Source organism: Gilliamella sp. wkB72, assembly GCF_001693745.1.
GTDB lineage: Bacteria > Pseudomonadota > Gammaproteobacteria > Enterobacterales > Orbaceae > Gilliamella > Gilliamella apicola_E.
The window spans coordinates 1-176,492 of sequence record NZ_LZEI01000019.1; the positions used below are offsets into that span (position 1 = coordinate 1).

At 35.6% G+C, this 176,492-nt stretch carries 176 protein-coding genes and 1 rRNA gene; 60 read left to right on the plus strand and 117 right to left on the minus strand.

Annotated features, from left to right (window positions below):
• From A9G07_RS09130 to murA, 7 genes are all read right to left on the minus strand, one after another.
• A 16S ribosomal RNA gene (locus A9G07_RS09130) occupies window positions 1-186 on the minus strand; the annotation flags it as partial.
• A 540-nt stretch (window positions 187-726) separates the two neighbouring features.
• The gene (locus A9G07_RS09135; protein WP_065734912.1) at window positions 727-1,797 is read right to left on the minus strand and encodes an acyltransferase family protein; all 1,071 of its coding nucleotides are present in this window, start codon (window positions 1,795-1,797) and stop codon (window positions 727-729) included.
• Between the two features lie 147 nt (window positions 1,798-1,944).
• A complete protein-coding gene (locus tag A9G07_RS09140) occupies window positions 1,945-2,196 on the minus strand; it encodes a GNAT family N-acetyltransferase (RefSeq protein WP_065734913.1) in 252 nt (83 codons plus the stop codon).
• 175 nt (window positions 2,197-2,371) lie between these two features.
• Complete coding sequence (gene pfkA / locus A9G07_RS09145) at window positions 2,372-3,334, minus strand: 6-phosphofructokinase (RefSeq protein WP_065562788.1); 963 nt, start codon at window positions 3,332-3,334, stop codon at window positions 2,372-2,374.
• A 76-nt stretch (window positions 3,335-3,410) separates the two neighbouring features.
• Window positions 3,411-4,325 carry a cation diffusion facilitator family transporter gene (locus A9G07_RS09150; RefSeq protein ID WP_065734914.1) on the minus strand — a complete coding sequence of 305 codons (915 nt, stop codon included), beginning with the start codon at window positions 4,323-4,325 and terminating at the stop codon, window positions 3,411-3,413.
• Window positions 4,326-4,336: 11 nt separating this feature from the next.
• Entirely contained in the window at window positions 4,337-4,912 is a 576-nt protein-coding gene (locus A9G07_RS09155; protein ID WP_065562786.1) for a DJ-1 family glyoxalase III, read from the minus strand.
• A gap of 52 nt (window positions 4,913-4,964) precedes the next feature.
• Window positions 4,965-6,218, minus strand: coding sequence for a UDP-N-acetylglucosamine 1-carboxyvinyltransferase (gene murA / locus A9G07_RS09160; protein ID WP_065734915.1), 1,254 nt, complete (start codon window positions 6,216-6,218; stop codon window positions 4,965-4,967).
• A gap of 363 nt (window positions 6,219-6,581) precedes the next feature.
• Here murA and A9G07_RS09165 point away from each other — a divergent pair, with 363 nt between their 5' ends.
• Both A9G07_RS09165 and can read left to right on the plus strand, forming a co-directional pair.
• Window positions 6,582-7,640, plus strand: a complete 1,059-nt coding sequence (locus A9G07_RS09165; RefSeq protein WP_065734916.1) for an FAD-binding protein — start codon at window positions 6,582-6,584, stop codon at window positions 7,638-7,640.
• A gap of 44 nt (window positions 7,641-7,684) precedes the next feature.
• Window positions 7,685-8,344 carry a carbonate dehydratase gene (can, locus tag A9G07_RS09170; protein WP_065562862.1) on the plus strand — a complete coding sequence of 220 codons (660 nt, stop codon included), beginning with the start codon at window positions 7,685-7,687 and terminating at the stop codon, window positions 8,342-8,344.
• 2 nt (window positions 8,345-8,346) lie between these two features.
• On the opposite strand, the gene nrdG is transcribed toward can, so the two are convergent.
• The 5 genes from nrdG to trxA all read right to left on the minus strand — a co-directional run bounded on the left by nrdG (window position 8,347) and on the right by trxA (window position 14,835).
• Window positions 8,347-8,811 (minus strand): anaerobic ribonucleoside-triphosphate reductase-activating protein, encoded by a 465-nt coding sequence (gene nrdG, locus A9G07_RS09175; protein WP_065562863.1) that lies wholly within the window; start codon window positions 8,809-8,811, stop codon window positions 8,347-8,349.
• Window positions 8,812-8,829: 18 nt separating this feature from the next.
• A complete protein-coding gene (nrdD, locus tag A9G07_RS09180) occupies window positions 8,830-10,965 on the minus strand; it encodes an anaerobic ribonucleoside-triphosphate reductase (RefSeq protein ID WP_065734917.1) in 2,136 nt (711 codons plus the stop codon).
• A gap of 376 nt (window positions 10,966-11,341) precedes the next feature.
• Window positions 11,342-12,757, minus strand: a complete 1,416-nt coding sequence (gndA, locus tag A9G07_RS09185) for an NADP-dependent phosphogluconate dehydrogenase (protein WP_065734918.1) — start codon at window positions 12,755-12,757, stop codon at window positions 11,342-11,344.
• Window positions 12,758-12,921: 164 nt separating this feature from the next.
• Window positions 12,922-14,184 (minus strand): transcription termination factor Rho, encoded by a 1,263-nt coding sequence (gene rho, locus A9G07_RS09190; RefSeq protein WP_065734919.1) that lies wholly within the window; start codon window positions 14,182-14,184, stop codon window positions 12,922-12,924.
• A gap of 324 nt (window positions 14,185-14,508) precedes the next feature.
• Window positions 14,509-14,835, minus strand: a complete 327-nt coding sequence (gene trxA, locus A9G07_RS09195; protein WP_065734920.1) for a thioredoxin TrxA — start codon at window positions 14,833-14,835, stop codon at window positions 14,509-14,511.
• 153 nt (window positions 14,836-14,988) lie between these two features.
• Between trxA and rhlB the strand changes: the two genes are divergently transcribed.
• Window positions 14,989-16,215 (plus strand): ATP-dependent RNA helicase RhlB, encoded by a 1,227-nt coding sequence (gene rhlB, locus A9G07_RS09200; RefSeq protein ID WP_065734921.1) that lies wholly within the window; start codon window positions 14,989-14,991, stop codon window positions 16,213-16,215.
• 96 nt (window positions 16,216-16,311) lie between these two features.
• On the opposite strand, the gene A9G07_RS09205 is transcribed toward rhlB, so the two are convergent.
• Window positions 16,312-16,929: a TfoX/Sxy family protein gene (locus tag A9G07_RS09205; RefSeq protein ID WP_065734922.1), complete on the minus strand. Its 618-nt coding sequence runs from the start codon at window positions 16,927-16,929 to the stop codon at window positions 16,312-16,314.
• Between the two features lie 365 nt (window positions 16,930-17,294).
• Here A9G07_RS09205 and A9G07_RS09210 point away from each other — a divergent pair, with 365 nt between their 5' ends.
• Entirely contained in the window at window positions 17,295-17,903 is a 609-nt protein-coding gene (locus A9G07_RS09210) for a hypothetical protein (protein ID WP_141677504.1), read from the plus strand.
• Here A9G07_RS09210 and glnB read toward each other — a convergent pair.
• A complete protein-coding gene (gene glnB, locus A9G07_RS09215; protein WP_034883030.1) occupies window positions 17,896-18,234 on the minus strand; it encodes a nitrogen regulatory protein P-II in 339 nt (112 codons plus the stop codon). The two genes, A9G07_RS09210 and glnB, sit on opposite strands and share 8 nt — an antisense overlap.
• A gap of 23 nt (window positions 18,235-18,257) precedes the next feature.
• Window positions 18,258-19,865, minus strand: a complete 1,608-nt coding sequence (locus A9G07_RS09220; RefSeq protein ID WP_141677505.1) for an NAD+ synthase — start codon at window positions 19,863-19,865, stop codon at window positions 18,258-18,260.
• Window positions 19,866-19,978: 113 nt separating this feature from the next.
• Here A9G07_RS09220 and aroB point away from each other — a divergent pair, with 113 nt between their 5' ends.
• On the plus strand, window positions 19,979-21,058 hold the full coding sequence (gene aroB / locus A9G07_RS09225; protein ID WP_065734925.1) for a 3-dehydroquinate synthase: 1,080 nt from the start codon (window positions 19,979-19,981) through the stop codon (window positions 21,056-21,058).
• A gap of 248 nt (window positions 21,059-21,306) precedes the next feature.
• Window positions 21,307-22,377, plus strand: coding sequence for a 3-deoxy-7-phosphoheptulonate synthase (locus A9G07_RS09230; protein WP_065562872.1), 1,071 nt, complete (start codon window positions 21,307-21,309; stop codon window positions 22,375-22,377).
• Between the two features lie 60 nt (window positions 22,378-22,437).
• Here A9G07_RS09230 and purL read toward each other — a convergent pair whose 3' ends face one another.
• The 4 genes from purL to A9G07_RS09250 all read right to left on the minus strand — a co-directional run bounded on the left by purL (window position 22,438) and on the right by A9G07_RS09250 (window position 30,672).
• Entirely contained in the window at window positions 22,438-26,340 is a 3,903-nt protein-coding gene (purL, locus tag A9G07_RS09235; RefSeq protein ID WP_065734926.1) for a phosphoribosylformylglycinamidine synthase, read from the minus strand.
• 380 nt (window positions 26,341-26,720) lie between these two features.
• Window positions 26,721-28,397, minus strand: coding sequence for a glutamine--tRNA ligase (glnS, locus tag A9G07_RS09240; RefSeq protein ID WP_065734927.1), 1,677 nt, complete (start codon window positions 28,395-28,397; stop codon window positions 26,721-26,723).
• Between the two features lie 206 nt (window positions 28,398-28,603).
• Window positions 28,604-29,947: an ATP-binding protein gene (locus A9G07_RS09245; RefSeq protein ID WP_065562875.1), complete on the minus strand. Its 1,344-nt coding sequence runs from the start codon at window positions 29,945-29,947 to the stop codon at window positions 28,604-28,606.
• Window positions 29,944-30,672 (minus strand): winged helix-turn-helix domain-containing protein, encoded by a 729-nt coding sequence (locus A9G07_RS09250; RefSeq protein WP_065734928.1) that lies wholly within the window; start codon window positions 30,670-30,672, stop codon window positions 29,944-29,946. Before A9G07_RS09250 ends, A9G07_RS09245 begins: the two co-directional genes overlap by 4 nt.
• A gap of 158 nt (window positions 30,673-30,830) precedes the next feature.
• On the opposite strand from A9G07_RS09250, the gene A9G07_RS09255 reads away from it, so the two are divergent.
• From A9G07_RS09255 to A9G07_RS09270, 4 genes are read left to right on the plus strand one after another with little or no spacing between them, the layout of a single operon-like run.
• On the plus strand, window positions 30,831-31,559 hold the full coding sequence (locus A9G07_RS09255) for an MtnX-like HAD-IB family phosphatase (RefSeq protein ID WP_065562877.1): 729 nt from the start codon (window positions 30,831-30,833) through the stop codon (window positions 31,557-31,559).
• 10 nt (window positions 31,560-31,569) lie between these two features.
• Window positions 31,570-32,397: an alpha/beta hydrolase gene (locus A9G07_RS09260; protein WP_065734929.1), complete on the plus strand. Its 828-nt coding sequence runs from the start codon at window positions 31,570-31,572 to the stop codon at window positions 32,395-32,397.
• A gap of 5 nt (window positions 32,398-32,402) precedes the next feature.
• Window positions 32,403-32,759: an EamA family transporter gene (locus tag A9G07_RS09265; protein ID WP_065562879.1), complete on the plus strand. Its 357-nt coding sequence runs from the start codon at window positions 32,403-32,405 to the stop codon at window positions 32,757-32,759.
• A 1-nt stretch (window position 32,760) separates the two neighbouring features.
• Window positions 32,761-33,162 carry a DMT family transporter gene (locus A9G07_RS09270; RefSeq protein ID WP_065734930.1) on the plus strand — a complete coding sequence of 134 codons (402 nt, stop codon included), beginning with the start codon at window positions 32,761-32,763 and terminating at the stop codon, window positions 33,160-33,162.
• A 49-nt stretch (window positions 33,163-33,211) separates the two neighbouring features.
• Here the strand turns inward: A9G07_RS09270 and A9G07_RS09275 are convergent, their stop codons facing one another.
• From A9G07_RS09275 to A9G07_RS09285, 3 genes are all read right to left on the minus strand, one after another.
• The gene (locus A9G07_RS09275) at window positions 33,212-34,084 is read right to left on the minus strand and encodes an arginase family protein (RefSeq protein ID WP_065734931.1); all 873 of its coding nucleotides are present in this window, start codon (window positions 34,082-34,084) and stop codon (window positions 33,212-33,214) included.
• Window positions 34,081-35,130, minus strand: a complete 1,050-nt coding sequence (locus A9G07_RS09280; RefSeq protein ID WP_065734932.1) for a GNAT family N-acetyltransferase — start codon at window positions 35,128-35,130, stop codon at window positions 34,081-34,083. Before A9G07_RS09280 ends, A9G07_RS09275 begins: the two co-directional genes overlap by 4 nt.
• A 65-nt stretch (window positions 35,131-35,195) precedes the next feature.
• Window positions 35,196-36,605 carry an aspartate aminotransferase family protein gene (locus A9G07_RS09285; RefSeq protein ID WP_110422514.1) on the minus strand — a complete coding sequence of 470 codons (1,410 nt, stop codon included), beginning with the start codon at window positions 36,603-36,605 and terminating at the stop codon, window positions 35,196-35,198.
• A gap of 170 nt (window positions 36,606-36,775) precedes the next feature.
• Here A9G07_RS09285 and A9G07_RS09290 point away from each other — a divergent pair, with 170 nt between their 5' ends.
• The 7 genes from A9G07_RS09290 (at window position 36,776) to gyrB (ending at window position 46,012) form a co-directional block, all read left to right on the plus strand.
• A complete protein-coding gene (locus A9G07_RS09290) occupies window positions 36,776-37,525 on the plus strand; it encodes a MipA/OmpV family protein (protein WP_081303415.1) in 750 nt (249 codons plus the stop codon).
• 97 nt (window positions 37,526-37,622) lie between these two features.
• Entirely contained in the window at window positions 37,623-38,531 is a 909-nt protein-coding gene (locus A9G07_RS09295) for a recombination-associated protein RdgC (RefSeq protein WP_065734933.1), read from the plus strand.
• 180 nt (window positions 38,532-38,711) lie between these two features.
• Window positions 38,712-39,812 (plus strand): porin OmpA, encoded by a 1,101-nt coding sequence (gene ompA, locus A9G07_RS09300; RefSeq protein WP_065562884.1) that lies wholly within the window; start codon window positions 38,712-38,714, stop codon window positions 39,810-39,812.
• A 157-nt stretch (window positions 39,813-39,969) separates the two neighbouring features.
• Window positions 39,970-41,322 (plus strand): chromosomal replication initiator protein DnaA, encoded by a 1,353-nt coding sequence (gene dnaA, locus A9G07_RS09305; protein ID WP_065734934.1) that lies wholly within the window; start codon window positions 39,970-39,972, stop codon window positions 41,320-41,322.
• A gap of 15 nt (window positions 41,323-41,337) precedes the next feature.
• Complete coding sequence (gene dnaN, locus A9G07_RS09310; RefSeq protein WP_065734935.1) at window positions 41,338-42,441, plus strand: DNA polymerase III subunit beta; 1,104 nt, start codon at window positions 41,338-41,340, stop codon at window positions 42,439-42,441.
• Between the two features lie 46 nt (window positions 42,442-42,487).
• The gene (gene recF / locus A9G07_RS09315) at window positions 42,488-43,558 is read left to right on the plus strand and encodes a DNA replication/repair protein RecF (protein WP_065562887.1); all 1,071 of its coding nucleotides are present in this window, start codon (window positions 42,488-42,490) and stop codon (window positions 43,556-43,558) included.
• A 42-nt stretch (window positions 43,559-43,600) separates the two neighbouring features.
• Entirely contained in the window at window positions 43,601-46,012 is a 2,412-nt protein-coding gene (gene gyrB / locus A9G07_RS09320; protein WP_065734936.1) for a DNA topoisomerase (ATP-hydrolyzing) subunit B, read from the plus strand.
• 105 nt (window positions 46,013-46,117) lie between these two features.
• Here the strand turns inward: gyrB and A9G07_RS09325 are convergent, their stop codons facing one another.
• The 13 genes from A9G07_RS09325 to gss form a co-directional block, all read right to left on the minus strand.
• Window positions 46,118-47,701, minus strand: coding sequence for a VWA domain-containing protein (locus tag A9G07_RS09325; RefSeq protein WP_065734937.1), 1,584 nt, complete (start codon window positions 47,699-47,701; stop codon window positions 46,118-46,120).
• Window positions 47,702-47,754: 53 nt separating this feature from the next.
• The gene (locus A9G07_RS09330; protein ID WP_065734938.1) at window positions 47,755-49,191 is read right to left on the minus strand and encodes a VWA domain-containing protein; all 1,437 of its coding nucleotides are present in this window, start codon (window positions 49,189-49,191) and stop codon (window positions 47,755-47,757) included.
• Between the two features lie 52 nt (window positions 49,192-49,243).
• A complete protein-coding gene (locus tag A9G07_RS09335; RefSeq protein ID WP_065562891.1) occupies window positions 49,244-49,729 on the minus strand; it encodes a hypothetical protein in 486 nt (161 codons plus the stop codon).
• A gap of 1 nt (window position 49,730) precedes the next feature.
• Window positions 49,731-50,420, minus strand: a complete 690-nt coding sequence (locus tag A9G07_RS09340; RefSeq protein WP_065562892.1) for a hypothetical protein — start codon at window positions 50,418-50,420, stop codon at window positions 49,731-49,733.
• Window positions 50,420-52,027, minus strand: coding sequence for an SUMF1/EgtB/PvdO family nonheme iron enzyme (locus A9G07_RS09345; protein ID WP_065734939.1), 1,608 nt, complete (start codon window positions 52,025-52,027; stop codon window positions 50,420-50,422). Before A9G07_RS09345 ends, A9G07_RS09340 begins: the two co-directional genes overlap by 1 nt.
• Window positions 51,984-53,207, minus strand: a complete 1,224-nt coding sequence (locus A9G07_RS09350) for an ABC transporter permease (protein ID WP_065562894.1) — start codon at window positions 53,205-53,207, stop codon at window positions 51,984-51,986. Before A9G07_RS09350 ends, A9G07_RS09345 begins: the two co-directional genes overlap by 44 nt.
• A 10-nt stretch (window positions 53,208-53,217) precedes the next feature.
• Window positions 53,218-53,931: an ABC transporter ATP-binding protein gene (locus tag A9G07_RS09355; RefSeq protein WP_065734940.1), complete on the minus strand. Its 714-nt coding sequence runs from the start codon at window positions 53,929-53,931 to the stop codon at window positions 53,218-53,220.
• Window positions 53,932-53,934: 3 nt separating this feature from the next.
• On the minus strand, window positions 53,935-55,899 hold the full coding sequence (locus A9G07_RS09360) for a vWA domain-containing protein (RefSeq protein WP_065734941.1): 1,965 nt from the start codon (window positions 55,897-55,899) through the stop codon (window positions 53,935-53,937).
• A 12-nt stretch (window positions 55,900-55,911) separates the two neighbouring features.
• On the minus strand, window positions 55,912-56,961 hold the full coding sequence (locus tag A9G07_RS09365; protein ID WP_065734942.1) for a hypothetical protein: 1,050 nt from the start codon (window positions 56,959-56,961) through the stop codon (window positions 55,912-55,914).
• 126 nt (window positions 56,962-57,087) lie between these two features.
• The gene (locus A9G07_RS09370; protein WP_065734943.1) at window positions 57,088-59,760 is read right to left on the minus strand and encodes a putative virulence factor; all 2,673 of its coding nucleotides are present in this window, start codon (window positions 59,758-59,760) and stop codon (window positions 57,088-57,090) included.
• Entirely contained in the window at window positions 59,757-62,783 is a 3,027-nt protein-coding gene (locus A9G07_RS09375) for a virulence factor SrfB (RefSeq protein WP_065562899.1), read from the minus strand. The genes A9G07_RS09370 and A9G07_RS09375 overlap by 4 nt, the downstream gene beginning before the upstream one ends.
• A gap of 8 nt (window positions 62,784-62,791) precedes the next feature.
• A complete protein-coding gene (locus tag A9G07_RS09380; protein WP_065734944.1) occupies window positions 62,792-64,441 on the minus strand; it encodes an SrfA family protein in 1,650 nt (549 codons plus the stop codon).
• Window positions 64,442-64,653: 212 nt separating this feature from the next.
• Window positions 64,654-66,546 (minus strand): bifunctional glutathionylspermidine amidase/synthase, encoded by a 1,893-nt coding sequence (gene gss / locus A9G07_RS09385; protein WP_065734945.1) that lies wholly within the window; start codon window positions 66,544-66,546, stop codon window positions 64,654-64,656.
• Between the two features lie 181 nt (window positions 66,547-66,727).
• Between gss and ybeD the strand changes: the two genes are divergently transcribed.
• Window positions 66,728-66,994, plus strand: coding sequence for a DUF493 family protein YbeD (ybeD, locus tag A9G07_RS09390; RefSeq protein WP_034883735.1), 267 nt, complete (start codon window positions 66,728-66,730; stop codon window positions 66,992-66,994).
• Between the two features lie 67 nt (window positions 66,995-67,061).
• Window positions 67,062-68,339, plus strand: coding sequence for a bifunctional O-acetylhomoserine aminocarboxypropyltransferase/cysteine synthase (locus A9G07_RS09395; protein WP_065734946.1), 1,278 nt, complete (start codon window positions 67,062-67,064; stop codon window positions 68,337-68,339).
• Window positions 68,340-68,385: 46 nt separating this feature from the next.
• On the opposite strand, the gene adk is transcribed toward A9G07_RS09395, so the two are convergent.
• The 11 genes from adk to putP all read right to left on the minus strand — a co-directional run bounded on the left by adk (window position 68,386) and on the right by putP (window position 79,490).
• Window positions 68,386-69,030, minus strand: coding sequence for an adenylate kinase (gene adk, locus A9G07_RS09400; RefSeq protein ID WP_065562903.1), 645 nt, complete (start codon window positions 69,028-69,030; stop codon window positions 68,386-68,388).
• A gap of 33 nt (window positions 69,031-69,063) precedes the next feature.
• Window positions 69,064-69,315, minus strand: coding sequence for a YfgJ family double zinc ribbon protein (locus A9G07_RS09405; protein WP_065734947.1), 252 nt, complete (start codon window positions 69,313-69,315; stop codon window positions 69,064-69,066).
• Between the two features lie 3 nt (window positions 69,316-69,318).
• Window positions 69,319-70,785 carry a ribosome biogenesis GTPase Der gene (gene der / locus A9G07_RS09410; RefSeq protein ID WP_065734948.1) on the minus strand — a complete coding sequence of 489 codons (1,467 nt, stop codon included), beginning with the start codon at window positions 70,783-70,785 and terminating at the stop codon, window positions 69,319-69,321.
• Window positions 70,786-70,803: 18 nt separating this feature from the next.
• Window positions 70,804-71,976, minus strand: a complete 1,173-nt coding sequence (gene bamB, locus A9G07_RS09415) for an outer membrane protein assembly factor BamB (RefSeq protein ID WP_065734949.1) — start codon at window positions 71,974-71,976, stop codon at window positions 70,804-70,806.
• Between the two features lie 26 nt (window positions 71,977-72,002).
• Window positions 72,003-72,770, minus strand: coding sequence for a YfgM family protein (locus A9G07_RS09420; protein WP_065734950.1), 768 nt, complete (start codon window positions 72,768-72,770; stop codon window positions 72,003-72,005).
• A 23-nt stretch (window positions 72,771-72,793) separates the two neighbouring features.
• Window positions 72,794-74,071 (minus strand): histidine--tRNA ligase, encoded by a 1,278-nt coding sequence (hisS, locus tag A9G07_RS09425; protein WP_065734951.1) that lies wholly within the window; start codon window positions 74,069-74,071, stop codon window positions 72,794-72,796.
• A gap of 24 nt (window positions 74,072-74,095) precedes the next feature.
• Window positions 74,096-75,205 carry a flavodoxin-dependent (E)-4-hydroxy-3-methylbut-2-enyl-diphosphate synthase gene (gene ispG / locus A9G07_RS09430; RefSeq protein WP_065734952.1) on the minus strand — a complete coding sequence of 370 codons (1,110 nt, stop codon included), beginning with the start codon at window positions 75,203-75,205 and terminating at the stop codon, window positions 74,096-74,098.
• An 86-nt stretch (window positions 75,206-75,291) separates the two neighbouring features.
• Window positions 75,292-75,735, minus strand: a complete 444-nt coding sequence (locus tag A9G07_RS09435; protein WP_081303416.1) for a helix-turn-helix domain-containing protein — start codon at window positions 75,733-75,735, stop codon at window positions 75,292-75,294.
• Between the two features lie 83 nt (window positions 75,736-75,818).
• On the minus strand, window positions 75,819-76,685 hold the full coding sequence (gene pdxY, locus A9G07_RS09440) for a pyridoxal kinase PdxY (protein ID WP_065734954.1): 867 nt from the start codon (window positions 76,683-76,685) through the stop codon (window positions 75,819-75,821).
• 4 nt (window positions 76,686-76,689) lie between these two features.
• Window positions 76,690-77,961 (minus strand): tyrosine--tRNA ligase, encoded by a 1,272-nt coding sequence (tyrS, locus tag A9G07_RS09445; RefSeq protein WP_218060057.1) that lies wholly within the window; start codon window positions 77,959-77,961, stop codon window positions 76,690-76,692.
• 41 nt (window positions 77,962-78,002) lie between these two features.
• Window positions 78,003-79,490 (minus strand): sodium/proline symporter PutP, encoded by a 1,488-nt coding sequence (putP, locus tag A9G07_RS09450; protein ID WP_065562912.1) that lies wholly within the window; start codon window positions 79,488-79,490, stop codon window positions 78,003-78,005.
• 256 nt (window positions 79,491-79,746) lie between these two features.
• On the opposite strand from putP, the gene nth reads away from it, so the two are divergent.
• Genes nth through A9G07_RS09465 form a run of 3 tightly spaced genes read left to right on the plus strand, consistent with a single transcriptional unit; the run spans window position 79,747 to window position 81,315 of the window.
• Window positions 79,747-80,385: an endonuclease III gene (gene nth, locus A9G07_RS09455; RefSeq protein ID WP_065562913.1), complete on the plus strand. Its 639-nt coding sequence runs from the start codon at window positions 79,747-79,749 to the stop codon at window positions 80,383-80,385.
• Between the two features lie 6 nt (window positions 80,386-80,391).
• A complete protein-coding gene (gene smrB, locus A9G07_RS09460; protein WP_065562914.1) occupies window positions 80,392-80,922 on the plus strand; it encodes an endonuclease SmrB in 531 nt (176 codons plus the stop codon).
• Window positions 80,923-80,955: 33 nt separating this feature from the next.
• On the plus strand, window positions 80,956-81,315 hold the full coding sequence (locus tag A9G07_RS09465; protein ID WP_065562915.1) for a hypothetical protein: 360 nt from the start codon (window positions 80,956-80,958) through the stop codon (window positions 81,313-81,315).
• A 354-nt stretch (window positions 81,316-81,669) separates the two neighbouring features.
• Here the strand turns inward: A9G07_RS09465 and cgtA are convergent, their stop codons facing one another.
• The 4 genes from cgtA to rplU form a co-directional block, all read right to left on the minus strand.
• Window positions 81,670-82,833 carry an Obg family GTPase CgtA gene (gene cgtA, locus A9G07_RS09470; protein WP_065734956.1) on the minus strand — a complete coding sequence of 388 codons (1,164 nt, stop codon included), beginning with the start codon at window positions 82,831-82,833 and terminating at the stop codon, window positions 81,670-81,672.
• Complete coding sequence (locus A9G07_RS09475) at window positions 82,817-83,797, minus strand: DMT family transporter (protein WP_065562917.1); 981 nt, start codon at window positions 83,795-83,797, stop codon at window positions 82,817-82,819. The genes cgtA and A9G07_RS09475 overlap by 17 nt, the downstream gene beginning before the upstream one ends.
• 86 nt (window positions 83,798-83,883) lie before the next feature.
• A complete protein-coding gene (gene rpmA, locus A9G07_RS09480) occupies window positions 83,884-84,144 on the minus strand; it encodes a 50S ribosomal protein L27 (protein WP_034883716.1) in 261 nt (86 codons plus the stop codon).
• 15 nt (window positions 84,145-84,159) lie between these two features.
• Window positions 84,160-84,468 carry a 50S ribosomal protein L21 gene (gene rplU, locus A9G07_RS09485; protein ID WP_065562918.1) on the minus strand — a complete coding sequence of 103 codons (309 nt, stop codon included), beginning with the start codon at window positions 84,466-84,468 and terminating at the stop codon, window positions 84,160-84,162.
• 232 nt (window positions 84,469-84,700) lie between these two features.
• On the opposite strand from rplU, the gene narX reads away from it, so the two are divergent.
• Window positions 84,701-86,503, plus strand: coding sequence for a nitrate/nitrite two-component system sensor histidine kinase NarX (gene narX / locus A9G07_RS09490; protein ID WP_065734957.1), 1,803 nt, complete (start codon window positions 84,701-84,703; stop codon window positions 86,501-86,503).
• Window positions 86,504-86,506: 3 nt separating this feature from the next.
• Window positions 86,507-87,160 carry a two-component system response regulator NarL gene (gene narL / locus A9G07_RS09495; RefSeq protein ID WP_065734958.1) on the plus strand — a complete coding sequence of 218 codons (654 nt, stop codon included), beginning with the start codon at window positions 86,507-86,509 and terminating at the stop codon, window positions 87,158-87,160.
• Window positions 87,161-87,197: 37 nt separating this feature from the next.
• Here narL and cysG read toward each other — a convergent pair whose 3' ends face one another.
• The 4 genes from cysG to nirB form a co-directional block, all read right to left on the minus strand.
• Window positions 87,198-88,571 (minus strand): siroheme synthase CysG, encoded by a 1,374-nt coding sequence (gene cysG, locus A9G07_RS09500; RefSeq protein WP_065562921.1) that lies wholly within the window; start codon window positions 88,569-88,571, stop codon window positions 87,198-87,200.
• A 111-nt stretch (window positions 88,572-88,682) separates the two neighbouring features.
• Window positions 88,683-89,450 (minus strand): nitrite transporter NirC, encoded by a 768-nt coding sequence (gene nirC, locus A9G07_RS09505; protein ID WP_065562922.1) that lies wholly within the window; start codon window positions 89,448-89,450, stop codon window positions 88,683-88,685.
• Window positions 89,451-89,472: 22 nt separating this feature from the next.
• A complete protein-coding gene (gene nirD / locus A9G07_RS09510) occupies window positions 89,473-89,805 on the minus strand; it encodes a nitrite reductase small subunit NirD (RefSeq protein WP_065562923.1) in 333 nt (110 codons plus the stop codon).
• A 3-nt stretch (window positions 89,806-89,808) separates the two neighbouring features.
• A complete protein-coding gene (gene nirB, locus A9G07_RS09515) occupies window positions 89,809-92,331 on the minus strand; it encodes a nitrite reductase large subunit NirB (RefSeq protein ID WP_065734959.1) in 2,523 nt (840 codons plus the stop codon).
• Window positions 92,332-92,609: 278 nt separating this feature from the next.
• On the opposite strand from nirB, the gene A9G07_RS09520 reads away from it, so the two are divergent.
• From A9G07_RS09520 to A9G07_RS12040, 4 genes are all read left to right on the plus strand, one after another.
• Window positions 92,610-93,107 carry a MarR family winged helix-turn-helix transcriptional regulator gene (locus A9G07_RS09520; protein ID WP_065734960.1) on the plus strand — a complete coding sequence of 166 codons (498 nt, stop codon included), beginning with the start codon at window positions 92,610-92,612 and terminating at the stop codon, window positions 93,105-93,107.
• Between the two features lie 58 nt (window positions 93,108-93,165).
• Entirely contained in the window at window positions 93,166-94,302 is a 1,137-nt protein-coding gene (locus tag A9G07_RS09525; protein WP_065734961.1) for an HlyD family secretion protein, read from the plus strand.
• Window positions 94,299-95,468, plus strand: a complete 1,170-nt coding sequence (locus A9G07_RS09530) for an ABC transporter permease (RefSeq protein ID WP_218060058.1) — start codon at window positions 94,299-94,301, stop codon at window positions 95,466-95,468. The genes A9G07_RS09525 and A9G07_RS09530 overlap by 4 nt, the downstream gene beginning before the upstream one ends.
• Window positions 95,469-95,546: 78 nt before the next feature.
• On the plus strand, window positions 95,547-95,723 hold the full coding sequence (locus A9G07_RS12040) for a hypothetical protein (RefSeq protein WP_176713967.1): 177 nt from the start codon (window positions 95,547-95,549) through the stop codon (window positions 95,721-95,723).
• 119 nt (window positions 95,724-95,842) lie between these two features.
• Here A9G07_RS12040 and A9G07_RS09535 read toward each other — a convergent pair whose 3' ends face one another.
• The 8 genes from A9G07_RS09535 to gatA form a co-directional block, all read right to left on the minus strand.
• Window positions 95,843-96,505, minus strand: a complete 663-nt coding sequence (locus tag A9G07_RS09535; RefSeq protein ID WP_065734962.1) for an HAD-IA family hydrolase — start codon at window positions 96,503-96,505, stop codon at window positions 95,843-95,845.
• A gap of 1 nt (window position 96,506) precedes the next feature.
• Entirely contained in the window at window positions 96,507-97,361 is an 855-nt protein-coding gene (locus A9G07_RS09540; protein ID WP_065734963.1) for a tagatose bisphosphate family class II aldolase, read from the minus strand.
• Between the two features lie 26 nt (window positions 97,362-97,387).
• Window positions 97,388-98,326, minus strand: a complete 939-nt coding sequence (gene lacC, locus A9G07_RS09545; protein ID WP_065734964.1) for a tagatose-6-phosphate kinase — start codon at window positions 98,324-98,326, stop codon at window positions 97,388-97,390.
• Window positions 98,327-98,529: 203 nt separating this feature from the next.
• Window positions 98,530-99,303, minus strand: coding sequence for a DeoR/GlpR family DNA-binding transcription regulator (locus A9G07_RS09550; RefSeq protein WP_065734965.1), 774 nt, complete (start codon window positions 99,301-99,303; stop codon window positions 98,530-98,532).
• A gap of 93 nt (window positions 99,304-99,396) precedes the next feature.
• Entirely contained in the window at window positions 99,397-100,440 is a 1,044-nt protein-coding gene (locus A9G07_RS09555) for an alcohol dehydrogenase catalytic domain-containing protein (RefSeq protein ID WP_065734966.1), read from the minus strand.
• Between the two features lie 95 nt (window positions 100,441-100,535).
• Window positions 100,536-101,930 (minus strand): PTS galactitol transporter subunit IIC, encoded by a 1,395-nt coding sequence (locus tag A9G07_RS09560; RefSeq protein ID WP_065734967.1) that lies wholly within the window; start codon window positions 101,928-101,930, stop codon window positions 100,536-100,538.
• A 4-nt stretch (window positions 101,931-101,934) separates the two neighbouring features.
• On the minus strand, window positions 101,935-102,219 hold the full coding sequence (gatB, locus tag A9G07_RS09565) for a PTS galactitol transporter subunit IIB (RefSeq protein ID WP_065734968.1): 285 nt from the start codon (window positions 102,217-102,219) through the stop codon (window positions 101,935-101,937).
• Window positions 102,220-102,236: 17 nt separating this feature from the next.
• Complete coding sequence (gene gatA / locus A9G07_RS09570) at window positions 102,237-102,689, minus strand: PTS galactitol transporter subunit IIA (RefSeq protein WP_065734969.1); 453 nt, start codon at window positions 102,687-102,689, stop codon at window positions 102,237-102,239.
• A gap of 289 nt (window positions 102,690-102,978) precedes the next feature.
• Here gatA and A9G07_RS09575 point away from each other — a divergent pair, with 289 nt between their 5' ends.
• Both A9G07_RS09575 and edd read left to right on the plus strand, forming a co-directional pair.
• Window positions 102,979-103,509 carry a gluconokinase, GntK/IdnK-type gene (locus tag A9G07_RS09575; protein WP_065562927.1) on the plus strand — a complete coding sequence of 177 codons (531 nt, stop codon included), beginning with the start codon at window positions 102,979-102,981 and terminating at the stop codon, window positions 103,507-103,509.
• A 48-nt stretch (window positions 103,510-103,557) separates the two neighbouring features.
• On the plus strand, window positions 103,558-105,363 hold the full coding sequence (edd, locus tag A9G07_RS09580) for a phosphogluconate dehydratase (RefSeq protein ID WP_065734970.1): 1,806 nt from the start codon (window positions 103,558-103,560) through the stop codon (window positions 105,361-105,363).
• Between the two features lie 89 nt (window positions 105,364-105,452).
• On the opposite strand, the gene A9G07_RS09585 is transcribed toward edd, so the two are convergent.
• Entirely contained in the window at window positions 105,453-107,174 is a 1,722-nt protein-coding gene (locus tag A9G07_RS09585; protein ID WP_065562929.1) for a thiamine pyrophosphate-dependent enzyme, read from the minus strand.
• Window positions 107,175-107,434: 260 nt separating this feature from the next.
• Here A9G07_RS09585 and A9G07_RS09590 point away from each other — a divergent pair, with 260 nt between their 5' ends.
• Together A9G07_RS09590 and fmt are read left to right on the plus strand one after the other, a co-directional pair.
• The gene (locus tag A9G07_RS09590; RefSeq protein ID WP_065562930.1) at window positions 107,435-109,303 is read left to right on the plus strand and encodes an SLC13 family permease; all 1,869 of its coding nucleotides are present in this window, start codon (window positions 107,435-107,437) and stop codon (window positions 109,301-109,303) included.
• A 253-nt stretch (window positions 109,304-109,556) separates the two neighbouring features.
• On the plus strand, window positions 109,557-110,516 hold the full coding sequence (gene fmt, locus A9G07_RS09595) for a methionyl-tRNA formyltransferase (protein ID WP_065562931.1): 960 nt from the start codon (window positions 109,557-109,559) through the stop codon (window positions 110,514-110,516).
• Between the two features lie 35 nt (window positions 110,517-110,551).
• Here the strand turns inward: fmt and tehB are convergent, their stop codons facing one another.
• Window positions 110,552-111,421, minus strand: coding sequence for an SAM-dependent methyltransferase TehB (gene tehB, locus A9G07_RS09600; RefSeq protein ID WP_065734971.1), 870 nt, complete (start codon window positions 111,419-111,421; stop codon window positions 110,552-110,554).
• A gap of 190 nt (window positions 111,422-111,611) precedes the next feature.
• On the opposite strand from tehB, the gene fabI reads away from it, so the two are divergent.
• Window positions 111,612-112,400: an enoyl-ACP reductase FabI gene (gene fabI, locus A9G07_RS09605; RefSeq protein WP_065562933.1), complete on the plus strand. Its 789-nt coding sequence runs from the start codon at window positions 111,612-111,614 to the stop codon at window positions 112,398-112,400.
• 105 nt (window positions 112,401-112,505) lie between these two features.
• Here fabI and ppnP read toward each other — a convergent pair whose 3' ends face one another.
• Entirely contained in the window at window positions 112,506-112,796 is a 291-nt protein-coding gene (gene ppnP, locus A9G07_RS09610) for a pyrimidine/purine nucleoside phosphorylase (RefSeq protein WP_065562934.1), read from the minus strand.
• Window positions 112,797-113,039: 243 nt separating this feature from the next.
• On the opposite strand from ppnP, the gene slyD reads away from it, so the two are divergent.
• From slyD to A9G07_RS09625, 3 genes are all read left to right on the plus strand, one after another.
• Complete coding sequence (slyD, locus tag A9G07_RS09615) at window positions 113,040-113,606, plus strand: peptidylprolyl isomerase (RefSeq protein ID WP_065562935.1); 567 nt, start codon at window positions 113,040-113,042, stop codon at window positions 113,604-113,606.
• Window positions 113,607-113,766: 160 nt separating this feature from the next.
• Complete coding sequence (radC, locus tag A9G07_RS09620; protein ID WP_065734972.1) at window positions 113,767-114,438, plus strand: RadC family protein; 672 nt, start codon at window positions 113,767-113,769, stop codon at window positions 114,436-114,438.
• 48 nt (window positions 114,439-114,486) lie between these two features.
• Window positions 114,487-114,690 carry a SlyX family protein gene (locus A9G07_RS09625; RefSeq protein WP_065734973.1) on the plus strand — a complete coding sequence of 68 codons (204 nt, stop codon included), beginning with the start codon at window positions 114,487-114,489 and terminating at the stop codon, window positions 114,688-114,690.
• A gap of 184 nt (window positions 114,691-114,874) precedes the next feature.
• Here A9G07_RS09625 and rplQ read toward each other — a convergent pair whose 3' ends face one another.
• From rplQ to iscR, 37 genes are all read right to left on the minus strand, one after another.
• A complete protein-coding gene (gene rplQ, locus A9G07_RS09630; protein WP_034884211.1) occupies window positions 114,875-115,261 on the minus strand; it encodes a 50S ribosomal protein L17 in 387 nt (128 codons plus the stop codon).
• Between the two features lie 29 nt (window positions 115,262-115,290).
• Window positions 115,291-116,280: a DNA-directed RNA polymerase subunit alpha gene (locus tag A9G07_RS09635; protein WP_065562938.1), complete on the minus strand. Its 990-nt coding sequence runs from the start codon at window positions 116,278-116,280 to the stop codon at window positions 115,291-115,293.
• A gap of 25 nt (window positions 116,281-116,305) precedes the next feature.
• The gene (gene rpsD, locus A9G07_RS09640; protein ID WP_065558591.1) at window positions 116,306-116,926 is read right to left on the minus strand and encodes a 30S ribosomal protein S4; all 621 of its coding nucleotides are present in this window, start codon (window positions 116,924-116,926) and stop codon (window positions 116,306-116,308) included.
• 46 nt (window positions 116,927-116,972) lie between these two features.
• Complete coding sequence (gene rpsK, locus A9G07_RS09645; protein ID WP_025314405.1) at window positions 116,973-117,362, minus strand: 30S ribosomal protein S11; 390 nt, start codon at window positions 117,360-117,362, stop codon at window positions 116,973-116,975.
• A 15-nt stretch (window positions 117,363-117,377) separates the two neighbouring features.
• Window positions 117,378-117,734, minus strand: a complete 357-nt coding sequence (gene rpsM / locus A9G07_RS09650; protein WP_034884217.1) for a 30S ribosomal protein S13 — start codon at window positions 117,732-117,734, stop codon at window positions 117,378-117,380.
• Window positions 117,735-117,905: 171 nt separating this feature from the next.
• Window positions 117,906-118,019, minus strand: coding sequence for a 50S ribosomal protein L36 (rpmJ, locus tag A9G07_RS09655; protein ID WP_034884218.1), 114 nt, complete (start codon window positions 118,017-118,019; stop codon window positions 117,906-117,908).
• Window positions 118,020-118,045: 26 nt separating this feature from the next.
• Window positions 118,046-119,383 (minus strand): preprotein translocase subunit SecY, encoded by a 1,338-nt coding sequence (gene secY / locus A9G07_RS09660; protein WP_065562939.1) that lies wholly within the window; start codon window positions 119,381-119,383, stop codon window positions 118,046-118,048.
• A gap of 8 nt (window positions 119,384-119,391) precedes the next feature.
• Window positions 119,392-119,826, minus strand: a complete 435-nt coding sequence (gene rplO / locus A9G07_RS09665; protein WP_065562940.1) for a 50S ribosomal protein L15 — start codon at window positions 119,824-119,826, stop codon at window positions 119,392-119,394.
• A 5-nt stretch (window positions 119,827-119,831) separates the two neighbouring features.
• Window positions 119,832-120,011 carry a 50S ribosomal protein L30 gene (gene rpmD / locus A9G07_RS09670; protein WP_025314400.1) on the minus strand — a complete coding sequence of 60 codons (180 nt, stop codon included), beginning with the start codon at window positions 120,009-120,011 and terminating at the stop codon, window positions 119,832-119,834.
• Between the two features lie 6 nt (window positions 120,012-120,017).
• Complete coding sequence (gene rpsE / locus A9G07_RS09675; protein ID WP_025314399.1) at window positions 120,018-120,518, minus strand: 30S ribosomal protein S5; 501 nt, start codon at window positions 120,516-120,518, stop codon at window positions 120,018-120,020.
• A 14-nt stretch (window positions 120,519-120,532) separates the two neighbouring features.
• Window positions 120,533-120,886: a 50S ribosomal protein L18 gene (gene rplR / locus A9G07_RS09680; protein ID WP_025314398.1), complete on the minus strand. Its 354-nt coding sequence runs from the start codon at window positions 120,884-120,886 to the stop codon at window positions 120,533-120,535.
• Between the two features lie 9 nt (window positions 120,887-120,895).
• Window positions 120,896-121,429 carry a 50S ribosomal protein L6 gene (gene rplF, locus A9G07_RS09685; RefSeq protein WP_065562941.1) on the minus strand — a complete coding sequence of 178 codons (534 nt, stop codon included), beginning with the start codon at window positions 121,427-121,429 and terminating at the stop codon, window positions 120,896-120,898.
• Window positions 121,430-121,440: 11 nt separating this feature from the next.
• Window positions 121,441-121,833 carry a 30S ribosomal protein S8 gene (rpsH, locus tag A9G07_RS09690; protein ID WP_034884228.1) on the minus strand — a complete coding sequence of 131 codons (393 nt, stop codon included), beginning with the start codon at window positions 121,831-121,833 and terminating at the stop codon, window positions 121,441-121,443.
• A 17-nt stretch (window positions 121,834-121,850) separates the two neighbouring features.
• The gene (gene rpsN, locus A9G07_RS09695) at window positions 121,851-122,156 is read right to left on the minus strand and encodes a 30S ribosomal protein S14 (protein ID WP_025314395.1); all 306 of its coding nucleotides are present in this window, start codon (window positions 122,154-122,156) and stop codon (window positions 121,851-121,853) included.
• 11 nt (window positions 122,157-122,167) lie between these two features.
• A complete protein-coding gene (gene rplE, locus A9G07_RS09700; protein WP_025314394.1) occupies window positions 122,168-122,707 on the minus strand; it encodes a 50S ribosomal protein L5 in 540 nt (179 codons plus the stop codon).
• Window positions 122,708-122,724: 17 nt separating this feature from the next.
• On the minus strand, window positions 122,725-123,039 hold the full coding sequence (gene rplX / locus A9G07_RS09705) for a 50S ribosomal protein L24 (protein ID WP_034884230.1): 315 nt from the start codon (window positions 123,037-123,039) through the stop codon (window positions 122,725-122,727).
• Between the two features lie 10 nt (window positions 123,040-123,049).
• Entirely contained in the window at window positions 123,050-123,421 is a 372-nt protein-coding gene (rplN, locus tag A9G07_RS09710) for a 50S ribosomal protein L14 (RefSeq protein ID WP_025314392.1), read from the minus strand.
• Between the two features lie 195 nt (window positions 123,422-123,616).
• Window positions 123,617-123,877, minus strand: coding sequence for a 30S ribosomal protein S17 (gene rpsQ / locus A9G07_RS09715; RefSeq protein WP_025314391.1), 261 nt, complete (start codon window positions 123,875-123,877; stop codon window positions 123,617-123,619).
• 1 nt (window position 123,878) lies between these two features.
• Window positions 123,879-124,070 carry a 50S ribosomal protein L29 gene (rpmC, locus tag A9G07_RS09720; protein WP_034902373.1) on the minus strand — a complete coding sequence of 64 codons (192 nt, stop codon included), beginning with the start codon at window positions 124,068-124,070 and terminating at the stop codon, window positions 123,879-123,881.
• Window positions 124,071-124,481: a 50S ribosomal protein L16 gene (gene rplP / locus A9G07_RS09725; RefSeq protein WP_025314389.1), complete on the minus strand. Its 411-nt coding sequence runs from the start codon at window positions 124,479-124,481 to the stop codon at window positions 124,071-124,073.
• 12 nt (window positions 124,482-124,493) lie between these two features.
• Window positions 124,494-125,231 carry a 30S ribosomal protein S3 gene (rpsC, locus tag A9G07_RS09730; protein WP_065562942.1) on the minus strand — a complete coding sequence of 246 codons (738 nt, stop codon included), beginning with the start codon at window positions 125,229-125,231 and terminating at the stop codon, window positions 124,494-124,496.
• 14 nt (window positions 125,232-125,245) lie between these two features.
• A complete protein-coding gene (gene rplV / locus A9G07_RS09735) occupies window positions 125,246-125,578 on the minus strand; it encodes a 50S ribosomal protein L22 (protein WP_034884235.1) in 333 nt (110 codons plus the stop codon).
• Between the two features lie 13 nt (window positions 125,579-125,591).
• On the minus strand, window positions 125,592-125,870 hold the full coding sequence (gene rpsS, locus A9G07_RS09740; RefSeq protein ID WP_024496505.1) for a 30S ribosomal protein S19: 279 nt from the start codon (window positions 125,868-125,870) through the stop codon (window positions 125,592-125,594).
• 19 nt (window positions 125,871-125,889) lie between these two features.
• Window positions 125,890-126,714 (minus strand): 50S ribosomal protein L2, encoded by an 825-nt coding sequence (gene rplB, locus A9G07_RS09745; protein WP_065562943.1) that lies wholly within the window; start codon window positions 126,712-126,714, stop codon window positions 125,890-125,892.
• Between the two features lie 18 nt (window positions 126,715-126,732).
• Window positions 126,733-127,035, minus strand: a complete 303-nt coding sequence (rplW, locus tag A9G07_RS09750; protein WP_034885052.1) for a 50S ribosomal protein L23 — start codon at window positions 127,033-127,035, stop codon at window positions 126,733-126,735.
• Window positions 127,032-127,634, minus strand: a complete 603-nt coding sequence (gene rplD, locus A9G07_RS09755; protein WP_065562944.1) for a 50S ribosomal protein L4 — start codon at window positions 127,632-127,634, stop codon at window positions 127,032-127,034. Before rplD ends, rplW begins: the two co-directional genes overlap by 4 nt.
• A gap of 16 nt (window positions 127,635-127,650) precedes the next feature.
• The gene (gene rplC / locus A9G07_RS09760) at window positions 127,651-128,277 is read right to left on the minus strand and encodes a 50S ribosomal protein L3 (protein WP_034902384.1); all 627 of its coding nucleotides are present in this window, start codon (window positions 128,275-128,277) and stop codon (window positions 127,651-127,653) included.
• A gap of 31 nt (window positions 128,278-128,308) precedes the next feature.
• Window positions 128,309-128,620, minus strand: coding sequence for a 30S ribosomal protein S10 (gene rpsJ / locus A9G07_RS09765; RefSeq protein WP_006120582.1), 312 nt, complete (start codon window positions 128,618-128,620; stop codon window positions 128,309-128,311).
• A gap of 366 nt (window positions 128,621-128,986) precedes the next feature.
• Window positions 128,987-129,922, minus strand: coding sequence for a pseudouridine-5'-phosphate glycosidase (locus A9G07_RS09770; RefSeq protein WP_065734974.1), 936 nt, complete (start codon window positions 129,920-129,922; stop codon window positions 128,987-128,989).
• Window positions 129,919-131,010 (minus strand): PfkB family carbohydrate kinase, encoded by a 1,092-nt coding sequence (locus A9G07_RS09775; protein ID WP_176713968.1) that lies wholly within the window; start codon window positions 131,008-131,010, stop codon window positions 129,919-129,921. The genes A9G07_RS09770 and A9G07_RS09775 overlap by 4 nt, the downstream gene beginning before the upstream one ends.
• Before the next feature lie 169 nt (window positions 131,011-131,179).
• On the minus strand, window positions 131,180-131,518 hold the full coding sequence (fdx, locus tag A9G07_RS09780; RefSeq protein ID WP_065562946.1) for an ISC system 2Fe-2S type ferredoxin: 339 nt from the start codon (window positions 131,516-131,518) through the stop codon (window positions 131,180-131,182).
• 14 nt (window positions 131,519-131,532) lie between these two features.
• Window positions 131,533-133,392, minus strand: a complete 1,860-nt coding sequence (gene hscA / locus A9G07_RS09785) for a Fe-S protein assembly chaperone HscA (protein ID WP_065734976.1) — start codon at window positions 133,390-133,392, stop codon at window positions 131,533-131,535.
• 38 nt (window positions 133,393-133,430) lie between these two features.
• Window positions 133,431-133,949 (minus strand): Fe-S protein assembly co-chaperone HscB, encoded by a 519-nt coding sequence (gene hscB / locus A9G07_RS09790; RefSeq protein ID WP_065562948.1) that lies wholly within the window; start codon window positions 133,947-133,949, stop codon window positions 133,431-133,433.
• A 14-nt stretch (window positions 133,950-133,963) separates the two neighbouring features.
• On the minus strand, window positions 133,964-134,287 hold the full coding sequence (gene iscA / locus A9G07_RS09795; RefSeq protein ID WP_065562949.1) for an iron-sulfur cluster assembly protein IscA: 324 nt from the start codon (window positions 134,285-134,287) through the stop codon (window positions 133,964-133,966).
• Window positions 134,287-134,673 (minus strand): Fe-S cluster assembly scaffold IscU, encoded by a 387-nt coding sequence (gene iscU, locus A9G07_RS09800; protein WP_065562950.1) that lies wholly within the window; start codon window positions 134,671-134,673, stop codon window positions 134,287-134,289. Before iscU ends, iscA begins: the two co-directional genes overlap by 1 nt.
• Before the next feature lie 15 nt (window positions 134,674-134,688).
• Window positions 134,689-135,903, minus strand: coding sequence for an IscS subfamily cysteine desulfurase (locus tag A9G07_RS09805; RefSeq protein WP_065734977.1), 1,215 nt, complete (start codon window positions 135,901-135,903; stop codon window positions 134,689-134,691).
• 37 nt (window positions 135,904-135,940) lie between these two features.
• The gene (gene iscR, locus A9G07_RS09810) at window positions 135,941-136,396 is read right to left on the minus strand and encodes a Fe-S cluster assembly transcriptional regulator IscR (protein ID WP_065734978.1); all 456 of its coding nucleotides are present in this window, start codon (window positions 136,394-136,396) and stop codon (window positions 135,941-135,943) included.
• 163 nt (window positions 136,397-136,559) lie between these two features.
• On the opposite strand from iscR, the gene sltY reads away from it, so the two are divergent.
• Window positions 136,560-138,488 (plus strand): murein transglycosylase, encoded by a 1,929-nt coding sequence (gene sltY / locus A9G07_RS09815; protein WP_065734979.1) that lies wholly within the window; start codon window positions 136,560-136,562, stop codon window positions 138,486-138,488.
• A gap of 11 nt (window positions 138,489-138,499) precedes the next feature.
• Window positions 138,500-138,790, plus strand: coding sequence for a trp operon repressor (gene trpR / locus A9G07_RS09820; RefSeq protein ID WP_218058433.1), 291 nt, complete (start codon window positions 138,500-138,502; stop codon window positions 138,788-138,790).
• A gap of 32 nt (window positions 138,791-138,822) precedes the next feature.
• Here trpR and robA read toward each other — a convergent pair whose 3' ends face one another.
• The 3 genes from robA to A9G07_RS09835 all read right to left on the minus strand — a co-directional run bounded on the left by robA (window position 138,823) and on the right by A9G07_RS09835 (window position 141,184).
• Entirely contained in the window at window positions 138,823-139,746 is a 924-nt protein-coding gene (gene robA, locus A9G07_RS09825) for an MDR efflux pump AcrAB transcriptional activator RobA (RefSeq protein ID WP_065562955.1), read from the minus strand.
• 85 nt (window positions 139,747-139,831) lie between these two features.
• Window positions 139,832-140,410 (minus strand): Fe-S biogenesis protein NfuA, encoded by a 579-nt coding sequence (nfuA, locus tag A9G07_RS09830; RefSeq protein ID WP_065735002.1) that lies wholly within the window; start codon window positions 140,408-140,410, stop codon window positions 139,832-139,834.
• A gap of 102 nt (window positions 140,411-140,512) precedes the next feature.
• On the minus strand, window positions 140,513-141,184 hold the full coding sequence (locus A9G07_RS09835; protein WP_176713969.1) for a phosphoribosyltransferase family protein: 672 nt from the start codon (window positions 141,182-141,184) through the stop codon (window positions 140,513-140,515).
• Window positions 141,185-141,428: 244 nt separating this feature from the next.
• Here A9G07_RS09835 and A9G07_RS09840 point away from each other — a divergent pair, with 244 nt between their 5' ends.
• A complete protein-coding gene (locus A9G07_RS09840; protein ID WP_065734981.1) occupies window positions 141,429-141,998 on the plus strand; it encodes a peptidylprolyl isomerase in 570 nt (189 codons plus the stop codon).
• A gap of 82 nt (window positions 141,999-142,080) precedes the next feature.
• Here A9G07_RS09840 and A9G07_RS09845 read toward each other — a convergent pair whose 3' ends face one another.
• The 3 genes from A9G07_RS09845 to pepB form a co-directional block, all read right to left on the minus strand.
• Window positions 142,081-142,674: a tetratricopeptide repeat protein gene (locus A9G07_RS09845; protein WP_065734982.1), complete on the minus strand. Its 594-nt coding sequence runs from the start codon at window positions 142,672-142,674 to the stop codon at window positions 142,081-142,083.
• Window positions 142,675-142,884: 210 nt separating this feature from the next.
• A complete protein-coding gene (locus A9G07_RS09850) occupies window positions 142,885-143,478 on the minus strand; it encodes a tetratricopeptide repeat protein (protein WP_065734983.1) in 594 nt (197 codons plus the stop codon).
• Window positions 143,479-143,536: 58 nt separating this feature from the next.
• On the minus strand, window positions 143,537-144,817 hold the full coding sequence (gene pepB / locus A9G07_RS09855; protein ID WP_065734984.1) for an aminopeptidase PepB: 1,281 nt from the start codon (window positions 144,815-144,817) through the stop codon (window positions 143,537-143,539).
• Between the two features lie 101 nt (window positions 144,818-144,918).
• On the opposite strand from pepB, the gene A9G07_RS09860 reads away from it, so the two are divergent.
• On the plus strand, window positions 144,919-145,692 hold the full coding sequence (locus A9G07_RS09860) for a tyrosine-protein phosphatase (RefSeq protein WP_065734985.1): 774 nt from the start codon (window positions 144,919-144,921) through the stop codon (window positions 145,690-145,692).
• 68 nt (window positions 145,693-145,760) lie between these two features.
• On the opposite strand, the gene A9G07_RS09865 is transcribed toward A9G07_RS09860, so the two are convergent.
• Complete coding sequence (locus A9G07_RS09865) at window positions 145,761-146,378, minus strand: 4'-phosphopantetheinyl transferase family protein (protein ID WP_065734986.1); 618 nt, start codon at window positions 146,376-146,378, stop codon at window positions 145,761-145,763.
• Window positions 146,379-146,475: 97 nt separating this feature from the next.
• On the opposite strand from A9G07_RS09865, the gene metC reads away from it, so the two are divergent.
• Together metC and tilS are read left to right on the plus strand one after the other, a co-directional pair.
• Entirely contained in the window at window positions 146,476-147,693 is a 1,218-nt protein-coding gene (metC, locus tag A9G07_RS09870; RefSeq protein WP_065734987.1) for a cystathionine beta-lyase, read from the plus strand.
• Between the two features lie 11 nt (window positions 147,694-147,704).
• On the plus strand, window positions 147,705-149,012 hold the full coding sequence (tilS, locus tag A9G07_RS09875) for a tRNA lysidine(34) synthetase TilS (protein WP_065734988.1): 1,308 nt from the start codon (window positions 147,705-147,707) through the stop codon (window positions 149,010-149,012).
• A gap of 37 nt (window positions 149,013-149,049) precedes the next feature.
• Here the strand turns inward: tilS and A9G07_RS09880 are convergent, their stop codons facing one another.
• Entirely contained in the window at window positions 149,050-151,227 is a 2,178-nt protein-coding gene (locus tag A9G07_RS09880) for a heavy metal translocating P-type ATPase (RefSeq protein WP_141677507.1), read from the minus strand.
• Between the two features lie 198 nt (window positions 151,228-151,425).
• On the opposite strand from A9G07_RS09880, the gene A9G07_RS09885 reads away from it, so the two are divergent.
• Entirely contained in the window at window positions 151,426-151,740 is a 315-nt protein-coding gene (locus A9G07_RS09885) for a winged helix-turn-helix transcriptional regulator (RefSeq protein WP_442903366.1), read from the plus strand.
• A gap of 74 nt (window positions 151,741-151,814) precedes the next feature.
• On the opposite strand, the gene suhB is transcribed toward A9G07_RS09885, so the two are convergent.
• Window positions 151,815-152,618, minus strand: a complete 804-nt coding sequence (gene suhB / locus A9G07_RS09890) for an inositol-1-monophosphatase (RefSeq protein WP_065734990.1) — start codon at window positions 152,616-152,618, stop codon at window positions 151,815-151,817.
• Between the two features lie 700 nt (window positions 152,619-153,318).
• Here suhB and A9G07_RS09895 point away from each other — a divergent pair.
• The 5 genes from A9G07_RS09895 to csdE all read left to right on the plus strand — a co-directional run bounded on the left by A9G07_RS09895 (window position 153,319) and on the right by csdE (window position 157,992).
• Window positions 153,319-154,014, plus strand: a complete 696-nt coding sequence (locus tag A9G07_RS09895) for a hypothetical protein (RefSeq protein ID WP_065563760.1) — start codon at window positions 153,319-153,321, stop codon at window positions 154,012-154,014.
• A 349-nt stretch (window positions 154,015-154,363) separates the two neighbouring features.
• Complete coding sequence (gene ubiU / locus A9G07_RS09900; protein WP_065563761.1) at window positions 154,364-155,359, plus strand: ubiquinone anaerobic biosynthesis protein UbiU; 996 nt, start codon at window positions 154,364-154,366, stop codon at window positions 155,357-155,359.
• Between the two features lie 120 nt (window positions 155,360-155,479).
• The gene (locus tag A9G07_RS09905) at window positions 155,480-156,358 is read left to right on the plus strand and encodes a U32 family peptidase (protein WP_065563762.1); all 879 of its coding nucleotides are present in this window, start codon (window positions 155,480-155,482) and stop codon (window positions 156,356-156,358) included.
• Window positions 156,315-157,529 carry a cysteine desulfurase CsdA gene (csdA, locus tag A9G07_RS09910; RefSeq protein WP_218060059.1) on the plus strand — a complete coding sequence of 405 codons (1,215 nt, stop codon included), beginning with the start codon at window positions 156,315-156,317 and terminating at the stop codon, window positions 157,527-157,529. Before A9G07_RS09905 ends, csdA begins: the two co-directional genes overlap by 44 nt.
• A 52-nt stretch (window positions 157,530-157,581) precedes the next feature.
• Window positions 157,582-157,992, plus strand: a complete 411-nt coding sequence (csdE, locus tag A9G07_RS09915; protein WP_065563763.1) for a cysteine desulfurase sulfur acceptor subunit CsdE — start codon at window positions 157,582-157,584, stop codon at window positions 157,990-157,992.
• A 26-nt stretch (window positions 157,993-158,018) separates the two neighbouring features.
• Here csdE and dolP read toward each other — a convergent pair whose 3' ends face one another.
• On the minus strand, window positions 158,019-158,591 hold the full coding sequence (gene dolP, locus A9G07_RS09920; protein WP_065734991.1) for a division/outer membrane stress-associated lipid-binding lipoprotein: 573 nt from the start codon (window positions 158,589-158,591) through the stop codon (window positions 158,019-158,021).
• Window positions 158,592-158,834: 243 nt separating this feature from the next.
• Between dolP and A9G07_RS09925 the strand changes: the two genes are divergently transcribed.
• Both A9G07_RS09925 and A9G07_RS09930 read left to right on the plus strand, forming a co-directional pair.
• Entirely contained in the window at window positions 158,835-159,533 is a 699-nt protein-coding gene (locus tag A9G07_RS09925) for a DUF1266 domain-containing protein (RefSeq protein WP_065563765.1), read from the plus strand.
• Complete coding sequence (locus tag A9G07_RS09930; protein ID WP_065734992.1) at window positions 159,530-162,145, plus strand: J domain-containing protein; 2,616 nt, start codon at window positions 159,530-159,532, stop codon at window positions 162,143-162,145. Before A9G07_RS09925 ends, A9G07_RS09930 begins: the two co-directional genes overlap by 4 nt.
• A gap of 125 nt (window positions 162,146-162,270) precedes the next feature.
• Here A9G07_RS09930 and A9G07_RS09935 read toward each other — a convergent pair whose 3' ends face one another.
• From A9G07_RS09935 to xthA, 3 genes are all read right to left on the minus strand, one after another.
• Complete coding sequence (locus A9G07_RS09935) at window positions 162,271-163,947, minus strand: molecular chaperone HscC (protein WP_065734993.1); 1,677 nt, start codon at window positions 163,945-163,947, stop codon at window positions 162,271-162,273.
• 109 nt (window positions 163,948-164,056) lie between these two features.
• Window positions 164,057-165,400, minus strand: a complete 1,344-nt coding sequence (xseA, locus tag A9G07_RS09940; RefSeq protein ID WP_065734994.1) for an exodeoxyribonuclease VII large subunit — start codon at window positions 165,398-165,400, stop codon at window positions 164,057-164,059.
• An 18-nt stretch (window positions 165,401-165,418) separates the two neighbouring features.
• Complete coding sequence (gene xthA, locus A9G07_RS09945) at window positions 165,419-166,225, minus strand: exodeoxyribonuclease III (RefSeq protein ID WP_065735005.1); 807 nt, start codon at window positions 166,223-166,225, stop codon at window positions 165,419-165,421.
• A 114-nt stretch (window positions 166,226-166,339) separates the two neighbouring features.
• Here xthA and tyrA point away from each other — a divergent pair, with 114 nt between their 5' ends.
• The 10 genes from tyrA (at window position 166,340) to A9G07_RS09995 (ending at window position 175,543) form a co-directional block, all read left to right on the plus strand.
• Window positions 166,340-167,461, plus strand: a complete 1,122-nt coding sequence (tyrA, locus tag A9G07_RS09950) for a bifunctional chorismate mutase/prephenate dehydrogenase (RefSeq protein ID WP_065734995.1) — start codon at window positions 166,340-166,342, stop codon at window positions 167,459-167,461.
• A gap of 87 nt (window positions 167,462-167,548) precedes the next feature.
• On the plus strand, window positions 167,549-168,880 hold the full coding sequence (gene glmM / locus A9G07_RS09955; protein WP_065734996.1) for a phosphoglucosamine mutase: 1,332 nt from the start codon (window positions 167,549-167,551) through the stop codon (window positions 168,878-168,880).
• Window positions 168,881-169,126: 246 nt separating this feature from the next.
• Window positions 169,127-169,909, plus strand: coding sequence for a F0F1 ATP synthase subunit A (gene atpB, locus A9G07_RS09960; protein WP_065734997.1), 783 nt, complete (start codon window positions 169,127-169,129; stop codon window positions 169,907-169,909).
• Between the two features lie 36 nt (window positions 169,910-169,945).
• On the plus strand, window positions 169,946-170,182 hold the full coding sequence (atpE, locus tag A9G07_RS09965) for a F0F1 ATP synthase subunit C (RefSeq protein ID WP_065563772.1): 237 nt from the start codon (window positions 169,946-169,948) through the stop codon (window positions 170,180-170,182).
• 24 nt (window positions 170,183-170,206) lie between these two features.
• Window positions 170,207-170,677: a F0F1 ATP synthase subunit B gene (gene atpF, locus A9G07_RS09970; RefSeq protein ID WP_065563773.1), complete on the plus strand. Its 471-nt coding sequence runs from the start codon at window positions 170,207-170,209 to the stop codon at window positions 170,675-170,677.
• A gap of 13 nt (window positions 170,678-170,690) precedes the next feature.
• Window positions 170,691-171,224, plus strand: a complete 534-nt coding sequence (atpH, locus tag A9G07_RS09975; RefSeq protein ID WP_065563774.1) for a F0F1 ATP synthase subunit delta — start codon at window positions 170,691-170,693, stop codon at window positions 171,222-171,224.
• A gap of 11 nt (window positions 171,225-171,235) precedes the next feature.
• Window positions 171,236-172,777 (plus strand): F0F1 ATP synthase subunit alpha, encoded by a 1,542-nt coding sequence (atpA, locus tag A9G07_RS09980; protein ID WP_065563775.1) that lies wholly within the window; start codon window positions 171,236-171,238, stop codon window positions 172,775-172,777.
• A gap of 14 nt (window positions 172,778-172,791) precedes the next feature.
• On the plus strand, window positions 172,792-173,661 hold the full coding sequence (atpG, locus tag A9G07_RS09985) for a F0F1 ATP synthase subunit gamma (protein WP_065563776.1): 870 nt from the start codon (window positions 172,792-172,794) through the stop codon (window positions 173,659-173,661).
• Between the two features lie 47 nt (window positions 173,662-173,708).
• On the plus strand, window positions 173,709-175,091 hold the full coding sequence (gene atpD / locus A9G07_RS09990) for a F0F1 ATP synthase subunit beta (RefSeq protein ID WP_025314341.1): 1,383 nt from the start codon (window positions 173,709-173,711) through the stop codon (window positions 175,089-175,091).
• A gap of 26 nt (window positions 175,092-175,117) precedes the next feature.
• On the plus strand, window positions 175,118-175,543 hold the full coding sequence (locus A9G07_RS09995) for a F0F1 ATP synthase subunit epsilon (RefSeq protein ID WP_065734998.1): 426 nt from the start codon (window positions 175,118-175,120) through the stop codon (window positions 175,541-175,543).
• A 41-nt stretch (window positions 175,544-175,584) separates the two neighbouring features.
• Here A9G07_RS09995 and A9G07_RS10000 read toward each other — a convergent pair whose 3' ends face one another.
• Window positions 175,585-175,827: a hypothetical protein gene (locus A9G07_RS10000; RefSeq protein ID WP_065734999.1), complete on the minus strand. Its 243-nt coding sequence runs from the start codon at window positions 175,825-175,827 to the stop codon at window positions 175,585-175,587.
• 14 nt (window positions 175,828-175,841) lie between these two features.
• On the minus strand, window positions 175,842-176,342 hold the full coding sequence (locus A9G07_RS10005; RefSeq protein ID WP_065733902.1) for a hypothetical protein: 501 nt from the start codon (window positions 176,340-176,342) through the stop codon (window positions 175,842-175,844).
• Window positions 176,343-176,492 lie beyond the last annotated feature (150 nt).

The following is a 176,492-nucleotide window of genomic DNA, read 5'->3' on the forward strand; positions in this document are numbered from 1 at the left end:
TCTCAACATTATGCGGTATTAGCAGTCGTTTCCAACTGTTGTCCCCCTCCATTCGGCAGATCCCCATACTTTACTCACCCGTCCGCCACTCGTCATCAAGTGCAAGCACTCATGTTACCGTTCGACTTGCATGTGTTAAGCCTGCCGCCAGCGTTCAATCTGAGCCATGATCAAACTCTTCAATTTAAAGTTTGATGCTCAATAACTGTCTCTGACATAATTCAAATGAATCTTCAGTGTCACTTATCAAGACTTAATTTTTGAGTCCGTAGACTTTTAATTTTTCGTCTCGCAAGTGCCCACACAGATTGTCTGTTTCTTCTTTTTAAAGAGCTGACAGCTTTAAGTTAACTTCGCGATTTCTTGCTTCAGTTTGCTGTCTCAAGGGCTGCGTATACTACGCTACACCTTTTTATTCGTCAAGATCTTTTTTTAAAAAATTTGATCTTGTTCACCAACTTCATTATCGTCTGCTTTCGCTTACGCCGTGTCAGTGGATGCGCATTATAGGCACTTCTTTTTTTTTGGCAAGTGAAAAATCACACTTAGAATTCCGTTTGTTTTTTATTTGTTCAGCGGCAATATTGATATACTCTAGATAAAGCAAAAATTGTTACTATAAAAATTCGAAAAATCAAAAAGTTGCTTCAAGATACATATTGTTATATGTTTTGAACCATAAAAACACATAATTTCTATCAAGTATTCGTTTAACTATCATAAATATTAACGATTACCACCAATCAAATATTTTGCTTTATCTTTGAATACTAATTTAATAGTATACGCAACAAGAACACTTATAGTTAATGTACATATTAAAAAGCTAATAGCACCAAGTGATGCTAATTCACCATTATCTGTTGTGATAATGTATCCCAACGGGGATTTAACCAACTGTGCCTCTAAAAGCATTACAATAATTTCATGTATAAAGTAGATTGGGAAACTAACATTTGCCATGAAAGAAAAAAACTTATATGTATTACTTTCATCATTTTTATGGTTCAAACCATCCAGAAAATAGAGTGCTAAAATAAATAAAATAATCTTTTGTAATGTATCGTAATAAAGTTTTTCAACACAAAGATGATCAACATAGCGATAAGCAAATGGAATAAAAAAGCATAAACAAAAAAAGAAAATCACCAAAACTAAATTATCTTTAACTAGTTTCATAATTTTTTCATAATTTTGCTTTATCATCATTCCCGTCAAATAAACAGGTCCATAATGCAATAAATTTAGCAATGGCTGAGTATAATCAGGCTTCGTGAACATAACTACCCAGAACATCGAAACTAACCCTACGATAATCAAACTTTTTTTTGACCATTCATATAATAAAGGGCTAATTGCGAAAATGATGATAATCATCGGCATAAACCATAATGGCAAAAGCTGGGTTCCGGTCAACATCATTTTAATGATTGAAGTACTCGAACTTGGTTCCGTTAGCGAAAATATAGGTAAACTGGATAGATATTGGTAATGAAAATATAGGAAACAAAATATCGATACAGAAATATATGGGCAAACTACTGTTTTAAACTTAGATAAATAATACGCTTTTACATTATATTTATAAGTTAAATGCTGAAATAAAAACCCCGCAATTAATACAAAAAATGTTGTGAAATTAAAAGCAAATAAATTTAAAAAAGAAAATAAATAACTATTAGCAATTAAATGGCTATTTTTAAATACACCTAAACAATGGCTAAAAACAATCATAATGATGGCTACGCCACGCAATACATGAATAGAATGAATTTTTTGGGGTTTGACTATTGTCATTTCAGTTATCAAAACATAACAAAGAAAATTTGCTATACATTAGCACAAAATTTCAAGATAAAAACTAGTATTATTTTAGAAAATGCACAAAATATTTCTTGACAAATTTCTGAAAAAATTACAAATATTTATCAAATATAAACACAATTAGTTGTCTAGCTTACTCGCAGCAAAAGAACATAAAGGTATGATTTCACGTTTTTCTTGCTTTAATGTTTTTATCACAAGCTCAAGTAACTTATCTGCTATTCCTTGTCCACGATAATTAGGATCTGTATAAGTATGATTGATGGTTGCTTTATCTTGCCCAATTCGAGTAAACGTCATTTCTGCTATTTCTTGATTATTGTCATTACACACATAGAAACGATCGTTATCTTGCTTATATTGTAATGTCATAAAATTCCTCAATTAGTATGATTTTCATCGAAATTAATTAAATAAGAAAAGAAAAATTTGTTGGAATTTATTAAAAAAATAGTTTTAAACTTATAAAGTGAATAATTGATAAACCAAAATCAAACCATAGTATATCAATTATCCACATCTTATTAGATTATCAATGGAGCAATATTTAGAATAAACGTTTCGCTGTATTGTAAAGATCCATATCAAATGGTCTTTTCATATTATTGATAGCATCAATGATATCATGATGAACCAATTTACCATTTTGAATTCCGACGCAACGTCCAGCATGACCATCAATGAGTAATTCAACCGCATAAGCCCCCATACGTGAACCTAAAATTCGATCATAAGGTACAGGTGAACCACCGCGTTGTACATGGCCTAGGATAGTTGCTCGCGTTTCATGATGTACTGCTGCTTCAATATCTTTTGCTAATTGGTTTACATCACACATATGTTCAGTAACAGTGACAATTGCATGTTTTTTACCTTTAGCAAAACCTAATTTTATCTCTTCAATTAAGTCTTCTTTAGTATAAGAAACTTCAGGAATGATCATAAATTCACAACCGCCAGCTACTGAAGCACTTAATGTCAAATCACCACAATCTCGCCCCATAACTTCAATTACAGAAATTCGGTGATGTGAAGAACAAGTGTCTCTCAATCTATCTATAGATTCAACAACTGTACTTAATGCAGTAAAATAACCAATCGTGTAATCAGTTCCTCGGATATCATTATCAATGGTGCCAGGTAAACCAATACATGGAAAACCTTCTTCAGTTAATCGCATCGCACCCATATATGAACCATCACCACCGATAACCACTAAAGCATCAATTTGATGTTTCTTTAAATTAGCAATCCCTTTTTTTCTAATTTCTTGATCTTTAAATTCAGGAAATCGAGCTGATCCTAAAAATGTTCCACCTCGGGTAATGATATCTGAAACACTAGAACGATCTAACTTGACAATGCGATCTTCACAAAGACCCAAGTAACCATCATAGATACCGAAAACCTCTAAGCCTTCAGTTAACGCAGTTCTCACAACTCCACGAATAGCTGCATTCATCCCTGGCGCATCACCACCACTGGTTAAAATACCTATTTTTTTTATCATAAAAAATAACTCCAATTTATAAACCTTTGGCTATTATAAGGTCATAATAAATAACTAACAATATAAAGTTTAGAAGCTATTTTGAATAGTTTTTCAGCTGATTTGTTTCAAGAGGAACAACAGAAATCGGATCTTGATGGATAATCACTGTTGCTGGAGCAAATTCTCTAGAGATATGTTTTTCGATTGTATCAGCAACTGCATGAGCTTTTATTAATGGCATATCATCATCTAATTCAAGATGTAGTTGTATAAACTTCACCGGGCCTGCTTGTCTAGTTTTCAAATCATGAAAACCACGCACATTTGAATAAGAAGAGACAATTTCACTAATTCTTTGGTTATCACTTTCAGGTAAAGCCTTATCTAATAAGTCTTGAATTGCACTATAGGCTATTTTACAAGCATTATAAAAAATATATAACGCAATAAAGAATGCAAAACAGGCATCAGCATACGTAATACCATACCAGCTTAAAAATAGTGCAATAATAACTGCAATATTCATAAACAAATCTGAAGAGTAATGCAACATATCTGCTTGAATCGCTTTACTATTTGTCTGTTTTATCACATGCTTTTGATATAAAACTAATGTGGCAGTCACAACAACCGAAATCATAGATACGATAATACCGAATAAAGGGAACTCTATTGCAGTTGGATGAATAATAGATTTAATACTTGATAATAATAAAATGGTCGCCGAACCAATAATAAAAGCACTTTGTGCTAATGCGGCTAATGATTCAGCTTTTCCATGACCAAAAGTATGATCATCATCAGCAGGTTTTAATGCATAACGGACTAAGAAAAAGTTAAGCCCAGATGCAAGCAAATCAATACTTGAATCCAACAGTGATGCAAATAAACTCATTGAGCCAGTGAACCAGCACGTAATTAATTTAATAATGATAAGGAAAATAGAAATTAAAACTGCACTCAATGTCGCCTTTTTAATTAATTTCTCATACAAATGTGATTTTGACATTTGTTACCTATTTATTGGTAGGATTCTATCCCTTGTGGAAGCACCAATTGCGCAGCTACTTCGGCTGCAATCTTTTTGTCTAATAAAACTTCAATAATTTTTAAAGCAAAATCAATTGAAGTTGCAGGGCCTTGACTAGTAATAACTCTATTTTGAACATCAAAATAAACTCGATCCGATTTCCAGTTTTTAATAGCATCTTTGGTTGATGGATAACCCGTCATATATGCATTAGGGAATAAATTATGATGTTGAAGAACCATCGCTGGGGTTGCACAAATAGCTGCAATAACAACCCCGGCTTGATGAGCTTGCTTTAATTTTTCAATTAATTGTTGAGAGTCTCGAAAGTTTTCAGCTCCAACTAATCCACCAGGTAAAATAATCGCATCAAAATGAATATCGCTAACTTCAGAAAACGTTTTTTGAGTTAGGATAGTGACACCGCGAGAACATTGAACTATTTTATCTTCAGTAATACTTGCATAGGTAACTTTAATTCCAGCACGTGTCAACAAATCAATTGTTGTCACGGCTTCAGTTTCCTCACAGCCATTTGATAAAAAAACTAATGCTTGCTTTGTCATATTACACTCCTTCCTATCAACTAACTGTCTTTACAAAATGTTAAAAATAGAACTATTTAACACGTTCAATGTTGGCGCCTAATTTTCTCAGCTTATTTTCAATATTATCATAACCACGATCGATATGGTAAATACGATCAACAATTGTTGAACCTTCAGCTATACATCCAGCCAAAACTAGACTCGCAGAAGCACGTAAATCAGTTGCCATTACTTGAGTTCCACTAAGTTTCTCAACGCCATGAGTAATCAGAGTATTACCTTCGATTTCGCCATGAGCTCCCATACGAATAAGTTCTGGGACATGCATAAAACGATTTTCAAAAATTGTTTCTTTGATAATTCCAGTGCCTTCTGCCACCATGTTTAATAATGAAAATTGGGCTTGCATATCAGTTGGAAAACCTGGGTGAGGTGCAGTATGAATATTAACGGCTTTTGCTCGTTTACCTTGCATATCTAAACAAATCCAATCTTCACCAGTTTCAATATTGGCTCCCGCTTCCTTCAATTTTGATAATACAGCATCAAGTAAGCTCGGATCAGTTTTACGACAAGTTATTTTGCCGCGTGAAATAGCTGCAGCAACTAAAAATGTTCCAGTTTCAATACGATCAGAAACGACTGAGTGTACACCACCACCAAGACTGGCAACACCTTCAATTTCAATGCGCATAGTACCGGCACCAGTGATTTTAGCGCCTAACATATTTAAAAATTTTGCGGTATCAACTATTTCTGGCTCACACGCAGCATTTTCAATTATCGTTTTACCTTCAGCTAGAGTTGCTGCACACATAATAGTAACTGTCGCACCAACACTAACCTTATCCATTACAATATGAGCGCCTTTTAAACGACCATCAACTGTAGCTTTAACATACCCCTCATCTAAAGTAATTGTCGCACCTAATTGTTGTAGTCCAGTAATATGTAGGTCTACTGGCCTTGCACCTATTGCACATCCACCAGGTAATGAAACTTGCCCTTGACCAAATCGAGCAACAAGAGGACCTAGAGCCCAAATTGAAGCTCGCATCGTTTTTACAAGTTCATAAGGCGCACAATAGTTATCAATCTGACCCGCATCAAGATGAATAGAACCATTCCGTTGATATTTCACGCCTAATTGCTCAAGAAGTTCCAGTGTAGTATCAATATCTTTTAACTTGGGAACATTTTGTAATTCAACTGGTTTTTCAGCCAAAATTGCAGCAAATAAAATAGGTAGCGCCGCATTTTTAGCGCCAGAAATGACAACTTCTCCATTTAAAGAAGTTGGGCCTGTAACGTGAAACTTTTCCATTGTTTACTCTTATTCATTTTAAGTGGCGATTATTATAAAAGTTATTCACTAATAGATAAATGAATTTTATCAAAATATGGTGACTATATTTGTCATCACCAATCCATAACAAAATAATTTCAATTATTTATTATCAATAAATAATTTGTTATCCCATACAAAATCAGATAAATATTAAATAAAAAATTCTTAATTTTGTTTTTAAATCAACTAGTAAGAAGTATAAATAGGTTTCAAAAACCCCGTTCCTCAACTTTTTTTACTAAAATTGATTAATTTCCTTATTTTCCTATTCACTACAATTTTATCGAAGTATGGTAAAATAGATAATATTCAATCTTATAAATCAAACAATACAATAATATGGATTACGATATTGCTATCATTGGACTTGGACCTGCAGGTAGTACCTTCGCACGTCTACTTAACCCATCTTTTAAAATTATTGCATTAGATAAAAAGCATCAAGCTGGTAATGAGGGTTTTCATAAACCTTGTGGTGGATTATTAGCAGATGACGCTCAAAAAGCATTTGTGCGACAAAAGTTAAATTTACCTACTGATATATTGACTGATCCACAAATTTTTAGCGTTAAAACGATCGATCTTCAATCCAAACTTATTCGTAATTATCAACGTAGTTATGTTAGTTTTGACCGACATAAATTTGACCTATGGTTAAAATCATTAATTCCCAACACTGTTAATGTTTTACATAATACACTATGTAAAGAAATCAGAAGAGTAATCGATGGATATCAAGTTACTTACATCGATGAAAATAAAATCGAACACAAAATTACGGCTAAATATGTAGTTGGTGCAGATGGCGCTAACTCGATTGTTAGACGAATGCGTTATCCTCATCATTCCATCAGACAATATGTTGCTATTCAACAATGGTTTACTGAAAAACATCAACGTCCTTTTAATACATGTATTTTTGATAATCAATCAACAAATTGTTATGCGTGGAGTATTTCTAAAGATGGATATTTCATTTTTGGTGGTGCTTTCCCGAAAAAAACAGCGAATCAACACTTTGAATCGTTGAAAGAAAAGCTAACAAAGCAAGGGTTTATTTTTGGAAAACCGTTAAAAACTGAAAAATGTCTTGTGGTTTATCCAAATCGCTTCCAAGATTTTTATACAGGCAATGAAAATATCTTTTTAATCGGTGAAGCAGCAGGTTTCATCAGCGCAAGCTCATTAGAAGGTATTAGTTATGCGCTTGATAGCGCAGAGATTTTAAGCAAGATATTAAATAGTGGTATAGCAAAACCAAATAAGCGTTATTATCAAAAAACAATTCCATTACGCTTAAAGCTTTATAGCAAAATTATCAAGGCTAAAATACTGACTACACCATTGTGGCGTAAATTAATTATGAAAAGTAAAATTCAACATATCAAAACAATTTAATTTATAAAAAATGAAATAATGAAATATAACAAGGAAAAGACATTATGTTTGATGTCAACGATCTAATTCGCTTTAATCATGAATGGTCAGAAAAGATAGCACAGGAAGATCCTGAATTCTTTAAACAGCTCGCGGTTGCACAAAATCCTAAATTTTTGTGGATCGGTTGTTCCGATAGCCGCGTTCCAGCAGAAAAGCTTATCAAACTAAAACCGGGTGAAATGTTTGTTCATCGGAACGTTGGCAACCAAGTGATTCATACGGATCTAAATTGCCTTTCAGTTGTCCAATACGCAGTTGATGTACTTAAAATCGAAGATATTATTGTTTGTGGTCATTTAGATTGTGGTGGTATCCGTGCCGCAGTTGAAAATCCCGATTTGGGCCTAGTTAATAATTGGCTACTTCATATCCGTGATTTATGGTTTCGCAACAGTTCTTTACTTGGTAAGTTTCCTGCTGATATTAGAATGGATATTTTATGTGAACTCAATGTAATTGAACAAATCTATAATTTAGGGCATTCGACCATTATTCAAGCAGCATGGCAACGTGGTCAAAAGGTTAATTTACATGGTTGGGTTTATGGGATCGATAATGGAAAAATTACAGATTTGCATATTACATCATCAAGTAGTGAAAATCTCGAAATCAACTATCGTGAAGCGATTTCTTATCTGTTAAATCTGCATAAATTACAATAAATTTATTTGAATCGATGGATAATTTGATTACTGCTACCTCGCCATAAAAGTTTAGGATCAGCGAGATCTTGTACAAATTTTCCATCAATCAAGACATCAATATAAGGCACTACAGATTGCTGTTCATCGGTTAATTCATTAAGTTTATAACCTGTCCATAACCAAATATCTTTATTATCACATTCGGCTTTTACGCGTTTAACTAATTTCAAAATGGTTGGCACATTTTTAGGGTGTAAAGGATCACCACCAGAAAGTGATAATCCTTGGCGTTTTATTTCGGTATCTTGTAAATCTTTAATGATTTGATCTTCAAGTGATTGTGTAAATGGCTTACCAGAGTTTATTCCCCATGTGCTTTTGTTATAGCAGCCAGGACATTGATGTACACAACCTGCTACAAAAAGTGTACAACGAGTCCCTTCGCCATTAACAACATCAACAGGATAATAACGATGATAATTCATAATAACAAAATTAATTTTTTAGCCTATTTGGCCATTATCCAAATGTTTAACTCGACGTTTTACTTCTTCTTGCTTACCGGCATTAAATGGACGAGCATCAGGACTTCCTAAATAACCACAAACACGGCGAGTCACAGAAACTTTTGACGAATCATGGTTACCACAACTAGGGCAAACAAATCCTTTGCTAGTACATGAAAACTCACCGGTATAACCGCATTCATAACATTCGTCAATCGGGGTATTAGTGCCATAATAAGGTACACGAGTGTAGCTGTAATCCCAGACATCCTCTAATGCTTTAACATTATTAATCATGTTAGGATACTCGCCATAACAAATAAATCCGCCACTTGCTACTGCTGGATAAGGTTTTTCAAACTCGATTTTTTCATATGGGTTAACCTTTTTCTCAACATCGAGGTGGAAACTATTCGTATAATAACCTTTATCTGTTACTCCAGGAATAATACCAAATTCAGCTGTATCTAAACGGCAGAATCGGTCACATAAATTTTCACTTGGTGTACTATATAAGCTAAATCCATAGCCTGTTTCTTTCTTCCATTGGTCAACAGCTTTAGCTAAGTGTTCAACTATTGCTATACCTTTTTCGCGTAAAGTTTCACTGTCAAATGGATGGGTTTGGTTTCCGTATAGTGCATTTAGTGTTTCATGTAGACCAATATAACCTAATGAAATTGATGCACGACCATTTTTAAAGATTTCAGAAACACTATCATCTTCTTTCAATCGAACGCCACACGCCCCTTCCATATATAAAATCGGAGCAACACGTGCTTTTACTCCATCAAGGCGAGCAATACGCGTCATCAATGCTTTTTTACAAAGGTTTAAACGTTTATCTAAAATTTCCCAAAAACGTGCTTCATCACCTTTTGCTTCAATTGCAATACGAGGTAAATTAAGGCTAATTACACCTAAATTGTTACGGCCGTCATGAATTTGTTGTCCGTCTTCTTCATAAACACCTAAAAAGCTTCGGCATCCCATTGGTGTTTTGAATGATCCAGTTACTTCAACAACTTTATCGTAATTTAAAATATCTGGATACATACGTTTGCTAGCACACTCTAATGCCAATTGTTTAATATCATAATTAGCATCACCTTGTTTATGGTTAATACCATCTTTAATAGCAAAAACAAGTTTTGGAAATACTGCTGTTTTATGATTTTTTCCTAACCCTTTTATACGCACTTTTAAAATTGATTCTTGGATAAGTCGTGATTCCCAACTGGTTCCTAAACCAAAACCAAAAGTAACAAAAGGCGTTTGTCCATTTGCAGTATGAAGTGTATTAACTTCATACTCTAAAGATTGAAATGCATCATAACACTCTTTTTGCGTACGGCTTTCTGCATACGCTTCAGGATTTGGAATATCCCACTCTTCTGCAACTTTTTTATGCTTTTGATAACTGATAGTCACAAATTTTGCTAGAATTTCATCAATTCGATTAATGGTTGTACCACCATAAATATGACTAGCGACTTGTGCGATGATTTGAGCGGTTACCGCAGTTGCAGTTGCAATAGATTTAGGTGGCTCAATTTCAGCATTACCCATCTTAAAACCGTTTGTTAACATCCCGTCTAAATCAATTAACATACAGTTGAACATTGGGAAAAATGGCGCATAATCGAGATCATGATAATGAATTTCACCACAATCATGTGCACGAGAAATATCTTTAGGTAACAAATATTGTTTAGCATAATGTCTTGCAACAATACCCGCTAATAGATCTCGTTGAGTTGGAATAACTTTACTATCTTTATTCGCATTTTCGTTCAAAATAGCAACGTTACTTTGTTCTATTAAGCCACGAATATCTTGATTCAAACGGCTACGTTCTTCACGCGCACGATCACGATCATGTCGGTATTCAATATAAGTTCTTGCCAATTTTTTATAAGGCCCTGACATAAGTTGATTTTCAACGACATTTTGAATTTCATTGATATCAACACTTTCACGATCCATCATTTGATTGGTCACAACGCGAGCAACGGAGGCACAATAGTCTGGGTCATTAACATTGGCCGCAACAGCTGCTCTTATAATAGCGTCTTTAATACGAACCTCATTAAATGCAGTTTGACAGCCATCACGTTTGATTACTACGGGCATATATACTCCTCAATATTCATTAATAGTTAGCGCTTGGCATGAGTTTTATATCAACCTTAATAGTTGTTGTGGCTATTCAAAACTATTGATTTTTTATTAAAATATGGGCCTTTTGATATAAACTCGGATTTTCACATCGCTTTAGAAAACACTATATGTAGTAAATATTGGTAAATTATACACCATATATTGTGTTTTTCTAGTTTATTTAAAAAATAAATTTGCTTGACAAGGCCAACGCTAATAATTGCAAGTCTTTCGATGATTAATTTGAGAAAAATTTGGGTAGATTGGATATAAAAGATGGATAAATTTTGTATGAGTGCAACTGATTTTGCACTCATACATCGAATACAACAACAGATCTTAATCAGAATTAAGATTCAATATTTAACCAATCAGTATGGAACACACCTTCTTTATCGATACGTTTATAGGTATGAGCACCAAAATAGTCTCTCTGAGCCTGAATTAAATTAGCAGGTAGCACAGCTGAACGATAGCTATCATAATATGCTATTGCTGCCGACAAAGTAGGAACAGGAATACCTTGCGAAACCGCTAGACAAATAACATCACGTAATGATTGTTGATAAGCCTCAACCGTTTTACGAAAATATGGTGCTAACAGTAAGTTATCAATATTGTTATTTTCAGTATAAGCATCAGTAATTTTTTGTAAAAATTGCGCTCTAATAATACATCCTGCTCTAAAAATCTTTGCAATTTCACCATAATTTAATTGCCAATTATAATGTTCTGATGCAGCTTTTAACTGTGCAAATCCTTGCGCATAAGAGATAATTTTACCCATATAAAGTGCTTTACGTACTTTTTCAATTAAAGTTTGTTTATCCCCTTTAAAAGCTACTTTTTCCGGCCCTTTAAGCACTTTTGATGCAGCTACTCGCTGATCTTTAATCGCTGAAATATAGCGAGCGAATACAGATTCAGTTATCAAAGATAAAGGCTCACCTAAATCTAATGCACTTTGGCTTGTCCATTTTCCGGTACCCTTATTACCAGCGGCATCAAGGATCATATCGACCAAATAATCGCCATTTTCATCTTTATATTTAAAAATGTCCGCTGTTATCTCAGTTAAATAGCTGTCTAATTCGCCTTTATTCCAATCAGCAAACACATCGGCAAGCTCATCATTTGTTAAACCAACAACATGTTTTAGCACACTATAGCTCTCTGCAATTAATTGCATGTCACCATATTCAATTCCATTGTGCGCCATTTTAACGTAATGTCCTGCTCCATCAGGACCGATATAAGCCACACATGGTTCACCATTCGCTTTAGCCGCTATTTTTTCTAAAATCGGAGCAACTAACTCATACGCCTCTTTTTGACCACCAGGCATAATTGAAGGTCCTTTTAATGCACCTTCTTCACCTCCAGAAACACCGGCTCCTATAAAATTAAAGCCTTCATCGGATAACATTTTATTACGACGAATAGTATCTTCAAAGAAAGCATTACCACCATCAATAATGATATCCCCTTTATCTAATAAAGGTCTCAGCTCATCAATTACGGCATCTGTTCCTTTACCTGCTTGCACCATAATTAATATACGCCGTGGTTTTTCTAATGAGTTAACAAAATCTTCAATACTATAATAAGGAACCAATCGTTTATCAGAATGTTCAGCCATTACTTGTTCTGTCTTATCTTTAGAACGATTATAAATTGATACTGAAAATCCTCGACTTTCGATATTAAGTGCAAGGTTTCGCCCCATAACGGCCATTCCAATAACACCGATTTGCTGTTTAGACATAATTTGGCTCCTTTATTTAATCTCTATAACCTTAACAAGGTTTGGTACTGTTACCTTAACGCTTATTAACAATATAAGTTATATATTGCCATAAAAAAACCGTATCAATACATAATACGGCTTTTTTTCATTATTTTAATTAAAATGCTTTGGAATTAAGCGAATTATGAACGCTTCATCATTTCAAAAAACTCATCATTAGTTTTTGTCATGGCAAGTTTATCAATTAAGAATTCCATTGCATCAATTTCACCCATTGGGTTGAGGATTTTACGCAAAATCCACATTTTTTGTAGTTCATCAGGTGAAGTCATTAGATCTTCTTTACGCGTACCAGAACGATTAAAGTCAATAGCAGGGAATACACGTCGCTCAGCAATTTTACGTGATAAGTGTACTTCCATATTACCGGTACCTTTGAACTCTTCGTAAATGACTTCATCCATTTTAGAACCAGTATCAATTAAAGCAGTAGCAATAATTGTTAAACTACCGCCCTCTTCTACATTACGTGCCGCACCAAAAAAACGTTTAGGACGATGTAACGCGTTTGCATCAACACCACCAGTCAATACTTTACCTGATGATGGAATAACGGTATTGTACGCACGAGCTAAACGAGTGATTGAGTCTAATAAAATAATCACATCTTTTTTATGTTCAACTAAACGTTTTGCACGCTCAATTACCATTTCAGCGACTTGAACATGTCTTGCTGCTGGTTCGTCAAACGTAGAAGCTACAACTTCGCCTTTAACTAAACGTTGCATTTCAGTAACTTCTTCTGGTCGTTCATCAATCATCAATACGACTAATTCACATTCTGGATGATTTACCGCTAAGCTTTGTGCAATGTTTTGTAATAACATTGTTTTACCCGCTTTTGGCGGAGCAACAATTAAACCACGTTGACCTTTACCAATTGGTGAAGCTAAATCAAGTACTCTTGCGGTAATATCTTCTGTAGAACCATTACCTCGCTCCATACGTAAGCGAGAATTAGGATGTAAAGGAGTTAAATTTTCAAAAAGGATTTTATTGCGAGCGTCTTCAGGTTTATCGTGATTAACTTCATTTACTTTTAATAAAGCAAAATATCTCTCACCTTCTTTCGGCGGTCTAATTTTGCCGGCAATGGTATCACCAGTTCTTAAATTGAATCGTCTAATTTGACTAGGAGAGACATATATATCGTCAGGTCCAGCCAAATAAGAACTATCTGCAGAACGCAAAAATCCAAAGCCGTCTTGCAAAATTTCAAGTACACCATCGCCAAAAATATCTTCACCACTTTTAGCGTGTTGTTTTAATATTGCAAAAATAATATCTTGTTTTCTAAGGCGGGCAAGATTCTCAAGCCCCATATTTTTCTCACCAAGCGCTACAAGCTCGGAAACAGAAGTGTTTTTTAATTCAGTTAAATTCATAGTTTATAAATTCTTGAGGATAAAATTGATATGTTTACAATTACTGCTATTTTTGTATATTTCTTTCATTTACTTATAAAAAATTTTCTTTCTAGCAATATATAAAATTAATTTATTAATCAGCTTTTTCGATGATAATTATGTATTTGGGCATTGAATTTTAACCACTTTATCAAGAAAAACAATGGATTGCTGAAAGGGGTTTATGTAAGAAATTAGCAATTTACACTAAAATTATAGGTATGTCTATACTTAATTGCGATTTTTGGGAATAAAAAATAATAAGCGTAATAAAACGCTTATTATTTATATTTTTTCAATTGATTAAAGCTGTGGATCAATAAATGCTTTAAGTTGTGCTTTTGATAACGCACCTACTTGAGTGGCAACAACTTGACCATTTTTAAAAATTAATAGGGTTGGAATACCTCTAATCCCAAATTTTGGGGCAATATTCGGATTTTGTTCAACATTTAATTTGGCGATAATAATTTTATCAGCATATTCTGGAGCTATTTCTTCCAAAATCGGGGCAACCATTTTACAAGGTCCACACCACTCAGCCCAAAAGTCAACCAATACTGGTTTAGTTGATTCGCTTATTACTTTATCAAATGTAGCTTCAGAAAGTGCAACAATGTTATCACTCATTTAATTATCTCCTAGAAAATTTGTCTAAAAATATATTAGGATATTTTCATACCTACCGCTAGTAATTATTCTAATAGGACATAATTATTAGTGAAGTTGTTGTATTTAGTATGCTACAATTACCGAATTCTGATAATTATATTCTAAACAATAATGATTCAATCATATCTTACAAAAACAACTTTCAATCAATTTCCCTTACACCCATTAGTCATAAAAGCGTTGGAGAAAAAAGGTTTCGTTTACTGTACCCCAATTCAAGAACAAACATTGCCATTTACAACAAAAGGAATTGACATTGCAGGGCAAGGACAAACTGGAACGGGTAAAACGATTGCGTTTTTGGCATCAACATTTAATCATTTATTGAATAATGCTCCATTACCCGATCATAAATCTAATCAACCAAGAGCTGTCATTATTGCTCCAACACGTGAGTTGGTTGTACAAATATACAATGATGCTCAAACTCTCTCAGAAGAAACAGGTATTAAATTAGGACTAGCTTATGGCGGTGATGGTTATGATAAGCAACTAAAGATGCTTTCTGCTGGAGTTGATGTATTAATTGCAACAACAGGAAGACTCATCGATTATGCAAAACAAGATTATATTAATTTAGGTGCAATCCAAGTTGCAGTTCTAGATGAAGCGGATCGTATGTTTGATTTAGGTTTCATCCGTGATATCCGATGGATATTTAGACATATGACATCGCCACAAAATCGTCTTACCATGTTATTTTCAGCGACGTTAACTCATAATGTTCGTGAATTAGCTTTTGAATACATGAACGAACCACAATATGTTGAAGTTGAGCCTGAACAAAAAATTGGTCACAGAATAAAAGAAGAGCTGTTTTTTCCGTCAAACGAAGATAAGTTAGCTCTATTACAAACGCTTATTGAAGAAGAGTGGCCTGACCGTAGCATTGTATTTGCTAATACTAAAGTTGCCTGCGAAAAAATCTGGCGTCATTTAGTTGCAGATGGCCATCGAGTAGGACTACTTACTGGTGATATCGCACAAAAAAAACGTTTATCCATTCTTGATAAATTTACCCAAGGTGATCTTGATATTTTAGTAGCAACAGATGTTGCTGCCCGTGGCTTACATATCCCAAATGTAACCCATGTTTTTAACTATGATCTTCCTGATGATTGTGATGATTATAGACATCGAATAGGTCGTACAGGACGCGCCGGTGCCGAAGGTTATTCGATTTCATTAGCTTGTGAACGTTATTCACAAAACTTACCTGCTATTGAAAAAGCCATTGATCACACTATTCCTGTTAGTCAATATGATCCTCAGGCGTTATTAACTAATTTACCAACACCTAAACCATTCAAAAGACCAACTCGTAGAAAACCATCATAATAAAGATTGTTGGTTAATCCCTAATTAGCATCGAATTTAATACCATCATTAAAAACTAAGTTTAATGATGGTATTTTCCTTATTAAAAGTAATTGATTAAATCAAATCTTGTTTTGTATTCAAGAAATTTTGATAAGCTAATTCAATTTCTTCTTTAGTTTCGGATGATAATGTTCCTACATGTCGATCATGTAGGGCTCCATATAAACCAAACAGAACATTAATTGACAGTTTTGGATTTTTACTTTTTATTCGATAAAAAGTTTCCAAATAACCGACTTCTTTAAATGTTTCTATATCGGTAATATCAGAACTTACCATCAATTTTTCCAAAGAAACCGTCATGTTGGGTAAAGATTTTAAACGACTTTGGTATCTAGCTACTTTTTCGTCTAGATCTTGTTTTGCATGTTCAATGACCATTTTCACTATATCATGCAATTTTTTTCGATCTTGGCGTAACGCATCACTTGCTTTATAGTAATCAAGCAATTTATGTGATCCATCAAATACCAGATCAAGTGGTTGCATACCGAGTTCAACAAACATTGAACGATATTTATCATGGGCTCTCAGATAAACATCATTTTGATCGACCCAAGCAAACATAACTGATTCACTATTAAGACTAAATCCTCCAAAAAATGACCTTAATGAAATGTCTTCAATGCAAGAAAACTCCTGTTTAATATTCACTGCTAATGTTTTAAGCATATAAATTCCCTTTCACTTACCTTTATAAATAACTTTAACTAATATGTTTATGCTAAACTATATTAATTTTATTAATATTAAAACAACTAATTAACATTAATTAATAAATATGGGATCTGTCTTCCATAAATGAATATTTGTTTGATTTGTACTTGATTAATTAAATTTTTTTTGCTCTAAAAAAATTTAAGGTTTTTTTTAGCGGTTAAATATTTGTCAAATCTTAATATTTCTTAAAAAAGAAAAAATGCATTAACATTGTTATTCTGCTGTAATAATTATACAATCATCAATAATTAACTAAATGGTATCTATTATTGTCAACTTCAATCAACATGCTCAAAAACGTTATAATCCCGCTTTTTATGTTTTGTTCATTTGCCGTATCAGCAGATAAATTACCGCTGATTGAAGAATTGACATCCTGTAATCCTGACTTTTTTAATCATGTCTATGAGCATAGAGAAGAGTTAAAAAATCATACTAATGTTGAAATTTTTAATCATAATCAGGCTTATATTCCAGTCGAAAACCGCACAGACACGAATAAAAACTTCATTTATTTCAAAACGCCTATTCAATATAAAAACTTAAAACTCATCGGTTATTATGATAGTGCGATGGATTTGAAAAAAATGGGAAAATATTATTTCTGGGGATTCATCATTGATAATAATATGAATGAGATACGTGAAAGTTTGGACTTTTTAGAGTGGAAAAATATGGAAGATGATCTTCTGTATATTGCCAATCCAAGAATTCGAAATATTACTGATGATATCCAGGTTTGGCATAAAAATACAGGAACAGTAGTTGGTGTAAAAACAATACCTGCCCCAAATACTACCGAAAAGTTATTACTGCTTGAAAAAGGTGATAATATGCAACTCCTTATTTGTTCGATTCAGGGCGTTGTCACCAATAATCTACTTCGGCAAGAACGTCCCGATATTCAAATCGATAAAGTTAAATAGCTGACTCATCCATTTCACCAGTACGTATACGTATTACTTGCTCAACGTTATAAACAAATATTTTTCCATCACCAATTTTACCTGTTTGAGCGGTTTTCATGATAGTCTCAATACATGTTTCTAAAATATCGTCAGCGACAACAAGTTCTATTTTTACTTTTGGTAAAAAATCAACCATATATTCAGCACCACGATAAAGCTCAGTATGCCCTTTTTGGCGACCAAAACCTTTCACTTCAGTAACGGTCATCCCCGTAATTCCTTGATCAGCAAGAGCTTCTCGAATATCATCTAGTTTAAAAGGTTTAATAATTGCTTCAATTTTTTTCATATCTCTTTGCCCTTAATTCGAGATTACCAATTCTTAAATCCAAAAGCAGAAGTAATTGGATATCGTCTACCTTTACCAAAATTACGAGTTGTAATTTTAGGACCTACTGCTGATTGACGTCTTTTATATTCGTTAATATCAACTAATTTAATCACTCGCCTTACAGTTGTTTCATCATAACCTTGCGCAACCAGTTGTTCAACGGAAAAATCGTGTTCAACATAGCCTTTTAATATCCCATCTAAAATATCATATGGAGGCAAACTATCTTCATCTTTTTGATCTGGTGCAAGTTCAGCTGAAGGTGGGCGTGTAATGACTCGTTCAGGAATAACAGGCGATCTACTATTTCGATATTTAGATAACGCAAATACCATGGTTTTAGGTACATCTTTAAGTACATCAAAACCACCAGCCATATCACCGTAAAGTGTTGCATAACCAACCGACATTTCACTTTTATTGCCTGTCGTTAAAACTAATCTACGACGTTTGTTTGAAAGCGCCATTAAAATCACACCGCGGCAACGTGCTTGTAGATTTTCTTCAGTTGTATCTTTTTGTGTACCCATAAACATCGGCGTTAAAGAAGACATAAAAGCATCAAACATCGGTTCAATTGAAATAATATCAAATTCAACACCCAATATTTCAGCTTCTTCTTTTGCATCAGCAATACTAATATCTGCCGTATATCTGAACGGCATCATAACCGCTTGTACTTTATCTTTACCCAAAGCATCAACTGCAATTGCCAATGTTAAAGCGGAATCAATTCCACCAGATAATCCTAATACTGCACCTTGAAAACCATTTTTAGTAATATAATCGCGAGTCGCTAAAACTAATGCATCGTAAACATTTGCTAATGGATCACTTTTAGTATCAACAACTGGTTTATAATTATGTCCAAGATGAAAAATAGAAATTTGTTCTTCAAAAAAGTTGAGCTGATGAACGATATGGCCTTTATCATCACATACAAATGAGCCACCATCAAAAATAAGCTCATCTTGACCACCAATTTGATTCACATAAATAATCGGTAAGCCGGTTCTTAAAGCATGGTGTTTTATAAGTTCTTCGCGATTTTTCTGTTTTTCATAAGCATAAGGTGAAGCATTAATAGAAATAACCAGATCCGCACCCTGAGCGCCAATTCGATCAATCGGCTCACATTGCCAAAGATCTTCACAGATCAATAAACCAATTTTTTTACCTTTAAAATCGATAACACAAGTCTGCTCACCAGCACTAAAATAACGTTTTTCATCAAATACATCGTAATTAGGTAACTGCTGTTTATGGTAACACGCTATTTGTTGTCCTTCAGAAAACAATGATAACGCATTATAAACCACTCCATCTTGCCAATGAGGATGACCAACAATAACACTACATTGTTGACTAGCTTGCTTGATAGTCAATAAAGCTTGTTGACAACGAATTTTAAAATCATCGCGATAAATTAAATCTTCTGGAGGATAACCACAAATTGCAAGCTCAGATAAAATAATTAGATCATTAGAGGAATAGTTTTTTATCAATTCAATGATTTGCTGAGTATTACCTTCAATATCACCTATACGCCAATTTTTTTGTGCTAACACGAAAGATAAAGTCATATAAATTCAACATTACAGAAAAAAATTGCCAATAAGTTTAAATGATTCTAAGTTGCGCTGCCACTTTTTTATCGTTAACATTAAAGATTAAATTGGCATGAACTTATCTGGAAATAATTATGCAAAAGATCCTAAATGTTGCGTTAGATAATCGCAGTTATCCTATCACTATTGGTGAAAACTTACTTAGTCAATTTGAATATTTCAAACTACATAGTGGCCAGAGAGTCCTCATTGCTACAAATGACACTATTGCTCCAATTTATTTACAGCAATTAATTAAAATGCTTGAAGATCATGGGGTCAAAACTGATTTCATTATTGTTCCTGATGGCGAGCAATACAAAACTATGGAAACTTGGAATAAAATCTTGACCGCTTTACTTGCCAACAATCATACTCGCAGTAGCATACTTATTGCACTTGGTGGTGGCGTTATTGGAGATGTGGCAGGTTTTGCAGCTTCCGCATATCAACGTGGCATAAAATTTATACAGGTTCCTACTACTTTATTATCTCAAGTCGATTCTTCCGTTGGTGGTAAAACTGCAATTAATCACCCTCTAGGTAAAAATATGATTGGTGCATTTTATCAGCCGCAATCAGTCGTAATTGATATTAATTGTTTAAAAACTTTACCACAAAGAGAACTTTCAGCAGGTCTAGCTGAAGTGATTAAATATGGCATTATAATGGATTGTGAGTTTTTTAATTGGCTAGAACTACATATAGATGATTTACTTAATTTAGATGTCGATGCATTAAGTTACTGTATTTATCGTTGTTGTGAATTGAAAGCTCAGGTTGTCGCTGCTGATGAAACAGAACAAGATATGCGCGCTATATTAAATCTTGGCCACACCTACGGTCATGCAATTGAAGCTGAACTTGGCTATGGGAATTGGTTACATGGTGAAGCAGTTAGTGTTGGAATGCTAATGGCAGCTCAAACAGCTAAGTTACTTGGCAAATTTACTGATGAAGATTTTGATCGGATTAAAAAGTTATTAATTAAGGCTAAATTGCCAGTAAAAAGACCTACACAGATGCCAAATGAATCTTATATTCCTCACATGTTACGCGATAAGAAAGTTCAATCTGGGCAAATTAGATTAGTTTTACCGACTAAAATAGGTTCTGTTGAAGTCATTGATGTTATTGATAAACAATTAATATTAAAAGCAATATCTTCTATCTAAATCTTATTTATCCTCATTGATATACGAGTACTTGTAATTAATCCAAGTATTCGTACACATTTGTTTCCACTCATTTGAATTAAACCCTTAAAATGTAAACAAATATTTACGGGTTAATATTGTATTTTATCTAACAATAAGTAAAATTTTAATTTACTATTTCGTAATTTTGTGTTTACATATTAAGTGTTTATGTAATCAATATTTTACATATAAAAAATATGCATGATTTTAACAAGGAAAATAAAATGTTAAAAGACACACTAAATAACGTTCGAATTAGAGATGAGCACATGTTAATTACACCAGAAGAAATTAAGAATCTTTATCCATTATCATCAGAATTAGAAAATCAAATTGCTTCATCTCGTCAAACTATCGTTAATATTTTAGAACGTCGTGACCATCGATTACTTATTGTTTGTGGTCCTTGTTCTATTCACGATACTGAAGCCGCAATTGAATATGCACATAAACTAAAAAAACTATCTGATGAAGTTAAAGATAACTTATTTATCGTTATGCGTGTTTATTTTGAAAAACCAAGAACCACTGTTGGTTGGAAAGGCATGATCAATGACCCACATATGGATAGTTCCTTCGATATTGAGCATGGTTTAAAAAAAGCACGTAAATTACTTCTTGATATCACTAAAATCGGGTTACCAATTGCAACTGAAGCATTAGATCCAAATACACCTCAATACATCGGTGATTTAATTAGCTGGTCAGCTATTGGTGCAAGAACCACTGAATCACAAACTCACCGAGAAATGGCGTCAGGATTATCCATGCCAGTTGGCTTTAAAAATGGTACAGATGGTAGTTTAGATGTGGCGATTAATGCAATGAAATCAGCCTCAATGGCACATCGATTTGTAGGTATTAATCAACAAGGGCAAGTTACGGTATTACAAACTTTAGGTAATCCACATGGTCATGTGATCCTAAGAGGAGGAAAAACACCTAACTTTGATGCCGAAAATGTTGCATTATGTGAAGTTCAAATGAACAAGGCTAAATTAGTGCCTAATTTAATGATAGATTGTAGTCACGCCAACTCAAATAAAGATTACCGTAATCAACCAATTGTTGTTGACTCAATTATTGAGCAAATTAAGCAAGGCAACAATTCAATTATTGGTGTCATGATCGAAAGTAATTTATTTGAAGGAAATCAATCATCTGAACAACCAAAAGAAAACTTTAAGTATGGTGTATCAGTTACTGATGCTTGCATCAATTTTGAAACAACTGAGCAATTATTGCGAAAAATGAACAATGACTTAGCAGAGCCTCTAAATAATAGGCAAAAGTAACCGATTAAAGTTTATATTATTTTCATGAAACTAAATCGCCGACAAAAGTCGGCGATTTTTTTATCCAAGTTGCTTGCGTGCATTGCGGAAAATTCGCATCCAAGGACTATCTTCGCCCCAATTATCAGGATGCCATGAATTGGTTACAGTCCTAAAAACTCGCTCTGGATGTGGCATCATTATAGTTGATCGACCATCACTTGACGTTACAGCTGTAATACCATTTGGTGATCCATTCGGATTTGCTGGGTACTGCTCTGTCGCTTTTCCAAAATGGTCAATATACCTGACTGCCACTAAACCTGAAGCCTCTAAACGAGTTAAATGATCTAAATCTCTAGTTTCAACTTGACCTTCACCATGAGAAACCGCAATAGGCATATGCGAACCAGCCATATCAGTAAAGAGTAATGAAGGACTTGATTGGATTTTGACCAAACTAAAGCGTGCCTCAAAGCGTTCCGATACGTTTCGTACAAAACGAGGCCATAACTCAGCACCTGGTATTAGATCTTTGAGATTTGACATCATTTGGCAGCCATTACATACACCTAATGACAAAGTATCATTACGATGGAAGAATTGCTCAAACTCATGGCGAACTTGTTCATTAAATAAAATAGACTTAGCCCATCCTTCGCCTGCACCTAATACATCTCCGTAAGAGAAACCACCACAAGCAACGATGGTATTAAATTGATTCAATGTCACTTGCCCAGATAATAAATCCGTCATATGGACATCAATTGATTCAAATCCAGCTCGAGCAAATGCAGCAGCCATTTCAACATGCGAGTTGACTCCCTGTTCGCGTAAAATTGCAACTTTAGGCTTCACACCTTTGGCTATATAAGGTGCAGCAATATCTTGTTCTGAATCAAAAGTAAGGTGAACATTTAATCCCGGATCGTCATCATTTTGTTTGGCTTGATGCTCCTGATCAGCACATGCTGGATTATCTCGCAAACGCTGCATTTGCCAAGTGGTTTCTGCCCACCAAGTTCTCATGGTTAATCGAGATTCGCTATATACCACAGCACTGTTATTACGCACAATAAATTGCTGTCCGGCCTTAGCTGAACCTAATTTATAAATCGCATGGGACAGTCCAAAATGCTTAAAGCATGTCATGACTTCGTCTAAATCACTACCACGAATTTGAATAACTGCCCCTAGCTCCTCATTAAATAACGAGGCAATCACATCACTACCGAGAGAATGAATATCAACATCAATACCGCAATGCCCTGCAAATGCCATTTCAGCCAAAGTAACCAATAACCCACCATCTGAGCGATCATGATAAGCCAATAGATTGTTTTGAGCGACTAGCGTTTGTATCGCTTGATAAAAATCAGCTAATTCTTTAGCGTCATGAACATCAGCAGTTCTTTGTCCAAGATGGCGATAAACCTGCGCCAATGCCGTTGCACCTAATGCATGGTGACCTTTAGAGAGATCAACAAACAACAATAGATTATCCTGATTGGTGCAAAGTTGTGGCGTAACCGTTTTACGGACATCTTCAACTCGAGCAAATGCTGAAATTACTAATGATAAAGGTGAAGTTACCGTTTTTTGTTCACCATTTTGTTGCCATGTTGTTTTCATTGACATGGAATCTTTACCAACCGGAATAGCCAGACCCAACGTTGGGCATAGTTCTTCACCAATAGCTTTAACCGCTTGATAAAGACCTGCATCCTCACCTGGATGACCTGCGGCTGCCATCCAGTTAGCCGAAAGCTTAATTCGCTTAATGTCGCCAATGTTTGTCGCCGCAATATTAGTAATTGCTTCACCAACAGCTAATCGTGCTGATGCAGCATAGTTAAGCAAAGCAACAGGGGCACGTTCCCCCATTGACATAGCTTCACCATAATAACTATCTAAACTTGCTGTTGTCACTGCACAATCGGCAACAGGCACTTGCCAAGGTCCAACCATTTGATCACGAGCGACCATTCCGGTTACCGAACGGTCACCAATCGTAATTAAAAAGGTTTTTTCGGCCACAACTGGTAAATGCAGTACCCGTTTCACTGCATCATATAAATTGATATCAGATGTAGAAAAATGGTCACCTTCGGCTTGGCTTGACTTTACATCACGTAACATTTTAGGGGTTTTACCAAGTAAAACATCTAAAGGTAAATCTATCGGATTATTATTAAAATGCTCATCATGTAAAACTACTGCTTTATTTATTGTAGCTTCCCCGATAACCGCATAGGGTGCGCGTTCACGTTTACAAAGTTCATCAAATAACTCAAGGCTTTCCGGATGAATAGCCAGTACATAACGCTCTTGTGATTCATTACACCAAATTTCTAACGGCGACATCCCCGGCTCATCACTTAATATTTTGCGCAATTCAAATTGACCACCACAGCCACCATCACTAACCAGTTCAGGCATAGCATTAGACAAGCCTCCCGCACCCACATCATGGATAAATAAAATAGGATTTCTATCACCAAGCTGCCAGCAACGGTCGATGACCTCTTGGCAACGACGTTCCATTTCAGGATTATCACGTTGAACCGAAGCAAAATCGAGATCCGCATCCGATTGCCCAGAAGTCATTGAGGACGCAGCACCACCACCTAAACCAATATTCATAGCTGGTCCGCCTAAAACAATTAGTTTGGAACCAATAGGAAATTCACCTTTCTGGATATGTTCTCGACGGATATTTCCCATACCACCAGCTAACATAATTGGTTTATGATAACCTCTGACCTCTTCGCCATTAAAGCTGTTTACTTTTTCTTCATAAGTACGAAAATAACCTAACAATGCTGGACGACCGAATTCATTATTAAATGCAGCGCCACCTAAAGGTCCATCCATCATAATATCGAAGGCGCTCACTATTCGTTCTGGTTTACCAAAATCTTGTTCCCACGGCTGCTCAAAATTAGGAATTCGTAAATTTGAAACGGAAAAACCAACTAAACCTGCTTTGGGTTTGGCGCCTTTTCCAGTCGCACCTTCATCCCGAATCTCACCACCACTACCAGTTGCTGCTCCTGGCCAAGGAGATATCGCAGTTGGATGATTATGCGTTTCAACCTTCATGAGAATATCTGCATATTCCTGATGAAAATCGTAAGTTCGATTTTCATAATCAGTAAAAAAACGCCCCACTTTTGAGCCATCCATTACCGCAGCATTATCTTTATAAGCGGATGACACATAATCTGGCGTATTTTCAAAGGTGTTTTTTATCATTTTAAACAATGATTTTGGTTGTTTTATACCATCAATCACCCAGTCAGCATTAAATATCTTATGGCGACAATGTTCAGAATTCGCTTGACCGAACATATAGAGTTCAATATCTGTAGGATTACGGTTTAATTTTTGGAAACTTTCAACTAAATAGTCAATTTCATCCGGCGCTAAAGCTAAACCTAATTTTACATTAGCCTCTTCTAAAGCATTGCGCCCCTTTCCTAATAAATCAACAATGGTTACTGGTTTGGGCTGTTCAGTCTTAAATAATTGCTGAGCTTGCTCAAAGCTACTTAATACCGTTTCCATCATTCGGTCATGAATTAATGAAAGAAAAGTATTTTGTTGTATTGCCGTTAAGGATGAACTAACTTGTACATAATAAGCAATTCCACGCTCTATTCGATGGATTTGTGATAGTCCACAATTATGTGCTATATCGGTGGCTTTAGATGACCATGGTGAGATAGTGCCTTCGCGTGGGGTAACTAAAAAGAGTATTTTATTTGCTGGATTTTCTATCTTTATCTGCGCACTTTTAGGACCATATTGTAACAGCTTATCCAAGGTTAAACTCTGTTCGGAATTCAGCTCATCAATCAGATCGATAAAGTGAATATATTGAGCTTCGATATTGACAATGGGGATAGATTGTTCACGACATGAGGATAGAATTTTATTAATACGAAATGTCGATAGAGCAGAAGAACCAGCTAAAATTTTCATGCTAAGTACTCTTTTTAAGCAAAAAAAGGAAAAAAATAGAACAACATTATAAAAGAAAGTAGCTAAAGAGGCTATCTTAAAAATCATTATATGATTTAATAAAAAAAGTTGAGGAGCGGGGTTTTTGAAAGCTTATTTACTCATTTTTACACTAATGTAGCACTTTGATTAACATATAAAAAACTGATTTCTTACAAATCATCTCTTTCATCTATAGGGTTAATTTTGGAGAATTAATACTAGAAGAATTATTTTTAATGCTTATAGCTATAAGATTGCTAAAAGAAGTAAAAAGGTAGAATAATATCTCAACAGCGATGACAATAAAAAACGCCAACTAAAGTTGGCGTTTTTTATTCTATAACTAAGCTTCTCTATGATTAAGCTTCGTTCCAACTATCTCTTAAGCCTACGGTTCGATTAAAGACTAATTTATCTTCTGTCGCATACTTACTATCAAGACAGAAATAACCTTCACGTTCAAATTGATAAGCTTGTTCGGCTTTGGCTTTTTTCAAACTAGGCTCAACAAATCCTTGTTTAATAATTAAAGAATTTGGATTGATAGTTGATAAGAAATCCTCAGCGCTACCAGGATTTGGGATACTAAATAAGCGATCATAAAGACGAATTTCAGCAGGTTTACCATACTTGGCTGATACCCAATGAATAACGCCTTTAACTTTACGTCCATCTTCAGGATTTTTATTTAATGTTGCCGGATCGTAACTACAATAAATAGTTTGAATATTACCTTCTGCGTCCTTTTCAACACGATCAGCGCGTATCACATAAGCATTACGTAGACGGACTTCTTTACCTAATACTAAACGCTTATAATTTTTATTAGCTTCTTCTCTGAAATCAGCTCGATCAATATAAATCTCGCGTGTAAATGTTACTTCGCGATGACCGAGTTCTGGCCTGTTAGGATGATTTGGCATACTTAAGACTTCATCAAGTGTTTCTGAAAAGTTTTCAATTACCACTTTAACCGGATCAAGTACCGCCATTGCTCGTGGTGCATTTTCGTTGAGATCTTCTCGAATACAAAATTCAAGTGTACTCATTTCAACGGTATTTTCTTGTTTAGTTACCCCGATTCGACGACAAAATTCACGAATTGAAGCTGGTGTATAACCTCGACGGCGTAAACCTGAAACGGTTGGCATACGAGGATCATTCCAACCATCAACAATTTCTTCGGCAACCAATTGTGTTAATTTACGTTTTGAGGTAATAGCATATTCTAGATTTAATCTAGAAAACTCATACTGATGAGGACGAGCTTGAATAGTAATATTATCTAAAACCCAGTCATATAAACGACGGTTATCTTGGAACTCAAGCGTACAAAGTGAATGGGTTATATTTTCAATAGCATCCGAAATACAGTGAGTAAAATCATACATCGGATAGATACACCATTTATTACCAGTTTGGTGATGCTCGGCAAATTTAATACGGTATAAAACTGGATCACGCATAACAATAAAAGGTGAAGCCATGTCGATTTTCGCTCTTAAGCAAGCTTTACCTTCAGCAAATTTACCCTCTTTCATTTGGATAAATAATGCTAAATTTTCCTCTATGCTTCGATCACGATAAGGGCTATTTTTACCTGGTTGTGTTAAGGAGCCTCGATACTCTCGAATTTCTTCAGGAGATAGTTCATCTACATAAGCTAATCCTTTATTGATAAGCTCTATGGCATATTCATATAAACGGTCAAAATAGTCAGATGAATAGCAAATCTCACCATCCCATTCGAATCCTAACCAGCGGACATCTTCTTTAATTGATTCAACATATTCAATATCTTCTTTGGCTGGATTGGTATCATCAAACCGTAAATTACATTTACCGTGATAATCTTGGGCAATACCGAAGTTTAAACAGATAGATTTTGCATGGCCAATATGTAAATAGCCATTAGGTTCTGGCGGAAAACGAGTATGCGTTGTTTTATATTTTCCCGCAGCAAGATCAGCATCAATAATTTGACGAATAAAGTTATTTGGACGAGTTTCGTTCTCTGTCGGTAAATCACCGCTCATAAAAAACCTCTGATTATATATGTTTACTCATAACCAATTTAGAAATGAGATTTATCACTTTTATCACTTCGACCGACGAATATAGCAAATTTTTTGTCTTTTCGAAACGTTAAAACAAGAGATTTCAGTTACCTGAAAAAAATAATTACCCTCAAACGGATAACACTCCTAAATAATTTTAACAATTATTTTAATTTTAACTTCAGTTATTCCTCTCCTGATTTTATCGAAACGACAAATCTTGCACCACCTAGTGGGCTAGTAACCACGAATGCTTTACCGTCATGAAATTCTGCCATTAATTTTACATAAGCTAAGCCTAACCCATAGCCACCAGTTGATCGTGTACGACTGGTGTCAAGGCGAGCAAAAGGCATAAAAATTTTTTCTCGAGAATCGAAAGGAATGCCTGCACCATCATCATCAATTTCCAAAATAACTCGGTTATCTTGTTTGGTTATATTTAATACTGCTTTATGGGCTGCATATTTAAACGCATTAAGTAGCAGATTTTTGACAATAGTTTCTGCCAAATTGATATCAATTTTAGCTTTAGCATCTTGGCTATGGCAAATGAGCTCAAAGCCCTTAGGTTTAAATAGTGCTAATGACTGACAAACTTTTTCACCCCATTGTTTTAACGATACAGTAGTAAAGTTTAATTCAATATTACTTTGCTGCATTTTAAAATAATTCAAACTAGCATTAATGAGGGTTTCAAGTTCATCTATATCATCACTCATTCCTTTTTGTAAATCAGATCTTTCTACTTCGTCTGTAGATTCTTCAAGCATACTTAACTCAAATCGCATTCGTGCAAGAGGGGTTCGTAGTTCATGTGCCATCGCATGTGAAATTGTTTGGTTAGTGCTGACAAGATGCTCAATGTGAGTCCCCATATTATTTAAAACATTGGCTAATGGTTTGAATAGCCAACCTTTCACATTTTCCGTTCGAGCCTTCAAATTGCCCTGTCCAAGTTGTTCTGCGGTTTGACGTATGTTGACCAGATCTTTCCATACAGCACTAAACGCGAAATAGATTAATATAAAAAAGATTATGGCACTAAATAATGCCCAAATAATAAGGAAAACGCTCAACGACATGGTATTTGATTCTAATATATCTCGCATTAGAATCGGCCCCAATTGTAATAAATGACCATCATTGAGATTGATATAGACAACTTCGTCATCACCATCATAAGCAAAATCAAGTTTTTCAAGTTCTTTTTTTACAGAATGAGATAATTCTGTATTTGCAGGTAACACTTTGATTGGATAACCAAAATATGGTTGTAACTCGTCAACTACTGCTTGCAGTGGACGCTGTTTATTTTCATCAATGTGTTTGCGAATTAAGTTGACTGTTCCTCTTTGTGATTCACGAAAAACGATATGATCATCTGGCATATCAGTTAATGATGAAGGTAGTGAATCAAACACTAATAATGCGCCATAGGCGATAATACATTGCAATGAAAGTAAAATAACTAGATAGAAGACGATGCGGCGGTTAAAAAATAGCGGTTTAGCTAATAACTGTCTCAATGGTTTTCCCCTTCGCGCATGAATAAATACCCCTTTCCTCGAACCGTTTTAATTCTTGAAGGATTATCAGGATCATCAAGGAGTTTACGTCTTAACCGAGAAATTCGGGCATCAATTGAACGATCGCTACCGTCAAAATCAATCCCTCTAACTTGGGAAAATATATCGTCTCTAGATAGAATCTTACCTGCGTTATTAGCTAACAACCAGAGTAAGTCAAATTCGGCAGTCGTTAAATCTATTTCATGCCCGTCTAATAACACTTTACGATTTTCACCATCAATCACTAAATTTTCAAAGGCTAAAGTATTATTGTTAAATAAAGCAATTTGCTCTTTTAGGCCTTCTTTTTCTGTTTCATTTTGCTTTCGGCGTAGCAATGCTCGAATCCGAGCTAGTAATAATCGTGGTTCAACCGGTTTAGCTAAATAATCATCAGCGCCTAACTCTAATCCCACGATTTCATCAATATTATCTTCGCTAGCCGTCATTATAAGAATATAGTTACTGAACCATGAACGTATATCTCGACAGATATCAAATCCAGTTTTTTCAGGTAACATTACATCTAAAATAACCAAATCAGGGTTGATTTGTTGTATTTTTTCTTCTGCTCCTTCACCACTATTATGCCAATCTACCCTATATCCTTGACGGATTAGGTAGACTTGTATTAAATTGGCTAATCTTTCATCATCTTCGATAATTAATATGCGTTCACTCATTTCTGATTCTCTTTACCGTAAAGTGGACTTCGAGATGCTTCATTATACAGGCAAATAGAGCCTCGTTACAAAATATATACAAAGAGCCAACAAAGTTAGCTACCACTTTGTGAGAAAATTGTCGCCAATATCTATAACTAGCAATTTTTACTTGGAATATGAATACTTTTTCATCAATTACTAATCATCTTTTTCAACCATCTTACACTCGCTATCACAACCCTATTATTTTGTGTGATTTTGATGGCACAATTAGTGTTAAAGATGTAACTGATACTTTACTTAGTCAGTTCGGCCAAGATGGCTGTGATGAGCTCGAAGAGTTGTGGGTTAGTGGTAAAATTGGTTCTCAAGAGTGTATGAGTAAACAGATTGCCTTAATGGACGCAAGCTTAGAGGAGCTTAATCAAGCATTGGCAAAAATTGAAATTGATTCTAGCTTTAAATCATTCATTAAGTATACCGAAAAAAAACATATACCAGTTCATGTAGTTAGTGATGGTTTAGATTATGCTATCCAATTTGTATTAAAGCGTCATGGTATTGAACATTTACCTATTTATGCTAATAAACTATTGCATGATAATCACAGAAGTTGGCGCCTTGAGTTTCCTTACGCTAATAAGGATTGTATAAAACAAAGTGGTAATTGCAAATGCAATCATGTAAAACAACAGCAACATTTTCCTCAAATATTGTATGTTGGTGATGGTACTTCTGATTTTTGCGTTTCACATCATGTCGATCTGGTTTTTGCTAAAGATAAGCTGATCAATTACTGTGAAAAAAATAACATTAAGCACACTGCTATTGTTAATTTTGCTGATGTAACAGAGGCTTTAAAACAAGCAGAGCAATCACTAATTCCAGTCATGATGGTGAAATAAAGGAACAATAATGAGTACAATTGAAGATTTATCTTATTTTTTACCAGGAAATAAGAATGGAGTGCTATTAATTCATGGTTTAACTGGCACACCAAATGAAATGCGTATTTTAGCCAATGGTTTACATAAAGCAGGATTTACTGTTTATGCAATACAATTGGCAGGTCACTGTGGTACTGAAGCAGATCTATGTAAAACAACTTGGCAAGATTGGTATAAAAGCGTTCAAGATGGTGCTGATTATTTAGCTAAACATGTAGACAACCTTTTTGTCGCAGGTTTATCAATGGGCGCCCTTTTGGCGTTGAAACTTGCTGCAGATCGTCCAAATCAAGTTAAAGGTGTTGGTGTTCTAGCACCTACATTTTATTATGATGGTTGGAGTATGCCATTTTGGGCTAAAAAGTTTTTCTTTTTATTGGTATATTTTAAAAAACTTGGTATTTTTCAAAAAGTCTCTTTTATTGAAAAACCACCTTATGGTCTTAAAGATGAGCGTATCCGAGCGGTGGTATCAGAAAGCATGTTAAGTGGCGATGCTGCATCCGCTGGGCTTGCTGGAAATCCATTTCCTGCATTAGCAGAAATGCAATTATTGGCAAAATATGTTCGCCAAGAATTACCAAAAGTTACGTCACCTTGTTTAATTATGCATTCAGGTAATGACGATATTGCCAATATTGAAACTAATGCAAAATTAGTTGAGAAGCATGTTTCTGGTCCAAAACGATTAGTTGTATTAAATGATAGTTATCATTTAATTACTATTGATAGCCAACGCCGTGAAGTAATTAAAGAGTGCGCTTCATTTTTTAATAATCTGGCAGAAGGAACTTAAGCATAATGTCATCCTTAGTTATTTTTCTTTGGGTTAGTAATATTTGTTTTGATACCTTAGGACAAGTTGCTTTTAAATATGCTGCAATATCACCTACCAATAGAGATGGATGGTACTATTGGTTAGATCTCGCCAAAAATCATTGGATTTGGATAGGAATATCATCTTACATTGCCGAATTTTTACTGTGGTTAGCTTTTTTAACTTTAGTTCCACTTTCCCAAGGTGTATTGCTCGCCTCATTTAATATCATTACTATCATGTTAGTAGGTCGGATTCTATTTAAAGAATTACTGACGGTATATCGTGTTATTGGTATGTCTTTAATTACTGCTGGTGTGATCTTTGTGGGGTTATCTTAATATGGCTAAGTTCTATTTAATTGGTTTTACCGTATTATTAATGTTTGATACGATTGCACAATGTAGCTTTAAATTGGCTGCCGAACATGCCCAGCCACTTTCGATGAGCGTTGAATGGATAGTTAGGGTATTTTCCGGTCATTGGATCTATGTATCAATAGCTGGCTACATTTTTACTTTCTTTACTTGGATGACTTTATTAAAAAAAGCGCCTGTAGGACCTGCTTTTGCAGCTTCACATTTTGAAGTTGTTACCGTAATGATTGCTTCAGTTTGGTTATTTAATGAACCTATCACTTTATTTAAGTTAATTGGAACTATATTGATTGTTTCAGGGATTTTGTTTTTAGCACTAGCAGAAAGTAAACTTGCGAAGAAAGATACTCATCATCTTTCTAAATGACTTCAAGATAAGGATTAAAAACCTGGCAAACTATATCAGTTCTTGAATGCTAGGTTTTTAAAGCTTTTAATAATGTTAAATTAAGTTGATGTTGTTCTTGTTGCCAATCATTTAACTTTTCTAATGATATTTCGGGCTGTTTGTCCAGTGAACTTAGTAATCTCTTAAACCAATTTTTAGGCTGCCATATTGATAATTCGCCCGTGATATCACTACCGATAATCCGAGGCTTAATAGATGTAATAGTATCTAATAAATGATAGGTTTGTAATTTTCCTTGATCCCAATTGGTATGAATAACTTCTTCACTTAAGGCATCTTTATCTATCGATAAATATATCGGTTTAGTATTACGGTATTGTTCGGATAGAAACTGAGTAATAAGATCATCTGGCGAATCAAAATAGCGAAAAGCATGACTTAAACCAATTTTCTTAGCCCAGGAGACATTAACATCCATGCTCCAATAAGTCAGTTTTTTATGAAACAATGGTGACCATCTATTTTCCCAAAAATGCCATAAGCCAATATCATGTGATGTAATTCCTAATACATGTACATGGCTAACAAAAGGTAAACTAGCCACATAGCTAACCCATGATCCACAGTGAATGCCAAACAGATAACGCATGTTATCTGGATGGTTGTCGAAAATAACTACTTCAATGGGATTTTCTTCTGTATATTGCTTAGCTAGCTGCTCAATAAGTAATAACGAAATATGGTGGTAATCACCACTACCCATTAATACCGTACCATAGCTTTCTGGTAATGATTGTTGTAATACCTTTTTAAAGTTTTGGAATTTTTTTGTACTACAACCAAAGCGAATGACATCTTGCCACTGAGTAAAATCAATCGTTTTAGCATTATCAATTTCACCTACACTTTGATCAAAGTTAAGGATAACTAGCGATGTCATGCTACTTTCTCCTTATCAGTTTCGAAATGGCCAATTAATCTACGCAAAACAGCCCTTAATAAAGGATTTCGTATATAAACTAAGTGTTTAGTTAAGGTAAAACTAGCACCTAAAGAAGCTTTAACTTCTGGATCAGTCCAACCTGCAACATAATTACTAAGTTTTTGTTGTAATGCATATTCAAGATTAACAAACCAACTAACAAAATAGAGGTTTAATTCTCTTGCTTGAGGATAAACCATTCCTATGTATTTATCGATTAAAACATTGTTCACTACAAAACAGATGTTATAACCAATTAATTGTCCATTATGATGATAAGTAAAAATACGTCCATTTGAGGATTTGCTTTGCAGTAATTGGGTGAAAAATGGCTTAGTTAATAAATCAAAATGCACTTCACTCTGCTCATATACATTCAGATAAAGTTGATAATATAGATCAAGAGTCGCCTCATTAAAAAAACAATCATCACCAGTTTGTAAGATGTTAATCTCCAATTTTTCACGGGACTTTAGTTTTCTTCTTAAATTTTTACGACGACTGTATGATAGTTTTGCAAAAAAATCATCGATCGACTCAAAATCAATTGGAACCCAAGCTAAAGCTTGTCCTTCAACTTCAATAAACCCCCGTTCTTTTAAGGAACCAATAATCTGTTTAGAATATTGATTATCCTGCTTACTAAGCAGAGGTGAATCGGATGGCAAATCTTTAACAATAACAAATGGATATTTTTTTGTATAAGCTGCCTTAACATTGTCAGCTAATTGATGCGCATCGATTTTATTAGTCAATAAACTATATTCTGAAACGGTTGTACCCACAAAGCATGTTTTTGGTTGTAACCAATGCCGCCATTTTTTATAAAAAGGCAATTTATGAACTTTATGTTTAAAATCATCATCAGCAGTTATGAGCAAATCAAACTTAGCGGAAAAAGCAGGTATACCGTCTTCACTCATCCAGCTAGTAAACTCTCGCGGAGGATGAGAAAGAAAATTGTTGATTAATTCATTAGGTTCTAATTGATTGATATATCGCATAACTTTCTATAAATGATCTGAAATTCCCGCTAATTGATATTAGCGGGATTATTTTGATTTAAGACTTAAAGTTCTTTTTTAGCTCGAGTAATTAATTGATCGAGTAGTTCAATACCTTGATCAATCTCTTGACGAGTAATATGTAATGAAGGAGCAAAAGTGATAACATTTTTGTAATAACCACCAATATCAAGCACTAAGCCCATTTTGTTACCTTTCCAATCAAGATCACCTGACATACCAATATCTACCATTTTATCAACTAATGCTTTGTTAGCTGTAAATCCATCTTCGGTACAAATTTCAGCACGAAGTGCAAGACCTAGGCCATCAACTTCGCCTATTTCTTTATGTTTCTTCTCAAGTGTTTTTAATCCTTCAAGGAAATATGCACCGCTATCCATTACCATTTTTTCGTAATCTGTTTCAGAAGTCATTTTTAATACTTCTAGGCCAACTGCGGTACCTAAAGGATTTGAAGCAAACGTAGAGTGGGTTGAGCCAACTGGGAATACTTCTGGATTGATTAACTCTTCACGAGCCCATAAACCACCTAATGGATTTAAACCATTAGTTAATGCTTTCGCAAATACCACCACATCAGGTTTAACATCAAAATGTTCAATTGACCATAATTTACCAGTACGATAAAAGCCCATTTGAATTTCATCAACAACTAATAAAATACCATATTGATCTAAAACTTTTTTCAGACCTTTAAAGTAATTACGAGGAGGAACAATATAACCACCCGTTGCTTGTAATGGTTCGGCATAAAATGCAGCATATTCTGCTTGTCCGACTTTTGGATCCCATACACCGTGATATTCAGTTTCAAATAAACGTGCAAACTCAGCAACTAAGTGTTCACCATATTCTTCTGCTGTCATTCCTTTTGGACGACGGAACGGATATGGGAATGGTACAAACATTGCACGATCACCAAAATGACCATAACGACGACGGTAACGGTAGCTCGAAGTAATTGAAGATGCACCCAAAGTACGACCATGGTAACCACCTTGAAATGCAAACATCAGGGATTTACCACCAGTAGCATTACGAACGACTTTTAATGAATCTTCAATACATTGTGAACCACCAACATTAAAATGAACTCGTCCTTGGTAACCGAATCGCTGTTCCATACCTTGAGCAATTGTTTTTGCTAATTCGATTTTAGTTGGATGTAAATACTGGCTAGCGCATTGTGGTAAAGTATCGATTTGCTTTTTAAGTACGTTATTTAAACGCTCATTAGCATAACCAAAGTTACAAGCAGAGTACCACATTTGTAAATCAAGGAAGGCTTTACCTTCTTTATCATACATGTAACTACCTTCACAGCCATCAAAAATCTTTGGTGGTTCAACATAATGCACGGTATCACCAAATGAACAGTATTTTGCTTCATCCGCTAATAACGTTGCATCGTCGGGACGACTATTAATCATTTCTAAAGTTGGTTTACTCATAATTTATCTCACTAATCCATATTCAAATATGACAAAATGTGGCATTATTATCAGAGAAAATGGATTGTAACAATGTACATTTAATGTATAGATTTTGTGACAACAAGCCTTGAGTGACAAAATAACTACAATAATTGTTTTAAATCATATCAGTATGAGTGGTTATCAAAATGAAAAAATTAAGCTGCATAATCTCACTATTATCAATGTTTCCTTTAGGGTATACTCATATTGCGTCAGCAGATCCTACTTCATTAGGCGTCGGTTTGGGTTGGTCTAACTCACCATATAAAAATTATAGTTCAAGTTACTATCCGGTTCCTCATATTGATTATGATAACGGCTATTTTTTTATTGATGATCTATCAGCTGGTATTTACGCTTTTAACAACGATAATCAAAGTTTATCATTTGGCGTTCGTTATCTTGCTAATGAATTTAAACCTCATAATTCTGACAATCATAAGTTAAGACAACTTAATAGTCGTCATTCCACTGTGTTAGCTGAAATTGATTATGATATCACCACTAATTGGGGTATTTTTTCAAGTAGTATTGGCGCTGATATGCTCAATAATAGTAATGGAATCTTAGTTAATGCCGACTATACTGTTCCTTATATACAAGGTAATTTAATTATCGCACCTACTATTGGTATTAACTGGGCTGATGGTAAACATAATGACTATTATTATGGTGTATCTCATAAAGAATCTTCACGTTCAGGATTACGCTATTTCAATGCAGATAGTTCTTTTACACCTTACTTTGAAATCGGTGCGCAATATTCTTTAACAGATAATATCGCTACTTTTGGCGGAATTCATATTGATAAACTGACTGGTGATGCAGCTGACAGCCCTATGGTTGATGATAGTACGATAACATCCATTTATATGGGCTTATCTTATAAATTTTAATACTTTTATTAAATCTTATTAATAATACTTTATTTTCTGTGAAAATCTTATTTTAATTAAATAATTTTCATGAATTAATTTTTGGAAAAATTACACTATGCTTTGGTTTAAAAACGCAATTATCTATCAACTTAATAATGATAATTTACTGGATAAACAGACTATTGAAAATGCACTCAAATCTGCTTTATTTTCTCCTTGTGGTAATTTAGATACCACCAAAATGGGTTGGGTATCCCCTTACGATGATAACAATTTGGATGATTTTATTATTGATATGCCAGGGCATTTATTATTAAGAATAAAGAAAGAAACTAAAATTTTACCTGCACCTGTCATCAAACAAGCCTTAAATGAGAAGGTTGACAAGCAAGAGAAGGCATTAAGCCGTAAACTTAGTAAAAATGAAAAAGCGACATTAAAAGATGAAGTGATGATCGATTTAATGCCTAGAGCATTTAGCAAATATAACTATTATTGGTTATGGATCGACATTGAAAACAAAAGGATTATTATCGATTGCAGTAGTTTTAAACTTGCTGAAGATATTCTAGCGATTTTGCGGAAAGAACTTGGAGCATTAGCATTAACGCCGCTTTCCATCGAAAAACCGCTTGAAAAGATTATGACAACTTGGGTTAGAGAAAAACTTAGTTTTCCTCCTTTTATATTGGGTGATGAAGCAGAATTAAAAGATCCACTTGAAGGTAATGGGATTATCAATTGTAAAAATCAAGATATTACAAGTGATGAAATGTTAGTTCATTTAGATTCTGGTAAATGGGTCACCAAACTTAAAATCATTGATGAACGTGGAATCAATTTTATTATTAATCCTGACTTAACATTGAAAAGAATTAAATTTGATTCTGTTATTTTAGATGAAAATGAAGATATTGGATCTGATGAATTTGATAAACGTTTAGAAGCTGATTTCTATATTATGGCTAACACATTATCAAACTCAATTAACGATTTATATATTATTATAAATAAGATTGTTTAATTTTTTTACAATATATTATCAATTATTCTAGATCCGAATAATAATTGTGCTATAATACGTAATAGATTATGTGTAACATAATTGGTCATTAAGTATAAAACACCGTAAAAATTAAGTAAAATTAAACAATAAAAGCAAATTAAACAACGTCTATTACAACAAATAAGTTGAGGCAAAAAAATGAAAAAAACAACTCTAGCTCTAGCAATGGCTGTTGCAAGTTTAACCGCTACTGCCGCTAACGCTGCATATGAAGACAATACTTTTTATGTAGGTGCTAAATTAGGTTGGTCAGAACTTTATAATCTAGACGCAAATAAAGTTCGTGGTTATGATAAAGATGAAGCTGGTATTAAAACTTCTAATAGAAGTAATGTTGCTGGCGGTGCTTTCCTTGGTTTCCAAGCTAATCCTTACTTAGCTTTTGAATTAGGTTATGATTGGTTAGGTTCTGCAAAATATAAAAGAACTTATCTTGGTGATCATTCTAACGCTGGTAACAGTAAAGTTTCAGCACAAGGCGTTTCTTTAACTGGTAAATTAAGTTACCCACTATCATTCATTTCTGACGATTTAGATATTTATGGTCGTGCAGGTGGAATGGTAACTATTGCTAAATGGAAAAATAGTGGTGATATCAAAGAAGCTTACGGCCGTGGTAAAACAAAAACTGATTTATCACCAGTTTATGCTTTAGGTCTTGATTATCGTCTTAACGAAGATTTCTCTACTCGTTTAGAATACCAATATGTTCAACATATTCATACTAAAACTCACGCATCTCCAGATGCAGGAACTGTAAGCTTAGGTATTACTTACCGTTTAGGTTCTCCATCTGTTGCAGCTCCAGTTGAAATCAAAACTGAAGTAAATCGTTATGTTTTAAATGAAGATGTGCTATTTGCTTATGCAAAATCTGATTTAAAAGCAGAAGGTCGTCAAGCACTTGATAATTTATTAACAACTCTTGTTAAAATTAACCCAACTCAAAGTGCTATCGTAGTAATTGGTCACACTGACCGTATCGGTTCAGATAGCTATAACCAAAAACTATCAGAACGTCGTGCACACACTGTATTGAACTATTTAGTTCAAAAAGGTGTTCCAGCTGAAATCATCACTTCACGCGGTATGGGTAAAGCACAACCAGTTACTGGTAATAAATGTAATGCACTTCGTGGCGCTGACTTAAAAGCATGTTTAGCACCAGATCGTCGTGTTGAAATTGAAGTTAAAGCACGTAATGTGCAAGAGGTCCAAGTAATTGATCAAACAAAATAGTTTTTGTTATTAATTACACCTTTGAACCCAGCTTCGGCTGGGTTTTTTCATTTATATGTTAATAATTAAATTATATATTGCTTGAACCCTACAAATTATCCACAAAAAAGATTATAATCATTCCAGTATTGTTAGTATCCCAATTAAAGGAGTAGCCATGTCTACCTCGATTTGGCAAGATTGTCTTTCTCAATTACAAGAAGCGCTTCCTACAACAGAATTCAATTTATGGATTCGACCGTTACAAGTGGAAATGGTTGAGAATAAACTTTATATTTATGCTCCAAACAGATTTGTATTAGATTGGGTTAAAAATAAATATTTAACGACTATTTCGCAATTATTGAATAATTTACTGGGTAATGATTCACTAAAATTATATTTGGAAGTTGGTTCAACTTTATCTGTAGAAAAAAAATCTAAAATTAATAAATCTGATGTTGTACCTTCTTGGAAAACAACAAAAGAGAATAATAATAATCATACTTATTATTCAGGTATTAATCATAAGCATACTTTCAACAGCTTTGTTGAAGGTAAATCTAATCAACTTGCTGTTGCAGCAGCTAAACAAGTAGCTGAAAATCCAGGAAAAGCTTACAACCCTCTTTTTTTATATGGCTCAACAGGTTTAGGAAAAACTCACTTGTTACATGCTGTTGGTAATGAAATTATGGCAGGTAAAGCTAACGCTAAAGTTGTTTATATGCATTCAGAACGCTTTGTTCAAGACATGGTCAAAGCTTTACAAAATAATGCCATTGAAGAGTTTAAAAACTATTATCGATCTGTTGACGCTCTCCTTATTGATGATATTCAATTTTTTGCAAATAAAGAGCGTTCACAAGAAGAGTTTTTCCATACATTTAATTCATTGTTAGAATGCAACCAACAAATTATCCTAACCTCGGATCGTTATCCTAAAGAAATTGATGGTGTAGAAGATCGTTTGAAGTCAAGGTTTGGTTGGGGTTTAACCATCGCTATAGAACCACCGGAACTTGAAACTCGAGTGGCTATTTTGATGAAAAAAGCAGACGAAAACAAAATAAAATTACCTGAAGAGGTCGCTTTTTTCATTGCTAAACGACTACGATCAAACGTACGAGAATTAGAAGGTGCACTTAATCGAGTTATAGCCAATGCTAATTTTACAGGCAAATCTATCACCATTGATTTTGTCAAAGATGCTTTAAAAGATTTACTTGCCTTACAAGAAAAATTGATTACTATTGAAAATATTCAAAAAACGGTTGCTGAATATTATAAAATTAAAGTTTCTGACTTATTATCTAAACGCCGTTCTCGTTCTGTCGCAAGACCAAGACAAGTAGCAATGGCGTTAGCGAAAGAGCTAACCAACAAAAGCCTTCCAGAAATAGGTGATGGTTTTGGTGGAAGAGATCATACAACAGTATTACATGCATGTCGGAAGATCGCAGAGTTAAAAGAAGAAAGCAATGACATTAAAGAGGATTATTCCAATTTAATTCGAACATTATCAACTTAAAAAAGAATTAACACTATGAAATTTATTATAGATCGTGAAAAACTTATCAAACCATTGCAACTTGTTAGTGCACCATTAGGTAGCCGACCTACCCTCCCCATTTTAGGTAATTTATTATTGCAGGTGAGTGAAAACACGCTATCCATGACGGGAACAGATTTAGAAATTGAGATGATATCTCATATTCCCCTAACAGAGCCTAGTGAAGCGGGTGCTACAACTGTTCCAGCTAGAAAGTTTCTTGATATCTGTCGAAATCTTCCTAGTGATGCTCAAATATCGATAAGCGTTGACGATAATCGATTGATTATTCAGTCAGGTCGAAGTAAATTTTCTTTATCTACACTACCTGCATCAGATTTTCCTAATCTAGAAAATTGGCAAAGTGATGTTGAACTTTCTATACCTCAAAAGACTATCAAACGACTTATAGACGCAGTTCAATTCTCAATGGCTAACCAAGATGTAAGATATTATTTAAATGGTATGCTATTTGAAATTGAAGATGGTCTATTAAAAACCGTTGCAACTGATGGTCATCGATTAGCTGTGTGTGCTCAACCTGTTGGTCATGAGATCTCTGAATCCTGTTCAGTCATTTTACCAAGAAAAGGCGTAATTGAACTGGCAAAACTAGTTGGTGATAATGATGAGCTAGTTAATATGCAAATTGGTAACAATAATTTACGTATTAGTCTTGGCGATTTTACTTTTACTTCAAAACTTATTGATGGAAAATTTCCTGATTATAAACGTGTAATGCCTCGTAATCCTGATAAACCACTTGAAGTATCATGTGAAGAACTAAGAAATGCTTTATCTCGTGTTGCGATTCTTTCAAATGAAAAATTTCGCGGCATAAGATTATATGTACATAGCAATCAGATTAAAATTACTGCAAACAATCCTGAACAAGAAGAAGCAGAAGAAGTTATTGATGTAAAATACGAATCTCAAGAGCTTGAAATTGGTTTTAATGTAACGTATTTATTGGACATATTAAACACATTAAAATGCGATAGCGTCCAATTATTATTAACCGATGCAACATCAAGTGTGCAAATTGAAGATATCAACAACCAATCTGCAACTTATGTTGTTATGCCAATGCGCTTATAATTAACGATCATTTAAACTTCCGGCCTCGGCCGGAAACTTTACCGACATGACACTTTCTCAAATCAAAATTTATCACTTTCGAAATATTGATTATGCTGAATTATCATTATCCAAACATTTTAATTATATAGTTGGTGATAATGGTAGCGGAAAAACCAGCCTACTAGAGGCGATTTATATGCTCGGACATGGTCGAGCTTTTAGACATATTCAATCCAATCGAATAATACAACATGAAAAACCAGAGTTAGTATTATTTAGTCAAATTGAATCTGCACAAAAAACTCGAACAATAGGTTTATCAAAAACACGCCATAACGATAATACCATAAAAATTGATGGTGACGAAGGATTTCGGTTGACGGATTTAGCTAAATTATTACCAATTCAACTTATTACGCCTGAAGGATTTGATCTACTTACCGGAGGACCAAAATATCGCCGTGCTTTTATAGATTGGGGGTGTTTTCATCACTATCCTGAATTTGTATCACTTTGGAATAACTTAAAACGCCTCTTTAAACAGCGTAATGCTTTATTAAAACAGTCATCAAACTATAATCAATTATTACCTTGGGATAAAGAGTTAGCACCGATTGCAGAAAAAATCAGCCAGATTAGGGCTAGTTATAGCCAAAATATATTTCCTCAAATTATGCAAACCTGTCATGATTTTCTACCAGAATATCAACTTAATTGCCAATATTATCAGGGCTGGGAGCATGGAATCAGTTATTCAGATATATTATATAGACAATTTGAAAGAGATAAGTTCATTAATTATACTTCGCTAGGTCCTCATAAAGCAGATTTAAAATTACGAATAGATAATATTCCTGTTGAAGATTTATTATCTCGGGGACAATTAAAATTACTCATGTGTGCATTACGTTTGTCTCAAGGTGAATATTTCTCAGAAACAACAGGCCAATCCTGTATTTACTTAATTGATGACTTTGCTTCAGAGCTTGATAAAAATAAACGTAACTTATTAGCAAAACGATTAAAATCAGCACAATCTCAAGTTTTCATTACAGCGGTTAATCAAGAGCAAATTAGCCATATGATCGATGAAAATGATAAGATTTTTCACATAAATTCTGGTATAATTTCTTAAATATACAAAATGATATAAATAATCAAATAAGTCGAGAAATCCATGTCTAACTCTTATGATTCTTCCAGCATTAAAGTACTTAAAGGACTTGATGCTGTCCGAAAACGCCCAGGTATGTATATTGGTGATACTGATGATGGAACAGGGCTTCACCATATGGTTTTTGAAGTGGTAGATAATGCCATTGATGAAGCATTAGCTGGTTATTGTCACCATATTGAAGTTACAATCCATCCTGATAATTCCGTTTCTGTACGAGATGATGGTCGAGGTATACCTACTGGCATCCATGAAGAAGAAGGTATTTCCGCAGCAGAAGTTATTATGACTGTTTTGCATGCCGGTGGTAAATTTGATGATAATTCATACAAAGTGTCTGGTGGTTTACATGGTGTTGGTGTTTCAGTCGTCAATGCTTTATCAGATAAGTTAGAATTAGTGATTTATCGTGAAGGTAAAATACATAAACAAATTTATCATTTAGGCGTTCCTGAAGAACCGCTAAAAATCATTGGTGAAACAACTGAATCAGGTACATATGTTCGTTTTTGGCCAAGTCCAGAAACTTTTTCTAACATTGAATTTGTGTATGATCATCTGGCAAAAAGATTACGCGAACTATCATTCTTAAATTCAGGTGTTTCAATCAAACTCACCGATGAACGTACAGGTAAAAGTGAACATTACCATTATGAAGGTGGTATTCAAGCTTTCGTAGAATATCTAAATAAAAATAAAAACCCAATTCATCCAAAGATTTTTTATTTTAGTACTGAGAAAGATAATATTGGTGTCGAAGTTGCACTACAATGGAATGACGGTTACCAAGAAAATATCTATTGTTTTACAAATAACATTCCTCAACGTGATGGTGGTACTCACTTGGCTGGTTTCCGTGGCGCTATGACACGTACATTAAATAACTACATGGAAACCGAAGGCTATAGCAAAAAAGCAAAAATTAGTGCTACAGGTGATGATGCTCGAGAAGGGTTAATTGCTGTTGTATCAGTAAAAGTGCCTGATCCTAAATTCTCATCACAAACTAAAGATAAATTGGTGTCATCTGAAGTTAAATCAGCAGTTGAGTCTGTAATGGGCGAAAAACTAGCTGAATATTTACTTGAAAATCCTTCAGATGCAAAAATTGTAGTAGGTAAAATTATCGATGCAGCGAGAGCTCGTGAGGCAGCAAGAAAAGCTCGCGAAATGACACGTCGTAAAGGCGCTTTAGATTTAGGTGGTTTGCCTGGAAAACTTGCTGATTGCCAAGAAAAAGATCCAGCTTTATCTGAACTATACCTAGTGGAAGGGGACTCTGCAGGTGGCTCTGCAAAACAAGGACGAAATCGTAGAAACCAAGCAATTTTACCGTTAAAAGGTAAAATTCTAAATGTTGAAAAAGCTCGTTTTGACAAAATGCTTTCTTCACAAGAAGTAGCAACGTTAATTACTGCTTTAGGTTGTGGCATTGGCCGTGATGAATATAATCCAGATAAAATGCGTTACCATAGCATTATTATTATGACCGATGCAGATGTTGATGGATCGCATATTAGAACATTATTGCTAACATTCTTCTACCGTCAAATGCCTGAGATCATTGAACGAGGTTATGTCTATATTGCTCAACCACCACTATATAAGGTCAAAAAAGGGAAACAAGAGCAATATATTAAAGATGACGATGCAATGACTCAATTCCAAATCGCTTTGGCATTAGAAGATGCATCATTACATGTTAATGACCATGCTCCAGCTTTAGCTGGCGAAGCTTTAGAAAAATTAATTGCCGAATATCAGAAAGTCGAAAAATTAATTACTAAAATGGAACGTCGCTACCCTAAAGCCTTATTATCAGAATTAGTTTATCAAGAAGTATTAGATGAAAATATCTTGAAAGATCAACACAAAGCTGAAAATTGGGCAAAATCTATTGTTGAAAAACTATCTAATAAAGAGCAACACGGTAGTACCTACCTTTATAGTGCGGATTACAACGAAAAAGCAGAATTGTATATACCTGTTATTAAAATAAGAACTCATGGTGTGGATACTAATTATGCATTAGATCAAGTGTTTATTCATAGTAATGAATATCGAAATATCTGCCATTTAGGATCACAATTGAAAGATTTACTTGAGGAAAGCGCATTTATACAACGTGGTGAGAGAAAACAACCAGTTAGCTCATTTGAAGATGCAGTTGATTGGTTAATTCGTGAATCTCGTCGTGGATTAACTATCCAACGTTATAAAGGTTTAGGTGAAATGAACCCAGAACAATTATGGGAAACAACCATGGATCCAACAAGCCGAAGAATGTTACAAGTAACCATTAAAGATGCCATTGAAGCAGATCAATTGTTTACTACATTAATGGGTGATGAGGTTGAACCTCGTAGATTATTCATTGAAGAAAATGCCTTGAAAGCAGCTAATTTGGATTTCTAATTAATTATCTAATAAAAAACCAGACATTGTGTCTGGTTTTTTTTTGCAAATTTATTAAAAATTAAAAAGTAATTTTATGTGATAAATTCCATCTATTAACTTTAATTACTGACAAACAGACCTATTGATTTTTAAGTCTGAAACAGCTTTATTCATCTGCCTAATCATATCTTTAGGACTTTGTGCAATATACACTTTGCCACCTGTCGCATTTGCGATACAGTCTATTTTATGTTCACCTGCAATATCTACTATATTTATCTTCAAACGAGGTTTTTGGGTAGCTATATGATTAGCAAGAGTACAAATATTTGCACGCGTACAATTATCCTCACCATCACTAATTATAAGAATATAATCATCACGTTTTACACCGTCAAGCATTTGGCTGGCTTTTTCTAATCCGCTATAAAGTGGTGTTCCTCCACCACCAGCAGCACTTGGTGTTAATCTATTAATTTTACTTTTCAAAGCACCTCTACTTGAATAATTATAAAAAGGCGTAGTATCGGCTACTGGGCAACCATTAAGTGCCACCAATGAAATATTAATATTTTGCTGTATTTTATCAATACTTGTTAATGCAACTTTTTTACTGGTTGATAAACGAGTTGGTAAACGCGTCATTCGTTTGTCATAATCTATTTTATCTTGCTGAGACATACCTCTCGGATAACCATAGCTTAAATAATTGAAATATTGCCCGACTTCCATTGGTGATTCAGCTAAAGTTACAGTCATCGATAATGAATTATCGAATATTAATGCCATTTTAGATGGATTACTATTTTTGGCTAATTCTTCTTTAGTAATACAATTTGGTGGATTTTTTACTTTTGGCTTTGGTTCAGGTTTAGGTTCAGGCTTAGGCTTAGGCTCAGGATTAGTAATCGGATCTGGAACCGGTTTTGGTTTAACAACAGGTTGAGGTTCAGGAGCTTTAGGCTCTTGTTTTACTTCAGGCTTAGACTCAGGATTAGTAATCGGATCTGGAACCGGTTTTGGCTTAACAACAGGTTGGGGTTCAGGAACGTTAGGTTCTTGCTTTACTTCAGGCTCTGGTTGAGGCTTAATAACTGGTTCTTTTGGTTGTTCAACAGTTGGCTCTACTTTTTTTTCTTCCTTGACAGTTATAGGCTCGACGTTTTTAGATTCTTTAAAAGGATTAAAAAAGTACCATAATAATCCTAAAGCTGCTAATAAAAGTAAGGCTAAAATCAAAGTATACCACCATTTCCAGAAAGGTTTTGGTACTATTACTGGAGCAATTGGTAGTTCGATAGGTTCAAATGTATCGACAATAACCGGCTCATTATTGATTACATAAATATTATTCTTTAGGTTTTTAATTCTCAGTAACCATGAAGAAACTAGAGTTTTTTGTTCATTAGTTAAAGAAATTAATTTTACTGCTGTTTCAATATCATTGATTCTAGTAGCTAGAGTTTGTTTAATTTCAGATTTATGAGATTCGTCAATTATGTCATTAAGTAAGGTGGGTTGCCCTTCAAGATTTGTATACCAGCCTATATATTGATTGTCTTCAATTAATTTTGGTGTAGCAAAAATTGAATATGTTCTAGCGGTTAGATGTGGTTTAAGTATTGAAAGTAAAGAACCATACTGTTCCAGCAACTGCATCTTGTTTAAATTACTTTGTTCAAAAGCTATGCGAGTTATTCTTTGCATTTCTTAACTTAATCCTCATCATTAGCCGGTAATTTGAAAAATTACTCGGTATTTTATTCGCAAATAGGCTTACTAATATTCATATTTGAAACTGCATTATTCATTTGATTAATAAGCTCTGTTGGACTTTTAGCTATATAAACATTTCCCCCCGTTCTTTTTGCAACACAATCTATTTTATGTTGCCCAGCTATATCAACAATATTTATTTTTAAACGTGGTTTTTCTGCTGCAATTTTAGTAGCAAGGGTACAAATATTAGCACGAGTACAATTATCCTCACCATCGCTGATAATTAAAATATAATCATCACGATTAACGCCATCAAGGAGTTTACTCGCCTGTTTAACACCACTGTATAATGGTGTTGCACTGTTATAGTCTAAAGGGCGCAATCGTTTAATTTTATTTTTTAGTTTTTCTCTATTTTGATAAGAATAAAATGGTGTTGTTTGTGCTGCCGGACAGCTTGTTAATGTCACAAGTGAAATATCGATATTTTGTTGTATTTTATCAATACTTGTTACTGCAACTTCTTTGCTTTTTGATAAACGATTAGGTAAACGGGTCATCCGCTTTTCATAAGCTTCAGCTTCTTTCCGAGTCATTGAATAAAAATTAGCTTTTAAAAACTTATTAATACTTGCTTGTGACTCCATTAAGGTAATTGTCATGGAAGCTGAATTATCGAAAATCAAAACCATTTTAGGTGCGTCTTTATTATTGAGCACTTCTTCTTTAGGTACACAATCTTTTGCTTTTTCTACTGGTGCAGGTGCAGGTGCAGGTTCAGGAATAGGTTCAGGAACCGGTTCTGGTTTAACTTTAACATCTTCTGGTACCGATTTTATTTCAGGCTCTTTTGGTGGTTCAACTATTGGAGTTGGTTCCGTTTTATGTTCTTCTACATTTTGAGCAATTATTTGCTCAGGTATTTTTTCTTTTCCATATGGACAGAAGAAGTACCAAAGTAAACCAAGCAATCCAATTAAAAATAAGGCAAGCAACAAGAAATACCACCACCGCCAAAATGATTTTGGTGGAACTACCGGTGGTGTTATAGGAGATTTAGGTAAAATAGGTTCTTCAAAAGTATTAACTATAACCGGATCATCGTTGATAACATAAATTGTATTACCCAAACTTTTAATTCTCGGCAACCAGGTTGATATTAAAGTTTGTTCTTCGATTGTTAATGACATCGTTTTAATCGCTAATTCAATGTCATTAATCCGAGTATATAGCGTTTTTTCAATCTGCTTTTTATGTTCCTCGTTTTCAATATTACTAAGTAAGACAGGTTGACCTTCAAGATTACTATACCAACCAACATATTGATTATTATCAATTAACTTAGGAATACCTAAAATTGAAAACGTCCGCTCTGTTAAATTTCTTTTTAACAATGCTAACAAAGAATTATATTGTTCTAACAAAGACGCTTTATTAGGATCACCATTATCAAATATAATTCTTGTTATTCGCTGCATTGTTTCTTTATTTCCCTATGTTCAACAAATTTTTTAGTTAATCAATATCAAATCAAATATTTAACGCTTTTTGTAATCTTTGAAGCTTTTTATTTAACTTATCTAACTCAACTTGTTTTTCAATGTCAGATGCATTTGAATTATTAACTTTATTCATCTGCTGTTCAATGTCTTTAACTTGAGCTTGAAGATCATTACGATTTTTAGCTTTTGCTTTGACCTCATTGGTTAACTGAGTTAACTCAGTTTTTAATTTTTGTAATTGAGCTTGTTTTTGTTTAACACTCAGTGATGTAGAGTTTTTCTGTCTCTCAATAGTTGCGTAAATTTCTCTAAACTGCGCATTAGCTCTTTTCTCGTTTTCTAATATTTGTTCTTTCTTATCAATACGAGCTTGATAATTACCAGAATAATTACAGCTAATTTTGTCCAAAATACCAATGTTTGTATTGGTTGGATCGCACTGTTCTGGCGTTGTTGAACAACCACTCAAAAAAACGAGCGAGCTTAGTAATAAAATAAGTGAAATCTTTTTCATATTAGCTTACCTTCACTGCTGAGCGTTGCTGAGTAACAAGGTTGACTTGCTTTTCAAGCACAGCAATTTGTTTATGTAATTGGTTAATTTGTTTATCAAGTTTTGAAACGTTTACGCCTGATCGTCGTTCTTGAGCAGAAATTGATATCCAATCTCTTTCAACTTTTTTCATACGAGATAATTTATCTGTTAAATAAGCAATGTTAGCATCAATTTGAGTTAAATCACGTTTAGCTTCGGTTTTATTCACTGTTTGTGACTTAATTTGATTATTTAATGTTTTAAGTGTTGCTAAATTTTTATCTAATACAGTTTTAGCTGTTTCTGTTACAGCTTGAACTTCATAAGTATTTTGCTGAACATCTTGAATATAAACATCAAGTCGCATTTCGGCATCAGCGTATTCTGCACGTTTAGTATCAAGATAGTAATTTGCACCCATCATTACACCACAACCCACTGCAGCTGACGCAATACAAGTACCTGCTTTACCACCTAATAAAAAACATCCAACACCAGCTACACCTGCACCTACAGCGCAAGACTGCCATGCTGATTTACTAAAGAACTTAGCACTATTACTTTTAGTTAAGGTAGGATCTACACCTTTAGTTCTTGCCCCACCCGAATTCTGACAACCAGTTAAAACCATTGAGATACATAAGGTTATCGTTACTATTAGTTTATTCATTATTTTTTCCCTTTTATTTCATTACATGTTTGAAGCCAAGTGGAACGCTCGATCTTCCCTGATTCAATATATTGATTAATATGTTTGAAATAGAGTTTTAAATAATCACTCATATTAGCCTTACCACTATTTTCTAAAATAAATTGTGTGGGTTTAGATTGATTATTAATCGTGTCTATTTCATAATTTGTAGCAGTATTTACAATCGTATCAGAATAATATTTTAGTATAAAATCACGCGCCTTTTTAGATTCATCTAAGACATTTTTTAAATTATTTAATTTCACTTTCGAGCACATATTTTCATCATCTAAAGAATCTATTTCGTTTGGATCACAGATTTCTTCAGTCATTGTTTCATACAGATTATTATTATATTCAAATTTATCATTCAAATCTGATACATTAGCACAGAGGAAAGCACCTAATTGTAGTGCTGATTGAATCGAGCGGTCTCTTTGTTCATCTCGCGCTTGATTAGCGCTGCGTAATAGGGCATTTAGTTGATTTAATTCCTTTTTAGTTTTTTCATCATCAACTTGTTTAGTGATTTTTTCAAGTTCATTGACAACATTCTCATTCTTCGAAATGCCAGCACCATTACCTAATTCGTTCCATTCTTGATCGAGCTGTTTTACCAGATCATTTGACTGAATAACTTCACTTGTATAAACTAAACGAAAACCAACATCTTTGCTTTTATATGCACTTTGAGCATCATAATAAGGTTTTTCCGTTCTAATAGCTGTTGTCATTGAGGATTCAGGGGTTAAATAACTGCCTCCTCGAACAATCATACCGCCTTGTTGTCCATGGTAACGATCAAGCTTATTCATACGGAATGAATCAAACATCATTTCACTTACATTACCCAAAATATCATAGATATCAAGAGGGTTAGGTTCTAATCGCCCAATAAGCTGCAATTTACCATTTGCTGATTTAGCACCTGAGAACCAAGCATAATTTTCTAAGTTATTAGTCATAGGAAATCTTGATTCTCTAAATTCCGATTCCGTAACTTTAGACCCACCTCGTGCTGCATATTCCCATTCAGTATTACTGGGTAATCGAACATAACCTTTAGGTACATCAATTGATTTAACTGTAGATTGATTAAGTAACCATCGATTATATTTATCAGTAAAAGCAACGGCATCAAACCAACTAACTTCAGTAATTGGGAAAATAAGATTAGGTTTAGCGGTTGGACAAGTATCATTCATAACAGCTTGATATTGAAGTGCAGTAATTTCATATTTACCAATAAGAAAATACCTTTCCTTACCAGCATCGGAAAAACTACCAGATATATAATTAGGAGTCGCATACTCAGCAAAACCTAATTCTTTATTATTACTACCTAAAACAATTTTGACATCATCTAGTAGTTTACGTGTTGGTGTAAAAACTTTTTTCATCACCAAACTGCCTTCACATGGCATAGGTAAAATAACGTCATCATTTGAAGGTTTGGGATTATAAAATTTACTATCCCATGGTTCAGCATAACTTATACTCGAAATTAAACCTAATCCAATTGCCAAGAAAACTGGTCTAAAATTACGCTTCGCGTAGGCTTTCTGCTGGTTGAATACTAATAGCACCTCGTCCTCCTATCGCAACAACAACAAATGATATAAATAACGTTAATACAAATGCGATAATAAAATGATAAAATTGTAATTGACTTACAATTGGTTGTGAAACTAAATTTTTACCTAAGACCAGATTAAATGTACAATTCCCTAATAAAAAAAGTACACATGAAACAATAAATGCTAAGCAACTTAATGCCATCGCTTGAGTAAGCAAATAAAACATCACTTCCTTAGACTTAAATCCGATAAGTCTCATAAAAGCAATATCTTTACGCTTTCGCTCAATATTAGATAAAAATGAACCACTAAAGGATAATATACAACCAAAAATTGCGGTAATAGCAATCACGCTGAAAATAAAACTAAGTACCTTATCAATTGCTTGCATATTTTCAATTGCATTTGCTTGTGTTCGAGTTTCTATATTTTTTTCACGTAATTTCAATGATAAAGGCGCAACATTATCAAGAGAATTGGCATAAATTCGCGCTCTGGCAAATGAATCAGGATAAGTAGAATTAGCCAAACCGGTTCCGGTTGAAAAAATTTCACTTTGAAAACCGTCGTAAAAATGTTCCATTTCAATTAAAAGGTCTAAACTTACAAAGCCGGCTGCACGTCCATAATAAGTTTCAGGCACAATGCCAATAACATCCAATTCCGTCATACCTTTTTCAATTTTGCCATCCAGTTGCCTTGTGATTACCATTTTTACTCGGCTTCCTATTTTTGCTTGCATTTTTTCAGCAGCTAGAGCGCTCAATAAAACTTGATTTTCTTGACTAATCAATGGCATATTTTGGGTTATCGGATCACCTTTTGCTGTTGGAAGAACTTCAACATTATTAACAAAATGTCCAGAATCTTTAAACATATCTGCTTGGGTATTCAATGAACGTGTAAGAGGAATAACAAATGCAGTTTCAGGTTGGTTTTTAATCCAATCAAACATTGACTGATCAAATTGTAAATTACCAACAATTTTTACTTCTAAATTTTGTGGATCATTAAGTAATTGATGGCGTAGCTGTGCAACAACACCATATTTTAAACTAAACAAAAGTAACAAGGGTGTAATAACTGATATTATTGAAGCAATAATACAAAATGATACTTTCTTGTCATACCATAAATCGGCCAATGATAATCGAGAAATAAACCGCCACTTTGATGTTACTTTATCCATATTTTACACCTTACTTTATAACGGACGGTAAAAATTCTGACGATTGCATAGATGTTAATTTTGCCGATAAAGTGAACAACCCTTTATTTTCAATTCGTTGCCAATCATGTGTAACAATCATTGCAGCAATATTATCTTGTTGAGCTTGTTCTATTATTAAATCAAATAACAAATTTGCATTATAAGGATCAAGAGCAGAGGTTGGCTCGTCAGCTAATAATAACGCGGGTTTATGAATAATAGATCGAATAAAAGATGCCCGTTGCCTTTCACCTATAGATAGTTGTTTCGGATATTTATTCAATAAATGAGCAATATTAAGTTTATCAACCAAATAGTCAAATCGATTAGAATCAACAGGTTTTCGCAATACTTTAGCTGATAACAAAATATTATTTTTAATATTTAAAAATGGTAATAATCCACCTGTTTGTAACATAAAACCCAAATATTGCGCTCGAATATTGGCTAATTGATTAATATTATTCTGATGAATCACATTAGCAATGTCATAAGTTTCATTATCAACCATAAGATTATAACAATCGACTTCATCTGGCTTAAGAATCAAGCCTATCATCTCAAGTAAAGTACTTTTACCGCAACCACTATCACCTTTAATGACAACCACTTGCCCTGCTTTCACCGAAAGCTCAGGTAAACAAACCTTAAAAAAAGATTTACCGATCGGTCTAGAAATCACCAAATTATTTATAGTTAACATATTTTATGGCAACATTTCTAATGGAATCGGGTAAACGTTTTCTCTAGGGTCACTACCTTCAGATAGTGATATCCAACGATCAACATCAGCATTACATTTTTGGTAATAACGCACTTTACTATTTAGATTACGTATGAATTTTTCTTGTTCAATCCCACTCATACTTTTCCATGTCTCTTGATCAAGACTAGTTACATCACTTTTATACGGAATATTATCTAAATATTCACCTAATAGTCCTAAATCAGCAATTTTTGTGACTGAATCTGATTTTAATTTACTTGGATCTTGCCCCATCGCAGCAGCAACAGAACGTAATTGTGAGAACATATCATCGGCAGAAATTAACCCATCATTAGCAGCATTAGCGATTTTAGTTACAATATCGCTTAAATCACTTAATTGTGATTTAGTTAGTAAAATTCTAGGTTCTGCTGTTGGAATTGTCGGTTTAACAAAGTCTTTATCAGCTATCCAGGCTTTAAAAACTGACGGAGCCTTAGTGCCGTTAGTATCACCTAAATAAGCTAGCTGCATTGCTTTACCTAATAGTAAAGCATCTTTTAACATATTAGAGTCATTATCATCTTTGGCATTAAGGGCATTACCAACTGAAGACTCGCCTTTATAGGCTAATTTAACTTGCTCTGATAATGCTTGAGCTAATGAATCTACTTTTTTACCAAACTCATTTACATCGCCAGCATTAACAGGATAATAAAGTGATTTATGAATAAAATCGTTATAGGTCAAATCAGAATATTGCTTTTCGGCCACTTGATGATCTTTTTCACCACTTGGCGTTTTTAAATGTAAAGCATAAATTGCAACACCTTTATGCTGTGCTTCAAGTCGTAATTGAGCAGCATCCATACCTGTACTTGAAAGCTTATCATCGCCAGGAATAGCGCTTGCATCAGTAATTAGAATCATATATCGAGCGCCAAAATTATTCCAATTAATATCATTTAACGCTTGTGCAACGCCCGCGTAAGAGTCCTCAGCAAAATAAGTTGTTGAGACCGTGGCTTGTTTAAGAGAAGCACTAAGTTTTTTGAATTCTTCCTTATTTTTTACTTGATTTGGATCTACAAATATTTTACTGACAAACTCCAATTTATCCGAAGCTTTTAGGCTTGAACGAAAGGATACCAATCCAAATTTAACCTGATCTTGTAACTGCTCTTTTTCAATACGCTGATAAACTCGTTCAACAGCCTCTTTTGTTCTCGATATATAAGGATCCATCGAAATCGTTGAATCAATAACAAACACAATTGCAGCTTTAAATGGAGCAACTTGGTTAGTATTATCATCCGAAGATGAGGTAGATGGTTTATTATTACTTTTAACCACCGCTTGTTGTTTACTAACTGAAGCCACCTCTAAAATTCGTTCATAAAAACCTTGCCCATTCATTACCTCCTCGCCTTGTAAAATCGGTAATAAATAAAAATTATTCTTGAAATCAACAAATTCCTTAGGTTCTTGAGCCAGAATCTGTGGTACGGCTTTATTCTCTTTTAGTGCGTCTCGAATGGGTTTTAATAACGTTTCAGGATTATCCGCATCAACAATTGAGGATAATGAGGCTTTATCTTTAAAAAATAACAGAGGGTCACGATCAACTGGATTTGTGAACACTAACGTCAATTGCATATTCCACTCAACCGCACATGAATTATTAATCCAACCAACTGTATTGCCGTAAGAATCTGGACCAACATTTAACCATTCTTGATTATTCTCATTTTTACGTTCATAGACATAATAACGAGAAAACGCAGGTACTGATTGGCCTTTAGCATCATTAATATTCTTCTTCAATTCACACGTCGGAGTACTAAGAACTCGCTGATAAAGTGTTGTTTTACCTGCTTGCTTTAATGGTTCTAAAGCTGACGTAACTAAAGGTAAGCAAGTAAGACTAAATCCGATAATCAATATTGAAATTAATGTTTTTTTCATACCTGTACCTTATTATTTTTGCAATTCAGCTAGGCGTTCTTTAGCTAAAACGTTATTAGGATCATTATTCAATGATGTTTCATACCAATAAATTGCGGTACCTTTATCAATTTTAAAGCACTGATTATCTTGATAAAATTTTTCATCATATTCTTTAGCATAAAGTAAAGCAATTTTAGCATTCAGCAAAGACTGATTAGCATATAAACGCTGAGCGATATTACATTTATTTGCTTGTTTTGCTTGATTTATTATCTCAATTATTGTGTCCGTATCAGGTTTTGACTGTAAACACTGTTGAATAAAAGATAAATCATTACTGTTTGCATTTGTAACGTCACACTGACTATTCATTGTCGCAGTCAAAGGACTCTTATCTTTTGAAAAGAAGAAATACCATGCCGCTACACTTAGACCAGCTAAAACTAATAATGTGATAAAAATTAGGATAATTATTCCCTTTTTACTTTTTGATTTAACGGGTTGTGGAGTAGAAACTTCTTCTGGTGTAATCGCAGGTTCAGGCTCAGGAGCTGCTTCTATTTCAACTTCAGGCTCGGCAATTACCTGATTTTCTTCTTCAGCAACAGGCAATTCAGTTTGAGGAACATCAGATTCTGAAGGTGCTTTAGAATCTGATTCAGTAAAATTCGAAACAATCTCATCAGGCTCAATTTTATCTTCTTCTATAGCATCAGATTGTTGAGTATTTAGAGCAGATGACGGAAATACTGTTTCACCAATATTAACAACACCACTATCGATATAGCTTTCATTTTGCTTATCACGGATCTGAATAAGAAATCTAACACGGTTTTCTTGAGACAATAATGAGTCAACTAACCACTCATCAACTTGGCCAGTTAATTGCTCATTATCTACCGACATATTAGTTAATGTATGCCAATTTTTTTCTGGTCCCCACTGATTAAGACCTGATAAATAATAACCATCCTGGTTACGTTGAATAAGCATATCAATATCGGCACTACCATTCCATTTTTGTGCCAAAAATTTAGCAATACCTGGCTTGTAGCCTTCTAATTCAATTTTTAATGCCATGATATCCTCTATCTCACAATTATAATGTTATCAATATGGATTGATAAATCTTTCATAATAGAAGGTAGTTTAAGCTACCTTTTTTATAATTATTAAATGATAACCATCTAATATAATCACAACATATTATTTTATTTTCGATTGTTTAAAGATAGTTAAAACCTCACCAAGTTGAGAATTTTGTTCTTGACTAATTTCACGCCCAGCGTGATGCCCGACATTTTCTTGTGCCAGCACCGCAAATGCAATAAACCAATCAAATATAGCAAACTGAGAATAATTTTTAGTCTTATCATCAAGCACTGGAAGTGGATGAGATAATTGACTTGAGAATTGGCTCAACGGTGAAGAAAATATAGGTTTACCTTGATTAACACGGCTTGTCGGTATTTCATTTGCTTGCCCTTGAATAAACCCAAGCCAAGCAATAAAGTCGGTCAAAAAGAGATGAATAGAGCTAATTTGTCGAGACTCAAGATCATCACGTTTACTTCCCATATTTTCGATATCTAAAATTTTCTGCGTTAAACTTGCTTCAAGTTTTAAACGGTTAGCGGCAGTTATTAATTCTTCAACAATAAAAGAGAGTGATTTTTGCTCAAGTCCAAAAAATTGTAATATATGTTTATCTAATACAATATTTCTTAAATGCTCCAACCATGCAGTAAATACGTTTTTCGCAAATTTTGATTCAGTAGGTAAACTAGCAACAGCTTTAGGTTTTAGAGGAGAGCTAGAATCGGGGAACAGCTCAAATTCAGTATTTAAACCAAAATCGTTTGAAGAATTATCTAATATATCATCACTACCTGTACTGCTAACTTCATTATTTATATGGCTTGAATGATAAAGGGCTCGAATAGTTTGATCTGGCAATTCTAAAACTTTAAGTAGTTCGCCTAATAATAACGCTTTACCTTGTAGTTCTTTTACTACACCACTAATGATTTGTTTTTTCTTACCAAGTTCTTCATCACTGCCAGCTTGATACCAAGTATCAAAACGCATATTGATGATATAATCTATTTTCTCATTGAGTTGCTCAACAATTCGTTGTTGTTTAACTTCAGTAATCGCGACTTGTTCTAAATATTGACTAATTCGACCAATTCCACCATCATTTAGTTTCAACATCGCATCCCAAGCTTGGTCTGGATCGCTTACATACTCTTTAATATCTGGATTTTCAACAAATGTCTTTTTCAAAACTGACATTTCTTGTTGATAATTATCATTATAAGATAATTCAAGATTTGCCTTGGCGTCGACATTTAAAAACGGTACATCAAATCCAGGTTTACGAACCAAAAATACATTATTAAATTTACCATTATTTGACCAATTGGATAACCAATCATAGCTACCAAAACGTTCTAAAATAGTTTGTTGTAATAAGCCACCTTTACCCCAAGTATTACTTAGATTATCTTCTGATTGATGTAATGATGCTCCAATTCTTTTATCAAACATGGTAATAGCCCATAGTAAGCCAGCTTTTTTAGTAGCCCTTTTCTCAGCGGTTTCACCTTGCGTTTTATCAATCCAACGTTCTAATACTGGACCAACATCATTAACATCTGACTGTTTATCTGATGGAGTACAAACAACCAAAACATTCATTTCTTGGCTATCAGTATATTTCTCAAATAGATAAGCAACTTTACCACGCAATAAAAGTTGAGCAATTGGATTACCTTCTTTAACATCAGAGATAGAAATTAAATTTAATCGACCTCGATATCCAGGAAAATCAAGTAAATCGACCTTCTCAAAAGTTGGTACTCGAGTTTGATTTACTAAAGGGAAGATTAATTCTGCGGTTAAAAAAGCTAATTGAGCTAATGATATCGAAGTTGGGATTCCATTGAGTGGTGTAACGGATACAGATGAATCTTTCTCCGTATTTAACCTTTCAAGCATATCAACATTCATTATGCTATCAATCTGTGACTTTTTACCATCATGCTCCTTCACCAATACTGAAAGAGGTGCATAAATAGTACTAGCATGGTTCAAACTTGACAAGGTCGTAGCTAACTGCACATAAATCGCAGTGAGTTCACTTATGCCACCCCACAACACAGAGAATAAAGCACCTCGGTCTACAGTCGAAAGATAAGGTAGTAAAGACACAGCTTTCTCCCAATACCCCCCTTTTAAACCTTCAAGTGAATTACCAAAGTTTTCAGATAAATAATCATAGAGATCAACAATATCATCTTCAGTTATACCACCCGTATAATCAGATTGTTTTTTATTTTCAGATTGTTGAATAAGTTGATTTAACTCTGAAAATTCAATCTTATTCACAACTTTCTGTTGATCAAAATCTTTAAAATATGCATTAATTAAAATTTTAACAATTTCGATTTCTTGAAAAAGTTTAAGCTCTAGCGGATAGTTGGCAATGCCACCTTCAGCGGTACGACTAAATCGTGTAACAAGTCCCGTTGCCTCTTTACCACCGCCAACAGGATTGACATGATCAATAAAATCTAAAATTTCATTATCGACAACGGTTTCAAGCTTACCATTCTCACCCGCAGCTAACGCTGAAATGAGATAAGATTTACCTGCTTGCGACAATCCAAAAAAGCCCACCGCAACAGACTTGGTTGACACATCACCCAATCGTTTTGCGCTATTACGCAAACGACGTAGATCTAGAATTAAATTATCAGCCTCATTGTTCAAACGCTTTGATGAATCTCGGGTTTGACTCACCCACTCTATTGCTTGTTCTGATGCTTGATAAACCTGTTCCCAGGATTTAGGGAGTTGTTCATTTAAATTTTTCATCGTTTTATCATTCCACTATCAAGCCAATATTGTGTGCTAATTAAACCTGAATTTACCATTGTGTTTAAATTAAGTTTGATATCCTTGGTTTTATTACAAGCACGTCCATCTGAAGCTTTGACATCTTTAATATAAAAATTCTCAACAGTTTTTTGTCGATTTTTAATGCCTAAAGTTACCTCTAAAACCACACCCTCAGCACTCAACCGTTTAGCCACATCACTATTTTCAATAGTCAAAATATAAATTGGTGATGCAGGCCAACGATCGATTTCAAGCTGTTTAAAACCAAGCCTTGTTGTGCCTCTAATTTCGAAAGAATGGTCAGGAAAATCATAATCAGGATCATCTAAATCAATATCTTGATAATAAATATTTTCTTTCTTTATCATGTTTAGATTATCTAACAAACCAATGTATTTGACTGTTGAATATAAATCCATATTCGATGATCTAAAATAGAAATTCGGTAATCTTAAGTTTTTACTTAGAAAACATAACATAGCGCCAACAGCAGCCGTTGTTTTTGGATCATCAATACGTTCTTGTTTATGGAATGGATACCATCCACCTGTATAATAACCATGTAATGGTAATATACGTCCTACTGGCATTGATAATCGTGAACGGAAATAACTTTGTACACCTGGCAGCCGCGAAGGACGGCCAGTTAATAACAATACATCACATTGATAACAACTAATAATCTCTGATAACGCATCAAACGTTTTACAAATATTGTAATAATCACCACGAATAAATAAGTGATGAATACGTTTAAGGTCAATTTCCACATTTAGATCAAGCACAGAAAATTCAGGATTATTTAATGCTCGACTAATCGGTTCATTGATAAAATTCAGAACATGATCGGTCATCGCATTATTTTGCAGTAATTCACTAAATGTCATGTTATAAACATGCTGCTCAGCATGTAATGGATCATAAAGCTCATAAAGCTTTAATACATGCAAGCCTACTGGCGTAAACAGTTGTAAAGTTAATTGTTGGCGCAGTACTGCATCTTGTATTGATACCTGCTGAGAACCAATGATAGTAGATAAAATCGGATTAGGATCTGCAAGCCCAGCTTGTTTTAGCCCATTGTTTAGCGAAGATAAAACGGTATCTTGAATAATATCAAGTAAAATATCATCACCAGCGACTTTAAATCCATCACGAAAACGTTGTGTCGGAACAATGTAAGCATTACTGCCACTAAGCTGTTTATTAGCACCATAATCAAGTTCATAATCATTTATAACTAAATCAGTTGTGCCACCACCAATATCAACGGTCGCAATCGTTAATTTTTGTTTATTGGTTTTATCTGGTCTGACCATTGAAGCGATAAACTCTTCTGATCGACCATTATAATTGTTTTGGGTTTCATTAAAGAGATAGACCACTTGGCCACAGGTCGCTTCATCCCACTGAATGTAAATTTCAGGGATGTTTGGCCATATACTTTTTAATTGTTCAGGATCACTAAAATCTATATCATCGTCAGAACTATCCCAACCTAAACTTTTCCATACCAAACCGATAGCTTGATAAACACAGCTTTTAAAGATAGCTTGTTCTGGTTTTGGCATCGCTGGGGGAATAGTAAGAATAATTGAACGTAAATTACGAGGCGTTCTAGCGTGTTCAAGCTTATTACGCTGAGCAACACTATTTATTTGCATTAAAGCATGCATTAATACTTCACATAGCATAAATGTCATCAGTGAGCTACGTGAATATTTTGGATGAAACACAGGCATTTTACGATCAAATTCTTCCTCAATTTCATTACTGAGGACATGCAGTGCTTCACCATATTCATTAATTAAGCTAGAGAACGGCTCTGCCGTTGCAAAGGGTTCATGATCGCTCTTCACATAATGAGAATTGAATCGCCAACCTTGCTCATACTTCTCCTGATCCCACAAATAACGTTTTGGACTTGAAAGCCCCGTTGCACCTTCGTTCCCTTCACGACGACTAGCTAAACGACTGGCTTCTTTTCCAACTCGTACAATACTAGGCCAGCGGAAAGTATCACGTCGTCCACTTTGCAAAGAAAAGTGCTCTTTACCAAAGAAGGTTTGTGCAAATTCTACTCGGCTCTCAAACGGCTCATTATAGATATGTTCAGGTTGAGTTAAATCCCGAATTTCAAGCTCATAGCGACGATTTAAGCTATCTTTATCTTGAACGTGATCTTCAATTAGTATTCCACATGTTCTAGAATTACCAACATCTAAAATCATATCAACAGGAATTGATTTGACCACATCATCTCGATTATTTGAGACAATTTTGATTTTTGGTAACTGTAATGAATCAGCAAGCAAATTAAGAATATTTAAATAATGACCATAGTAAGCTTTATTATTTATTTCTAACTCAATATCATCTTTATGAATTTTTAGTCGCTCTGGTTGGGGCGCTAACTCTTGAAATAGATCAATTAACCAACTGGTGATCCACTTTTGCTCTAAGTACCAAGCAACTTGATCTGAACGATGAGCTAAACTAAAAACAGCTCCTGTTTTGACATCATTTTCAGTCGGCGCTAAATAAGCAACGTCCTGCATATTGCTGAAAATTTTTGTATCGAAGGCGAATGTAATGCGGTGTGTATTGCCATCAGCATCTTCACCTTCTGGAATACTAACAATTCGAACTCGACTCCAGTTATGCGGGCCTTTATCAAAACGCTCTGGTGGCATTGATCTTAAAACTGGCACAGGTAACCAAATGCCATCAAACAGTTTTAATGATTGGTCAACACTTATCTCTTGAGTTGGCGTAACAGCAAAAGAGAGATTATCCGGCGCAAAAAATTTACCACTATCGATATCTTCAATTAATCTAACTAGTGCTCCGCTTTCTGATGGATCAATAAAACAGCCATTAACTTTACTTCGCCATTTATTATCTTTCCAATCTATTTTTAATGCAAAATCAAGAAACTGAATTCCACTATTCATGATAAGTGTGACTTCTTGACCATAATTGCGTATTTCTGGAAGCATATACAAACCTATTGTTTTTTCATCGTAATTGGGAATGAAGTCCCGTTATCATAAACTCCCTGACAATCAGCTTGATTATTTTTGCCAGGTTTACACTGAATATTTGGTAATTTATATTTAGTATTATCACTACAAGTAGCTTCGGTATTACCCACAATATTTAAATTCGCGTTTTGAATCCCACTACCGACCTTACCAACACATTTGACGCCATCACTACGAGTAAGCGTCACTTCACCATTGCCTTGATTAAAATTATAACTTAATTGTAATGGTTTACCGGTTGCTTTATCTTGAATACCGGCTCCAACTGACCATTGGCCATTTAAAAAGTTCGTTGACCCTTGCTTTAATGCATCAGTAGGTAAAGCTAAATTTTGGGATTGATTAGCATTGGTATCAGGTGAATTACCTTGATTAGAAGTGTTAGCTTCAGAATTATTAACGACATCTGGTGGTGTCGTTTGAGCATTTTTATCCTCATTATTCTGACCATTTTGATCCACGTTTTTATCATCAGGCGAATTAGGATTATTCGGGGGATTATTATCTTCACTCCCTTTATTTCCTTGATCACCTTGATCACCGTTATTTCCTTTATCATCAGGATTATTTGCATCAGGAGGCGTAGGTTGAAGTGGATCTGTAACACCATTTGCAGTATTTTCTACTGTGTCATTTGGAGCAGCAGGTGGTACAGCTGAATTATCAACAGCAGCAGAATCGGTAGGAACTGCATTCACTGCATTAGGATCTACAGCAACAGTCCGATTTGATACGACACCATTAACCACACCAACAGGTCTGTTATCTATGATAACTTCTTTAGGTTTTTGCTCAGGATCCAGTTTATTATCCTCTGGTTTTTTGAGTTCTTCTGGTTTTTCTTCTTTCTTTTCATTGTTAACAACAGAAGGATTAACTTTATTATCTATTGAGATATTTGGATCTAAAGTTATACTTGGTTTTAACCAATAACCTTTTAACCACAGCAACGCTAACAATAGTAATAAAAGGAGTAATAATCCCAATAACCAAACCCACCAACGCTTCCACCAAGGCTTTTTAACAACAACAGGTATTTTTTGAGAAGGTGCGGGTGCTGTACTTCTAAAGGCCTCTAAACAATAAAATGGCGAAGTCGCTTGTGGTGTTTGCGGATTAACAAAGCCCCAAAAAGTAATAACGGGTTTGCCATTAACAATATAAACAAACTGATTGCTAGGAAAGCGTATCGCCATCAAATTAGGTTCAAGGCTATCTGCGCTTTGTTTAGGATCATAGATAAGCCGACTAAAAAGTAGTTGGTCACCTTCTAAATTGGGGTTTCTAGATAATTTTTGACCTAATTCGATAACTTTGTTTTCAAAATCTTTAAGCAAAACTAGGGCAGATTCTTTTTCTGATTCACTAGCCGATGTCCAAGGAACAATATCATATTCCCCATCAGGTGAGTCTGAATCGAAAGGGATATACCAATCAACAATATTACCCTGATCATTACGTTGTGGGATAGCTAAACAATCTGAGTATTGACGCCCTAATTTGACTCGAAACATTTCTCGAATTTGAGAAGCAACAAGATAAGCTGCTTTACCATCATGCCCGAGCATTTTAAAATCTTTTATATCACCACTTCTGAGTAATGTGTTTGCCATATATTTCCTGATATTCCTTTAAATTACTTATATTTTTTGTAATTATTATTTGACTAAATCAATTCTATCAGAAATAGCAAGTTGTTGTCATTGTTAACCCAAAAGATAATATGATTTTTTTGTCATATTTAATTCTTTATAATGATTTAAGTTATAAATATTCAACTAATTAATGACTAAATTGTTAAATTAGACCTCAAAAACCCCGTTCCTCAACTTTTTTTTGATTTTTCTTTTAAAAATTCTTCATCCGTTAACACTCGTAGTGGTTGCATATCACTTTCTCCTCTTATAACCAAAGAAGGATCAGAACGTAAACACGCACCTCCATAATGACCACCAACGGTGAAAGTACAAACTTGCAAATAACGATCATCAACTTTTGGCAAACACCATAATTCTTGATAAATATTTTCCTGTTTTGCAAATCGTCCAACAGTTTTATCCAACACTTGTTCATGACTACCAACTAACTCAATATCACTACCTCTTCGCCCGGCAATAGGCTTAATTGCGTAGCCTTTTTTGATTAAGTTGTCATTAAGTTCAAATGTAGATTCAAGCAAATAACGATGATTCGGAAATAGAGACCATAATACAGGTAAAATAGCTTTATTACTTGGGATTACAGTCCATAAAGGCTCAAAAACAGATACCTCAGGCCGCAGCAATACATCAATTAATCTAACCGCATTTTCAGGATGCCATGTTCGAATCGGCAATCCTGCTACTTGTGCTTCACTTTCTTGGCGTAATTGTTCAAGTACAGTTTCCCATGCCCACGTTTTCCAGACACAGGTAACTTGACGATCTTCATCATCAACTAAGCGTCCGCGTTTATCCCATCTTAACCCGGTTAGTCCTCGTAAAATTTTACTTTTAAATCCAGCTTGAGTCAGGGCCTTTTGCATAAATAGTGCATGATAATTTTCCTCATTGTCATTATCTTGCATAATGTGTACAAATGCTTTTGCGTCGCTATGCTTCCAACAACTAGCTAAAGCATTGAGTAATCCTGCACTCGGGTTTACCCCAACATTTAATTCGGCTTGGATTGCCCAATTTTCCAATATTTTTCCAGCTTCGGTATGACATGATGCAGAATCAGCATTGTATTCATAAACTTTAAAGCCTCTCTCATCCATACAAAAATCTAATCGGCCGGTGATCATTTGATAACGTCGTTGCTGCCAAGATAACCGAAGTCTAGGCCAAAGAATTTCAGGAATATTGAAATTGCATAATAAATTGTCATCTTTTAATACTTTATCTGTAGCATGTAAATACATTAAATGAAGTTCATTTGTGGCACGAATAAGTTCCTGTTCTGCACTTTCAGAAATAGTGAAATAGCGATATTGATCATCATGACTAATAGCATGGCCAGTTGCTGACACATAAGCGCTTTCTAACGGATCGTTTTCGTTTAGCCATTTGCCATCAAATTGGCCATGATTTTCAATGTGTACGCTGTGGATATCGAGTAAGTGCTTATTAACTTCAGGTTGTGGTAGGCTATAAAGTGTATTATCTGTTTGAATCATCCAACCTAAAATTTTGGTATCATCAAAAGTATCATGTAAATAAAAACCATCATCAGATACGGTCATCTCCAACTCACGCGTCCATTGCTGACCAATAGGAAGTCGGGTATGGATAACATTTTGTTCCGCAATTCGAATTTTATTATCAAAAACTTCAGTAACAATAGCAACATGGCCTGTTCTATCAAATATACCGCCATCATCCCATATTAATAATGCTCCTGCTTCTGGCATTTTTTTACTGCCGTTAGCAAATGCTTGTAATGGTAAAATTGCTTCATTGATAACCTGGCGAAGAAACCTTAATGAGAAAATTTCATGTGCCATGCCAACATCAGTAAAAACAATACCATAATTTAAAAATAAAAATCTTCTGGCAAATTCAACACATTGCCACTTGTACCCCATATACTCATGACCAGAATAGCTTCGAAATGAAGCATCATTAGGAAATTGTTCAGGATCTAATGTTTCATAATCAGATGAATAAATTGCGACACCACCTGGTGCATAACCAAGTAATGTACCAAAAGGTTCTTTATTAGCGGATTGGGATGACATGTTATTTTAGCCTTTTAGAATAATAGTAAGGTAGGTTTTACTAAGCTATGTTAGAATTTGCTTATCATAGATCAAATTATAAGCTTTAAAAAGTGATGTTTATGGCTTGAAGAATAATAAATTGACTATATATATTAGCAAAAGTTAGTAGTTATATTGATAAAACGAGAAAAAGACTATTATGCAACAAACAAAATTAAATGAATTATTAGATTTCCCTTGTTCTTTCACTTATAAAGTAATGGGTGAAGCAAAACCTGAATTAGTTGATAAAGTGGTATCAGTTATTCAGCGCCATGCGCCTGGAGATTATACACCGTCGATTAAACCAAGTAGTAAAGGTAATTATCATTCTGTTTCAATTACGATTAATGCAACACATATTGATCAGGTGGAAAGTTTATACAAAGAATTAGGTGAAATAGATATAGTGAGAATGGTTTTATAATTCTTTACTTTTTGGTAATTTTTTGCACAAAATAAGAGTCTTATAGTTGTAAATATGAGGCTCTTATATGAAACCAGAAACAATTGTTTTGCACGCAGGCTATACTCCTGAACCAACCACTCACTCCGTCGCTGTTCCCATATATCAAACGACATCTTATGCTTTTGATGACACACAACATGGTGCCGATTTATTCGATTTAAAAGTCGCGGGGAACATTTATACTCGAATAACAAATCCAACAAATGCAGTACTTGAAGCACGTGTTGCTGCTCTTGAAGGTGGTATAGGCGCTCTTGCGGTAGCATCTGGTATGGCTGCTATTACTTACGCAATACAAGCCATCACATTTGCTGGAGAAAATATTGTTTCAGTGTCTAAACTTTATGGTGGCACATATAATTTACTTGCTCATACATTACCTAATTTTGGTATTACAACTAAATTTGCACCACACAATGACCTAAACGCTATCGAAAACCAAATTGATGACAAAACTAAAGCCATATACTGTGAAAGTATAGGTAATCCGGCTGGTAACCTTGTTGATTTGACTGCACTTGCTGATATTGCCCATCGGCATGGTATACCATTAATTGTTGATAATACAGTTGCCAGCCCTGCCCTTTGTCGACCATTTGAATTTGGCGCTGATATAGTTGTACATTCATTGACTAAATATATCGGTGGACATGGCAATAGTTTAGGTGGAATGATAGTTGATTCGGGTAAATTTCGTTGGAAAGATCATGCCGATAAGTATCCTATGTTAAACCAACCAGACCCTTCTTATCATGGCGTTTCTTATACTGAAAGCTTTGGTGATGCAGCTTATATTGCACGTTGTCGAGTAATACCTCTTAGAAATATGGGAGCAGCTTTATCGCCATTTAATACGTTCTTATTATTGCAAGGCCTTGAAACACTCTCTTTACGTATTGAACGTCACTGCCAAAATACACTTAAAGTTGCCAAGTATTTGGCTTCACACCCTCAAGTTGAGTGGGTCAATTATGCAGGGCTTATTGATCATCCAGAACATCATCTAGCCGTAAAACAAATGGATAATGGATTACCTGCCGGTATTTTGTCTTTTGGTATTAAGGGTGGAAAACTAGCTGGTGCAAAATTTATTGATGCCTTAAAATTGATTATTCGTTTAGTCAATATTGGCGATACGCGTTCATTAGCTTGTCACCCAGCATCAACTACGCATAGGCAACTCAATGATGAAGAATTGCAAAAAGCTGGTGTAAGCCAAGAAATGATACGTTTATCAATTGGTATTGAACATATCGATGATATTATTGAAGATTTAGAGCAAGCACTTAACTCAGCTAAATAATAAATTTGATAATATGAGGGATGGGTATCATCCCTCTTTTTAAAAATTAACCTAAAATTTTAGTTAATTCATTAGTCACATCTGAAACGGCTTGTGTTCCATCAATGCGGTAATATTTAGTTCGCCCTTCTTTCGCTTCATGTTGATAATAGTTAACTAAAGGTTTAGTTAAATCATGATATTCAACAAGACGTTTACGAACAATCTCTTCATTATCATCTTTACGGATAGTCAATGGTTCACCCGTTACGTCATCAATATTTTCCACTTTCGGCGGATTATGACGAATATGATATACACGTCCTGAACCAGCATGAATACGGCGACCACTCATACGATCAATAATAACTTCATCAGGTACATCAAATTCAAGCACATAATCTACATTAATTCCGGCTTCTTTCATTGCATCCGCTTGTGGAACTGTGCGAGGAAAACCATCTAATAAAAAGCCTTTTTCACAGTCGCTTTGTGCAATACGCTCTTTAACTAAAGCAATAACTAACTCATCAGTAACAAGCTTACCATTATCCATAAGCTCTTTTGCTTGTAGACCTAGTGGGCTACCTGCTTTTACCGCTGCACGCAACATATCACCCGTTGAAATTTGGGGAATGCCATATTTTTGCATAATAAATTGAGCTTGAGTTCCTTTTCCTGCCCCTGGTGCGCCTAACAAAATAATTCGCATAAAATAACCTCTTATGGCTTTAAATATAAATTTCTATTCTGGTAAATAATGAAATATCACTTTACTGCTGGAGATTAAGCCATCAGTGTGACAAATGTAGTTTATAGCACCACAACCTTTAACTATTTGAGCACTTTGCTGACAAATTGGACAGATATACTGTTCTAGATAATGTTGCTTGCAATGAGGACAGTCATAATGTTGTGGCGACACAATGTCCATTTTATTATGGCATTTCGGACAAATACCTTCTTGCCCCTCATCAATACTCTTTTTTGTTGTCATACGTTATTTACGCCCCCGTACATGTTTCATTAATCGACGACGTTTACGTTGTTGGGAAGCCGTCAAACTATTTTTTCGGCCTTCAAATGGATTTGCGCCTTCTTTAAATTGAATTCGTATTGGTGATCCCATAATTTTTAATGAGCGTCTAAAATAATTCATTAAATAGCGTTTATAAGAATCAGGTAAATCTTCAACCTGATTACCATGAATAACAACAATTGGTGGGTTGTATCCACCTGCATGAGCATATTTTAATTTTACTCGACGCCCTCTCACTAATGGTGGCTGATGGTCATCTTGTGCCATTTGCATGATTTTGGTTAATAATGCAGTATTAACACGACGTGTCGCACAATCATATGCTTCTTGGATCGAGTCAAATAAGTTTCCTACACCACTGCCATGAAGTGCAGATATAAAATGTAAACGAGCAAAATCGATAAAATCAAGCCGATCATCTAACGTCGTTTTTACTTGCTCTTTGATATCTTGTGATAAACCATCCCACTTATTGACTGCAATAACAAGTGAGCGCCCACTATTAATAATGAAACCAAGCAAGGACAAATCTTGATCAGATATGCCTTCTCGGGCATCTATTACTAAAATAACAACATTAGCATCTTCTATCGCTTGCAGGGTTTTAATAACAGAGAATTTTTCAACGGTTTCTGTTACTTTACCTCGTTTACGAACTCCCGCTGTATCTATCAAGATATATTCACGATCATCACGCGTCATGGGGATATAAATACTATCGCGTGTTGTGCCGGGCATATCATAAACGACAACCCTCTCCTCACCTAAAATTCGATTAGTTAGTGTTGACTTACCTACATTTGGTCTTCCAACAATAGCAACTTTGATTGGCTGGTTGATGAGTGAGTCAGCTTCATCTTCAATGTCATCATAAGATTCAGGAAGCTCTTCATCTTCTGAATCATTTGATATGATTTCATGCTGATCATCTTCAAAATGGAAAATAGGATCGAGTACAGTTTCAATTAAAACATTTACACCACGACCATGGCTTGCTGCAATCGGATGAATGTCCCCTAATCCTAAACTATAAAAATCAGATATTGCGCTATCTGCATCAATACCATCAATTTTATTAGCAACTAAAAATGTTGCTTTTTCACGAGCGCGAAGATGCTTAGCAATTGCATGATCAGCAGGCATAGCACCAGCTCTTGCATCAACTAAAAAAAGGACAATGTCTGCTTCTTCAATTGCTTGTAGGGATTGTTCCGCCATAAAGCTTTCAACCCCATCTTCGGTGCCATCAATACCACCAGTATCAATGACTATATATTCATGCCCTTTGATTTCTGCTCGTCCGTATTTACGGTCACGAGTTAATCCCGGAAAATCAGCTACTAAGGCGTCTCGAGTTCGAGTTAATCGATTGAATAAAGTCGACTTTCCTACATTCGGACGACCAACTAGTGCGACAACAGGTACCATATTTTTTCTCTAATTACCTTAATTTTTTGTGAATGCGTAAATATCACCATTTTTAGCTTGGACAATAACTTTATTGTCGACAACTAATGGTTTCGAAATCAATCCACTACTACTAACTTGTGTTTTAGCAACGACTTCACCGTTATCTTTACTTAACCAATATAGATAACCTTCAAAATCACCAAGAACAATATAGTTTTCATATAAAACAGGATCGGTTAATTGACGATGTAACAAATCAGCTTGAGTCCATAGTACTGTACCACCATTTTTGCTGACGGCTTGTACATTATCATCTTGATCTACAACAAATAAATGTTGACTATCAACTGCAAAACTATGCGTTGACCCCATCTCTTTACGCCATACAATCTGACCATTACTTAAATCAAGTGCTACAACATTACCATTGTACCCAATTGCATAAGCTAAATTACCTTCGATAACAGGGGTTGAATCAACATCATTCAATTTTGCAATTTCAGTTGATCCACTAGGTTGTGAAATACGTTGTTGCCAAATCAGTTGTCCATCGTTTAAGTAGTAAGCATTTACATGACCAGTGTCATCACCAAGTATTGCTGCACCATGTGCAATTGTTGGGGTGGAATTACCTCTTAATGAAAGAGGTGGAACCTCAAGCATTACATCCCATACATCCTCACCGGTATTACGATTCAAAGCTTGTAAATTACCACTTGCGGTATAAACAATGAGTTTATCTTCTGAAGAAATAGGACGAGCAAGTACTTCGCCTTTTACTGGTTTTTCCCAAATAACATTACCATCATTACGATCTAAAGCATATACAACAGCACGTTCACTACCAACATATACATTTTTATCATCAGCACTTACACCGCCAGAAAATAGCGCTGTTTTGCTGCTAAATAATGTACTTTTTGATAAATTTTTATCCCATATTGTATGACCATTTAATAGATCAATAGCTTTAACTTGTCCGCTTCGGCTAGCAGCATAAATAGCATTATCATAATTAATAGGACCTAATAATGAATAAATATGTGTATTGCCTGATGTACTATTTCGCCATACTTCTTTTATTGAAAATTGGTTACTTACTTTCGGCGAAGGTGATACTTGTACTATCTCTTCTTCTCCACCAAACAATGAACATCCAGCAAGTGAAAACATAAAAACACTAATAGAAAGACATTTTGTTAACTTCATTGTATAAACCCTTATATCAGGATAAATTAATTTTTATTTTCTTGCGCTGCATTTACGTTAGCTTCTGCTTCTTGCTTTGCTTTATCTTTGGCGGCTTGAGCTTCTTGTTCAGCTTGTTGCTTATCTTTAAGATATTGAGCCTGATTTAACTTCATTTTGATATTTTTATCTAACTGTTCTGTAGGCAATGAAGCTTTAGAATAATTTTCCCCTGATTGATCAGCTGGAGCAGGAGCTAATGCAACATTATAAGCCGCAACAGCTTCAGCATAATTATTCAATTTCATATAGGCATCACCACGAATATCATTAACTACAGGTACCCAACTTTTTTCAGTTACCTTATTTAAGGTCGCTAAAACATCCTGATAACGTTCAAGTTGATATTGTATTTTTGCAATACGAATATAACTGATTGATTTAATAACTTCTGAATCAGTTTTACTTAATGAATCAGTGAGTAACTTTTCAGCTTTTGGATAATCTTTCAATTCTTCAACGTAAAATTTAGCTGCTTTTAAATTAGCAAAAACACTATAAATAGTATTATCACTCTCCGCGAAAGAGACTAATTCATTTACTGAATCTGGATTATTTTTGTCTAAATTAGCTATTAATTGTTCATACCGTTCGGAAGATTCAATCGTTTTTTCTAATTTGTAAGATTGCCAGTAACGCCAGCCATAAAAAGCTAGTAATCCAATTACTATAACTGCAACAATGATTTTCCACGTTTTAGCAAGAAATTCTTTTATCTCTGAAACTTGTTCTTCGCCAGATAATTGATAACTCACGTTTTTCTCCTATTTTCCTTAACTTACAATATTGCCAAACACGTTTGAACAATCTCTTTTTGTGCAACTTCAACTTGTTCGCCTGTTTGTAAATTTTTAATTGTTACTGTTTGATTGGCAATTTCATTTTCGCCAATGATTACAGCTATTTTAGCACCTAATTTGTCAGCTTTGGCAAATTGTTTCTTAAAATTACTACTACCGTAATTTGTAACAATTCTTCTATCAGGTAAACCATCACGTAATGTTTCCGCCGTTCTTTGTGCAGCAGATATTGTTTGCTCATCACCAGAAGATATCATATAAATATCAATCGAGTTGTCACGATTTAAAGAAGGGTTAACCGCTTGTACAAGCAATACTAAACGCTCAACTCCCATGGCAAAACCTACAGCAGGGGTTGGTTGTCCACCAAGCTGACTAACAAGCCCATCATAGCGTCCTCCACCACACACGGTACCTTGAGCACCTAAACTGGTAGTAACCCATTCAAAAACAGTTCGATTATAATAATCTAAACCACGAACTAATCTTTGATTAATATTATATTTTATTCCTGCGTTGTCCAATAAATGACATAACCCATCAAAATGATTTTTAGATTCTTCATCTAAATAATCAAATAATTTTGGCGCCTGATTAAGCAATTCTTGTACAACAGGATTTTTTGAATCTAACACACGTAATGGATTAGTATACATTCTACGTAAACAGTCTTCATCTAATTTATCTTTATGTTGTTCTAAGAAGCTAACTAACGCGTTACGGTAATTGGATCTAGCTTCAACTGAGCCAATTGAATTGAGTTCAAGTGTAGTATGCTTTTCAATACCAAGAGCTTTCCAAAAACGAGCGGTTAATAATATAAGCTCTGCATCAATATTCGGTCCTTCAAGGCCAAATACTTCAACACCAAATTGGTGGAATTGGCGATAACGCCCTTTTTGAGGTTTTTCATAACGAAATGCAGGCCCTAAATACCATAAGCGCTGCTCTTGATTATAAAACAGACCATGTTCAATTCCTGCACGAACACAACCTGCTGTAATTTCTGGGCGTAGAGTGAGACTTTCATCATTACGGTCGTTGAAAGTATACATTTCTTTTTCAACGATATCTGTCACTTCACCAACTGCTCGTTTAAATAATCCAGTATCTTCAACAATTGGGGTTCTAATTTCATTATAACCGTAACTATTTAGCACACCTTTGACAATTTTTTCAATTTGTTGCCATGTTGCACTATCACTCGGGAGTAAATCATTCATTCCCCGTATTGATTGGATTTTTTTTTCAGTCATATTTTTATTCGCTATCTAATAAGATTATAGTTCAGTGGTTGCTATTCTATTTTTCAAAATTAAGGCTTTAGCCCGTATTTTAGCTTCCAACTCATCTATCATTTTTTCATTATCTATACGCCCTATGCGCACACCATCTTCATAAAAACCGCTTTTATTGTGCCCACCAGCAACACCCATTGTGGAAGCTAATGCTTCACCTGGACCATTAACAACACAGCCAATAATAGAGACATCCATCGGTGTTATAATATCTTCAAGTCGTTGCTCTAGCGTATTAACGGTACTAATTACATCAAATTCTTGTCTTGAACAAGTTGGACAAGCAATGAAATTAATCCCTCTAGATCGGATACGTAAAGATTTCAAAATATCAAATCCAACTTTGACTTCTTCCGTCGGATCGGCAGCAAGTGAAACTCTTAATGTATCGCCGATACCTTCAGATAGCAATAAACCGAGCCCAATTGCTGATTTTACAGCACCTGTACGAATGCCTCCGGCTTCAGTTATTCCTAGATGTAAAGGCTGCTTAATTTGTTTTGCCAATAATCGATACGAATCAACTGCGGTAAAAACATCTGACGCCTTAACACTTACCTTAAATTGATCAAAATCAAGCCTATCAAGAATATCTACATGGCGCATCGCAGACTCAACTATCGCTTCTGGTGTTGGTTCACCATACTTTTCTTGGATATCTTTTTCTAGCGAACCTGAATTAACACCAATACGTATTGGAATATTTTTATCTTTAGCACAATCAACTACTGAACGAATTCTCGATTCATTACCAATATTACCAGGATTAATCCTTAAACAATTAACACCATATTCAGCAACTTTTAAAGCTATTCGATAATCAAAATGAATATCGGCAATCAAGGGAACTTTTACTTGTTGCTTAATAAATTTAAATGCTTCAGCAGCATCCATCGTTGGAATAGAAACGCGCACAATATCAACACCAACACGCTCAAGCGTTTGGATTTGAGCTACTGTTTTCTCTACATCTGTTGTTCGTGTATTGGTCATGGATTGGACAGCAATAGGAGCTCCACCTCCAATGGGCACATCACCGACATAAATTCGGGTAGATTCTCTCCTAACAATTGGTGATTCTTGATGACTCATAAGATGCCTAATCACATTACAAAATAACTAGGTCGCGATCTTAACAAGATTTGGGGCAAATGTCTGTATGTGAATTCGAAAATTTGCTAACTGTTAACGCGATCAGAAGCCCCAGGAGAAATATAATGGCTAACTTCAACGTAATTATTTTTGTTTTGACAGGTAGCGTAATATAATCCAATACCTAATAACAAAATAAAAATGAATAAAGTAATAAAGATAATCTTTTTACTATGACTTTTTTTATTATCTATTGATTCGAGTTTGAAAGGTTGTTTTACTGAATATTGCTTTGCTAATGCCTCAAGATAAGGTTGATATTCTTCACTAGGTAAACCAACAATTTTTGCATAGTTTTGAATATAGCTTTTAACAAGAACATAAGGGGCATGGACTAACTGATTATTTTCTATTTCTGAAATAACTTGAGTTCTAACATGAATTTGAGCAGAAATATCTTTTTGGGTTAAGCCCTTGTTATCCCTTAAATCGGAAAGAATCTTACCCAACGTAATATTATTTTCCATCATTTTCTCTTATTTTGCCTTCCATTAGTTTACACAACTTTAACTTATTTTTACATAATTTTATATATTTTTACATATTTCAAAAATTAATCAATCCTTTTTGCATTAAACCACTGTTTTGGCGTCTCAATTTCATTTTGTGCAGCGACTAATTGTAATTCATATTCATTTTGTTTTAATGTTTCAAGCATAACAGCATAAACTGCAGAGGTAGTATGTTCGAAAGCTTCGACCATTGATTTACCAAGCATTATATTTGCTAAAAATAGCCCGCTAGTCACATCGCCAACACCTACTGGTTGCTTAACACCAAAATCGACTAAGGGACGATCAATATGCCAAGCTTCATCCATAGTTACAAGCAACATTTCAAAACGATCTTTTTGATAACCTGCTCGACTTAAGTGTTTAACTAATAAAACTTTAGGCCCTTTTTGACAAATTGAGCGACAAGCTAAAATTGCTTCATTAACATTACTGATTGGTTGTTTACCATTAAGTTCCTCTAGCTCTAAGATATTTGGAGCCATCATATCTGCAATAGGCAAAGCGGTATTACATAAAAATTCGGATACACCTGGCGCAACAAAACAACCTTTTTCAGGATGTCCCATTACCGGATCACAAAGATAAATTGCTTCAGGATTTACTGCCTTTACTTTCTTAACTATGTCGATGATTGCATTACCTTGCTCTGGAGATCCCATATACCCACTTAATACAGCATTACATCGGTCTAATTCCCCAATAGCATTAATTCCTTCAGCAATATCTACCAAATGAGATGCTGACATTACCGATCCAGTCCATTGACGATACTGGGTATGATTTGAAAATTGAACCGTATTTAGAGGCCAAACATTCACACCCAAACGACGCATTGGAAATACAGCTGCACTATTACCTGCATGACCAAATACAACATGAGACTGAATCGATAAAATATTTTTCATGAAATCATCTCCAAATGAGTAAGCAGTAGTATTTTTTACCTCGACGCAATAATGTATAACGATTAAAGAGTTTATCACTACTAGAAAAACGATAATCTGTTGTGGAATTACGTTCACCATTAACAGAAATAGCATTTGATTCAATCATTGTTCTTGCCTGACCTCTTGAAGGTGCAAAATCTGCATTAACGATTGCTTGTTGCAAATCTAGCTCTTCTTCAACAGCCAATGTAGGCATACCATCTTGAGCTAACTGCTCAAAATCAGCTTCAGATAAGTCAGTTAACTTACCAGAAAATAAACTTTCAGTGATACGTTTCGCTGCGGTTAAGCCATCTTCGCCATGAACTAAACGAGTAACTTGCTCAGCAAGTACATATTGAGCTCTAGGGGCTAAGCCACTATTCTTATCCTCTTCTTCCAATGCATCAATTTCTTCCAATGACATGAATGTAAAGAATTTAAGGAAACGATAAACATCGGCATCAGCAGTATTAATCCAAAATTGATAAAATTTATACGGGCTGGTTTTTTTAGGATCTAACCATACTGCACCGCTTTCAGTTTTACCAAATTTGGTTCCGTCCGATTTAGTAATTAATGGTACGGTTAAACCATAAACTTGTTTTTGATGTAAACGACGAGTTAAATCGATACCTGCGGTAATATTACCCCATTGATCAGAACCACCTATCTGTAACACGACATTATGTGCTTTGTTTAGGCTTGCAAAATCATAAGATTGTAACAAGCTATAAGAAAACTCAGTAAATGAAATACCTGACTCATCGCGGTCAATACGTTGCTTAACAGATTCTTTATTAATCATTGAATTGACGGAAAAATATTTACCAATGTCCCGTAAAAAAGATAAAACATTCATGCCACCAAACCAATCATAGTTATTGGCTACAATAGCTGCATTATCACCACATTCAAAATCCAAAAACGGCGATACTTGTTGTTTGATTTTCTCACTCCATTCAATAACAGTATCTTCAGTGTTAAGCTTACGTTCAACTGCTTTGAAGCTTGGATCCCCAATTAGTCCTGTTGCACCACCAACTAATGCAATTGGTTTATGACCAGCCAATTGAAAACGTTTTAAACAAAGTAATGGAACTAAATGACCAAGATGCAAACTGTCAGCTGTTGGATCAAAACCACAATATAGCGCAATAGGATTTTTTTCGATTAATTCCATTAGCGCGTTTTCATCAGTAAGTTGAGCAATAAGCCCACGCTCTTGCAGTTGTTTGATCACATTTTTTGTCATGATATTTTACCTATTAACGTTTCTATTCTATTTAATTACATTTATTTATTATGATATCTTTTATACGCTTGTTCAAAATGATCTTCGACTATTTCATTTGGTTTTTTGTCTAATAAACTAAAAATAACTATTGCTATTGACGCAAATAAAAAACCTGGAATCAAGGAATACAAATTAAACCAATTGAAATTTATCCAAAGTAAAACGGTAATTGCTCCCGTTATCATTCCTGCTAGTGCACCATTGCGAGTCATTCGAGCCCAGAAAACCGAAAATACAACAATAGGGCCAAATGCCGCTCCAAATCCTGCCCAAGCATGACTGACTAAATCAAGCACACTGTTATTTGGGTTTATTGCGAGTAAAATAGCAATAACTGAAACTAATAAGACCATAACACGCCCAACCCAAACTAATTCTCGTTGTTTAGCCTTTGGTCTGATAAATGCTCGATAGAAATCTTCAGTTAATGCACTTGAACAAACTAATAATTGGCAACTTAGGGTACTCATTACTGCAGCTAAGATAGCTGCAAGCAAAATACCTGCAATCCACGGATTAAAAAGTAATTTAGATAATTCGATGAAAATACGTTCATGCTTACCATCATCAATTAAATACGCTAAATTTGGATTGTTAGCAAAAAAAGCTATACCAAAGAAACCAACTGTAATAGCACCGGCTAAACACAAAATCATCCATGTCATACTAATTCGACGAGCGTTTTTCATTACTTCGTGTGAATCAGCAGCCATAAACCTTGCTAAAATATGGGGCTGACCAAAATAACCAAGTCCCCATCCTAATAAAGAGATAATGGCAATAAAATCCATATGTGAAAAGATGTTTGTGTAATCGGGATTTAATGATTGAATATTAGCCAACGCATCTGAAAAACCCCCAGCATTTATCATAACCATGATTGGGGTTAAAATTAATGCAAACATCATTAAACTAGCTTGAATAGTATCTGTCCAGCTGACCGCTAAAAAACCACCGATAAAAGTATAAGCAATGGTTGCACCTGCACCAGCAAGCATAGCCCAGCCATAACTAAGGCCAAATGTACTTTCAAATAATTTAGCGCCAGCAACTACACCAGAAGCACAATAAATTGTGAAAAAAATTAAAATTATTACTGCCGAAATAATTCTTAGTAATGAGCTGTTATCATCAAATCGACGAGAAAAATAATCAGGTAAAGTTAATGAATTATGATTTATTTCAGTAAAAACTCTTAGCCTACCCGCAATAAGAAGCCAATTTAAATAAGCTCCAATTATTAAACCTATTGCAATCCAACTTTGTGAAATACCAAATAAAAAGACTGCACCCGGCAATCCCATTAATAACCAACCACTCATATCTGAAGCACCAGCAGAAAGTGCAGTCACTACACTACCGATACGTCGCCCACCTAATATGTAATCACCAAAATTTCGCGTTGCACGGAATGCAAAAAAACCGATAGCAATCATTCCTAATATGTAAACAGCAAAGGTGACAATCATTGGTAATGACATTTTTATAATAAACCTTGAATGATGAAATTAAAAAATAGTTGGCTAGCTTACCACAAAAAGCCAATGCTAAAAAGCAGGTGATTTCTGCAGATAAATGTTAAATAAAAAAGAAAAAACAATTCAAAAGTAAAAATATTTTATTATTTTCCAATAGATAGATTTTTAATAGTCTTAACTTTTATAAAAACTCAATAGATCCTACGGTTAAATCTAAAATAAAAGTATATAATATTAATTAACCATCTTATGTTTATAATATATTGTGAAACAATCAACACGAATACAAATTTTAGAAAGACTAAAAGATCATATTAAAGATCCTACAACCGAATTGGTGTATCAAACACCGTTCGAGCTACTTATTGCCGTTGTACTTTCAGCCCAAGCTACAGATGTTAGTGTTAATAAAGCTACAAAACCGTTATTTGCGATTGCAAACACTGCAGAGCAAATTTTAGCGTTAGGCGTCGATAAATTAAAAGATTATATTCGCACAATAGGTTTATATAATAGTAAAGCTGAAAACATTATTAAAACTTGTCAGATTTTGGTTGATAAATATCAAGGACAAGTCCCCGAAAACTTTGATTCATTAATTGCGCTACCTGGTGTGGGTAGAAAAACAGCCAACGTTGTGTTAAATACAGCTTTCGGCTGGCCAACTATTGCGGTCGATACACATATATTTAGGGTAAGTAATCGAACTGGTTTTGCTCCAGGTAAAACCGTTGAAGCAGTTGAAGAGAAGTTACTAAAAGTGGTACCAAAGGAGTACAAAATAAATTGTCACCATTGGTTAATATTACATGGTAGATATACGTGTATTGCTAGAAAACCTCGTTGTGGATCTTGTGTTATTGAAGATTTGTGTGAATTTAAAGAAAAAGTTTATCCAGAGTGAGAATCAATGTCGAATAAATTTATATTAGATCATGAAGACATAGACTTGTTTAAAAATAGTATTGGTAAAACCAAACAGCTCAAACAAGATACTGTGATTCATAAACCTCAAAAACGATCTCAAAAGCTAATAGAAAATCAAAAAATTCAACATGAAAAAGTAAATAATGAATTTTACTTTTCTGATGATTACCAACCTCTATTACAAGAAGATCCGATTCGTTATAGTCGTGAAAACTCAGATCCTAATGAATTGAAAAAATTACGACGTGGATTTTATGCACCTGAATTCTTTTTAGATTTACATGGATTAACTCTGCAAGAAGCGAAAAAAGAAATAGCAGCATTAATCGCCGTTTGTTTAAAAGAAAATGCCAATTGCGCTTGCATCATGTATGGGCACGGTAAAAACATATTAAAAAAACAAACCCCAATGTGGTTAGCCCAGCATCCTAATATCATTTGTTTTCATCAAGCACCGAAAGAATTTGGCGGCAGTGCAGCATTACTTATTTTATTTGATACCATCAATAACTAAAAAATAAATTTTAAATATATAAGGAATAAAAAAATGAAATTATTAAAAAAAATAAAACATGTTTATTTATTTCTAATACTTGCTATCTTTATAACTGCATGTGGCGGACTTGATGCAATTCCTTCAGAAAAAAGTAACTATATTGGCAAATGGCAAGGTGAATATATGGTGATAACTATCACTAAAGACGCCAAAGTTATTTACAATTATAAAAAAGATGGGGTAACTAAAAGCGTTGAAGGGCCGATACAAGAATTTATTGGTGATGATTTTAAAGTAGGGGTTTTAGGTTTAAATTCTTTATTCAAAGTAAGTAAGCCTCCTTATTTTGAGGACGGTCAATGGAAAATGGTCATTGATGATCAATTAGTTATCAAAACATCGTATTTTTAATCACTTTAAAATAAAAAAGCCAGCATAGTTGCGCTAGGCTGGCAAACATTGGAAGCAATGTGAGCAATGTCATACTTTTTCAGAAGTCTTGCGACGCTCTAATCAAGTACATCTTAATGATAATAATTCTCATTATTAAAAGCAAGCGTTTTTTTTGACTTTTTTCAAAAAATAAAAGAAAAATGTAAACCACCAATTTTTTTTAATATGAAATCATTGTGTTAGCTTTAGAATAATAGAGAATAATAGAGAATAATAGAGAGGAATACAGGGCTATGTCACCCTGTATTTTTGTAATGGTGATTTTTTAGTTGATAATTTGAAATGATAAGTTTAACTTATTTTAGGTTATTACTATTTTTGATAGATAAATTCAACCCCTTCTTCGTCACTGTCATCCCAATCATCAAAATCATCGTCATCAAAAGCCTCATCCATCGCTTGTTGGTGATAATCATCCCACATAAATTCAACTTTTTCTGCTGCCGTTTCTGCTTCTTCTGCTTCACGAGGATGCGCATTCATGTAGTCCATTAGATCCCAACATAAAGCTTTTACCCCTTCATGATTAACTGCTGAAATCACATAATATTTATCATTCCAGTCGAGTGCTTTTGCAATTTCTGCTGCACATTTGGCACTTTCTTCTTCACCCAATACATCCATTTTATTGAAAACTAACAAGCGCGGTTTATTGGCTAATTTTTCACTATATTGGTGAAGTTCTTGAATAATAACTTTAGCATTTTCAATTGGATCTGATTCATCGATTGGAGCAATATCAATTAGATGAACTAAAATCCTACAGCGTTCTAAGTGTTTTAAAAAACGAATACCAAGTCCTGCGCCATCCGATGCGCCTTCAATCAACCCTGGAATATCAGCAACAACAAAACTCTGCTCATTATCCATTCTAACTACCCCTAAACTAGGTACTAAAGTTGTAAATGGATAATCAGCGACTTTCGGTTTTGCTGCTGAAACTGAACGAATAAACGTTGATTTACCTGCATTAGGCAAACCTAACATACCAACATCAGCTAATAGTAAAAGTTCTAGTAGCACATCACGTTTTTCACCCGGTGTACCATCAGTCTTTTGTCTTGGAGCTCGATTCACTGATGATTTAAAACGTGCGTTACCAAGCCCATGAAAACCACCTTTAGCCACAAGGACTTTTTGTTGATGATGAGTTAGATCACCAATAATTTCACCAGTATATTTGTCAGTGATACGAGTCCCAACAGGTACTTTAACGGTAATATCTTTACCTCGCTTGCCGGTACAATCAGAACCTTGTCCATTTTGACCACGTTCAGCGCGATAGTTCTTTTCAAATTGAAAATCCACGAGTGTGTTTAGATTTTCATCGGCAATAAAAAATACATCGCCACCATCTCCACCATCGCCACCATCAGGACCACCTTTAGGTATATATTTTTCACGACGGAAACCAACACAACCATTGCCACCGTCACCAGCTTCCACTCGAATTGAAGCTTCATCTACAAATTTCATTATTTGTCCTCTTTTTTCGGTTAATCAGCCAGCCCTTTCTAGGTTGCCATAAATGATGTCCAACTGTTGCAAACATTGCACCTGCTACAACAGATACCGCGCCAATATAACCTATAATATTTAAATATTGCATTACAAACTTTTCTGGCCATAGTAAAGCAAATAAATCTGAGAAAATCAGTGCAAAAAGTGGTGTCAGTGTTGTTATAGCACTTACTTGCGCAGCTTGCCAACGCTCCATTGCCATAACTAAAGCACCATAAGCAATAATGGTATTTAAACCACAAAAAATAATTGCAAACAATTGACTAAAATCAGCATTAGCAATTTTAGTCGGTGATGCTAGAGGCCATAAAAAGATACTACATATAAGATAAATCAACCAAAGTAGCTGCTCTGCTCTTAATTTTCTTAATAATACTTTTTGCGCTAATGCATAACATGCCCATGATATAGAGGCTAATAAGGCCAGCCACACACCTATACCATATGAAGACATATTGGCAAAGAGATCTGCTAGATTTTCATTAAAAAATAGCGCTAAACCAATTAACAATATAGTAATACCAATAATTTGTGTTGGTCTTAATTTCTCTTTGAAAATAAAAGCACTAGAAATCATAAATATGACAATGCCAGTTTGTCCAACAACTTGAGCTGTAGTTGCAGATAAATACTGAACAGCTGTAGCAAAAAGCGCAAAATTACCTAATAAACCAAATCCGGCAATCATTAATAGAATAAAACGGCGTCGTTTTTTAAACATCATCAAATTAGGAAATTGTTTTTTATAAGCCAACCAAAGCGTTATACCTACTGCTGATATACTTAAGCGTGACCAAGCTAACGTTAATGGATCAATAACAACTAATGCATATTTCATAGCAATTGGCACGAGTCCCCACATCACTGACGTCAACATGGCTAGCGCAAAACCTAATTTAACATTTTGCTGTTTTATCATAATGAATTAATTTATATAAATTTCAAGAAATGAAAAAAGCCCCACAATAACTGTGAGGCTTCTAAAACTTATGAACCGCTGGTTTATTAGCTGTTAGCAACTACACTAACATAACGGCGGTTTTTAGGTCCTTTAACTTCAAACTTAACTTGTCCATCAACTAACGCGAATAGGGTATGATCACGACCACAACCTACATTAGTACCTGGGTGGAATTGAGTTCCACGTTGACGAACTAAAATATTACCAGCAAGAACTTCTTGAGAACCATAACGTTTAACACCTAAACGTTTACTCTGGGAATCACGACCATTACGTGATGAACCACCAGCCTTCTTATGTGCCATTGTTCGATACTCCTATTAAGCGATTGCAGTGATCTTCACATCAGTGAACCACTGACGGTGACCTTGTTGTTTACGATAGTGTTTACGACGACGGAATTTAACAATTTTCACTTTCTCGCCACGACCGTGCTCAACAATCTCTGCTTTAACTGTTGCACCTTCAACAAACGGAGCACCAACTTTGATGTCTTCACCATTTGCTACCATTAAAACTTTATCGAAAACAACTTCTGCACCTGTTTCGACTTCAATTTTTTCCAAGCGAACGACTTGTCCTTCGCTAACTCGGTGTTGTTTACCACCACTTTGGAAAACTGCGTACATACTTAACTCCGCAATAAAAAGCAGACGATTCCTGATTTAACATATATGTCTGCATTGATTAATCTTATAGGGCGTGAATTTTACGCAAAATTTATGCTTGTTGCAAGCGCTGTTTAATAAAAGATCGCAAAAAGTCATAAAAAAGATCTTTGATCAACGGTTTTCACGATACAATAGAGCTAAATTATTATTTATTTAAACAATATTTAACACAAAAATATTGAGTATCGATATGCTAAAAAGAAAATTTCGCTACAGTGCATCTATTTTAAATCGTTTAACACTTTTAATGTTTTCTTTAGGTGCCATGGCGTTATTAGCTTTGTTTTTATCAATACAAGTAGCTAATGATACTAAAGGCAGTGCTTATATGATAAACCAATTGGGTTTAATTAGGATGAAAAGCTATCAATTTTTAGCCATGATCCCGATTGAAAAAAAGGACTATGATCGACTTAATATTTTTAATGATATTCCGTCTTCTGAGCAATTAAAATTATTTGAACGTTACCATTTAATTGATGAGCTTAACCAATTACAGTCTCAATGGATAACTGATATTGTCCCAAAAATTAAACAAGCAAACAGTATAGATGAAATAAAAAATGAAATTGATAAATTTGTAACTCAGACCGATAAATTAGTCCATCAAATTGATCAAAAAACAGAAAATCAAATCCATTATATATCTCAACTGCAATTTGTTTTTATCATTCTAATTGTTCTTTTTCTTCTTGCGCAAATTTACTATTTACGTCGTTATCTTCTTGCGCCTTGGCGCAAATTAATAAATATGGCTGAATCTATTTCGCAACATAGCCAACGATTTAACAGTAAGAAAAGTAAAAAGAACGAATTTGATTTATTGGGGCAAGCCTTCAATGAAATGGCAGAACAAATTGAATTGCAGTACCAATTATTAGAAGAACGTGTCACAGAAAAAACTGCCGAATTACAACAAATCAATAAAATATTGTCGTTTCAGTATCAAGCTATAAAACAACTGCACACATCAGATCCATTATGTGAACGCTTTTTAATTATACTCCGCCAGCTTGAGGAATTAGTACCATTAACACAGTTTCAAATTCGTTTTTATGAGTCGGATAATATAGAACATTATCAACAAATCAGCTATGCCAACCAACAAAGACTACCTTATTGCCAAAATTCAGAATGTAACGCTTGCCTTATTCCATCAAAATCTTATCAAGAAAATGGATTTCAACGTTATTGGTATCTTCAAGAAAAAGGTGAAAAATTTGGTATTTTATTTGCTCTACAACCATCAACAATGCATCTAAGTGCAGAACAAGAAAATTTAATTACAGCCTTAGTCGAGCAAATGACGACAGCACTAATGCTTGATAGGCAAATAGAACAACAAAAACAATATCTATTAATGAAAGAGCGCTCAGCAATGGCAAGAGAGTTACATGACTCTATAGCACAATCTCTTTCTTGTTTAAAAATTCATCTTAGTTGCTTACAAATGCAACCAGATTTAACCTCACAAACAAGTAGTGATTTGCTAGCTATTATGCGTACAGAAGTTAATATTACATATTCTCAATTAAGAGAATTAATAACTTCTTTTCGTTTACGTCTTAATCAAACCGGTTTTTATGCCAGCTTAATGGAATTGATCGAAGAATTTAATCAAAAATTGAAATTTAAAATACAAGCTGAATATCAACTACCTCTCAATATCATTAAGAGCAAATATGCATTCCATCTATTGCAATGTGTACGCGAATCTTTAAATAATATTTATAAACATGCTAATGCAACACAAGTTAAAATAAGTTTAACTATTGATGATAACCAGATTATTACTGTCAGCATAAAAGATAATGGTATTGGTTTACAAAATAATGCTAATCAAGATAATCATTATGGATTAATAATTATGCGTGATAGAGTTGAAATATTAAATGGCAATTTAACCATTAATAGTAAGCCTAATCTAGGCACTGAGATTGTAATAACGTTTAAAGCAACTACAATGATCCCATTTAAAATGATAGAAGAATAACAAATGGAACAAGTTAAAAGTTCAATATTACTTATTGATGATCATCCCATGTTAAGAAATGGGGTTAAGCAACTTATAAAAACAATCAATAATTTTGAGGTTATCGGTGAAACAGGCTCTGGCTTAGAAGGGGTTATGCTTGCAGAAACACTTGATCCGGACATTATTTTATTAGATATCAATATGAATGATGTCAATGGATTAGAAATCTTGCGTTATTTACGAGAAAAAAATATTTCTGCACGAATCATTATATTTACTGTATCAGATGCAAAAGAAGATATCATTACTGCTATCAAAACCGGTGCTGATGGCTATTTATTAAAAGATATGGAACCGGAAAACCTTCTGAAAGCATTAATAGATATTTCTGAAGGCAAAATCATCATGGATGAAGCAATTTCACCTATTATTCTTGATTATATGCGTCATGGTGGAGGCACGACCACAAGCCAGTCCCATAATATTAATTTACTCACACCAAGAGAACGAGAAATATTTAATTTATTAGTTCAAGGATTATCAAATAAATTAATAGCGAAAGAGTTAGATATTGTCGAAAACACAGTAAAAGTCCATATAAAAAGTATATTTAAAAAACTAAATTTTAAATCTAGAATGGAAATGACTGTATGGTATTTACAAAGTAAAGAATAGCTAGTACTAATTATGCCATTCTTCACTTTATCTAACATTAAAGTTTAGAAAACCAATTTAACTTTTTGCGTAATGCAACTACACGTCCAATAATAATTAAACTAGGACTACAAGCATGTAATGCAAGTTGAGTAAGATCACATAACAATCCCTCTACAACTTTCTGATTGGCTTTTGTACCTTCTTCTACTATAGCCACAGGTATATTACTATCCATACCATGTTTAATTAATTGTGTTTTAATATTTTCTGCTTGTGATAACCCCATATAAAAAACGAGAGTCTGTTTTTCAGCAGCTAAACTTTGCCAATCCAAATGAGTGCCATCTTTCAAATGACCCGTAATTAAACGAACACTATGAGCATAATCACGATGAGTTAATGGTATTCCACTATAAGCTGAACATCCTGAAGCAGCTGTAATTCCTGGTACTAACGAAAAAGGAATATTAGCATCAAATAGTGTTTCAAGCTCTTCTCCGCCTCGACCAAAAATGAAGGGGTCACCACCTTTAAGTCTTACTACTCGCAACCCTTTTTGGGCTTGCTCAAGTAATATTTGGTTAATTTGTTCTTGTGGCACACAATGAAAACCAGGCCGCTTACCGACAAAAATTCGCTGAGCATCTCGTCGAGCTAAATTCATTATTTCATCGGATACTAATCGATCGTAAACAATAATATCGGCTTGTTGAATTTGTTGAAGAGCTTTTAATGTCAACAACCCTGGGTCACCCGGACCGGCACCAACTAAAACCACTTCACCTCGATAATCAACGGGCTCTTCAAATAATTCATTAGTTAACATTTCAACTTTTTCTGAATCATTATTAGCTATAGCTTGAGCTAACCTATCATGTGTAAATAGCTTTTCCCAAAATCTTCTCCGTTCAGTCATGCTTTGATAAGTTGCTTTTACTTTATTACGCAAATAACCAGCATATTTCGCTAGTTTGCCAATATTTTGCGGTAAAATCGCTTCTAGTTTTTCACGTAATAACCGTGCCAATACAGGGGCATGACCTTCTGAAGATATCGCAACCATTATTGGAGAGCGATCAATAATAGAAGGCATAATAAAACTAGCACCTTTAGGTGAATCAACGATATTACAAAAAATACGTCGCTTTTCTGATTCTATACTGACTTGCTGATTGGTTTGTTGACAATCTGTTGCGGCAATAACTAACCATTTATTATCGAGTAGTTGTGTATCAAATTCACCTTGTATTAAAACCAATTGTTTTTGTTCTTGCCAACAGACAAATTGCTGAGTAAATTCGAGAGCATTGACAGTTAAATTTGCGCCAGCTTCAAGCAATAACCGAGCTTTACGCTCGGCTATTTCCCCACCACCAACTAATAAGCAATCACGGTTTTCTAATTTACAAAATAAAGGTAAATAATCCATAGACTTTAAAAACAACCATTAATATCTTATTGATCTAAAAAATTTACTGTTAATAATCCAATAATTCTTAAAAACAGTAAGCTAAACAATTACAACCTTATTCAATAATGATTAAGGTCGATCTGCTTTAGGTGTTGAAAACCAATATCCTAAGCCCATAAACAGCGCTCCAGATACTAAATTACCCAATGAAACCCATAACAAATTATGCCCAATACCGCCTAAAGTATAGGCATCAGTATGATTTCCAAACCAAGAAAGAGAAAATAACGTCATATTAGCAACACTATGCTCATACCCACAAGCAATAAATGCCAATAAACACCACCATATAGCAATAAATTTGGCTGAACCTTCAACTCGATTTGCCATCCAAATAGCTAAACAAACTAACCAATTACATAAAATTCCACGAAAAAATAGAGCCATTGCGGGAGTGGATGTTTTTGCTAATGCCGCAGTATGTATAAGGGAAGTATCTGTTGCCAATAATGGGCTTGCCGCCCAATAAAATAAAGCAGCAACAAAAATAGATCCCAGTAAATTGCCTAGCCACGTTTGTGGTAATACCCACCACATTTGAAAGTGTGTAATCTTTTTAGCTTGAACACCAAATGTTAAAAACATGGTATGCCCAGTAAATAACTCCGAGCCCGCTATAACAACTAAAGTTAATGCAATTCCAAATGTTGCTCCCATAACTAAAGGTCTAACTGATGCATCAAGCAAATTACCCAGCGTAAAAATTAATATGATACCCAGACCAACATAAGCACCTGCCATAGCAGAACTTAGCCAAAACCCTATAGGATTGGTTTTAGCTAATTTAACAATACGTGCTGCATTAACAGCACATTTATTAATTGTTTCTGTATACATTTATTATTCCTATTTTTATTTATTAGTTAAATTTAACTTTAACAAATCCATCATTATCAATTTTGACCTCATAGTGTGCGATGGAATAACTTGCATCTTCAAAACAATAACCATCTTTTAAACGAAAGCGTTGTTTTTTCAGAGGACTAGCAACCCATAATTCATTTTCATGCTCACAAATAATCCCCCTAGAAAGCACACTAGCATTAGCAAAAGGATCAATATTACTAATCGCATAAAGCTCGTCAGAATGAAAAGGACGAAAAACAGCGACATGCTCTTTACCAACTAAAGCACAAACTCCTGTTTCAGGAAAAATATCTTCAATTTTACAGATAGTTACCCATTGACTCATAATCTACTCTCCTGACATAACTTGACGTTCTTCAAGGGTGGCGGGACGATGTTGTTGTCGCTCAGGTACAAACTGAACATTATCGTCTCGTTTAGGACTATTAATAAAATGAGCAAACCGGATTTGTGCTTCTGGATTATTAACAGTTTCTTTCCATTCACAAACAAAAAGCTTACGAATGCGAGCCATCTCTTTTTCAAGTTCGTCATTGATACCTAATTTGTCATCAATAATGACACTACGCAAATATTCGATCCCCCCCTCAAGGTTTTCAAACCAGACAGAAGTCCGTTGTAATTTATCCGCTGTACGAATATAGAACATAAGGAAACGGTCTAGGTAGCGAATAAGGGTTTCTCGATCTAAATCTGCAGCTAAAAGATCGGCATGACGAGGTTTCATACCACCATTACCACAAACATAAAGATTCCAACCTTTTTCAGTTGCAATAACGCCAATATCCTTACCCTGAGCTTCGGCACATTCACGGGTACAACCTGAAACACCAAGTTTGAATTTATGAGGCGCTCGAATACCTTTATAGCGGTTTTCTAATTCGACACCTAAACTAACACTATCTCCTACCCCAAACCGACACCAAGTGCTACCTACGCAAGTTTTTGCCATACGTAATGCCTTAGCGTAAGCGTGACCACTCTCAAAACCAGCATCAATCAGTTCTTTCCAGATAGCAGGAAGATCATCTTTTTGCGCACCAAACAACGCTATACGTTGTGAACCAGTAATTTTTGAATAGAGATTGTATTTCTTAGCAATCTGACCAATCGCAATCAATCCTTCCGGGGTAATTTCACCACCAGCACTACGAGGAATAATTGAATAAGTACCATTTTTTTGAATATTACCTAAAAAGATATCATTACTATCTTGTAACGGTACAAGATCTGGTTTAAGAATATAATTATTCCAACATGAAGCTAATATAGAGCCAACTGTTGGTTTACAAACTTCACAGCCATAGCCGGTACCATGTTTTTTTATCACTTCATCAAAGGAAGTTAATCCTTCAACACGAATTAAGTGAAAAAGCTCTTGCCGAGAATATTTAAAATGTTCACAAAGTGCATGGCTTACTTCAATACCTTGTTTCGCTAATTCCAAATTAAGGATTTGCGTTACTAGTGGTATACAACCACCACATCCACTACCCGCTTTAGTTTCAGCTTTAATTGCAGCAACAGTATGACAACCAGCATGAATAGCTTGAACAATTTTTGCCTTTGTCACATCAAAACAAGAACATATTTGTGCACTATCAGGTAATGCGTCAGCGCCTAATGCAGGCTTAGCACCTGCATGTGATGGTAAAATTAGAGAATCAGGATGTTCAGGTAAATCCATATCATTAAGCATCAGTTGCAGCAAGTTACTATAATCAGATGTATCACCAACTAAAACAGCACCTAATAGTTTTTTATTATCATTAGATACCACTAACTTTTTATAAACTGGTACACTTTCATCTAAATAAACATAGCTTCTGCTAGCTATTGTTTTAGCCTTTGCATCACCAATACTACCAACGTCGACTCCCATTAATTTGAGTTTAGCACTCATATCGGCACCTTCAAATTTAGCGCTTTCACCGATTAAATGTGCTAAGGCAACTTGTGCCATTTTGTAACCAGGTGCAACTAAACCGTAAACTTTACCTTGCCAACAGGCGCATTCACCTATGGCATAAATATCCGGATCTGAAGTTTGGCAATAATCGTTAATAACTATACCTCCTCTAGGTCCAATATCTAATTCACACGCTTTAGCTAATTGGTCATTGGGACGGATGCCAGTTGAAAAAACAATAAAATCAATTTCAAGTGATGAACCATCAGAAAATTGCATAACTTTACCTGATGGGGTATGAATAATTTCTTGAGTATTTTTGCTTGTATGAACTCCAACTCCCATCTCTTCGATTTTTCTTCGCAGTTGATCACCACCCATTGCATCAAGTTGCTCTGACATTAAGACTGGAGCAAATTCGACAACATGAGTTTCAACTCCTAAGTTTTTCAATGCACCAGCAGCTTCAAGTCCAAGTAAACCACCACCGACAACTGCACCTATTTTACAATTACTAGCACAATCACGAATCGCATCGAGATCTTCAATGGTACGATAAACAAAACAATTCGCCCCTTCAGCACCTTTAATTGGAGGAACCCATGGATAAGAGCCCGTTGCAATAATCAACTTATCATAAGAAACAATACGCCCAGTTTGTGAATGCACCTCTTTACGTTGGCGATTAATCAAAATAACCCGTTCATTAAGTAAAATATTAATATCATTTTCTTGGTACAAGCCTTCCCGAACTAAAGACAGTGCTTCTGCAGTATGGCCTGAAAAATAGGAAGAAAGATGAACACGATCGTAAGCTACTCTTGGTTCTTGGCAAAAGATGGTAATTTTAAAATTATCAGACTGCATTTTTTCGATAATTTCTTCGACAAAACGATGTCCAACCATCCCATTGCCTATAATAACGAGATTGGTTTTACTCATAAAAAGCTCCAAATTTATTTTTAATTCAATTATTTAATTTTTATCTATACGATATTTTAAGGAACTTTAAATAGAATATAATTACCCTCAAGGATTACCACTTTAGTAGTAGATTAAATAATAAGCTTTAAAACAATAAGTTATCATTTTTGACTAACTAAATATCAATGAAAATTAACAAATTAATGAGATCAACCTCTCAAACTAAAGTAAAAAAACAATTGCCAATTTAGGACAAACCAGTATAATTAGCCGACTAAATAAATTAGGTAAAGCAATTGAATTACAACTCAAGAATACTTCCTTCGCGCGAAACTTTAGCAAAAGCACAAAGTTTTAATAATGAAATTATCGAGGTTTCAGGCGTTGATCTGGTCCTAAGTTTAATTACTACTGCCGATTTAATTCGTTCTAATATTTATGCACAACTTGCAAAAGATTATGATGTTTCTGAAGGAAAATTTGCATTGCTAATGTCATTGTATAGTGAAGGTGAAACCTGCGCTAGCGAGCTAGCATTGAAAGTTGGCGTCACTCCTGCAACTGTCTCAGTAATGGTTAAACGGATGTTAGCTGCGCAAGATCCTTTAATATCGATGACGAAAAGTGGGGAAGATGGTCGTTCTCGACTAATCAGGCTCACCACAACTGGTGTAAATCTTATACAAAAAGCGCTACCTAATCACTTAAAATCGATTCGTGCTTTTGCTCAGGTTTTAAATGCACAAGAGCAGGAATCTTTAATTGCAATGTTACGTAAATTATTACGTAAATAATTGCTTTTAATCACTAAAAATCATGATATTTTAACAATATACTTAGCTGACTAAATAAATGAAAAATAAACTAAACTTAGATTTACCAAAAAACATTAAAATTCCTGCTATATTTTTATTGCTACTTCTAATTGGATCAACATTGATTTGTCTTGGTTCAAGGAACGATGCAGTAACTGTTGCTAAAAGTATCAAATCAGGCGTATTAACTGCTGATGAAATCAATGTTGCATTTCAAAATGTAGGTGGCAAAGTTATTAAACGGTTTGTCCAAGAATCACAATTTGTAAAAAAAGGCGATCCATTAATGCAACTTGAAGATACTGATACGCAGCTATCAATAGATCGCTTACAAGCGCTAGTTGATAGTCAAACAGCCGCAGTTAATCAAGAACAAGCAGCAATCGAAATTACTGAAAATGAAACTAACCTCAATGAATTATCAACATGGCGGAAAATAGAAGAAGTTAAAGCAAACTTAGAGGCTGCAATATCTTCTCGAGACTTAGCTAATACTGAATTTCAACGTCATACTCAATTAAGAAAAACTGGAGGTACTTCACAATCACAACTTGATGCTGCACGCAATGCCTACATTAATTCAAAAATGCAAGTTGTACAGATTGAAAGTCAATTATCAACATTGATGATTGGTGCATCACCTGAGCAAATCACCCAGTTTGAACAAACTAGAAATGCAACGGGAATGACATTGCAGTCGATTACTATTGCTAGACAAAAACTGCAAAATCGCCAAAATCAGCTTGCTCAAATCCGTGCTCAACTCGCACAAGCCGAAGCCGATTTAAAACAACTGAAAGTAAATTATAGCCGCCTTACATTAGTTGCACCAGAAGATGGAAAAGTACTAAAACTAATGTTTGAAGATGGTGAAATGGTGCCTGCTGGCGCACCAGCAGTATTGTTAGAAACAGACCGTAAATATGTTGACATCTATGTTAACGAAAAAATGGTTAATGATTATCAACCAGGAACTAAAGTAAAAGCTGATGTGATTGCCCTGGACAAAACAGTAAAAGGTACTGTCCGTTTTGCAACAGCGGCGCCTTCATTTGCTGATTTACGAATGACTCGAGAACGAGGACAGGCAGATTTAACATCTTATCAAGTCAGAATTTATATAGAACCTATACCGCATTTATTAACTGGTATGACAATTGAGGTTGATCAATGATGCAAAACATCATTAAATCTATGCTTGAAGAGCTTGATGCTATGTTATCAGGCCACTTCATTCCATATTATAAAGTGTGCTTAGGTTTAGCTGCTATCGTATCACTTGTTTTTTCAATTGTGCTAAGCCATGGTTCAGTTTTTGAAGGAAAAATTGCTGTTATTGATCTTGATGGTTCCAATTACTCAACTGAATTAATCAGTAAAGTAAATACTTCACCATTTATTGAAATAACAGAAGTAATTCGCTCACCAATAAATCCAATTACATTAGTATCACACGACCGTAATTTAGGAGTGTTATATATTCCTAAAGGACTTGAAAAGTCTCTAAAAAAAGGGGATCAAACCGTTAAGTTAGGTTATTTTGCTGATGATTCAAATGACGCACAAAATGCCAAGGTAATGCAAAGTCTTAATGAAATCATTCCTGAATCGGGTGCTGAATTGAGCGTTGGTAAAGTTGCAGCATTAGGGCTTGGAAGAGAAGCAACTGAAGCAACCTTATCACCAATGCAATTGAAAACTAGGACCATGTTTAATCCATCTAGTTCATCAACAATTTCCACTATAATCTATTTCGTTTACTTCTTCTCGTCATTAACGTATGGATTAACATCATTAATGATAATTGGCCGATTAAAAACAATGGGGATGTGGAATACCGTAATAGAACGTGGTTTTGTACCACTATTAGCGAGAACCGTGCCTTATGCCCTATTTTATACCACTGCTTTAACTTTAATTACTGCAATACTGGTTTTATTTGGACAATTACGTTTTGATGGTAATTACTTTATTTTTGTACCTAGTGTATTTATGACTGGACTCGCTTTTGGCTGGTTAGGCTTCTTATTATCTTGGAATACCAATCATCCAGGTGAAGGTGCTAGCAGAATGATTTTCCTTGTTCCACCGGGATTCATTATGGGTGGCTCAACCATGGCGGTAGGCATTATGCCAATCTGGGCATTTTATGTCAGCCACGCATTTCCATTAGTTTGGCTCTTCCGCTTTTTCCGCGATATAGGTATACGAGGACGTTCATTTGTCGATATGTTATCAACATATGGAATATTCATTATTTATTTAACCGTTATTGCTTTTATCGTGATGATGTTTGTTAATCGCTTGAAAAAACCAGACAATCAAACGCAAATTAATTAATTTATTCATACACAAGTTATTGAAACGCTTCCGCGGTTCAATAACTTTCTTCTTTACTATTATTCCAAGCGACCAGTGATGATGAAAATTGAATATTTTTATCAATCCACCGTTCAAATTCGTCATTTAACCAAATTAAACCGGCGAAACCCACCACCTAAAGTGACGTTAGAAATGGGGAATTTCCCAATTAACATGCAGGGCTTTTGTACTTTTTCAACCTTTAAACAAGCGATGAGTAAGGCAACGCAATAACCTTTATCTGATTGAAAGTATGCATAAATTTATGCTAAATTTTGTATGCTTTCAATCTAAAGACGGTTAAATAGATTGCGCTTGTGTGGAGCAAAAGCAGGTTGCCGGGTGTTATCCTATTAGCAAAACGTTTTTTTATTAATAATGAATTGATCGCTACCTGTGATTTTTTCAACAATCAGATCATTAAAGTTATCGATAGTTAGCTGAGCATGATGATTAATCAAATTAGACGTATTGACACCAATCACCTGACAATTAGCCTTATTTGCTGACTCAATGCCCGCAGCGGAATCTTCAAAAACAATACACGAACTGGCTGCTAAATCTAAGAGTTTTGCGCCTTGCAAATAGCCGTCTGGAGCTGGTTTGGTGTTAGCCACCATTTCGCCGGTGATAAATACCGACGGTTTAGCAACCTGTAGCAAACTAAATCTTGCTTCAGCCACAATTTTAGTGCCGGAAGTGACAATCCCCCAAGGGATATTCATTGATGATAATAGCTGCAGAAAATCGCTTGCGCCCGGTATTTCATCAATCCCTTGTACATCATTTGACTCTAATTGCTCCATCCAATGATATTCTTGCTCAATCAAACTAGTGGGCTGATCAGGTAAAAACAGCTTAATATTATCGATAGCTTTACGCCCATGAATGGTTGTTAATACCTTAGTGGCATCTAAATGATGCCGTTGAGCAAATTTCAACCAGCAGCGCTCAACTGCTGGTAGAGAGTTCACCAAAGTACCATCTAAATCAAACAAAATACCTTTAGCTTTCATATTATAGTTTACCTGCACTTCCACAAATACGAATTTTATCTTCCACAATTTTCGCCATTGCCAGTTTAGCCGGTTGCATGTAGTGCCTTGGATCGTTAGCATCCGGTTGAGCTTGAAAGTATTGTTTCAACGCATCTGAAAAAGCAATTTTTAATTCAGTTGCCACATTCACTTTACAGATACCTAATGAAATCGATTTTTTCACCATTGCTTCAGGTATTCCCGAAGCGCCATGCAACACCAGAGGAATCGCAACTTTATCGCGTATTTTGGCTAATCGATCAAAATCCAATTTAGGCTCACCTTTATACATACCATGAGCCGATCCAATTGCCACCGCTAAAGAATCGATGCCTGTTCGCTCGACATATTCCTTTGCCGCATCAGGATCAGTAAAGGCACTGTCTTTGTCATCCACGACAAGATCGTCCTCTTGCCCCCCCAAGCGGCCTAATTCAGCTTCCACACTGGCATTAAATTTATGACTAAATTCGACCATTTTTCGTACAATGTCAATATTTTCTTCAAAGGGATGATGCGAAGCATCGATCATAATCGAGCGAATGCCGCCGGCAATTTTAGCTTGAATATCATCGACATCTTCATGGTGATCAAGATGCAAGGCAAACGGGAAAAGATTAATTTGAGCAGCAGTTTTACAAATATTAATTAAATACTCTGTGCCGGCATAACGATAAGTACCGGGGGTTGCAGCTAATATAACCGGTGACTGCAACTGTTTTGCAGTATCAATCACAACTTGAATTGTTTCAAGGTTGTGAATATTAAATGCCGGAACGGCATAATTTTCACGTTGCGCTTTTTTTAACATCTCTTGACTTGAAATAAGATACATAATAACTCCTTAATTAATGTTGATATTTAATGAATTTGGTTGACAATAACTTGTTGGAAATAATCATCATAATTGTGCATATTCACAAAGCCGGTTTGTGATTCCATAGCATTTAACATGCCCATCGTCATCGCCCTTTTGAGCATGGTTTCTATCGATTCGTTTTCATGAATGCTTACTGCAAGACCCGCTAACGTCACATCGCCAGACCCAACCGGATTGACAACATCAATTTTAGGAATTGAAACTTGATAATATTGCTGATGACAACGAGCAAAAGCTCCATTTTTACCCAGTGAAATGATGATAAAAGGGATTGCATTCAGCAGTGGATGATCAACCGCCTTAATCAACGAAGCAGTATCATTAACATCAATATCCATCTGAATTATTTGTTGTAATTCATCTTTATTCGGCTTAATTAAGTAAGGTTTATGTTCAGAGACCAACGTAGCTAATAACATTTTGCCGGAGGAATCTAGTAAAACAGGAATGGCTTTTTTATTGGCGATTTGAATTAATGTGGCATAAAAATCAACCGGGAAACCTTGTGGTAGAGATCCTGAAATGGTCATTACCTTGGCTTTATCCACTAACGTTTGATAGTGCGCTAAAAAGGCATCCACCTCTTTTTGTTCGAGTGTTGGCCCAGATTCTAGAATTTCGGTTTGATTACCTTCATGTAATATCGCAATACAATTACGTGATTCATGTTTAGTAACATAAAAATGGTAATGGATATTGTCACTATCTAACTGTTTTTGAATATACTGGCCGGTTGTACCGCCAACAATACCTGAGGCTAACACATTGATGCCCGAAAATGTCACACCTCGTGTGACATTTAGCCCTTTACCACCGGCGGTTTTTTTAACATTTGTAACACGATTAATGTCATTAATATGGAGTGTATTGAGTGGATAAGAGATATCCACAGAAGGATTCATGGTAATTGTTAATATCATATTCTCGCCTACATATTGATTGCAAAATCATATCGTTGGGAGAAATAACAAGCTTAAACAATTAAATTAGTTTAATAATATTAATCAACATAATAGCCAACAACAATCCATTGTCATTATTACGTTAACTATATAAAATCAAATATTTAGCTAAAAAATCTTTTAAGCTTTATTCAAAAAGATACACAATCACCAGTCAAAATTTAAACAGCTATAAAATCAATGCCTTTTTCTTCAAATTGTTGTTTATAACTGTTATCGACATCAGTATCGGTAATAATGGTACTTAGTTTATTAAGTGGTAATACGATATTAATGCCATTTCGTCCAAATTTTGATGAATCTAAAACTGCAATAACCTGCCTTGCCGCATTAGCCATCACACTACTGATAGTGTAGCCTTCGTTAAACGTTGTTATTCCTCTTTTTGCATCTATTCCATCTGCACCAACAAACAAAATATCAGCAGAAATGCCGTCTAACGATTGCTCAGCAATTTTTCCATGAAAAGAACGAGTCTTATGCCTCAGCGTACCACCACACATAAATAACATAATGTCACTGTTGTCCGACAAAATAAATGCAGAAGTAAGGCTGTTGGTAATGACAGTGATATGCTTGAGTTTTACTAACTCTTCAGCTATCAACATTGTAGTACTACCACTATCTAAAATAATGGTATCACCCTCTTTGACATGTTTAACTGCTTCAATTGCAATACGTTTTTTAGCCTCTATAAAACGCTGATAACGTTCTTCTAATTGCAATTCTTTAAATGATTTTAAATCGCCTTTACTCATGATTTTGGTTGCCCCGCCATGGAATCGAGTCAAAACACCTTGTTTTTCCAGCAAACGAAGATCTGTTCTGATTGTCACTTCCGAAACATCATATTGTCCTGATAAATCACTAACCAAAACAGTTCCTTTCGCATTAATAAGTTCGACTATTTGTTGACGTCTTTCACTTGCATTCATAATATTTCCTTTTTCGAAAATTCTTCAGCAGTGTATAACAAACAAAATCAAAAGATAAGCGCTCATTTTTAATAGCTGATCTAAATCAGATAATTAAATGCAATTTAATAAAATTTTACCGTTCATTGGATGACCGTTTAATGCACTAACTTGTTGAGTAAACTCATTAAAATCACCCACCCCTGCAATTAGCTCATCTAACCTGATTTTACCGTCAACAAAAAACTGACTAACGAGTTGCCACTCTTTGCCAGGCCATGGTGCAGAGTAATTCATCCAGCTTCCTAAGATCTCAAGCTCTTTTCGTAAAATCATCCCGAATGTTTTTTCTGAAAGAGTCACATCATGATGCAATGTGCCAATCAAACCGACTTTGGCTCTAGCGCCAGCTATTTCAATGGCTAAGCTTACTGTCGCTGGTGTGCCGGCGGTTTCTAATACCACCTGATCAAATCGATGTGGCATCAGTGCTTCATAGATCGCCGAAGCTGTCATATTTTTAGAGTGATAAACCGCATCAGCACCTAGCTTTTTAGCCAGATCTAAACGCTCTTGATTAATATCTAATACCGCAACAAATTTAGCTCCCATCGCTTTGGCGCACTGCATAGCAAGCAAACCAATGGTACCGCCACCAACAATCACCACATTCTTATTTTGACAACCGTCAGCCAATAACAGTGCATGCATCCCAACAGTCATTGGCTCAAAAAATGCCCCTTCGATAGGGCTAACACTTTTCGGTAACTTAAAGGCGTTTCTCTTATTTATGACGATATACTGTGCCAATCCGCCAGTAATTCTTGAGCCAACGAAGGTGTAATGTTTACAAAGTGAATAGTAATGTTTTTGACACTCATCACATTTAAAACAAGGCAATAAAGGTACACAAGAGATCAGATCACCAATCTCAAACTCTGTCACATCGCTGCCCATTTCGACAACCGTGCCACTAAATTCATGGCCAAGTGTGATTGGGTAAAAATGTGCACCATGATGAAAAATGCGTGGAATATCAGAACCACATAACCCGCAATACGCCACTTTCACCAGAATTTGATCTGGTGAAGTGATTTTGGGCATCTCAATATCTTCTACAGATAAAGTCCCCTCATCATTAACAACGACTGCTTTCATATTATTTTCCTATGTTAATAATCAAATAGGTTGCTGTTCTAACGTCCACTGGTTTAACAGTGAACGTTACTTAATGGATTTAAAAAATGGCTTTTTTATTGCTCATTTACGCTATTTGCACTATTTGCACCTTCTACATATTGCTGTTTTAATAACAATTTGTATTTTTGCGCGCGTTGCCAGGTCAAAAATAGGCAAAACAGGTAAAAGAGACCAATGCAGGCAAACCCGATCGGTTGTTTTAAATTAACCAGTTGAACTAAGATATAAGTAATTGGCGAACCACCTTGATCCATCGCACCAACCGAGATGCCATTACCAGCAGTAATAGTACCGGCATTGACGGCAAGCTGAGTGGTTAGTGGCACCATTTGCGTGGCAATCCATAAGGTAATAGCAATAATGATTGAACCGGAAATAATAATCCTAAACAGATTGCCTTGATGAATCGCCACACCCATTGCGATAAAAAAGCCGATAGTTGCTAAGTCACCAAAAGGAAGAACTTCATTACCGGGCAGCACAATGGCAATAAAAATACTTAACGGGATAAAAATTAAGCTGGCAGAAACAACAGTTGAATGACCTAACAATAGTGCCGGATCTAAACCGATAAGGAAGTCTTGCCCACCAAATTTTGATTGAAGATGTTTACGTGCTTGTTTAGATATTGGGGTTAAACCGTCCATGATAGGTTTAATTACTCTTGGCATTAATAGCATTACCGCTGCGGTTTGAATCGCAAGTTGCAAGGTCTGTTTAACACCATAACCGGCTAATACGCCTAATAAAATCCCCATAAATAGACCAACTGTGACTGGCTCGCCAAATGCACCAAATCTTTTTTGCATATCTACCGCATTGAAATTAATCTTTCTAATGCCAGGTATTTTTTCAATCACCGCATCGACAAATACCGCTATCGGTCCACAATAGGCCGAAGTACCATGTGGCACAGCAATGCCGTCAAGTTCAAAAAAATCTTTGGTATCTTTAGCAAACCAATCCCCCAATTTATAAGCAATAATTGCATGTACAACCACGCCAGCAATACCTAGCCAGTAAGAGCCGGTTGCAATATAAACCAGCGCCCCGCTGAAGGTCATATGCCAAATGTTCCAAATATCAACATTAACAACACGGGTTAATCTTAAAAGTAACATGGCAATGTTTACTGCAATGGCAATGGGAATGGCAACCAGCGCAATTTGCGATGCCCACGTCATAGGGGCTGCGCCAGGCCAACCAACATCGACAACATTCAAACTAATATCAAATCTTTCTGCCATAGCTTGAGCTGCCGGCCCAACTGAGCTGGTTAATAAGCCAACCACCAAACCAATACCGACAAAGCCAATCCCAATATGAATCCCGGCTTTTAATGCATCACCAATTTTCATTCTTAGCGAAAGTGAAAACAGAATAATCACAATGGGTAGCATTACAGACGGTCCCAAATCTAAGATGTACTGCATAATTTCAGTAAACATAGGTTCATCCTTTTAAAATAGACAATATTTTTGCTTTTAACTGCTCAATTCCAACGCCAGACACAAAAGGCATACCATGCACAATCGGAATATCGCCAAATGTTTGATCCATTTTTGCCGTCGTACAGATCAGGTCGACATCATCAATAAAGGTATTAATTTCATTAATACGACACTGCACTAAATCGAGCTCAATATTATTTTCATTACATAGCTCTTTTATTTCTTCTGCTGCTAAAGTTGACGTCGCAACGGCGCCACCACATGCAACAATAATCTTTTTTTTCATAATGCCTCCTAAACAACTTATTGATTAAATATCACTTCATTAAAACGTTCGACCACTTCGTTTTGCGAACGACTTAATAAAAAGTGATAAAATTCTTTATCTTGTAAATGGGTAAAAAGTGCTTTCAACAGTGATAGTTGATCAGCTGGTGAAGTCACTACCAATGAAATAATCAATGAAACATCAACGGTGCCATCGTCATCTGCACGTTGAAACGAAACCGGAGATTGGGTGCGAAGAATAAAAATCGCAGGACTGTTAGCATGTTCAGCTTCACAATGTGGAATCGCCACCGCATAGCCATCGAGCAAAATACCGGTTGGATATAATGCTTCCCGATCAAGTAAAGCTTTCAAATGGCTCTGTTTGACAATCCCTTTTTTTTGTAACTGTTGACTTAAGTAAGTCAGTAAGGCTAACTCATTGTCAAATTTAAGATTGTCTTCGAAAAGAAGCTGACATTTATTCATATTTACTCTCCATTTTTTATCTTTTTAATATTACGTTTTAAATTATAACTTTCGAAAACAAAAACAATATCGAAAGATTAAATACTTTCGAAATAAAAAACAAATAAGATTTTATATTTTTGTGATCGAAATCTATTTTTTAAAATAAACTTGAGATCCCAAATCGTGATAAAGACCTTTACCTAAAACAAAGTATGATCCAGATCACAAAATCAACTTTTTTGAATTGCAATAATGGATTAAAATGTCAAAATGTTACCCGTAACAGGTTATTTTGGAGAATAACGTAATGACACAACAAAGGAAAAATGTTTTCGTATTCATGGGTGTATCAGGTAGCGGTAAATCGGTTGTTGCAAAACAAATAGCCGATAACCTAAATGCCGCTTTTCTAGATGGTGACTTTTTACATCCCAAAGCCAATATTTTGAAAATGCGCAGCGGTACCCCGCTAAATGATAACGACAGGATGCCTTGGTTAAACTTAATTAGTAATGCTGCATTTGCAATGAGTAATGTCAATGATATTTCGATTATTATTTGCTCAGCATTAAAAGAAAAATATCGAGACATTATTCGTGGAGAAAATGAAAATGTGCACTTTATTTATTTAAAAGGAAGTTTTGATGTTATCTCCCAACGTTTAGCTAAACGCCAAGGACATTATCAAAAAACAGGAATGCTACAGTCGCAATTTGACGCATTAGAAGAACCAACAGCCAATGAAAAAGATGTTTATGCTATCAATATTGAACAACCACTAAATGGTGTTATTGAAGATAGCATGAAGGTTATTAATTCAATATGTCATTGTGAATAAATTTATAAAAGTTTAGAAATTATAATAAATATAATCTAAGAGGTTAATGTGAATTCCACTATTTTAGCTGTAACTCAGCGCATTATTAATCGCTCTAAAGCAACACGTGAAGCTTATTTGCAAAAAATAGAACATGCTATGTTGAAAAAAGTTACCCGAGCAAGTTTACCTTGTAGTAACTTAGCTCATGGCTTTGCCGCTTGTTGCCTCGATGAGAAAAATGATCTTAAAAATATATTAAAAAGTAATATCGGTATTATCAGTTCTTATAACGATATGTTATCAGCACATAAACCTTATGAATTTTATCCAGAACAAATTCGAAAAGTGCTACATGAAGTCGGCGCTGTTGGCCAAATGGCTGGAGGGGTACCGGCTATGTGTGATGGTGTAACCCAAGGCGAACCGGGTATGGAAATTTCGCTAATGAGTCGAGATGTGATTGCAATGTCTGTTGCCGTTGGGTTATCACATAATATGTTTGATGGCGCACTGTATCTAGGAGTCTGCGATAAAATTTTACCAGGATTATTTATTGGGGCCCTATCTTTTGGGCATTTACCCGCTATCTTTGTGCCTTCTGGACCGATGCCTTCAGGTTTACCAAATAAAGAGAAAGTTCGCATTCGTCAACTTTATTCAGAAGGAAAAGCTTCTCGCGAAGATTTATTAGAATCTGAATCAGCCTCATACCATACCAGCGGAACTTGTACGTTTTATGGCACCGCAAATAGTAACCAAATGGTCATTGAGTTAATGGGATTACATTTACCTGGAGCCGCTTTTGTTCACCCTGAAACAACATTACGCAATGAACTAACCAATGCCGCTGCAAGACAGATCACTCGTTTAACTAACCAATCAGGAAACTATATGCCAGTTGGTAAAATGGTGGATGAAAAAGTAATTGTTAATGGTTTAGTAGCGCTTTTAGCCACAGGTGGCTCAACCAATTTGACTATGCACATTGTCGCTATGGCTAAAGCGGCTGGTATTGTTATTAATTGGGACGATATTTCAGACTTATCAACAGTTGTTCCGTTATTGAGCCGAATATACCCTAATGGGCCGGCCGACATTAACTACTTCCAAGCAGCAGGTGGAACTTCATTATTGGTCCGAGAACTATTATCCGGTGGTTTGTTACATGAAGATGTTGAAACTGTGGTTGGCCATGGACTGAGCCGTTACACGAAAGAGCCAATTTTAGAAAATGGTAAACTCATCTTCCGCGAAGGTCCTAAAGAATCTTTAGATGAAAATGTGATTGCTTCAATAAAAAAACCTTTCAACTCTCATGGTGGCTTAAAAGTGATGTCTGGCAATTTAGGGAGAGCGATAATGAAAACGTCTGCTGTTACCGATGAGCACCAAATTATCGAAGCACCTGCAGTAGTCTTTAATAGTCAGTATGATTTAGATGCAGAATATAAAGCCGGCAACCTCAACAAAGACTGTGTTGTAGTTGTTCGTTATCAAGGCCCAAAAGCTATCGGTATGCCAGAGCTACATAAATTAATAACACCATTGGGTGTTTTACAAGATCGCGGCTATAAAGTTGCGTTATTAACTGATGGACGGCTATCTGGCGCATCAGGCAAAGTACCCGCAGCTATTCATGTTACACCTGAAGCCTATGCCGGTGGATTATTAAGCAAAGTTGAACAAGGTGATATGATCCGAGTCAATGGTCAAACCGGTGAAATAACACTATTGGTTGATGAAGCTGAACTCGCAAAACGTAGTCCAGCACCAATCGATTTAACCGATTCCCATAAAGGTTTTGGTCGAGAACTTTATACCGTTGTTAGAGAAAATTTATCTTCAGCTGAAGAAGGCGCTGTTAGTTTTTAATCCAACTTATCTGCCGCAAAATGCGGCAGATATCGTAAAAATCCCTCTAAAAACCCCGTTCCTCAACTTTTTTTTATCTATTGCTTGGTCTATTTTTTTACAAAATTATCAACCAACAAATTAACCACATCTTTCATTTTGCCACTCAATGATGCTTTTACACTATAAAGCGCCATTCCCATTACTTGTGAAGTATGAATTTCAGGTGGCATAACTAATTCATATTCGTTTGTCTTAACATCTAATAATGCAGGTCCAGGGTGAGCTAAAAATGATTGTACCGCGGCTTCAAGCAAATCTGAACTATCGACACGAATAGCAAATAATCCCATCGCTTCAGCTACTTTAGCAAAATCAGGATTTTTTAAATCAGTATAGTGATCGACAAGCCCTTCTGATTTTTGTTCCAATTCAACAAAGTTAAGTGAGCTATTATTAAGCACAACAACTTTAATTGGCAGGTTTTCTTGGATTGTGGTTAACAAATCGCCTAACAACATACTAATACCACCATCTCCTGATAAGGTAATGACTTGACGATTAGGAAAAGCTTTTTGTACACCTAATGCTTGTGGCATCGCATTGGCCATAGTGCCATGTTTTAAACTAATAACGGTCCGTCTTTTACCATTGGTTGAAAAATGACGGCAAGCCCAAACCATAGCAGAACCAACATCTGCACATAGTACGGCATCATCATTGGCATATTTATCAATCAATTCGGTTAAATATTGAGGGTGAATAACCGTTTTTGATGGTATCGCTTTCTTACCTAATTTATCAATTGCTTTAGTGTGTAATTCACGACATTTATCTAAAAATGCACTGTCTGCTTTTTCATTAACTAATGGCAATAAAGCGGCTAGGGTTGGTTTACTTGCACCTACAACACCAATATCTACACTATGGCGATGACCAAGATGAGTTGCATCGATATCTACCTGAATAATTGTTGCATCATCTGGATAAAATTGTGACCACGCAAAATCAACACCAAACATCAAAAGCACATCACACTCTTTTATCGCCGTTGCGCCAGACTCCATACCAAACATCCCTGTCATGCCAACGTTATACGGATTATCATATTCGACGAAATCTTTAGCTCTTGAAGTATGAACAATTGGTGACTTTAATTTTTTTGCTAACGCAACTAATTCATCATGAGCTTCTGATACTCCATGACCTGCAAATATTGCCACTTTACTGTTTTTATTTAGAATTTCGGAGATTTGTGCAAGCTCTTCATCAGATGGCCGAATTACAGGTTTCGGGTGAAAAATTTTATGTCCACTATTATCTTCAACTTTGACTAAACTTATATTATAAGGAATGACTATAACAGCAACACCTCGTTGATTTATTGCTGCTTGTACAGCCGCTGTAGTAATTCGTCGTGCTTGTGTTGGATCCGAAATTTGCTGACAAAAGACAGAACAGTTTTTATAAATAGATTCAAAATCAACCTCTTGCGGAAAATCAGTTCCTTGTTGAGAGGTAACTAACTGGCTAGCCAGTAAAACCAACGGTACTTTATTGCGTTGTGCTTCATAAATACCATTTATAAAATGTAGGCTTCCTGGTCCACAAGAACCAGCACAAGCAGTTATTTGATCGGTAAGATAAGCTTCAGCTCCTGCAGCAAAAGCACCAACTTCTTCATGACGAACATGTACCCATTCAATATCACTTTTTTTGATAGCAGACGTAATTTGATTTAAGGTATCTCCAACAATACCATAACAATGTTTAACCCCCGCTTGAGATAACACTTCAATAATAATTTCCGCAACAGACTTTTTTGATGACATATTGACTCCTAAATATGGTTTTAAAATTAAACGCATCAAGTTGACTAAATTACACCTAAGTTTTATGAATGCGAAGAGCTTAAAAATAAAACAGCAAAAAATGTTAAAAATGTCATTTTAACCATAGTTGATACTTAAGAATCTTTACTTCAAGATATTCCCTATTACAATAAATCAAGGTATTATGTCAAAAATATAATCAACTTCATGAGCTACCTTTTGTGGAACATTCGTCATCTGGACATAGTTTTTTATCATCAATGTCTGCTCTTTTACCTAATTATATAATCGAATATTACCCACTCATTACTGTTTGTTTGTTACTTTTTATTGCGATTTTATTGTTTTCATTCAGTAAATTAAGAATGGATATTATTGCGTTATTGACGATAACTGCAATTACCGTCACGGGTGTATTAACTCCGGCTGAAGCGCTTGCGGGATTTAGCGATCCCAATATTATCCTCATTGCACTGTTATTCGTAATCGGTGAAAGTTTAGTAAGAACGGGTATCTCTTACAAAATGAGTGAATATATCTTAAAAGCAGCAGGTAAAAATGATATTCGAATTATTACCTTTATTATGTTAGGTGTAGCTTTACTGGGTTCGGTTATGAGCTCAACTGGTGTAGTTGCAATCTTTATTCCTGTTGCTATCAGTATTGCTAACCATACAGGTATCCATGTAAAAAAATTGATGATGCCACTGTGTATTGCAGCATTAATTAGTGGCATGATGACTCTTGTCGCAACAGCTCCAAACCTTGTAGTAAATAGTGAACTTAGCCGAGCTGCATTAACCGAGTTTGGCTTCTTTTCAATTACGCCAATAGGCCTTGGCGTATTAGTTGTTGGTGTGATTTATTGTTTATTAACACGCAATTGGTTACTTACAGCGGACCAAGTCACCGCTAACAATAGTTTACCTCAAAGACGTAAAATTACCGATTTAATTAGAGATTATAAATTAATTGGCCGAGCTCACCGCGCGCAAATTCTTGCTGGTTCTCCTTTTGTTGGGCGAACCATTGATGGATTACATTTACGTACTGAGCATGGTGTAAATGTAATTGGTATTGAACGTTGGCGAAAATTCCAAAAAGTGCTCATCCCTGTAAATGGTAGTACTGAATTTAGAGAAAACGATATTCTTTTATTGGACATGTCTCATTCCGAAGCTGACTATCGCACATTTCTAACCACTAACAATCTTGAACCAAAAGTATTACGTGGTGAATATTTTTCGGAACAAGTCAAAGAAGTCGGTATGGCTGAAGTTGCATTGCTGCCTGAATCATCATTATGTGGAAAGACTCTTAATGAAATTGATTTTAGGGAAAAATATTTTCTGACTGTTATTGGAATCTGGCGAAACCATGCGCCAGTTGAAACCAATAACCTATTCCAAGAACGACTAGAAATGAGCGATACACTTTTGGTATGCGGAGACTGGGGATCTATACAAAAACTACAAACTCGGACTAGTGATTTTGTGGTACTTGATTACCCATCAGACATTGATGATGTTGCACCAGCAAGCTCTCAGGCTTTTATCGCACTATTTAATCTAGCGGTAATGATTATTTTAATGGTGACAGGTATTGTCCCAAATGTTGTTGCTGCACTGATTGCTTGTTTATTAATGGGTGCCACCCGCTGTATTGATATGGCAAATGCTTATAAATCAATTCATTGGCCAACATTAATTCTAATTATCGGTATGATGCCTTTCGCGGTAGCGTTAAATAAGACGGGAGGGATTTCGCTCATATCACAATGGCTTGAAATCCACTTACGTTCATTTGGCCCTTACATGGTGTTAACTTTTATCTTTTTATTATGCTCAACGGTAGGATTGTTTATTTCTAATACCGCAACCGCGATTTTAATTGCACCAATTGCGATTGATTTAGCAATAAAATTTGGATATTCACCCTATCCATTTGCTATGACCGTTGCTATTGCGACATCTGCATCGTTTATTACACCTGTTTCATCACCTGTAAAAACAATGGTTGTTGCACCTGGTGGATATAGCTTTAGTGATTTTGTTAAAGTTGGTGTGCCGTTAACCTTCTTGGTTATGTTAGTTGATATAGCGTTGGTACCAATATTTTTTCCATTTTAAGTAAAATAAAAACATAATTAATTGGTTAAATATAAGGTTACTAAGTTGTTTGTGGATTTTTACTATTATTTTATCCACAAACTTTTCACCAGCTATTATGAGATTTCGCGATGATTCAAGATCACTTAACGCTATAACCACCTTTACTCGGTATACATATGATATCCATTATGAGTACAGTGATGTGATTAAGGATTATTAGGTCAATTTAAAGTATAATATCTGTCATATTTTGATTATGGATATATTACACATGTCACACACAACAAATCCCCTAAAGATTATTTTTGCTGGCACGCCTGATTTTGCCGCTACCCATTTAAAAGCATTAATTGATGCTAAACATAATGTTATTGCAGTTTTTACTCAGCCCGATCGCCCTGCTGGACGTGGCAATAAGTTAACTGCAAGTCCGGTTAAACAATTAGCAATCGAAAATCATCTTCCTGTTTATCAACCTGCTACACTCAAAACTGAAGAAAATCAGAAAATCATTGCTGAGCTCAATGCCGACATTATGATTGTGGTAGCATATGGTCTTATTTTACCGCAAGCTGTGCTTGATATGCCTAAACTAGGTTGTTTAAATGTGCATGGTTCATTATTACCAAGATGGCGAGGCGCAGCTCCTATTCAACGCGCTTGTTGGGCTGGTGATACTTTAACCGGTATCACAATTATGCAAATGGATGCAGGGCTTGATACGGGTGATATGTTATATAAACTCACCTGTCCAATTGAACCTTCTGATACCAGTGCAACGTTATATAACAAATTGGCGCAATTAGGTCCAGAAGGACTACTTGATACCTTAACACTAATTACCGAAGGAAAAATCCAACCTGAAAAACAAGATCCATCACAGGTCACTTACGCTGAAAAATTATCTAAACAAGAAGCTAAACTTGATTGGAACCTATCGGCACAGCAACTTGAACGTTGCATTCGCGCCTTTAATCCTTGGCCTGTTAGTTATTTTGACGTTAATGGCGAGCCAGTAAAGGTATGGCAAGCAGAAGTGATAAAAACATCCCACAATCGACCTGTTGGCACTATTTTACAAGCGGATAAAAAAGGAATATGTATTGCAACAAGTGATGGCGCATTAAATATGACACTTTTACAACCTGCTGGTAAAAAACCAATGTCTGCTCAAGATCTATTGAACTCTCGCAAAGCATGGTTTGAAGTAGGTAAGATACTGGGGAACTAGTTAAAAAAGATATTACAGGATAAATTCCTGTAATATTATCGTTTTTTGGCTAACAGCGTCGCAAAGCGGAGCTTTATTCGGTTACCATGGATATCCGTTTTATGCAGTTCGCCAACATCTTCATTGTATTTTAGGATATCCCAATTTTGATAATAATTAAGTAACTCATTCTCTTTAAACGTAAACGAAAACCCTACAGTGCAAGGAAAATCATCAGTTGACATAGCGCAAACAATTAAATTATAACCACCCGTTTTAGTTATGTTTTGCATATTATGAATGATATCGGGAATTCTATCTGGTTGTAAAAACATCATTACAACAGTTGAAATAATTAAATCGTAGTTACCTTTTAAATTAGCCTGATTAATATCATAAATAGATGCATTGATATGCGATAAATGATCGTTTGCAATAATTTCTTGTAAATTACTAATACTCATTTCTGACTTATCAACGGCATCAACATCAAAACCAAGTAGCTGTAAATAGAGTGAATTACGGCCTGAACCACAACCTAAATCTAGCGCTTTTCCGGCCTGAATGATTTGACATACTTCCAACACGTCAGAATGGGTTTTAGTCATCTGATATTTTTTCTGGCTATAATCCTCAGGTTGACAATAAAAAGCCAACTGGCACTGCAAATCATCTGAAACTTGAGCTATTCGATGCCATTGCTGAGGCTCAATAAATGGAGGCTGATGCTGAACATCAAAAACATATTGAGAAACGATATCGCCTTGCTCGGTTAACATATCAAAATTGATATGACCTTTTATAATATTTAATTTTGCCCAAGTACCTAGTTGTGTATTATGTTTTTCACGAAACAAATCGGGTAAAGTTTTTGCATCCCAAATAGGTAACGTTTTATAGCAAACTAAATCTTTATCTTTCATCATGAAGTACCAACAATGTCATCTAATAGTTGAGTATTATAGTCAAGTATTAATCAAATAAACAACTTATTTTTTAGAAATAAAATGACGATTAAATAAGGAAAAATAAATTTATAGTAGCGAAGTTAACTATATCAACATATAATCATCAGCATTCTAGAATATATAGTAAAAAATATTAGAGGAACAATTTATGGGATTTTTAACAGGTAAACGCATACTGGTTACCGGCGTTGCAAGTAATCGTTCTATTGCATACGGTATTGCAAAAGCGATGCACCGTGAAGGCGCAGAATTAGCTTTTACTTATCAAAGCGAAAAATTAAAAGGCCGTGTTGAAGAGTTTGCTGCTGATTTTAATTCTAAAATCGTTTTACCTTGTGATGTTGCGCATGATGAAAGCATCACAACATTATTTACAGAGCTAGCTAAAACTTGGGATAAATTCGATGGTTTTGTTCATGCAATCGCCTTCGCTCCTGGTGATCAATTAGATGGTGATTATGTTAATGCGGTAACTCGTGAAGGTTTTGCCATCGCACATGATATTAGCTCTTATAGCTTTGTTGCTATGGCTAAAGCTTGTCGTTCAATGCTAAATCCTGACTCAGCATTAGTCACTCTTTCTTATTTAGGCGCTGAACGTGCAATTCCTAATTATAACGTTATGGGTCTTGCTAAAGCATCTTTAGAAGCAAATGTACGTTATATGGCAAATGCAATGGGACCTGAAGGTATTCGTGTAAATGCAATTTCTGCTGGCCCTATTCGTACTTTAGCTGCATCAGGAATTAAAGATTTCAAAAAGATGTTATCACATTGTGAATCAGTAACCCCTATTCGTCGTACAGTAACCATTGAAGACGTAGGTAATTCAGCTGCATTCTTATGTTCAAATTTATCGTCAGGTATTACGGGTGAAGTCATTCATGTTGATGGTGGCTTTAGTATCGCAGCGATGAATGAATTAGAACTTAAGTAATATAGTAAAATATTTTAATGAAAGGCTAATTGTAAAATTAGCCTTTTTTATTGCATAAAAGCAAATCTATCAATGATTAAGCTTTCTTAGATTTAATATGAATGCCTATTTTGCTAAGTAACGACACAAATAAACTGTTGTCTCGCTGACTTGCACATCAAATTGACTCTCTTTGGCGACATGAAAAATCTGCCCTGCTTCAAAAATTTGCCAATCAGTTGCAGTAGGTAATAAAACTTTGAGCGAACCAGTTATCACTGTCATTTCTTCTGGATTATTGGTACTAAAAACATATTCGCCAGGCATCATCACACCAACAGAGGCTTTACCCGTTGAGCCATTTTCAAAACCTATAGACTTCACTTTCCCATCAAAATAATCATTAATTTCTAACATAAAAACCCCTCTCCTCAACTTTTTTTATAAATTTTATTAAACTTATTATTATCAGCTTAATTGATTTCAATTAGCTATCCAACGATTATTTATTAGTTAAAAGTTATTTTTTTAAACCAAAATCGCATCAATAACTAAGATAATATTAAAACTTCCTAAATTACAAAGAAAATAGCATACAGAAGCGTTTTTTTCCGTTAAAATTTAACATTATTTGCTCAGTAACAGTTTGTTGGAGAAAACATGAAAATAGCAAAAAATACAGTTGTAAGTTTAGCATATAAAGTTCGTACAAAAGATGGCGTGTTAGTTGATGAAGCTACAGCAGCTGCGCCACTTGAATATTTACAAGGTGCAGGAAACTTATTACAAGACCTTGAAAATGCGTTAGAAGGCCATCAAGTTGGTGATAAATTTGATGTGGAATTAGTTAACCCTTATGGTGATTTTAACGATGCATTGGTACAAAATGTACCGCGTGATGTTTTTGTTGGAGTTGATGACCTCGAAGTTGGTATGCGTTTTTTTGCTGATACTGACCAAGGTTCTTTACCCGTTGAAATCACGGCTATTGATGGCGATACCGTTACTATTGATGGTAACCATATGTTAGCTGGCCAAGACTTAAATTTTAATGTTGAAGTGCTTGCTATTCGTGAAGCGACACCTGATGAGATATCTCATGGTCATATTCATGGTGCACACGATCATGGACATGGTGGCTGTGGTTGTGGTGGTCACGATGATCATGACGATGATGAAGAAAGCGGTTGTTGTGGCGGTGGAAACGGCAGTTGCGGATGTCACTAATATTTAAATAAAATAGAATTTTAAAAGCGCTGATTAGCGCTTTTTTTGTAAAATAGTCTCGATCTTTGCGAACCATTTCACAACTTTTCATCTGTTTCGTTATCAATTTATAAAAATTAATCAATAATCTCATTTTAAAAAAAATGGGAATACCATAATTATGTCAACACAATGCAGACTTTTGATGCCACGAGAAAAATTATTACAATTTGGTGTTGAAGCGCTGTCAGATGCTGAATTACTTGCTCTTTTTTTACGTACGGGAACTCGTAATTTACCAGTATTAACGTTATCCCAAAAATTATTAAATGAATTCGGTTCCTTTTACCATTTAATGAATGCAAGTCATGATGAATTTTGTAAAAAAGAAGGTTTGGGAACAGCTAAATATACTCAATTGAAAGCGGTGGTTGAACTATCTCATCGTTATTTAAAAGTTAAAATGACCAAAGAAAATTATCTTACATCACCTACTTTAACTCATCATTATCTAGCTAATCGTTTAATGGATAAAGATCGTGAAATTTTTATGGTTATTTTTCTAGATAACCAGAATCACGTCATTAATTGTGAGGAGATGTTTGTAGGAACATACAACAGCGTTGAGGTTCACCCTAGAGAAGTCGCTAGAAAAGCCTTGCAATACAATGCGGCAGCATTAATTTTAGCACATAACCATCCTTCAGGCTTAGCTGAACCAAGTCAAGCTGATCGTGCATTAACTAAAAAAATCGAACAAGTTTGTGAATTAATTGATGTCCGTGTTATCGATCATCTCGTCATTGGTAAAGGTGAATACGTCTCTTTTGCGGAACGAGGATGGATTTTATAATAACTTTTACTTACAATATAAAATTAAATAGCCATTAAGTAACAGACTATGAACCAACAATTGGAATTATTAGAAACAAAAGTTGCATTTCAAGAGATGACCATTGAAGAATTAAATCAAATGGTGGTTAATCTACAGGCCGATATCAGCAAACTTAAAGAACAATTAACGTTATTATCACAAAAATTACAAGCAACCCAAACATCGAACATAGCAAGTTTATCAGAAGAAACTCCGCCTCCACATTATTAACTTATAGCATTAAAATGTTTTGAAGAATTCCTACTAATTACGGACAAAATGGTGGCTATATCATTTGCCATCCCGCTTAAAATTGCTGGTACTTATATTAAACTTTGGTAGTTAAATCTATAATAATTAGCTAATAAAAAACCGGCTCATTAGCCGGTTTTAATTTTAAGCTTTAATTAATTATTTATTCAGCTGCTGCTTCTGCTTCTACAGCAGGGCGATCAACTAATTCAATATAAGCCATTGGAGCATTATCTCCATCACGGAAACCACATTTTAAAATGCGTACATAACCGCCAGGACGGGTAGCAAAACGTGGGCCTAAATCTGAAAATAATTTTTTCACTGTATCTTTATCACGGATACGAGCAAAAGCCAAACGGCGATTAGCTACGCTATCGCTTTTGGCTAGCGTAATTAACGGTTCAACAACACGACGCAACTCTTTTGCTTTAGGCAATGTAGTTTTGATGATTTCATGTTCAACAAGTGAACTAGTCATGTTACGAAACATTGCTTGACGATGGCTGCTATTTCGGTTCAGTTGACGACCACTTTTACGATGGCGCATAACTTTATCCTTCTTATATAAATTTTATTTTAGTCTTCAACAATACTTGCTGGTGGCCAGTTCTCAAGACGCATGCCTAAAGACAAACCACGAGATGCGAGCACATCCTTAATTTCAGTAAGTGATTTCTTACCAAGATTAGGGGTTTTAAGTAACTCAACTTCGGTACGTTGTACTAAATCACCAATATAATGAACTGCTTCTGCTTTTAAGCAATTAGCAGACCGAACAGTTAATTCGAGATCATCTACTGGACGTAGAAGAATCGGATCAAATTCCGGTTTATCTTCTTTAACTTCAGGTTGACGTACATCACGTAAATCAACGAAAGCTTCAAGTTGTTCAGCCAAAATAGTTGAAGCACGACGAATAGCCTCTTCAGGATCAATCGTACCATTAGTTTCCATATCAATAACTAATTTATCTAAATCGGTACGTTGTTCCACACGAGCCGCATCGACAGAATAAGCGATACGCTCGACTGGGCTATAACATGCATCAACTAATAGACGACCAATCGGTCGCTCTTCATCTTCTGACTTAACGCGAGCAGAAGCAGGGACATAACCACGTCCTCGTTGTACACGAATACGCATACTAATTGAAGCATTGGCATCAGTAAGATGACAAATTACTAAATCAGGATTTACAATTTCAACATCACCATCGTGAGTGATATCTGATGCAGTTACCGCACCTACCCCTGATTTATTTAAAGTCAGCATAACATCATCTTTAGTATGTACACGTACTGCTAATTTTTTCAAATTAAGCAGAATATCAAGCACATCTTCTTGAACGCCTTCTTTAGTACTATACTCATGCAGAACACCGTCAATTTCAACTTCGGTCACTGCATATCCCGGCATAGATGATAATAAAATGCGGCGTAGTGCATTACCTAAAGTATGTCCAAAACCACGCTCAAGTGGCTCTAAAGTCACTTTTGCATGAGTTGGGCTGTATTGAACAACGTCAACTAGGTGAGGTTTTAAAAACTCTGTTACAGAACCCTGCATTATGTCCTCTCTTAAGTGCTAAACTTTACTTAGAGTAAAGTTCGACGATCAAATGTTCGTTGATGTCAGCAGATAAATCTGAACGTTCTGGTAAGCGTTTGAACACACCTTCCATTTTGCTAGCATCAACTTCTAACCATGTTGGTTTTTCACGTTGTTCAGCTAACTCTAAAGCGGCTTTAATACGTGCTTGTTTTTTAGATTTTTCACGAACACTAATCACATCTTCAGGTGAAACTTGATAAGATGCGATGTTAACAACGTGACCATTAACAAGAACAGCTTTATGACTAACTAATTGACGAGCTTCAGCACGAGTTGCACCGAATCCCATACGATAAACAACGTTATCTAAGCGACGTTCTAAAAGACCTAACAAGTTTTCACCTGTATTACCTTTAATACGCGCTGCATTTTTGTAGTAATTACGGAATTGACGTTCTAGAATTCCATAAATACGTCTAACTTTTTGTTTTTCGCGTAACTGAACACCATAATCTGATAAACGCGGTTTACGCGCACCATGTTGTCCAGGAGCTTGTTCTAACTTACATTTACTGTCAACCGCTCGGACGCCAGACTTAAGGAATAAATCTGTACCTTCACGACGACTTAATTTGAGCTTTGGTCCCAAATATCTTGCCATTTTTTTTCTCCAATAATCCTATAAACATTCAATGTTTAATAAAAAATTAAACACGACGTTTCTTTGGTGGACGACAACCGTTATGAGGAATCGGAGTAACATCAGTAATATTAGTGATGCGATAACCCGCTGCATTTAATGCACGAATTGTTGACTCACGACCAGGACCAGGTCCTTTTACCATAACTTCTAGATTCTTAATTCCGTAGTCTTTTACGGCTTCTGCACAACGCTCTGCTGCTACTTGAGCTGCGAACGGAGTTGACTTACGAGAGCCACGGAAACCAGAACCACCAGCGGTTGCCCAACCCAACGCATTACCTTGACGATCGGTAATTGTTACGATTGTATTGTTAAATGATGCATGAATATGAGCTATACCATCAGAAACTTGCTTTTTAACACGTTTACGTGTACGAACAGGTGTCTTTGCCATTTATTATCACCTCAATTATTTCTTGATTGGCTTACGCGGTCCCTTACGGGTACGAGCGTTAGTCTTAGTGCGTTGACCACGGACAGGAAGTCCACGACGATGACGCACACCACGATAACAACCAAGGTCTAATAAACGCTTGATACTCATAGTTACTTCACGACGTAAATCACCTTCAACAGTGAATTTAGCGACTTGTTCACGTAACTTTTCAATCTGATCTTCAGATAGTTCTCTGATCTTAACATGTTCAGGAATACCAGCTTCAGCACAAATTGTCTTAGCACGGGTATTACCGATACCATAAATTGCTTGTAACGCAATAACAGTATGTTGTTGATCAGGAATGTTAATGCCTGCTATACGGGCCACTATGCACTCCTTTATTGTTAATGTTCAGCAAATCCACCATACTGAAAAGCCCGTTTTCAGGATACTCAAACGGCGGATCTACAAAAAAATTTTAGGCTGGCTATTCTAGCCAGCTTTACTATACTTTGGCAAGTAAAATATGCAAAAGTTCAATTTCGCAGTTAAATAATATTAACCTTGACGTTGTTTGTGTTTACCTTCAATGCAAATAACACGAACGATGCCATTGCGTTTGATGATTTTACAATTTCTGCATAATTTCTTGACTGAAGCACGAACTTTCATGTTTTTCTCCGTAACTTCTGGCTAACTTATCGGCCGTAGCCTTTAAGGTTCGCTTTCTTTAACACTGACTCATAACGATTTGGCATCATTAAAGTCTGTACTTGTGCCATAAAATCCATGATTACAACAACCACAATTAATAAAGATGTTCCACCAAATTGAACTGGAACTTTCATCGCACTTGTCATAAACATTGGTACCAAACATACAAAAGTAATGTAGATAGCGCCAATTAGCGTTAAACGTGTCATTACTTTATCAATATACTTAGATGTTTGTTCACCTGGACGGATACCTGGAATAAATGCACCAGATTTTTTTAACTGATCTGCTGTTTCTCTCGGATTGAAAACCAATGCGGTATAGAAGAAACAGAAGAAAATAATCGCAGCTGCAAAAAAGATTATGTATAACGGTTGATCATGAGAGAAATATTGCCCAATGAGAACAAAGATATATCTCCATCCTTCACCATTTCCTTGAAACCAAGAAGCCATCATTGATGGTAACATAATAATTGTTGAAGCAAATATTGCTGGAATTACACCTGCCATATTAATTTTAAGAGGTAAATGCGTACTTTGTGCGGCATACACACGACGACCTTGTTGTCTTTGAGCGTAATTAACAACAATACGTCGTTGACCACGTTCAACAAAAACGACAAAGTAAGTCACACCAACCACTAATGCAGCGATTACTAATAATAAAATCGGATGCAAATCACCAGAACGAGCTTGTTCAATTGTTTCATATATCGCATGAGGAAGACTTGCCACAATACCAGCAAAGATAATGATAGAAATACCATTACCTACACCGCGCTCTGTGATCTGTTCACCCAACCACATAAGAAACATAGTGCCAGTAACTAAGCTAACCGATGCAATAAAATAGAAAGAAAATCCTGGATTAATCACAACTTGACTATAACCCGGAATATTCGGTAAACCAGTCGCAATACCGACTGCTTGTACAATCGCTAAAGCTAGTGTGCCATAACGAGTATATTGGCTAATTTTCTTACGACCTGATTCACCTTCTTTCTTCAATTCAGCTAATTTAGGATTAATTGATGTCAATAACTGCACAATGATTGATGCAGAAATATAAGGCATTATCCCTAAAGCAAATATTGAAGCACGGCTTAAAGCACCACCAGAGAACATATTGAACATACCAACAATACCATTAGATGATGCTTGTAGTAAGTCCGATAACGCTTTAGTATCAACACCAGGAACCGGAACGTAAGAACCAAGACGGAAAACAATAAGCGCTAAAAGCACAAATAATAAACGTCTTTTAAGCTCACTACTACCGCCTCGTGTGCTTTGAAAATCTAATCCTGGTTGCTTTGCCATCTTTCTAATTATTCCTCAATTTTTCCGCCAGCAGCTTCAATTGCAGCTTTAGCACCTTTAGTTACTCGAATACCACGAACTGTTACTGGTTTAGAAATTTCACCAGATAACATGATTTTTGCATATTCGATTTGTGAATTAATCACATTAGCAACTTTTAAGCTATTTAGGTCAACAATATCACCTTCAACTTTCATTAAATCTGAAAGACGAACTTGTGCTGTTACCATAGCTTTACGTGAGGTAAAACCAAATTTTGGTAAACGACGATATAAAGGCATTTGACCACCTTCAAAGCCACGACGAACGCCGCCACCTGAACGAGATTTTTGACCTTTGATACCACGAGTACCAGTTTTACCAAGCCCTGAACCGATTCCACGGCCTACGCGCTTAGGTGCATGCTTTGAACCTTCAGCAGGAGATAAAGTATTTAAACGCATTACTATTACTCCTCAACTTTAACCATGTAATAAACTTGGTTTACCATACCGCGAATTGCAGGTGTATCTTCACGTTCAACAGTATGACCAATACGACGTAATCCTAAACCAACTAACGTTGCTTTATGCTTCGGTAGACGACCAATAGAACTACGAGTTTGTGTAATTTTAATTGTCTTTGCCATGGCTAATTACCCCAAAATTTCTTCGACGGTTTTACCACGCTTAGCAGCAACCATTTCTGGAGATTTCATATTTTCTAAGCCATCAATCGTTGCACGAACCACGTTAATTGGGTTTGTAGAACCATATGCTTTAGCTAGAACGTTACGAACACCAGCAACTTCTAATACAGCACGCATCGCACCACCGGCGATAATACCAGTACCTTCTGATGCTGGTTGCATATAAACACGAGAACCTGTGTGAGCACCTTTAACTGGATGCTGTAAAGTATCGTTGTTTAACGCAACATTGATCATATTGCGACGTGCTTTTTCCATTGCTTTTTGGATTGCTGCTGGCACTTCACGTGCTTTACCATATCCAAAACCTACGCGGCCATTACCGTCACCAACAACAGTTAGTGCAGAAAAACTAAAAATACGACCACCTTTTACGGTTTTAGAGACTCGGTTAACTGCGATTAATTTTTCCTGCAGTTCACCAGCTTGTTTTTCGATGTTTGACATCTTTAACTCCTACCTTAGAACTGTAGGCCAGCTTCGCGAGCAGCATCTGCTAGCGCCTGAACTCGACCATGATATTGGAAACCTGAACGATCAAAAGAAACTTCTTTGATATCTTTCGCTAATGCACGCTCTGCAATTGCTTTACCAACTGCTGCTGCGGCATCTTTGTTTCCAGTGTATTTTAAACTTTCACTGATAGCTTTTTCTAATGTAGAAGCGGCTGCCAGTACTTCTGATCCGTTTGGTGCGATAATCTGCGCATAAATATGACGCGGAGTACGGTGAACTACTAAGCGAGTTGCAAGTAGTTCATGCATCTTACGACGCGCTTTAGTTGCACGACGGATACGAGCTGATTTCTTATCCATAGTGTTACCTTACTTTTTCTTAGCTTCTTTAGTACGCACAACTTCATCTGCGTAACGAACACCTTTACCTTTATAAGGTTCAGGACGACGATAAGCACGGATATCTGCTGCCACTTGTCCGATTAACTGTTTATCAGCACTTTTTAGTACGATTTCAGTTTGAGAAGGACACTCAGCTGTTACACCTTTAGGTAATTGATGTTCAATTGGATGTGAATATCCAAGAGATAAACCAATTGCATTACCTTTAACTTGTGCACGATAACCGACACCAACTAGCTGAAGTTTTTTAGTAAAACCTTCAGTAACACCAATTACCATTGCATTAATCAATGCACGAGCTGTACCTGCTTGAGCCCAAGCATCAGCAAAGCCGTCACGAGGTGCAAATTTAATTTGACCTTCTTCTTGATTAATTACAACAGCATTATTTATTGTGCGAGATAACTCGCCATTTTTACCTTTAATCGTAATTACCTGACCATTGAGTTTTACCTCTACGCCAGCAGGAACAACGACAGGTGCTTTTGCAACACGAGACATTTTTTTCTCCCTTACGCTACGTAGCAGATAATTTCACCACCAAGACCAGCTTGGCGTGCTGCACGATCAGTCATAACACCTTTAGAAGTAGAAATAACTGCAATACCTAATCCAGCCATTACTTTTGGTAATTCATCTTTACGTTTATAAATACGTAAACCTGGACGGCTAACACGTTTAATACTTTCTACAACAGCCTTACCTTGGAAATATTTTAAAGTGATTTCCAATTCTGGTTTAGTGTCACCAACTACTTTATAGTCCCCGATATAACCTTCTTCTTTTAGCACATTGGCAATTGCCACTTTTAGCTTAGAGGAAGGCATGGTGACTGCAACTTTATTCGCAGCTTGACCGTTACGAATACGGGTCAACATATCTGCTATAGGATCTTGCATGCTCATCTATAACACTCCCCTGATTACCAACTTGCCTTTTTAAGACCAGGAATCTCACCACGCATGGCTGACTCACGAACCTTAATACGGCTTAAACCAAATTTACGAAGGACGCCATGAGGACGACCGGTTTGACGACAACGACGACGTTGACGTGATGGACTAGAATCACGAGGAAGCGTTTGCAATTTAAGCACTGCATTCCAACGATCTTCATCTGATGCATTAAGATCAGAGATAATCGCTTTTAATTCTTGACGCTTTGCAAAATATTTTTCTGCTAGCTTTACGCGTTTCTTATCGCGTTCAATCATTGATTGTTTAGCCATTATGCCCTACCTTACTTACGAAATGGGAAGTTAAAGGCAGATAATAAAGCTCGGCCTTCTTCATCAGATTGTGCAGTAGTTGTGATAGTAATATCTAAACCACGAACACGATCAACTTTATCATAATCGATTTCAGGGAAAACGATTTGTTCACGAACACCCATGCTATAGTTACCACGACCATCGAAAGATTTTGCGCTTAAGCCACGAAAATCTCGAGTACGAGGAAGAGCAATATAAACTAGACGTTCAAAAAATTCCCACATACGTTCGCCACGTAAAGTGACCTTACAACCAATAGGATACCCTTGACGGATTTTAAAACCAGCAACTGATTTGCGTGCTTTAGTGACAAGTGGTTTTTGACCACTGATTGCTGCTAAATCAGCAACCGCATTATCTAATAATTTCTTATCAGTAATTGCTTCACCCACACCCATATTCAAGGTGATCTTTTCGATCCGAGGGACTTGCATGACAGATTTGTAGCCAAACTGTTCTTGCAGTTTATTTACTACCTGTGCTTTGTAGTAATCATGCAGTTTCGCCATCGTACACTCCAAATTACTTAATTGATTAATTTATTAGTAGACTTATAAAAACGGACTTTTTTTCCATCTTCAAAACGAAAGCCTACGCGATCTGCTTTGCCTGTATCTTGGTTAAAAATTGCTACGTTAGAAACGTTAATTGGCGCTTCTTTCTCAACAATTCCACCTTCTTGATTTAATGCAGGTACTGGTTTTTGGTGTTTTTTCACCAAATTAATACCTTCAACAATCACTTTACCAGTAGACAAAACACTTTTTACTTTACCGCGTTTACCTTTATCTTTACCGGCTAACACGATAACTTCATCTTCTCGACGGATTTTAGCTGCCATTACCCGCTCCTTACAGTACTTCTGGTGCTAATGAAATGATCTTCATAAACTTCTCAGAACGAAGTTCACGAGTGACCGGTCCAAAAATACGCGTACCAATCGGTTGCTCACTGTTATTATTTAAAATAACACAAGCATTGCGATCGAAACGAATGACAGATCCATCAGGACGACGAACACCTTTTCTAGTGCGCACGACGACAGCTTTAAGTACATCACCTTTTTTCACTTTACCACGTGGAATTGCTTCTTTAATGGTAACTTTGATGATATCACCGACAGCTGCATAACGACGATGCGATCCACCGAGAACCTTGATACACATTACGCTACGTGCGCCAGAGTTATCAGCAACATCGAGCCTAGTCTGTTCTTGGATCATTTTAATGCTCCGTATAAATTAATTATTGTCTAATCTACCTTCATCCACCTCAACTACCATGGATAAGAATAGACAACCAAAAACCCACATATGTGAGGGCGCATAGTATAACACCACTCAAATAAAATGGATAGCATAAAATAAACGGCCGATGAGCCGTTTATTAAATTATGTACAGTTTTTAATCAAAAAAGATTAACTAACTGCTTTTTCAACGATTCGAACAAGAGTCCAAGATTTGGTTTTTGATAATGGACGACACTCTTTAATTTCAACAGTATCACCAATACCACACTCGTTGTTTTCATCATGTACATGCAATTTAGTCGTACGTTTAATGAACTTACCATATAACGGATGCTTCACTTTACGTTCAATAGCTACAGTAATAGATTTATCCATTTTGTCGCTAATAACACGACCTTGCTGAGTACGAATTTTTACTTCAGTAGTCATATTACGCACCCGCCTTCTCAGTTAATAACGTTTTAACTCGTGCAATATTACGACGCACTTGTTTTAACATATGAGTTTGTGTTAACTGACCCCCAGCTAATTGCATACGTAAGTTAAATTGCTCACGTAATAAATTAAGAAGTTCAGTATTTAACTCTTCAACGCTTTTTTCGCGTAGCTCTTTTGCTTTCATTTACATCACCGTCTTAATCACAAAGGTGGTTTTAATTGGCAGTTTTGCAGCTGCCAACGCAAATGCTTCACGAGCAACTTCTTCCGGTACACCGTCCATTTCATAAAGGACTTTACCTGGTTGAATCTGAGCAACCCAGTATTCAACGTTACCCTTACCTTTACCCATACGCACTTCAAGTGGTTTTTCAGTAATTGGTTTATCAGGGAAAACTCGAATCCAGATTTTACCTTGACGCTTAACTGCACGAGTCATTGCACGACGTGCCGCTTCGATCTGGCGCGCAGTCAAACGACCACGACCCACAGCCTTAAGACCGAATGTACCGAAACTAACGTCAGTACTTACAGCAAGACCACGATTGCGGCCCTTGTGCACTTTACGGAATTTTGTACGCTTTGGTTGTAACATCAGCGACGCTCCTTATTGTTTTCGGCCTTTGCGCTGCTTTTTCGGTTGAGCAGCAGGTTGTTTTTCTGCTTGTTCAACGGCAGCCATACCACCAAGGATCTCACCTTTGAAGATCCACACTTTAACACCAATAATACCATAGGTAGTTAATGCTTCAGATGTACCATAATCGATATCAGCACGTAGAGTATGTAGAGGCACACGACCTTCACGATACCATTCACTACGAGCGATTTCAGCGCCGCCTAAACGACCACTTACTTCAACTTTGATACCTTTAGCACCCGCTTTCATTGCGTTTTGAACCGCACGTTTCATAGCACGACGGAACATAACACGGCGTTCTAACTGAGAGGTAATACTGTCAGCAACTAATTTAGCGTCAAGTTCTGGTTTACGAACTTCAGCAATATTAATTTGTACTGCAACATCACGTTTCTCTCTTTTGTCTTTGTATTTATTGACAATAGAAGCTACGGCATTACGTAATTTTTCAACGTCCTCACCTTTTTTACCAATCACAATACCTGGACGAGCAGTGTGAATAGTAATGCGAACGTTAGTTTCTGCTGAACGGTCGATCACAATTTTAGAGATAGATGCTTGTGCTAATTCTTTATTTAAGAATTCACGCACTCTAAAATCACTTTCTAAATTATCAGCGAATGTCTTTGTACCCGAATACCATGTAGATGTCCAAGGCTTGACGATGCCTAGTCGGATACCATTTGGATTTACTTTTTGACCCATTGCTATTCTCCAGCCTAGCGATCAGAGACGATCACGGTGATGTGACTCGTACGCTTCAAAATTCGATCTGCACGACCTTTTGCACGAGGCATAATACGCTTCATGGTTGGGCCTTCGTCTACGAAAATTTTCGCAACTTTCAGATCATCAATATCAGCACCATCGTTATGCTCTGCATTAGCAATAGCAGACTCTAATACTTTTTTAACCAGTACAGCCGCTTTTTTATTGGTGTACGTTAAAATATCAAGTGCCTGAGACACTTTTTTACCGCGAACAAGATCTGCAACTAAGCGAACTTTTTGTGCAGAAGAACGAGCGTGGCGGTACTTTGCAATTGTTTCCATCTCTTTCTCCTACTTATTTCTTCTTAGCTTTCTTATCCGCAGCGTGGCCGCGATAAGTACGAGTCGGCGCGAATTCACCCAATTTATGACCAACCATTTCGTCGGAAACATAAACTGGAACGTGCTGACGACCATTATGGACAGCGATGGTCAAACCGATCATGTTAGGAAAGATCGTTGAACGACGGGACCAAGTACGAATTGGTTTCTTGTCCCCGCTTTCCACCGCTTTCTCTACCTTCTTCAGCAAGTGTAGGTCAATAAAAGGACCCTTCTTGAGAGAACGTGGCATAGCTAATCCTCTATATTAATTATTTCTTATTGCGACGGCGAACAATATACTTATCAGTACGTTTGTTGCTACGCGTTTTCAATCCTTTGGCTTTTTGACCCCATGGAGACACAGGATGTTTACCAAAGTTACGACCTTCACCACCACCATGTGGATGGTCTACCGGGTTCATTGCTGTACCACGAACAGTAGGACGAACACCACGCCAACGCGAAGCACCCGCTTTACCTAATACGCGAAGCATATGTTCTGAATTACCCACTTCACCAATAGTGGCGCGGCAATCAGATAATACTTTACGCATTTCACCTGAACGTAGACGTAATGTTACATAAGCACCATCACGAGCAACGATTTGAACATAACTACCAGCAGAGCGAGCAAGTTGTCCGCCTTTACCTGGTTTCATTTCAATATTATGCACGGTAGAACCGACTGGAATATTGCGCATCGGTAAACAGTTACCTGTTTTAATTGATGCATCAACACCAGATTGGATCTGATCACCTGCTTTTAAGCCTTTAGGCGCTAAAATATAACGACGTTCACCGTCTTTATATAGAACCAATGCAATATTTGCACTACGGTTCGGATCATATTCCAAACGTTCAACAACTGCTGGAATACCATCTTTATTACGCTTAAAGTCGACAATACGATAATGTTGTTTATGACCACCACCGATATGACGGGTAGTGATACGACCATTATTATTGCGACCACCAGTTTTGCTTTTTGAATCAAGCAACGGTGCATAAGGCTTACCTTTATGCAACTCTGGGTTAACCACTTTAACAACGTGGCGACGACCCGGAGATGTAGGTTTACACTTAACAACTGCCATTGTTCTTACTCCTCCGAATTACTCAGCGACGCCAGCAAGGTCTAAGTTTTGACCTTCTGCTAAAGTAACGTAAGCTTTTTTCCAGTCGCTACGGCGACCGATTTGTTGACCACGACGTTTTACTTTGCCTTTAACAACAAGAGTATTTACGTCATCTACTTTAACTTCAAATAGTTGTTCAACTGCGGCTTTAATCTCTCTCTTAGTAGCATCTTTAGCAACTTTCAATACTAATGTATTTGTTTTTTCCATTGAAATAGATGCTTTTTCAGAAACATGTGGTGCTCGCAGGACTTTAAGCAGACGCTCTTCACGAATCATGCTAACATCTCCTCTACTTGTTTAACGGCATCAACAGTGATAACCACTTTGTCAAATGCAATCAAACTAACTGGATCAATACCTGCCACATCACGCACATCAACTTTATATAAGTTACGTGCTGCTAAGAAAAGATTTTCATCAACTTCAGAGGTAATGATTAGAACATCATTTAAGTTCATATCATTTAATTTCTGAGTTAATAATTTAGTCTTAGGTGCTTCAACAGTAAATGTTTCAACCACGATTAAACGTTCTTGACGCACTAATTCAGAGAAAATACTCTTTAATGCACCACGATACATTTTACGGTTAACTTTTTGGCTATGATCTTGTGGTTTTGCTGCAAATGTTACACCACCACTACGCCAGATTGGGCTCTTAATAGAACCTGAACGAGCACGACCAGTGCCTTTTTGACGCCATGGTTTTTTGCCTGAACCAGCGATTTCTGCACGAGTTTTTTGTGCGCGAGAGCCTTGACGAGCAGCAGATGCATAAGCAACAACTACTTGGTGAACTAACGCTTCATTAAACTCACGTCCGAAGGTAGTTTCGGAAACAGAAAGCGCTTGCGCGTCTTTTACTACTAATTCCATCTCTATCTCCTCGACGTTAAGCCTTGATTGCCGGTTTAACAATTACGTCACTATTGATTGCGCCTGGTACTGCACCTTTAATTAATAAAAGGTTACGTTCTGCATCAACACGCACAATATCTAAGTTTTGAACAGTTACACGTTCATTACCTAGGTGACCTGCCATTTTACGACCTTTGAACACTTTACCTGGAGTTTGGTTTTGACCGATAGAGCCATGACCACGGTGTGCCAAAGAGTTACCATGTGTTGCATCTTGAGTACGGAAATTCCAACGTTTAGTTACGCCAGCAAAACCTTTACCTTTAGATGTTCCAGTAACATCAACTTTTTTAACGTCTGTAAAAATATCAACGTTAATGCTTTGACCTACAGTATATTCGCCTTCTTCAAAACGGAATTCCCATAGACCACGACCAGCTTCAACGCCAGCCTTAGCGAAATGACCTGCTTCAGGTTTATTTACCCGGCTTGCTTTTTTGCTGCCAGTAGTAACCTGAATAGCTTGATAACCATCATTCTCAAGAGTTTTAACTTGAGTAACGCGGTTGCTTTGAACTTCAACTACGGTGACAGGAATAGAAACACCCTCTTCGGTGAAGATTCGTGTCATTCCTACTTTACGACCGATTAAACCAATCATTGTTTAGACCTCTCAATCATTCAGCTTAGGATTAACCTAAACTGATCTGCACATCAACACCGGCAGCAAGGTCTAGACGCATTAAAGCATCAACTGTTTTTTCAGTTGGCTCAACGATATCAACTAGACGTTTGTGAGTACGAATCTCATATTGATCACGCGCATCTTTATTTACGTGCGGAGAAATCAATACGGTGAAACGTTCTTTGCGTGTCGGTAATGGAATAGGACCACGAACTTGTGCGCCTGTGCGCTTCGCAGTTTCTACAATTTCAGCAGTTGATTGATCAATCAAACGATGATCAAACGCTTTTAACCGAATACGGATTCTTTGGTTCGACATGAGACCAGAGCTCCACTATTTAAAAGTTATAACAAAAGATTACTCCTCTTGCCCTGTTTCGATTGACAGGAGAGTGTAATCCGTTCTTTTTCGTAATTCCCAAATCGGGAATATTTTTGATATAATTCAATATTTTTACATAAAGATTATATCTTTTTACTCATTTGCTTACATAAAGACAATAAACAAAGTGGCGGGATTATACCCCGTTAGTTAATCAACATCAAGTATTAATTATCATACAGATAGAGAAAATATGATCATTAATAGCTATCAAAAAAGTTGAGGAACGGGGTTTTTTGACATATTTATGTCGCTATCAGTCACTCAAGTCTGACTATCAAAATGCGCCTCAATACATCTTTTTTATTTAATATTGCAATAACTCATCGCGATTTCAGATGCTAATTTTGCATTATTAAAAACAAGATTGATATTTGCTTCTAAGCTATCACCACCAGTTAACTCAACCACCTTCGCTAACAAGAATGGGGTAGTCTCTTTACCTTTAATTCCTTGCTCAACTGATTCTTTTAATGCTTTTTCAATTGCTGCCGTAATTAACGCTTCATCCATTGCATATTGTGTCGGGATAGGATTTGCAACCACAACTCCACCATTTAAACCTAAATCCCATTTTACTTTAATCATGTCAGCAATCTGTTTAGCGCTATCTAGTTTTACGCTAACATCAAACGGACTAGTTCGGCTAAAGAACGATGGCAGTTTTTCTGTTTGATAACCAACCACAGGCACACCAAATGTTTCAAGATATTCCATCGTTAAACCTAAATCTAAAATTGATTTCGCCCCAGCACAGACTACCGCAACATTGGTATTAGCGAGTTCTTGAAGGTCGGCTGAAATATCAAAGGTATGCTCAGCACCTCGATGAACACCACCAAGCCCGCCGGTTGCAAAAACTCGAATACCAGCTAATTCAGCAATAATCATTGTAGCTGCAACCGTTGTCGCACCATTTTGTTTATTGGCAACAACAACAGGTAAATCACGACGACTCACTTTTGTTACATTTAACCCTTCTTTACCAAGAATGGTGATCTCATCTTTGGATAATCCCGCTTTTAAACGACCATTAATTACCGCAATCGTTGCAGGAATTGCGCCATTTTTTCTGACAATTTCTTCCACTTTTAATGCGGTTTCCACATTTTGTGGATAAGGCATACCATGTGAAATAATAGTAGATTCTAAAGCAACGACAGGTTGATTATTTTCTAGCGCTCGTTTGACTTCAGGCGAAATATCAAGATATTGATTATACTTAGACATATTGTTCATGAAAGGGACTCCAAAATATTTTGAACACAATTAATTGATAAATTAGGATTATTAGTAAATTCTGATGATAATGTTAATGATGAACAGGCTTGACCAAATTTCACACTTTGATAAAAACTCAGTCCATCCAAATAACCTTGTACAAGCCCAGCCAGCATCGCATCACCAGCACCAGTTACGCTGACAATGTCGGTAGGAATTGGCGCGGACCAACCACGATCACCATCGATTTCACTATAGTAAACGCCATCAGCTCCAGCACTAATCGCAATTCGCTGTACACCTTGCTGATGGAACCAGTCAACTACTTTAGGAATATCATCATTGGTTTCGATTTTTATTCCACTTAAAATTTCCGCCTCTAAACGATTTGGTTTTAAGGTATGAATATATGATAACCAATCTTTGATTTTATGGGATTTAAATGCTGAAACAGTATCAACAAAAATCGGAATAGAGCCAGCATTACTAAACAACCATGTCAGCGCTTCTTGTTGCAAATTGCAGTCAATAACCAGTAATTTAGCATGTTGAATTAACTGTTTTGATTCATTTAATAAGCTTGGGTTTAACTTATTAATAATATCCATATCATTAATAGCTATCACCATTTCACCTGACTCATCAAGTAAAGAAAGATAGGTCGAAGTACGATCCCCTTTTATCACATGGCAATGATCCATATTAACGCCTGACTTTCGAGTATGTTCGATAAGTTGCGCACCATAAAAATCATCACCTATCATTGAAACAAGGTAGGTATCAAGCCCTAATAGCGCTAAATTTTCAGCAATATTTCGCCCCACACCGCCAGGTGTACAACGAATTTTACCGGGATTGGAATCTTCATAAACTAATTGCTTATCTGAATAGCCGGTCACATCCATATTACATGAACCAACGACAACAACATGATTATTCTCCGATAAAAGATACCCTTTTCCTTTTATATAGCCTTTTTGAGTCAGCGTCATAATATAACCTGCCACACTAGAACGGGTAATGCCTAACATATCAGCAATAACATGCTGTTGGATGAAAGGATCGTTGCGAATAATTGTGAGGATCTGTTTTTCTCTTTTATTCATAAACACCTGTCTATTTTTAAGCATATGTTTAGTCTTTGACAATAGCAGAATTATGAAAAGGTTAAAAGCAAACAAATAAACTAGATTGATAAAATGTGATAACTATCACAATTAAAAAAGTTGAGGAGCGGGGTTTTTGAGGAAATCACGTCGCCATAAAGGCGACTAATTAATGATCTTCTTTAGCGTGATTTAGGCTATATCTTGGAATTTCGACTTCAAGATCTTCGTCGGTCACTCGAGCTTGACAACTTAAACGGCTATGAGGCTCAACGCCCCAAGCTTTATCGAGCATGTCATCTTCTTGTTCATCACTCTCTTCAAGTGAATCAAATCCTTTTCGAACTATACAGTGGCAAGTTGAACAAGCACAAGACATCTCACAAGCATGTTCAATTTCAATGTCATTGCGCAAAGCAACTTCTAAAATAGATTCGCCTTCTTCTGCCTCAACAGTTTTTCCTTCAGGACAAAGATCAGCATTTGGTAAAAAGGTAATTTTTGGCATAATAATCTCATTGGTTAAATATCATCAACGCTATGCCCGGTTAAGGCATGGCGTATTGATCTATTCATGCGTTTTGCTGCAAAAGTTTGCGTTGCATTATCAACATGTTTAATTTCTTGCTCAATCAAATAATAATCATCAGATTCAGTCGCTTGCTGTAATTGATTTTTAGCCTGTAATATGAGGTTAAGTTCCTCTTCATCTAATAAATCAGCATCTTTATCTAAAGCACTTTGCAAGGTTTCAAGAACTCGTGCTGCTTCCACTTTCTGCTCTGCAAGCATTCTTATTTGTTTATCTTGATTTGCATAATTGATTGAATCTTGAATCATGGTCGCAATTTCATTTTCTGTCAGTCCATAAGATGGTTTAACTTGAATTGCTGCCTCAACTCCTGTCGATTTTTCCATTGCAGTGACACTTAATAGGCCATCAGCATCAACTTGAAAGGTAACTCGAATATGAGCTCCACCTGCTGGCATAGGAGGAATGCCCCTTAAAGTAAATTTTGCTAATGATCGACAATCATTAACACTTTCTCGTTCACCTTGTAAAACATGAATCATCATAGCCGTTTGGCCATCTTTAAATGTGGTAAATTCTTGTGCTCTCGCACACGGTATTGTGCTATTTCGAGGGATGATTTTTTCCACTAAATCGCCCATCGTTTCAATGCCTAATGATAAAGGAATCACGTCAAGTAATAACATGTCCGAATCAGGCTTATTGCCAACCAGTATATCCGCCTGTATTGCTGCACCAATGGCAACAACTTTATCTGGGTCAATTGAAGTTAAAGGTTCGGTTTCAAAATATTGACCAACCAATTGTCTTACTAATGGCACTCGTGTTGAACCACCGACCATCACAACTTCACTAACTTCTTCAACATTAATTTGAGCATCTTTTAATGCTCGACGACAAACCGCCAACGTTCGTTTGACTAAAGGTTCAATTAGCGTTTCAAATTGCTCACGCGTTATAGTTAAAGATTGACCTTCTATGTTGACTAAAACAGAACCTTTCTGGCTTAGTGCAATTTTGACTTTAACCGCTTCATCAATAATTTTTTGGTTGATATGGGGATCAGTGTTATTTTCTAGACCGACTTGTCTTTTTAAATAATCGGCAAGTAATCGGTCAAAATCATCACCGCCAAGCGCTGAATCGCCCCCCGTTGCTAAAACTTCAAATACCCCTTTATGTAAGCGCAAGATAGAAATATCAAACGTACCACCCCCTAAATCATAAACAGCAATCACCCCTTCTTTGCCTGAATCTAAACCATAAGCAATCGCAGCAGCGGTTGGTTCATTCAATAATCTTAAAACATGCAGTCCAGCTAATTTAGCTGCATCTTTAGTTGCTTGTCTTTGCGCATCATCAAAATAAGCCGGTACGGTTATTACCGCCCCATCAATTTCACTTGCTAAACTCTGCTTAGCACGTTCAGCTAAAGCTATCAAAATTTCAGATGAAACTTGTACGGGATTAACTTGTTGATTAGGTAAATTTAATAAAGGAACACCATTATCAGTTTGGGAAAACGTATAAGGAAAACGCGAAATATCAATATCAGATAAACTTCTTCCCATTAAACGTTTTATAGAACTAACAGTATTTAATGGATCACTTGCCGCATTAGTTTTAGCATTTTTTCCGACAGTTATAATAGTATTATCATCATGATCAACACCATAATGCACAACTGAAGGCAATAAGGCATCGCCTTCTAAATCAGGCAATACTTCGGATTGTCCGCTACGAACTGTTGCGACTAAGGAATTAGTTGTTCCAAGATCGATACCAATTGCTACACGACGCTGGTGAGGTTCTGGTGTTTGCCCTGGTTCACTAATCTGTAATAATACCATTTGATCTATCTCTAATTGATGTGTGACTTAATCTTAAATTATAAAGCAAATTGCTTTTCTTGTAACTTTTCGATTTGTTCAATCAACCTAGCCAGATAACGGATTTTATAGATTTGATTAAGTGCGGTTTGCCAATCTTGTTTCGAAATATAATCCAATAATTGCTGATAGACTTGTTTTTTTCGTTCTGAAATTTCCGAATAAAAATTATCTAAAAGATCAAGATTATTTTGGCTTTCAATATCATCCAATTTTTCTCGCAAACTGAATTGTTCCATTAAAAAATCAGCATCGTGAATAATATTCTGTTCTGTAGCGACATCAAATCCCTGCAAAGATAACAAATATTCAGCCGCTTTTATCGGATTTTTTAATGTTTGATAGCCATCATTAATCATTGCCGACTTCTGAATAATTGCCACTTTTTCATTATCAGCTACCTGAGCGAAATTATCAGGATGATATTGCCGTTGTAACTGTTGATAATTGACCGTTAACTGACCATTATCAATTGGCAATTTAATCGGTAATTGAAATAATTCAAAATAATTAGTCAAAATTCATGTCCCAACTAAACATTAAAGCTTTCGCCACAACCGCATTCATTCTTAGAATTAGGATTATTGAATTTAAAGCCTTCGTTTAGGCCTTCTTTGACAAAATCAAGCTCTGTTCCATCAATATAAACTAAGCTCTTTTTATCAACGATAACTTTGATATCTTTATCTTCAAATACACTATCATCGTCATTAATAGCATCAGCAAATTCTAGGACATAAGCCATACCTGAGCAACCAGAGGTTCTCACTCCTAATCTGAGTCCAACCCCTTTACCTCTATTAGCTAAGAAAGCTTGAACTCGATTGGCTGCACTATTAGTTAATGTGATTGCCATCAACGTTGTCCTTTTTTGGATTTATAATCATCAATTGCCGCTTTAATTGCGTCTTCGGCTAAAATTGAACAGTGAATTTTAACCGGTGGCAAGGCAAGTTCTTTAGCGATATCTGTGTTTTTAATCGCTTCAGCTTCATCTAACGATTTACCTTTGATCCATTCAGTCACTAATGAACTTGAAGCAATGGCGCTACCACAACCATAAGTTTTGAATTTAGCATCTTCAATAATACCATCATCATTAACTTTGATTTGTAATCGCATTACATCGCCACACGCTGGGGCGCCAACCATTCCACTACCAACATTAGGATCATTTTGATCGAAAGAGCCAACATTGCGGGGATTTTCATAATGATCGACGACTTTATCACTGTATGCCATAATTTGCTCCTAATTTTAATGGGCTGACCACTTAATTTTTGTTAGATCAACACCATCTTTAAACATTTCCCAAAGTGGAGAAAGATCCCTTAATTTACCGATAGAATCTTTAATTAACTTAATAACATAATCCACTTCTTCTTCGGTACTAAATCGCCCAAGTGAGAATCGAATTGAGCTATGTGCAAGTTCATCGTTAAGTCCTAATGCTCGCAATACATAAGATGGTTCTAAACTTGCAGATGTACATGCAGAACCTGATGATACTGCTAAGTCTTTTAAAGCCATCATAAGTGATTCACCTTCAATATAAGCAAAGCTTACATTTAAGATATTAGGAACACTATGTTCTAATGAACCATTAAGGTAGACTTCTTCGATATCTTTTAAACCATTCCATAAACGGTTTTTTAATGCCAAAAGGCGGGGCATTTCTGTAGCCATTTCTTCTTTGGCTATGCGATAAGCTTCGCCCATACCAACAATTTGATGAACTGGTAATGTACCAGAGCGCATACCGCGTTCATGACCTCCACCATGCATTTGAGCTTCAATGCGCACACGAGGTTTACGTCTAACATAAAGTCCACCAATCCCTTTTGGTCCATAGATTTTATGTCCAGAAAATGACATAAGATCGACTTTTAATTTAGACAGATCAATTGGTAACTTACCAACACTTTGGGTTGCATCAACATGAAATACAATACCTCTTTCACGACACATCTCACCAATTTTTTCGATATCTTGAATAACGCCAGTTTCATTATTAACGTGCATAATAGATACCACTGTTGTATCACTACGCATTGCCGCAGCTAATTTATCAAGGTTAAGTATACCATCTGATTCTGGCGCTAAATAAGTAACTTCATAACCTTCTCGTTCTAATTGACGACAAGTATCAAGTACGGCTTTATGTTCAGTTTTACAGGTAATAATGTGTTTACCTTTAGCTTGATTGAAATGTGCTGCACCTTTAATGGCTAAGTTATCTGCTTCTGTCGCTCCTGATGTAAAAACAATTTCTCGTGAATCTGCACCAATTAAATCAGCAATTTGGTTACGTGCTATGTCAACAGCTTCTTCTGCTTGCCAACCAAATTTATGAGAACGTGAAGCGGGATTTCCAAAAACACCATCCGGTGTTAAATACTGCATCATTTTTTCAGCTACTCTTGGATCAACAGGCGTAGTGGCTGCATAATCCATATAAATAGGTAATTTCATTAATTACTCCCAATTACAAATTCTGTATTCTATTTCTTTAATTAATTCTGGCGTGATGGAGATGACTTTGTCGATTTGCGACAGCTCTTACTTCCTGATTATTCACTAGTTCGCTTAACGTGATGCTGGTCAAAAAATCGTTTATTCGTTCACTTAAATCATTCCATAAACTATGAGTAAGGCATCTTACACCTTTTTGACATCCAGTATGCCCATGGCATTTGGTTGCATGAACAGTTTCGTCTACTGCTTTAACAATCGAACTAATCGCAATTTGATCCATACTACGGCCAAGTACATAACCACCGCCAGGACCTCTTACACTTGAGACTAGACCATTTTTACGCAACCTAGAAAAAAGTTGTTCTAAATAAGATAGTGAAATTTCCTGACGTTCTGAAATATCAGCAAGTGATACAGGGCCGGAATCAGAATGCAGCGCTACATCTAACATAGCTGTAACCGCATAACGCCCTTTTGATGTCAATTTCATTAATCATTCCTCTATATTTAATAATAAATATTTTATATATCCTTTAATTTTAGTCAAGTATTTAGTTGACTATTTTAGTGGGAATTAAGTTATCAGTTCATCATCGACGAAATATAACCAAATATGCTAATCTAATAGGCTGATTTGATACTGGAGTTAAGGAATGAATTTAGTAATACGTTGGTGTTTAATATCAAGCACTTTATTGGCAAACAGTCTATTTGTAGAAGCATCACAACATGAGTTGCGCCAAAATTATCAAAGATGGCAAAACACTTATCAATCATTAAACTATGATGAGCAACAAGCATTACTAAAACAATTAAATAATTACTCACTTTATCCTTATGCGGCTGTGCAGTTTTTTCAAAAAAATATCAAAACGGTACCACCACAACTCGTCAGTAGTTTTGTAAAAAAATATGATGACTTTCCATTAACTTCATCATTAACTCAAGCTTATTTGAATGAACTATCAAATCGCAAAGATTGGAATGCCATAGTCTCTTTTCCTAAAGACAATTCAATTAGCTCTAATTGTCGATATCAATATGCAAAATTACAAAAAAATAATGACAAATCGGTTTTAGATAGTGTCGAATCGCTATGGTTAACGGGGAAAGAATTACCTTCAGCCTGTGATCCATTGTTGGATGCATGGTCAAAAAGTGGAAAACGTACATCAAATCTTATTTTATCTCGTATTGAGCTTGCATTTGAAAGCAATAATTTAAAACTCGCTCGTCATTTAACCAACTTATTAGATGACAATAATCAAACAAATTATTTATTGGCCGTGCTTGATAATCCAAGAAAACTTGACGAATTTTCCAAAAACATTAAAACCAGCACATTGACTAAAAAAATAGTCTTAGCATCTTACCCTCGTTTGGTCAAAGCCGACAAAAATCTTGCGGCAGCATTGTTACCACAACTGATAAAAAAACAGAACCTAACTGATGAGGAACAAAATAGATTACAAAGTAGCTTAGCAAATAGCTATTTTAGTGATTCAGTAACAACAGAACAGAGCAAATGGCGAGATAATTACCTAACTAAAAGCCATGATACTGCATTAGTTGAAAAACGTATTCGCATGGCTATTGATGCAAATAACTACAAAGATATTGCTCATTGGATAAAACAATTAAAGCCAGAAGACCAATTAAAAGAAGAATGGCAATACTGGCAAGCCAGAGTATTACTTAAAAATAAGAAAACCAATGAAGCCAAAAATATTTTAAAAACATTGAGCAACAACCGAGGTTTTTATGGAATGATCAGTGCTCAAGCACTTAATCAACCATATATAATCAACAATTTATCTAAAAAACTGCCAACAACAGAAGTAAATTCTTTGAAAGCCAAATATGATCAAAAACCATTTGCCATTCGAATCAAAGAGCTAAGGTTTTTAGGTATGCTAGCGGAATCAAAACAAGAATGGCGTTATATACTTAAAGCAAAAGAAAATGAATATCTCGATTTAGCTCAATATGCTTACCATAAGGGCTGGGGAGATCTTAGTATTCAAGCAACAATATCTGGAAAATTATGGGATAATTGGACAGAACGATTACCTATCATGTACAAAAAGCTATATAATGAAGCTTTAAAAGATAAAGCTATTCCGCTATCTTACGCTTTAGCCATCACGCGTCAAGAAAGTGCTTTTGATGCAGCAATACAGTCTCCTGTCGGAGCAAGTGGCTTAATGCAATTAATGCCAGCAACAGCAAAAGAAACGGCCAAAAAAGTTACCAACATTAGCTATAATTCACCAAACCAATTATTTGAGCCTATGACTAATGTACAATTAGGCACTTATTTTCTAAACAGCGTTTATTTACAAAATGATAACAACCGTATTTTATCTTCAGCAGCCTATAATGCAGGTCCAAGCCGAGTAAAAAAATGGTTGAATAATAGCAACGGAAAGCTTGATGCAGTCGAATTTATTGAAAGTATTCCTTTCAATGAAACACGAAATTATGTCAAAAGTGTATTAGTATATGATTATATTTATCAGCACATTTTAGGGGAACAAACCCCACATATACTGACAAAAAAAGAATTTAATAGACAATACTAATGGTGCATTACATGAAAACTAAAGAATGGAACCAAACGGTTGAAATATTACACCAAGCATTTAATAACGGTTATTCATTAGATATTTTAAAACTACTGATGACATCTGATGAACGTGATGCTTTAATTACACGAGTCAAAATTGTACGCTCATTACTTGATGGATCAATTAATCAGCGCCAGCTTAAAGATCAATTGAAAATCGGTATTGCAACAGTCACCCGAGGTTCAAACAGTTTAAAAGAAGCAACACCTGAATTTAAAGCATGGCTAGAAAAGATTTTATTGAACTCTAATGACTAAAAACTATCGTCAATATTCATGACGATAGCATGTTATAACGATAGGTTTGATTGAATATTGACTTCTTCATCCGCCACAACAGGGACACAATAATCACATTCCATGCTAAGGATATCTTCAAAACATTTTACAGAATCATCATGGTGATTATGATGGATTTCAATTAAACAGCTTGAACTACGCAATCGCACTTTTAAGGCTGGCATCGCCGCTAAATGGACTTGAGAAATAAAATCACTAAAATTTTCTGGTGGACCAATATATTTAAAACAAAGATATAAACCACCTTCACTAACAAAAGGCTCAATATGCTCCAAATTGTTATTGTGATCTAAAGCAATGGTATATAAAAGTTCTTGCTCATTAGCATTATCTTTACTTTTTAAAATACGACTAAAAGCAAAGATTTTGTCGGGTAAACATTCACTCTTGTTCTCATAATGAGACAGATAATTATGAAAAAACTGCGATCTTAATTTATTTTCTTCATCTAAAATTTGGCTCAAATTACAGTTATTCTTATATGAAATTCCCCAAAATGTTTGCTTTGGCATATTAACAAATTTAGGTTCAGGTAAAGAGAGTCGATTTTTATTTAATTCAATAGCCGGGGTTAAGCCAGTTGGATCCCAAAACTCACCTCGTCGATAGCTGGCTGGTGTTTCATTAAATTGCTTTTTAAAAGATCGGGTAAAAGTTTGTTGTGAATCAAAACGATATTGCATAGCAATATCTAAAATAGGTTTGCTTGTCATTCGCAAAGATAATGCCGCATAAGTTAATCTGCGGTGACGAATATAAGTACCGAGCACTTGACCGGTTACTTCTTTAAACATCCGTTGTAAATGCCACTTTGAATAACCTGATTTTTGGGCAACATTATCAATAGATAAGGGCTGCTCCAAATTTTTTTCAATCCAAACGATAAGATCTGAAATAATACTAACTTGATTCATAAAACCCCATCATAAAGTGAATTGGCAGACATCATGCGATTATGACTTAATCCCAGCAATAAGCAAGATTTAAATCGAAAAATTTTTAACAATAAGAATGGCTTCCCGCTTGATGTTCAGTAATATCTTTAACGCCTGCTAATTCAGGGAATTCCGCAAGCAATTGCTTCTCAATACCCTCTTTTAAAGTAAAATCAACCATTGAACAACCATTACAACCACCACCAAATTGCAATATAGCATAATTATCTTCAGTCAATTCCACTAAGCTAACATGGCCGCCATGACTAGCTAATTGAGGATTAACCTGAGCTTGAATAACATAATTAACGCGCTCAATTAATGGGGCATCATCCGCAACCTTTTTCATTTTTGAATTTGGCGCTTTTAAAGTTAACTGTGAACCTAATTCATCTGTCACGTAATCAATCACGGTTTCTTCTAAAAAAGGTGCACTAATTTCATCGATATAAACAAAAAAACCTGCTTGTTGTTCTTCTTCGATATCACCATCTTCAACAGTATCTGCCGGACAATAGGAAACCCCACATTCAGCAGATGGCGTGCCAGGATTAATAACAAAAACCCGAATTTGAGTACCATCAGGCTGATTAGCAAGCAATTTTTTAAAATGTTGTTGAGCTGATTCAGAAATGGTAATAATAGACATAATCCCTCACTTTGACACGATTGACATTGATAATCCTCAACATCATCGATAATAGTTGACTTACTCTCTTGGTTATTATAGGGGGTGTTTTGGATTTTACAAGACGGTCCGACACAAACAAACTACCTGCACATAAGCGGCACCACTCTCTTTTAATTGCTGGCTAATAACATTTATCGTATTACCGGTAGTAACAATATCATCAATAAGCATTACCGATTGATTGGTTAAATCAGAGTGACATCGAAAAAGTGTTTCTACATTACTCATTCTTTGCTTAAGCGATAGGTTCTTCTGATCGCGAGCTGCAAATTTTCGCGACAATAGGTAAGGCTTAAATTCTCGATTTAACCATCTAGCTATTGGCTTAGCCAATAATGCCGCTTGATTAAAACCTCTAGACCAATAACGAAAATGGTGTAAAGGGACACAAGTCACAATGTCAGGTTTAGCAAGGCCATCACTTAATCGACGTTGATACCAGGCTAAAAACATTAACCTAGCTAATGCGTTGGTTAATTCGATTTTATTATGAAATTTTAAATGTTGAATTAATTTTTTTAATGGATCGATATAGCCTGTTACAGCCACCATTTCATCCCAATAAGGTCTTTTCTCTCGGCATCGATAACATTCATTTGTTGATAATGAGTGAGGAAGGCAGCATTGATGGCAAACTTTATTAAGCTTCGGTAAGTTTTCTATACATTGACTGCAAATTCCATGGTGAGATAGCACCAAAGGCATATTACATAAAATACATCGCATCATCATTCAGAAAAAAGTTGAGGAACGGGGTTTTTGAGCTAATTAATGGATTAAAAATAGTCATAAAGAAGAATATCAATTTAATAATATTCTGGATTATAGTGAATATAAGTCATTTTTTACTGGTTTAGAAAAATATTGCGATTTACCACACAAAATTTTAATTGATTTTGCATATTTATGATTTCAATTAAACCAATATTAGGTATAATTTGCCGGCAATATAATAATAAGGATTCATAAAATGAAAAAAATCAAAGTGTTATTTATAGGAATATTATTAACCCTCTTTTCAACCATTACTTTGGCTGATACTAAAGTATTAATTCAAACCAGCATGGGCGATATTGAAGTTGAGTTAGATAGCAAACATGCTCCAATCACTACGAAAAACTTTCTTGATTATGCCAATAGTGGTTATTACGAAAATCTAACATTCCATCGTGTCATTCCTGGATTTATGATTCAAGGTGGTGGTGCTGATGATCAATTAAAATTTAAAGAAACTAAACAACCCATCAAAAATGAAGCTAATAATGGCTTAAAAAATGATCGTGGAACTATCGCAATGGCAAGAACCAATGCTGTAGATAGCGCAACTAGCCAATTCTTCATTAATGTTGTGAATAACGATTTCCTCAACTACCAAGGACCAGAAAAATATGGCTATGCTGTTTTTGGAAAAGTCACCAAAGGAATGGATATTGTTGATAAAATTGTGAATGTACCAACTAAACGTATGGGACCACATCAAAATGTGCCTGTTGAGCCAGTTTATATTAAAAAAGTTACAGTTGTTGAAGATAAACAATAAGTTTATTTAAAACCAATAAATATTTCATGCAAACCATCTTAATGATTTAAGGTGGTTTTTCTCAAATCATCAAATAATAGTATTATTTTTCTAATTCGTCACAAGCCTTTTGAAAAGCTTGATCACAAGACTGCTTGAAATACTCTTTAGCTAACGATCTATTTTGCTCCACTCCGTTACCATTATAGTACATGATGGCGACATTGTACTGTGAAAAAGGATTACCTTGTGCTGCCGCTTTTTCAAACCAGAAAAATGCCTTTTGTTTATCCGCTTCGGTTCCTTCACCATTAAAATACATAGCTGCTAAATTGTTTTGAGCATTTAAGTAACCTTGTTCTGCAGCTTTAGTGTACCAAAAAAGAGTTTTTTGTTTATCCTGCTCAATTCCATCGCCTTGATAATACATCTGCGCTAAATTGAATTGGGCTTCAAGGTGACCTAGTTCTGCCGCTTTAGTATACCAATAAGCTGCTTTTTGTTTATCTTGCCCAACGCCTTTACCCTCATCATATACAAGTGCTAAATTGAATTGAGCATTAGGGTTATTTTGTTCTGCTTCTTGATGACATTGAGCGAAAAACTTTTCAAAATTTATTTTATGAAAATTTAGTTCGCACAGGCTAGCGTGAACGGCGGGAAAAAATAATAATATAATCCATAATATTTTTTTCATGGCTTTCCTTATTTCACTATAATCAACAATAGCTTAATTAGAAATTTAGTACCTATAAAATTATTGATAAATATTATAAATAATTCTTAAATTCACCTTTAATTATCAAGATTAAAGATAATCAAACGCTTTTCAATTAATTGAAATAAATGCTTTTGTATAAAACTATCTTCATATTGAAGATAGTTTTTCTAATTTATTTAATTATTTCTACAAAGTATTATCACAAGCAATTTGTAGCCCCAATGAACAAGCTTGTTTTAGATACTTTTTGGCTAAAGCTTTATCTTTTTCAACACCTTCGCCCTCATAGTACATAACAGCTAAATTATTCATTGATTCAGCTTTGCCCTGATCTGCTGCTTTTTTATACCAAAATGCTGCCTTTTTCTTGTCTTGAGCTATACCATCACCTTCATCATACATAATAGCTAAATTATGCTGAGCATCGGCATCACCTTGTTCTGCCGATTTTGTATACCACAATACAGCTTTTTCTTTATCTTGCTCTACACCCTCGCCATCATCATACAGAACTGCTAAATTAAATTGCGCATCAGAGTCACCTTGTTCAGCACTTTTAGAGTACCAATTAAAAGCTTTTTGTTTATCTTCTTCAGTACCTTCGCCTTTATCATACATAACCCCTAAATAAAACTGTGCAACAGAATCACCATTCGGCGCTTCTTTTGTACATGCCTCAAAAGCTTTTTCAAAATTTTCTTTTTCAAATTCTGTTTTACAATCACTTGCATAGACAGAAACTGAAAATAAAAGGGGTATCAGTGTTAATAACTTTTTCATACTATTCCTCATTCCTTATATATTTATAAATAATTTAGCGATTCAATTTTATTACAATTTAATACAATTTGCTTAATAAATTAGCAAGTGTTCTTATACCAATACCTGTTGCACCTGTTGCCCATAATGCGGTTGCGCTTTTACGAAAGGTTGCTGAACAGTCAATGTGGAGCCAATTTTTTTTATAATTTTTAATAAAATAGGATAAAAATGCCGCTGCTGTACTTGCACCAGCAGTGTTCGGTAATCCAGAATTTGCCATATCTGCAAACGAAGATGGGAATTGGGCTCGATGAAAATCAGCTAATGGTAATCGCCAAAAGGCTTCATGTTCAGCTTGACTACTTGCTAATAACTGATTAGCAAATTTGTCATCAAATGAAAGTAATGATTGATAATCATTACCTACAGCAATCTTTGCTGCCCCAGTAAGGGTTGCACAATCAATGATATAATTGGGGTTATCATTATCAGCACTAATTAATCCATCAGCCAAAACCAAACGCCCTTCGGCATCGGTATTATCAACTTCCACTGTTTTACCATTACGATAACGAATGATATCGCCAAGTTTGAAAGCATTACCACTTACCAAATTATCTGCACAGCATAAATAAAGTTTGATACGGTGTTTAACTCCACGTGCAATCGCAAGGGCTAGAGCCCCTGTCACCAATGCAGCTCCCCCCATATCCGATCGCATTGATTCCATAAAACTGCTTTGTTTCAAGCTATATCCACCTGAATCAAAAGTAATTCCTTTGCCAACTAAGCAAGCAATGATTGGTGCTTTAGGATTTTTAGTAGGATTATAATCAAGCTCAAGCAAGGCAGCCGGTCGTTGAGACCCTTTGCCAACTGTGTAGATCCCCATATAATCTTGCTCTTTTAATGCTTCACCTGAAATAATGTTATAAGTTACATCAGAGGAATAATGGCTAATTAAGTTTGCACTTTGCGTTGCCAGTTCGAAAGGGCTTAATGTTTCCGCTTGTTGATTAACAATGTCTCGACACCAATCAATAATGGCTAAGCGATTTTTTAGTTCTTGTTTATCTTTATTACTTAACTTTGGCCAACTGATTTTATTATTATTCTTGGCATTACGATAACCCATCCAAAAATGCCAACATGACTCTAAATCCCAATTGTCACCACTCAATTTAACCGATCTAATACCTTGATTATCTAGTTTTCGTGCAGCTCGTTGAATAGCACCATGCCGATGCTCAGGTCGATAATGAATAGTAACAGCATCTTCTGAAAAACTGAGTAATGCATCTTTGCCCCACTTTGATGGAGCAGGTTTTTCCGAAAGTAATATAGATAACATCGACATAATAAATTCCTCAAGCAATAATAATGCGAAAACAATGAATCAATTCTAATCAGAAACATGCTAATATAGCAAGCAAAGTTAAGCATAAATAAGGACCTATAATGACATCAGTTGTACCGATCAAAAATGGAATTAATTTTCGTGACTTAGGTGGAATTAAAACTAGTGATGGTCGCCAAATTCGAGCTGGAATGTTGTATCGTTCAGGTGAGTTTTCACGCCTAAGTGATGATGAAAAAAATTTTTTATCTGATGAGCTTAATTTACATTATGTCTTAGATTATCGCGATCAACATGAAATCGATCGTCATCCAGATAATCTTTGGAACAATAGCCAATATATTAATATCCCTGCCAATCCATTAAGTGATGAATTTACAGCAAGCTTAACGAGTGAACAAGGTCAGGATATTTTTGTGTTAAAAAAATACTCACCGTTTGATTTTATGGTTAAGCTTTATCAATTGTTACCTTTTAATAATCTCGCGTATAAAAAGTTAACATCACTATTACTTAATGCTAACGGAAGACCTTTAGTCCAACACTGTGCTGTAGGTAAAGATAGAACTGGTATCGGTGTCGCTTTAACCTTATTTGCATTAGGTGTGAGTGAAGAAATTGTTATGCAAGATTATTTGCTTACCGAACGCTATTTAAACGACTATCGTGAAGCCGTACTTAGCGAAAATAAAAGTAAATTATCGCCAGAAGAACTTGAAAAACATAAGATCATCTTTGCGGCTAAAAAAGAGTTTTTAACCGCAGCTATTGATGAAATAAAAAAACGTTATGACACTATCGATAATTGGTTAGCAAAAGAATATCAATTGGACGATAAAAACAGAAAAATTCTTCAAGATATTTATTTGATTTAAATCAGCTTAATGTTTGGACAGCCACCTTACGTTTATCAAAAAGCTGTCAGTAAGTAATTGCTAATGCATTAAGATTGTAAGACAAAATTTGTGATAGGTTTATCATGATTTACAGCAAGATGAACTGGTGCCTGTTGTTGATAATGATAATAAAAATGCTGACCAAACGGCGCACTAATTAATTGGTTTTCAATATCTACTTTTACCAATTTCATTTGCCAAACCCCTTTGGCATATAATTTAAGCGCCGATTCTTTTAATGTCCAAAGTTGCCAAAAGGCGTTTAAAGTATTACTTTGCGCTAACATCCACTGATATTCATCATTAGCAAAAAAACTTTTGGCAACATTCAGATAATTTTGACGTTGTCGAGAAACTTCAATATCGAGCCCAACTTTACCATTAAGCGAAATTGCAACGGCTACCCAATCTTGGCTATGGCTGATATTAAAATCAGGAAGATGACTATCTAAAAAGCCTGGGCGATTATTGTCGCCAATGATCATCGTCGGTAAAGTATCAATATGGCAATACTGTTTAAGCAAACTCGCTAATATTGAACGGCAAGCTAAAAACTGTTTTTTACGTGTGCCATTTAACGATTCCGCATCATTAATCACTTGTGGTGATAACAGAGAATAATTTAATTCCACCGAATCTAAATGGGCAAGTTTGACAATTACCATGTGTGTAAGCCAGTTTAAACAAAAATTATTTTTTACTATTTTAACAGCATGCTATGCTAACTGTTATCGAAATTTATCAGATCACTAAGGATGCATCATGTCATTACAAACAAAATTAGTTCATGCTGGTCGAAAAAAACGCTATACCCAAGGTGCAGTCAATTCCGTTATTCAGCGAGCTTCATCGCTAGTTTTTGATTCAATCAAAGCAAAAAAAGAAGCAATGGAAAATCGTACTAAAGGGGCTCTATTTTACGGTCGTCGTGGCACTTTAACTCATTTTGCTTTGCAAGATGCCATGGTAGAAATAGAGGGAGGAGCAGGCTGTTACCTATATCCTTGTGGAGCAGCAGCAATTGCAAATGCCATTTTAGCTTTTGTAAAAGCAGGAGATCATATTCTGGTATCAGAAGCCAGTTACGAACCAACCCAAGAATTTTGCGAGCATATACTTAAAGATTTTGGAGTGGAAACCGATTATTTCCCGCCACTCATTGGTCGATATATTACTAAATATATAAAACCGAATACTAAAGTGGTATTTCTTGAATCACCAAGCTCAATTACCATGGAACTGCATGATGTGCCTGCAATTGTTAAAGCAATCCGCAGCGTGAATCCAGAAATTGTAATTATGATGGATAATACATGGGGAGCAGGTGTTTTATTTAAAGCATTAGAGCATGATGTTGATATCTCAATTCAAGCCGGTACAAAGTATTTAATTGGTCACTCAGATGCCATGCTAGGAACGGCTGTTGCTAATCAACGCTGTTGGGATAAATTACGTGAACGTTCTTATTTAATGGGGCAAATGTGTGATGCAGATACCGCTTATATGGCAGCACGAGGATTGCGAACTTTAGCCGTTAGATTAAAACAACATCATGAAAGCAGTATAAAAGTGGCAAATTGGTTAGCTAATCACCCCAAAGTGGCAACCGTTAATCATCCAGCACTCGAAAGTTGTAAAGGACATGAGTTTTTTAAACGTGATTTTAGTGGCGCTAGTGGTCTATTTTCATTTGTACTTAACGATCATTTAAGCGAAGTGCAATTATCTGATTTCTTAGATAATATGACTCACTTCTCAATGGCATATTCATGGGGTGGATTCGAATCACTAATATTGGCCAACCAACCCGAAGATCTAGCAAAAATACGACCAATATCCGGCATTGATTTCACTGGTACGTTAATCCGATTACATATCGGTCTTGAAGATCCTGATGATTTAATTGCCGATTTGGCTGCTGGTTTGGATAGAATCAAACTACATAAAAACAAGGTTAATGCATTACAAAGTTTAGTATAAATGGATAGCAGATGGGTCATCAAACAAAGAGCGACAATGTGATTGAACAAACTATTTTACAACACCTAAACGGTCGGCAATCGCTACTTGTTGCCTTCAGTGGTGGAGTTGATTCAACCGTATTAATGCAAGCATTAGTCAATTTAAAGCGACAGTTACAAAATTTGAAACTCAGAGCAATTTATATCCATCATGGTTTGAGTCAAAATGCCGATAATTGGGCTGAACATTGCAAACAACAATGCCTAGTTTGGCAAGTCCCTTTGATTATTGAAAAAGTCAAACTTGATAGAACAGCTGGCAATATTGAAGAACAAGCCAGAGAAGCCCGTTATCAAGCCATTTATCAACATTTAAAAAATAATGAATTTTTATGTACTGCCCAGCATCTTGATGATCAGAGTGAAACTTTTTTTCTAGCTTTAAAACGTGGCAGTGGTCCAGCGGGATTATCAAGTATGCCACTTGAAAATGGCCAACACCTTCGACCATTACTCACAATTTCACGTCAAGAAATTGAGCAATATGCCAATCAACACCAATTAAGTTGGATAGAGGACGAAAGTAATCAAGATGACCATTATGATCGCAACTTTTTACGTTTAAATGTTCTACCAACACTTAATCATCGTTGGCCTCATTTTTCACAAATGGTTGCTCGCAGTGCAGAGTTATGCCAACAGCAAGAAGCATTAATACATGAAATTTTATTTCCAGAATTTAAAAATATTATTGGTGATAAGAAGCAACTTAACCTTCAACTATTATATGATTATTCAGAATATAAACGTAATGCAATGTTGCGAATGTGGTTCAAAGAGCAACATATTGGAATGCCAAGCCAAAAGCAACTTTCACTAATTTGGCATACGGTTATTCAAGCTAAACAAGATGCTAATCCGCGATTTATTTTGCATAATTGGCAAATTCGCCGATATCAAAATCAGCTCTATTTGTTACCTTTGTATCAAGATATTGAGCAACAAATTTTACCTTGGGATTTAACCGCTTCGCTAACTTTGCCGGATAATTTAGGTATATTGCAGCCCAATTACCAAACCGATTTAATTTGTCGTTTACCACAAAATGATGAAACCGTATCAGTCCGATTTCATGCTCAAGGGCAATTTCAAATTGTTCAACGCCAGGGATCGCGCTCGATAAAAAAATTGTGGCAAGAGCATCATATTCCACCTTGGATGCGCACGCGTATTCCCTTAATTTATTATAATGAACAACTCATTACCGCAGTTGGGGTATTTGTTACTGAGCAAGGTAAAGGATTACAAATTGGGTTTAACCTTATAAATAAAAAATAAGGAGACAATCCGTCTCCTCAATTTATAAAATATCAAATTATTCAGAACGAGCTTTCCATCGCTTCAACAACAACGCATTTGTCACCACACTCACACTGCTTAGTGCCATTGCTGCACCGGCTATCATTGGATTCAAAAAGCCTAAAGCAGCGAGAGGTATACCAATTAAATTGTAGAAAAACGCCCAAAATAGGTTTTGTTTAATTTTATTATAAGTTCTTCGAGAAATATCGATAGCATCGGCAATTAAAAATAGATTGCCACGCATTAAAGTAATACTGGCCGTATGCATTGCGACATCAGTTCCCGTCCCCATTGCAATACCAATATCAGCGGCAGCTAAAGCCGGTGCGTCATTGATACCATCACCAACCATGGCAACTTTATTATTACTTTGGCTATCTTTTTGTAATTGATAAATATAGTTCGCTTTATCTTGAGGCAAAACTTCAGCAATAACTTTATCTAAATTTAATTGCTGTCCTACATAATTAGCAGCTTGTTGATTGTCACCGGTTAACATAACCGTATTTACCTTTAATTGACGTAATGCATCAATAGCACTTTTCGCTTCAGGCTTAATAACATCAGAAAAACCGAATATGGCTAATATCACAATACTATTTTCTGATTGCTGTTTGGCTAAAAATGAGATTGTGTAACCTTTTTGCGTAAGCTCATTAACTTTATCCTGCATATCTACAAAATAGGCATTTAACGTTTTCATCCAACGCAGACTGCCTAAATAATATTCATGGCTATCAATCGTTGCCATCACTCCTGAACCCGCGATTGATGTAATATTTTGTGCATAACTGTAGGATTTAGCCTTAGCTAATATTGCTTTAGCTAGTGGGTGTTCACTACCTGCTTGCATAGATGCTGCAACAGAAAGAATTTGATCGGCTGTTTCCATGCCCAGCACATCTAGCTCAACTAACTCTGGTTTACCGATTGTTAATGTGCCAGTTTTATCAAATGCTACAGTATTAATATTGTGTAAGGTCTCAAGTGCTTCGGCATCTTTAATCAAAATACCATGACGAGCAGCAACCCCCGTACCAACCATTATGGCTGTTGGCGTTGCTAACCCTAGCGCACATGGGCAAGCAATCACTAACACCGCAACCGCATGAAGTAAAGCTTGCTGCCAATCATGAGAAATAAAGCCCCAAGCAAGCAGTGTAATTAAAGCAATCAATAAAATGACGGGTACAAAAATAGCACTAATCCGATCCACAATACGCTGAATTGGTGCTTTTTTCGCTTGGGCTGACTCAACCATAGCAATAATCTTAGACAACATAGAATCAGCTTGAATAGCGGTTGTTTTTACAATTAATAGTCCTTCACCATTTATAGTTCCACCGGTTACGGTACTATTGAGTGTTTTAGTAACCGGAAAACTTTCCCCAGTCAACATAGACTCATCACAACTTGATGCGCCTTCAAGAACAATACCATCAACGGGTATTCGCTCACCGGGTTTAATAACCACCACATCATTAACCTTAACCTGACTTATTGGCAAACTCACCTCTTCCTCCCCTTGTCGAACTAATGCCACTTCAGGGCGAAGCGCAGAAAGTGCCTCAATCGCTTGGGTCGTTTGATGTTTGGCCCTTGACTCTAACCATTTACCAATCAAGATCAAGGTAATAATAACCACTGATGACTCAAAATAGAGGTGATCGGCATGACCAATAATAAGCTGATAAAGAGAAAGTCCATAAGCAGCACTGGTACCAATTGCAACAAGTAAATCCATATTCCCAGACAATGCTTTCGCTGCATTAAAACCACTACGATAAAATTTAGCGCCAAGTCCAAATTGTACAATCGAAGCAATCACTAATTGCAGCCAAGCGGGCATCATCCAATGAATTCCAAATAATTCAAGTAACATCGGCAAAACAAAAGGAAGTGCTAATATAACCGAAATAATAATCGGCCAAACTGATGCTTGCTTACTCACGTCTTTAGCGTGAATTTCCGGCTCGGAAATCTTCACTGCATGGTAACCAGCTTTATCAACTGCTGCCATTAAAGTTTCTAATTTAACATCAGCATTAGCCTTAACGGTGGCCTTTTCAGTTGCAAGGTTTACACTAACATCAATCACACCATCAATCTTTCTTAATGCTTTTTCTACACGGCTAACACATGATGCGCAGCTCATCTCTTCAACAAAAAAATTATATTCGATAGTTTTCATTTGAGGCATTCCTTGATTTTAGGTATGGTAGATATTGTAGTATTAATTATCTTTTTAACAAGAATGCACCTTTTTGATATATACTACCCAAAAAGATACTGTAAAGATAACCAAGTGAAAAATAATTCGATTATCAACCCCCATTGTGAAAAACAAGACCAGACAATTACCTATTGCCCAGTTGATGTCACAATTAATATGATTGGTGGTAAATATAAATCGCTAATACTATGGAAATTGATGTCCAAAAGCGCCATGAGATTTTCTGAGTTACACAAAGAAATTCCAACGGCCACAGCTAAAATGCTAACCCAACAACTACGCGAACTTGAATCAAATGGCTTAATTCATCGACAGGTTTTTCCGGTGGTACCACCTAAAGTTGAATATTCTTTAACTAATTTTGGAAAAAGTATAAAACCAGTACTTGAATCAATGTATTTATGGGGCAGTGACTATTTAAATAATCAAGGCTTACAAGTTAATTGTTCAATGACCACATTAGATCAATAAATTACTGTTCGTGGTTAATGACAAGTATAGATACAGGGACAATACATCCCTGCATTTAGAGAAAGAAATTAAAATTAATTACGTAATTTTTCTGGCCAATCGTTTTGAGTCGTCACCAGCAAATCTTTAACAATTTTCGGGTTTCCTGCGACAATATTACCAGAAACCATATAATTGTTACCGCCAGCAAAGTCGGTAACCACACCACCAGCTTCACGTAAAATCAGTTCACCTGCAGCAATATCCCATGGTTTTAAACCAATTTCAAAAAAGCCATCCAAACGCCCTGATGCAACATAAGCGAGATCTAACGCAGCTGAGCCAGTACGGCGGAAATCACCACATTTAGTAAATAACTTTTGTAAAACCGCAAAATAACTATCACTATGTTGTTTCGCTTTAAAAGGGAAAGCTGTTGCAAGCACACTACCTTCTAAATCTTTAGCATTACTTACACGAATACGATAACCATTAAGTTGAGCACCTTTACCACGTGCAGCAGTAAACAACTCATTACTCATTGGATTATAAACGACCGCCACTTCGGTTTTACCTTTGACACGAGCAGCTATAGACACAGCGAAATGTGGAATATTTTTAATAAAATTTGTAGTACCATCAATTGGGTCAATTATCCATTGCGTATCAGCATCACTACCTTTAGCAAGGCCACTTTCTTCGGCAATAATAGTATGATCTGGATAAGCTTTTTTGATTGTTTCGATAATCAAAGCTTCAGCGGCACGATCTGCATTAGTCGCAAAATCATTAGCACCTTTAGTATCAATTTCGATTGAACTAGGATTTTCATAGGCCTTAATGGCAACATTACCTGCTTTACGAGCAGCACGAATAGCAATATTAAGCATCGGATGCATAATTTTCTTCCAATTGATGATGTTAAAGAACGGGTTAATTTAGCAAACTTACAAAGTCATACTAAAATTTAGGGCATAGTATAAAGGTTTTATCGATTTATTGCCAGATTATGTTGGGATCTAGATTTGAAATCGCAAAAGTAAAAATTTGGGCAATAAATAAGCTGTTGCGTAATATAAAAACAAAATTTAATAATAAAAGTTATAATTATACTATTTAATAAATTTAACATACTTACTTGAATTTAATAGATTTAATATGAAAATATAAATTTTGTGTAATACCTGTGTAAATATTAAATTGTGAAGTTTTCGAATGAAAATGCATATTTTAAGTTTAGACTTTCTCGTCTTGTAAGCTAAGCCCCTCCCCATTTAAAGAAGCACATTATTTGCATAAAACCTAAATGTTTTTAAAGCTAGACAAAAAGCTTATCTAGCTTGGGTAAAATGAAACTGGAAAGATAAAGAATTAACGGAATATGGAAAAAAGATTAGCGCTCTTTGAAAAATAAAACCCATCATAAATTAAATTGCTTTAGCTAGCATATTAATATGTTCTTCAGAAATATACTGAACAAAATCTAGACAAATGTCATATTCAATACAATAATAAAGATGCTTCAAATATTAACTTATTATTTATGGAGATAAAAAATAATTTGATGAAATAAAAATATACAAAAGGAAACATAAAATTATGAAAATTTTTAAATACGCTTTATTAAGTTGTAGTTTGTTCATATTATTTGGATGTTCTGGAAATAGAGAATCATTACCAAGAACAAAGATTGTAGAAACAGAAGTAATTACCTTAAATAATGGCACGAATATTAATGTAATAACTGAAAATGCCATTAATGGGCAGGTAATTAATGATACTAATAATTATTTAAACGTTGTTACCCGAGGTGATACAGCACAAGCTGTTGGAGTAAAAATGGTTCAATTTGCCACTGCATTTTTTGGTAACCTTGGTGGAAATGTAAATACTTTTTCAAAAACAGATTTAAAAGGTAGTTATGTAAATTCAGTACCAAATAAAACCATGGAGCTTTTAAAACCTCAGTTATATACAATATTAAAAAAAATAAAAGCTAACAAACAAAAAGAACACACCATAACTATTCAACCTTATAAATTTAAACTAATTTATGATGGTATAACTGATAATAAATACAATTTTATTTACCAAACATTCATTAAAACCAATGGATTTACTTTTACTTGTTCTAGCGATAGTTTACCGCTAGATGATAAAACCAAAACTTTTGATGCATGGGAAAGTAATAACTATCAGTTGGTCCAAAATATTACTTCAAAATTAATCAATAATTGTATAACTCAATTAAATTCAGAAAAAAATTTCATACAACTTGAAGATGCTTTTAAATAAGAATTAATTATTAGCAATATAGTATGCTAACCATATAAAAGATTGATTTTAATCAATCGGTTATAAAATTCTTTTTTGATTATAAAAACCAGAAATTTAAATTATAAATATCTGGTTTTTTATTCATCACATCGTAAATTATCATATATTAACTATTACCGTTTGAATTCAATATGATTATTAATCATAATCATTTGCTTTAGTAAAAATATCATTTAATACATACACTTAAATTAAAAATAAAGTTACATGTTTTTTTGTCTGGGAATTCGCTTATTATTCGCATTAAATTAGGAATTATTGCATAATATATGGCGTATAAAATACCGAACTTAAGTTAGGAATAATTATGGAACTTCTTTGCCCCGCTGGCTCATTACCATCCCTAAAAGTGGCGATTGATAATGGAGCTGATGCTGTCTATATTGGTTTAAAAGATGATACCAATGCTCGCCATTTTGCTGGTTTAAATTTTAATGAAAAGCGACTTGTTGAAGCATCAGATTATGTTCACAAGCGCGGTAAAAAATTACATATAGCTATTAATACCTTTGCTCATCCTGAAAACTTTGAGCGATGGCAATATGCTGTTGATACTGCAGCTAACATTGGTGCTGATGCTTTAATCATTGCTGATTTAGCGATGCTTGATTATGCTGCTGAGAAGTATCCGAACCTTGAACGTCATGTCTCGGTGCAAGCGTCATCAACCAATGAAGAGTCAATTAAGTTTTATTATAATAACTTTCAGGTGCATCGTATTGTTTTACCTCGTGTGTTATCTATGCATCAAGTTAAACAGTTATCACAAGTATCCCCCGTACCTTTAGAGGTTTTTGCGTTTGGTAGTTTATGTATTATGGCGGAAGGTCGCTGCTATTTATCTTCATACCTAACAGGTGAATCGCCAAATACTGTTGGCGCTTGCTCTCCTGCAAAATTTGTCCGTTGGGAAGAGACCGATAAAGGGCTTGAATCAAGACTCAACAATGTTTTAATTGATTGTCATAAACAAGGTGAAAATGCTGGGTATCCAACACTTTGTAAGGGACGTTATTTTGTTGGAAATACACTTTATCATCCAATTGAAGAGCCAACCAGTTTAAATACAATTGAACTATTACCGGAGCTTTTTGCTGCAAATATCGCTTCCGTTAAAATTGAAGGAAGGCAACGCAGTCCAGCTTATGTAGAACAAGTCACAAAAGTATGGAGACAAGCTATTGATCGCTATAAAGCGAATCCACAAGCATTCCAAGCTGAAAAGAATTGGATGGATACCTTGGGCTCTGTTTCAGAAGGAACACAAACAACTTTAGGTGCTTATCACCGTAAATGGCAATAATTGGCCAGCATTGATATTGAAATTTTAAAATAAAATAAACATATAATAATCTTAGTAGTTTTCAATATTAATGTGCTAGCCAATTGACTATTCAAGAATTTAAATATAGTGAGCAAAACTATGAAATATGCATTAGGACCAGTGCTTTATTATTGGCCTAAAATTGAAACTGAATCTTTTTATCAAGCCGCTAAAGATAGCGAAGCTGATATTATTTATATGGGCGAAACGGTATGCACCAAACGCCGTGAAATGAAAGTACCTAATTGGTTAGATTTAGCCAAAGAAATTGCTAAGTCTGGTAAACAAGTAGTACTCTCTACCCTTGCATTACTGGAAGCGCCATCAGAACTGAACGATTTAAGACAATTAGTAAATAATGGTGACTTTTTAGTTGAAGCTAATGATTTGGCTGCCATTAATATTGCCCACGATAATAAAGTACCTTTCGTCGCTGGCCCAGCGATTAACTGTTACAACGCATTTACGCTAAAATTATTACAAAAACAAGGTATGGTGCGGTGGTGTATGCCCGTAGAACTATCTCGTGATTGGTTAAATAATGTTCTCAACCAATTTGATTCTTTAAAAATTGATCGTAAATTTGAGGTTGAAGTGTTTAGTTATGGTTATTTGCCATTAGCTTATTCTGCTCGTTGTTTTACAGCCAGATCAGAAGATAGACCAAAAGATAAATGTGAAACTTGCTGTATAAAATATCCTGTAGGACGAGAAGTCTTTTCTCAAGAACAACAAAAGGTGTTTGTACTAAATGGCATTCAAACTCAAAGTGGTTATTGTTACAATTTAGGTAATAATCTTAAAGATATGAAAGGGTTAGTCGATATTGTGCGTATTTCACCACTTGGTATTGAAACGCTTGATATAGTTAAACAATTTAAAGCCAATGAAGACGGCACAAACCCACTACATATTGAACATAAACGAGACTGTAATGGTTATTGGAATGGGATTGCTGGACTTGAACTTACACAATAAACTACCTGAAAAATTTAGAGCAGATTTCCCTGCTCTAAGTAACTCTGTTTATCTTGATTCGGCTGCTACTGCGTTAAAACCGCAAACTATGATTGATACAACGGTTGAATATTATGCACATAATACCGCAACCGCACAGCGCAGTTTACACCAAGATGCACTAAAAGTTACCACAGCGATTAGTGAAGCTCGGCAAAGTGTGGCTAAGTTTATTCATAGTCAATCAAGCCATCAAATTGTTTGGACTCGTGGAACCACCGAATCTATAAATATAATTGCGCAAAGTTATGCGAGACCTTTACTACAGGCCGATGATGAAATAATTGTCAGCGAATTAGAGCACCATAGCAACCTATTACCTTGGCTAATCGTAGCCAAACAAACTGGTGCAAAGGTAATTAAGTGGACTGCCGATGTTAATGAACTTTCATCATTACTATCACCCAAAACTAAAATTGTGGCTATAACCCAGATGTCTAATGTTACTGGCTTTTGCCCAGATTTAGTTAAAATTAGTCAATTAGTCCATCAGCATAATGCCATTTTAGTGGTAGATGGTGCACAAGGTGTTGTTCATCAGCCAATTGATGTTGAAAAGCTAGATATCGATTTTTACGCTTTTTCTGCCCATAAGTTATATGGCCCAACAGGGCTTGGCGTTCTATATGGAAAACAACATTTATTAGAACAGATGGACGTTTGGCAAGGTGGCGGTAAAATGTTGAAAAATACAACATTTTCAGATTTTGAAGTCGAAGATTTGCCTTATAAATTCGAAGCTGGTACCCAAAATATTGCAGGAATACTTGGTTTTAAAGCAACATTAGATTGGCTAAAAAAATGGGATGAAGCACAATTAAATTGTTATATAACACAATTGGCAAATTACGCTGAATCAAAATTAAGTGAATTGAACCATATCCAATTCTACAGTGTTAAGAATAGTCCAATAATTAGCTTTAATATGCATAACATTCATCATAATGATATCGCTATTTTATTAAGTGAACAAAACATAGCAATTCGAACAGGTGGATTATGTGCAAAGCCGTTGATGGATAAACTTGGCTGTCATGGGGTTATTCGCATTTCAATAATGCCATATAATAATCAGCAAGACATTGATAGTTTTGTTACAGCACTGAAAAATGCTATTGAGGTATTAACTTAGGATTTTATGCTAATCGCTTATCTTTTATCTCTAATTACTAACTGGTTTTATTATGTTATCACCACTATTTGAACTATTTTCTAAGCAACATAACTGGCAAGATCGTTATCGGCAATTAATTGCTTTATCAAAGCAATTACCAGCGTTTCCTGATGACCAAAAAACTGAAGCTAATCAGATTGATGGCTGTGAAAATCGAGTATGGTTAACAGTCAAAAAACAACCTGATGATTCATTTATTTTTCAAGGTGACAGCGAAGGTCGAATTGTTAAAGGATTACTCGCCGTTTTAATTATGATTGCCAATAATAAAAATGCAGAACAAATTAAGGCTCTTGATTTTCACGCGATATTAAATCAGTTAAAAATTATTGATGAATTGAGTCAATCCAGGCAGCAAGGACTAGATAAAATAATTGAACGAATTAAATTGTTAACTAATGATGTAAAAAAAGGAGAATAAATTCTCCTTTTTTTAACTATTTATGATTAGCGTTGGGTGAATAATGTAACAACTTTCTTCACGCCAGCAACTTTACTTGCAACATTAGCGGCTTCTTGCCCTTCTTCACTGGTAACAATGCCAATTAAAAACACTTCGCTATTTTCAGTTACCACTTTGATATTACGTGCTTTTGTTTTGGAATTCATGACAAGTTGCGATTTAACTTTTGTTGTTATCCACATATCATTACTGATAGTTCCAGCACCGACAGGCTCACCTGAACGAATTTGGTTGTAAACTTTCTTCACACCTTCAACTTGATATGCAAGACGTTCAGCCTTTTCAATTTGTTCTGCATTCGCTTGGCCAGTTAAAATAATATTGCCATCATAGGTACTTGAAGAAATACGAGAGCCTATAAAGAAAGGACCATTTTCGCTTAGCTTATTATTCATTCTGGTATTGAGCGTTGTATCATCAACTTGCGTTCCAGTAGTACGTGGATCGGTTGCAACTTTTGCTGTAGCGCCAGCGCCGACACCAATAACAGCCGCGACACAACCTTGTAGCATTAAAGCACCCGATACTAATACAGCAACTAAGACAATTTTTTTCATTATTACTCCTTTTATTTACAGCTCAGTAAAATTCAAATACTGATAAATTCTTTTTATTATGCCTTGTAGATAATGATTTGCAAAATAATTTTATTATTCTGAAATGTAAAAGTTATTTGATTATTTTTAATTAACATATCTCAAGAAAGCAATTACTCTACTTGTTAAAACAAACATTTATTTTTCTATAAAATCTGCTATCTTTTTACACAGATTAATAATAAACATTAACAGAGTTAAGCTATGCATCAAGATTGTATCGATTGGTTATTTGGATTATCTGCACCAATGGTTGCATTAAATAAAGAAGAAGGCGCAAGTTATACCTCACCTTATTTTTATCCAGAACGAAATTATACTGATATGAAAAAAGACTGGGGCATTGACTCTCGAGAAAGCCTATTATCAATGATTTTTGATATGGTTGATGATGGTCATGCGCCGGCTTTATCTAAACACTATTTTATGTACCCAAGATTAACCGCTCCTCATTGGCTTAAATATATTGAAAAACACTGCGATTACGATAAAGTCTTAATTGAATATGTAGAAAAAACCTATTCCGAGTGTGGTGTTGGTGGCATACGTAGTTTTGATTATGCAAGAATGGGCTATCTATTACGCAATGGCACCAGCAATATGTTCATTACTGAAGATGAAGCGCTATGGATTTTTTATAGAATAGCGCTACGAGCTCAGCACTATTATTCATCTTGGCAAAGCTATTTTTCAGGATGGTTTATTGGGTATCAATATTGGGAATCATTATCCAATAAAGAAGATTTAGAGCAGCTACGTTGCGAATTATGTCGCTCATCGCGTAATTGGACTATGTCCAAGTTATATTCCAATGAAGACTCCCCCTATCATCACTTACCTTGGTATATCGAACTTGAAGAAATAGAAAAACCACAATCTTTAATGGAGTATGCTTGGTCATGAATAATAATTTTTGGCAATTATTGGGTATTGATAAAACCATTGATATAACAGAAATTCGTAATGCTTATCGGGCAAAACTTCCGCAATATCACCCCGAAACAGATCCAGTAGGCTTTAAAGCTTTACGGGAAGCTTATGAATTGGCGATGCAATACGCAAAGTCACCAGAAGAAACAGATGAACAGTCCAATCAAGAGCAAGAGGAAGTAAGCATTACCGAAGAAGAACGCCAAGTCAAAGAGATCTGTGACAATTATCAAGCATTACTAGATGATCCTGCTCGCTGCAATGATGTTGATGAATGGCAAAAGTTTATTGCCTCCTTTTTTGATTACCCAATGTCTGTATTAGATATTGCCAAATGGAAAATGTTAGATATCAGTTATGATACATTAACCATATCACTTAATTGCGTAAAAATATTGGCAGAAAATTTACGTTGGCGCCAACAAGTGATGGATCACTATCCTGATAAAATTGAAATGTACGAGAATTTTTTCGATCACATTGAACGAGGTGATTTGTTTGACTATAACTGCCTACCTAAAAATAATAAAGCAGTACAAAATGAAACTATCAATTATGTGCGTAATGCGCAATGGATTTTTTGGGATAAACCTTATAAGGAATTAAATAAGTATTTTTCTATTCATACTGTGATTTACTTACCCAATAACCAGGAATTGATGGAAGATTTAGCTAATTGGCATAGCTTTGCTAAAGTGAAAAATAAAAGTTTATTAGAGTATGCTTTAACTCGCATCGCTAATTCCAATCAAGATGAAGCTAATCAATGGAAAGTTGTTGCAGCAATACAATATTCTTTACTTGAAGATGAAGAAAATGCCTTTCAATTTTGGTTAGAGTTATATCATTTACCACAATATCAAGAGCAAGCTACTATTTGGTTAATTGAGTGGTGTACCAAAAACCATCAAAATTATTTACCTTTACTGCTCCTTGCACTTAATCAATCACATTGTCTACCCGCTGAAACTGATAATAAATATTTATATGCGATACCCCAGCTTACTACATCTACAAACTCGCGATTATTTAAATTAAAAATAGAAGATTACCCAGAAGAAATTGCTAATGTTATTAGATGGGCAACTGATATTAATTGGAATTATCGCCAAGTGTTATATACATTATTACATGATGATGGAACCAGTAGCTTTTATCGCTTATATCGTCATGCAATTATGTTACGACACGGTAATGAAACATTATTACATGCAATCTTAAATGATCACTTTGAAGATCAATTTGAACAATTTATCTTACAAAATCTACAACGCCAGGCTAAACAGCACCTTGAATGGCTAACAAAACTTTCACCAGTCCAAGAATTTAAAGCTTGGTTATATTATGATGATACTATTATTCCAACTAAGTTTGACCCAGATGAAAATGGTGAATATGTTTTATTTGGTCGTTTATGGCTAGATAGATTCGATGATATTCCAGACACAGCTAAACTAAATTTATATAGAAATATTAACTATCGCAATATGGAGATGTTTGACTGGCCAATATATTTTCATTTCAGAGGGCGAGATAATTTACCCAAATTACCAGTCGAGTTAATTACTGATAATAAAGATGCATATTGGCAATGGTATCGTCATTGTCTATTGGTCGTGACTATTGGTAATTCGCCGTTTAGAGCTGCAAATTTCATTAGGAAAAATAATCAGTTATTTCATTTGCCTGATGATGATCAACTCACACCACTACTAAATACTTTTAAGTCTAATGAATGGCAAAATGAAGTTGAGTTATATAATCTGATCGATTGTAATAACAAGCTAACTAGTAGTATGTTATGTAATTACCCTAATGCCATTGAATATTTTATTGATATACCTGAGGATGTTAATTTTACCGATATCAAACAAAATATAGATCAATTATGGCAAGCTAAATTAGCTAACCACTCACCAGCATATTTAATGCTACTCCATACAATAATCTTAAATAAACTGAATCAAAAAGAGGAGTTACATCAGATCTTACAAAAATTAGCTGGTGATGATGAAGCATTGCAACAATTAGCTAAAGCATTTGAGAACAAACTATCAATCTCCTCCTCATTTAGGAAAAAAAATCGTGATATTTATGAATCATTAAAACAATTGAAAGCCCTTAATGAAAATTTATCTGACGATAATATGATTTTTAATGATGATAAAAGTAATAAATTGGAGAATATTAGAAGTGATACGGATAATGATCTAATATTACGTTTATGCTCTACACTGCTTCTAGCAAAAAATATTGAAAATCAAAAAAATCTTGAAGCAAAATCACTGCCTAAAAATAAATCGCATCAAATATGGCGTTGGAATGGTCGAACCAATGGCAAAGGTTTTTATAATCAAATATGTTGCGTCACCACGATATTAAGTTTTTTGATAATAAAGTTAAGTGGGGTGAAATCATCTCATCATATGATTTACTATATATTATTTGCATTAATTATAATTAATATTATTTTTGCAATTAGGCGACGTTCAAATGATGCATATAGTAGCGGAAAATATCGTCTTTCTATTTTCTCACCCTCAATTAATCAAACTAATCGCTATGGACCACCGTTAGATAGCTAAGCAAAGATACGGCTTATGCTATCTTCTTTGTATACTATCATCTTTGTATACTATCTCGTTTGTATACAATCCCCTTTGAAAAGCTATTTAATTATGACCAAAGGGGATATTTTAAATCTATCTGATTATCGATTAAGATCGTTAAGATTCGATTCAATTTCGCTTCTAACCTGTTCTATCTCTTCAGGATTTTGCTGATTTAAGACTTCCATAAAAGCTTCGATATAAGAGCCAATGAGTAGTCGTTCATCACCCAATGATTGTGCCCATGCTCGCTCTAATCTTGCTAATAAAGTACGATTTAACATTTCATCACGAGGATGAATTTTAAGTGCCGCTAATCGGTCATGGCTTTCTTGTTTTTGTTTATCGGTTAATCCAATCGGACTGTGATCAATCACTTTACCATGCAATGCCCCTGTTTCAAGTAATACCACATCGACTTCAAGCAAACCATTTAAATCATAACTAAAGCGAACATCAATACCTTGTATTTTTTCCATAGGTGTGACTGGCACTTCAAATTCATCAATTAAAACGTTATTTTCAACCTTTGGATTCTCACCTTGATAAACAGAAAGCATAATACTTTTTTGTTGAGGGTATGAAGTGTAAAACGTTTTGACCTTTGAAGTTGGAACTATCGTATTACGCTCAATAATTGGCGAAAATAACCCTTTAATATTACCCGAAGAAATTTCAATACCAAGTGTATATGGGCAAACATCGGTTAGAATAACCTCTTCAACATCGGCATTTCGCAAACGACATGCCGCCTGAACAGCTGCACCTTGTGCAACAATAGTAGTTGGATTGATATGACGATAAGGCAGTTTACCAAATAACTTTGTCACTAACTCACGAACCACACCTAATTGCGATGAACCACCAACTAAAACAATATGTTCGAGTTCATTAGCCTTTAAGCGAGCATCACTTAATGCTTGTTCAACTGGCGCTCGTAATCGATTGAGTAATGGCAACCAAATTGACTTAGCTCTCACTTCATTTAATGAAAATTGCCATTGCTTATCTTGCCAAAACCATGTCAAATTATGCATTTGCTCACCACTTAGCTTACATTTTAATTGTTCAGCTAAATCCAATAAACGCGCATAGTCATCGACAGGAATATCTTCTTGTTTAAGTTCCCATTCACTCAAACATGCTTTAACTATTTCATGGGTAAAATCTTCACCGCCTAAGTAGTTATCGCCTGCTGATGCATGAACCTCAATGATAGGCATTGCATATTCCAATACTGTCACATCAAATGTGCCACCACCTAAGTCAAAAACCAGCGTATTTCCTGATTGTTCTTCATGTAATCCATACGCCATTGAAGCAGCGGTGGGCTCATTGATTAGACGGACTGCGTTTAATCCTGCAAGCTCAGCAGCAAAGCGAGTTTGTTTACGCTGTTCGTCATTGAAATAAGCGGGAACGGAAATCACGACATCACGAATTTCTTGTTTCAAGAAAGCTTCAACATCCGCTTTTAATGATTTTAAAACTAATGCTGAAAGTTCTGTTGGGGTAAATTTTTGATCACCCAACTCAAAAACTTTACTTGAACCTAAAAAACGTTTGAATGCTGCTGCACTACGACTAGGATGAGTAGTTAAACGAGATAAAGCCGCATGACCAACCAAAATGGTATTATCTTCATCAATGCTGACAGCTGAAGGAGTAACAACTTCACCTATTGAATTGGGAATTAGTGTCGGCTGGCCGTTTTGCCAAACACAAATTAAACTATTGGTAGTACCTAAATCAATACCTATTGGAGGATGTATAACCACTTTATTCTCTTAGTATTTTCCAACATGTCAGATATTATATCCTTAATACTATTTGAGGTGCAATTTTATCCAATGTGTTGAGTTAAACATTATTGAAAAAAGAGCATTTTTACTTATTTTTTTTATCTATCTCAACAATTTGGCTGATTAATTTACCTGTCTTAAGCTGGGTTAAAATAAAGTCACCAATAGACACTTGTTCAACCGTTCTTATCACTTGTTGTTGCTGGTTAGTCGTTACTGAATAACCACGATCTAAAGTAGCAAGTGGACTAACACTATTAAGCTGAGATGTTTTTAATACAAATTCATGCTTAGCATCCGTTAACCTTTTTTGAACCAGATTAATCAGTTGCTGCTGTTTTCTCTCTAGGTTTTGACCATAATAGAGCACTTTATGTTGTGGTGAAACACGTAACAAATATTTATCCAGCATATTATGTCGATAGGATTGTTTAGATAAATAGTGCTGCATATTTTCAAATAAAGCATGACGACTAGTTAATAAACGATTTAATTGCTTAGATAATTTAGTTTGAGGATGTTGTGATTGCAATCGTTGATAACGCTTATTTAATAATTCTCGTCGACGTACTAAATAGTAATCAATCGCCATACATAAGTATTGTTCTTGAACTTGTAAACTTTTTATCTGCTCTAGCTTATCCCGGCTAACCAACTCAGCTGCTGCCGATGGGGTAGCTGCGCGCACATCAGCAACAAAGTCAGCAATGGTGAAATCAACTTCATGACCAACAGCACTAATAATAGGTAATTGACTAGCAAAAATAGCTCTGGCTAAAAGCTCCTCATTAAATGACCAAAGATCTTCAAGCGATCCCCCTCCTCGCCCAACAATTAAAACATCACATTCTTGGCGAATATTTGCGATTTGAATCATTCTGGCAATTTGTGCCGCAGCTTCGGTACCTTGTACCGACGTTGGGTAAATAATCAAATTCAGACTTGGATCGCGCCGGTTTAATATCTGACAAATATCATGTAGTGCTGCACCTGTTGACGAAGTAATAATCCCAACCGTACGAATATTATCAGGTAACGACTTTTTATAAATCGGATCAAACAATCCTTCTTCTGACAGTTTTTGCTTTAGTTGCTCAAATTTTTGTTGTAACAAACCAGCACCAGCCGGTTGCAATTGATTAATAACCAATTGATAATCACCACGTGCTTCATAAAGAGTTACCGAGGCATTAACTAAAACTTGTTGACCATTTTGAGGGGTAAATCCCGTACGATAATTATTATTACGAAACATGGCACAGCGCACTTGCGCAATATCATCTTTCAAAGTGAAATACCAATGACCTGAAGCTGGGCGAGAAAAATTGGAAATTTCACCAACTAACCAAACTTGCCCAATAGCATCAGAAAGCAGACCTTTAACTAATTGATTAAGATCTTTTACCGATAAAATCGAACTATTGTGCATACTATTATCCTAACAAGTTTAATCTAAATCAAAGTCGGCCCAAATTGGCGCATGATCGGAAGGTTTTTCCATACCACGAATATCGTAATCAATACCGGTTTCACCACAATACTGCATAAGTTTTTCACTAGCTAAGATAAGATCGATTCTTAATCCGGTTTTTACACTAAAACCTCTGGAACGATAATCAAACCAAGAAAATCTCTGTGTATCTGGATTGGCATGACGGTAAGTATCAGTATAACCTACTGCCATTAAATTATTTATCCATTCACGCTCTTCAGGTAAAAAAGAGCATTTACCCGCACTTAACCACCGTTTGCGGTTATTTTCATTAATCCCAATATCTAAATCAGTTGGACAAATATTCATATCACCCATAATGAGTGATAATTGGCTATTCAGCTGTCGATCCTGTATATATTCAATTAAATCTTGATAAAATTTACGCTTAGCTGGATATTTAATTTCATTATGCAAACTTTCACCTTGCGGGAAATAACCATTAATGACGGTTAAATTACCTTTGCTAGTAGGAAACTCAGCTACCATTAATCGACATTGAGCACCATCTTCATCGGTCGGAAACCCACATTCGACCGACAACGGTTTTTGCTTAGTCAATAAGGCTACACCATAATAACCTTTTTGACCGTGATAATATAAATGGTAGCCAAATTGCTTAAGTTCTTCGATTGGAAATTGGTCATTATGAACTTTAGTCTCTTGTAAACCAATGATATCGGGCTGATGTCTTTCAATAATCGCAGCTAATTGATGGATTCGAATACGAATACTATTAATATTAAAAGATAAAACTTTAATCATAAATTTATTGTATTTGATTTAATTTTGCAATTGACCCATGCTACCAAAAATACGTTATACTGTTAAGCAATTACAGCGAAAGCTATAACTAGTGATTAAAGGATCAACAATATGTCTAAGGAATTACTTTCATTGCGTCATAAAATTGATGAAGTTGACAAATCAATTTTAGCTTTAATTAGTCAACGACTAGCATTAGTTGCCGAAGTTGGTGAGGTAAAAAGCGAGCATGGAATTCCGATTTATGATCCTAAACGTGAAGCCGATATGTTAGCTAAACGTAAACAAGAAGCCGAAAATTTAGGTATATCACCCGCCTTAATTGAGGATATTTTACGCCGATTAATGCGTGAATCCTATATAAGTGAAAACGACAAAGGTTTTAAAAAAGTTTACAACGGCAAAGGCTCGATTGTCATCATTGGTGGTAATGGACAAATGGGTAGACTATTTGCCAAACTATTTACCCTATCAGGTTATGAAGTTAAAACCTTAGGTTCCAAAACCATGCATCAAGCAGCCGAAGTTGTCGCTGATGCCGCTGCCGTTATTGTTACAGTGCCTATCAACAAAACATGCGAAATCATTGAACAATTACCACCGTTACCTAAAGATTGCATTTTAACCGATTTTACATCAATCAAAGTCAAACCTTTACAAGCCATGCTAGCCAAACACGCGGGGCCTGTGGTTGGATTGCATCCAATGTTTGGTCCGGACGTGCCAAATTTAGCCAAACAAGTCATTGTCTACTGCCAAGGTCGATATCCTGAACAATATCAATGGTTAATTGAACAGATGCGAATTTGGGGAGCCAATTTGTGCGCGATTGATGCCAAAGAGCATGACAAATGTATGTCGTTTATTCAAGCATTACGCCATTTTACTTCGTTCTCATACGGTGTAAATTTACAACGAGAACACGCTGATTTAGAACAATTAATTACCTTATCATCACCTATTTATCGCTTGGAGTTAATGATGGTTGGTCGCTTATTTGCTCAAGATCCCGTTCTTTATGCCGATATCATCATGGCGTCAGATGAAAATATTGAGTTAATCAAACGCTATTATGAATGTTTTGGACAAATGGTTAAATTAATTGAACAACGAGATAAAACTAAATTCATTGAAAATTTTAATGAAGTAACTAAATGGTTTGGCAGTTATGCTGAACGTTTTATAAAAGAGAGCCAAGTATTATTAAAATTTGCTAATGACAATCGAGAATAATTTTACTTCGCTTCCTTTTATAGGATAAAAAACGACTTATAAGAAAGGCAATTGGTCAAATAAAAAACTTTAGTATGAGGAAATAACATGTCTAATCGGAAATATTTTGGGACAGATGGTATTCGTGGAAAAGTTGGAGAATATCCTATCACGCCTGATTTCGCCCTCAAGTTAGGCTGGGCAGCAGGACGAGTACTGGCTAAAGATGGTGTTAAAAAAGTCCTCATCGGTAAAGATACTCGTATTTCAGGTTATATGCTTGAATCAGCTTTAGAAGCAGGATTTGCCTCTGCGGGCGTCGCTGCTGCTTTTACTGGACCAATGCCAACACCTGCCATTGCTTATCTAACTCGCACATTTCGGGCTGATGCGGGTGTAGTCATATCGGCCTCCCATAACCCTTTTTATGATAACGGAATTAAATTTTTCTCAACTGAAGGGCGAAAACTCGATGACGCCATTGAATTAGAAATCGAAGCCGAGCTTGAAAAACAGATCGACTGTGTTGAATCAAAACAACTTGGCCGAGCAAGCCGAATAACCGATGCAGCGGGTCGATATATCGAATTTTGTAAAAGTACCTTTGATCACGACTTAAGTCTATCAGGATTAAAAATTGTTGTGGATTGTGCTAACGGTGCCACTTACCACATTGCCCCAAAAGTGCTTCGCGAACTTGGTGCTAAAGTAATAAAAATTGGTTGCGAGCCTGACGGTGTTAATATTAATGAAAATTGTGGCGCTACTGATGTAAAAGCATTAACCAAAACAGTCCTTGAAGAAAAAGCTGACTTAGGCTTTGCTCTTGATGGTGATGGTGACCGCATCATTATGGTCGATCATAAAGGCAATAGAATTGATGGTGATTTAATTATTTACATTATTGCTCGTGAAGCCTTAAGGCAAGGTCAACTTAAAGGTGGCGTTGTTGGAACATTGATGAGCAACATGGGACTTGAAATCGCCCTTAAAAATCTTGGCATCCCATTTGTACGAGCAAAAGTGGGGGACCGTTATGTGCTTGAAATGCTGGTTGAAAAAAATTGGCGATTAGGCGCAGAAAATTCAGGCCATGTCCTTTTACTTGATAAAACCACAACAGGCGATGGTATTGTTGCAGGCTTACAAGTTCTGGCGGCAATGATAAGAAATAACATGTCACTCGCTGAATTATGTCAAGGCATGACCATGCTACCACAAATATTAATTAACGTTCGTTATACAGGAAACCCATTAGCCAATGCTGCGGTCAAATCTGCAATTGAACAGGCAGAAACGCAACTTGGCAATGAAGGTCGGGTATTGATACGCAAATCAGGCACCGAACCGCTTATCCGCGTAATGGTAGAAGGTAGTAATCACTCTCAAGTGCAAAAATTAGCGGAACAAATTGCCAATGCAGTTAAAGCATCAAATTAGCCTGTTTTTTCATCATTAATTAAGCTATTGATGAACAATATTTCTAATAAAGTGAGCGGTAAAGCTGTTATTCTTTACACAAAATTAGTAAAAAGTGTCTAAATTCTTTATTTTTTTAATCAGTTGTTGACTTATTATAGGGAATTAGGTTTAAAATAATAGCTTCGGTTATTGCAGTGATTGTTTATACCTTTTAAGGCAAAAACAAACTGTAGTTTTTATTTTTAAAATAGGTAAGAGGGTTATATGGCAGTTTCCTCTCCAGCTTCACCGCAAGCTTATATAAAACACCATCTGGAGAACTTACAAGTTGGTTCTGGTTTTTGGACCTTTAATCTTGATTCCTTGTTCTTCTCAATTGTACTTGGTGTGCTTTTCTTATGGATTTTCCATCGTGTAGCAAGGAAAGCGACGAGTGGCGTACCAGGTAAACTTCAATGTGCGGTAGAGATGATCTTTGAATTTGTAAATAATACTGTCAAAGACATGTTCACAGGTCAAAATAAACTCATTGCCCCTTTAGCACTTACTGTGTTTATCTGGGTATTTTTAATGAACTTAATGGATCTAATTCCTGTTGATTTCCTACCTTATGCGGGACAATATTTAGGTCTATCTCATTTAAGAGTCGTACCGACAGCTGACGTGAGTATCACAATGTCAATGTCACTCGGTGTCTTTGCACTTATCATCATTTATTCAATCAAATATAAAGGGATTTCAGGGTTTATTAAAGAATACACCTTGCATCCATTTAATCATTGGGCATTTGCACCAATCAATTTAGTCCTTGAACTTGTTAGCTTATTGGCTAAACCTGTTTCTTTAGGATTACGACTCTTCGGTAACATGTATGCTGGTGAACTTATCTTCATCTTAATAGCAGCATTATTACCTTGGTGGTCACAATGGGTATTATCACTACCATGGGCTATCTTCCATATTTTGATAATCACCTTACAAGCATTTATTTTTATGGTGTTGACTATCGTCTATTTAGCGATGGCCTCAACAACAGAAGATCATTAATTTTAACTTTTTTTAGATAATAAACTGGAGTATATAATGGATAGTATGAGTATGTTATTTGTAGCCGCTGGCATAATGATGGGATTAGCTGCAATCGGTGGTGCAGTTGGTATCGGTCTATTAGGTGGTAAATTCTTAGAAGGTGCTGCTCGTCAACCAGAATTAATGCCTATGTTACGTACACAATTCTTTATCGTTATGGGCTTAGTTGATGCGATTCCTATGATTTGTGTGGGTATTGCGCTATATGTTATTTTTGCTGTTGCTGGTTAATAATAATTTAAGAGGAATTGTCTCATGAATATGAACGCAACTCTCCTCGGCCAAGCAATTACATTTGTATTGTTTGTTTGGTTCTGTATGAAGTTTGTTTGGCCTCCGGTTATCCGTGCGATTGAAAAACGCCAAAAAGAGATAGCGGAAGGATTAGCTTCAGCAGAAACAGCAAAAAAAGATTTGGAATTAGCCAAAGCAAATACATCTGACATAATGCAACAGGCTAAGGTTGAGGCTAATGCAATTATTGAGCAAGCGAATAAACGCAAAGCAGCCATTCTAGAAGAAGCTAAACAAGAAGCTACTCGTGAAAAAGAAAGGATTGTTGCTCAAGGACTTGCTGAAGTTGAGGCTGAGCGTAAACGCGCTCGTGAAGAGCTTAAACAACAAGTCGCTACACTCGCTATTGCCGGTGCAGAAAAAATTATTGAACGTTCTGTTAATGAAGCCGCTAACAGCGACATCATTGATAAACTCGTAGCTGAACTATAAGGAGAATAGAGCAATGGCTGACTTAATTACGATTGCTCGCCCTTATGCTAAAGCCGCTTTCGACTTTGCTGTTGAAAAAAATAGCATCGAATCATGGCACAAAATGTTAGTGTTAACTGCTGAAGTGAGCAAAGATGCTCAAATAAAAAGCATTTTAACATCTGACATGAAAACCGATTCAGTGGCTAACTTACTCATCAACATCTGTAAAGATGTGCTTGATGAGTTTAGCACTAATTTTATTAAAGTGATGGCTGAAAACAAACGCTTATCCCTTCTTCCTGAAGTGTTAACATTGTTTGAGCAATACTGTTTAGAAAGAGAAGCCCAAGCAGACGTTGATGTAATTTCTGCCAATGAGCTTACTAGTGAACAACTTGATAAAATTTCTGTCGCTGTCGAAAAACGTTTATCACGAAAAGTAAAACTAAAATGTCATATTGATAAATCGCTCATTTCTGGTTTTATTATTCGTACGGGCGATATGGTTATTGATAGTAGTATCAGAGGACGTCTAAATCGACTAAATGACGTTCTACAGTCTTAAGGGGACTGATAATGCAGCTAAATTCAACTGAAATAAGTGAACTAATTAAAGAGCGGATAGCTCAGTTCAATATTGTGAGTGATGCTCACAATGAAGGAACGATCATCTCAGTAAGTGATGGTATCCTTCGAATCCACGGATTAACTGATGTCATGCAAGGCGAAATGATTGCATTACCAGGCAACCGATATGCAATGGCATTAAACCTTGAAAGAGATTCTGTTGGTGCGGTGGTCATGGGACCATACGAAGACTTATCTGAAGGGATGAAAGTACAATGTACTGGCCGTATTTTACAGGTACCAGTAGGTGATGGTTTATTAGGCCGTGTTATTAACACACTTGGTGAACCAATTGATGGTAAAGGTTCGATTCAACATGACGGCTTCTCACCTGTAGAAGTTGTTGCGCCAGGCGTTATCGATCGTCAATCTGTTGACCAAGCGTTACAAACTGGTTATAAAGCGGTTGACTCAATGATTCCAATTGGTCGTGGTCAACGTGAACTTATCATCGGTGACCGTCAAACCGGTAAAACCGCATTAGCCATCGACGCCATTATTAATCAACGTGATTCTGGTGTTAAATGTATTTACGTCGCAATCGGTCAAAAACAATCAACTATTGCTAACGTAGTGCGTAAACTTGAAGAGCACGGTGCACTTAAAAATACCATTGTGGTTGTTGCATCAGCATCTGAATCAGCAGCATTACAATACTTAGCACCTTACGCGGGTTGTGCTATGGGAGAATACTTCCGTGACCGCGGACAAGATGCACTAATTGTTTATGATGATTTATCGAAACAAGCTGTTGCTTATCGTCAAATTTCATTACTACTTCGTCGCCCACCTGGACGTGAAGCTTACCCTGGTGACGTGTTCTATCTTCACTCACGTTTACTTGAACGTGCAGCTCGTGTTAACGAAGCTTATGTTGAAGAGTTCACTAAAGGTGAAGTAAAAGGTAAAACCGGTTCATTAACTGCGTTACCAATTATCGAAACTCAAGCGGGTGACGTTTCTGCATTCGTACCAACTAACGTAATTTCGATTACAGATGGTCAGATCTTCCTTGAAACCAGCTTATTCAACTCGGGTATCCGTCCTGCGGTAAACCCAGGTATCTCGGTTTCTCGTGTGGGTGGCGCGGCTCAAACTAAGATAATGAAAAAATTATCAGGCGGTATTCGTACAGCACTTGCACAATATCGTGAATTAGCCGCTTTCTCACAATTTGCATCTGACTTAGACGAAGCAACAAGAAACCAATTAAGCCACGGTGAAAAAGTAACTGAATTACTCAAACAAAAGCAATATTCACCAATGACTGTTGCAGAGCAATCAATTGTACTTTATGCCGCTGAGCGTGGTTATCTAGAAGATGTTGAACTTGCTAAAGTATTATCATTTGAAACAGCACTTCTATCTTATGCCCATAGTCAATATGCCGATTTTGTAAAACAGATCGACGAGACAGGCAATTACAACGATGAGATTGAAAGTAAGTTAAAAGCATTGCTTGAAAGCTTTAAATCAACTCAAACTTGGTAAGGGTGAGGTAACAAATGGCTAATGCAAAAGAGATTAGAACGAAAATTGCCAGTATCCAAAGTACGCAAAAGATCACCAAAGCGATGGAAATGGTAGCCAACTCTAAAATGCGTAAAACGCAGGACAGAATGGCTGCTAGTCGTCCATATGCTGAAATGATTCGTGAAGTAATTGGACATTTAGCGTTAGCTCAAATAGGCGCCAAACATCCCTATTTAGAAGAAAGAGATGTAAAGCGAGTTGGCTATCTTATCATATCAACCGATCGTGGTTTATGTGGTGGATTAAATATCAATCTTTTCAAAACTGTCATTGCTGATATGTCAGCATGGCAAGAGAAAGGTGTTGAAGCAGATGTGGCTTTAATTGGTTCACGTGGGGTATCGTTTTTCTCTTCAGTAAAAACGAATATTTTAACCCAAGTAACTAATTTAGGTGACGAACCCACTTTATCTGATTTAATTGGTCCGGTAAAAACAATGCTTGAGGCATATGACAACGGTAAAATTGATAAATTATATATAGTAACCAATAAATTTATTAATACCATGTCCCAAAAGCCGACAATACAGCAATTATTACCATTACCACATTCAGAAGATAAAGAGCTAAAAGCTTCATCATGGGATTATATTTATGAGCCAGATGCAAAATCATTATTAGATGTGATTTTACGTCGTTATATTGAATCACAAGTCTATCAAGCGGTGGTTGACAATTTAGCGAGTGAACAAGCAGCAAGAATGGTGGCCATGAAAGCAGCAACCGATAACGGTGCAAATTTAATTAATGAATTACAAATTGTGTATAACAAAGCACGTCAAGGTGCGATTACCAACGAATTAATTGATATTGTATCGGGTGCAGCTGCTGTTTCAGGTTAGTGCTAAATATTGGCTTATAGTTAAGAAAAAGACGTAGAGGAATAAAAATGGCTACTGGAAAGATTGTCCAGATCATCGGTGCGGTGGTTGATGTCGAATTCCCAGAAGATGCAGTACCAAAGGTATATGATGCATTAGAAGTGGAAACTGGCACTGAAAAATTAGTTCTGGAAGTTCAGCAACAATTAGGTGGTGGCGTTGTATGTTGTATTGCAATGGGCTCATCTGATGGTTTAAGACGTGGACTTAAAGTAGTAAATACAGGTCACGGCATAGAAGTTCCTGTAGGAACAAAAACACTTGGCCGAATTATGAACGTACTTGGTGATCCTGTTGATAAAGCAGGTCCTATTGGTGAAGAAGAGCGTTGGGCGATTCACCGTGCAGCACCAACATACGAAGAGTTGGCTAACTCAACAGAATTACTTGAAACCGGTATCAAAGTTATCGACTTAATTTGTCCATTTGCAAAAGGTGGTAAAGTTGGTCTATTTGGTGGTGCGGGTGTGGGTAAAACCGTTAACATGATGGAATTAATTCGTAACATCGCGATCGAGCACTCAGGTTACTCAGTATTTACTGGTGTGGGTGAACGTACTCGTGAAGGTAACGACTTCTATCATGAAATGAAAGAATCAAACGTACTTGATAAAGTATCGTTAGTTTATGGTCAGATGAATGAGCCACCAGGGAACCGTTTACGCGTAGCGTTAACTGGCTTAACCATGGCGGAAAAATTCCGTGACGAAGGTAAAGACGTACTATTATTTATCGATAATATTTACCGTTATACCTTAGCCGGTACTGAAGTATCTGCACTATTAGGTCGTATGCCATCTGCGGTAGGTTACCAACCGACATTAGCAGAAGAGATGGGGTTATTACAAGAACGTATCACCTCAACTAAAACCGGTTCAATTACCTCAATCCAAGCAGTATACGTACCAGCCGATGACTTAACTGACCCATCGCCGGCAACAACCTTTGCTCACTTGGATGCAACAATCGTATTAAGTCGTCAAATCGCATCATTAGGTATTTACCCAGCGGTTGACCCACTTGACTCAACAAGTCGCCAATTAGATCCACTTGTTGTTGGTCAAGAACATTACGATTGTGCTCGTGGCGTACAGTCAATTCTTCAACGTTATCAAGAATTAAAAGATATCATTGCAATTCTTGGTATGGATGAATTATCCGAAGATGATAAATTAACTGTTGCTCGTGCACGTAAGATTCAACGTTTCTTATCTCAACCATTCTTCGTTGCGGAAGTGTTCACTGGTTCACCAGGTAAATACGTACCATTAAAAGACACCATCAGTGCATTTAAAGGTATTATGAACGGTGATTATGACCATATTCCTGAACAGGCATTTTATATGGTTGGTTCAATCGACGAAGCGATTGAGAAAGCAAAATCTCTCTAAGAGATTTATAGAACGGAGAGAGCATTATGGCACTAACTTCCTATCAATTAGAAGTTGTTAGTGCTGAATCTCACCTTTTTTCAGGTGATGTTCAGCGAATCAGAGTCACAGGGCGAGAAGGTGAACTCGGAATCTATCCCGGTCACACTCCGTTACTGACCACCATAAAGCCGGGAATGGTCGGGATTGTCAAAGCCAATGGTGAAGAAGAGTTTATCTATCTATCAGGTGGTATTTTAGAAGTACAACCAACTTTGGTCACAATCTTAGCTGATACCGCTATTCGTGGTGAAGACTTAGATGAAGCAAGGGCGCAAGAAGCAGTAAGACAAGCACAAGAACACATTAATCACCCAAGCGATGATATGTCTTTTGCTCAAGCATCTGCTGAACTGTCAAAAGCCTTAGCAAAAATACGTGTTATCGAGTTAACGCGTCGTATGGGTCAATAAAATATACGTTGATCATTCAACAAAGCAATAAAGGTTACAAATTAATAAATTGTAGCCTTTTTTATTAGCGACTTAATCGCATCATTTGATAACGAAAAAACACAACTTTCCCCTTCAAAAACCCCGCTCCTCAACTTTTTTTCGATAAAAAACTTAAAAAAAACCACCCTAGTTTGGGCGGATGATTTATCTTCGACATCAAGCTCTGCGTAAAAAATACAGACCTTATTTATAGCCTTTTTTCTATCAGCGGATTTAATAAATCCGATAGCGCCATCAGCCACAGTGTGCTCTGCTATTAATGCAATTCACTAAAATAATTCTTCAACGCCTGAATAAACGCACTATCTACCATGGCAGGGTATTTATTTGCCTGCCATGATTGTAAAAATAATAGATGCTGAACCGTTAAGGGTTTATTCATATCGTGGAATTCGTTTAACTGTTCGTTTACCTCTTGGGATGTTGTGAGAAGGGATTGTGGTGTTTTTTGCTTCGGTATTTGGCAATGCTTTTGATACCATAGCTCATAGCCACTTAAATCATAATCACCCAATAACTCATACCCCGTTAAATTAGGGCTGGCATTAGGGTAGCGTTTAGTAATAGAACGGGTAGGAAATCCACCGCAAATAATAATTTCATCAATTTTTTTTATATACTTTGCCGTTACCTTTAAGTTAAAACCCAATAATTGCTCAACCACATATAATGATTGATTATAAAGCTTTAAAAAATTACCCTCGGCTATAAACTGAACCGGATTTTTACTTAACGCTATTTTTTCTTCAATATTCATTTTATATTACTCCTTTAATATCAATATTTTTAACCACCACCTCGGTGCCCAGCATTTTTGCCGCTTAGCCGCAAAATCGCTTTTTTTATGGCTAAACGACGTTGACTCCTTGAGTCAGCTTACTTTTAATGACTCAACACTATTTTTTAT

Coding starts and splice junctions, on each gene's coding strand:
- A9G07_RS09135 (WP_065734912.1), bottom strand. CDS start 1,797: ATGACAATAGTCAAACCCCAAAAAATTCATTCTATTCATGTATTGCGT.
- A9G07_RS09140 (WP_065734913.1), bottom strand. CDS start 2,196: ATGACATTACAATATAAGCAAGATAACGATCGTTTCTATGTGTGTAAT.
- pfkA (WP_065562788.1), bottom strand. CDS start 3,334: ATGATAAAAAAAATAGGTATTTTAACCAGTGGTGGTGATGCGCCAGGG.
- A9G07_RS09150 (WP_065734914.1), bottom strand. CDS start 4,325: ATGTCAAAATCACATTTGTATGAGAAATTAATTAAAAAGGCGACATTG.
- A9G07_RS09155 (WP_065562786.1), bottom strand. CDS start 4,912: ATGACAAAGCAAGCATTAGTTTTTTTATCAAATGGCTGTGAGGAAACT.
- murA (WP_065734915.1), bottom strand. CDS start 6,218: ATGGAAAAGTTTCACGTTACAGGCCCAACTTCTTTAAATGGAGAAGTT.
- A9G07_RS09165 (WP_065734916.1), top strand. CDS start 6,582: ATGGATTACGATATTGCTATCATTGGACTTGGACCTGCAGGTAGTACC.
- can (WP_065562862.1), top strand. CDS start 7,685: ATGTTTGATGTCAACGATCTAATTCGCTTTAATCATGAATGGTCAGAA.
- nrdG (WP_065562863.1), bottom strand. CDS start 8,811: ATGAATTATCATCGTTATTATCCTGTTGATGTTGTTAATGGCGAAGGG.
- nrdD (WP_065734917.1), bottom strand. CDS start 10,965: ATGCCCGTAGTAATCAAACGTGATGGCTGTCAAACTGCATTTAATGAG.
- gndA (WP_065734918.1), bottom strand. CDS start 12,757: ATGTCTAAACAGCAAATCGGTGTTATTGGAATGGCCGTTATGGGGCGA.
- rho (WP_065734919.1), bottom strand. CDS start 14,184: ATGAATTTAACTGAATTAAAAAACACTTCTGTTTCCGAGCTTGTAGCG.
- trxA (WP_065734920.1), bottom strand. CDS start 14,835: ATGAGTGATAACATTGTTGCACTTTCTGAAGCTACATTTGATAAAGTA.
- rhlB (WP_065734921.1), top strand. CDS start 14,989: ATGATTCAATCATATCTTACAAAAACAACTTTCAATCAATTTCCCTTA.
- A9G07_RS09205 (WP_065734922.1), bottom strand. CDS start 16,929: ATGCTTAAAACATTAGCAGTGAATATTAAACAGGAGTTTTCTTGCATT.
- A9G07_RS09210 (WP_141677504.1), top strand. CDS start 17,295: ATGTTTTGTTCATTTGCCGTATCAGCAGATAAATTACCGCTGATTGAA.
- glnB (WP_034883030.1), bottom strand. CDS start 18,234: ATGAAAAAAATTGAAGCAATTATTAAACCTTTTAAACTAGATGATATT.
- aroB (WP_065734925.1), top strand. CDS start 19,979: ATGCAAAAGATCCTAAATGTTGCGTTAGATAATCGCAGTTATCCTATC.
- A9G07_RS09230 (WP_065562872.1), top strand. CDS start 21,307: ATGTTAAAAGACACACTAAATAACGTTCGAATTAGAGATGAGCACATG.
- purL (WP_065734926.1), bottom strand. CDS start 26,340: ATGAAAATTTTAGCTGGTTCTTCTGCTCTATCGACATTTCGTATTAAT.
- glnS (WP_065734927.1), bottom strand. CDS start 28,397: ATGAGCGGTGATTTACCGACAGAGAACGAAACTCGTCCAAATAACTTT.
- A9G07_RS09250 (WP_065734928.1), bottom strand. CDS start 30,672: ATGAGTGAACGCATATTAATTATCGAAGATGATGAAAGATTAGCCAAT.
- A9G07_RS09255 (WP_065562877.1), top strand. CDS start 30,831: ATGAATACTTTTTCATCAATTACTAATCATCTTTTTCAACCATCTTAC.
- A9G07_RS09260 (WP_065734929.1), top strand. CDS start 31,570: ATGAGTACAATTGAAGATTTATCTTATTTTTTACCAGGAAATAAGAAT.
- A9G07_RS09265 (WP_065562879.1), top strand. CDS start 32,403: ATGTCATCCTTAGTTATTTTTCTTTGGGTTAGTAATATTTGTTTTGAT.
- A9G07_RS09270 (WP_065734930.1), top strand. CDS start 32,761: ATGGCTAAGTTCTATTTAATTGGTTTTACCGTATTATTAATGTTTGAT.
- A9G07_RS09275 (WP_065734931.1), bottom strand. CDS start 34,084: ATGACATCGCTAGTTATCCTTAACTTTGATCAAAGTGTAGGTGAAATT.
- A9G07_RS09280 (WP_065734932.1), bottom strand. CDS start 35,130: ATGCGATATATCAATCAATTAGAACCTAATGAATTAATCAACAATTTT.
- A9G07_RS09285 (WP_110422514.1), bottom strand. CDS start 36,605: ATGAGTAAACCAACTTTAGAAATGATTAATAGTCGTCCCGACGATGCA.
- A9G07_RS09290 (WP_081303415.1), top strand. CDS start 36,776: ATGAAAAAATTAAGCTGCATAATCTCACTATTATCAATGTTTCCTTTA.
- A9G07_RS09295 (WP_065734933.1), top strand. CDS start 37,623: ATGCTTTGGTTTAAAAACGCAATTATCTATCAACTTAATAATGATAAT.
- ompA (WP_065562884.1), top strand. CDS start 38,712: ATGAAAAAAACAACTCTAGCTCTAGCAATGGCTGTTGCAAGTTTAACC.
- dnaA (WP_065734934.1), top strand. CDS start 39,970: ATGTCTACCTCGATTTGGCAAGATTGTCTTTCTCAATTACAAGAAGCG.
- dnaN (WP_065734935.1), top strand. CDS start 41,338: ATGAAATTTATTATAGATCGTGAAAAACTTATCAAACCATTGCAACTT.
- recF (WP_065562887.1), top strand. CDS start 42,488: ATGACACTTTCTCAAATCAAAATTTATCACTTTCGAAATATTGATTAT.
- gyrB (WP_065734936.1), top strand. CDS start 43,601: ATGTCTAACTCTTATGATTCTTCCAGCATTAAAGTACTTAAAGGACTT.
- A9G07_RS09325 (WP_065734937.1), bottom strand. CDS start 47,701: ATGCAAAGAATAACTCGCATAGCTTTTGAACAAAGTAATTTAAACAAG.
- A9G07_RS09330 (WP_065734938.1), bottom strand. CDS start 49,191: ATGCAGCGAATAACAAGAATTATATTTGATAATGGTGATCCTAATAAA.
- A9G07_RS09335 (WP_065562891.1), bottom strand. CDS start 49,729: ATGAAAAAGATTTCACTTATTTTATTACTAAGCTCGCTCGTTTTTTTG.
- A9G07_RS09340 (WP_065562892.1), bottom strand. CDS start 50,420: ATGAATAAACTAATAGTAACGATAACCTTATGTATCTCAATGGTTTTA.
- A9G07_RS09350 (WP_065562894.1), bottom strand. CDS start 53,207: ATGGATAAAGTAACATCAAAGTGGCGGTTTATTTCTCGATTATCATTG.
- A9G07_RS09355 (WP_065734940.1), bottom strand. CDS start 53,931: ATGTTAACTATAAATAATTTGGTGATTTCTAGACCGATCGGTAAATCT.
- A9G07_RS09360 (WP_065734941.1), bottom strand. CDS start 55,899: ATGAAAAAAACATTAATTTCAATATTGATTATCGGATTTAGTCTTACT.
- A9G07_RS09365 (WP_065734942.1), bottom strand. CDS start 56,961: ATGGCATTAAAAATTGAATTAGAAGGCTACAAGCCAGGTATTGCTAAA.
- A9G07_RS09370 (WP_065734943.1), bottom strand. CDS start 59,760: ATGAAAAATTTAAATGAACAACTCCCTAAATCCTGGGAACAGGTTTAT.
- A9G07_RS09375 (WP_065562899.1), bottom strand. CDS start 62,783: ATGCTTCCAGAAATACGCAATTATGGTCAAGAAGTCACACTTATCATG.
- A9G07_RS09380 (WP_065734944.1), bottom strand. CDS start 64,441: ATGGCAAACACATTACTCAGAAGTGGTGATATAAAAGATTTTAAAATG.
- gss (WP_065734945.1), bottom strand. CDS start 66,546: ATGTCATCCCAATCCGCTAATAAAGAACCTTTTGGTACATTACTTGGT.
- ybeD (WP_034883735.1), top strand. CDS start 66,728: ATGCAACAAACAAAATTAAATGAATTATTAGATTTCCCTTGTTCTTTC.
- A9G07_RS09395 (WP_065734946.1), top strand. CDS start 67,062: ATGAAACCAGAAACAATTGTTTTGCACGCAGGCTATACTCCTGAACCA.
- adk (WP_065562903.1), bottom strand. CDS start 69,030: ATGCGAATTATTTTGTTAGGCGCACCAGGGGCAGGAAAAGGAACTCAA.
- A9G07_RS09405 (WP_065734947.1), bottom strand. CDS start 69,315: ATGACAACAAAAAAGAGTATTGATGAGGGGCAAGAAGGTATTTGTCCG.
- der (WP_065734948.1), bottom strand. CDS start 70,785: ATGGTACCTGTTGTCGCACTAGTTGGTCGTCCGAATGTAGGAAAGTCG.
- bamB (WP_065734949.1), bottom strand. CDS start 71,976: ATGAAGTTAACAAAATGTCTTTCTATTAGTGTTTTTATGTTTTCACTT.
- hisS (WP_065734951.1), bottom strand. CDS start 74,071: ATGACTGAAAAAAAAATCCAATCAATACGGGGAATGAATGATTTACTC.
- ispG (WP_065734952.1), bottom strand. CDS start 75,205: ATGAGTCATCAAGAATCACCAATTGTTAGGAGAGAATCTACCCGAATT.
- A9G07_RS09435 (WP_081303416.1), bottom strand. CDS start 75,735: ATGATGGAAAATAATATTACGTTGGGTAAGATTCTTTCCGATTTAAGG.
- pdxY (WP_065734954.1), bottom strand. CDS start 76,685: ATGAAAAATATTTTATCGATTCAGTCTCATGTTGTATTTGGTCATGCA.
- tyrS (WP_218060057.1), bottom strand. CDS start 77,961: ATGACAAAAAATGTGATCAAACAACTGCAAGAGCGTGGGCTTATTGCT.
- smrB (WP_065562914.1), top strand. CDS start 80,392: ATGTCGAATAAATTTATATTAGATCATGAAGACATAGACTTGTTTAAA.
- A9G07_RS09465 (WP_065562915.1), top strand. CDS start 80,956: ATGAAATTATTAAAAAAAATAAAACATGTTTATTTATTTCTAATACTT.
- cgtA (WP_065734956.1), bottom strand. CDS start 82,833: ATGAAATTTGTAGATGAAGCTTCAATTCGAGTGGAAGCTGGTGACGGT.
- A9G07_RS09475 (WP_065562917.1), bottom strand. CDS start 83,797: ATGATAAAACAGCAAAATGTTAAATTAGGTTTTGCGCTAGCCATGTTG.
- rpmA (WP_034883716.1), bottom strand. CDS start 84,144: ATGGCACATAAGAAGGCTGGTGGTTCATCACGTAATGGTCGTGATTCC.
- rplU (WP_065562918.1), bottom strand. CDS start 84,468: ATGTACGCAGTTTTCCAAAGTGGTGGTAAACAACACCGAGTTAGCGAA.
- narX (WP_065734957.1), top strand. CDS start 84,701: ATGCTAAAAAGAAAATTTCGCTACAGTGCATCTATTTTAAATCGTTTA.
- narL (WP_065734958.1), top strand. CDS start 86,507: ATGGAACAAGTTAAAAGTTCAATATTACTTATTGATGATCATCCCATG.
- cysG (WP_065562921.1), bottom strand. CDS start 88,571: ATGGATTATTTACCTTTATTTTGTAAATTAGAAAACCGTGATTGCTTA.
- nirC (WP_065562922.1), bottom strand. CDS start 89,450: ATGTATACAGAAACAATTAATAAATGTGCTGTTAATGCAGCACGTATT.
- nirD (WP_065562923.1), bottom strand. CDS start 89,805: ATGAGTCAATGGGTAACTATCTGTAAAATTGAAGATATTTTTCCTGAA.
- nirB (WP_065734959.1), bottom strand. CDS start 92,331: ATGAGTAAAACCAATCTCGTTATTATAGGCAATGGGATGGTTGGACAT.
- A9G07_RS09525 (WP_065734961.1), top strand. CDS start 93,166: ATGAAAAATAAACTAAACTTAGATTTACCAAAAAACATTAAAATTCCT.
- A9G07_RS09530 (WP_218060058.1), top strand. CDS start 94,299: ATGATGCAAAACATCATTAAATCTATGCTTGAAGAGCTTGATGCTATG.
- A9G07_RS12040 (WP_176713967.1), top strand. CDS start 95,547: ATGATGAAAATTGAATATTTTTATCAATCCACCGTTCAAATTCGTCAT.
- A9G07_RS09535 (WP_065734962.1), bottom strand. CDS start 96,505: ATGAAAGCTAAAGGTATTTTGTTTGATTTAGATGGTACTTTGGTGAAC.
- A9G07_RS09540 (WP_065734963.1), bottom strand. CDS start 97,361: ATGTATCTTATTTCAAGTCAAGAGATGTTAAAAAAAGCGCAACGTGAA.
- lacC (WP_065734964.1), bottom strand. CDS start 98,326: ATGATATTAACAATTACCATGAATCCTTCTGTGGATATCTCTTATCCA.
- A9G07_RS09550 (WP_065734965.1), bottom strand. CDS start 99,303: ATGAATGCAAGTGAAAGACGTCAACAAATAGTCGAACTTATTAATGCG.
- A9G07_RS09555 (WP_065734966.1), bottom strand. CDS start 100,440: ATGAAAGCAGTCGTTGTTAATGATGAGGGGACTTTATCTGTAGAAGAT.
- A9G07_RS09560 (WP_065734967.1), bottom strand. CDS start 101,930: ATGTTTACTGAAATTATGCAGTACATCTTAGATTTGGGACCGTCTGTA.
- gatB (WP_065734968.1), bottom strand. CDS start 102,219: ATGAAAAAAAAGATTATTGTTGCATGTGGTGGCGCCGTTGCGACGTCA.
- gatA (WP_065734969.1), bottom strand. CDS start 102,689: ATGAATAAATGTCAGCTTCTTTTCGAAGACAATCTTAAATTTGACAAT.
- A9G07_RS09575 (WP_065562927.1), top strand. CDS start 102,979: ATGACACAACAAAGGAAAAATGTTTTCGTATTCATGGGTGTATCAGGT.
- A9G07_RS09585 (WP_065562929.1), bottom strand. CDS start 107,174: ATGTCATCAAAAAAGTCTGTTGCGGAAATTATTATTGAAGTGTTATCT.
- A9G07_RS09590 (WP_065562930.1), top strand. CDS start 107,435: ATGTCTGCTCTTTTACCTAATTATATAATCGAATATTACCCACTCATT.
- fmt (WP_065562931.1), top strand. CDS start 109,557: ATGTCACACACAACAAATCCCCTAAAGATTATTTTTGCTGGCACGCCT.
- tehB (WP_065734971.1), bottom strand. CDS start 111,421: ATGATGAAAGATAAAGATTTAGTTTGCTATAAAACGTTACCTATTTGG.
- fabI (WP_065562933.1), top strand. CDS start 111,612: ATGGGATTTTTAACAGGTAAACGCATACTGGTTACCGGCGTTGCAAGT.
- ppnP (WP_065562934.1), bottom strand. CDS start 112,796: ATGTTAGAAATTAATGATTATTTTGATGGGAAAGTGAAGTCTATAGGT.
- slyD (WP_065562935.1), top strand. CDS start 113,040: ATGAAAATAGCAAAAAATACAGTTGTAAGTTTAGCATATAAAGTTCGT.
- radC (WP_065734972.1), top strand. CDS start 113,767: ATGTCAACACAATGCAGACTTTTGATGCCACGAGAAAAATTATTACAA.
- A9G07_RS09625 (WP_065734973.1), top strand. CDS start 114,487: ATGAACCAACAATTGGAATTATTAGAAACAAAAGTTGCATTTCAAGAG.
- rplQ (WP_034884211.1), bottom strand. CDS start 115,261: ATGCGCCATCGTAAAAGTGGTCGTCAACTGAACCGAAATAGCAGCCAT.
- A9G07_RS09635 (WP_065562938.1), bottom strand. CDS start 116,280: ATGCAGGGTTCTGTAACAGAGTTTTTAAAACCTCACCTAGTTGACGTT.
- rpsD (WP_065558591.1), bottom strand. CDS start 116,926: ATGGCAAGATATTTGGGACCAAAGCTCAAATTAAGTCGTCGTGAAGGT.
- rpsK (WP_025314405.1), bottom strand. CDS start 117,362: ATGGCAAAGACACCTGTTCGTACACGTAAACGTGTTAAAAAGCAAGTT.
- rpmJ (WP_034884218.1), bottom strand. CDS start 118,019: ATGAAAGTTCGTGCTTCAGTCAAGAAATTATGCAGAAATTGTAAAATC.
- secY (WP_065562939.1), bottom strand. CDS start 119,383: ATGGCAAAGCAACCAGGATTAGATTTTCAAAGCACACGAGGCGGTAGT.
- rplO (WP_065562940.1), bottom strand. CDS start 119,826: ATGCGTTTAAATACTTTATCTCCTGCTGAAGGTTCAAAGCATGCACCT.
- rpmD (WP_025314400.1), bottom strand. CDS start 120,011: ATGGCAAAGACAATTAAAATTACACAAACTCGTAGTTCTATTGGTCGT.
- rpsE (WP_025314399.1), bottom strand. CDS start 120,518: ATGTCAAACATCGAAAAACAAGCTGGTGAACTGCAGGAAAAATTAATC.
- rplR (WP_025314398.1), bottom strand. CDS start 120,886: ATGGATAAGAAATCAGCTCGTATCCGTCGTGCAACTAAAGCGCGTCGT.
- rplF (WP_065562941.1), bottom strand. CDS start 121,429: ATGTCTCGTGTTGCAAAAGCACCTGTCGTTGTTCCTGCTGGCGTAGAG.
- rpsH (WP_034884228.1), bottom strand. CDS start 121,833: ATGAGCATGCAAGATCCTATAGCAGATATGTTGACCCGTATTCGTAAC.
- rpsN (WP_025314395.1), bottom strand. CDS start 122,156: ATGGCTAAACAATCAATGATTGAACGCGATAAGAAACGCGTAAAGCTA.
- rplE (WP_025314394.1), bottom strand. CDS start 122,707: ATGGCGAAACTGCATGATTACTACAAAGCACAGGTAGTAAATAAACTG.
- rplX (WP_034884230.1), bottom strand. CDS start 123,039: ATGGCAGCTAAAATCCGTCGAGAAGATGAAGTTATCGTGTTAGCCGGT.
- rplN (WP_025314392.1), bottom strand. CDS start 123,421: ATGATCCAAGAACAGACTAGGCTCGATGTTGCTGATAACTCTGGCGCA.
- rpsQ (WP_025314391.1), bottom strand. CDS start 123,877: ATGACTACTGAAGTAAAAATTCGTACTCAGCAAGGTCGTGTTATTAGC.
- rpmC (WP_034902373.1), bottom strand. CDS start 124,070: ATGAAAGCAAAAGAGCTACGCGAAAAAAGCGTTGAAGAGTTAAATACT.
- rplP (WP_025314389.1), bottom strand. CDS start 124,481: ATGTTACAACCAAAGCGTACAAAATTCCGTAAAGTGCACAAGGGCCGC.
- rpsC (WP_065562942.1), bottom strand. CDS start 125,231: ATGGGTCAAAAAGTAAATCCAAATGGTATCCGACTAGGCATCGTCAAG.
- rplV (WP_034884235.1), bottom strand. CDS start 125,578: ATGGAAACAATTGCAAAGTACCGCCACGCTCGTTCTTCTGCACAAAAA.
- rpsS (WP_024496505.1), bottom strand. CDS start 125,870: ATGCCACGTTCTCTCAAGAAGGGTCCTTTTATTGACCTACACTTGCTG.
- rplB (WP_065562943.1), bottom strand. CDS start 126,714: ATGGCAGTTGTTAAGTGTAAACCTACATCTCCGGGTCGTCGCCACGTT.
- rplW (WP_034885052.1), bottom strand. CDS start 127,035: ATGATTCGTGAAGAGCGTCTGCTTAAAGTCCTGCGAGCACCACATGTT.
- rplD (WP_065562944.1), bottom strand. CDS start 127,634: ATGGAATTAGTAGTAAAAGACGCGCAAGCGCTTTCTGTTTCCGAAACT.
- rplC (WP_034902384.1), bottom strand. CDS start 128,277: ATGATTGGTTTAATCGGTCGTAAAGTAGGAATGACACGAATCTTCACC.
- rpsJ (WP_006120582.1), bottom strand. CDS start 128,620: ATGTCGAACCAAAGAATCCGTATTCGGTTAAAAGCGTTTGATCATCGT.
- A9G07_RS09770 (WP_065734974.1), bottom strand. CDS start 129,922: ATGAACAATATGTCTAAGTATAATCAATATCTTGATATTTCGCCTGAA.
- A9G07_RS09775 (WP_176713968.1), bottom strand. CDS start 131,010: ATGAATAAAAGAGAAAAACAGATCCTCACAATTATTCGCAACGATCCT.
- fdx (WP_065562946.1), bottom strand. CDS start 131,518: ATGCCAAAAATTACCTTTTTACCAAATGCTGATCTTTGTCCTGAAGGA.
- hscA (WP_065734976.1), bottom strand. CDS start 133,392: ATGGTATTATTACAGATTAGTGAACCAGGGCAAACACCAGAACCTCAC.
- iscA (WP_065562949.1), bottom strand. CDS start 134,287: ATGGCAATCACATTAACTAATAGTGCAGCCAATCGAGTTCAAGCTTTC.
- iscU (WP_065562950.1), bottom strand. CDS start 134,673: ATGGCATACAGTGATAAAGTCGTCGATCATTATGAAAATCCCCGCAAT.
- A9G07_RS09805 (WP_065734977.1), bottom strand. CDS start 135,903: ATGAAATTACCTATTTATATGGATTATGCAGCCACTACGCCTGTTGAT.
- iscR (WP_065734978.1), bottom strand. CDS start 136,396: ATGAAATTGACATCAAAAGGGCGTTATGCGGTTACAGCTATGTTAGAT.
- sltY (WP_065734979.1), top strand. CDS start 136,560: ATGAATTTAGTAATACGTTGGTGTTTAATATCAAGCACTTTATTGGCA.
- trpR (WP_218058433.1), top strand. CDS start 138,500: ATGAAAACTAAAGAATGGAACCAAACGGTTGAAATATTACACCAAGCA.
- robA (WP_065562955.1), bottom strand. CDS start 139,746: ATGAATCAAGTTAGTATTATTTCAGATCTTATCGTTTGGATTGAAAAA.
- A9G07_RS09835 (WP_176713969.1), bottom strand. CDS start 141,184: ATGCGATGTATTTTATGTAATATGCCTTTGGTGCTATCTCACCATGGA.
- A9G07_RS09840 (WP_065734981.1), top strand. CDS start 141,429: ATGAAAAAAATCAAAGTGTTATTTATAGGAATATTATTAACCCTCTTT.
- A9G07_RS09845 (WP_065734982.1), bottom strand. CDS start 142,674: ATGAAAAAAATATTATGGATTATATTATTATTTTTTCCCGCCGTTCAC.
- A9G07_RS09850 (WP_065734983.1), bottom strand. CDS start 143,478: ATGAAAAAGTTATTAACACTGATACCCCTTTTATTTTCAGTTTCTGTC.
- pepB (WP_065734984.1), bottom strand. CDS start 144,817: ATGTCGATGTTATCTATATTACTTTCGGAAAAACCTGCTCCATCAAAG.
- A9G07_RS09860 (WP_065734985.1), top strand. CDS start 144,919: ATGACATCAGTTGTACCGATCAAAAATGGAATTAATTTTCGTGACTTA.
- A9G07_RS09865 (WP_065734986.1), bottom strand. CDS start 146,378: ATGGTAATTGTCAAACTTGCCCATTTAGATTCGGTGGAATTAAATTAT.
- metC (WP_065734987.1), top strand. CDS start 146,476: ATGTCATTACAAACAAAATTAGTTCATGCTGGTCGAAAAAAACGCTAT.
- tilS (WP_065734988.1), top strand. CDS start 147,705: ATGGGTCATCAAACAAAGAGCGACAATGTGATTGAACAAACTATTTTA.
- A9G07_RS09880 (WP_141677507.1), bottom strand. CDS start 151,227: ATGAAAACTATCGAATATAATTTTTTTGTTGAAGAGATGAGCTGCGCA.
- A9G07_RS09885 (WP_442903366.1), top strand. CDS start 151,426: ATGATTGGTGGTAAATATAAATCGCTAATACTATGGAAATTGATGTCC.
- suhB (WP_065734990.1), bottom strand. CDS start 152,618: ATGCATCCGATGCTTAATATTGCTATTCGTGCTGCTCGTAAAGCAGGT.
- A9G07_RS09895 (WP_065563760.1), top strand. CDS start 153,319: ATGAAAATTTTTAAATACGCTTTATTAAGTTGTAGTTTGTTCATATTA.
- ubiU (WP_065563761.1), top strand. CDS start 154,364: ATGGAACTTCTTTGCCCCGCTGGCTCATTACCATCCCTAAAAGTGGCG.
- A9G07_RS09905 (WP_065563762.1), top strand. CDS start 155,480: ATGAAATATGCATTAGGACCAGTGCTTTATTATTGGCCTAAAATTGAA.
- csdA (WP_218060059.1), top strand. CDS start 156,315: ATGGTTATTGGAATGGGATTGCTGGACTTGAACTTACACAATAAACTA.
- csdE (WP_065563763.1), top strand. CDS start 157,582: ATGTTATCACCACTATTTGAACTATTTTCTAAGCAACATAACTGGCAA.
- dolP (WP_065734991.1), bottom strand. CDS start 158,591: ATGAAAAAAATTGTCTTAGTTGCTGTATTAGTATCGGGTGCTTTAATG.
- A9G07_RS09925 (WP_065563765.1), top strand. CDS start 158,835: ATGCATCAAGATTGTATCGATTGGTTATTTGGATTATCTGCACCAATG.
- A9G07_RS09930 (WP_065734992.1), top strand. CDS start 159,530: ATGAATAATAATTTTTGGCAATTATTGGGTATTGATAAAACCATTGAT.
- xseA (WP_065734994.1), bottom strand. CDS start 165,400: ATGCACAATAGTTCGATTTTATCGGTAAAAGATCTTAATCAATTAGTT.
- tyrA (WP_065734995.1), top strand. CDS start 166,340: ATGTCTAAGGAATTACTTTCATTGCGTCATAAAATTGATGAAGTTGAC.
- glmM (WP_065734996.1), top strand. CDS start 167,549: ATGTCTAATCGGAAATATTTTGGGACAGATGGTATTCGTGGAAAAGTT.
- atpB (WP_065734997.1), top strand. CDS start 169,127: ATGGCAGTTTCCTCTCCAGCTTCACCGCAAGCTTATATAAAACACCAT.
- atpE (WP_065563772.1), top strand. CDS start 169,946: ATGGATAGTATGAGTATGTTATTTGTAGCCGCTGGCATAATGATGGGA.
- atpF (WP_065563773.1), top strand. CDS start 170,207: ATGAATATGAACGCAACTCTCCTCGGCCAAGCAATTACATTTGTATTG.
- atpH (WP_065563774.1), top strand. CDS start 170,691: ATGGCTGACTTAATTACGATTGCTCGCCCTTATGCTAAAGCCGCTTTC.
- atpA (WP_065563775.1), top strand. CDS start 171,236: ATGCAGCTAAATTCAACTGAAATAAGTGAACTAATTAAAGAGCGGATA.
- atpG (WP_065563776.1), top strand. CDS start 172,792: ATGGCTAATGCAAAAGAGATTAGAACGAAAATTGCCAGTATCCAAAGT.
- atpD (WP_025314341.1), top strand. CDS start 173,709: ATGGCTACTGGAAAGATTGTCCAGATCATCGGTGCGGTGGTTGATGTC.
- A9G07_RS09995 (WP_065734998.1), top strand. CDS start 175,118: ATGGCACTAACTTCCTATCAATTAGAAGTTGTTAGTGCTGAATCTCAC.
- A9G07_RS10005 (WP_065733902.1), bottom strand. CDS start 176,342: ATGAATATTGAAGAAAAAATAGCGTTAAGTAAAAATCCGGTTCAGTTT.